213 protein-coding genes, 2 tRNA genes and 7 pseudogenes (1 of these 222 running past the window's edge) are annotated in these 227,641 nt (G+C 69.0%); 133 read left to right on the plus strand and 89 right to left on the minus strand.

The genetic code is table 11. From position 1 onward, the window contains the following. The 7 genes from ACFYPC_RS10665 to ACFYPC_RS10695 form a co-directional block, all read right to left on the minus strand. On the minus strand, window positions 1-1,014 hold the 5' portion of the coding sequence (locus ACFYPC_RS10665) for a WD40/YVTN/BNR-like repeat-containing protein (protein WP_388673537.1). Its footprint begins 183 nt before the window's first position; only the first 1,014 of its 1,197 coding nucleotides appear in the window; its start codon is at window positions 1,012-1,014; its stop codon lies beyond the left edge, outside the window. A gap of 113 nt (window positions 1,015-1,127) precedes the next feature. Further along, entirely contained in the window at window positions 1,128-1,949 is an 822-nt protein-coding gene (locus tag ACFYPC_RS10670) for an ABC transporter permease (protein ID WP_388673539.1), read from the minus strand. Continuing rightward, on the minus strand, window positions 1,946-2,926 hold the full coding sequence (locus ACFYPC_RS10675) for an ATP-binding cassette domain-containing protein (protein ID WP_388673541.1): 981 nt from the start codon (window positions 2,924-2,926) through the stop codon (window positions 1,946-1,948). The genes ACFYPC_RS10670 and ACFYPC_RS10675 overlap by 4 nt, the downstream gene beginning before the upstream one ends. Before the next feature lie 94 nt (window positions 2,927-3,020). Next, the gene (locus ACFYPC_RS10680; protein WP_388673543.1) at window positions 3,021-3,662 is read right to left on the minus strand and encodes a PadR family transcriptional regulator; all 642 of its coding nucleotides are present in this window, start codon (window positions 3,660-3,662) and stop codon (window positions 3,021-3,023) included. A 25-nt stretch (window positions 3,663-3,687) separates the two neighbouring features. After that, window positions 3,688-4,233 carry a DinB family protein gene (locus tag ACFYPC_RS10685; protein WP_388673545.1) on the minus strand — a complete coding sequence of 182 codons (546 nt, stop codon included), beginning with the start codon at window positions 4,231-4,233 and terminating at the stop codon, window positions 3,688-3,690. Window positions 4,234-4,369: 136 nt separating this feature from the next. Further along, on the minus strand, window positions 4,370-5,830 hold the full coding sequence (locus ACFYPC_RS10690; protein WP_388673547.1) for an aldehyde dehydrogenase family protein: 1,461 nt from the start codon (window positions 5,828-5,830) through the stop codon (window positions 4,370-4,372). A gap of 166 nt (window positions 5,831-5,996) precedes the next feature. After that, window positions 5,997-6,821 (minus strand): helix-turn-helix domain-containing protein, encoded by an 825-nt coding sequence (locus ACFYPC_RS10695; protein WP_388674309.1) that lies wholly within the window; start codon window positions 6,819-6,821, stop codon window positions 5,997-5,999. A gap of 337 nt (window positions 6,822-7,158) precedes the next feature. Between ACFYPC_RS10695 and ACFYPC_RS10700 the strand changes: the two genes are divergently transcribed. Beyond that, complete coding sequence (locus tag ACFYPC_RS10700) at window positions 7,159-7,674, plus strand: ATP-binding protein (protein WP_388674311.1); 516 nt, start codon at window positions 7,159-7,161, stop codon at window positions 7,672-7,674. A gap of 102 nt (window positions 7,675-7,776) precedes the next feature. On the opposite strand, the gene ACFYPC_RS10705 is transcribed toward ACFYPC_RS10700, so the two are convergent. The 5 genes from ACFYPC_RS10705 to rpmG form a co-directional block, all read right to left on the minus strand. After that, complete coding sequence (locus ACFYPC_RS10705) at window positions 7,777-8,049, minus strand: DUF397 domain-containing protein (RefSeq protein WP_385738150.1); 273 nt, start codon at window positions 8,047-8,049, stop codon at window positions 7,777-7,779. Window positions 8,050-8,432: 383 nt separating this feature from the next. Then, complete coding sequence (gene rpsR, locus ACFYPC_RS10710) at window positions 8,433-8,666, minus strand: 30S ribosomal protein S18 (protein ID WP_388673549.1); 234 nt, start codon at window positions 8,664-8,666, stop codon at window positions 8,433-8,435. A 4-nt stretch (window positions 8,667-8,670) separates the two neighbouring features. Beyond that, window positions 8,671-9,891, minus strand: coding sequence for a GTP-binding protein (locus tag ACFYPC_RS10715; RefSeq protein ID WP_388673551.1), 1,221 nt, complete (start codon window positions 9,889-9,891; stop codon window positions 8,671-8,673). Continuing rightward, window positions 9,891-10,154, minus strand: coding sequence for a type B 50S ribosomal protein L31 (locus tag ACFYPC_RS10720; protein WP_388673553.1), 264 nt, complete (start codon window positions 10,152-10,154; stop codon window positions 9,891-9,893). Before ACFYPC_RS10720 ends, ACFYPC_RS10715 begins: the two co-directional genes overlap by 1 nt. Before the next feature lie 5 nt (window positions 10,155-10,159). Further along, complete coding sequence (rpmG, locus tag ACFYPC_RS10725; RefSeq protein WP_266457123.1) at window positions 10,160-10,324, minus strand: 50S ribosomal protein L33; 165 nt, start codon at window positions 10,322-10,324, stop codon at window positions 10,160-10,162. A 62-nt stretch (window positions 10,325-10,386) separates the two neighbouring features. On the opposite strand from rpmG, the gene rpmB reads away from it, so the two are divergent. The 4 genes from rpmB (at window position 10,387) to ACFYPC_RS10745 (ending at window position 12,363) form a co-directional block, all read left to right on the plus strand. Further along, window positions 10,387-10,623 carry a 50S ribosomal protein L28 gene (rpmB, locus tag ACFYPC_RS10730; RefSeq protein WP_388673556.1) on the plus strand — a complete coding sequence of 79 codons (237 nt, stop codon included), beginning with the start codon at window positions 10,387-10,389 and terminating at the stop codon, window positions 10,621-10,623. Next, a complete protein-coding gene (rpsN, locus tag ACFYPC_RS10735) occupies window positions 10,623-10,928 on the plus strand; it encodes a 30S ribosomal protein S14 (RefSeq protein WP_388673558.1) in 306 nt (101 codons plus the stop codon). Before rpmB ends, rpsN begins: the two co-directional genes overlap by 1 nt. 54 nt (window positions 10,929-10,982) lie before the next feature. Next, the gene (locus ACFYPC_RS10740) at window positions 10,983-11,489 is read left to right on the plus strand and encodes a hypothetical protein (RefSeq protein ID WP_388673560.1); all 507 of its coding nucleotides are present in this window, start codon (window positions 10,983-10,985) and stop codon (window positions 11,487-11,489) included. 313 nt (window positions 11,490-11,802) lie between these two features. Beyond that, window positions 11,803-12,363 (plus strand): DUF4232 domain-containing protein, encoded by a 561-nt coding sequence (locus tag ACFYPC_RS10745; protein WP_388673562.1) that lies wholly within the window; start codon window positions 11,803-11,805, stop codon window positions 12,361-12,363. Window positions 12,364-12,376: 13 nt separating this feature from the next. Here the strand turns inward: ACFYPC_RS10745 and ACFYPC_RS10750 are convergent, their stop codons facing one another. Then, a complete protein-coding gene (locus tag ACFYPC_RS10750) occupies window positions 12,377-13,528 on the minus strand; it encodes a DUF2786 domain-containing protein (protein ID WP_388673564.1) in 1,152 nt (383 codons plus the stop codon). A 200-nt stretch (window positions 13,529-13,728) separates the two neighbouring features. On the opposite strand from ACFYPC_RS10750, the gene ACFYPC_RS10755 reads away from it, so the two are divergent. The 4 genes from ACFYPC_RS10755 (at window position 13,729) to ACFYPC_RS10770 (ending at window position 18,746) form a co-directional block, all read left to right on the plus strand. Next, window positions 13,729-13,881: a hypothetical protein gene (locus ACFYPC_RS10755; protein ID WP_388673566.1), complete on the plus strand. Its 153-nt coding sequence runs from the start codon at window positions 13,729-13,731 to the stop codon at window positions 13,879-13,881. Between the two features lie 8 nt (window positions 13,882-13,889). Continuing rightward, a complete protein-coding gene (locus tag ACFYPC_RS10760) occupies window positions 13,890-16,013 on the plus strand; it encodes an FtsX-like permease family protein (protein WP_388673568.1) in 2,124 nt (707 codons plus the stop codon). A gap of 199 nt (window positions 16,014-16,212) precedes the next feature. Next, complete coding sequence (locus ACFYPC_RS10765; RefSeq protein WP_388673570.1) at window positions 16,213-16,956, plus strand: Clp protease N-terminal domain-containing protein; 744 nt, start codon at window positions 16,213-16,215, stop codon at window positions 16,954-16,956. A gap of 86 nt (window positions 16,957-17,042) precedes the next feature. Beyond that, complete coding sequence (locus ACFYPC_RS10770) at window positions 17,043-18,746, plus strand: bifunctional 3'-5' exonuclease/DNA polymerase (RefSeq protein WP_388673572.1); 1,704 nt, start codon at window positions 17,043-17,045, stop codon at window positions 18,744-18,746. A 129-nt stretch (window positions 18,747-18,875) separates the two neighbouring features. Here ACFYPC_RS10770 and ACFYPC_RS10775 read toward each other — a convergent pair whose 3' ends face one another. Next, window positions 18,876-22,373 (minus strand): BTAD domain-containing putative transcriptional regulator, encoded by a 3,498-nt coding sequence (locus tag ACFYPC_RS10775; protein ID WP_388674313.1) that lies wholly within the window; start codon window positions 22,371-22,373, stop codon window positions 18,876-18,878. Between the two features lie 924 nt (window positions 22,374-23,297). On the opposite strand from ACFYPC_RS10775, the gene ACFYPC_RS10780 reads away from it, so the two are divergent. The 8 genes and pseudogenes from ACFYPC_RS10780 to ACFYPC_RS10815 form a co-directional block, all read left to right on the plus strand. Next, window positions 23,298-24,320: a hypothetical protein gene (locus ACFYPC_RS10780; RefSeq protein ID WP_388673574.1), complete on the plus strand. Its 1,023-nt coding sequence runs from the start codon at window positions 23,298-23,300 to the stop codon at window positions 24,318-24,320. A gap of 389 nt (window positions 24,321-24,709) precedes the next feature. Continuing rightward, entirely contained in the window at window positions 24,710-25,639 is a 930-nt protein-coding gene (locus ACFYPC_RS10785; RefSeq protein ID WP_388673576.1) for a hypothetical protein, read from the plus strand. Window positions 25,640-26,370: 731 nt separating this feature from the next. After that, window positions 26,371-28,632, plus strand: coding sequence for a glycoside hydrolase family 3 N-terminal domain-containing protein (locus ACFYPC_RS10790; protein WP_388673578.1), 2,262 nt, complete (start codon window positions 26,371-26,373; stop codon window positions 28,630-28,632). 310 nt (window positions 28,633-28,942) lie between these two features. Continuing rightward, on the plus strand, window positions 28,943-30,223 hold the full coding sequence (locus tag ACFYPC_RS10795; RefSeq protein ID WP_388673580.1) for an aminotransferase class I/II-fold pyridoxal phosphate-dependent enzyme: 1,281 nt from the start codon (window positions 28,943-28,945) through the stop codon (window positions 30,221-30,223). Continuing rightward, complete coding sequence (locus ACFYPC_RS10800; protein ID WP_388673582.1) at window positions 30,220-30,459, plus strand: hypothetical protein; 240 nt, start codon at window positions 30,220-30,222, stop codon at window positions 30,457-30,459. Before ACFYPC_RS10795 ends, ACFYPC_RS10800 begins: the two co-directional genes overlap by 4 nt. A gap of 153 nt (window positions 30,460-30,612) precedes the next feature. Continuing rightward, window positions 30,613-30,915, plus strand: a complete 303-nt coding sequence (locus tag ACFYPC_RS10805) for a hypothetical protein (protein ID WP_388673584.1) — start codon at window positions 30,613-30,615, stop codon at window positions 30,913-30,915. A 68-nt stretch (window positions 30,916-30,983) separates the two neighbouring features. Continuing rightward, a complete protein-coding gene (locus ACFYPC_RS10810) occupies window positions 30,984-31,298 on the plus strand; it encodes an ArsR/SmtB family transcription factor (protein ID WP_388674315.1) in 315 nt (104 codons plus the stop codon). A 77-nt stretch (window positions 31,299-31,375) separates the two neighbouring features. Further along, window positions 31,376-31,480: pseudogene (locus ACFYPC_RS10815) on the plus strand (SAM-dependent methyltransferase); the annotation flags it as partial. 185 nt (window positions 31,481-31,665) lie between these two features. Here the strand turns inward: ACFYPC_RS10815 and ACFYPC_RS10820 are convergent. From ACFYPC_RS10820 to ACFYPC_RS10830, 3 genes are all read right to left on the minus strand, one after another. After that, a complete protein-coding gene (locus ACFYPC_RS10820; protein ID WP_388673586.1) occupies window positions 31,666-34,104 on the minus strand; it encodes a hypothetical protein in 2,439 nt (812 codons plus the stop codon). 215 nt (window positions 34,105-34,319) lie between these two features. Beyond that, on the minus strand, window positions 34,320-35,327 hold the full coding sequence (locus ACFYPC_RS10825) for a M56 family metallopeptidase (RefSeq protein ID WP_388673588.1): 1,008 nt from the start codon (window positions 35,325-35,327) through the stop codon (window positions 34,320-34,322). 4 nt (window positions 35,328-35,331) lie between these two features. Continuing rightward, a complete protein-coding gene (locus tag ACFYPC_RS10830) occupies window positions 35,332-35,745 on the minus strand; it encodes a BlaI/MecI/CopY family transcriptional regulator (protein ID WP_388673590.1) in 414 nt (137 codons plus the stop codon). 191 nt (window positions 35,746-35,936) lie between these two features. Here ACFYPC_RS10830 and ACFYPC_RS10835 point away from each other — a divergent pair, with 191 nt between their 5' ends. Beyond that, window positions 35,937-37,334 (plus strand): glycosyltransferase, encoded by a 1,398-nt coding sequence (locus ACFYPC_RS10835; protein WP_388673592.1) that lies wholly within the window; start codon window positions 35,937-35,939, stop codon window positions 37,332-37,334. After that, window positions 37,331-38,068, plus strand: a complete 738-nt coding sequence (locus tag ACFYPC_RS10840) for a polysaccharide deacetylase family protein (RefSeq protein WP_388673594.1) — start codon at window positions 37,331-37,333, stop codon at window positions 38,066-38,068. Before ACFYPC_RS10835 ends, ACFYPC_RS10840 begins: the two co-directional genes overlap by 4 nt. A gap of 184 nt (window positions 38,069-38,252) precedes the next feature. Here the strand turns inward: ACFYPC_RS10840 and ACFYPC_RS10845 are convergent, their stop codons facing one another. From ACFYPC_RS10845 to ACFYPC_RS10855, 3 genes are all read right to left on the minus strand, one after another. Further along, window positions 38,253-41,051, minus strand: coding sequence for an RICIN domain-containing protein (locus tag ACFYPC_RS10845; protein ID WP_388673596.1), 2,799 nt, complete (start codon window positions 41,049-41,051; stop codon window positions 38,253-38,255). A gap of 1,036 nt (window positions 41,052-42,087) precedes the next feature. Continuing rightward, the gene (locus tag ACFYPC_RS10850; RefSeq protein ID WP_388673598.1) at window positions 42,088-42,681 is read right to left on the minus strand and encodes a tyrosine protein phosphatase; all 594 of its coding nucleotides are present in this window, start codon (window positions 42,679-42,681) and stop codon (window positions 42,088-42,090) included. Then, complete coding sequence (locus ACFYPC_RS10855) at window positions 42,678-43,292, minus strand: MBL fold metallo-hydrolase (protein ID WP_388673600.1); 615 nt, start codon at window positions 43,290-43,292, stop codon at window positions 42,678-42,680. Before ACFYPC_RS10855 ends, ACFYPC_RS10850 begins: the two co-directional genes overlap by 4 nt. A 192-nt stretch (window positions 43,293-43,484) precedes the next feature. On the opposite strand from ACFYPC_RS10855, the gene ACFYPC_RS10860 reads away from it, so the two are divergent. The 8 genes from ACFYPC_RS10860 to ACFYPC_RS10895 all read left to right on the plus strand — a co-directional run bounded on the left by ACFYPC_RS10860 (window position 43,485) and on the right by ACFYPC_RS10895 (window position 53,886). After that, entirely contained in the window at window positions 43,485-43,625 is a 141-nt protein-coding gene (locus ACFYPC_RS10860; RefSeq protein ID WP_388673602.1) for a hypothetical protein, read from the plus strand. A gap of 114 nt (window positions 43,626-43,739) precedes the next feature. Continuing rightward, window positions 43,740-46,049, plus strand: coding sequence for a putative PEP-binding protein (locus tag ACFYPC_RS10865; RefSeq protein ID WP_388673604.1), 2,310 nt, complete (start codon window positions 43,740-43,742; stop codon window positions 46,047-46,049). Continuing rightward, window positions 46,046-47,026 carry an ABC transporter ATP-binding protein gene (locus ACFYPC_RS10870; protein WP_388673606.1) on the plus strand — a complete coding sequence of 327 codons (981 nt, stop codon included), beginning with the start codon at window positions 46,046-46,048 and terminating at the stop codon, window positions 47,024-47,026. Before ACFYPC_RS10865 ends, ACFYPC_RS10870 begins: the two co-directional genes overlap by 4 nt. A 14-nt stretch (window positions 47,027-47,040) precedes the next feature. After that, entirely contained in the window at window positions 47,041-47,790 is a 750-nt protein-coding gene (locus ACFYPC_RS10875; RefSeq protein WP_388673608.1) for an ABC transporter permease, read from the plus strand. Then, on the plus strand, window positions 47,777-48,601 hold the full coding sequence (locus tag ACFYPC_RS10880; RefSeq protein ID WP_388673610.1) for an ABC transporter permease: 825 nt from the start codon (window positions 47,777-47,779) through the stop codon (window positions 48,599-48,601). The genes ACFYPC_RS10875 and ACFYPC_RS10880 overlap by 14 nt, the downstream gene beginning before the upstream one ends. Window positions 48,602-48,630: 29 nt before the next feature. Further along, window positions 48,631-50,550, plus strand: a complete 1,920-nt coding sequence (locus ACFYPC_RS10885) for a RiPP maturation radical SAM C-methyltransferase (RefSeq protein ID WP_388673612.1) — start codon at window positions 48,631-48,633, stop codon at window positions 50,548-50,550. A gap of 34 nt (window positions 50,551-50,584) precedes the next feature. Beyond that, window positions 50,585-51,676 (plus strand): hypothetical protein, encoded by a 1,092-nt coding sequence (locus ACFYPC_RS10890; RefSeq protein ID WP_388673614.1) that lies wholly within the window; start codon window positions 50,585-50,587, stop codon window positions 51,674-51,676. Further along, window positions 51,673-53,886 (plus strand): peptidylprolyl isomerase, encoded by a 2,214-nt coding sequence (locus ACFYPC_RS10895; RefSeq protein WP_388673616.1) that lies wholly within the window; start codon window positions 51,673-51,675, stop codon window positions 53,884-53,886. Before ACFYPC_RS10890 ends, ACFYPC_RS10895 begins: the two co-directional genes overlap by 4 nt. A 102-nt stretch (window positions 53,887-53,988) precedes the next feature. Here ACFYPC_RS10895 and ACFYPC_RS10900 read toward each other — a convergent pair whose 3' ends face one another. The 23 genes from ACFYPC_RS10900 to bldG form a co-directional block, all read right to left on the minus strand. Then, the gene (locus ACFYPC_RS10900; protein WP_388673618.1) at window positions 53,989-54,864 is read right to left on the minus strand and encodes an HAD family hydrolase; all 876 of its coding nucleotides are present in this window, start codon (window positions 54,862-54,864) and stop codon (window positions 53,989-53,991) included. 1 nt (window position 54,865) lies between these two features. After that, a complete protein-coding gene (locus tag ACFYPC_RS10905; RefSeq protein WP_388673620.1) occupies window positions 54,866-55,729 on the minus strand; it encodes an ABC transporter permease in 864 nt (287 codons plus the stop codon). Window positions 55,730-55,732: 3 nt separating this feature from the next. After that, a complete protein-coding gene (locus tag ACFYPC_RS10910) occupies window positions 55,733-56,563 on the minus strand; it encodes an ABC transporter permease (RefSeq protein WP_388673622.1) in 831 nt (276 codons plus the stop codon). Next, window positions 56,560-57,564 carry an ATP-binding cassette domain-containing protein gene (locus tag ACFYPC_RS10915; protein WP_388673624.1) on the minus strand — a complete coding sequence of 335 codons (1,005 nt, stop codon included), beginning with the start codon at window positions 57,562-57,564 and terminating at the stop codon, window positions 56,560-56,562. The genes ACFYPC_RS10910 and ACFYPC_RS10915 overlap by 4 nt, the downstream gene beginning before the upstream one ends. Before the next feature lie 33 nt (window positions 57,565-57,597). Then, window positions 57,598-58,851, minus strand: coding sequence for an FAD-dependent oxidoreductase (locus tag ACFYPC_RS10920; RefSeq protein WP_388673626.1), 1,254 nt, complete (start codon window positions 58,849-58,851; stop codon window positions 57,598-57,600). Window positions 58,852-58,871: 20 nt separating this feature from the next. After that, window positions 58,872-59,201, minus strand: a complete 330-nt coding sequence (locus tag ACFYPC_RS10925) for a hypothetical protein (RefSeq protein WP_388673628.1) — start codon at window positions 59,199-59,201, stop codon at window positions 58,872-58,874. Next, window positions 59,191-59,724: an NUDIX hydrolase gene (locus ACFYPC_RS10930; protein ID WP_388673630.1), complete on the minus strand. Its 534-nt coding sequence runs from the start codon at window positions 59,722-59,724 to the stop codon at window positions 59,191-59,193. Before ACFYPC_RS10930 ends, ACFYPC_RS10925 begins: the two co-directional genes overlap by 11 nt. Before the next feature lie 13 nt (window positions 59,725-59,737). After that, the gene (locus tag ACFYPC_RS10935) at window positions 59,738-60,631 is read right to left on the minus strand and encodes an aminotransferase class IV (protein ID WP_388673632.1); all 894 of its coding nucleotides are present in this window, start codon (window positions 60,629-60,631) and stop codon (window positions 59,738-59,740) included. Between the two features lie 30 nt (window positions 60,632-60,661). Next, window positions 60,662-63,103 (minus strand): glycoside hydrolase family 3 N-terminal domain-containing protein, encoded by a 2,442-nt coding sequence (locus tag ACFYPC_RS10940; protein WP_388673634.1) that lies wholly within the window; start codon window positions 63,101-63,103, stop codon window positions 60,662-60,664. Window positions 63,104-63,251: 148 nt separating this feature from the next. Next, entirely contained in the window at window positions 63,252-63,503 is a 252-nt protein-coding gene (locus ACFYPC_RS10945; RefSeq protein WP_388673636.1) for a hypothetical protein, read from the minus strand. A 624-nt stretch (window positions 63,504-64,127) separates the two neighbouring features. Then, entirely contained in the window at window positions 64,128-64,772 is a 645-nt protein-coding gene (locus ACFYPC_RS10950; protein ID WP_388673638.1) for a nucleotidyl transferase AbiEii/AbiGii toxin family protein, read from the minus strand. Continuing rightward, complete coding sequence (locus ACFYPC_RS10955; RefSeq protein WP_388673640.1) at window positions 64,772-65,095, minus strand: hypothetical protein; 324 nt, start codon at window positions 65,093-65,095, stop codon at window positions 64,772-64,774. Before ACFYPC_RS10955 ends, ACFYPC_RS10950 begins: the two co-directional genes overlap by 1 nt. Before the next feature lie 244 nt (window positions 65,096-65,339). Then, window positions 65,340-65,413: transfer RNA gene (locus tag ACFYPC_RS10960), tRNA-Thr, on the minus strand. Window positions 65,414-65,519: 106 nt separating this feature from the next. Then, entirely contained in the window at window positions 65,520-67,148 is a 1,629-nt protein-coding gene (locus ACFYPC_RS10965) for an alpha/beta hydrolase (RefSeq protein ID WP_388673642.1), read from the minus strand. 283 nt (window positions 67,149-67,431) lie between these two features. Then, the gene (locus tag ACFYPC_RS10970; RefSeq protein ID WP_388673644.1) at window positions 67,432-68,637 is read right to left on the minus strand and encodes a DNA polymerase III subunit delta'; all 1,206 of its coding nucleotides are present in this window, start codon (window positions 68,635-68,637) and stop codon (window positions 67,432-67,434) included. A 191-nt stretch (window positions 68,638-68,828) separates the two neighbouring features. Beyond that, entirely contained in the window at window positions 68,829-72,245 is a 3,417-nt protein-coding gene (gene tmk, locus ACFYPC_RS10975) for a dTMP kinase (protein WP_388673646.1), read from the minus strand. Between the two features lie 292 nt (window positions 72,246-72,537). After that, a complete protein-coding gene (gene topA / locus ACFYPC_RS10980; protein WP_388673648.1) occupies window positions 72,538-75,351 on the minus strand; it encodes a type I DNA topoisomerase in 2,814 nt (937 codons plus the stop codon). Window positions 75,352-75,587: 236 nt separating this feature from the next. Further along, window positions 75,588-75,785 (minus strand): hypothetical protein, encoded by a 198-nt coding sequence (locus ACFYPC_RS10985; protein WP_388673650.1) that lies wholly within the window; start codon window positions 75,783-75,785, stop codon window positions 75,588-75,590. A gap of 486 nt (window positions 75,786-76,271) precedes the next feature. Next, window positions 76,272-77,810, minus strand: a complete 1,539-nt coding sequence (locus ACFYPC_RS10990; RefSeq protein WP_388673652.1) for a methyltransferase — start codon at window positions 77,808-77,810, stop codon at window positions 76,272-76,274. A 416-nt stretch (window positions 77,811-78,226) separates the two neighbouring features. Further along, window positions 78,227-78,841, minus strand: a complete 615-nt coding sequence (locus tag ACFYPC_RS10995) for a small secreted protein (protein ID WP_388673654.1) — start codon at window positions 78,839-78,841, stop codon at window positions 78,227-78,229. Window positions 78,842-79,078: 237 nt separating this feature from the next. Further along, the gene (locus ACFYPC_RS11000; protein WP_388673656.1) at window positions 79,079-81,484 is read right to left on the minus strand and encodes a sodium-translocating pyrophosphatase; all 2,406 of its coding nucleotides are present in this window, start codon (window positions 81,482-81,484) and stop codon (window positions 79,079-79,081) included. A 320-nt stretch (window positions 81,485-81,804) separates the two neighbouring features. Continuing rightward, on the minus strand, window positions 81,805-82,242 hold the full coding sequence (locus tag ACFYPC_RS11005; RefSeq protein WP_388673658.1) for an ATP-binding protein: 438 nt from the start codon (window positions 82,240-82,242) through the stop codon (window positions 81,805-81,807). A gap of 126 nt (window positions 82,243-82,368) precedes the next feature. After that, a complete protein-coding gene (gene bldG / locus ACFYPC_RS11010) occupies window positions 82,369-82,722 on the minus strand; it encodes an anti-sigma factor antagonist BldG (RefSeq protein WP_266457251.1) in 354 nt (117 codons plus the stop codon). 80 nt (window positions 82,723-82,802) lie between these two features. Here bldG and ACFYPC_RS11015 point away from each other — a divergent pair, with 80 nt between their 5' ends. Both ACFYPC_RS11015 and ACFYPC_RS11020 read left to right on the plus strand, forming a co-directional pair. Next, complete coding sequence (locus ACFYPC_RS11015) at window positions 82,803-85,256, plus strand: DEAD/DEAH box helicase (RefSeq protein ID WP_388673660.1); 2,454 nt, start codon at window positions 82,803-82,805, stop codon at window positions 85,254-85,256. Window positions 85,257-85,290: 34 nt separating this feature from the next. Beyond that, on the plus strand, window positions 85,291-85,452 hold the full coding sequence (locus tag ACFYPC_RS11020) for a hypothetical protein (protein WP_388673662.1): 162 nt from the start codon (window positions 85,291-85,293) through the stop codon (window positions 85,450-85,452). Window positions 85,453-85,664: 212 nt separating this feature from the next. Here the strand turns inward: ACFYPC_RS11020 and ACFYPC_RS11025 are convergent, their stop codons facing one another. The 5 genes and pseudogenes from ACFYPC_RS11025 to ACFYPC_RS11045 form a co-directional block, all read right to left on the minus strand. After that, window positions 85,665-86,240, minus strand: a complete 576-nt coding sequence (locus ACFYPC_RS11025) for an Rv3654c family TadE-like protein (RefSeq protein ID WP_388673664.1) — start codon at window positions 86,238-86,240, stop codon at window positions 85,665-85,667. Continuing rightward, complete coding sequence (locus tag ACFYPC_RS11030; protein ID WP_388673666.1) at window positions 86,237-86,683, minus strand: TadE family type IV pilus minor pilin; 447 nt, start codon at window positions 86,681-86,683, stop codon at window positions 86,237-86,239. The genes ACFYPC_RS11025 and ACFYPC_RS11030 overlap by 4 nt, the downstream gene beginning before the upstream one ends. Then, window positions 86,670-86,777 (minus strand): annotated as a pseudogene (locus ACFYPC_RS11035) (DUF4244 domain-containing protein); the annotation flags it as partial. The pseudogene ACFYPC_RS11035 and the gene ACFYPC_RS11030, both read right to left, overlap by 14 nt. A 241-nt stretch (window positions 86,778-87,018) precedes the next feature. Continuing rightward, a complete protein-coding gene (locus ACFYPC_RS11040; protein WP_388673668.1) occupies window positions 87,019-87,474 on the minus strand; it encodes a hypothetical protein in 456 nt (151 codons plus the stop codon). Further along, entirely contained in the window at window positions 87,471-89,567 is a 2,097-nt protein-coding gene (locus tag ACFYPC_RS11045) for a hypothetical protein (protein ID WP_388673670.1), read from the minus strand. Before ACFYPC_RS11045 ends, ACFYPC_RS11040 begins: the two co-directional genes overlap by 4 nt. 760 nt (window positions 89,568-90,327) lie before the next feature. Between ACFYPC_RS11045 and ACFYPC_RS11050 the strand changes: the two genes are divergently transcribed. The 3 genes from ACFYPC_RS11050 to ACFYPC_RS11060 are packed head-to-tail and all read left to right on the plus strand — an operon-like array spanning window position 90,328 to window position 93,642. After that, the gene (locus ACFYPC_RS11050) at window positions 90,328-91,353 is read left to right on the plus strand and encodes an ABC-three component system protein (RefSeq protein WP_388673672.1); all 1,026 of its coding nucleotides are present in this window, start codon (window positions 90,328-90,330) and stop codon (window positions 91,351-91,353) included. Beyond that, a complete protein-coding gene (locus ACFYPC_RS11055) occupies window positions 91,350-91,817 on the plus strand; it encodes an ABC-three component system middle component 2 (RefSeq protein ID WP_388673674.1) in 468 nt (155 codons plus the stop codon). Before ACFYPC_RS11050 ends, ACFYPC_RS11055 begins: the two co-directional genes overlap by 4 nt. Continuing rightward, a complete protein-coding gene (locus tag ACFYPC_RS11060; protein ID WP_388673676.1) occupies window positions 91,810-93,642 on the plus strand; it encodes a hypothetical protein in 1,833 nt (610 codons plus the stop codon). Before ACFYPC_RS11055 ends, ACFYPC_RS11060 begins: the two co-directional genes overlap by 8 nt. A gap of 304 nt (window positions 93,643-93,946) precedes the next feature. Here ACFYPC_RS11060 and ACFYPC_RS11065 read toward each other — a convergent pair whose 3' ends face one another. After that, window positions 93,947-94,261, minus strand: a complete 315-nt coding sequence (locus ACFYPC_RS11065) for a transposase (protein ID WP_388674317.1) — start codon at window positions 94,259-94,261, stop codon at window positions 93,947-93,949. A 181-nt stretch (window positions 94,262-94,442) separates the two neighbouring features. On the opposite strand from ACFYPC_RS11065, the gene ACFYPC_RS11070 reads away from it, so the two are divergent. Both ACFYPC_RS11070 and ACFYPC_RS11075 read left to right on the plus strand, forming a co-directional pair. Next, on the plus strand, window positions 94,443-94,652 hold the full coding sequence (locus tag ACFYPC_RS11070) for a helix-turn-helix domain-containing protein (RefSeq protein WP_388673678.1): 210 nt from the start codon (window positions 94,443-94,445) through the stop codon (window positions 94,650-94,652). A gap of 226 nt (window positions 94,653-94,878) precedes the next feature. Continuing rightward, window positions 94,879-95,805 carry a hypothetical protein gene (locus ACFYPC_RS11075; protein WP_388673680.1) on the plus strand — a complete coding sequence of 309 codons (927 nt, stop codon included), beginning with the start codon at window positions 94,879-94,881 and terminating at the stop codon, window positions 95,803-95,805. A gap of 265 nt (window positions 95,806-96,070) precedes the next feature. On the opposite strand, the gene ACFYPC_RS11080 is transcribed toward ACFYPC_RS11075, so the two are convergent. Together ACFYPC_RS11080 and ACFYPC_RS11085 are read right to left on the minus strand one after the other, a co-directional pair. Continuing rightward, window positions 96,071-98,590 (minus strand): DEAD/DEAH box helicase, encoded by a 2,520-nt coding sequence (locus tag ACFYPC_RS11080; protein WP_388673682.1) that lies wholly within the window; start codon window positions 98,588-98,590, stop codon window positions 96,071-96,073. A gap of 326 nt (window positions 98,591-98,916) precedes the next feature. Then, window positions 98,917-99,885 (minus strand): DUF5677 domain-containing protein, encoded by a 969-nt coding sequence (locus tag ACFYPC_RS11085; RefSeq protein ID WP_388673684.1) that lies wholly within the window; start codon window positions 99,883-99,885, stop codon window positions 98,917-98,919. A gap of 136 nt (window positions 99,886-100,021) precedes the next feature. Between ACFYPC_RS11085 and ACFYPC_RS11090 the strand changes: the two genes are divergently transcribed. From ACFYPC_RS11090 to ACFYPC_RS11115, 6 genes are all read left to right on the plus strand, one after another. After that, window positions 100,022-100,195 carry a hypothetical protein gene (locus tag ACFYPC_RS11090; protein ID WP_388673686.1) on the plus strand — a complete coding sequence of 58 codons (174 nt, stop codon included), beginning with the start codon at window positions 100,022-100,024 and terminating at the stop codon, window positions 100,193-100,195. Window positions 100,196-100,357: 162 nt separating this feature from the next. Then, complete coding sequence (locus tag ACFYPC_RS11095; RefSeq protein WP_388673688.1) at window positions 100,358-100,951, plus strand: hypothetical protein; 594 nt, start codon at window positions 100,358-100,360, stop codon at window positions 100,949-100,951. A gap of 358 nt (window positions 100,952-101,309) precedes the next feature. After that, window positions 101,310-101,450, plus strand: coding sequence for a hypothetical protein (locus tag ACFYPC_RS11100; protein WP_388673690.1), 141 nt, complete (start codon window positions 101,310-101,312; stop codon window positions 101,448-101,450). 811 nt (window positions 101,451-102,261) lie between these two features. Then, window positions 102,262-103,098 (plus strand): hypothetical protein, encoded by an 837-nt coding sequence (locus tag ACFYPC_RS11105; RefSeq protein WP_388673692.1) that lies wholly within the window; start codon window positions 102,262-102,264, stop codon window positions 103,096-103,098. Further along, entirely contained in the window at window positions 103,098-104,039 is a 942-nt protein-coding gene (locus ACFYPC_RS11110) for a hypothetical protein (protein ID WP_388673694.1), read from the plus strand. Before ACFYPC_RS11105 ends, ACFYPC_RS11110 begins: the two co-directional genes overlap by 1 nt. Next, complete coding sequence (locus ACFYPC_RS11115) at window positions 104,036-104,608, plus strand: hypothetical protein (RefSeq protein WP_388673696.1); 573 nt, start codon at window positions 104,036-104,038, stop codon at window positions 104,606-104,608. The genes ACFYPC_RS11110 and ACFYPC_RS11115 overlap by 4 nt, the downstream gene beginning before the upstream one ends. Before the next feature lie 53 nt (window positions 104,609-104,661). On the opposite strand, the gene ACFYPC_RS11120 is transcribed toward ACFYPC_RS11115, so the two are convergent. The 6 genes and pseudogenes from ACFYPC_RS11120 to ACFYPC_RS11145 form a co-directional block, all read right to left on the minus strand. Next, on the minus strand, window positions 104,662-105,231 hold the full coding sequence (locus ACFYPC_RS11120; protein ID WP_388673697.1) for a DUF6262 family protein: 570 nt from the start codon (window positions 105,229-105,231) through the stop codon (window positions 104,662-104,664). Next, window positions 105,228-107,762, minus strand: a complete 2,535-nt coding sequence (locus ACFYPC_RS11125) for a tyrosine-type recombinase/integrase (RefSeq protein WP_388673699.1) — start codon at window positions 107,760-107,762, stop codon at window positions 105,228-105,230. Before ACFYPC_RS11125 ends, ACFYPC_RS11120 begins: the two co-directional genes overlap by 4 nt. Further along, window positions 107,759-108,805, minus strand: coding sequence for a tyrosine-type recombinase/integrase (locus tag ACFYPC_RS11130; protein ID WP_388674319.1), 1,047 nt, complete (start codon window positions 108,803-108,805; stop codon window positions 107,759-107,761). Before ACFYPC_RS11130 ends, ACFYPC_RS11125 begins: the two co-directional genes overlap by 4 nt. A gap of 410 nt (window positions 108,806-109,215) precedes the next feature. Continuing rightward, window positions 109,216-109,998, minus strand: coding sequence for a type II secretion system F family protein (locus ACFYPC_RS11135; protein ID WP_388673701.1), 783 nt, complete (start codon window positions 109,996-109,998; stop codon window positions 109,216-109,218). Beyond that, window positions 109,995-110,876: a type II secretion system F family protein gene (locus ACFYPC_RS11140; RefSeq protein WP_388673703.1), complete on the minus strand. Its 882-nt coding sequence runs from the start codon at window positions 110,874-110,876 to the stop codon at window positions 109,995-109,997. The genes ACFYPC_RS11135 and ACFYPC_RS11140 overlap by 4 nt, the downstream gene beginning before the upstream one ends. A gap of 33 nt (window positions 110,877-110,909) precedes the next feature. Next, window positions 110,910-111,230 (minus strand): annotated as a pseudogene (locus tag ACFYPC_RS11145) (ATPase, T2SS/T4P/T4SS family); the annotation flags it as partial. A gap of 61 nt (window positions 111,231-111,291) precedes the next feature. Here ACFYPC_RS11145 and ACFYPC_RS11150 point away from each other — a divergent pair. From ACFYPC_RS11150 to ACFYPC_RS11185, 8 genes are all read left to right on the plus strand, one after another. Beyond that, a complete protein-coding gene (locus tag ACFYPC_RS11150; RefSeq protein ID WP_388673705.1) occupies window positions 111,292-112,851 on the plus strand; it encodes a recombinase family protein in 1,560 nt (519 codons plus the stop codon). A 111-nt stretch (window positions 112,852-112,962) separates the two neighbouring features. After that, on the plus strand, window positions 112,963-113,667 hold the full coding sequence (locus ACFYPC_RS11155; protein ID WP_388673707.1) for a sigma factor-like helix-turn-helix DNA-binding protein: 705 nt from the start codon (window positions 112,963-112,965) through the stop codon (window positions 113,665-113,667). A 223-nt stretch (window positions 113,668-113,890) separates the two neighbouring features. After that, entirely contained in the window at window positions 113,891-114,079 is a 189-nt protein-coding gene (locus tag ACFYPC_RS11160) for a hypothetical protein (protein ID WP_388673709.1), read from the plus strand. Window positions 114,080-114,212: 133 nt separating this feature from the next. Next, the gene (locus ACFYPC_RS11165; protein ID WP_388673711.1) at window positions 114,213-114,470 is read left to right on the plus strand and encodes a hypothetical protein; all 258 of its coding nucleotides are present in this window, start codon (window positions 114,213-114,215) and stop codon (window positions 114,468-114,470) included. An 818-nt stretch (window positions 114,471-115,288) separates the two neighbouring features. Beyond that, entirely contained in the window at window positions 115,289-115,873 is a 585-nt protein-coding gene (locus ACFYPC_RS11170; protein WP_388673713.1) for a hypothetical protein, read from the plus strand. A gap of 238 nt (window positions 115,874-116,111) precedes the next feature. Then, window positions 116,112-116,405: a hypothetical protein gene (locus ACFYPC_RS11175; RefSeq protein ID WP_388673715.1), complete on the plus strand. Its 294-nt coding sequence runs from the start codon at window positions 116,112-116,114 to the stop codon at window positions 116,403-116,405. Between the two features lie 480 nt (window positions 116,406-116,885). Beyond that, a complete protein-coding gene (locus ACFYPC_RS11180) occupies window positions 116,886-117,731 on the plus strand; it encodes a N4-gp56 family major capsid protein (RefSeq protein ID WP_388673717.1) in 846 nt (281 codons plus the stop codon). Between the two features lie 141 nt (window positions 117,732-117,872). After that, window positions 117,873-118,100 carry a hypothetical protein gene (locus ACFYPC_RS11185; protein ID WP_388673719.1) on the plus strand — a complete coding sequence of 76 codons (228 nt, stop codon included), beginning with the start codon at window positions 117,873-117,875 and terminating at the stop codon, window positions 118,098-118,100. Between the two features lie 1,107 nt (window positions 118,101-119,207). On the opposite strand, the gene ACFYPC_RS11190 is transcribed toward ACFYPC_RS11185, so the two are convergent. After that, window positions 119,208-119,504 carry a hypothetical protein gene (locus tag ACFYPC_RS11190; RefSeq protein ID WP_388673721.1) on the minus strand — a complete coding sequence of 99 codons (297 nt, stop codon included), beginning with the start codon at window positions 119,502-119,504 and terminating at the stop codon, window positions 119,208-119,210. 149 nt (window positions 119,505-119,653) lie between these two features. On the opposite strand from ACFYPC_RS11190, the gene ACFYPC_RS11195 reads away from it, so the two are divergent. Beyond that, the gene (locus tag ACFYPC_RS11195; protein ID WP_388673723.1) at window positions 119,654-119,878 is read left to right on the plus strand and encodes a winged helix-turn-helix domain-containing protein; all 225 of its coding nucleotides are present in this window, start codon (window positions 119,654-119,656) and stop codon (window positions 119,876-119,878) included. A gap of 38 nt (window positions 119,879-119,916) precedes the next feature. On the opposite strand, the pseudogene ACFYPC_RS11200 reads toward ACFYPC_RS11195, so the two are convergent. Further along, window positions 119,917-120,201: pseudogene (locus tag ACFYPC_RS11200) on the minus strand (ATPase, T2SS/T4P/T4SS family); the annotation flags it as partial. A gap of 36 nt (window positions 120,202-120,237) precedes the next feature. Between ACFYPC_RS11200 and ACFYPC_RS11205 the strand changes: the two are divergent. Further along, window positions 120,238-121,731: a recombinase family protein gene (locus ACFYPC_RS11205; protein WP_388673725.1), complete on the plus strand. Its 1,494-nt coding sequence runs from the start codon at window positions 120,238-120,240 to the stop codon at window positions 121,729-121,731. On the opposite strand, the gene ACFYPC_RS11210 is transcribed toward ACFYPC_RS11205, so the two are convergent. Next, window positions 121,728-122,813 (minus strand): helix-turn-helix domain-containing protein, encoded by a 1,086-nt coding sequence (locus tag ACFYPC_RS11210; protein WP_388674321.1) that lies wholly within the window; start codon window positions 122,811-122,813, stop codon window positions 121,728-121,730. The two genes, ACFYPC_RS11205 and ACFYPC_RS11210, sit on opposite strands and share 4 nt — an antisense overlap. Window positions 122,814-123,008: 195 nt before the next feature. On the opposite strand from ACFYPC_RS11210, the gene ACFYPC_RS11215 reads away from it, so the two are divergent. The 47 genes from ACFYPC_RS11215 to ACFYPC_RS11445 all read left to right on the plus strand — a co-directional run bounded on the left by ACFYPC_RS11215 (window position 123,009) and on the right by ACFYPC_RS11445 (window position 155,134). Continuing rightward, window positions 123,009-123,275, plus strand: a complete 267-nt coding sequence (locus tag ACFYPC_RS11215; protein ID WP_388673727.1) for a helix-turn-helix domain-containing protein — start codon at window positions 123,009-123,011, stop codon at window positions 123,273-123,275. A 68-nt stretch (window positions 123,276-123,343) separates the two neighbouring features. Then, window positions 123,344-124,117: a DUF6907 domain-containing protein gene (locus ACFYPC_RS11220; RefSeq protein WP_388673729.1), complete on the plus strand. Its 774-nt coding sequence runs from the start codon at window positions 123,344-123,346 to the stop codon at window positions 124,115-124,117. Continuing rightward, the gene (locus ACFYPC_RS11225; protein ID WP_388673731.1) at window positions 124,114-124,314 is read left to right on the plus strand and encodes a hypothetical protein; all 201 of its coding nucleotides are present in this window, start codon (window positions 124,114-124,116) and stop codon (window positions 124,312-124,314) included. Before ACFYPC_RS11220 ends, ACFYPC_RS11225 begins: the two co-directional genes overlap by 4 nt. After that, window positions 124,311-124,499, plus strand: a complete 189-nt coding sequence (locus ACFYPC_RS11230; protein WP_388673733.1) for a hypothetical protein — start codon at window positions 124,311-124,313, stop codon at window positions 124,497-124,499. The genes ACFYPC_RS11225 and ACFYPC_RS11230 overlap by 4 nt, the downstream gene beginning before the upstream one ends. A 44-nt stretch (window positions 124,500-124,543) precedes the next feature. Beyond that, window positions 124,544-127,171, plus strand: coding sequence for a hypothetical protein (locus ACFYPC_RS11235; protein ID WP_388673735.1), 2,628 nt, complete (start codon window positions 124,544-124,546; stop codon window positions 127,169-127,171). 336 nt (window positions 127,172-127,507) lie between these two features. Continuing rightward, on the plus strand, window positions 127,508-129,136 hold the full coding sequence (locus tag ACFYPC_RS11240) for a DEAD/DEAH box helicase (protein WP_388673737.1): 1,629 nt from the start codon (window positions 127,508-127,510) through the stop codon (window positions 129,134-129,136). Between the two features lie 242 nt (window positions 129,137-129,378). Beyond that, the gene (locus ACFYPC_RS11245) at window positions 129,379-130,164 is read left to right on the plus strand and encodes a hypothetical protein (protein ID WP_388673739.1); all 786 of its coding nucleotides are present in this window, start codon (window positions 129,379-129,381) and stop codon (window positions 130,162-130,164) included. Beyond that, window positions 130,161-130,328, plus strand: coding sequence for a hypothetical protein (locus ACFYPC_RS11250; protein ID WP_388673741.1), 168 nt, complete (start codon window positions 130,161-130,163; stop codon window positions 130,326-130,328). Before ACFYPC_RS11245 ends, ACFYPC_RS11250 begins: the two co-directional genes overlap by 4 nt. Further along, window positions 130,325-130,960: a hypothetical protein gene (locus tag ACFYPC_RS11255; protein ID WP_388673743.1), complete on the plus strand. Its 636-nt coding sequence runs from the start codon at window positions 130,325-130,327 to the stop codon at window positions 130,958-130,960. Before ACFYPC_RS11250 ends, ACFYPC_RS11255 begins: the two co-directional genes overlap by 4 nt. Before the next feature lie 71 nt (window positions 130,961-131,031). Beyond that, window positions 131,032-131,241, plus strand: a complete 210-nt coding sequence (locus ACFYPC_RS11260; protein ID WP_388673745.1) for a hypothetical protein — start codon at window positions 131,032-131,034, stop codon at window positions 131,239-131,241. Between the two features lie 96 nt (window positions 131,242-131,337). Beyond that, the gene (locus ACFYPC_RS11265; protein WP_388673747.1) at window positions 131,338-131,490 is read left to right on the plus strand and encodes a hypothetical protein; all 153 of its coding nucleotides are present in this window, start codon (window positions 131,338-131,340) and stop codon (window positions 131,488-131,490) included. Continuing rightward, a complete protein-coding gene (locus tag ACFYPC_RS11270; RefSeq protein ID WP_388673749.1) occupies window positions 131,487-131,762 on the plus strand; it encodes a hypothetical protein in 276 nt (91 codons plus the stop codon). The genes ACFYPC_RS11265 and ACFYPC_RS11270 overlap by 4 nt, the downstream gene beginning before the upstream one ends. Beyond that, complete coding sequence (locus tag ACFYPC_RS11275) at window positions 131,759-132,136, plus strand: DUF6907 domain-containing protein (protein WP_388673751.1); 378 nt, start codon at window positions 131,759-131,761, stop codon at window positions 132,134-132,136. The genes ACFYPC_RS11270 and ACFYPC_RS11275 overlap by 4 nt, the downstream gene beginning before the upstream one ends. Continuing rightward, the gene (locus ACFYPC_RS11280; protein WP_388673753.1) at window positions 132,133-133,251 is read left to right on the plus strand and encodes a hypothetical protein; all 1,119 of its coding nucleotides are present in this window, start codon (window positions 132,133-132,135) and stop codon (window positions 133,249-133,251) included. The genes ACFYPC_RS11275 and ACFYPC_RS11280 overlap by 4 nt, the downstream gene beginning before the upstream one ends. Next, on the plus strand, window positions 133,248-133,427 hold the full coding sequence (locus ACFYPC_RS11285; RefSeq protein WP_388674339.1) for a hypothetical protein: 180 nt from the start codon (window positions 133,248-133,250) through the stop codon (window positions 133,425-133,427). The genes ACFYPC_RS11280 and ACFYPC_RS11285 overlap by 4 nt, the downstream gene beginning before the upstream one ends. Further along, window positions 133,424-133,834 carry a hypothetical protein gene (locus ACFYPC_RS11290; protein ID WP_388673755.1) on the plus strand — a complete coding sequence of 137 codons (411 nt, stop codon included), beginning with the start codon at window positions 133,424-133,426 and terminating at the stop codon, window positions 133,832-133,834. The genes ACFYPC_RS11285 and ACFYPC_RS11290 overlap by 4 nt, the downstream gene beginning before the upstream one ends. Before the next feature lie 100 nt (window positions 133,835-133,934). Further along, a complete protein-coding gene (locus tag ACFYPC_RS11295) occupies window positions 133,935-134,108 on the plus strand; it encodes a hypothetical protein (protein WP_388673757.1) in 174 nt (57 codons plus the stop codon). 51 nt (window positions 134,109-134,159) lie between these two features. Continuing rightward, a complete protein-coding gene (locus ACFYPC_RS11300; RefSeq protein WP_388673759.1) occupies window positions 134,160-134,336 on the plus strand; it encodes a hypothetical protein in 177 nt (58 codons plus the stop codon). Between the two features lie 86 nt (window positions 134,337-134,422). Next, window positions 134,423-136,513 carry a cell division protein FtsK gene (locus ACFYPC_RS11305; RefSeq protein WP_388673761.1) on the plus strand — a complete coding sequence of 697 codons (2,091 nt, stop codon included), beginning with the start codon at window positions 134,423-134,425 and terminating at the stop codon, window positions 136,511-136,513. A gap of 187 nt (window positions 136,514-136,700) precedes the next feature. Next, on the plus strand, window positions 136,701-136,880 hold the full coding sequence (locus tag ACFYPC_RS11310; RefSeq protein WP_388673763.1) for a hypothetical protein: 180 nt from the start codon (window positions 136,701-136,703) through the stop codon (window positions 136,878-136,880). A 286-nt stretch (window positions 136,881-137,166) separates the two neighbouring features. Further along, window positions 137,167-137,367 (plus strand): HNH endonuclease signature motif containing protein, encoded by a 201-nt coding sequence (locus ACFYPC_RS11315; protein ID WP_388673765.1) that lies wholly within the window; start codon window positions 137,167-137,169, stop codon window positions 137,365-137,367. A gap of 4 nt (window positions 137,368-137,371) precedes the next feature. After that, window positions 137,372-137,566 carry a hypothetical protein gene (locus ACFYPC_RS11320; RefSeq protein ID WP_388673767.1) on the plus strand — a complete coding sequence of 65 codons (195 nt, stop codon included), beginning with the start codon at window positions 137,372-137,374 and terminating at the stop codon, window positions 137,564-137,566. A gap of 164 nt (window positions 137,567-137,730) precedes the next feature. Next, complete coding sequence (locus ACFYPC_RS11325; RefSeq protein WP_388673769.1) at window positions 137,731-138,210, plus strand: hypothetical protein; 480 nt, start codon at window positions 137,731-137,733, stop codon at window positions 138,208-138,210. Next, a complete protein-coding gene (locus ACFYPC_RS11330) occupies window positions 138,194-139,828 on the plus strand; it encodes a hypothetical protein (RefSeq protein ID WP_388673771.1) in 1,635 nt (544 codons plus the stop codon). The genes ACFYPC_RS11325 and ACFYPC_RS11330 overlap by 17 nt, the downstream gene beginning before the upstream one ends. A gap of 10 nt (window positions 139,829-139,838) precedes the next feature. Next, a complete protein-coding gene (locus tag ACFYPC_RS11335) occupies window positions 139,839-141,323 on the plus strand; it encodes a phage portal protein (protein WP_388673773.1) in 1,485 nt (494 codons plus the stop codon). After that, the gene (locus ACFYPC_RS11340) at window positions 141,320-142,303 is read left to right on the plus strand and encodes a hypothetical protein (protein ID WP_388673775.1); all 984 of its coding nucleotides are present in this window, start codon (window positions 141,320-141,322) and stop codon (window positions 142,301-142,303) included. The genes ACFYPC_RS11335 and ACFYPC_RS11340 overlap by 4 nt, the downstream gene beginning before the upstream one ends. Window positions 142,304-142,353: 50 nt before the next feature. After that, complete coding sequence (locus tag ACFYPC_RS11345; RefSeq protein ID WP_388673777.1) at window positions 142,354-143,085, plus strand: hypothetical protein; 732 nt, start codon at window positions 142,354-142,356, stop codon at window positions 143,083-143,085. Between the two features lie 21 nt (window positions 143,086-143,106). Next, complete coding sequence (locus tag ACFYPC_RS11350) at window positions 143,107-143,949, plus strand: P22 coat protein - protein 5 domain protein (protein WP_388673779.1); 843 nt, start codon at window positions 143,107-143,109, stop codon at window positions 143,947-143,949. A 16-nt stretch (window positions 143,950-143,965) separates the two neighbouring features. Then, window positions 143,966-144,346, plus strand: coding sequence for a hypothetical protein (locus ACFYPC_RS11355; RefSeq protein ID WP_388673781.1), 381 nt, complete (start codon window positions 143,966-143,968; stop codon window positions 144,344-144,346). Beyond that, window positions 144,346-144,660, plus strand: coding sequence for a hypothetical protein (locus tag ACFYPC_RS11360; protein WP_388673783.1), 315 nt, complete (start codon window positions 144,346-144,348; stop codon window positions 144,658-144,660). Before ACFYPC_RS11355 ends, ACFYPC_RS11360 begins: the two co-directional genes overlap by 1 nt. A 15-nt stretch (window positions 144,661-144,675) precedes the next feature. After that, window positions 144,676-145,269 carry a hypothetical protein gene (locus ACFYPC_RS11365; RefSeq protein ID WP_388673785.1) on the plus strand — a complete coding sequence of 198 codons (594 nt, stop codon included), beginning with the start codon at window positions 144,676-144,678 and terminating at the stop codon, window positions 145,267-145,269. After that, window positions 145,266-145,622: a head-tail adaptor protein gene (locus tag ACFYPC_RS11370; RefSeq protein WP_388673787.1), complete on the plus strand. Its 357-nt coding sequence runs from the start codon at window positions 145,266-145,268 to the stop codon at window positions 145,620-145,622. The genes ACFYPC_RS11365 and ACFYPC_RS11370 overlap by 4 nt, the downstream gene beginning before the upstream one ends. Then, window positions 145,615-145,953: a hypothetical protein gene (locus ACFYPC_RS11375; protein WP_388673789.1), complete on the plus strand. Its 339-nt coding sequence runs from the start codon at window positions 145,615-145,617 to the stop codon at window positions 145,951-145,953. The genes ACFYPC_RS11370 and ACFYPC_RS11375 overlap by 8 nt, the downstream gene beginning before the upstream one ends. Further along, window positions 145,953-146,129, plus strand: a complete 177-nt coding sequence (locus ACFYPC_RS11380) for a hypothetical protein (protein ID WP_388673791.1) — start codon at window positions 145,953-145,955, stop codon at window positions 146,127-146,129. The genes ACFYPC_RS11375 and ACFYPC_RS11380 overlap by 1 nt, the downstream gene beginning before the upstream one ends. A 5-nt stretch (window positions 146,130-146,134) precedes the next feature. After that, complete coding sequence (locus ACFYPC_RS11385; protein ID WP_388673793.1) at window positions 146,135-146,527, plus strand: HK97-gp10 family putative phage morphogenesis protein; 393 nt, start codon at window positions 146,135-146,137, stop codon at window positions 146,525-146,527. Then, window positions 146,524-146,952 carry a DUF3168 domain-containing protein gene (locus tag ACFYPC_RS11390; RefSeq protein ID WP_388673795.1) on the plus strand — a complete coding sequence of 143 codons (429 nt, stop codon included), beginning with the start codon at window positions 146,524-146,526 and terminating at the stop codon, window positions 146,950-146,952. Before ACFYPC_RS11385 ends, ACFYPC_RS11390 begins: the two co-directional genes overlap by 4 nt. Window positions 146,953-147,007: 55 nt before the next feature. Further along, complete coding sequence (locus tag ACFYPC_RS11395) at window positions 147,008-147,442, plus strand: phage tail tube protein (protein ID WP_388673797.1); 435 nt, start codon at window positions 147,008-147,010, stop codon at window positions 147,440-147,442. Between the two features lie 22 nt (window positions 147,443-147,464). Further along, window positions 147,465-147,881, plus strand: coding sequence for a hypothetical protein (locus tag ACFYPC_RS11400; protein ID WP_388673799.1), 417 nt, complete (start codon window positions 147,465-147,467; stop codon window positions 147,879-147,881). Between the two features lie 14 nt (window positions 147,882-147,895). Beyond that, window positions 147,896-148,186: a DUF4035 domain-containing protein gene (locus tag ACFYPC_RS11405; protein ID WP_388673801.1), complete on the plus strand. Its 291-nt coding sequence runs from the start codon at window positions 147,896-147,898 to the stop codon at window positions 148,184-148,186. Continuing rightward, entirely contained in the window at window positions 148,167-149,744 is a 1,578-nt protein-coding gene (locus ACFYPC_RS11410) for a hypothetical protein (RefSeq protein ID WP_388673803.1), read from the plus strand. The genes ACFYPC_RS11405 and ACFYPC_RS11410 overlap by 20 nt, the downstream gene beginning before the upstream one ends. Beyond that, window positions 149,744-152,575 carry a hypothetical protein gene (locus ACFYPC_RS11415; RefSeq protein ID WP_388673805.1) on the plus strand — a complete coding sequence of 944 codons (2,832 nt, stop codon included), beginning with the start codon at window positions 149,744-149,746 and terminating at the stop codon, window positions 152,573-152,575. Before ACFYPC_RS11410 ends, ACFYPC_RS11415 begins: the two co-directional genes overlap by 1 nt. A gap of 9 nt (window positions 152,576-152,584) precedes the next feature. Further along, entirely contained in the window at window positions 152,585-153,097 is a 513-nt protein-coding gene (locus ACFYPC_RS11420) for a hypothetical protein (RefSeq protein WP_388673807.1), read from the plus strand. Between the two features lie 10 nt (window positions 153,098-153,107). Continuing rightward, complete coding sequence (locus ACFYPC_RS11425; protein WP_388673809.1) at window positions 153,108-153,383, plus strand: hypothetical protein; 276 nt, start codon at window positions 153,108-153,110, stop codon at window positions 153,381-153,383. 61 nt (window positions 153,384-153,444) lie between these two features. Beyond that, window positions 153,445-153,675: a hypothetical protein gene (locus ACFYPC_RS11430; RefSeq protein WP_388673811.1), complete on the plus strand. Its 231-nt coding sequence runs from the start codon at window positions 153,445-153,447 to the stop codon at window positions 153,673-153,675. Further along, window positions 153,675-154,598: an N-acetylmuramoyl-L-alanine amidase gene (locus tag ACFYPC_RS11435; RefSeq protein WP_388673813.1), complete on the plus strand. Its 924-nt coding sequence runs from the start codon at window positions 153,675-153,677 to the stop codon at window positions 154,596-154,598. Before ACFYPC_RS11430 ends, ACFYPC_RS11435 begins: the two co-directional genes overlap by 1 nt. Before the next feature lie 20 nt (window positions 154,599-154,618). After that, complete coding sequence (locus ACFYPC_RS11440; protein ID WP_388673815.1) at window positions 154,619-154,876, plus strand: hypothetical protein; 258 nt, start codon at window positions 154,619-154,621, stop codon at window positions 154,874-154,876. Next, window positions 154,877-155,134, plus strand: a complete 258-nt coding sequence (locus ACFYPC_RS11445) for a hypothetical protein (protein ID WP_388673817.1) — start codon at window positions 154,877-154,879, stop codon at window positions 155,132-155,134. Window positions 155,135-155,184: 50 nt separating this feature from the next. On the opposite strand, the gene ACFYPC_RS11450 is transcribed toward ACFYPC_RS11445, so the two are convergent. After that, entirely contained in the window at window positions 155,185-155,427 is a 243-nt protein-coding gene (locus tag ACFYPC_RS11450) for a GntR family transcriptional regulator (protein WP_388673819.1), read from the minus strand. 150 nt (window positions 155,428-155,577) lie between these two features. Here ACFYPC_RS11450 and ACFYPC_RS11455 point away from each other — a divergent pair, with 150 nt between their 5' ends. The 3 genes from ACFYPC_RS11455 (at window position 155,578) to ACFYPC_RS11465 (ending at window position 156,630) form a co-directional block, all read left to right on the plus strand. Continuing rightward, on the plus strand, window positions 155,578-155,796 hold the full coding sequence (locus ACFYPC_RS11455; RefSeq protein WP_388673821.1) for a hypothetical protein: 219 nt from the start codon (window positions 155,578-155,580) through the stop codon (window positions 155,794-155,796). Beyond that, complete coding sequence (locus tag ACFYPC_RS11460; RefSeq protein ID WP_388673823.1) at window positions 155,793-156,002, plus strand: hypothetical protein; 210 nt, start codon at window positions 155,793-155,795, stop codon at window positions 156,000-156,002. Before ACFYPC_RS11455 ends, ACFYPC_RS11460 begins: the two co-directional genes overlap by 4 nt. A gap of 154 nt (window positions 156,003-156,156) precedes the next feature. Then, window positions 156,157-156,630, plus strand: a complete 474-nt coding sequence (locus tag ACFYPC_RS11465) for a hypothetical protein (RefSeq protein ID WP_388673825.1) — start codon at window positions 156,157-156,159, stop codon at window positions 156,628-156,630. A gap of 88 nt (window positions 156,631-156,718) precedes the next feature. Here ACFYPC_RS11465 and ACFYPC_RS11470 read toward each other — a convergent pair. Then, window positions 156,719-157,357: pseudogene (locus ACFYPC_RS11470) on the minus strand (ATPase, T2SS/T4P/T4SS family); the annotation flags it as partial. After that, on the minus strand, window positions 157,354-158,472 hold the full coding sequence (gene ssd / locus ACFYPC_RS11475) for a septum site-determining protein Ssd (protein WP_388673827.1): 1,119 nt from the start codon (window positions 158,470-158,472) through the stop codon (window positions 157,354-157,356). The pseudogene ACFYPC_RS11470 and the gene ssd, both read right to left, overlap by 4 nt. 551 nt (window positions 158,473-159,023) lie before the next feature. On the opposite strand from ssd, the gene ACFYPC_RS11480 reads away from it, so the two are divergent. Beyond that, entirely contained in the window at window positions 159,024-159,857 is an 834-nt protein-coding gene (locus ACFYPC_RS11480; protein ID WP_388673829.1) for an HAD family hydrolase, read from the plus strand. Between the two features lie 560 nt (window positions 159,858-160,417). Here ACFYPC_RS11480 and ACFYPC_RS11485 read toward each other — a convergent pair. Continuing rightward, the gene (locus tag ACFYPC_RS11485) at window positions 160,418-161,242 is read right to left on the minus strand and encodes an oxidoreductase (protein ID WP_388673831.1); all 825 of its coding nucleotides are present in this window, start codon (window positions 161,240-161,242) and stop codon (window positions 160,418-160,420) included. 101 nt (window positions 161,243-161,343) lie between these two features. Here ACFYPC_RS11485 and ACFYPC_RS11490 point away from each other — a divergent pair, with 101 nt between their 5' ends. Then, window positions 161,344-162,324 (plus strand): ATP-binding protein, encoded by a 981-nt coding sequence (locus ACFYPC_RS11490; protein WP_388673833.1) that lies wholly within the window; start codon window positions 161,344-161,346, stop codon window positions 162,322-162,324. 125 nt (window positions 162,325-162,449) lie between these two features. Here the strand turns inward: ACFYPC_RS11490 and ACFYPC_RS11495 are convergent, their stop codons facing one another. Next, a complete protein-coding gene (locus ACFYPC_RS11495; RefSeq protein ID WP_388673835.1) occupies window positions 162,450-163,721 on the minus strand; it encodes a hypothetical protein in 1,272 nt (423 codons plus the stop codon). A gap of 339 nt (window positions 163,722-164,060) precedes the next feature. Between ACFYPC_RS11495 and ACFYPC_RS11500 the strand changes: the two genes are divergently transcribed. The 6 genes from ACFYPC_RS11500 (at window position 164,061) to ACFYPC_RS11525 (ending at window position 172,181) form a co-directional block, all read left to right on the plus strand. Next, window positions 164,061-166,445: a bifunctional SulP family inorganic anion transporter/carbonic anhydrase gene (locus ACFYPC_RS11500; RefSeq protein WP_388673837.1), complete on the plus strand. Its 2,385-nt coding sequence runs from the start codon at window positions 164,061-164,063 to the stop codon at window positions 166,443-166,445. Window positions 166,446-166,690: 245 nt separating this feature from the next. Further along, window positions 166,691-168,691, plus strand: a complete 2,001-nt coding sequence (gene acs, locus ACFYPC_RS11505; protein ID WP_388673839.1) for an acetate--CoA ligase — start codon at window positions 166,691-166,693, stop codon at window positions 168,689-168,691. 288 nt (window positions 168,692-168,979) lie between these two features. Next, window positions 168,980-170,383: a Na+/H+ antiporter NhaA gene (gene nhaA, locus ACFYPC_RS11510; protein WP_388673841.1), complete on the plus strand. Its 1,404-nt coding sequence runs from the start codon at window positions 168,980-168,982 to the stop codon at window positions 170,381-170,383. Between the two features lie 41 nt (window positions 170,384-170,424). Next, entirely contained in the window at window positions 170,425-170,913 is a 489-nt protein-coding gene (locus ACFYPC_RS11515) for a phage holin family protein (protein ID WP_388673843.1), read from the plus strand. Then, complete coding sequence (locus ACFYPC_RS11520; protein WP_388673845.1) at window positions 170,910-171,860, plus strand: alpha/beta fold hydrolase; 951 nt, start codon at window positions 170,910-170,912, stop codon at window positions 171,858-171,860. Before ACFYPC_RS11515 ends, ACFYPC_RS11520 begins: the two co-directional genes overlap by 4 nt. Window positions 171,861-172,001: 141 nt before the next feature. Beyond that, window positions 172,002-172,181, plus strand: a complete 180-nt coding sequence (locus ACFYPC_RS11525) for a hypothetical protein (RefSeq protein ID WP_388673847.1) — start codon at window positions 172,002-172,004, stop codon at window positions 172,179-172,181. 247 nt (window positions 172,182-172,428) lie between these two features. Here ACFYPC_RS11525 and ACFYPC_RS11530 read toward each other — a convergent pair whose 3' ends face one another. The 3 genes from ACFYPC_RS11530 to nth form a co-directional block, all read right to left on the minus strand. After that, the gene (locus tag ACFYPC_RS11530; protein ID WP_388673849.1) at window positions 172,429-173,628 is read right to left on the minus strand and encodes a MarP family serine protease; all 1,200 of its coding nucleotides are present in this window, start codon (window positions 173,626-173,628) and stop codon (window positions 172,429-172,431) included. 120 nt (window positions 173,629-173,748) lie between these two features. Next, on the minus strand, window positions 173,749-174,471 hold the full coding sequence (locus tag ACFYPC_RS11535) for an NUDIX hydrolase (RefSeq protein WP_388673851.1): 723 nt from the start codon (window positions 174,469-174,471) through the stop codon (window positions 173,749-173,751). 88 nt (window positions 174,472-174,559) lie between these two features. After that, window positions 174,560-175,783, minus strand: a complete 1,224-nt coding sequence (gene nth / locus ACFYPC_RS11540) for an endonuclease III (protein WP_388674323.1) — start codon at window positions 175,781-175,783, stop codon at window positions 174,560-174,562. A 335-nt stretch (window positions 175,784-176,118) separates the two neighbouring features. On the opposite strand from nth, the gene ACFYPC_RS11545 reads away from it, so the two are divergent. Both ACFYPC_RS11545 and ACFYPC_RS11550 read left to right on the plus strand, forming a co-directional pair. Further along, window positions 176,119-176,793 (plus strand): Crp/Fnr family transcriptional regulator, encoded by a 675-nt coding sequence (locus tag ACFYPC_RS11545; RefSeq protein ID WP_016642758.1) that lies wholly within the window; start codon window positions 176,119-176,121, stop codon window positions 176,791-176,793. 217 nt (window positions 176,794-177,010) lie between these two features. Continuing rightward, window positions 177,011-177,825 (plus strand): annotated as a pseudogene (locus ACFYPC_RS11550) (nucleotidyltransferase domain-containing protein). Window positions 177,826-177,865: 40 nt separating this feature from the next. Here the strand turns inward: ACFYPC_RS11550 and ACFYPC_RS11555 are convergent. The 4 genes from ACFYPC_RS11555 to ACFYPC_RS11570 all read right to left on the minus strand — a co-directional run bounded on the left by ACFYPC_RS11555 (window position 177,866) and on the right by ACFYPC_RS11570 (window position 180,474). Further along, window positions 177,866-178,696 (minus strand): MBL fold metallo-hydrolase, encoded by an 831-nt coding sequence (locus tag ACFYPC_RS11555; protein ID WP_388673853.1) that lies wholly within the window; start codon window positions 178,694-178,696, stop codon window positions 177,866-177,868. Beyond that, a complete protein-coding gene (locus ACFYPC_RS11560; protein ID WP_388673855.1) occupies window positions 178,693-179,562 on the minus strand; it encodes an NUDIX hydrolase in 870 nt (289 codons plus the stop codon). The genes ACFYPC_RS11555 and ACFYPC_RS11560 overlap by 4 nt, the downstream gene beginning before the upstream one ends. 286 nt (window positions 179,563-179,848) lie before the next feature. Then, window positions 179,849-180,319 carry a RidA family protein gene (locus tag ACFYPC_RS11565; protein ID WP_388673857.1) on the minus strand — a complete coding sequence of 157 codons (471 nt, stop codon included), beginning with the start codon at window positions 180,317-180,319 and terminating at the stop codon, window positions 179,849-179,851. Beyond that, window positions 180,316-180,474 (minus strand): DUF4177 domain-containing protein, encoded by a 159-nt coding sequence (locus ACFYPC_RS11570; protein WP_388673859.1) that lies wholly within the window; start codon window positions 180,472-180,474, stop codon window positions 180,316-180,318. The genes ACFYPC_RS11565 and ACFYPC_RS11570 overlap by 4 nt, the downstream gene beginning before the upstream one ends. A 118-nt stretch (window positions 180,475-180,592) precedes the next feature. Here ACFYPC_RS11570 and ACFYPC_RS11575 point away from each other — a divergent pair, with 118 nt between their 5' ends. Further along, window positions 180,593-181,570, plus strand: a complete 978-nt coding sequence (locus ACFYPC_RS11575) for an ArsA-related P-loop ATPase (RefSeq protein WP_388673861.1) — start codon at window positions 180,593-180,595, stop codon at window positions 181,568-181,570. Then, window positions 181,567-183,141, plus strand: coding sequence for an ArsA family ATPase (locus tag ACFYPC_RS11580; RefSeq protein ID WP_388673863.1), 1,575 nt, complete (start codon window positions 181,567-181,569; stop codon window positions 183,139-183,141). The genes ACFYPC_RS11575 and ACFYPC_RS11580 overlap by 4 nt, the downstream gene beginning before the upstream one ends. Window positions 183,142-183,426: 285 nt before the next feature. On the opposite strand, the gene ACFYPC_RS11585 is transcribed toward ACFYPC_RS11580, so the two are convergent. Next, entirely contained in the window at window positions 183,427-183,765 is a 339-nt protein-coding gene (locus tag ACFYPC_RS11585) for a WhiB family transcriptional regulator (RefSeq protein WP_365430232.1), read from the minus strand. Between the two features lie 407 nt (window positions 183,766-184,172). On the opposite strand from ACFYPC_RS11585, the gene ACFYPC_RS11590 reads away from it, so the two are divergent. After that, on the plus strand, window positions 184,173-186,443 hold the full coding sequence (locus tag ACFYPC_RS11590; protein ID WP_388673865.1) for a transglycosylase domain-containing protein: 2,271 nt from the start codon (window positions 184,173-184,175) through the stop codon (window positions 186,441-186,443). Between the two features lie 227 nt (window positions 186,444-186,670). Here the strand turns inward: ACFYPC_RS11590 and ACFYPC_RS11595 are convergent, their stop codons facing one another. Further along, on the minus strand, window positions 186,671-187,138 hold the full coding sequence (locus ACFYPC_RS11595) for a GatB/YqeY domain-containing protein (RefSeq protein WP_388673867.1): 468 nt from the start codon (window positions 187,136-187,138) through the stop codon (window positions 186,671-186,673). A gap of 122 nt (window positions 187,139-187,260) precedes the next feature. Between ACFYPC_RS11595 and ACFYPC_RS11600 the strand changes: the two genes are divergently transcribed. The 8 genes and pseudogenes from ACFYPC_RS11600 (at window position 187,261) to ACFYPC_RS11635 (ending at window position 194,384) form a co-directional block, all read left to right on the plus strand. After that, window positions 187,261-188,187, plus strand: coding sequence for a metallophosphoesterase (locus ACFYPC_RS11600; RefSeq protein WP_388673869.1), 927 nt, complete (start codon window positions 187,261-187,263; stop codon window positions 188,185-188,187). A gap of 253 nt (window positions 188,188-188,440) precedes the next feature. Beyond that, window positions 188,441-189,236: pseudogene (locus ACFYPC_RS11605) on the plus strand (Pr6Pr family membrane protein). A gap of 33 nt (window positions 189,237-189,269) precedes the next feature. Next, window positions 189,270-189,343, plus strand: a tRNA-Pro gene (locus ACFYPC_RS11610). A 387-nt stretch (window positions 189,344-189,730) separates the two neighbouring features. Further along, the gene (locus tag ACFYPC_RS11615) at window positions 189,731-190,612 is read left to right on the plus strand and encodes a bile acid:sodium symporter family protein (protein WP_388673871.1); all 882 of its coding nucleotides are present in this window, start codon (window positions 189,731-189,733) and stop codon (window positions 190,610-190,612) included. 330 nt (window positions 190,613-190,942) lie between these two features. After that, the gene (locus ACFYPC_RS11620) at window positions 190,943-191,068 is read left to right on the plus strand and encodes a hypothetical protein (protein ID WP_388673873.1); all 126 of its coding nucleotides are present in this window, start codon (window positions 190,943-190,945) and stop codon (window positions 191,066-191,068) included. Between the two features lie 379 nt (window positions 191,069-191,447). After that, window positions 191,448-192,437 carry a ScbA/BarX family gamma-butyrolactone biosynthesis protein gene (locus ACFYPC_RS11625; RefSeq protein ID WP_388673875.1) on the plus strand — a complete coding sequence of 330 codons (990 nt, stop codon included), beginning with the start codon at window positions 191,448-191,450 and terminating at the stop codon, window positions 192,435-192,437. Next, window positions 192,434-193,132, plus strand: a complete 699-nt coding sequence (locus ACFYPC_RS11630; RefSeq protein WP_388673877.1) for an HAD family hydrolase — start codon at window positions 192,434-192,436, stop codon at window positions 193,130-193,132. The genes ACFYPC_RS11625 and ACFYPC_RS11630 overlap by 4 nt, the downstream gene beginning before the upstream one ends. Window positions 193,133-193,181: 49 nt before the next feature. Continuing rightward, on the plus strand, window positions 193,182-194,384 hold the full coding sequence (locus ACFYPC_RS11635) for a cytochrome P450 (protein ID WP_388673879.1): 1,203 nt from the start codon (window positions 193,182-193,184) through the stop codon (window positions 194,382-194,384). A 72-nt stretch (window positions 194,385-194,456) separates the two neighbouring features. Here ACFYPC_RS11635 and ACFYPC_RS11640 read toward each other — a convergent pair whose 3' ends face one another. Continuing rightward, a complete protein-coding gene (locus ACFYPC_RS11640; protein WP_388673881.1) occupies window positions 194,457-194,801 on the minus strand; it encodes an ArsR/SmtB family transcription factor in 345 nt (114 codons plus the stop codon). 225 nt (window positions 194,802-195,026) lie between these two features. Between ACFYPC_RS11640 and ACFYPC_RS11645 the strand changes: the two genes are divergently transcribed. From ACFYPC_RS11645 to ACFYPC_RS11675, 7 genes are all read left to right on the plus strand, one after another. After that, window positions 195,027-196,496 carry an MFS transporter gene (locus ACFYPC_RS11645; protein ID WP_388673883.1) on the plus strand — a complete coding sequence of 490 codons (1,470 nt, stop codon included), beginning with the start codon at window positions 195,027-195,029 and terminating at the stop codon, window positions 196,494-196,496. A gap of 7 nt (window positions 196,497-196,503) precedes the next feature. Then, a complete protein-coding gene (locus tag ACFYPC_RS11650; protein ID WP_388673885.1) occupies window positions 196,504-198,036 on the plus strand; it encodes an FAD-dependent monooxygenase in 1,533 nt (510 codons plus the stop codon). A gap of 32 nt (window positions 198,037-198,068) precedes the next feature. Then, window positions 198,069-199,010: a beta-ketoacyl-ACP synthase III gene (locus tag ACFYPC_RS11655; RefSeq protein WP_388673887.1), complete on the plus strand. Its 942-nt coding sequence runs from the start codon at window positions 198,069-198,071 to the stop codon at window positions 199,008-199,010. 576 nt (window positions 199,011-199,586) lie between these two features. Beyond that, window positions 199,587-201,230, plus strand: a complete 1,644-nt coding sequence (locus ACFYPC_RS11660) for an MFS transporter (RefSeq protein WP_388673889.1) — start codon at window positions 199,587-199,589, stop codon at window positions 201,228-201,230. Between the two features lie 81 nt (window positions 201,231-201,311). Continuing rightward, complete coding sequence (locus tag ACFYPC_RS11665) at window positions 201,312-201,827, plus strand: DUF6461 domain-containing protein (protein ID WP_388673891.1); 516 nt, start codon at window positions 201,312-201,314, stop codon at window positions 201,825-201,827. Between the two features lie 554 nt (window positions 201,828-202,381). Next, window positions 202,382-206,401 carry an AAA family ATPase gene (locus ACFYPC_RS11670; protein WP_388673893.1) on the plus strand — a complete coding sequence of 1,340 codons (4,020 nt, stop codon included), beginning with the start codon at window positions 202,382-202,384 and terminating at the stop codon, window positions 206,399-206,401. 439 nt (window positions 206,402-206,840) lie between these two features. After that, window positions 206,841-207,608, plus strand: a complete 768-nt coding sequence (locus ACFYPC_RS11675; protein WP_388673895.1) for a glycosyltransferase family 2 protein — start codon at window positions 206,841-206,843, stop codon at window positions 207,606-207,608. Between the two features lie 284 nt (window positions 207,609-207,892). Here ACFYPC_RS11675 and ACFYPC_RS11680 read toward each other — a convergent pair whose 3' ends face one another. From ACFYPC_RS11680 to ACFYPC_RS11690, 3 genes are all read right to left on the minus strand, one after another. Further along, complete coding sequence (locus ACFYPC_RS11680) at window positions 207,893-208,816, minus strand: FkbM family methyltransferase (RefSeq protein WP_388673897.1); 924 nt, start codon at window positions 208,814-208,816, stop codon at window positions 207,893-207,895. Between the two features lie 125 nt (window positions 208,817-208,941). Then, window positions 208,942-209,133 carry a ferredoxin gene (locus ACFYPC_RS11685; RefSeq protein WP_388673899.1) on the minus strand — a complete coding sequence of 64 codons (192 nt, stop codon included), beginning with the start codon at window positions 209,131-209,133 and terminating at the stop codon, window positions 208,942-208,944. Between the two features lie 129 nt (window positions 209,134-209,262). Next, a complete protein-coding gene (locus ACFYPC_RS11690; protein ID WP_388673901.1) occupies window positions 209,263-210,483 on the minus strand; it encodes an amidohydrolase family protein in 1,221 nt (406 codons plus the stop codon). A gap of 341 nt (window positions 210,484-210,824) precedes the next feature. Between ACFYPC_RS11690 and ACFYPC_RS11695 the strand changes: the two genes are divergently transcribed. Then, window positions 210,825-212,237, plus strand: a complete 1,413-nt coding sequence (locus ACFYPC_RS11695) for a condensation domain-containing protein (RefSeq protein WP_388673903.1) — start codon at window positions 210,825-210,827, stop codon at window positions 212,235-212,237. Between the two features lie 144 nt (window positions 212,238-212,381). Here ACFYPC_RS11695 and ACFYPC_RS11700 read toward each other — a convergent pair whose 3' ends face one another. Further along, entirely contained in the window at window positions 212,382-212,504 is a 123-nt protein-coding gene (locus ACFYPC_RS11700) for a hypothetical protein (RefSeq protein ID WP_388673905.1), read from the minus strand. A 7-nt stretch (window positions 212,505-212,511) separates the two neighbouring features. Here ACFYPC_RS11700 and ACFYPC_RS11705 point away from each other — a divergent pair, with 7 nt between their 5' ends. Beyond that, window positions 212,512-214,422, plus strand: a complete 1,911-nt coding sequence (locus ACFYPC_RS11705; protein ID WP_388673907.1) for an NAD-binding protein — start codon at window positions 212,512-212,514, stop codon at window positions 214,420-214,422. A gap of 264 nt (window positions 214,423-214,686) precedes the next feature. Here the strand turns inward: ACFYPC_RS11705 and ACFYPC_RS11710 are convergent, their stop codons facing one another. Beyond that, a complete protein-coding gene (locus tag ACFYPC_RS11710; RefSeq protein ID WP_388673909.1) occupies window positions 214,687-216,531 on the minus strand; it encodes a prolyl oligopeptidase family serine peptidase in 1,845 nt (614 codons plus the stop codon). A 121-nt stretch (window positions 216,532-216,652) separates the two neighbouring features. On the opposite strand from ACFYPC_RS11710, the gene ACFYPC_RS11715 reads away from it, so the two are divergent. Both ACFYPC_RS11715 and ACFYPC_RS11720 read left to right on the plus strand, forming a co-directional pair. After that, on the plus strand, window positions 216,653-217,027 hold the full coding sequence (locus tag ACFYPC_RS11715) for a nuclear transport factor 2 family protein (protein WP_388673911.1): 375 nt from the start codon (window positions 216,653-216,655) through the stop codon (window positions 217,025-217,027). A 44-nt stretch (window positions 217,028-217,071) separates the two neighbouring features. Continuing rightward, entirely contained in the window at window positions 217,072-217,908 is an 837-nt protein-coding gene (locus ACFYPC_RS11720) for an SURF1 family protein (protein WP_388673913.1), read from the plus strand. A gap of 94 nt (window positions 217,909-218,002) precedes the next feature. Here the strand turns inward: ACFYPC_RS11720 and ACFYPC_RS11725 are convergent, their stop codons facing one another. From ACFYPC_RS11725 to ACFYPC_RS11750, 6 genes are all read right to left on the minus strand, one after another. Next, window positions 218,003-218,950 (minus strand): hypothetical protein, encoded by a 948-nt coding sequence (locus tag ACFYPC_RS11725; protein ID WP_388673915.1) that lies wholly within the window; start codon window positions 218,948-218,950, stop codon window positions 218,003-218,005. 284 nt (window positions 218,951-219,234) lie between these two features. Next, the gene (locus ACFYPC_RS11730) at window positions 219,235-219,810 is read right to left on the minus strand and encodes a SigE family RNA polymerase sigma factor (protein WP_388673917.1); all 576 of its coding nucleotides are present in this window, start codon (window positions 219,808-219,810) and stop codon (window positions 219,235-219,237) included. A 692-nt stretch (window positions 219,811-220,502) separates the two neighbouring features. Then, entirely contained in the window at window positions 220,503-221,585 is a 1,083-nt protein-coding gene (locus ACFYPC_RS11735; protein ID WP_388673918.1) for an aspartate-semialdehyde dehydrogenase, read from the minus strand. Between the two features lie 31 nt (window positions 221,586-221,616). Next, window positions 221,617-222,906, minus strand: a complete 1,290-nt coding sequence (locus tag ACFYPC_RS11740; protein ID WP_388673920.1) for an aspartate kinase — start codon at window positions 222,904-222,906, stop codon at window positions 221,617-221,619. Window positions 222,907-223,500: 594 nt separating this feature from the next. After that, window positions 223,501-224,004 carry an SgcJ/EcaC family oxidoreductase gene (locus ACFYPC_RS11745; protein WP_388673922.1) on the minus strand — a complete coding sequence of 168 codons (504 nt, stop codon included), beginning with the start codon at window positions 224,002-224,004 and terminating at the stop codon, window positions 223,501-223,503. A gap of 968 nt (window positions 224,005-224,972) precedes the next feature. Beyond that, window positions 224,973-225,287, minus strand: a complete 315-nt coding sequence (locus tag ACFYPC_RS11750; RefSeq protein ID WP_388674325.1) for a Scr1 family TA system antitoxin-like transcriptional regulator — start codon at window positions 225,285-225,287, stop codon at window positions 224,973-224,975. Window positions 225,288-225,436: 149 nt separating this feature from the next. On the opposite strand from ACFYPC_RS11750, the gene ACFYPC_RS11755 reads away from it, so the two are divergent. Further along, window positions 225,437-225,655, plus strand: a complete 219-nt coding sequence (locus ACFYPC_RS11755; protein ID WP_388673924.1) for a hypothetical protein — start codon at window positions 225,437-225,439, stop codon at window positions 225,653-225,655. A gap of 229 nt (window positions 225,656-225,884) precedes the next feature. On the opposite strand, the gene ACFYPC_RS11760 is transcribed toward ACFYPC_RS11755, so the two are convergent. From ACFYPC_RS11760 to ACFYPC_RS11770, 3 genes are all read right to left on the minus strand, one after another. Next, entirely contained in the window at window positions 225,885-226,544 is a 660-nt protein-coding gene (locus tag ACFYPC_RS11760) for a DUF5063 domain-containing protein (RefSeq protein ID WP_388673926.1), read from the minus strand. Beyond that, window positions 226,537-227,136: a recombination mediator RecR gene (recR, locus tag ACFYPC_RS11765; protein WP_086772885.1), complete on the minus strand. Its 600-nt coding sequence runs from the start codon at window positions 227,134-227,136 to the stop codon at window positions 226,537-226,539. The genes ACFYPC_RS11760 and recR overlap by 8 nt, the downstream gene beginning before the upstream one ends. Before the next feature lie 157 nt (window positions 227,137-227,293). Then, window positions 227,294-227,635, minus strand: a complete 342-nt coding sequence (locus ACFYPC_RS11770) for a YbaB/EbfC family nucleoid-associated protein (RefSeq protein WP_388673928.1) — start codon at window positions 227,633-227,635, stop codon at window positions 227,294-227,296. Window positions 227,636-227,641 lie beyond the last annotated feature (6 nt).

Below are 227,641 nucleotides of genomic sequence, written 5' to 3' on the forward strand. Positions count from 1 at the left end.
GCCGCCCATCTCACCGTGGATGGTGAGGCTGCCGTCGGCGGCTGCGACCGGATCGCCGACTGTGGACAGCGGGTTCACGCCCTTGCGATACCTCCAGACCCGCTCCCAGGTGTGGCCCCCGTCAGTGCTGCGGTGCAGTGCGCGCAGGCCGTTCTTCACGCCCTCCTCGGCAGGCAAGGAGCCTGACTGGATCGCGTACAGGACGTCTCCTGACGAGACCACCCGGATTCCCCAGCCGTGCTTGTCGGAGTCGGTGAGCCGGGCCGGACGCCAGGTGCGGCCGCGGTCCTCGCTGACGGCGAGGGCCGGGAGGCCGGAGCTCGGGTCGGTGCCGGAGGCGAAGAGCAGGCCGCCTGCGGTCTGCCCCGCCGGGCGCAGCACGCCCGCGAGCGGGGGCTGGTTGGCCAGGACTTCGAAGCGGCCCGAGCCGGGGAGGACCACGAGCAGCCGGGACGCCTCGCAGTTGTTCCCCTCCTCGTCCAGCCGGGAGCAGTCCTGGGCCAGGACGCCTTCTTCGGGCACCTCGGGAGTCGTGCCCGAGGGGGCGACGGAGCCGCGCCGCCAGGTGTGTCCGCCGTCGTCCGTGAACCAGGTCCGGTCGGGCAGCGCCAGCGACCCCTCGGTGATCAGCGCGCGGCCGGGGCCCAGCACCATGAGCCCCGCCGTGATACCGCGGCCCCCGGGCAGGTCCGCCAGCGGGGAGCGCCCGAGGCGCCAGGAATCGGCGCCCTTGTCGAGCACGGCGACATGCTGCCGGCAGCGTGCTTTCCCACACTCCGTGAACAGGGCGAACCCGCCGGCGTCCGACGCGAAGTCGACGGCATGCGGAACACCGGGCAGGTCCGGTGAGGAGGGGATCCGGGGAGGCGAGGCTCCCGTCGGGGAGGGGGCGCTGCTGCCCACACCGGGCTTCGCCCCTGGAGTCGTATCCCCGCCGGAGCCGGAGCATCCGGCCAGCAGCGCCAGCAGGCCCAGTACCGCGGCCACGACCGCCTTGCCCTTGTCCCACCTCATGAGAATCCCCCGATCCCGCGCCGCACCGTCATTTCTGGTACACCGCTCGCCGCGTTCGGGTTCCCATTTCCTCGCGACGACTTTTCGGGCGCAGGGCCGAGGGCGCCGTACGCCTACCTGCTCAGCGCCCCGAACCTCCGTACCGCCAGCGGAAGGAACACCGCCAGCAGCGCCAGCGGCCAGGCCAGCGCCGCCCAGACGTGCCCCGGTTCCCCGCCCGGCCCGCCGAACAGGTCCCGTACCGCCGTCGCCGTCTGGGACATCGGGTTCCACTCGACCGCCGTGCCCAGCCAGCCCGGCATGGAGTCCGGGGTCGCGAACGCGTTGGACAGGAAGCCGACCGGCCAGACCAGGATCTGCACGGCCTGGACCATCTCCGGCTTACCGGCCACCATCGCGAGGTGGATGCCGATCCACAGCATGGCGAACCGGAAGAGCAGCAGCAGTCCGACGGCTCCCAGGAACGCCGCGAGGGTGCCGTGCGCGCGCCAGCCGATCGCGTACCCGACGCCGATCATCACCACCAGGGACACCGCCGACTGAAGCATGTCGGCGGCCGAGCGGCCCACCAGGACGGCTCCGTTGGTCATCGGCATCGACCGGAAGCGGTCGATCACGCCCTTGTTGAGGTCCTGGGTGACGGCCAGCATCGTGCCCTCCAGGCCGAAGGCCATGGTCAGCGCGAGCATGCCGGGCACCAGGAAGTCGACGTAGTCGCCCTGGACGCCCCGGCCGCCGCCGATCAGATAACCGAACATCAGCAGCAGCATCACGGGGAAGACCAGGCCGACGAGCACCTGGACGGGTTGCCTTGCCCAGTGGGCGAGTTCGCGGCGGGTCATGGTCCAGCAGTCGGTCAGGACGTGGGCCCCCGAAGCACGCGGAGCGCGCGAGTCCCCCGAAGCCCCGGGGCGGGTCGCCTCGTACGTACTCATACGGTCTCCTCCATCCGGTCCGCACCGTCCGCACGGTCCATATGGCGCTCGGCTCCCGTCAGGTCCAGGAACACCTCGTCCAGCGTCGGCCGCCGCAGCGCGATGTCCTCGGCCTCTATGCCGGCCTCCTCCAGGACGCGGACGGCCCCGGCGAGTGCCGCCATACGGTCGGTGACCGGGGCGCTGAGGAGACGGCGGTCGGTGTCGACGGAGACGCCGTCCGCGGGGAACGGCAACAGGGCTACGGCGGCGCCCAGTTGGCCGCCGTCCCGGAGCACCACGTCGATCCGGTCGCCGCCGGTGCGCGCCTTCAGCTCGTCCGCCGTGCCGTCCGCGATGACCCGGCCGTGGTCGACGACGGAGATGCGGTGGGCGAGCTGGTCGGCCTCCTCCAGGTACTGCGTGGTGAGCAGGACCGTGGTGCCTCCTCCGACCAGGGACCGGACGGCGGCCCACACCTCCGCCCGGCCGCGCGGGTCGAGCCCGGTCGTCGGTTCGTCGAGGAACAGCACCTCCGGCTCGGTGATGAGGGACGCGGCCAGGTCCAGTCGGCGCCGCATGCCGCCGCTGTACCGCTTGACCGCCTTGCGTCCGGTGTCCGCGAGGCCGAAGCGCTCCAGGAGTTCGTCGGCCCGCACGCGCGCGTGGCGGGCGCCCAGATGGTGGAGCCTGCCGAACATCTCCAGGTTCTGGTGTCCGCCGAGTTCCTCGTCGAGTGCGGCGTGCTGGCCGAGCAAGCCGATGCGGTGCCGCACCTTGCCGGGCTCGCGCATCACGTCGTAACCGGCGACCTCCACCCGGCCCTCGTCGGGCCGCAGCAGGGTGGTCAGCACGCGCACCATGGTGGTCTTGCCGGCTCCGTTCGGGCCGAGCAGGCCGTGCACGGTGCCTCGGCGCACCGCGAGGTCAAGGCCGTCCAGGGCCGCCTTGTCGCCGTACCGCTTCCGTACACCCTCAGCGACGATCGCGTCGGTCATCCGATCCCCTTCGCCCAGTAGTCAAACTTGACTACACCTCGAAAGTAATCCCCGGAAGAGTCATTAGTCAAACTTGATCAGTCGCGAAACCTGCTCAGCCGCGGTCCCCGGGATGTGGCGTCCCCGTCGCGTACGGGTTCTCCTCACCCTCCGCCAGGACGGCGACGAACGGCTCGCCCTCGCCCGCGAAGGCGTACGCCCCGCGCTCGATCCGTGCGATCAGGCCGCGCGTCCACTCGGCGTCGGAGTCGGCGGTGTGGACCCAGAGGTTCATGATCTCGCCGATGTGGCCAAGCTGTTCGGGACCGTCCTCGGGCACGTAGTGCTCGGTGACGGCCCCCCGCCACTCCTCGATCCTGCGGATCCGTTCCTTGAGGAGGGCCACCGCCTCGGCCCTCGGCAGGTCGACGATGAAGCCGATGCCGGCCGACTGGACGTCCATCTTCTGGTCGTACGACGTCAGGGACTCACGCAGGAGCGACAGGAACTCCTCGGTGCCCTTGTCGGTGATCTCGTACTCGGTGCGCGGCGGGCCGCCCGCCGTGGACGGCGCGATCTCGTGCGCGTGCAGCAGTCCCTGCTTCGCCATCTGCTTGAGCGCGTGGTAGATCGAGCCGGGCTTGGCGTTGGACCACTCGTGCGCGCCCCAGTACTCCAGGTCGTTGCGCACCTGGTAGCCGTGGGCCCGCCCGTGCTGGCGTACGGCGCCGAGCACCAGGAGACGGATCGCTGACATGCGGTCCACACTAGGACCCACCGCCTCACTCCCAGGACGTGCCCTGCTCCTTGGCGACCAGTTCGAAGGCGGTCGCGCCGTCCAGGGACTCGCGGATGATGTCGGCGTGTCCGGCGTGCCGGGCGATCTCCTCCACGAGGTGGAGCAGGAGCCAGCGCATCGAGACGTCGCCCTTGGGGAACCAGGGGGCCTCGGGCAGCGGGAAGGTGTCGTCCAGGGAGTCGACCGAGCGGATGAACTCCTCGGTCTCGTGGGCCACGCCCTCCCAGAAGTCGAGGGTCCCGGCCACCGTTTCGCCCTCGACGAGCCGGAAACTGTCCCCCCAGGTCTCCTGGGTACGCGCCCGCTCGTTGGGCTTCTGCTGGGCCAGCCGCAGCCAGTTCAGCTCGCACTCGGCGACGTGCTTGACGAGCCCGCCCAGCGACAGCTCGCTGGCACTGGGCGTGCGCGCCGCCTGCTCCTCGCTCAGTCCGAGCACCGCCCGCCGCAGGCCGCCGCGCTGGGCCTCGACGAAGGCCAGGAAGGCCCCGCGCTCGTCTCCGGGTGCCTCTGCGGGAACGTGAGTGACCATGACCGGCCGCCTTTCATCGGGTCTTCCTGCCCGGCACCTGCTGCCTGACACCGATGAAGCTACGGGCCCTTGCGGTCAGGTTCTGTCCGCAAGGGCCCGTCAAAAGCAGAAAGCAAAAAACGGAAGCCGAAAGACCTCAGAACGGGAACAAGCTCCGCCCGTGCTGCACCGAGATCCACTTCATCGTGGTGAACGCGTCGACCACCGCGTCGCCGTTCAGGCGGCCGATGCCCGAGTTCTTCTCGCCGCCGAAGGCCACGATCGGCTCGTCGTGGACGGTGCCGTCGTTGACGTGGAACATGCCGGTGTCGATCTGCTTGGCGAAGGCCACTCCGCGCTCGACGTCGGCGGTGTGAACGGCGCCGCTGAGCCCGTACGGGGTGTCGTTGGCGATGCGGACCGCCTCCTCCTCGCCGTCGAAAGGCACGAGGACGGCGATCGGGCCGAAGATCTCCTGCCGGAAGAGGGCCGATTCGGCGGGCAGGCCGATCAGGACGGTCGGCGAGACGAGATTGTCGGTCGTGGTGCCGTGCACGAGCGCGGTGGCGCCCTCGGCGATCGCCTGGTCGACCACGCCCGTGAGCGCGTCCGCCTGCGAGGAGTTGATGACCGGGCCGATGACCGTCGTCGGGTCGCTCGGGTCGCCGACCTTGAGTGTCTTCACCTTGGCGACGAACTTCTCGGTGAACTCGGCCTCGATCGAGCGGTCCACCAGGACGCGGTTGGCGGCCATGCAGACCTGGCCCTGGTGGACGTACCGGCTGAAGACCGCCGCGTCGACCGCGTAGTCGATGTCCGCGTCCTCCAGGACCACCAGGGCGCTGTTGCCGCCGAGTTCGAGGATCGAACGCTTGAAGTTCGCGGCGCAGACGGTGGCCACATGGCGGCCGACCTTGTCGGAGCCGGTGAAGGAGATGACCTTCGGGACCGGGTGCTCGATGAAGGCGTCACCGATCTCGGCGATGTCGGTGATCACGACGTTCAGCAGGCCGGCGGGCAGGCCCGCGTCCTCGAAGACCTTGGCGACCAGGGAACCGCCGGCGATCGGGGTGTTCTGGTGCGGCTTGAGGACCACCGCGTTGCCGAGGGCGAGAGCCGGGGCGACGGACTTGATCGACAGCAGGAAGGGGAAGTTGAAGGGGCTGATGACACCGACGACGCCGACGGGAACCTTGTAGACGCGGTTCTCCTTGCCGTCGACCGGCGAGGGGACGATCTTGCCCTCGGGGCGCAGCGCCCACTGGACCGATTCGCGCAGGAACTCCTTGGCGAGGTGGAGCTCGAAGCCCGCCTTGGTGTGGGTGCCGCCGATCTCGGCGATGATCAACTCGGTGATCTCCGCCTCGCGCTCCTCGATGATCCGCAGGGCGCGCTCGAAGACGCCGCGGCGCGCGTACGGGTTGGTCGCGGCCCATGCCTTCTGGGCACGCTCGGCTGCGCGGTAGGCGTCGTCGACCTCGTCGACCGTGGCTATCGTGATCGACGCCAGCTTCTCGCCGTCGTACGGGTTGAAGTCGATGATGTCCCAGGAACCGGTCCCCGGGCGCCACTCACCGTCGATGTACTGCTGGGCCAGGTCGGTGAAGTAGGACGACATGTACTCCCTCTATCCCTCAATCCCTGCTGCCGAAGCAGACATCTGATCAACAACTGATCGGACGTCATCGTACTTGCGTTTCAAGGGAGTTGGAGGACAGCTCGGGAGATCCTGTGAAGAGTCCCAGGAAATCCTGGAAAGTCCTCACGGGGTTCTCACAGGGCCCTCAGGAGAGCTGGAGCAGTCCCCTGAGCAGGTCGCGGCTCTCCGACGGTCCCGGGCTGTCCTGCTGCAACTGCTTCAGTGCGCCCTCGTACTGCGTGACGTCCTCGCGCTTGTCCAGGTAGAGCGCGCTGGTGAGCTGCTCCAGATAGACGACGTCGGAGAGGTCGGACTCGGGGAAGCTGAGGATGGTGAAGGAGCCGCTCTCGCCCGAGTGACCGCCGAAGCTGAACGGCATGACCTGAAGTCGTACGTTCGGACGCTCCGACACCTCGATCAGATGCTGGAGTTGTCCGCGCATCACCTCGCGGTCGCCGTACGGCCGGCGCAGCGCCGCCTCGTCGAGGACGATGTGGAACTCGGGGGAACTTTCGGCGACGAGGTACTTCTGGCGCTCCAGGCGCAGTGCCACGCGCCGGTCGATGTCGGCGGCGCTCGCACCCTTCATGCCGCGGGTGACGACCGCGTGCGCGTACGCCTCGGTCTGCAACAGGCCGTGCACGAACTGCACTTCGTACACCCGGATGAGATGGGCCGCGCCCTCCAGGCCGACGTAGGTCGGGAACCAGCTGGGCAGGATGTCGGAGTAACTGTGCCACCAGCCCGCGACGTTGGCTTCTTTCGCGAGGGACACCAGGGACGTGCGCTCGGCCTCGTCCATGATGCCGTAGAGCGTCAGTAGGTCCTCGACGTCGCGCGTCTTGAAGCTCACCCGTCCCAACTCCATGCGGCTGATCTTCGATTCGGAGGCTCGGATCGAGTAACCGGCCGCTTCACGGGTGATGCCTCGCGCCTCTCGCAGGCGCCTGAGATGCGATCCCAGCAGCATGCGCCGCACCACCGAGCCGCTCGACTCACCAGCGCTCACGTTCGTCCGCCTCCCCAACCGTCTCCAGGAGCCGAAGTCTGCCACTAAAACACTTCGAGCTGTACTCGTTCGGTTACAGAAATGGAAAGGATTCAAAGGACTGCCACAGGAACAGACCAGTTGACGGACAACAAGAGTGAAGAAGGTGACAGAAGAAATGAGCAAGAACCGGTAGAGGAAGGTCCAATTCGGGCGCGTGCACGTGCATCTGCCCTTGCATCTGCTCTGCGCATTCGGAACCATGGTCCTCGCGCCACCGCTGCATCGCAACGACCGCGAACACCCGGGAGTGCCTCGCATGGGGACGAATGGATCGACCATGCTCGAGCCCTTACGGCAGGGACTTCCGCCGCTCGATCCTGCGGCCGTGTCCAACGCCGCTTCCTGCGCCCTGCCCGCCCGCTACGAAGCGGTGCGCGAGGCGCGGCAGTTCACCCGCAGAACGCTCGACCAGTGGGAGGTCGGCGACCGCTTCGACGATGCGTGTCTGGTGGTCTCCGAACTCGTCACCAACGCGCTGCGGCACGCACTGCCCTCGGACACCCCCCGCCCGGAGGGCCAAGGGCCGCCCGTGCGGCTGCACTTGATGCGGTGGACCGAGCGTCTGGTGTGTGCGGTGCGCGACCCCAGTCACGACAGCCCGGTCGCGGGTGACTCGGAGGACTTCTCGGCGGAGTCGGGCCGCGGCCTCTTCCTGGTCGACTCGTTCGCCGACAGCTGGGGCTGGCACCCGCTCGCGGGCGCCCTCAACGGCAAGGTCGTGTGGGCACTCTTCCGGCTGCCGTCGGCTCCGCCCGCGACCCCCTGCAGTTGAAGAAGCGCGGCGGCCCGCAACTGAAGAACCGCGGCGCCTTTCGGCGCCGCGGTTCTACGCGCGTTACTCATTCATCTGCGGCGATCACGCTCGGTTGCGTGGTCAGGCGCCCGCGATCAGGTGGTCGAACTCGCCGTCCTTGATACCCAGAAGCATGGCTTCGATCTCGGCGCGCGTGTAGACGAGCGCGGGCCCGGTGGGGAACCGCGAGTTGCGCACGGCGACGTCGCCGCCCGGCAAGCGCGCGAACTCCACGCAGGATCCCTGCGAGTTGCTGTGCCGACTCTTCTGCCAGGCCACTCCGTTCAGTTCGGTCGCAGCCATGCCGTTGTACACGTCATCCACGAAATCCACGTCGTACACGTCGTGGTCCACAGGTCGCTCCCCGGTCGTGCAGTGGCTGATGTGGCCATTGATGCAGTGGTCAACTGACCCGGATCATAGCTCTGTTCATGTGCAGATGCATGGGCAGATGCACGTGCACGCGGGGTGGTCCTGTGGTTACAGCTTTTACCGGCCTTTTTGCTACAAGCGGTTGTCGAAATGACTACAGCCGGCCTCTAGCGCATTCCCAGAAGATGGCATCACACACGATCTCCAGCCCCCCGTGCTGTATCTAAGAGACGCACGGGGCAGCCACTGTGTTCCAACCTCCTTGAAACCTCGACAAATAGGTACCGGACAAAGCTGGGGGTTCCCTACGCGTGACGCACAGGGAACCCCCAGCAACATGTGCCCTCGGCGGGCGGAAACGCTGGTCAGCGGCTTGAGTACGGCAGCAGCGCCATCTCCCGGGCGTTCTTGATCGCGCGGGTCAGCATCCGCTGCTGCTGCGCCGTCACGCGCGTGACGCGGCGGCTGCGGATCTTGCCGCGGTCGGAGATGAACCGGCGCAGCAGGTCCGTGTCCTTGTAGTCGATGTACGTGATCTTGTCGCGGTCCAGCGGATTGGGGCGGGACTTCACGGGCTTGCGCTCGGGCTTGCGGGCCATGGGGTCAGACCTCCAGGAGGGTGTCGAAGGCGGGCGGGAGCTGCTTCCAGGCGGCGCGCCCCGCGGCGTACTCGGCGTCGGTCAACAGGCAGGACTCCAGGAGCAGTTCGAGGCCGTCGCGGTCCAGACCCGGGGACGTGAAGACCAGGTGCTGGCAGCAGTCGCCGTGCTCCGGGTGCCAGTCGAGGGCGGCGGCGGCACGGCGCACCGGCGGGACCATGTCCCACGCCGCGTCCGGCAGCGAGGCGAGCCACGGTCCCGCGCTCTCCACACAGAGCGCGCCCCCCGCCGCGTCCCAGTGCAGCAGTGTGTCGGGCCGGTCGGCGAGCCAGAACCGCCCCCTGCTGCGCGCGGCCGCGCAGCACAGATCCTCCAGCGCCTCGTACAGCCGCTCCGGGTGGAACGGACGCCGGCGGTGCCATACGAGGGTGGCGACCCCGCACTCGTCGGCCTCGGCCGGGAGCCGTGCACAGGCGGGATGCTGGGCGGCCGCGGCGGCTTCGACGTCGAACCCGGCGAGGGCGGCTTCGGCGAGAGGAGAACGGTGAGCTGACATCGGCATGGGCATGGGCATGGGCATGGGCAGCAGTGGCATTGGCGTCGGCGTCGGCGAGGCGAAGTCCCCGTCTCCGATCGGCACTTGCCGGGCCGTCGGATGCAACTGCGCAAGCAGCGCGCGGTCCTCGTCGTCGGCCTCCTCGGAAGGGGCGACGGCGAGGACAGGCGCGTACTCCAACTGGCGGGCGAAGGTGTCGGCGACCGTGCGCTGGTCGGAGGCGGCCGCGGCGAGGCCGCCTTCGGCGAGGTCGTCGCCGTTGCCGAGGTAGGGCAGGAGGAGGGCCGGGTCGACGGCGGTGATCACGCCGGTCAGCGTGAGGCCGCCGGCCGCCACGACCTCGGCCATGGCCTTCGGCTCGACCGAGTCCCACAGCTCCACGATCGCGAGCGGCGTGCGCCCCGCGTCCGCGAGTCGCTCCAGCTCCGGCACCAGGTCCTCGCGCAGGGCGCAGCACGCGCAGTCGTTGACGAGAGGTGCCTCGCCGGCGGACAGCACGCCGGTGGCGTCGCGGATCGTACGGACGACCGTGCCCGCCGCGGCCGTCGCCAGGTCGTGGTGGAGCGCGACGCTCCCCGGCACGTCCGCCAGCAGCCGCTCGACGGCCGCTCTGCGGGCATCGGCGTGCAGTCCGCCGACGATCGCGACGGACAGCCCCCCGCCTCCCATCAGCGGCCCCCGCGCTTGCCGAACCGTCGCTCGAAGCGCTCTACGCGCCCCGCGGTGTCCAGCACGCGCGCGGTGCCCGTGTAGAAGGGGTGGCTCACGTTCGAGATCTCGACGTCGAAGACCGGGTAGGTGTTGCCGTCCTCCCACTCGATGGTCTTCCCGCCCGCCGTGGCGGCGAGCGTGGAGCGGGTGAGGAAGGCGTGGTTGGCGGCGCGGTCGCGGAAGACGACGGGGCCGTAGGACGGGTGGATTCCCTCGCGCATGACGGTCAGCGCTCCTCTCGGAAGTCGACGTGCCGACGGACGACCGGGTCGAACTTGCGCAGGACCATCCGGTCCGGGTCGTTCCGGCGGTTCTTGCGGGTGACGTACGTGTAGCCGGTCCCGGCCGTCGAGCGGAGTTTGACGACCGGACGGAGTTCGTTGCGTGCCATGCTGATATCTTACTGAACATGAATCCCATTACCAACCAGCGATCTGGAGAGGTGCGTCACCCTTGTCCGCCCACTGCATGCTGACCGGGGCCCAGCCGGCCTTCGGCAATCAGATCTCCCACTCCCACCGGCGCACCGCACGCCGTTTCGACCCCAACATCCAGCGCAAGCGCTACTGGCTGCCGAGCGAGGGCCGCCATGTACGGCTGCGGCTGAGCGCACGCGGGATCAAGACGATCGACACCATCGGCGTCGAGGCCGCCGTGGCGAGGATTCGCGCCCGAGGGGTGAAGGTCTGATGGCGAAGAAGAGCAAGATCGCGAAGAACGACGAGCGCCGGCAGATCGTCGCGCGGTACGCCGCCCGGCGGGCCGAGCTGAAGGAGGTCATCCGCCGGCCGTCGTCGAGCGAGGCCGAACGGCTCGCCGCCCAGGAGGAGTTGCGCAGGCAGCCGCGCGACGCCAGCGCCACCCGCGTACGCAACCGGGACAGCGTGGACGGCCGGCCTCGCGGCTATCTCCGTACCTTCGGCCTCTCCCGGGTGAATCTGCGTGAGCAGGCGCACGCGGGATTTCTTCCCGGGGTTCTCAAGTCCTCCTGGTAACTTGCTGCGGTCGTTCCGGCGACCCCGGCATCTTCTCCACCCTTGGGGGCTTCAGTGACTTCGGCGACCTTCCCGCGGCGTCGGGCGCGTATCGCGGCAGCGTGCGCGTTCGCGGGCCTGACGACCACGCTCGTGCTGACCGGTTGCACCAGCGGTGACGGTTCCACGGAGGACTCCGCGAGCCCCAGCACGCCGGCGAGCGGATCGGCCGACACGGGAGGGAGCTCCGGAGCCGCTTCCCCCTCCGGCGGCAAGCTGGAGGGCAGTTGGCTGGCCACGACGGACGGCAAGGCCGTGGCGCTGGTGATCACCGGCACGCAGGCAGGGCTCTTCGAGACCGGCGGCACGGTGTGCAGCGGCAGTGCGGGCGAGGAGTCGGGCATGCAGATGATCCGTCTCACCTGCACGAACGGCAACAAGGACCGTGCGGTCGGGATGGTCGACTCGGTCAGCGGTACGGCCATGAAGGTCACGTGGGAGGGCGACCTCGGGACGGAGTCGTACACGAAGTCCGAGGGCGGGCAGCTGCCTACGGGCTTGCCTACGGCGAGCTTGGGCTGAGCCTGGGGTGAGCTGGGGGCGAGCCTTCGGTGGTCCAAGTGGTCCAAGTGGTCCAAGTGGTCAGGCGGACCGAGTGGTCAATTGGCGAGCCGCGGAACCTTTCGGGTTTCGCGGCCCGTCCGCGTTCGTGGGCCCGCCGTCCGGGTGGAGGCCGGGAGGAAGATCCGCAGGGGCCGTGCGGGGGCCCGGGAGAAAGATCCGCAGGGGCCGTGCGGAGGTCCGGGAGATGAGACGGCCCGGGGTGGTGGCGCGGGAGCGGTGCGGTGTGCGTGATGATCCTCGGAGCACCGTCACGATCTCAGGGGAACCAAACATGCGCGCCATACCGATCGCCGTCACCGCCCTCGTCGCGGCCCTCACTCTGACCGCCTGCGGTGATGGCGGCGATGGCGACAGCGGCGGTGACGGCGGTACGAAAGCCACCGCCTCCGCCGCCGATGCCTCCACCTCCTGCCAGGTCGGCCAGGTCGGCATGGCGGTCGAATCCGCCAGTGCCGCCCCGGCCGCCGGCGACACCGGCATCGTGCCCGTCACGATCACCAACACCGGCGCCCAGTGCACGCTGGAGGGCTTTCCCGGCATCGTCCTGGGCGCCGGCGCAGCCTCCGCGACCGTGGCCGGTGACGATGCCGCGCAGCCGGAGAAACTGACTCTGGCGAAGGGCGACACCGCGACGTTCACCCTCACCTACGTACGGGGCGAGGCGGCCGACGCCGCCAGTCTCGACGCGAAGACGGTGAAGGTCAGCCTGCCCGGCGACGCCGCCACCCAGGACTTCCCGTGGTCGTACGGCCCTGTCGCCGGGAAGGCGGGAAAGACCGGGGCGGACGACCCGGACGCCTCCGTGAGCCCGTTCCAGCACGCGGGCGACTGAGCTTCGCGCGCTCCTACGGGATCGGGCGCCGCCCCCTGACCTGCGCCCGGTCGGCCGCCGCGGCGCCTTCGTGCCAGCCTGCCTCGTCGGTCACCCCGCGCAGCCGAGTGGTCACCGTCTCGGGGAACATCCGCTCCACATGGTCCGTGACGGCCACCTCACGGGCCACCAGGACCGGCAGCAACTCGCCCGCCGCGGACGCCACCTGGCTCTCCGCGGCGGACGCGAGCCGGTCGCCGATCCGGTGCGCGTACGCGGCCAGGAACGACTGCCGGAAGGTCTTCGTACGCTTCCGTCCCCCCGCTCGCTGCGCCGCCTCCGCCTTGGTCATCGCGGCCGTGGCCTGCACCAGCAGCGAGGTGTAGAGGAGTTCGACCGCCTCCAGGTCGGGTTCGAAGCCGACGACGGTCGAGAAGCCGAGGGAGTCGTTCCACACGGCTCGACAGCGGTTCGCGCCGGCCACCGCGTCCAGAAGCACCGCCTGGGCCGTTTCGTACGGCGGCTCGACCCCGATCCGGCAGGCGCCGGGCGCGTTCTTGGCATGCGTACGGGCCGCCAGCAGCGCCTCGTCGATACTGTGCCGCGCCATCAACTCCTGCGCCTTGGCGCTCAACGCCTCGGCCTCCTCCGGGAACCCGGTCGCCTCCGCCTTCGCCAGCAGGGCGCGGATACGGGTGAGCATGCGGGAGTCCTGCGGGGCGGCGGCGGTCCCCTCCGGTACGTCGTCCAGTGGCTCGATGGTGGGGAGGCGGAGCAGAAGTCGGTACAGCTCCAGGGCTGCCGTGGCGTAGGAGAAGCGGTCGGTGCGGGGTGGCTGTGCGTCCAGGTCTTCGAGCTGGGCCACCCAACGGGGGCCGCGGGGCTCGTGGTTCTCGCTGTTCTCGCTGTTCTCGCTGTTCTCGCTGTTCTCGCTCACGATCAGCGCGGACACCAGACGAACGTGTACGTCTTCCAGCTCACGGCGCACGAACCGTACGAGATCGGCGGGCTGCCAGCCGCGCCGCCACGCCCCCGCGACGAACTCCTCGCCACGCCGGGCGAGTTCGGCATCGCAGGAGGGGTCGGCGGCGAGCATCGAAGCGCCGGTGTCGAGGGCCGCGTCGGAGTCGGCATAGAGGGCGGCCTCGAAGGCACGCGCCACGGTGGTGGACGTACTGCTGCTCATCCCTCGATCGTGCCACGGGCGGGGCCCTGCACCCTCCCGAAGGTCTTGGTTGTCGTAGGGGCCCTGCCTCCGGGGAGAACCCCCTGGTGGTGGTACTGGCCCCAGCCCCGTGAGACCCCGTGGTGGTCGTGCCGGCCCTACCTCCGGGAGACCCCCTGGTGGTCGTGTCCCGGCGGCCTCCGGACGGTTCGCTGGAGGGCATGGACACCACAGCCGTACGTATCCGATCTCCGCGCCGCGACTGCGTCGCCGTCAGCGCCCTGGGGGTCCTGGCCCTGCTGAGGGCGTTGGTGGAGCGCCAAGGCCGGACGACGGCCACGGTCACGCACGATCCGATGGGCGCGAAGTGCTGACCTTGGTCATGTCCTCCCTGCGTATCCGCTGGGCCTCCTTCCTCGGCTCTTTCGTCGCCGTCGCGGTCGGGGTCGCCGTGATGACGGCGATGGGGCTGGGGCTCGCCGCCTCCCTCGGCGCGCCCGCCCGCGCGCCGGAGCGGTTCGCGTCCTCGCCGGTGGTGGTGATGGGCCGGGACACGCTGACGGTGGAGGTGCAACGCGGGCCGGGCACCGCCCTTGTGTCGAAGAAGCTCGCGCATCCACACCCTGTGGACAGTGAACTGATCGGCGAACTGCGGGAATTGGGGCAGGTGCGGTTGGACGGGGCGGCACGGGACGCGGTCGGCGTCGATGCGCCTGCCGCGGCCGTACGAGAGCTGGTCGGGGACCGCGCCCGTGTTTTGACCGGCGAGGACCGCCACCAGGCCGACCCCTCCGCCGCGCGTGACGCCGAGGCGCTGGTCGGGGTCGACTCCCTGCTGGGCACCGCGGCCGGAGTCGCGGCCTTCGTGTCGGTGTTCGTGACGGCGTCGACGTTCGCGTTCGTGGTGGCCCTGCGCAGGCGCGAGTTCGGACTGCTGCGGCTGGTCGGGGCGCTGCCCGGTCAGGTGCGGCGGCTCCTGCTCGGGGAGGCGCTGGCGGTGGGGCTCATGGCCTCGACGGTGGGATGTGCACTGGGATCCTGGGCTGCGCCCTGGCTCGTGCGAGCGCTGGTCGAGGGCGGGGTGGCGCCTGGGTGGTTCGCGCTGCCAGGGTCGGCGAGCCGACTGTCCTGGCCGCTCCAAGTCGCTTTCGCGGTAGGCGTGTTGGTCGCGGTCACCGGAGCGTGGTCGGCCTCGCGGCAGGCGGCCCGTGTCGGCCCCCTCGAAGCGTTGCGCGAGGCGTCCGTGGACACCGGCGTGATGCCGTGGTCCCGGCGGATGATCGGATTCACGCTGCTCACGGTTGGACTCGTGCTGCCGGCCTGGACGTTGGGGACGGATCCGGCCGCGCTGCTGAAGCGGAAGACGTACGTGACGCAGCCGATGGTCCTGATCACGGCGGTGGCGGCGCTGGCACCGGTCCTGGTGCGTCCGGTCGTACGACGGGTGCGGCTGGACCGGCTCCCGGGGGCCGTCGGGCTGCTGATCCGCGCGAACGCGTCCACGTCCGTGCGGCGAACTGCCGCCGTGGCGGCACCCGTTCTGGTGACGGTCGCGCTGGCCGGCTCGCTGCTGGGGTCGGCGGCGACGGTGACGGGAGCGAAGGCGGCGGAGGCGCGGGAGCAGACGCTGGGGCAACTCGTCGTGACCGGAGAGGGGTTGGAGGCCGTGCCCGTGGCAGGGGCGACCGTGTCCAGGACGGCCCCCACCGCGGTCTTCGTACGGGAGGAGGGAACCGCTCTCATACGGTCCGACGCGCGGGCGGTGAGCGATGTGGCGGCGTTCGCGTCGCTGACCCGGCTTCCGGTGGTCGCGGGCGACGTGCGCGATCTCGACGACCGCTCGATCGTCGTGAGCGAGGAGTGGGAGCGGCACGAGGTGGGTTCCTGGGTCCCGGTCTGGCTCGGGGACGGAACCCCCACCCGGCTGCGTGTCGCCGCGGTGCTGGCGCGCGGGACGGGTGCCAACGGGGCGTACGTGACCTCGGCGAACGCGCCGGGAGCCACGTTCGACCGGCTCGATGTGCGTGTGGCGCGCGGTACGGACGCGGCGACGGTCGCGTCGGCGCTGCGGTCGGCCGGCGGGACGGTGCGGTCCACCTCGGCGTGGCTCGCCGCCACCCATCCCCGCACCGGCCCGCAGACCCGGCTGGGGCTGCTGGTCGTCCTCGGCATCACCCTCGCCTATGCCGTGATCTCACTCGCCGGGACCCTGCTGATGGCCACGTCCGCCCGGCGTGCGGAACTGCGGTCGCTGCGGCTCGCGGGAGCCACCCGCGGACAGGTGCTGGGCGTGGTCTCCGGCGAGGCCGCTCTGGGGATCGGCATGGGAGCCCTGCTCGGCGGCACGGTCGCCGGGGTGAACCTCGCGGGGCTGGCGGTGGCGCTGGGGCGGCTGTCGGCGCCGGTGGGCGTGGAGGTGCCGTGGGGGGTGCTCGCGGGGTGCGTGGGGGTGTGTTCGGCCGTCGGGGTGGGGGCTGCGGTGGCAGCAGCTTGGCGGTCGAGGTGATCACCATCCAGTCCGTCCGGCGTACGAGGACGAGACCGTTCAGGCCGACGGCCTGGGTCTGGAGGCGGCAGCCTCCAGGGACGAAAGACGGGCAGGGGCGGAGGGGCGCTCCCCGTCACCGGCTTCCCCGCACCACGGGCACAGGGAGGGGTGTCAACCCAGGGTTGACACTCCTCGGCTGCCAACCTACGGTTGACACATGACGACGAATCAACCCGGCACGGCATCGGGATCCATCCGTCTCGACGACCTCATCGACGCCATCAAGAAGGTCCACACCGACGCACTGGATCAACTCCAGGACGCCGTGATCGCCGCGGACCACCTGGGCGACGTCGCGGACCACCTGATCGGCCACTTCGTGGACCAGGCCCGACGTTCGGGCGCCTCCTGGACGGACATCGGCAAGAGCATGGGAGTCACCCGCCAGGCCGCCCAGAAGCGCTTCGTCCCGAAGGCCGAGGCAGACCTGGACCCCAGCCAGGGCTTCACCCGGTACACCCCCCGCGCCCGGAACGTGGTGATCGCCGCGCAGAACGAGACGAGGTCCGCGGGCAACGCCGAGATCCTCCCCGCACACCTCGTCCTCGGTCTCCTCGCCGAACCCGAGGGGATCGGCGCGAAGGCGATCACCGCACAGGGTGTGAGCCTGGACGCCGTACGCGACGCGGCGACGGCGGCGCTCCCGCCGGCCACCGCCGAGGTGCCTGCACTCATCCCGTTCGCCCCTCCGGCGAAGAAGGCCCTCGAACTCACCTTCCGCGAGGCCCTCCGCCTCGGCCACAACTACGTCGGCACCGAACACATCCTCCTGGCCCTTCTGGAGTTCGAGAACGGCGAGGGAGTTCTCAGCGGGCTCGGCGTGGACAAGGCCGCGGCCGAGGCCCACGTCAGCCATGTGATCGGAGAGATCGTGAAGGCGCAGAAGGGGACCACCGACTGATCGGACCCGGCCGACCCCAGGAGCGGCGCCGCGCGCGTCCCCCTTGTCAGAGCCCATTGTCAGACCCTCCTGCGAGACTCGGATTCATGACCGACCGGTGGGCTCTCGCACCGGCCGAGGACGGCGGCGCCGAGGTCGCCCCCCTCGGCCCGGACGGGCTGCCCGCGGGTCCGGTGTGCAGGGAGCCGGATCTCGTCGAGGCCGTGCGGACACGGCCGGGCGTGACCCGGTGGGTCTGGCGGTCCACGGCCGACGTATATCCGCGACTGCTCGCCACGGGGGTGCGAGTGGAGCGGTGTTACGACATCGAGGCAGCGGAGACGCTGCTCCTCGGCCACGAGGGACGGCTCGGCGAACCCCGGTCGGCTGCCGCCGCGCTCGCCAGACTGCGCGGCGGCCCCGTACCGCCGGACCCGCCCCAGCGCTCCGCCGAACCGGGCTCGCAGTCGTCCCTCTTCGAACCGCGCCCCGTCCACCTGCCGTTGGCAGACCTCCTGGAGGTGTACGCGGACCAGCGCCGCCGCCACGAGGCGACGGCGCTTCCCGAAAGGATGCACCTCCTGACGACGGCCGAGTCGGCGGGGATGCTGGTGGCCGCCGAGATGAACGAATCGGGGCTGCCGTGGAGCGCGGACGTCCACCGGGCGGTCCTGCACGAACTGCTCGGCGAGCGGTACGCCGGCGGTGGCGAGCCACGACGCCTGGCCGAGCTCGCCGAAGAGGTCTCGGCGGCCTTCGGGAGACGGGTCAGACCCGACCTGCCCGCGGACGTCGTCAAGGCCTTCGCGCAGGCCGGGATCAAGGTCAAGTCCACTCGGCGCTGGGAGATCGAGTCCGTCGACCATCCGGCCGTGAAGCCGCTGATCGAGTACAAGAAGCTGTACCGGATCTGGGTGGCGCACGGCTGGTCCTGGCTTCAGGACTGGGTGCGGGACGGGCGGTTCAGACCGGAGTACCTGCCGGGCGGGACGGTCACCGGCCGGTGGGTGACCAATGGCGGCGGGGCGCTGCAGATCCCCAAGGTGATCCGCCGCGCCGTGGTCGCCGACCCCGGCTGGCGGCTCGTCGTGGCCGACGCCGACCAGATGGAGCCCCGGGTGCTCGCGGCGATCTCCCGCGATCCGGGGCTGATGGAGGTCGCGGGCCGCGAGAGCGACCTGTACCAGTCGGTGTCGGACCGGGCGTTCTCCGGTGACCGGGCGCAGGCGAAGCTCGCCGTGCTGGGTGCGGTGTACGGGCAGACGTCCGGTGACGGGCTGAAGAACCTCGCCCTGCTGCGCCGCCGCTTTCCCAAAGCTGTCGCCTACGTGGACGACGCGGCCCGCGCGGGCGAGGAGGGACGGCTCGTCCGGACCTGGCTCGGGCGTACGTGCCCTCCGGCGGTCGGCGCGTCCGACGCCGCGGACGCCGCGTCGGAGGAGGCAGGCCTCCCGCAGGACGACCCCGCCGAGACCACCGGCGACCAGACGGCCTGGGTCCCCGGGTACGCATCGTCCAACTCCCGTGCCCGCGGCCGCTTCGCCCGCAACTTCGTCGTCCAGGGCAGCGCCGCCGAATGGACCCTGCTGGTGCTCGCCGCCCTCCGGCGCACCTGCGCCGGCCTCGCCGCCGAGCTGGTCTTCTTCCAGCACGACGAGGTGATCGTGCACTGCCCCGCCGAGGAGGCGGAGACCGTGGTGACCGCGATCCGCGCGGCGGCCGACCTCGCGGGCCGCCTCACGTTCGGCGAGACACCGGTCCGTTTTCCGTTCACGACGGCCGTGGTGGAGTGCTACGCGGACGCGAAGTGAGGCGAGGCGAGGCGAGGCGAGGCGGGGCGAGGCGGGGAGGGGAGGGGAGGGAAGGTGCGGGGAGGGAAGGCGAGATACAGGGAGGCGAGGGGAGGCGAGGCGAATGGACGTCGCTCGGGGGATGTGGCGTCAGGTCGCAGTGGCCGACTGGGCCAGGAGTTCCCTCAGCTCCCCCACCACCGAGCTGTCCGTCCCGTCCAGCGCTTCGAGGGCGTACCGCCACAGCTCGTACGCCCCTTCGGCGTCCCCCTCCAGGCTCAGCAGCAGTCCGCGCTGGTGGCGGGCGAGCCCCTCGGTGTACCGGTCGGTGCGGCTGCCGGCGCGGCGCAGCAGCCGGTCGCACTCGCTGGCGGCCCTGGCGCGGAGCCCCGCACCACGCAGGGCGCGCACCAGTCCGAGCCGGGTCTGGGCCTCGCCGTGCCAGTCGCCGTGGCTGCCGAGAATGCGCAGGCTCTCCTCGAAGTGCGGCAGGGCGGCGACCGGTTCACCGAGGGCGAGATGGGCGTAGCCGATGTTGCAGTGCGCGGAGTGCCGGATGATCACGTCGTCCAGCGTGTCACCGAGCGCGAGGCTCCGCTTGTGGTGGTCGATGGCGGCCCGGGGGTCCGTGTGCCCGTACAGGTTGCCGAGGTTGCTGTAGGTGATGGCCTCGGTGTGCTGGTCTCCCAGACTCCTCGAGAGTTCGAGGCTCTGCAGCAGCGCCTCGCTGGACTCGTCGTGCCGGCCGAGCCCTTCGAGGAGCATGCCGCGGTTGTTCAGACCTCGCCGCACCCACGACAGGACGCCGAGCCGCCGCCAGATCGCCAACGCCTCGTCGTTCAGCGCGAGTGCGTCGCCCGCGCGCCCGGTCATGAAGTGCAGCCCCGCGAGGTCCCCGAGGGCGTACGCCTCGGCGGCCTCGTCCCCCAGCCGCCGTGCGGCACCGAGCGCGGCCCGCTGGAGCACCTCCGCCTCGGTGACCCGGCCGCTGCGTTGGGCGTACGGGTGGAGCAGGCGCACCAGGACGGGGACGTACGCGCACATCTGCGCGGGCCGCTCCGCCAACGCCACCACGTTCTCCAGCTCCAGATCGCCCCAGGCGAAGGCCTCCTTGGCGGAGGCGAACGGCACGGTGTCCGCGACGTCCGCTGCGTGCGTGGCCGGCTGCGACGCGGTCGGTCTGCCGCGGTCGTCTCGGTCGAGGCCCGGTTCGACGATCGCTTCGAGGGTGCGCGCGGCGACGGCGGCGTACCAGCGGAGGGCGCGCTCCGCGGGGTGGGGCTCCGCGGGGAGGGGGACCGCGGGGAGGGGGACCGCGGGGAGGGGGAGCTCAGCCTCGGGGAGTTGGACCTCCTCGGGGACCGTGGAGTCGCCGAGCTCCGCCGCAGACGTGCCGCCGACCTCCGCCGCAGACGTGCCGTCCACCCCCTCCGCGGCCGTCTCGCCGACCTTCTCTGAAGCCGTCTCGCCGGTCTCCTGATGCTCCAGCGGCGCCCCCGCGATCTCGCGGGCGAAGTCGCGGACCAGGTCGTGGGGTGCGTAACGGCCGTACGCCGTCTCCTCCAGGAGGGCGACGTCGACGAGGCGGTCGAGGGCGGCCTCGGCGCGGCGTTCGTCAGTGCCGGTGAGCCGGGCGAGGAGGTGAATCCCGTACGCCGGGAGGTCGAGCGCGCCGATACGGTGCAGGGCGAGCGCCGCGTCCCGGTCGGCCTGCCGCTCCGAGGCGCGCAGCGCGTCATGGGCGACGGCCAGTGACCTGCGTACGCTCAGGTCGTCGTACTCAAGGTGGTACAACCGCCCTGCCGTGGCAGCCAGTTGACCGGCGAGCGCATCCGGCGTGAGCGCACGGCGGGCGGCGAGGCGGGCCGCGACGATACGGAGGGCGAGGGGCAGCCGGCCGGTGAGGTCGACGAGCGGGTGCCCGCCGTCGAGCCCCTCCTCTCGTCCGGAGACCGCGCGGAGCAGCGCCGCGCTGTCCTCGTCCGTCAACGGCGCCAGCGGGAAACGGTGCGCGCCGTCCAGTGCCGTGAGCGGCGAGCGGCTCGTCACGATCACCGCGCACCCGGCTCCCGCGGGCAGTAACGGCCGTACCTGTCCGGCGTGCGCGGCGTCGTCGAGCACCATCAGCGTGCGGGTCGGCGCGAGCGTCGACCGGAGCAACGCGGCCGCCGCGTCCGGGTGTTCGGGGATACGCCGCGGTTCCGTACCGAGGCCCCGCAGCAGCGCCGCCAGTGCCTGGCCAGGCGTGAGCGGGGCCATTCCGGGCGTGGCGCCGTGCAGGTTGACGTACAGCTGACCGTCGGGGAAATGGTCCCGCGTCCTGTGTGCCACGTGCAGCGCGAGTGCGCTCTTGCCGACGCCGGCCATGCCGCTGATGACCGCGACACCGGGTCCCGGTCCGGTAGCGGCGACCCGGTGATCCGCCTCCAAGACGGCGCGCAGAGCCTCTCGTTCGTCACTTCGGCCGGTGAAATGTGCTGGCGGGGGCGGGAGTTGGGCGGGGCAGCGGGACCCTGCGAAACGGGAGCCTGTGGCGCCGGACCCTGAGAAGTCGGCTCCTGAGAGGTCGGAGCCTGACACGTCGGAACCTGACACGTCGGACCCAGACACGTCGGACCCCGTGGCGCCCGCCGAGGCGCGCGCAACCGCGGCGCGCGCACCCACGTCGCGCTCGGCCACGTCGCGCCCGTCCTCTGCGCGCCCGACAGCCTCTCGGCCCGCCTCCGCCACGGCCCCCGCCACGGCCTCCGCTGCCGCCTCCTCCGCCACCTCCGCCGCTTGGCCCGGGTTCCGGGCAGGCCTCGGCGCCCCTTCCCGGTCCCATTCCCGGTCCCGTTCCCAGTCCCTTTCCCGGTCCCCTTCCCCCTCCCGAAGGACCTCCAGGTGCGCCCTTCGCACCGCGGCCCCCGGCTCGACGCCGAGCTCCTCGACCAGGCGGGCCCGCAGGTCGCGGTGGACGGCCAGGGCTTCGGCGCGGCGTCCTGTGCGGTGCAGTACGAGCATCAGCAGCCGGTGGAAAGCCTCGCGGAGGGGGTGCTCGGCGACGAGGGCGGCCAACTCCGGGGCGAGATGGTCCAGTCGGACCGCCCCGGCGTCCCCGGCCCGCGCTCCGGCAAGGGCCAGCTCAGCCTCGTAACGCCACTCCAGGACAAGCAGTCGTGCCTCCGTGAGCCGCTGGACGAGCGCGTAGGCGCCGCCCTCGGGTGGCAGTCCGCTCAGGGGGGCGCCGCGCCACAGTGCGAGCGCGTCCGTGGACTCACGCAGCGCGCGCTGCCACTCGCGCCCGGAGTGCGCGGCGCGCGCCGCGGTGACGTGGTTGTCGAAGACGGATACGTCCAACTCGTCCTCGTCGACGCGCAGAACGTACCCCGGCGGTACGGCACGCAGCCGTTCCGGATCGTCGAGCAGGCGCCGCAGCCTCGTCACATGGTTCTGCAGGGAGGCCTGCGCGGATGCCGGCGGCGCCGCGCCCCACAGCGCGTCCTTGAGCGCGTCGACCGAAACGGCCCGGCCCGGCTCCAGCAGCAACGCGGCCAGCAGGGCGCGCATCTTGCCACCGCCGACCGACCGGATCTCGCCGTCGACGCCGTACAGCACAGGCGGCCCCAGCAACCCGAACCGCAGTCCACGGCGCAGCCCGTCCCGCATAACGCCGCTCACTGCCTTCCCGCGCGGCAACTCCACGCCGCACAACGAACTCGCCAACGGCGGCCACCCACCGCCCCGCGCTCGGCTCCCCCTGGTGCCGTTGGCCGTTATGTTAGCGATCTGTTGGCGCCACCTGATGTGATCATTACATCGGATCTGGTTCCGACGGCGCGCGCGTACAACGCGTAACTCGGGGGAGTGTCGCCGCCGTGGCCGGATCCGGGAACGCGAGAGGTCCCGGTCGCCGGAGGTGAGCGACCGGGACCTCCGTCTGTCGCAGCGGCAGCCCGACGCCTTGACGATGCCGTGGAGACGGCAGGCGTCCGAAGGCCGTGACGCGGACATCACGCCCGTTCGACACCGCCGACTACCCGGACCGGCCGCACCGCACACGATGTCCCTGACGCTCCCCCCTTCACCGGGTCCCGCAGCCACCGACGTACACGGCAAGCCGCCACGTCCCAGCCCGCCCAAGTACTCCTCGACGCGTTCCGTGCGACCGTCTCCGAACCGGAAGAGCCGTCCTGACGACGCGCAGGCAGCAGCGGAGGTTCACCACCCCTCGGCCCGCGACCGTCATTGCCCATACTGGGAAGGCACACCGCTCCCCCAGCCGCGAAGTGATCCATGCCCAAGCGCCCCACCACCCGCCCCACCGCCCGTCCCACCGCCCCGGAAACAGTCTGGCTGGCAAGCGGCCACCACTCCGGGCCCGCCCCGGAAGACGCCCTTCGGAACAACCTGCGGAAGCTGAAGGCCAGCGGCACGATCCAGGACTTCCTGGAGCCCGAAACGTCCTCGGAATCAGAATCGGAACCGAAATCGGAACCGAAATCGGGACGGGGAACGGGACGGGGAACGGGAACGGACACGGAATCCGCATCCGCCTCCGCATCCGCCTGGAAATCTGCACCGAACGAGCACGTGTTCGAGGCTCGCTGGCACGTCGCCGACGCCGTCACCGTGCGGGCGCGGCTCACCACGTCCGGGCGCGAGCGTCCGGACCAGGAGCCGCGATGGACACTGGCGGCCGAGGCGGAGCGGCCCTGGGACCCCGCTTGGCCCTCCCCCGCGACCATGTTCTGGCCGGAGACGAGCACCGTGTCCTGGGACCACGACGTCGTTGCCGGACTCCGCCCGCAGGTCATCAACCCACTCCCGCAGGACGATGCGGCCCTGCGCCGCCTGCTCAGGGACGCGGGACGCCGTAGCTGGAGCATCAACGTCGTGGTCCATGAGGCCATGACCCCCGACGAGCGCGGGCTCCTCCCGCTGGCCCGCCTGCTCCCGCCCGGACTACGGCACCGCGTTGTGGAACACCGCGCCGCCCCCGAACAGTTCCAGGCCGTCAACTGGGCTCTGTACGACCTGGGAGTACGGGTGCCGCGGGGCGGCGCCGTGATCCTGCCCGGCACGCCTGCCCGGATCGGGTACGAGGCTGAGGACTTCTCCGTGCGCAGCGTGTTCCTCGACGGCTCCGAGCCGACCGAGCTCCTGGACAAGGTCGTACGGTTCGCCGCGCTGCCCTGGCCGCTGCCGGAAGACGCGGAGAAGGCTCTCACCGCCCTCCGGCAGGACTGGCACCTGGTGACTCTCGAAGAGGAACTGGCGCACGCCCGCGCGCTGGTGGATTCGTATGCCGAGGCACTCGACGCCATGACCAAGTCGCGCGACCGGTACCGCGAGGCGACCGAACTCGCCCATGAGGCGCTGGCCGAGATGAGGGAACTCCGACGGCTCGCACCTTCGGAGCGCGAGACGTCGTACGGACTGCACGGGCGCCAGGCCAAGGCCAACCCGCTGACGACCGCGATTCAGCGGCTCACCGGTCCGCTGAAGGCACGGCGCGTGACAGGCAACGAGGCGGGCAACGAGGCAGGCGACAACGCAGGGGCCCCCGACGTGGCCGGCCCCGGGGGCGAAACCCGCGAGTCCGGCGGCGGCTGATCACCTGGCCGCCTCTCCACGGTTTTCGGGTGGCGGGACACGGGAGGGGCGATTACAAAGGTTCAAAGTTCTCATGAGATGACATAAAGGTCCTCATCATGTCCAGCGCCCCGAAGTGGAGAAAACACATGGCCACCGAGCCTTTCTCTCCCGGTCCGGAACAACCCGGGACACGCCGACACCTCGATGCGACCTCGCTGCACTGGGGAATCACCGAACTCGGCGCCCCGGCCCCCGCCCCGGCCGCTGCCCCAGCGCCTGCCCCCACTGCGCCTCCTGCTCCGGCCTCGGCCCCGGCCCCGACCTCGGCCCCGACCCCGACCCCGACCCGGCGGCTGATATCCGCGGAAGGCGCCCACGGTCAGGTATTTCAGGCGGCCGATGCCGCGATGGACGAGCTGGTGCGCACGGCGGTCGTCTCGCGGCCCCTGGACGATGTCGTTCACCTGGTCACTCTGCTGGAGCAGACACCGGACGGCGTACCGGTCGCGGCGAAGGTGCTGCGGCTGGCCGCGGTGGCACGTTCCGTGGACGATGTCACGCGGCTCGTGGAACTGCTCGGCAGCCCGCCCCACCGCGCCGACCGCATGGACGAGGCGATCCGGGTCGCCGCCGAACAGCGCCCGGTCGCCGAGGTCGGCCGCCTGCTGTTCCTCCTGCACCGCCCCCCGCACGACCCGCACACCGGGACCGAGGCGGTACGTGCGGCCGCTACCGGCCGCCCCCTCGAAGACCTGGTGCAGCTCCTCGGCCACCTGGGCGAAGACCGGGCAACCGGCGGCGCCGGCGCCGAAGTACCGGACACGGACACAAACTCCACCGGCCGTACGGCAGCCGGATCCGCGGTCGGATCCGGGGCCGCTACCGATGGAGGCCCCTCCGCCCGCTCCCTGGCCTCGGGAACGTCCAGCGGCTCCGAGCCCGTCAGGTGGCTGCGCCTTCTGGCCGGCGCTCTCGTCCTGCTCTGCGCAGCGGCCCACTTCCCCCTGCCCTCGGCCGATGCGCCGTCTCGCGGACTCGTCGCGGCGGTCGGCGTTGCCGCTTGCTGCCTGGCTCTGGGGATCGCGCTGCTCCTCAGCAGGAGACCGGCTGTGGCCGCCGCCTGCGCCGCCGTGACAGGTGCGCTGGCCATCGCCCCCCTGCTGGACGGCAGGGTCGGTTCCGCGACGCTGTCCTACGTACTCGACCCCGGCGGGGTGGCCCACCCGCTCCCCGCCCTGTCGGCCGGTATCGCCGCACTCGCCGCACTCGCCGTCCTGGCCGTGACCGTCACGCGACGCCAGACCATCGGCAAACGCCGGATGAGCCTACCCGAGTAGTCAGGCCGTCGCCGCGCACGACCGCCCGGACAAGACGACCATCGGCGTGGGGGGGGGGGGGGGGGGGGGGGGGGGGGGGGGCGGGCGCGGGGGGCCGCCCCCCCCCCCCGCCCGCCCCCCGGGGGGGGGGGGGGGGGCCCCGCCACCCCCCCCCCCCCCCCCGCGGGGCGCCCCCCCCCCCCGCGCCCCCCCCCCCCCCCCCCCCCCCCCCCCCCGCCCCCCGCCGGGGGGGGGCCCCCCCCCCCCCCCCCCCCCCCCCCCCCCCCCCCCGTCTCCATGCCCTGGCACCGCCGTCCGGCGCCTTCAGGTCTTGAAGCCGGCACCGGCCGCCACCCGCTGCCCGCTGCCCGCTGCCCGCTGCCCGCTGCCCGCTGCCCGGGCCATGACACCCCAGTATTGGTACGGACCTTGACCCCGTATCGAGGCACTTGTTCAATGCCTCTGAAAACCTTTCGAATGCCCCCACACCACTGCTTCCGGGTGATATCCGACGCCTCGCCCGCCCCAACAGGAGCGCCTTCACCGTTCAGGGGCTGAAGAGAATCCCCCATGAACACGCAGCCGTACGCGAAATGAGCACGCAGCTGTACGCGAAGCAAAACCCGGGCGGTGCCCGCGACGCACCAACCCGTCGGGCCAACCTGTCCAGCCGGCCTTGCGGGGCCGACCCGGCGCACCGACGTGACGCACCAACCCGACGTGCCATTCCCTCACCAGACGGGAGACACCCTGTGCGAACAGCCGTCCTCAAGATCCCCAGATCCGCAGCGGCGCTCGCCTTCGCCGCGTCCTTGGTCGTGACGGGCTTACAGATCGGGCCGGCCCAGGCCGACGGCGAGCCGTACCGCGACCCGACACTGCCCGTGCCGACCCGAGTGGAGGACCTGCTCTCCCGGATGACCCTGGACGAGAAGATCGGCCAGATGACCCAGGCCGAGCGGGCGTCCGTCACCACCGCCGACATTCCCGCGTACGGGCTCGGTTCGCTGCTCTCCGGCGGCGGCTCCGCGCCCTCGCCCAACAACGCGACGTCCTGGGCGAACATGTACGACGGTTTCCAGAACGCCGCGCTGAGCAGCCGCCTCGGCATCCCGGTCATCTACGGCGTCGACGCCGTGCACGGCCACAACAACGTCTACGGCGCCACGATCTTCCCGCACAACATCGGTCTGGGCGCCACCCGGAACCCCGCCCTCGTACAGCAGATCGGCCAGGCCACCGCGCAGGAGGTCTCGGGCACCGGTATCGACTGGGACTTCGCACCCTGCCTGTGCGTCGCGCGTAACGACAGATGGGGCCGCGCCTACGAATCCTTCGGCGAGAAGCCCGAATTGGCCACGATGATGACCAGCTACATCAACGGCATGCAGGGCAGCTCCCTCAACGCACCCGGGTCCGTGCTGGCGACCGCCAAGCACTTCATCGGCGACGGCGGAACCGACAACGGCGTCAACGCGGGCAACGCGACCCTGACCGAGGCCCAACTGCGCGCCATCCACCTGCCGCCCTTCCAGGAGGCCCTGCGGCGCGGCGTCGGCTCCGTGATGATCTCGTACAACAGCTGGAACGGCGTGAAGGACCACGGCAACCAGTACCTCATCACCACCCTGCTCAAGGGCGAACTCGGCTTCTCCGGCCTCGTCGTCTCCGACTGGAACGGCATCGACGAGATCGACGGCCAGGCCGGCTTCACCGCGGCCGAGGTGAGCCAGGCGATCAACGCCGGCATCGACATGGTCATGGTGCCCACCGAATGGCAGCGGTTCATCTCCACCCTGCGCGCCGAGGTGAACAACGGCCATGTGCCGATGTCGCGCATCGACGACGCCAACCGGCGCATCCTCACCAAGAAGTTCCAACTCGGCCTGTTCGAGAAGCCGTTGACCGACCGCACGTACACACCGACGGTCGGATCCGCCGCCAACCGGGCGCTCGCCCGCCAGGCGGTGCGCGAGTCGCAGGTCCTGCTGAAGAACTCCGGGAACATCCTCCCGCTGGCGAAGACCAACAACAAGATCTTCGTGGCCGGCAAGAGTGCCGACAACATCGGTTACCAGTCGGGCGGTTGGACCATGTCCTGGCAGGGCGGCAGCGGCGCCACCACGCCCGGCACCACCGTCCTGCAGGGGATCCGGTCGGCCGCAGGCACCGGCACCACCGTCACGTACAACGCCAACGGCACGGGCATCGACAGTTCCTACAAGGCGGCGGTCGCCGTCGTCGGCGAGACGCCCTACGCCGAGACCGCCGGAGACCGGCCCGGCGCGATGGGCCTGGACACCACCGACCTCAACACCATCGCCACCCTGAGGGCGTCCGGAGTGCCGGTGATCGTCGTGCTCGTCTCCGGCCGCCCACTGGACATCGCCGCCCAACTGCCCAACTGGAACGCCCTGCTGGCGTCCTGGCTGCCGGGAACCGAGGGCAACGGCGTCTCCGACGTCCTCTTCGGCGACCACGCCCCGACCGGCAAACTCCCCAGCACCTGGATGCAGTCGGCAAGCCAGCAGCCCATCAACGACGGCGACGGAAAGACACCGCTGTTCCCCTTCGGCTTCGGCCTCACCTACGGAACACCGACCGGCCACAGCGCCTACGACGTGACGCAGGCGGAGAGTTACACCTCGCAGTCAGGTACGCAGACGGAGACGACGACGGACACCGGCGGCGGCCAGAACGTGGGCTACATCACCGCGGGCGACTGGCTCGCCTACGGCTCGGTGGACTTCGGGTCGACGACCGCGACCTCGGTGACGACACGGCTGGCCTCGGCCTCCGCGACGACCGGCACGGTGCAGTACCGCCTGGACAGTACGACCGGTCCGGTCATCGCCACCGTCCCGGTCACCACCACCGGCGGCTGGCAGACCTGGACAAGCCCCAAGGTCAACCTCTCCGCCACCGCAACCGGCGTCCACACCCTCTACACCACCTTCACCACCACCGGCTCCGGAGACCTGACCAACCTCAACTGGTTCCAGTTCGCCCGCTGAGCCCGACCGCCCGGCCAAGCCCCTGTTTCGTCACCCCTGTCTCGTCACCCCTGTCTCGTCACCCCGCCGAAACGCGAGGCCGACGAGACAGGAACCGAGCGATCGGACGGCCCTTACTCTGCCGCATGAAGAGCATGTGACAGTGACCATGAACAATCCCAACGGTCGAGGCGTGTCGATGTACGCTGAAGCGAATTGCCCGGGACGATCGTCTTGTGCGAGCCGAAGCGCGTGAACAGGCCCGGGCTCCGCCCGAACCGCGCCGGATGCGCACCTTCGGCGTGCTGGGTGCTTCCGGTCTAAGAACCCCATGACAACGAACGCAGGCACTGCCACGCCCGCCGCACTCCTCGACCAGGCCCGCCGCGACTACGCTGCCCTGCAGTCCCAGCGGCTGTCCCTGGATCTGACCCGGGGCAAGCCCTCCCCCGCGCAGCTCGACCTCGCCGCCGACCTGCTCTCCCTCCCCGGCGATCGGTACACGGCCGCCGACGACACCGACTGCCGCAACTACGGCGGCGCCCTGGGGCTGACCCAGCTGAGGGAGATGTTCAGCCCCTTCCTGCACGTGCCGGTCGACCGGTTGATGGCCATGGGCAATTCCAGCCTGGAGCTGATGCACGATTGTCTCGTGCACGCCTTCCTCGGCAGCACGCTGCCCGGAGCCGCCCGCCGCTGGGCCGACGAGGAGCGGGTGGCGTTCCTGTGTCCCGTGCCCGGTTACGACCGCCACTTCGCCCTGTGCGAGCGCTTCGGCATCGAGATGATTCCGGTTCCGCTCACCGACGACGGGCCGGACATGGCGGTCGTGGCGGACCTGGTTCGCTCCGACCCGGGGATCAAGGGCATCTGGTGCGTACCCAAGTACAGCAACCCCGACGGCACCTGTTACAGCGACGAGACCGTCCGCCGGCTCGCCACCATGCCCACCGCCGCAGAGGACTTCCGCATCTTCTGGGACAACGCGTACGCGGTGCACCACCTCACCGACGAGGAGACCGACGTCGCCGACATCCTCACCGCGTGCGCCGACGCCGGGCACCCGGACCGCGCGTTCGTGTTCGGCTCCACCTCGAAGATCACTTTCGCCGGCGCCGGTGTCGCGTTCTTCGGTTCGTCGGCGGCCAACGTCGCCTGGTTGCGCCACTACAGCGGCAAGCGGTCCATCGGGCCCGACAAGATGAACCAGCTCCGGCACGCTCTCTTCCTGCAGGACACGGAAGGAGTACGACGGCACATGCGCCGGCACCGGGCGATTCTGCGTCCGAAGTTCGACACCGTCAACCGCGTCTTCGCCGAGCAACTCGACGGCACAGGCCTAGCGACGTGGACGCGGCCGAAGGGCGGGTACTTCATCGTCCTGAGCGTCCTTCAGGGCTGCGCCCGGGAAGTGGTACGGCTGGCGGCCGAGGCAGGAATCGCGCTCACCCCGGCGGGTGCCACCCATCCCGGCGGTGAGGACCCGCAGGACAGCGTGATCCGGATCAGCCCCAGCTACCCCGGACTGGATGACCTTCAGAGGATCGCCCACGGGGTGGCCGTGTGCGTACGCGTGGCCGGCTACGAAAAGTTGGCCGCCCGGCGGGCATGATCACCCGCCGCGACATCCTCACCGCCCTGCTACACGACCGCGAGGTCCTGTCCCTCGTCCTGATCACCCACGCCCTGGACACCGCCGCTTCGGCCCACCGCATCGCCGCCCTGGACGCCGGCGAGAACTCGTCGAGCGGGGGACCGGCCCGACGAGTTCTCGCCGCACCGAGGCACCCGTTCACCGTGTCGCTCGTGGAGACCACCACGCGGCTGGAGGCGGGAAAGGGCACCTGACCACCTGCCCGTTGCCACCGCGCGGCCGGGCCAAGTGGCCGCGCCAAGTGGCTGTCGGGCAATATATGCGAGAGTTGCTATATATTGATTCCAGCATGCATGCCCCGCACAGCACCGCCTGCGGGCAACCCGAGAGCACCCCAGGAGCACCACATGGCCACCACCGCCGAACACCGCACCCACGACAACCACACCCACACGCACGGCGAAGGCTGCGGGCACGTCGCCGTCCCGCACGGCGACCACACCGACTACGCGCACGACGGCCACCTCCACAAGAGCCACGAAGGCCACGTCGACGAGTGTGCGAGCACCGACCACGCCGCCCACGACGGCCACGACCACCAGCACGGCGAGGGCTGCGGCCATGTCGCCGTCCCGCACGAGGAGCACGTCGACTACGTGCACGACGGCCACCGCCACGCCGCCCACGACGGCCACTGGGACGATCACTGAGCCGCGTCCGCGGTCGCCTCGAACGCGACACGGGGATCATTGTCACTTGCTAATATATGCATGTGACAATGAATCCCACCCCCAGACCGACCCCCGCGGACGGGCCGATACACGCGCTTCAAGCGGCCAGTGACCTGCTCAAGGCACTGGCATCCCCCGTCCGCGTCGGCATCGTGCGCGAACTGTCCGGGGGCGGAAAGTACGTACACGAACTGGTCGCAGCCCTTGAGGTGAGTCAGCCGCTGGTCTCGCAGCACCTACGGGTACTGCGGACCTCACGCATAGTGAAAGCCCGGCGCCAGGCCCGGGAGATCCAGTACGAGCTCACCGACGAGCATGTCGCCCACATCGTCCTGGATGCCATCCGGCACGCGCAGGAGTGACCCGCCCGCCCGCGACGCCATCAGCCTCCGTCTTCGATCTCGTCGCGGGCCGCTTCCCCGGCCCCTTCCGCGCCGGACTGACCGAACCCGGATTCACGAGCTGGCCGCGCTGGCGCCCCGACGCGAACACCGGCCGTCTCACCGACCGCGCGGGCTGGGGCGGGGTGGCCCGGATCTCATGAAACGGGCGGTGGGGGCCCGCGCCTGCCTCTCCTGTGGACGTGACGCATGCTGGTGACGCGTGCTGGTGACGCGGTATCAGTCGGTGCGATGACCGCCCCCCTCCGCCCCTCCGCCCCTCCGCCCCTCCGCCCCTGGACATGGTCACCACCGCCTGGGCAGAGCCCGGGAACGCGCGTCACAGGTGTCAGCCGGCCGTGGTAGTTGGTCGTACGGGGGTCGCGTCCGGCTCGGGGCGTTGACCGGCACGGCCGTTCCTCTCCTGCTGGCGGGAGAGGAAGTCCTGAAGACGCGCGTGCCGGAATTCGTAGTAGGGACCCGTCTCTCGCAGCACCTGCCGCTGACGGGCGTCCTCCAGAAACCGCATGGCCCGCAACGGGAGGGCACGTTGCACCCACAGCTGGGCGAACACGACCATGGTCCGCCAGCTGTGGGAAACGGTGAGGCCGGCCGCGACGCCGGTCACCATCCCGATGACTACTCCGGTGATGAGCCCGATCGGTACCGCGACCCCAAGCGGGTCATGGCGTGCCATGGCAAGGGCATCGGTCAGCCCGGCGGCGAACCCCACTGCGAGCCCGAAGACCAGCCCGGTCGACAGGCTCTGTTTCCGGTCCTGGTTCCAGGCGGACATGGGACCGACAGGGGAATCCGCGTCCGGCGAGATCCGGGCCAAGCCATCGATCAGCCCGAATGCGACGGTGTAGGCGAGACCGATGGCTGTGCCGACGACAAGCCCGCGCCGCGTCCCTTGAGCGAACCCGAGCGGGATGGCGCTCGCCAGACCGGCCGGAGCCCCGGTCGCGAGCCCGGCCGGAAGTCCGGCGATCAGCCGGCCGAGGAACCGCGCCGGCGGGCTCGCCCGCGATCTCCTGGTGGCCAGGGGCGGAGTCAGGCCCTCGCCCGTCGCAGCGAAGCCGGTCGCGATCCCCGCTGTCAGGGTCGCGACCGGAGCAGCGATCGTCACCGCGACCGGTCCCGCCGCCGGGCCGACGGTCAGCGCCACCGCCGCTCCGACGGCAAGCCCGGACATCAGTCCCCTCCCCGCGTTGAAGCCGCTGCTGCCGGAGCCGCGTAGCAGCACCACGCGTGCGGCACGCCGTTCGGTCACGATCCCCGTGGCGAGCCCCAGCGCTCCGCCGGCCACCGTCGCCGGCAGCACTCCTATGACCGTGCGTTCACCGAACTCGTCGGTGAACCGGGCGACCAGAGCGGCGATCAGCCCCGCGGCGAGAGCGCCACCAGCCACCCCTGCCAGGATTCGCCAGAAGGCGGACGCCCACTCATGAACCCGCCACCATGCCAGCTGCCGTGTCCCCTTGGCGGTCATCCGCGCGGCGATGTGACCGAGCCAGCGTTCTGCTTGTTCCTGTGTGTACAGGCCCGGGGTGTCTGGGCGATCCTGGGCGTACGCGCTCGGCAGGACGCGCCCCAGCAGCCGGTCGTGGATGTCCTCGGGGTCCTGGAACACCCCGGGCGCCAGCAGTTCGTCCACCAGCGCCGTGAATCCCTCGGTGTCCCCGTCAGGGAAGGCGTCTCGCAGCAGGGTCAGCATGAGCGGTGTGCTGAGTGCTCTCGCCAGTACCCCGCGGGGTTCCTCCCGCACCTGCTCCGCGAGACGCCGCTGGAGAGCCGACGGCAGCCCGTCGGGCCGCCAGGCCGTGAGGCAGTTTGCCGCCACCCCCGCCGGAACAGGGTCCAGCTCGAGAACGGCGGCTCCCGGGAGTCCCACCTGGAGTGCTGCCCGCGTGAACTCCTCGCTTCTGCTGAAGAGCACCAGCGGGATACGCAGACGTTTCAGTGCCCGTAGTGCCTCCACCCGCTGATCACCGGTATGGAGGTCCTCGAAGCCGTCGAGGAACAGTGCGACGCGACGATCGCGGATCAACTGTTCCGGAGTCCACCGACCGAAAGGGGACCGGCGAAAGGAGGTGAAGTCGCTGGTGAGCCGGTCGGCGAGCCAGTCCGTCAGCTTCTGCTGCTTCGGGTTCCAGTCATGCGGGGTGAGCAGGACGGGCACGGGCACTCGCGCTCGGGTCTCCTCATCGAGGCTCTCGCGGTGTCTGAGTGCGTTCAGGGCCGTGAGGATCGCAGCCGCGGACTTGCCCGCTCCGGCCCTCCCGAGCACAACCACGCGGCCGGTTCCCATGCCGGCGTAGACCTTGAACAGGTCGTTCAGCCCGCCGTCCGCCAGCATGGCCGGTGTGGCGGCCGCGGTCCCCGGCAGCGCCTCGAAGAGCGGCAGGCCCACGCCCGCCCCCGCACCGATCACGTCCTCCGGACGTCCGGCGACCTCATGGGGAAACCACGACCACGTGACCGGTACCGGACGTTCCCGCTCCTCCAGCCTTCGCGCGTCCTGCCGCTGTTCGTACAACTCGCGGGCTTCCTTCGCCAAGACTTCGGCTGCCTGCGCCGATGTCGCGAGCGGACCATCAGCCGTAGCCGAGCCGGTGCCCTTCAAGGCAGTCCAGGCAGCAAGCACCACCACGACCAGAACACCGGCTGCCGTGTTGCCGATCAGGTCAACCAGCTTCTGGTTCTGGGCGATGACGAGGGCGATCGAGAATCCGGCGCCCACGAGCACCACGAAGGCCCCGAGCAGGGCGAGCCGTCTGCGCCTCAATCTTCTGTTATAGGGCGGCATATGACGGAGTGTGACAAGCATTCTGCAGCGGTGCCACCGCATTGGAGAAAGCCCCGAACGGCAGCCGGGGCCATGCCCCTGGAAGCGAGCCGCCGACCCGAACCGAATCATCCGACCCGGTAGTACGGGGAGGCCGAACCGCGCCGGGTGCGTAGTACAGCGGTACAGCGGTACCGCGCTACCACGTGCCGCGCCTACCTGCTGCGACCTCCGTGTCCGCCGGCTCCGTGGTGGTTGCAGCAGGCATCCGGCTGCCGCACGGGATGCCCTGCGCCCGGCGCCCCGGCGTCCGCCGCGCACTGGGCCCGCTCCGCGCTGTCGACCAGGCTCTCGCTGTCCGACGCCGCGTTGGCCAGGCTCGCGCAGCACAGCGTGAGCAGGAGGGCGCCCGCCACCAGGGGCAGGGTGCGGCGCGGGGGCGGCGGGGCCAGCAGGGCCTGCACTCGCTGGGGCACGGCCCCGCCGGTCGCGGCCAGGGCGGCGGGGCGTGGCATGCCTGCAGAGGCGAGAGCCGCCCGCCCGACGGCGCGGGCGACGACCGTTCGGCTGCCGATCCGGGCCGCGGCCTCCTCGTCCGCCCAGCGTTCCAGTACGAACCCTCCCGCCTCGGCAACCGGGCGCAGCAGCGGGTTGACGGCCGCGGTGAGTCGCCACACGGTCTGGAAGAGGTGGTGGCGGCCGCGCAGGTGGGCCCGTTCGTGCGCCAGGAGGGCCTCGCGCTCCGCGTCACCGAGGCAGCGCAGCATCCCCCGGGACACGACGATCCGTCCGGGAGCGCCGGGAAGCGCGAACGCCTGCGGGGCCTCGTCGTCGAGCACCGCCAGTTCGGTGTCTCCGGGTACCCGGCCGCATTCCCGCCGGGCCCACAGGAGGTGGCGGCCCTGCCGTACGGCAGCCACCCCCAGCGATCCGAGCCCCGCCGCCAGTGCCAGGGCGCTGACGGCCGCGACGGCCAAGGAGACCGGGTCCTGCGTGCGCAGAGCGGCCACCGACCAGTGGCCCTCCTCGGCGACCTCGGGGATCTGGGCGAACCCGGTGAAGGCCAGCAGGGCCAGTGAGCCGAGCCAGCCGGTCGCCGTCACAAGCGCCGCGCACGCCAGGGACCAGGCAGCGGGCCGTGGTGCCGGCCGCCGGGCCGCCCGGGGGGCGAGCATCGCGAGGACCACGGTGACAAGGAGGGGTATGTAGACGCTGATCGTCATCGGTTCACGGCCCGTCGCCGTCGCGTCCGGCGTCCTGCCCGCCCAGCAGGCGGTGCAGCAACTGCTCGTCCTGCTGGGAGAGTTCGTTGACGAAGCGGGTGAGCACCGCCTCCCGGTCCGAGCCGCGCTCCAGCAGGCCGTGCATCCGTACGGCGGTGTCGGACGCCTCGTCGCGGACGGGCGCGTACGCGTATCCGCGGCCCGCCGGATGCCGTACGAGCATGCCCTTGTCGTGCAGGCGCGACAGGATCGTCAGCACCGTCGTGTAGGCGAGGTCCCCGGACAGCCGCTCCAGGACCTGCCGTGCGGTCAGCGGCTCGTCCACGGCCCACAGGGCGGCAAGGACACCGCTCTCCAGCTCCCCGCGTGCCCTCCTGCCGGTCGCCCCGCCGCTTTCACCGCTCGCCCGGTCGCCCATCGCCACCCGCCTTCCCGTTCGGCACCCCAGCCTACCGGCGGACCTACTACGGCATGTAGGACGCCGACGGGATCTCACCGTCCCGTCTCACCGTCCCGCTCTTACCAATTATCTACTACATCTTGTACGAGTTCACCTACTACATGTCGTAGAGTCTGGCCGCCCACTCCATCTGCGGAGGAACGAGCCCCATGCCCCACCTCGGAAGTTCGGCACATCCGCGTGCCCTGGCGGTCACCGCCCTGCGCCCCGGTCCGGTGCCCGCCACGGCACGGGCCGGACGCATCGCGATCGTCTCCGCGAGCATCGGCGCCGGCCACGACGGCGCCGCCGCCGAACTGGCCCGCCGGCTCACGGCCCACGGCCTCGTGGTGGACCGGTTCGACCTGCTGGACCTGCTGCCGGCTTCCCTGGGACGGCTCGTGCGGGACGGCTACCACCGCATGCTCGTCCAGGCTCCCTGGGCCTATCAGCGGATCTACCGCAGTACGGAACGCGCAGGCGGGGGCGGGCCATTGGCCAGAGCCCTGCTGGGAGCCGCCGAGAAGCGCATGCTGAACGCCCTGCACCCCGACACGGGTGCGGTCGTCTCCACGTACCCCGGGGCCAGCCGCGTGCTGGGCAGCCTGCGGCTGCGCGGGCGGCTGGCCGCGCCCGTCCTCACCTATCTCACCGACTTCTCCGTGCACCCGCTGTGGGTGGCCGACGGTGTCGACGTCCATCTCGCCGCACACGCCGTACCCGCCGCCCAGGCGCGGGCTGCCGGAGCGCGGAACGTCAGGGTGGGGGGCCCGGTGGTGGACCCGCGGTTCCGTCCCGGCAGCGCGCGGGAGCGCGACGCGGCCCGGGCACGCTTCGGGCTGCCGCAGAACGCTCCGCTGGCGCTGCTCGTGGCCGGCTCCTGGGGGGTCGGCCCCGTCCGGCAGGTCGCCCTGGAACTACGCGACTGCGGGGCCGCCGTCCCCGTGGTCGTCTGCGGCCGCAACGAGACGCTGGCCGAGCAACTTCGCGCGGACGGTGTCGAACACGCCTACGGCTGGGTCGACGACATGCCCGGTCTGATGCACGCCGCCGACGTGCTGGTCCAGAACGCCGGCGGGCTCAGTTCCCTGGAGGCGTTCGCCACCGGTCTGCCCGTGGCGAGCTACCGGTGCATACCGGGCCACGGTCTGACCAACGCCGCCGCGCTGGAGGAGGCCGGTGCGGCCGTCTGGATCCGCGACCCGGCCGGCCTCAAGGCCGTACTGTGCGACCTGATCGACGGCTCGCTCGGACTGAGCCAACGCACGGTCGGCCTCGCCCTCTTCGCGGCCGAGCCCGATGGCGGACCCGCCGCGGAGATCGCGCGCATTCACCAGGCAGGGCCGCCTCCGTCGCCTGCCCGGCCCACCGCGCGACGACAGCGCCGCGCGGCACGCCGACTCCTCGCCACAGCCGCCGTGGCGTGCGGGGTGTGGGCCTGCGCCGTCGGCACGGGGGTCGCCACCGCGTACGACGGCCCGGGCATGATCCACGCCATCGGACACAGCCTCGACCCGGACGACGCGCCCCCTGTCCCCACCTCCCACACCGAGGGCCATCACTCGTGACCGCCTCACGGTTGCTCCGCACCGCCGCGCTCGCCGCCCTGCCCGCCCTCGCAGCCGCGCATTGCGCACCCGCCGTCTCCACCTTCGGGCCACTGCGCAACCGCACCATGCCCGGCCTCTCGGGCCGGGGCCGCCCGGACCACATCGCCCTGACCTTCGACGACGGACCCGACCCGCTGTCCACCCCGCACTTCCTGCGCCTCCTCGCCGCGCGCCGAACCCGGGCGACCTTCTTCCTGCTGGGCCGCGAGGCGCAACGCTCGCCCGGCCTGGTCCGCGAGATCGCCACGGCAGGGCACGAGATCGGCATCCACGGCTGGCTGCACCGACCGCTGCTGCTACGCGGTCCACGCGCCACCTACGACGACTTCGCCCGCGCCCGCGACACCGTCGCCGACATCACCGGACTGCGACCCACCCTGTTCCGGCCCCCGTACGGCGTCATGTCGACCGCCGCCCACCTCGCAGCCCACCGCCTCCGTCTCACCCCCGTGCTGTGGACCTGCTGGGGCGAGGACTGGACCGCCCGCGCCACACCGGCATCCGTCCACCACACCGTCACCTCCGACCTGGACGGCGGCGGCACCATCCTGCTCCACGACTCCGACTGCACGTCTGCCCCGGGCGCCTGGCGCTCGGCCCTGGGCGCGCTCCCCCTCATCCTCGACACCTGTGAGCAACGCGGCTACGAGACAGGCCGGTTGCGCGACCACGGATGGCCCCGCCCGACCTGACAGGGGAGGCGGAGGCGGAGGCGACGGTCACCACCTCATCCCGGCTCCCGGCTCCTGGCTCCCGGCTCCCGGCTCCTGGCTCCTGGCTCCTGGCTCCTGGCTCCTGGCTCCTGGCTCCTGGCTCCTGAACGAGCGATGCCCGAACCCCGCGGCGGGGTTCGGGCATCGTGCTGCTGTGCTGGGATCAGGACGCTTGCGGGGACAGGAAGAAGGACTGCGCGGTGCTGCCGTCGCAGGTGCTGACCTGGAACTGCGCGCCGTTGGCGGTGCTGGGGGCGGTCAGGCACAGGCCGCTGTTACGGGCGACGAGCGTGAACGTACCGCCCGTCTTGGCGACGGCCTGCCACTGCTGGTTGGCTTCCGCGTGGTAGGACCAGGTCTGGACCTTGGCTCCGGAAGCGGTGGCCGTGGCGCTGCCGATGACGTCCCATGCCTGGGTCTGGGCGGAGGCGTTGCGGTTCAGCACCTCGTAGTAGCCGGAGCCGGCCGAGACAAACTGCCATTCCTGGTTCGCGACGGCGGAGACGCAGGTGTACTGCTGGACGACGGTGCCGTTGGCGGTGCCGGAGTTGGCGGCGTCCACGCACTTGCCGCTGTCCTGGTTGACCAGTTCGTACCAGGCGGAGGAGTTGACGGCGGACGCGCTCTTGTCGGCGAAGGAGAGGGAGTTGATGTTCCAGCCGGCCTTGTCCTCGTTGAGGGTCAGGACCTGCTGGCCCGCCGGGAGGGTGACACTCGCGGTGACCGTGGTCCACTTCTGGTAGTCGCCGGTGGCGGGGATGTCGACCGCGCCGCTGAGATTCGTACCCGACGCGTTGGACAGGTGCAGGGCGCCGGTCACGGCGGAGGGTGCCGCCACGCGGAAGCTCACCGTGTACGTACCGGCCGCCAGCGGCTTGACGGTGTAGCGGAACCACTGGGAACTCGCCGTGAAGCCCAGGTTGTAGCCGCCGCCGGTGTCGGTGGTCGTCATGACGTCGACGCCGTCGGGGCGGTAGGTCTCGCTGTTGTTGACGGAGGAGACGCTGTAGCCGACGCCCTGGCCGCCGGTGTCGTAGTTCTCGGCCTGTACGGTGCCGGGCAGCGCGGCGGCGGTGCCGCCGTACGGCGCCTCAGTGGTGGGGGTGGCGCCCGTGCCTCCCTGCCAGCTGTTGTTGGTCACCGTGGCGGTGAAGGTGCTGGAGTTCTTCTGGTACGCCGTCATACCGGACTTGAGCCCGCTGACGGTGTTGCTGGTGATCGTCGCCGATCCGACGGGCGCGGGGAAGTACGGCGGTGCGATCACGATGCCGTTGCGTCCGGGGTTGGTGATCGTGTTGTTCTGCACCTTCGAGTTGGTCGAGTTGGTGAAGCCGATCCCGTCGAAGAGCGAATCGGAGATGGTGTTGCCGGTCATGGTGACGTTGCTGATGGCACCGTTGTTCGCACCGGCGGCGCCGTCGCCGATGATCACCGCGGGCGTTCCCTGGCCCCAGGAATTGCCGCCGGACCGGACGATGACGTTGTTCGTGATCGTCGCGGAGGTCAGGTCGCTGCCGTTGTCGCTGAACACACCGGCGTTCAGGGCCATCATCCGCCCGGAGTCGGCGAGGTAGTTGTCGCTGATGACGTGACCGCCACCGCCGTAGATCCCGATGCCGTGGGCACCCCAGGGGGCGATCGCGGTGTTGTGGGTCATGGTGACGTTCGACATCGGCGGGTAGGTCTGCGACGGGTCGCTGGCCTTGAAGGCGACGGAGTTGATGGCCAGCTCGTCGTCACCGGTGCCGCGGATGTAGTTGTTGGTCACCGTCAGGTCGGACCCGGTGAACGTGTTGAGCGCCTGGTTGTTCACGTTGATGCCGTCGGCCCAGATGGACGTCAGACGGTTGTTCTCGATCGTGCCACCGGTGCCCGAGGCCCAGAAGCCGGACATCGTGTGCTGCGACCACAGACCGCTGGCGGACCAGTCGGTGCCGGTGGTGTCCATCGCGCCGCCGTCACCGTTGTGGCGGCTGGTGGAGTTGGAGTCGATGTGGAAGTCCCGCACGGTGCACGAGGTCACCGAGAACAGCGCGCTCATGCCACCGGTGAAGGGCAGGGGCACGTCGCGGTAGACGTTGCTGTACCACTGCCCGGCGCCGGCGATCGTGATCCCCTTGGCGGTCAGCCCCGTGGTGCCCTTGACATAGAAGGTGCCCTGCGGGATCCAGAGGATCTTCTTCTCTGTCTGCGCCTGGTTGATGCAGGTCTGGATCGCGGCGCGGCTGTCCACATACCCGCTGGCGGCCGAGCCGTTGGTCGGGACAGTGCTGGCGACCGCGCCGCAACTGGTGATGGAGATGGAGTTGGCCGGCTGCGCGATGGGCGCGGGCGGGTTCTCCACGTCGATCACGTCGATGTCGTAGTACGACGCGGTGTTCGTCGAGCTCTTCTTGAGCTGGATGGTGCTGCCGGCCGCAATGGGAGTGCCGGTGACGAATGTACGCGACTCGTCCCAGAAGACCCGCGGGCTGCCGTTTGCGGGATTCTCGTCGGTGCTGCTGTTGTACGAGCTGCCTTCGTATATCCAGGTTTGCTTGGAATTGAGGTTCAGCGCCTGCCGGAACGTGCCGTTGACGTACAGATCGAGGGTCGCGGTGGCTCCGGCGCCGTCGGAGGAGTCCGGAATGCTGGCGCGGACGTTGAGGTAACTGACCGGCTTGCCGGTGTTGTTCGTCCACTGCACCGACTGATTGGTCGCGGCGAGGTGCGCGTAGGCGAGCCCGGACGCCTCCAGGGCGGCGCTGGAGTACTTGCTGGTGGGTGCGGAGGTGACCGCCACCTTTGTCGCACCGCCGGCGAGGGTGCCGTTTTCAGCTTCGTAGCTGGTGAAGGCGGTGGTGGCGCCGGCCGCGGTGGCCGTGGTGGTCGCCGCGCCGGCTTCGGGGGCGGCACTTGACGGGCCGAAGGTCATCCACGCCAGGCCGCCCACAGCGACGGCGGCGGCCGTGGCCACCGTCATCACACGGCGTCTGGCGCGCGACAGACGGCGCAGACCCTTCGACCTTCCGAAGCGTTTTGGACGTGCCGGGGCCTCATGCACAAGGAACTCCTCGAAAGTGGGGGGGGGGAGGATGGGCTCAGCGATCCGCCGAAATCAGAATGAGGGTCCAGGACATGGGAGTCGGCCCGGTGCCCGGACGCCCCGAACCTATAGAGCGCCCTGACGCAGGCACAAATTCTCAACCGCCGGCGCGACGGGAAAGCGCGTCGAACAAAAAGTGGCAAGGAAAAGGAGCGCGGCTGGGGGTGCTGTGACCTGAGGTCCTTTCCACGAGCACCGATCTATCACTTATTCGATGTGACTTGATTCACTTCCGCGCGAGGTGTGGCCAGGCCCCGCCGTACCGGAGGTTCGTGCCTCGCCCCGGCAGGTCGGCCACTCCACTCGGCGGGTGGTCCCGGCCAGCAGCAGGTCGGGGCCGGTGGCGGAGAGGTACGCCCCGTCGGCGATGTAGGCGGTGCCTGCCCACCGCGAACCGGCCACCACCCTCGGCAAAACGCGTTGCCCCGGCATCGTGGCACCGCCTCGGACCGGCGCACAAAGTGGCGCCGCCGGTTCCGGAGAACTGGAGACCGGCGGCGCCTATCTCCCGCTGACGCGGCGCCTACCTCCCGCTGACGACCCTGGTCCTCGGATGAGGAGTCGTCACCCCTCGGGTTCTTCTGGATGGACTCCTGAAGCGGTTGGCTGGGGCGCAAAGTATCCGCCGCCTCTTTGTCGTTCTCGGTCCGCTCGCCGTCGTCGAGTCTCAGTTCGGCATCCCGGAACTCTTCCAGAACCTCTTCGGCGCCGGTCGCGCAGCATCAGGTGCCCGGCAATCGACTTCAGACCATCGCCACAGGCGCCTCAAGCAGAAGCCAGACGCACACCATCAATGATCGGCCGGACAGCTCCTGGCCCACCTGCCCGCGTCGGCGCCCGAACCGCCGGGCGCGGTGCCGACGCCGTCAGGCGGGGACGCGGCGCCGCGAGACGGTGCTCACCAGGCCGGCGATCACCGGGCCGACGGATGCTGAGGGTCCCCTGGGGACGGACGCTCCAGCACTCCGGCCGCGCGGTGCCGACCGGGGTGCTGCCCACCGGCGCAGACGAGGCGGAAGAACTCCAGCGTCCACGCGCGCTGTTCCTCGGTGTCCGGCACCCTCGTCCCCCTGGCCCGTTCCATGGCCGCCCAGGCTGCCTGCGGCGCGATGTCCAGGAGGATCATCAGGGAGACCGCGATCAGGGAGGACCGTCCGATGGCGCAGCGGCAGTGCGCCACGACATGGGCGCCGGCCCGCAGCTCCGCGGCGAGCTCCCGCAGCGCCGGCAGCACGACGGGGATCGACGGGACCGTGAAGTCGGGGATGGGCAGGGCGACGAACCGCAGCCCGGCGGCCTCGGCGAGGCGGGGCTCGTCGGTGAGCCCGAGTTCGGCGCGCTCGGCGTCGGGGAGAGCGCAGACGAGGATTTCGGTGCCGGCGCCGCGCAGGGCCGCCATGTCGGCGGCCAGGAGCCCGTGACCGCGGGGCCGGACCATGGTGCTCAGGCGCCCCGGTCCCCGCGGACCGGCGACAGTGAACAGGACGGGGGCGTGCGGCTCGGTCATCGGTGGGACGAGCCCGGCGGGAGCCAGCGGTAGCAGTCGCCGCACTCGTCGGCGAGCCAGCCGTTGAGGCTGCCCAGGCCCCGCTCGTTGATCTGCCCGTCGTGGATGCCGTAGGCCCGTTCCGGCTGGACGGCGCGGACGAAGTCGATGGCCTCGTCCGTCTTCATCCATGACCCCTGCAGGGGGACCAGCAGGGTCTCCACCGGTCGGTCGGGAACGTACAGGGAGTCCCCGGGGTGGTAGACGCGGTCCTCGACGAGGTATCCGAGGTTGGCGCAGTCCGGGAGGTCGCCGTAGATGCGCGCGTGCCGCCCGCCCTGGGCGGTCACCCGGAAGCTTGCCGCGGTGAACTCCTCGCCGGGGGCGACGCCGGTGAAGTCCAGGCCCGGGATCCGCGCCGACTTGGGGGCGTAGACGGGCACGCCCAGCCCCTTCAGCCGCAACAGGTCGACGTGGTCGTCGTGCTCATGGGTCACCAGGACCGCGTCCGCGCCGGCGAGTGCCTCGGGCTCGCTCCAGACTCCGGGATCGATGACCAGCGTGCCACCGCCGTCGTGCTCCAACCGGACACAGGAATGGGTGTACTTGGTGATCCGCACTCGCGTGAGCATAGTCCGGAGGCTCTGCGAATTCCTTCGGTGAATGGCCGGATAATGTCGGCCGGGCGCATCCTGGGGTGTTCCTGGGTGAGCAGCGACAACCAGGCGCCGCATGCGTTCCGGAGAGTCGATATCCCGTCAACTTCCGTGCGTATACCCGGAGTTCACCTTGTGGTAAGAAGTGCTCGCTGTTAGCTTCGGAACATGGACAAACCTGACTCGAACGTCGAGGAGCTCGCCGACCTGGCCGAGCTGGAATTCTCTCCGATCGCCCCGGAGGATGCCGCTGAGCTGGACGACCGTGTTTACCTGCTCGGTGTCCGCCCGGAGTTCGTGAGCCGGTAAATTCCGCTCGTCACCCGCCCCCGCGCTGCGCCGGGGGCCTGTTGTCAGCAGAGGTTCACCACCGGAAGCGGTGCCGGGCCTCGCCCTTGGGGGATGGGGATTCAGCGCGTGGTCATGGATCGTCTGCCGGTCGGCTTTCCCGCTGATTCAGTGCTGTGGCTGCCGGTCGACGCCGCTGACGACACCATTCGTGAGGCGATCGTCGCGCTCGATCCCGACCGTCGCCTCGGGAGTGCGAAGCGCCCCGTCTTCCTGACCGCATGGCTTCCCTGCCTGAAGGGAAGCTGTCTGTCGTTTCTCGGTCTGAGCCCTGCCGGCCACCAATGGCTGGCAGGGCTCGCCGGTGACGCCTTCGCCGCGGCACGCCGGGCCGAACTGACCTCCGCGCTGGCCGCCGCGGACCCCGGCGCCGCGTTGCCGGACGACCCGATCGAGCAAGTGACCGTCCTGGTACGGACGTTGGCCAGGGCCGAGACCGGTCCGGCCCAGTTCGGGCTCGGGCGACAGCCGCTGTGGTGCGGCCCCGACGGAGGCAGCGGCCTCGCCTGCTCCTGCGATCCGTCGACCGGCCGGCCCGGCCTGACGGGGTCCTTTCTTGCCGGGGGTTCAGGAGCCCAACTGCTGACAGCGGGCGGCGCGGATCTCGCCGAACTGATCGACACGCAGCCCTGGGGCCCGCAGGTACGGGAGGCGGTCCACGCCGCCGAGGCCGAACTCGACTGGCCGGCGAGGGTGGAGTTCCTCGTCGAGGAGGGCAGGCCCCACATCGTCACGAGCACCCGAGCATCCCTGCGCGGTGCCGCTCTCCTGCACGCTGTGGCCACCCGGTACGAACACGGCCGGCTGACCCCCGCGCAGGCGGTGTCGCTGGTGGAGCCGCTGGACGTCGAACAGGCGCGTTCCGGGGCGGCGCAATCCCTTGATCTGCCGGTGGCGGCACGCGGCCTCGGCGTGTCGCCCGGCATCGCCTCCGGCGCCGTCGTCTTCAGCGCGACCGACGCCGTCGCCGCCCAGGCCAACGGCGGACAACCGGTGCTGGTCCTCATCGAATCGAGGCCGGAGGATCTTCCGGGCCTGCTGGCCGCGGCGGCCATCGTCACCGAGCGGGGCGGACAGACGTCGCACGCCGCGGTCGTGGCGCGCGGGCTCGGGCTGCCGGCCGTCGCCGCCCTCGTCGACGGCGTCCTCGACGCCGACGCCAAGGTCCTGCGCACCGCGCACGGCGACACCGTCCACGCCGGCGACCTGGTCACGGTGGACGGCCACACCGGAGTGATCCACCTCGGCGGCCGCACGGGGCCCACCACCGGACGGCAGGCCGCGGTGGAACTGCCCGGCTGGCTCGACGACGCGCTCTCGGGGCTGCCCGGCATCGCCGTGCGGGTGAACGCCGACACCGGCGCGGACGCCGCCGCCGGGCGGGCACTGGGCGCCGACGGGGTGGGACTGTGCCGGCTCGAGCACATGTTCCTCGGCGAGCGCCATCAGATACTCCAACGGATCCTGATGGCCCGGCCCGGCCCTGACATGACGGAGGACCTCCACACCGTGCACGGCCTCCTGCGGGCGGGGATGACCGACGTACTCGCCGCGATGGACGGACGGCCTGTGACGATCCGTCTGCTGGACCCCCCGCGCCACGAGTTCCTCCCCGATCTGACCGAACTCTCCCTGACCACGGCGGCTACGGGCGCCCCCGCCGACCGGGACCGCCTCGACATCACCCGCCGCCTGCACGAGCACAACCCCATGCTGGGAGTGCGCGGTGTGCGGATGGGAGTCCTGCTCCCGGCGCTGACGGCCGTACAGATCAGGGCGCTGGTGGAAGCGACCCTGGCGTTGCGCCGCGCCGGCCGGGATCCGCGGCCCGAACTACTGGTCCCCATGGTCAGCGCGCCGGCGGAGCTGGACTTCGTCCGGGGCATGCTCGACGACGTCTGCGCCCACCTGGGAACCTCCCGGGCGCAGGCGGGCATCTCGCTGGGCGCCATGATCGAGACCCCGCGGGCCGCGCTGCTGGCCGGGTCGATCGCCCGCCGTGCGGACTCCCTGTCGCTGGGCACAAACGACCTCACCGCACTTGTCTGGGGCCTGTCCCGCGACGACGCCGAACAGCACCTGCTGCCCGCCTACCAGGACCTGGGCCTCCTCGCCGAATCCCCCTTCGCCCGGTTGGACGTCGAAGCGGTCGGGACCCTGGCACGCCAGGTCGCCGCCGAGGCACGAGCCGTACGCCCCGACATCACGCTCGGCGTCTGCGGCGAGCAGGCGGCCGACGCGGCGGCCGTGCGGTTCTTCGCCGAGGCGGGCTTCGACCACGTCTCGTGCGCGCCGCCACGGATCCCCCTGGCCAGACTCGCCGCAGCGCGGGCCGCCGTCGCACCAGGAGCGGCGGACGTTCATTCGGCGGGGGCGGGGCGTTGAGCGAGCCGGCGATCGTCGTGGAAGGGCTCGGCCGTACCTTCAACGACCGCGGACGCGAGCTCGTGGCCCTGCGGGACGTCAGTTTCCAGGTCGGGGCCGGTGAGATCGTGGGCCTGCTGGGCAGCAACGGCGCCGGCAAGACCACCCTCACCAAGATCCTCGCCACCCTGTTGCTGCCCACGGCCGGTGCCGCCCGGATCTTCGGCCACGACGTCACCCGCGATCTGCGCGAGGTACGCCGTATGACAGGCGTCGTACTGGGCGGCGACCGTGGCCTCTACGCCAAGCTGAACGGCCGCGACAACCTGCGGTTCTTCGCCATGCTCGCCGGCGTGGGCCGACGCGGCCTGAGCGCGAAGCTGGACGCCGCGCTGGAGGAGGTCGGCCTGGTCGGCGCGGCGGACCGCGCGGTGGAGACGTACTCCAAGGGCATGCGCCAGCGGCTCCACATCGCCATCGGCATGATTGCCGAGCCGCGCGTCCTCCTGCTCGACGAACCGACCGTGGGCCTTGACCCGGTCGAAGCCGAACGGCTGCGCGGCACCGTCGCCGGACTGCGCGACACCGGGGTCTCCGTCCTGCTCACGAGCCACTATCTGCTCGACATCGAACGTCTCGCCAGCCGGGTGATCATCCTCGCGGACGGCACTCTGGCGGCGGACCTGCCGGTCGAGGAGTTCGCCCGGCAGGCCGGCTACACCGCCACCGTGACCGTGCGCGGCACCGGCAGCCCGCCCGACGGCGGCGCCCTGTCGTCCCGCGACATCGCCGTCGGCGGCGTCGACGTGGCCGACGGTTCGTGGACCCTTCGACTGCACGTCCGCGACTGGAGTGTCGGCTCGTTCGGCCTGCTGGAGCAAGCGCTGGCGCACGTCAGCGTGCTGGACGTGCGCATCGACCCGGTGCGGCTGGAGGACGTCTACTCGCACGTGGCCGCGCGCCTGGCCGACGGCAGCCAGGTCGGTGGAGTGAAGTGAGGGGCGCCGCGTGGATGTTCCTGACCGCGTTCCGCATGGAGCAGCGGGCCATGCAACGCAATCCGCTGCTGCTGGTCAACTCCGGAATGCTGCCCGCCGTGTTCCTGGTCATGGCGGTGGAGACCGGCCGCCCCGGCTCGGACGGCGCGGCCGAGCTCATCGTGGCCGTGATGCTGACCGCGCTGTGGGGCTCCACGGTGTGGATGAGCGGAGGAGTGCTGCGCCGCGAGCGCACCTTCGGCACCCTCGCCCGCTGTGTCTCCGGAGTCTGGTCGCCCTACCTGGTGCTGCTGGGCAAGAGCCTGGGCGCCACCGTCACCAGCGTCGCCGCGATCCTTGTCAGCACCGGCGTCACCGCAGCGGCCCTGGGGCTGCCGCTGAGCGTGTCCAACCCGGCGTGGGCCGTTGTGTCGCTGGTGGTGCTGGTGAGCTCCGGCACCGCTCTGGGGGCACTGGTGTCCTGCCTCTTCCTGGTGACCCGCAACGGACTGGTGTGGTCCCACGCGTTGATGTATCCCGTCTTCGCCCTGGGCGGGCTGCTCATCCCCACGGACGCGCTGCCCGAGTGGCTGCGCTGGGCGCCCGAACTGCTCAGCCTGCACTGGATCAAGGACTGTCTGGTCGATGCGACCACCGGCGGCGTCACGGTCGCCCCGCTGGGCGTCGCGATGCTGCTGACCCTCGCCTACTTCTCCGCCGCGGGCTTCGCCTACCGCCGGTCCGTCGAGAGGTCCCGGAAGGAGGGGACGCTTGACCTCGCTTGACACCGCCCCCTCGCATACAGCAGCGCCGCCCCGCGCCTCCCTGGCCTGGCGGTCGGCCGAGGCGGCCCGCATGGGCTGGCTGGAGTACCGCGTACTCCAGACGCCCGCCGGTCTGCTCGGCGCGACCCTGCCGCGCGGGGTCCTGCAGATCCTGTTCTTCACGACGCTCGCGGGCGTCCTGGCCGGTCCCGGACATCGCGAGTACGCCTTCGCCGGATCGCTGGTGCTGGCGCTGAGCAGCACCAACGTCAACGGCGTGGTCGCCGTGCCCGTCCTGGACAAGCAGTACGCCACCTTCGCGCGGGTCCGCACCGGCGCGCTGTCGCCCACCGTCACCCAGATCGCCCGGGTGCTGCCCTACCCCGTCATGGGCTGGATCCTCCTCGTCGTCCAGGGTGCGATCGCGGCGCCCCTGCTCGGCATGACGGACTTCGCCCTGCGACTGCTGCCCTGGGCCTGGGTGTACGGGCTGATCGCGCTCACGCTCAGCGTGCTGGGGCTGGCCGGGGCGACGATGACGGTCGGCAAACGGGCCGACGTGGTGGCTCCGAACGTGCTGTCGTACCTGGTCATGCTGTGCAGCGGTGCGATCGTCCCGCCCGGCCGGGTGGGATGGGTGGACGCGATCGGCCAGGTGCTGCCGGCCCGGCACGGCCTGGATGCCGTGCGCGCGGGGATGGAGGGCCGTCCCTGGCTCGGCGACCTGGGTCTGGAGGTCGCCGCCGGTCTCGGGTTCACCGTCCTGGCCGCGCTGTCGATCCTTCTCCAGGCCCGGCGCGCGAGCAGACACGGCCACGACGACTTCGAGTGACCGATGTGCCCAGACCCGAGGGGAAACCGATGAGCATCATCCGCCTGCCCCTGGCCGTGCGGACCGCAGCGGACCACGCGGCGTCCGCTTCACCGCCCGGCAGAGCTCTGCGCGTCGCCCTGGTCAACATGCCCTGGGCACGTATTCACGCGCCCTCCATCCAGTGCGGACTGTTGCAGTCGATCACCCGCGAGGCCGGGCACGAGTGCGACAGCCACTATCTCAACATCGAGTTCGCCTCCTTCTTCGGCAGCAAGGCCTACGACACCATCGCCAACGTCGCCTCGGAACGGCTGCACCTGATGGGGGAATGGCTCTTCTCCTACGCCGCGTTCGGCGAAGTGACCCCGGACGACGACTACTTCGCCGAATATCCGGAAGTGAAGTCCATCTGGGACGAGCTCACCGGAAAGGGCCTCGACGACCTCGTGGAGATGCGTCGCGAGACGCTGCCGGACTGGATCGCCGCATGCGCGGCCAAACCGGTGTGGGGGGAGTACGACGTCATCGGGTTCACCTCCACGTTCATGCAGAACACGGCGTCCCTCGCACTGGGGAGAAAGATCAAGGAATTCCACCCCGGTGTGACCCTGGTCTACGGAGGCGCGAACTTCGACGGGGAGATGGGCGCCGAGTACGCGAAGAAGCTGCCCTGGCTCGACCACGTGGTGGCCGGCGAGGGCGACATAGTGTTCCCCGCCCTGCTGAAGAGCATCGCCGACGGCACCAACGCCCCGATTCCCGGCGTGCTGCGGCATGCCGCCACCCACGCGCCGCAGGCCGCCGACGCCCAGCGCCCGCAGGTCCTCGACGACCTTCCCACCCCGGACTACCGGGACTACTTCGCCTGGCTGGAGCGCTTCGACCGCGCCCGGCTGCTCGACCGGGCCCCCGTACGGCTGCCGGTCGAGTTCTCCCGGGGATGCTGGTGGGGGCAGAAACACCACTGCACCTTCTGCGGACTCAACGCGCTCGGCATGGCGTACCGCTCCAAGTCCGGCGAGCGCGCGTTCAGTGAGCTCAGCGAGCTGCTGCGCGAGTACCCGGTGGTGCACGTCGACACCGTCGACAACATCCTCGACATGGGCTACTTCTCGTCGCTGTGCACGCGGCTGGCCCAGGAGCACTGGGACGTGAACCTCTTCTTCGAGGTGAAGGCCAATCTCACCCGGGAGCAGCTCGCGACCCTCACAAGCGCCGGGATCCTGCGCATCCAGCCCGGCATCGAGAGCCTCAGCACCCATGTGCTGCACCTGATGCGCAAGGGCGCGAGCAAGCTGATCAACATCCGGCTCCTGAAATGGGCCGGCTACTACGGGATCGACGTGGCCTGGAACATCCTGGCGGGATTCCCGGGGGAGACCGAGGAAGACTACGCGGAGCAGCTGCGCCTGCTCCCGCTTCTGCACCATCTGCAGCCGCCCGGGGGCTGCGGAAGGATCTGGCTGGAACGCTTCAGCCCCTATTTCACCGACCCGTCCTTCCCCATCGACAAGGTCCGGCCCCGAGCCAGCTACGGTCATGTCTACCCGGCGTCGTTGGACCCCGAGAAGATCGCGTACTTCTTCGACTACGAGGCGTCCGGCACCGTGTCCCACGAGACGGTCGCCGCGCTGAACGCCGGCGTCTCCACATGGCAGACCCGCTTCGCCGAGTCGAAGCCCAGCCTCGTCTACCAGCGGCTGCCCGGGAAGCTGACGCTGATCGACCGCAGGACCGACCAGCCTCAGCGGGCCGTACTCGCGGGGTGGAAGGCGGAGGCCTACGAGTCCTGCGGAGACGCGCCCCGTTCAGCGGCGGCAATCGCCCGCCGGCTGGCGACACAGAACGTGTCAGTCTCCGAGGACGAGGTGACGGCCTTCCTCGAACAGTGCTGTCGCGCCGGCGTGATGGTGTCGGACGACGGCAAGTACCTCGGCCTCGCACTGCCGGAGAACCCCGGCTGGTAGCCGTCGTGGCCCCGTGCCAAGGAGGGATGAGCGTATGACAGCAGTCGCATCGGCCCTGGACAGGGTGCGCCTGGGCAGGAGCGTCGCGTCCCGCCTGGCCGCGTCGACACACGCGGACGCCGCGTTCCTCGCCGGGAGTTCGGCAGTCGGGCTGGGCAGCGCCACCAGCGACATCGACGTCTATCTGGTCGGCGCCCCGGCGGGAGACAAACGGCAGCAGATGTTCGCCGACGACATCCGTGTCGACGTACAGCATCTCTCCCTGGACACCCTGGAGTCGCTCGTCGACCGGGTCCTCGGCACGGGACTGCGCTCGGACCGGACGGGGGAGACGCTGTCGGACCGTGAGATCGCACTGACCGTCCGGCTGCGCACCGGTGACATCGTGACCGACTCGGGCATGCTGGCCGCGCTGCGCGGACGACTCGACGAGCATCCTCTGCGGCTTTCCCGACTGGTCATGAACAACTGGATGCTCGCCGCGTTCTTCGCGGCCGAGGACTGCCTCGGACTTCGCCAGTCGGACGACCCGTGCGACCTGGACGCGGCCGCGCTCGCCGGTCGACGCGCCCTCGTGTGCGCGGGGAAGGCGCTGGCCGCAGCAGGCGGGGACCTCTACTTCGGCGAGAAATGGGTGTGGCGGCAGCTCGCCCGCAGCGGTCCCGACGGGTTCCCTTTCCCGGAGTTCCAACGGCTCCTGCGGGACGACCCCCTGGCTGTCGACCCCCATGCAGGACTGTCCGCGCTGACGTCGTTCGCCCAGACCTGCCTGATCGCCACGGCCACCCTCGGCTGGCAGGGCGTCGACGTCTCCCGCTGGCCCGCCTGGCCGGCGGGGAGCGGTCCGCTGCGCAGGTCCCCAGCGTTCCTCCCGCGCGCCTACGACGACATGGTGACGCTGGTCCAGCCCGCCGGCCGGCACTTCCGCCTGCCGCCCGACGCGGCGCTGGTCTGGGGCCTGAGCGACGGGCGTTCCGCGCAGACCGTCGCGGAGCACTCGCTGCGTCTGTCGAAGGAGGCGCCCGCGTTCACCGGACTGACCGACGAGCGGTGCCGACGCATCACAACCGAGTTGCGGGAAGCGGGTCTGCTCACCGAGACGGTCGGACAGTGGGGAGCGATGTGAGGTTCCGTCAGAAGCACAGCTCCACCCTCGACCTCGCACTCGCCCTGCAGCGCGAGCTGATCGGCCGCACCGGCTCCTGGGAGCCCAGCTTCCTGCCCCGGCCTGTCACCCCGGAGACGGACCTGCTCCTTGACGGACTGCGGTCATGGGCGCGGACCGTCGGCTCCGGCCTGCCCGCGTTCCTGGCCGCCGCCCGCCGACCGGAGGACCTCCTCGGCCTCGTCGACGACGACCGCCTCCGTCCAGGAACGGAACTCGTCACCACCGCGCTGACCGCCGCGGCGCCGGCCCTTGCCGAGGCGCTCCCCCGGTTCGAAGAGGTCCGCAAGCAGGCGGCTGCGGAGATCAACGACTTCCTCCGCCCCGAGCGTTACCTGGCTCCCCTCTGCGCGGCGCTGGGCGCCAACGAGACTGAGCGGACGCTGGACCTCCACCTCGTGCCGCTCGCGCCCGCCCCGCCGGCCGCAGGCTTCCTGATCGACGCGGGCAGAGCCACGGGCGTCTACGTCGACTGCCGCCGCTTCCGTGGATCGACCCTCGCGGACGCCGTCCTGACCATGCTGGGCTGGGCGCAGCTGAAATCCGGGGCCGTCCCCGACGGCCACCTGTCCACCGAGCTGGTCCGCCGCCTGCCCGGCAGCTCTCCGTACCAGCGCCGGCTGCGGGTTCTCCTCACCAAGATCCTCGTGGAGATGACCGCCGGCCATCTGGTACGCGCGGTGGACTCTGCCCACCGCCCCTGTGCCGACGTACTGGGCACCAAGTGGCGCTACGCGCGCCTGTATTCCGTAGCCGAACGGCACTGGCCCCGATACCTCGACGGCGACGTCGACCGCGCCGAGGCCCTGACCCTGATGGCCGCGGACCTCGCCGCACACAGCCCGCGCTGGTTCGTCGACTCCGTCGACCCCTCCTCGCTCGCCGCCGACTTCTACCTGCTGGAATGGCTGACCGCGGCGGGCGACCGCACGGCCAGAGCACGGCTGTTCCGCTGGCTGCCCCATCTGTGCGCTGAGCTGGCGGGGCATCTGGACAACGTGATCGGCAACGAGCTCGGACACTACGAACGAGCCAGAACGCACCACCATCCGCAGGAACTGGCGGACTTCATCACGGAGATCAACCAGGGCGACAGCCGTGTCACCTGGCAACGGCTGCGCCGCGAGACGGGCCACGGTCGGGCGCTGCAGCTCGCCACGGAGGCATTCGCCGGTCCGGGCGTCGAGTTCGGCGGAGAAGCGTGGGCACCGGTGGCCGCCATGGTGCGGCGCTACGTCCGGCACGAGCTGCCCGACCGGGTCTTCGTCGACCAGTGCTTCACCCTGGAGCACAACAACGGCTCGCTCTTCGACAAGTACCACGACACAACGACCATGCGTGAGGTGCTGGACGCCCAAGCGGCGACCGATCTCGACACCCTGCTGACCCACGCCTCGGCCGAAGTACGGGAACTGTGGCGGGCACAGCGCCTCGACTCGGCGGAGGGCCATCCGATGTGGCTCGGGTCGCGCCCGGCCGCGCCGGCCGAGGTCCGTACCGATCCATCGGGATGGAGCGCAACCGGCCTGCGCGCGAACGCACCGGGCACGGTCGGATGCGGCGACCGCAGCGACCGGGGCGCATTCGCCCCCTTGAGCGACCCGCTGCGCGACTCCCCGGTACGGATTCGCCAGACGCCTGCCCGCCGTCCCTTCTCCTCCTCCTTGAGGACCTACCGATCCCTTGCCGCGGTCCTGCACAGCGAGCTCGGCGACATCCACCTCGAACTGCGTCCCGACCAAGCCCCCTACACCGCGGACAACTTCGTGGGCCTGGCCACCGGAAGCCGCACCTGGACCGACCCCCTGACCGGAGCCACCGGAGAGGGCGGTTTCTACGACGGCACGGTCTTCCACCGCCGTGTGCCGGGCTTTGTCGTCCAGGGCGGCGATCGGCTGGGCACCGGGCAAGGCAGCGCCGGATACCGGATACCCGACGAAATCCATCCGGACCGTTCATTTGAGCGGCCGTTCCAACTGGCCATGGCGAATCTGGGCCGGGACAGCACCGGCTCCCAGTTCTTCATCACCCTTGCTCCGGCGCCCCATCTGAACGGGCAGTACACGATCTTCGGAGAGGTGGCGGACGACCGGTCGAAGGACGCGGTCGGCGCCATCGCCTCGTCGCCGACTGCTGTCCGGCTCGACCGCGTGACGATCTTGACCACCTGAACGCGTCTGCAGGGCGCGCGCCGCCCGGCGAGCCCCGCCCCTTCGCAGCGCCCGGTCAGCTCCGCAGGGCCGTTGAGGGGCGGGCTTCCGTACTCGTACCACTCAGGGGCTGTCCGCCGGACAGCCCCTGAGACCAAGAGGTGTCCCGGAGGGATTTCCGGAGCCGAGGAACCGCTCGAGGACTACGGCAATACCGTCCTCGTCGTTGCCCGGCGCGACCTCGTCGGCGGCTTCCTTCACCTCGGAGGGCGCCCCGGCCATGGCCACCCCGTACGCGGCCCAGTCGAGCATCGGAATGTCGTTCGCCATGTCCCCGAACGCGATGGTGTCGGCCGCGCCCAAGCCCAGGCGGCCTGCTGCGAAGGAGAGGCCGGTCGCCTTGTTCAAGCCCACCGGCAGGAGTTCCACCTCACCGGGCCCCGCCTTGACGACGCTGACCAGCCCCTTCGCGAACCGTTCCACGACAGTCGCCAACTCGTCCTCGGTGAGCGTCGGGTGCTGGACGTAGAACTTGCGTACGGGCGCGGCCCACAGCTCGTCCGCGTCGGCGTCCGTCACGATCGGTGTCTCGCCGGCGAGGTCGTGCAGATAGCCGGGGGAAGCCACCACCACACCGTCCACGCCGTCCCGGTCGGCGGCCAAGGTCAGCGGACCGGTCACCGATTCGATCCGGGCGACGGCCTGTCGCGCCACCCGCCGGTCCAGCGTGACGGACGTCAGCTGCCGGTGCGCCCCGGCGTCGTAGACCTGTCCGCCCTGTCCGCAGACGGCGAGCCCGGTATATCCCAGATCGTCCAGGACGTGCCGGGTCCAGGCGACGGACCGGCCCGTCACGACCATGTGCCGTGCTCCTCGCGCGGCGGCCAGGGACAGAGCTGCCCTGGTCCGCTCGCCGACCGTGCGGTCGGAACGCAGGAGCGTGCCGTCCAGGTCGGTGGCGATCAGCGAGAAGGGCAGAGAGGGTGCCGAGGGGTTCACCTCATCCTCCGTTGCTCTGGTAGTGGCGCAGGTTCCAGTTCCACATGCGCTTGGCGAGGAGGAACAACAACAGACAGACCACCGGCGACCACCGCGCGGCCCATCCCAGAACGCCGTGCTCCGGCTCCCTGTCCAGGAGGACGAGCACGGGGAAGTACGCGACGAAGGCCAGCGGCAGTACATAGGTGAAGACCCCGCGCAGCACAGTGGGGAGGATCGACAGCGGATAGTTCCCGATCGTCGCCATGATGTCGTCGATCCACTTTCCCACTCCGTGGGCGAACGGCGAGCGCAGCAGCAGTGCGGCCAGCGGGAGTTGCACCGCCGCTTCCAGGAAGACGCCACCGATGATCGCTGCCCCGAGGTAGAGCACGGCACCGGCGGTCCAGTCCACCGGGGCCTGCGGTACGGCTATGGCGCACACGGTGACGCCGACGAAGAAGTCGCCCAGGGCGTTGATGTTGAAACGGCTGATCAGGATCTGCGTCAGGACAGAGAGGGGGCGCAGGAAGTACCCCTCGACCCGCCCCTCCTCGACGAGTTCGAGCAACTGGTCCGAGAGGTTGCCGAAGACCATGGTGAAGAGTCCGTGCGACATGAGCCGCATGCCGACGATCAGCAGGACACCGCCGTCCGGGAAATCACCCAGTCCGTCGAACCGGGTGATCAGGACCGCGGCGAAGGCGAGCGTGGAGGTCTGCCACAGGATGCCGAAGAAGATCTCGAACGCGAAGTCGCCGGGGTACTCGAGGCGTCCTCGGATGTTGACCGCGGTGGTCCGCAGGATTATTCGCAGGACGTGGGCGGTGTGTGCGGCTCGGGCGCTCAGCCGGGAGGGCGGGGGCGCGTCGACCGTGTCGGTCATGGTTCAGCCTCCTTGTGAGGTGACGCGCCGGGCCGCGCGGGACCAGACGAACTTGGTCAGCAGAGCGAGAGCGGCAACCCAGCACACCTCGCGCAGCAGATTCTCGGGGGCGTCGGCGAGCGGGATCCGGCCGACGTAGATCGAGATGGGGACGTTGATGGTCGCCGCGAACGGCAGTACGGACGCCGTGGTGAGCAGCCAGCCCGGCAGGAACCACAGCGGGACGAACACCCCCGAGAGCAGGTCCTGCACGAAGCCGTACATGCGCGTCAGCCCGGTGTTGGAGATCAGCCAGAACGTGGCGAGGTCGACGAGCTGGCCGAGGTAGTAGAGGATCATCTGTCCGAGCACGAGACTCACCACGAAGACCAGACCCACCTCGGCGGACGCGGGCGGCCGGATCACGCCGGCCGCCAGAGCGACCAGGTAGCCGGCCAGGGCCCACATGGCCCCGTATCCCATGTCGCCGACGGCCCGGAACATGTAGTAGCGGCCGGGCGAGATCGGCCGGAGGAACCAGTAGATGACCGTACCCTCGCGGGTACGCTGCGGCAGCGCATCCTTGGAGACCATGCGGTTGCTCCAGCGGATCCGCCCGACCAGGATCGCCAGGGCCGCGTAGCTCACCGCCTGGTGGACATCGAGTCCGGCGACCGTGTCCTTGCCCTCGTAGACCGCTGTCCACAGCAGGTAGTACACGTAGACCTGCACGCCGAGCATGAACGGCGCGAGGAAGAAACGTCCTCGGTACGCGACCGTCTGGTACAGCGGCACGATGCGCCAGATCCGCCAGGCGCGGCCGCTGCCGGGCTTGGCCGTGACAGCGGCACTCATACGACGACGGTTTCGTTCTTGGCCTCGTAGGCGTTCCGCATGAGTTCTTCCAGATCCGTCTCCTCCACGGTCATGCCGACCACGGGGAACCCCGCTATCAGTTCGCGCACTACGTCCTCCGGTGTGTTGTCCCCCTCCGGGACGAGCGTGGCCCGGGTGCCCTCGTGGGAGAGCAGACGCGCGCCCGCGACCCGCACCTCGGCGACCGGCTCCCCGAAGGTGACGCTGACGGTCCGCGTGGCGCCGTACTGCCGTTTCATCGTGTCGAGCGTGCCGTCGAACACCAGCCTGCCGTGGTTGATCAGCAGGACGCGCTCGCACAGCCTGGCGACGTCCGTCATGTCGTGGGTGGTCAGGACGACGGCCCGGCCGCGTTCATGGACCTGTTGCAGCAGGAAGGCGCGGGTCCGTTCCTTCGCCACCACGTCCATGCCGATCGTGGGCTCGTCGAGGAAGAGGATGGCGGGGTCGTGCAGGACCGCCGCGGCCATGTCGCAGCGGACCCGCTGCCCGAGCGACATGAGACGCACCGGTGTGTCCCAGAACTCCGAGATGCCCAGCACCTGATCGACGTCGCGGAGCTGTCGCTGGTAGGCGCTGGGGGCGATGTCGAAGATGTCCTGGATCAGACTGAAGGAGTGACGGGCCGGCAGGTCCCACCACAACTGCGTCTTCTGACCGAACACGGCCCCGATGGCCCGCGCGTTGTCCGCCCGGTTCTGATGGGGGACACGTCCGTCGACATACACCTCACCGGACGTCGGTGTCAGGATTCCCGTCAGCATCTTGATGGACGTCGATTTGCCGGCGCCGTTGGGCCCGAGCAGGCCTACGAGCTCCCCGCGGCCGACAGAGAGGTCCAGATCGGAGACCACGGTGCGTTCGTCCCTCACCGGGGTGATGAGCGACCTGAACGCACCGAAGCGCCCGGTGGCCGGCCGCCTCACTCTGTAGGTCTTCGTCAGGCCTCGCGTCACGATGGCCGCCGATTCGTGCGGCATTCCCATTCCCTTCGGTAGTGGTGGGGTTCGCAGTCAGTGCGGGAAAATCGAGCTGAGCGTGGGTATGCCGGGCAGGTCGCCCAGGAGGTCCACGTCCTTGAGGGCGTCCAGGTCGGTTTCCCACACTTCACCGGTGGTTCCGATCAGTTCGGGCCCACCGGACGGTCGGTACGCCGCCAGCGGCGGGACACGGTCCAGCCCGAGGCCGTCGAGCGGCATCCCCACGACGCTCATCACCGACCGGACCGCGCTTTCCGCGGCCAGGGGGGCGAGGGTGAGTTTGGAGGGGCTGACGACCACCACCCGCCCGTCGAGGAAGTCATTGCTGAACTCGTGTGCCACGGTGCCGCTGCTGGGCAGCAGGCTGGACTTGACCGCCGCATATCCAGAGATCAGGGCGACGCCGGACATCAAGGACGGCTGGACGGCTCTACGCAGGGTGGACAGGACGCGGTGCGCCCACCATCCGGCCAGTTGGCCACCCGAGCCCCGCGCGCTGTCGAACGACTGGAAGTCGGAGACCAGCCAGGTCGTCCCGCTCTCGTGTCCGGTCCGGCTGGCAAGGAAGAGTCCGTGTTCCGCACCCCCCGGGAAGACGGCACTGACCACCGGGAGGCGTCCGCGCAGCACCAGCATGAAGGCTTTCCTGCACCGCACGACGGGTGGCAGCCCCGAGCGGGCGAGGAGGTCCGGCGCGCCCGCTCCCGCGGCGACGACCACCGCGCGGCTCGATATCACCTCCGTACTGCCGTCCATGTGGACGAACTCGCAGGCGACGCCTTTCGGTTGCTCCGCCACGCGGCTCACCGTGCCTCTTACGAGCTCGATACCGGTGGACGCTGTCAGCACCTCGAGGCCACGCAGGACAGGACCGAAGTCGTAGCCCTCTTCCTCACTGCGGAAGGAGGAGGCGAATCCGTCGCCGAGCCATGAGGGCGGCTCCACAGGGACCACCGGAAGTCCGGAGGCCCGCCATTGCCTCTGCGCGCGACGGGCCTCCGACGCGTCGGAGAACGACACCACGGATTCCGGGGTGATCGGTGTCAGACCGGCCGTGAGGGCGTCCCAGTGGTCCCGCGCGCGGGCGAGGAGGAGGGGCAGCAACGGTTCGTTCGGGCCGAAGGCGTACCCACGGTGGAGATATCCGTGCGACTGACCGGACTGCCCCCCTCCGATTCTTCGCTCTTCGGCCAGCATCACCCGAACGCCCCGCGCTGTAAGTCCCAGTGCCGTGAGCATCCCCGCCATACCGGCGCCCACGACCACGACGTCATAACTGCGTGTCATGCCGTTCCCGTCCTGTGGATTCAGACCGTGACACCGTCTGTTGCCGGTCCGGACACGATGTGAAGATCTTGACGAGCCTTCTGGGGCCGGTGGACATGTTCGACCGAGGCGACGAGCCCCGACGCTTCCGCGATGTCCACGAGCCACTGCTCACCCCGGGCGTTCTCCAGCAACAAGCCGGCATTGCCGCGCGGCGCCACCGATCGCAGTGGACCCAGCCCCGCCAGCAGCAGGCGGTCCTGTGCGTCCGACGACGCGTTCGCGAACCGAGCCACCACGTTGCCGGTGAGGAGACTGATGCGTACGTCGATGAAGAGGGACACCGATATCTCCGAGGTATCAGCCGACATCGCTGCGCACCTCTATGAGGGCCAGGGCGGCGAGGGTGGCGGAGTCCTGGATTCCGCCGTCGCGGGCCAGTTCGCGCAGTTCCTTCCACGACATCGTCCGCACGGTCATGCTCTCCTCGAACGGATCCCTGTCCGTGGGATGGGCCTCCGCCACGGCCGCGGCGCTGTACGCGTGGCAGGAGGTCGTCGAGAAGCCGCTGCTCTCGGCAAAGGTCCCGAGATGACGTAACTCCTCAAGCTTCAGGCCGACTTCCTCCAGCACCTCGCGCCGTGCGGCGTCCTCGGGCGACTCCCCCGGCTCGATGCCCCCTTGCGGGAACTCGACACTGCGAGCGCCGCCGAAGGTCTGCCGCGGCAGATCGACGAGGACGTACCGCTCAGCCCAGCGCACGACCACCAGGACCGAGTCCGGCTTGCTGACCATGAAGTACGTGTGCCTACCCCCCACATGGTCCTCGTACCGCTTGCGCAGAATGGAGAACCAGGGATTGCCGTGAACCGTCTCGCTTCCGATCTCACGCATGAGGCCCATCCGCTCAGGCCAGCGGCGTCAGATAGATGTCGGACAGGGGATGCCCGCCGCGACACAGCTGGTCATAGGCGTCCGCCAGCTCCCTGGCACAGGAGATCGCCCGTGCGTCCCCCGGGGCGACACCATCCACACTGTCGACCGGACGAGCCCCCAGCAGCGTCCCGGCGAGCAGCACCTGCCCCTCGTACAACTCCTCGCGCAGCACGCGGCGTTCCGTGACCTTGTAGCCGGCGTGGCCCGCGATGTCGAGGATGATGCGCTTGGTGATGGAATCCAGGACGCCGGTGTCCACCGAGGGGACAACCACTTCCCTGTCGCGGACGACCAAGATGGCGGCGCCGTCGGCTTCGGCGACGTGACCGTCCTCGTTCAGGATGAGGATGTGCTCAGCGCCGCGTTCCACCCGCTCCCGCTCGAACACACGGAAGTCCAGATAGGAACCGCCGGACTTGGCGAGAGGCCCGATGGGACCGCCGAAGCGGCGGTGCGCGCTGACGACCGCGCGCACCTGGGGCGGAGTGACGGGGTTGAACCCGAATCCGCCGATGTACATCGCCCCGGCGCTCTCGGGTGCCAGGGTCGACCGGCCGCGTGCGGCGTAGAAGGTCGGCCGCAGGTAGACGTCGCCGGGCAGCTGGGACGCCACCTCGCCCAGCGCCGCGGTCACCTCTTTCCTGGTCTCCGGTGCCGGAATGTCGACGATGCGGGCGGAGTTGAACAGGCGGTCCAAGTGCTGTTCACCGGCCAGCAGCAGATGGCGGTTCTCCGTCGCGTCCCAGAACGCCGCCATCCCCTCGAAGACATTGGCTCCGCGCAACGCCAACTCGTCCCAGACATGGATCCGTGCGTCCTCCCACGGCACACATGATCCGTTGAACCACATGACTCGCTTACCCATTACTCCCCCACTTTGTGATGCCGGCCGACTTCACGCCTGTTCGCGGCCGCCGGTCGCGACCGCGAGCTGAATTCCGCCGATGTCCAGGCGGGCTTTTCCTTCCGTCCACATCAGGAAGGGCACATCGACATGGGCGAAGTCGACGCCCGCCCTTTCCAATTCCGCCAACGGAACGGCGACCCGCGTCCATTTCCCGACGGGCAGTGCATGCAGCCGGTCGGAGATGTCGAGTGCAGGCTGCCGCGGACAGTCGTTGTGACAGGTCAGATGAAACTTCTCGGTCGGCGGCTCGACGACCCGCACGTCGAAGGACAACTCCCCACCGCGGGCGACGAGATCACGCAGATCGACCGGCCTGCCGCCGCCGGCCTGCGCGTAGACGAATGTCCTGATGCCCTTGAAGGTCAGGGACAGCCCCGTGGTTCCGTCAGGCAAAGAGACCGGCTCCGTCGCGACGAACACGGTCTCGTGCCGGCTTTCCGAGGAAATCGGCTGGGGGCCGTTCCTGGCGGCGCTGACCTCGAACGGATACGCGGCGTCACCCGGCCCGACCGGCAGTACGTCAGCAGTGAACAGGGGAGCCTGCGGTACGTCGTCATCCTCGTCGAGCGGCAGCGGGGACGGGACGGCGCCGCCCGGACCGTGCAGCGTCAGTCCGTACCCGTAGGGGAAGAGCGGTGCGTGCCTGCCGACCGGTTCCTGCTCACCCGGCGGAACTTTGTAGTCGGGGATGTGGCGCGGGACACGGTTCGCGGCCGTCGAGCGACGGCCCCGAGGCCAGCTGAAGCTCAGCCGCCCCTGGAAGTCGTACGTCCGTCCGCCGTCGGCGGCCAGGAAGAGGAGGTCGGTGATGCCCCGCGCGTCGGGACCCGGGAGCCACGCCGCGACGAACGCGTCGGAGAGGTTGATCTCCTCCGTCACATACAGCGGACGTCCGCTGAACAGGACGGTGACCACCGTGGCACCCGAACTCCGCAGTCTCCGCAGGATGTCGAGGTCGCGGGCGTAGGACGCCTTCATGTCGCTGTACCCGATGGTGTGCCACGGGCTGACCGTCCCGAGCATCTCCGCGTACGCGTCCTCGCCCATGGCGACCACGACGACGTCGTGCTCGGAGGGGTCGGCGTGCTCCAGACCGGGATCCACCGTGCAGTGGTCCGCGCCGACGACGGAACTGATCGCGCCCGCCAGCGTGGCCCCGCCGGGGAAGTCACCGAGGTCGACGTCGTCGCCCTGCCACGTGACGGTGAAGCCGCCCGTCTGCTTGCCAATGGCATCTGCGGCACTGCCGGTGACCAGCACCTTCACGGTACGGGCGAGGGGCAGTACGTCATTCTCGTGTTTGAGCAGGACGAGCGACTTGCGTACGGACTCGCGGGCCAGCTCACGGTGCTCGGGAGCGCCGAGCACTTCGTCCCGGCCCGCCAGGGAACGGTCCTGGGGACGGGGCTTGTCCCAGAGGCCGGCTCGCATCTTGACCCGCAGGACACGCGCCACCGCGTCGTCGATGCGGGACATCGGAATGTCGCCGGAGTTCACCCGCTCCAGTGCAGTGCGGTAGATCTCCTGCCACTTCTCGCGGGTCGAGATCATCAGGACATCGACACCGGCCTTGATCACGTTGCCTGCGTCCCCCTGGGTGCAGCCCTCCACGTAAGGATGGGCGTCCCAGTCGCCGACAACGATGCCATCGAACCCGAGCGCACCTTTGAGGACGTCTGTGATCAAGTACCTGCTGCCGTGGGCCCGCTTCTCGATCCGGTCGTCGCTCTCCCAGCCGCTGTAGGAGACCATGACGGACTGGGAACCGGCCTCGATGCCGGAGAAGAAACCCATGGCGTGAATATTGCGGAGCAGATCCTCGTCACACCGCGCGATGCCCCGGTCCTCACCCCCGAAGGTGCCGCCGTCCCCCACCCAGTGCTTGACGCAGGAGATGACGCGGGAATCGGTACGCAGACCCTCGGCGTCACCCTGGAGTCCCTCGACCATTGCACGCGCGTAGACATGGACGATCTCAGGGTCCTCGGAGTATCCCTCGTAGCATCTGCCCCAGCGCAGGTCGCGCGGTGTGGCTACGGTCGGAGCGAAGGTCCAGTCCATGCCGGTCGCGGCGATCTCCCGCGCGGTGGCCGCGCCGATACGCCGGATCAGGTCAGGGTCGGCCGCCGCCCCGAGCCCGATGTTGTGAGGGAAGACCGTGGCACCGTGCACGTTGTTGTGCCCATGCACCGCGTCGCTCGCCCACATGAACGGAATGGTGAACGGCCGGTCCCTGTAACCCTCTTGTGCCGCTTCCCAGAAGGCGCCGACCGTGTCGGCCCAGGACTGCGCCCCTGCCCGCCGGTCTCCGCCGGGCCAGCGCCCCGCCCCGTTCAGCGCCGATCCTAAGTGGTACGTCCGCACGTCGTCGGCGGTGAGTTCGACCAGGTCGGGCTGGATCATCTGCCCGATCTTCTCCTCCACCGTCATCTGGGCGAGGATGCCGTGGACGGCCTCTTCGAGGGCCGGGTCCGACCCGATGTCCGACTGTAACGACGGCCATTCCGGGTGATGGGGCAATCTCCATGCCGTTGACATGGCCGGCGTCTCGATCTCACTGTCAAGGCGGCACCGCAGGTCACTGGCCTGATCCGACGGCGAAGTCGACGGTATTGAGGCTGAACGGCTCACGCACTTCTCCTAAACGAGCGAATACGCGGAACTCGTCCGACACTTCCAGGTCTTCGTTGACCCATCGGGCTGGACGTGGGCGACTGCGTATCAGGGCGCGGCTGACGGCGGCCGGTACCGACTCGAGCAGGGACCCCTCAACTTCGCGGAAGAATCGTTCGACGACCGCACGGATGCGGCAGGTGGAGAAGACCTCCAAGGGAGGCACCTTCTCAGTGACGCCAAACTTTCGCATTCGACTGATGCCTTGTCAATCATGTTTCTTTCAGGGCTATTTGGGCTCGATCCTCCACTCTCACGTGCGGATTGGCCGCTCGGTCCGCCACCCAGACAGGGTTGGCGGCCGGGCCCCGGACATTCAGATCCTTCAGGCGTTGGCCCTGGTGAACCCCGACACCTTCGCGCGACCCGCGCATCTCGCAGATGTCGGCCGGCAGACGCTCGACGACCTCGTTGTGTCCGCTGTTCCACTATTCCGACCCTGGGGTTCCCGGCCGGTCCCGGCCACTCCTGATCACTCTCGAACCCTCTGTCCCCTGGGTGTCCCCGTGGGTCCCGTGGGTCCCGTTGCCCCCGGAGCGTCCCCGATGGTCCCGCATGGAACCGGGGACCATGACCTGCCGGGAAGGGGTCCCGACGAAGCCGCAACTGTCAGGCGTGGCCCGGTTCTCGGGACCTACGCACTGCCACCCGGGCGCTGCATACTTCTCTGTGCCCGGAAGCCAGCCGCCAGCAGACGTGTCCAACCGACGCGCTGCCGCACCCCCGGCGCGGCCGCCGTCTCAGCACCAGCAACTACCCCGCCCGCCCAGCCCCACAGTGATCAGCGGGTGAGTTCTTGGTGCCAGTGGGCGAACTGTTCACGGATGGCCGCCGCGGCCTGAGAGTCAAGGCCGTACACGGCGAATTGCTTGTCGCTGTATCGCTGGATGCGGACAAGCGCGTCGGCGAACATACGCCGGTCGAACCCTGCATCGTTCTGCGCGGCGAGCTCGATCAGCTGCTCCCTGGCGTAGCCGGCTCTGAGCAGTCCGTCGACATCGACCGCATCCCGCACCTCCGCCCGGCTGAACAGAGCTCCGGTCTTGCCTGCGGCCACGTCATCCGGGTGCAGCACAGGGCCGAGTTCGGAGTCCACTGGCGGGTGGTGCAGAAACTCGGCGACCAGTTCGACCTTGCTGTGTGAGCCGGTAGTCGGGTCTGTCACGCTCAACCGGGTGTAGGTGGGGACCTGTTGGGTGACCTCGACCACGTACCCGGCGGCCTCGTAAGCCGCAGTCACGCGCGCCGCGGCGGCCGTCATTTCGCCAGTTGCCCGATCGATCGGCGCGAACAGGTCCACATCGTCACTGATGCGGTTGGTGAACTGGTGAGCCTGGACCGCGTATCCGCCGGCCAACGCGTACCCGAAGTCCTCCGCCAGTGCGTCCAGCCCGATCCGGATGAGGCGACGGTGCAGTACGTCCACTAAGCGGAAGCCCCCATGGCGCCGAGTTCGGGAAACCTCGCCTGCCAAGCGGCACGCAACGGGAGCGGCAGGAACAGATCCGTCCACATGCGCCGCAGCAGCGCTCCATTCAGGTACGTCCGCAGATCGCCCTGCGCCGGAGCCTCGCGGATCACCCGCTCGTACATCAACAACACATCGGCCTCGTCCGCAAGGTCGTAAAGGTAGCGAGGACCCCAGTCGATGTACCGGGGAAGCTCGACAGAGCCACTCGTCGGGCCGTCCAGATCGGCGAGCGACGTCGGCAATGCGTACGGCTTCGCCTCGGCGTACCTGCTGCTCATGTTCACCAGCATGCCCTACCCGCGAACCGGGCGGTACCGCGAGCGTCTCTCGTCCAGCCTTCGCAACGATCTCCGCATAGCGGATTGATCATGACAAAGGTGATGCACCGTGTCCCCGGTACGTCCCCGGAAGCCACTCATCACTCACGCAAGAGGCTCCACGACCTCGCAGCCGCCCAGTCCCGAAAGTCAAGGAAAAGCAAAAGCCCCAGGTCACGGCGAGTGAGTCCTGAGGCTTTTACAGAGCCGCCTTCGGGATTCGAACCCGAGACCTACGCATTACGAGTGCGTTGCTCTGGCCATCTGAGCTAAGGCGGCGCGCCGTCCGCACCATGGTGCGATCAGCAACGCCGGTAAGTCTACACAGTTTCCGAGGGTGCTCAGAACACGCCCGGGGAGGTCGCTTCCGGGAGGTACGGCAGGGCTATGAGCAGCGCTTTCCCTTGGTGGAGGGGGTGCCCTGGAGGAGGTAGCGGTTGATCGTGGAGTCGATGCAATCGCTGCCGCGACCGTAGGCGGTGTGGCCGTCGCCGACGTAGGTGAGGAGGGTGGCGGAGGAGAGCTGGGAGGCGAGGCCCTGGGCCCAGGGGTACGGGGTTGCGGGGTCGCGGGTGGTACCGACCACAAGGATCGGGGCGGCACCCTTCGCCTCGATGCGGTGGGGTTCGCCGGTCGGTTTCACCGGCCAGTACGCACAGTTCAGGGAGGCCCAGGCCAGGCCCTCCCCGAAGACGGGGGACGCCTTCTCGAAGGAGGGCAGGGCCTCCTCCACCTGGTCGGGGCGGGAGAAGGCGGCCGGGAGGTCGAGGCAGTTCACGGCCGCGTTGGCGTACATCAGGTTCGCGTATCTGCCGTCGGCGTCACGCTCGTAGTAACCGTCCGAGAGGGAGAGCAGGCCCGCGCCGTCCTTCTCCTTCATCGCCGAGGTGAGCGCCTCGCGCAATTGCGGCCAGGCCGCCTCGTCGTACATCGCCGCGATCACGCCCGTCGTCGCGAGCGCCTCGCCGAGTTCGCGGCCGTCCGCGTCGCCCGCCGGGATCGGGGCCGCGTCGAGCTGCTGGAAGAATGCCTTGAGGTTCTTGCCGACCTGGTCCGCGCTGGTGCCCGCACCGCCCAGCGGGCAGTCGCTCTGACCTACGCAGTCCTTCGCGAACGACTGGAAGGCCGTCTCGAAGCCCGCCGTCTGTCCCTCGGTCAGCTTGCGGGCGCTGAGCGACGGATCCATCGCACCGTCCAGAACCAGCCGGCCCACCCGGTCGGGAAAGAGCCCGGCGTACGTCGCCCCGAGGAACGTTCCGTACGACGCCCCGACGTACGTCAGCTTCTTGTCGCCCAGCACGGCCCGCAGCACGTCCATGTCCCGAGCCGCCTCCACCGTGGAGACATGCCTCAGCAGTCCGGCCGAGCGCTGCCCGCATCCCTCGGCGAACTGCTTGTAGGCGTCGACCAGTTGGTCCGTCTCCTGCTCGTCGTCGGGTGTGCTGTCCGTTTGTGTGTACGTGTCCATCTCACGGCCGGTGAGACACTCCACCGGCTCACTGCGGGCCACACCACGGGGGTCTACGGCGACCATGTCGTAGCGGGCGCGGACCTCCGCCGGGTAGCCGATACCGGCGTACGCCTGGAGATAGCCGACCGCGGAGCCGCCCGGCCCACCCGGGTTGACCAGCAGCGAACCCAGACTCTTCCCCGGGCCCGTGGCCTTCTTCCGGGAGACGGCCAGCCTGACGTCACCCGAAGCCGGCTTCGCATAGTCGAGCGGCGCCTTCATCGTGGCGCACTCGAAGCCGGGCACACCGCAGGTGCGCCACGTCAGTTTCTGCCCGTAGTACGGCGCCAGCGTCGACGGCGTGGAACTGGGCAGCGCGGCCAGTACCGCGTCCGCCGTCGCCGCCGTGGTCGAACTCCCCGAGGAACAGGCCGACACGAGCAACGCGGTGGCCGCCAGCAGCACGCCGCCGGCACGGAGGGTCCGGGACAGTGCACCGGACTGCCTAGGGGAACTGATCGGCCGGCCGGACCGGGCCGCCCGAGGAGTGCGCCTGATGTACATCCCGCGATCGTAACCTTGCGCGATCAATTGATCACCAACAGCTTCCAATGGGGCTCGTACGAGTGACGCGGTCAACCGGTCACACAGGCCGGGAGGGCATCACCGGCGACCCCGACCACGCCGGTAGCGCTCGACGGCCCGTTCCGAAAGCCCGCGTCAGATCAGAAGGGCTCGGAGACGCAGGAGAAGCCCGGGCAGCCGGGGAGCCGGAGACCGACTGCCGACTGCCGACTGCCGACTCAGAAGCCTGGACGCCCGAGCCCCGGAGACGCAGCCCACCCCGTCAACCGGCCCGCAACGCCATCGTCATCGCCTCCACCGCGAGCAGCGGGGCCACATTGCGGTCAAGGGCCTCGCGGCAGCCGGCGATCGCGTCGATGCGCCGCAGGGTCGCTTCCGGTGAGCTTCCGCGGGCCAGCCGCTCCAGGGTGTCCTCGGCCTCCGTGTTGGCGAGAGCCACGCGGGAGCCGAGCTGGAGGGCGAGGACGTCGCGGTAGAACCCGGTGAGGTCGATCAGAGCCAGGTCCAGTGCGTCGCGCTGCGTCCGTGTTCTTCGGCGCTTCTGGTTGTCCTCCAGCTCCTTCATGACACCTGCCGTACCTCGGGGCATACGACCGCCCTGGGCCGCGCCGAGGGCCGCCTTCATCTCGTCGGTCTCCTTGACGTCGACTTCCTCGGCGAGCTGCTTGGCGTCCTCGGACGCCGTGTCGATCAGCTCCTGGGCCGCCTTGAGGCAGCCGCCGATGTCGTCGATCCTGAGCGGGAGTTTGAGGACGGCGGCCCGCCGCTCGCGGGCGCGCGGGTCCGTGGCGAGGCGACGGGCCCGACCGATGTGGCCCTGCGTCGCGCGGGCGGCCACCGCGGCTACGCCGGGGTCGATGCCGTCGCGGCGTACGAGGATGTCGGCGACCGCTTCCACAGGCGGGGTACGCAGGATGAGGAGACGGCAGCGGGAGCGGATCGTGGGCAGGACGTCCTCGATGGACGGAGCGCACAGAAGCCAGACCGTACGGGGAGCCGGTTCCTCCACGGCCTTCAACAGGACGTTGCCCGCGCCCTCCGTGAGGCGGTCCGCGTCCTCCAGGACGATGACCTGCCAGCGGCCGGTCGCCGGGGACAGCTGGGCCCGCCGGACCAGGTCACGGGTCTCCTTCACGCCGATGGAGAGCATGTCGGTGCGGACGACCTGCACGTCGGCGTGGGTGCCGATCAGGCTGGTATGGCAGCCGTCGCAGAAGCCGCAGCCGGGGATGCCGCCCAGCGCCCGGTCAGGGCTCACGCACTGGAGAGCGGCCGCGAACGCCCGCGCCGCCGTGGAGCGGCCCGAGCCGGGCGGGCCCGTGAACAGCCAGGCGTGCGTCATCTTGGACGCCTCGGGCGGCGGGGTGCCCGAGGCGATCGCCGTGACGAGGGTGTCGGCGTCGCGCGCAGCGGCGGCGAGCTGCTCGCTCACCTTCTCCTGGCCCACCAGGTCGTCCCACACGGGCATGGGGCACCGCCCTTCCGTCGCACTTCGCCTTACCGCGTCCATTGTGCGGGTCGCCACTGACAGCGAGTCCCCGGGCCGAGGATGACTGACAACGGATCCCCTGGCCGGGGACGAATGGCAACGGATCCCCCGGCCGAGGACGAGTGGCAACAGTTCCCCGGCCGAGGAGAAGCAGCGGCGACCGCCGGATCTCAGCGGCGGCGACCGCCCTTCCCCCGCCCCTCGTCCCACTCGTCGTCATCGCGATCACGCGGGCCCAGCAGTTCGTCCGCCAGCGTCGGGAGATCGTCGAGCGGGGTCTCCTCCGCCCAGTCGGGGCGAGGGCGTCGGCGCGGGGTGCCCTCGGCGTCGACCTGGGGCAGTTCGCGGGTGCGGTCCGCGGAATCGTCGGACCGCTGCGCCTGCGTCGGACGCTCGTCACGGAAGTAGCCCGGGGGCACCCGACCCGCGGGATCCCCCGTGGAACTGCCGCCCGCACCCGCGTCCCGAACCGGCGGCAGCACGGCCGTCTCATCGGCCGCACCCGGAGCCACGGGCGGCAGTACCGCCGTCTCGTCCGCCGAGCGCGGGGGTACCTGAGGCAGCACGGCCGTCTCGTCCGCATCCCGCTCAGGCGCAGGCGCAGGCGCAGGCGCAGGCGCAGGCGGCTGCGGCAGCTTCGCCGTCTCCTCGGCGTCGAACCGCGAACCAGCACCTGTGTCCGACCCAGAACCGGGCCGCGAACCAGCACCGGTGTCCGCCCAGGAGCCGGACCGCGTACCGCCCGGGCCCTCATCAGCCCGCACCGGCCGCAGCACCGCCGTGTCATCCACCGCAGGTGCCGGCCTGCCCGACGGCGCCACAATCGGCGTAGGCACGGTCGTCTCGTTGTCGGGCACGGCCGGAACAGAAGCCGACGAAACCGAACCCGGAGCCGAACCCGAACTTGAACCCGAAGCCGGACCCGAGTCCGGTCCGGAAGCCGCGGCCGCGGCCGATGCCGATGCCGAAGCGGCCGCCTCCGCCGCCGCAGCTTCCGCCGCCGCAGCCGCCGCTTCCTCCGCCCCTCTCCGAGCCTCCTCCGCCCGCAGCAACGCTTCCTCGGCCTTCCGCTGCTTCTCCAGGCGGCGCTCCTCCGCCTCGGCGCGCAGCCGTGCCTCCTCGGCGGCCAGCTTGCGCAGCCGCTCCTGCTCGACGGCCCGCGCCTGCTCCTCCGCGAGCTTGCGGATCCGCTCCTCCTCGGCACGGCGACGGGCCTCCTCGGCGCGCTGCCGGGCCTCCTCCGCCTGGCGCTCGGCCTCGCGTCGCTGTGCCTCCTCCAGCTCGCGCTGCTTGCGCTGCTCTTCCTCCGCGCGCAACCGGGCGAGCTGCTCCTGGCGCTCGCGCTCCAGCCGCTCCTCCTCGGCCTTGCGCGCGGCTTCCTCCTCGGCCTTCCGGCGGGCCTCTTCCTCGGCCGCCTTGCGGGCCTCCTCCTGGGCCTTCACCTCGGCCTCGGAGAGGGGCAGCAGCATGTCGAGCCGGTGCCGGACGACGGTGGTGACCGCCTCCGGTTCCTGCGCGGCGTCGACCACGAGGTACCGCCCCGGGTCGGCGGCGGCGAGCGTCAGGAAACCGGACCGCACGCGCGCGTGGAACTCGGCCGGCTCGGACTCCAGCCGGTCCGGCGCCTCCGTGAACCGCTCACGCGCCGCTTCCGGAGAGACATCCAGCAGCACCGTCAGATGCGGGACCAGCCCGTCCGTGGCCCACCGTGAGATCCGTGCGATCTCGGTCGGCGACAGATCACGCCCGGCCCCCTGGTACGCCACCGAGGAGTCGATGTACCGGTCCGAGATGACGACGGCGCCCCGCTCAAGCGCGGGCCGCACCACCGTGTCGACGTGCTCCGCACGGTCGGCGGCGTAAAGCAGCGCTTCCGCCCGGTTCGACAGACCGGCCGACGACACATCCAGCAGGATCGACCGCAGCCGCTTGCCCACCGGCGTGGCTCCCGGCTCCCGGGTCAGCACGACCTCGTGGCCCTTGGCCCGAATCCACTCGGCGAGGGCCTCCGCCTGGGTCGACTTCCCGGCCCCGTCACCGCCCTCCAGGGCGATGAAGAACCCGGAGACGGCCGGCGCCTGTACCGGATCGTCGCCGCCCCGCAGCGCGTCCCGCAGGTCGTGCCGCAGCGGCACCCCTGAGCGGTCGTCGGCCTTGGCCAGCACCAGGGCCGCGACGGGCAGCAGCAGCGCGCCGACCAGCATCAGCGTGAAGGCGGCGCCCCCGTGCGCGAACACGAACTTGCCGCTCTCCAGGCGGTGCGGACCGATCCCGCCGGCCACCAGGGGTGCCAACAGCACGCCGAGCGCCACGAACAGTCGTACGACCGCGTGCAGATGCTCGGTCGTCCGCGCCCGCCGGTAGTCCTCGGCCTCCTGGTCGAGCAGTGCGTGCCCGGTGTTGGCCGCGACGCCCGCGCCTATGCCGGCGAGGCCGACGATCAGCAGCACGGTGGTGACATCAGGGACCAGCCCGGCGGCCAGCAGCGCGACGCCGGTGAAGGCGATCGCCAGCGCGAGCAGCCTGCGCCGCGAGAGCGTCGGCAACACGAAAGCGGCCGCACGGATGCCGATGACGACACCGCCGGTCAGCGCCAGCACCAGCAGTCCGTACGTCACCGGTCCGCCGCCCAGGTCCTTGGCGTGCAGTACGGAGACGGCGACGGCAGCCGCGATCGCCGCGGCGACGGCGGCGCAGGCCAGGACCAGCAGCGGAATCGCGCCCGTGCGGCCCGTGTCGAGGGCCGCGCCCGTCCTGGGGCGGCGCAGGCCCTCCAGAGGTGACCGCGCGCGTGGGGTGCGAGCGTCGGGCAGTTCGAGGAAGGTGAGCACCGACAGCGAGGCGGCGAACAGCCCCGCGGCGACGTACGAGGCCAGCGCCGCCTGGTGCTGACCGAACCAGTCGATCCCGGTGCCGAGCAGGTTGTTGACGAGGGAGACGACGACCAGGGCGGCGGCCGCGATCGGCACCGTCAGGAACCCCGTGCGCAGCGACAGGCGCCGTAGCGCGTCCATGTGGTCCGGCAGCGGGCGCACCGTGGCGCCCTCCGGGGGCGGCGCAGGCAGCAGCGCGGGCGCCGCGCTCTCCCGGCACACCGTCCAGAACCGCTCGGCGACACCGGTCACGAAGGCGACGACGAGGATGGCGGCGAGCGCGTCGCTCGGCGTCCAGTCGATCCACAGAGGCGCGACGATCAGGAGCGCGGCCCGCAGGCCGTCCGCCCCGACCATGGTCCAGCGCCGGTCGAGCAGCCCCTCGTGGGACGTCAGTGAGGTGAGCGGCCCCAGGAGTACGGCTCCGAAGAGCAGCGTCGCGAGAACACGTGTCCCGAAGACGGCCGCCACCGCGAGGGCGACTCCGCGGTAGCCACCGCCGAAGGAACCTTCGGCGATCGCCGCCTGCAGGGCAAGGACGACCAGGACCAGCATGGCCAGGGCGTCACCGACACCTCCCACCAGCTGGGCGCTCCACAGCCGTTTCAGCTGCGGTTGGCGCAGCAGAGCGCGCACGGCGCGCTCGCGGGAATCTGCGACCAGGGCGTCGTCGGGGGCCGGATTTTGGGCCGTTGGCTGCTCGGCTCGCGTCATCCTGACAGCCTATCCGGACCCACTGACTCCCCGAAGAGGTGGCCGAACATACGAACGCCCCCACACCAAAAGGTGTAGGGGCGCACACACGTCACGCACACACCTCAGGCACACACCTCAGGCACACGAGGACGATTGCCGGGACCGCATCCGCAAGCTGCTGCTGCTGCCCGGGCAAACCCACTGCCGGCCCTCCGAAACCGCCGTCAACGCCCCGAAACCGCCGTCAACCCCCCGACGCCGCTGCCGGCCCTCCGAAGCCGCCGCCAGCCCACGGAAACCGCTACTACTACTAACCCTCCGAAGCCGCCGTCTTCTTGGTGGCGGTCTTCTTGGCGGGCGCCTTCTTCGCAGCCGTCTTCGAAGTCGTCGTCTTCTTGGCAGCGGTCTTCTTGGCAGGGGCCTTCTTGGCAGCCGTCTTCTTGGCGGGAGCCTTCTTCGCGGTCTTCTTGGCCGGCGACTTGGCGCGCTTCTCGGCGAGCAGCTCGAAGCCGCGCTCCGGGGTGATCTCCTCGACACTGTCGCCGGACCGCAGGGTCGCGTTGGTCTCGCCATCCGTCACGTACGGCCCGAAACGGCCGTCCTTGACGACGACGGGCTGCCCGCTGACCGGGTCCGCGCCCAGCTCCTTCAAAGGCGGCTTGGCAGCCGCACGCCCGCGCTGCTTGGGCTGGGAGTAGATCTCCAGCGCCTCTTCGAGGGTGATGCTGAAGAGCTGGTCCTCGGCGGTGAGGGAGCGCGAGTCCGTGCCCTTCTTCAGGTACGGCCCGTAGCGCCCGTTCTGCGCGGTGATCTCCACGCCCTCGGCGTCCTTGCCGACCACGCGAGGCAGCGACATCAGCTTCAGGGCGTCGTCCAGCGTCACCGTGTCGAGCGACATCGATTTGAACAGCGAGGCCGTACGCGGCTTGACGGCGTTCTTGCCGGTCTTCGGGGTGCCCTCGGGGAGCACCTCGGTGACGTACGGACCGTAGCGGCCGTCGCGGGCGATGATCTGGTGGCCCGTCACCGGGTCGGCGCCGAGCTCGAAGTCGCCGCTCGGCTTGGCGAGCAGTTCCTCGGCGAGCTCGACCGTCAGCTCGTCGGGGGGAAGATCCTCGGGGACGTCCGCGCGCTGGTGGTTCTCGGAGTCCTTCTCGCCGCGCTCGGCGTACGGGCCGTAGCGCCCGACGCGCAGCATGATGTCGTTGCCGACGGGGAAGGACGAAATCTCGCGGGCGTCGATGGCACCCAGGTCGGTGACGAGCTCCTTGAGGCCGCCGAGATGGTCGCCGTCGCCGTTCCCGGCCTCGGCGGCGCCCCTCGCGTCGCCCTCGCCGAAGTAGAAGCGCCGCAGCCACGGAATGGACTGCGCCTCGCCCCGCGCGATGCGGTCGAGGTCGTCCTCCATCTTGGCGGTGAAGTCGTAGTCGACGAGCCGGCCGAAGTGCTTCTCCAGCAGGTTGACCACGGCGAAGCTCAGAAAGGACGGCACGAGAGCCGTGCCCTTCTTGAAGACGTATCCGCGGTCGAGGATGGTCCCGATGATCGAGGCGTACGTCGACGGGCGGCCGATCTCGCGCTCTTCGAGCTCCTTGACCAGGCTTGCCTCGGTGTAGCGGGCCGGGGGCTTGGTGGCGTGCCCGTCGACCGTGATCTCCTCGGCGGACAGCGGGTCGCCCTCGGCCACCTGCGGCAGCCGGCGCTCGCGGTCGTCCAGTTCGGCGTTCGGGTCGTCCGCGCCCTCGACGTACGCCTTCAGGAAGCCGTGGAAGGTGATCGTCTTGCCGGACGCGCTGAACTCGGCGTCACGGCCGTCGGCGGACGTGCCCGCGATCTTGACGGTGACGGAGTTACCGACCGCGTCCTTCATCTGGGAGGCGACGGTCCGCTTCCAGATCAGCTCGTACAGCCTGAACTGGTCACCCGTCAGGCCCGTCTCGGCCGGGGTGCGGAAACGGTCGCCCGACGGACGGATCGCCTCGTGCGCCTCCTGCGCGTTCTTGACCTTTCCGGCGTACGTCCGCGGCTGCGCGGGCAGGTAGTCGGCGCCGTACAGCTGCGTGACCTGCGCACGGGCGGCGGAGATCGCCGTCTCCGACAGGGTCGTGGAATCCGTACGCATGTAGGTGATGAAGCCGTTCTCGTACAGCTTCTGCGCCACCTGCATGGTGGCCTTCGCGCCGAAGCCGAGCTTGCGCGAGGCCTCCTGCTGGAGCGTCGTCGTACGGAACGGGGCGTAGGGCGAGCGGCGGTACGGCTTGGACTCGACCGAGCGGACCGCGAAGTTCGTGTTCTCCAGGGCGGCGGCGAGCGCACGGGCGTTCGTCTCGTCGAGGTGGAGCGTGTTGGCACCCTTGATCTGGCCGAGCGAGTCGAAGTCGCGGCCCTGGGCGACGCGCTTGCCGTCGACGGCCGTGAGGCGTGCGACCAGCTGCGAGGGGTCGGACGCGTCCCCGGCGCGGCCGGTACCGAACGTGCCCGTCAGGTCCCAGTACTCGGCGGAGCGGAAGGCGATGCGCTCGCGCTCGCGCTCGACGACGAGGCGGGTCGCCACGGACTGCACGCGGCCCGCCGACAGCCGCGGCATGACCTTCTTCCACAGGACCGGCGAGACCTCGTAGCCGTAGAGACGGTCGAGGATGCGGCGGGTCTCCTGGGCGTCGACCATGCGCTGGTTGAGCTCACGCGGATTGGCGACGGCGCTGCGGATCGCATCCTTGGTGATCTCGTGGAAGACCATCCGGTGGACGGGAACCTTGGGCTTCAGGACCTCCAGGAGGTGCCACGCGATGGCCTCGCCCTCACGGTCCTCATCGGTGGCGAGGAAGAGTTCGTCGGAGTCCTTCAGCAGGTCCTTGAGCTTCCTGACCTGGGCCTTCTTGTCAGCGTTGACCACGTAGATCGGCTGGAAGTCGTTGTCGACGTCCACGCCGAGGCGGCGCACCTCGCCGGTGTACTCCTCGGGCACCTCCGCGGCGCCGTTGGGAAGGTCACGGATGTGCCCGACGCTCGCTTCGACGACATAGCCGGGGCCGAGATAGCCCTTGATCGTCTTCGCCTTGGCAGGCGACTCGACGATGACGAGTCGGCGGCCGCCGTGTGCGGTGTCGCTGGTCGGGGACAACTTCGCTCTTCTCTCCGGTCGACGCGGGGAATCTCCCCAGGCCTTGCTCCCGGGGGTCGGATGGTGCTGACGCTGCGGAGTGTGACGGTACATCCCGCCCCCGTGTCAAACGGGAAAAGCCCGCAACGGCCACTCGAACGGTAACCCGACTACCGCCATTCCTGCCGCCCGGAGTACGGACCAGCCGTTTCGGCCCTATCCGGAGTGTGACCTCCTAGTTACCCAAGCCGTCGCCCTCACGCGCGCGTGATGCACCACATCGCGAGCGCCAATGCACCCACTCCGGCGACGCTCACCAGCGTCGCCGATGCGACGCGGTTCACACCGACGGCGACGGGCTCGCCGTGGCGCAGCCTGGTCGCGGTCCAGGCCAGCAGTCCGCCTCCGAACAGCGCGAACACCGCCCCCGCGAAGATCGCCGGTCCACTTTCCACGGTTCAGTCCTTCCGCCCGAGTCTTCAGGGTCGGGACGCTGACAGGCCCCGACAGCGGACATACGAACCCCTGATGAACGCCGGGCGGCCGACACCCGACACCCCATGAGCCCCTCCGGCCGCGCCACGCGTGCGCCCCTGAGTACGGCACGGTGCGTCACGGACCCATCGCGCCAACTCGTCTCGAACTTGTTGCTTCCGGACTCGAATTCCGGGGCCGTACGCGCTCAGCGATCGGGAACCGTCACATTCAGCTGCGCGATCAGGAGTCGCCGCGGGCACGATGCCGCAGGCTCACCCTCAGCCTTCAGCCCTGCTCAGCCTTCAACCCTCCTTATTCCTCAGCCCTCCTTATCCCTCATCACCTCGCGGGTAGCCGTCATCACCTCGCGGGTAGCCGTCATCACCCCCGGGGTAGCCGTCATCAGCCCCCGGGTAGTCGTGATCAGCCCCCGGTAGTCGTCGTCACCGCGCGGGTAGCCGTCATCACCCCGCGGGCTCAAGGAACCCTTGCTCCACCAGCAGCCTGATCTGCGCGGGCGTCCGGTCCCGCAGCAACACCGGATCCTCGCCGACCAGTTGGGCGATGGCGTCCAGAATCCGGCCGGCGCTCAGTGTGCCGTCGCACACACCGGCGAAACCCGCGCCGACCGTGTCGACCTTCGTGGCCCGGCGCATCCCGCGGTTCTGGCGCAGCACCACATGCTCCGGGTCCTCGGCGCCCGGCAGCCCCACCTGCTCCTGGACGACCTCGACCGCGAGCCTGAAGTGCTCGGCGAGCAGGGCGGCGTCATCGTGCGCCCGCAGGTAGTCGACGCGGGCGAAGTGCGCGCGCACGGCCTCGCCGAGGGGCTGTTCGACGGGGTGCGGCCACTCCTCGACCGTGATCGAGGGCTGCGCGGCCGGGGCCTTGCGCAGCGTGATCCACCCGAAGCCGACCGCCTTCACCTTGCGGGCCTCGAACTCGTCCAGCCAGGCGTCGTACCGCGCCTGGTACTCGGCGGGATCCACCCGATGGTCGCCCGCGTCGCGCAGCCACAACTCGGCGTACTGCGTGACGTCCTGGACCTCGCGCTGCACGATCCACGCGTCACAGTCGCGCGGCACCCACGACCGGAGCCGGTCCTGCCACTCCTCGCCCTCCACATGCTGCCAGTTGGCCAGAAACTGCGCATACCCCCCGTCTCTGAGACGCGCCCCCGCCTGCTGAACGAGCGTCCTGCACAGATCGTCCCCGCCCATTCCGCCGTCGCGGTAGGTGAGCCGGGCGCCCGGCGAGATCACGAAGGGCGGGTTCGAGACGATCAGGTCGTACGTCTCGTCGGCGACCGGCTCGAAGAGCGAGCCCTCCCGCAGCTCGGCGGCCGGGGCGCCGGAGAGGGCGAGGGTGAGCGCGGTGATGTGCAGTGCGCGCGGGTTGACGTCGGTCGCGGTCACGCGCGTGGCGTGCTGAGCGGCGTGCAGGGCCTGGATCCCGGAGCCGGTGCCGAGGTCGAGGGCGGACTCCGCGGGCGCACGGACAGTGATGCCCGCGAGGGTCGTGGAGGCGCCGCCCACGCCAAGTACGACGCCTTCGTCCCGGCTGCTGATGCCGCCCGCACCGCCGACGGCACATCCCAGGTCGGACACGATGAACCAGTCCTGCCCGTCGGCTCCGCCATAGGGCCGGATATCCACGGTCGCGGCGACCTCGTCCCCGCCCACCCGCGCCAGCCAGCCACTCTCCACGCAGTCCCCGACCGGCAGAACGTCCGCCACGCGCTCGTGCGGCACGGGCTGCTGCAGCAGGAAGAGCCGTACGAGCATCTCCAGCGGCGTGTCCCCCCGGGTGGCCCGGAGCGCGGGCACGGTCTCGCTGCGCGCCAGCGCCGCGTACGCGGGAGCGCCGAGCAGATCGAGCAGACCATCGGCGGTGAAGGCCGCCCCGAGCAGGGCGTCACGCAACCGGGCGGCGACGTCGGTGCGGTCGGACGAGGGCAAGGACGAGGGCAAGGGTGACTGGCTGGTGTGGCTCACGTCCCCCATTGTGGCCGCTCCCGCCGACGGGCGCGTGCGCCTGTGGACAGCCCCGTCGACCACACGCACACCTGTGGACAAGTCCGTGCCGATCCCGCGTAGACCTGTGGACAGCCGACCCGGCGCAAGGCACACGAACGACGCCGCACCAGGCACACGACGGACGGCCGCACCAGGGACACGGACAGCGCCACGCAGGCAGACGCCCCCAGCACCCCCCGCGCCCGGCACCCCGGCACAGCACACAACACACATCACACAGCCGAGGCCACACAGGCCCACACCCCACCCCCGGCACCCGCAAGCCACACATCCGACACCCCAGCACACCCCGAAGGCCCGGCACGCGCGCGTACCGGGCCTTCTTTCGGTTGACGAAGGATCGCCCTCCCGGGATCAGCCCGGCAGTGTCGGCCTCGTCCGGGTCAGCCCTCGGTCGACGAAGGCGAGGCGGCCGAGGAGGCCGGGGCGGAGGCAGGGGTGGACTTGCAGCTCTCCTGCGTGGCCATGGCCTTGCCGACGTCTCCCTCTTCGAGCTTCTTCAGGGCGTCGTTCCCGCTCTTGCCCAGCTCGCCCAACTGCTCGGCGACCCCGCTGAGTCCGTCCGCGAACTTCGCCTGGTCCTTGGTGTCGAGGGCGTCCGACTGCTTCACCAGCTCGGCGTAGGACGCGGAGAGACCGTTGAGCTCCTTGACCGCGTCCTCCTGCTTCTTCTTGCCGTCGTCGACGTCCGGGGGCCCGACGTTCGCGATGGCGGTCGCCATCGTCTTGTAGGCGTCGGAGATGTCCTGGAAGCCCGTGGAGTCGGCCTTCTGCACCTCTTCCGGCGTGCTGTCGTCCGAGGTCTCCTGCTGGATCTGGGCGTTGGCCGCCGCGATCTTCTGGATCTGCGGCTGCACCGCGACACAGACCTCCTTGGCCCAGGAGTTCAGCTTGTCGTTGGTGTCGTCGCTGCTGCATCCCGACAGCGCCAGTACCAGTACCGCACCGCCGGACAGTGCGGCCGCGAGCTTCTTGTTCACCGGATTGGTCCCTTCCATGGCTCTCGGCCCCGGAACATACACGGCATGCGCGCGACATTCGCACGTCGAATGTCGGCTTTAATACTTTCTGAAGCCATTTGCACCAAGGGAGAGAAGGCTCACGGAGAAGGTGTGAACACAGACAAGGCGGGCGGACGGCACATGCGTACGCGCCGTCCGCCCGCTACTTGTGCGGATCCTATGGGCTCCCTGCGGAACCCTGACCAGGTGCGCGACCGGGCGCCACCGGACTCCCTACGGCACCACCGCGGGGTCGGCCGACTTGGTCACCCTTTCCGCGTCGCCTTCGTCACCAACGGCGATCCCGCGCCGCTTGGAGATGTACACCGCGCCGATGATGACAAGGAACGAGAGCACCGCGATCAGCACCCGCATGCCCACGCTCTCGTCGTCGCCGTACGAGAACTTGACGACCGCGGGCGCGATGAGCAGCGCCACCAGGTTCATCACCTTCAACAGCGGGTTGATCGCGGGTCCCGCGGTGTCCTTGAAGGGGTCGCCGACGGTGTCGCCGATCACCGTCGCGGCATGTGCCTCGCTGCCCTTGCCGCCATGGTGACCGTCCTCGACGAGCTTCTTCGCGTTGTCCCAGGCACCGCCCGAGTTGGCGAGGAAGACCGCCATCAGCGTGCCGGTGCCGATCGCGCCCGCCAGGAACGAGCCGAGCGCGCCGACGCCGAGCGTGAACCCGATCGCGATCGGCGTGAGTACGGCGAGCAGACCGGGCGTGGCCAGTTCGCGCAACGCGTCCTTGGTGCAGATGTCGACGACACGCCCGTACTCGGGTTTCTCGGTGTAGTCCATGATCCCGGGGTGCTCGCGGAACTGCCGCCGCACCTCGTAGACCACGGCCCCGGCGGACCGCGAGACCGCGTTGATCGCCAGCCCCGAGAAGAGGAAGACGACCGCGGCGCCCGCGATGAGACCGACCAGGTTGTTGGGCTGGGAGATGTCCATCATCAGGTTCATCGGTGCGCCCGGTCCCGAGACCTTCTCGCCGACTTCGTTCGCGGCCGTGAGGATCGCGTCGCGGTACGAGCCGAAGAGCGCCGAGGCCGCGAGTACGGCGGTGGCGATGGCGATGCCCTTGGTGATGGCCTTGGTGGTGTTGCCGACGGCGTCCAGGTCGGTGAGCACCTGTGCGCCCGCGCCCTCGACGTCACCGGACATCTCGGCGATGCCCTGCGCGTTGTCGGAGACGGGCCCGAAGGTGTCCATCGCCACGATCACGCCGACCGTGGTGAGCAGACCGGTGCCGGCGAGGGCCACGGCGAAGAGCGCCAGCATGATCGACGTACCGCCGAGCAGGAAGGCCCCGTACACGCCGAGGCCGATCAACAGGGCGGTGTAGACGGCTGATTCCAGACCGATGGAGATACCTGCGAGGACGACGGTGGCAGCGCCGGTGAGCGAGCTCTTGCCGATGTCCCGTACGGGACGGCGGGTCGTCTCGGTGAAGTAGCCGGTCAGTTGCTGGATCAGCGCGGCCATGACGATGCCGATCGCGACGGCGACCAAAGCGAGGATCCGCGGGTCGCCGGCCTTGGCCGAGATCGCGACGTCCGTGATGCCGTCGAGGTCGGCGTACTTCCCCGGGAGATAGGTGTAGACGGCCACGGCCACGAGCACGAGCGAGATCACCGCGGAGATGAAGAACCCGCGGTTGATCGCGGACATGCCGCTGCGGTCGGAACGGCGGGGCGCCACCGCGAAGATGCCGACCATCGCGGTGAGTACGCCGATCGCGGGCACGATCAGCGGGAACGCGAGCCCGGCGTCGCCGAAGGCCGCCTTGCCGAGGATCAGCGCGGCCACCAGGGTCACGGCGTACGACTCGAAGAGGTCCGCGGCCATGCCGGCACAGTCGCCGACGTTGTCGCCCACATTGTCGGCGATGGTCGCGGCATTGCGAGGGTCGTCCTCCGGAATGCCCTTCTCGACCTTGCCGACCAGGTCGGCGCCGACGTCGGCGGCCTTGGTGAAGATGCCGCCGCCGACACGCATGAACATCGCGATCAGCGCGGCACCGAGGCCGAAGCCCTCCAGGACCTTCGGAGCGTCGGCGGCGTACACCAGCACCACACAGGAGGCGCCCAGCAGACCGAGCCCCACCGTGAACATGCCGACGACGCCACCCGTACGGAAAGCGATCTTCATGGCTTTGTGCGAGACGGCGGTGAGATCCTTTTCGGGCTCACCCTCCGCCGGAGTCGCTTCCCTTGCCGCGGCGGCCACGCGGACATTGCTCCGTACGGCGAGCCACATACCGATATAACCGGTGGTCGCCGAGAACGCCGCGCCGATCAAGAAGAAGATCGACCGTCCGGCACGCTGATTCCAGTCGTCCGCAGGAAGCAGCATGAGCAGGAAGAACACCACGGCGGCGAATACCGCGAGGGTGCGCATCTGCCGTCCCAGGTAGGCATTCGCGCCCTCCTGGATCGCCCTTGCGATCTCCTTCATGCTGTCTGTGCCCTCGCCCGCCGCAAGCACCTGGCGTACCAGGACCCCGGCGACCACGAGCGCCGCGAGCGCGACGGCCCCGATGACCATCACGATGAGACGGTTGTCGTCGGTCAGTACTGCCGCTGCGAAGGTTGTGGACTGGTCAAACTTCTGAGGGGTAGAAAGCCCCGCCATTCGTCCTCCTTGACGCTTGGACCGAGCTCAAGATGTGGACGGATTGTAGGTACCGGAACCTGATCAAAACAGTGGGCGGTAAACGGAATCAACCTTCGCATGCTCTTCAGCAAATGATCGCCCGGTGCCCATGGGCCCCAAAAGAGGTAATGCCCCAAAACCGTTGACACTTGATCAAATAATCGCGCAATTGATCGTGAATAAATTCACGAAAAGGCCGCGTCATGAGAGGGCAGGAGTACCGGGGCATGCAAAAGGGCCCTGCTGAGCAGGGCCCTTTTGGTTTGCTTAAGCGATTACGAGGGGCTACGGGGATCCGCTCAGGGAGCGAGCGTGGCCGGCGGCGTGGTCGGCCAGCTCATCCTGATCAGTCCGCCGTGCTCCCCTGCGGTGACCTCGACGTCGTCGACGAGGCCGCTGATGACAGCGAGCCCCATCTCGTCCTCCTCGGTCTCCGTGTCGGAGTCGCCGTGGGGTGCGCCGGGCACCGACTCACCGGGAGCCGTGCGCGGCGCTTCGTCGCCGACCTCGATGGAGAACTGCTTCTCCTCCTCGATCAGCAGCACCCGCACCGGCGCCGAGATGCCGCTGCTCTGGTGCAGCCCGACGGCGCGGGTGCAGGCCTCGCCGACGGCGAGTCTGACCTCGTCGAGTACCGCCTCGTCCACTCCGGCCCTGCGCGCCACCGCTGCCGCCACCAGTCGGGCGGTCCTGACGTGCTCGGGCAGCGCGCTGAAGCGGAGCTCAACGGTGGCCATGCATCCCCCTCAGCTACGGGCGTGCTGTCGGAGGGCCGGGCCACCCGGGCCCGGACCCCCTCTGTTGCTTCTGCCGTCATGGGCGCGCGACTTCTGCCGTCCGTCGGCTCACGGCCCGCGGACGGGTCAGTCGGTGGCGTTCACCGCTTCCTCGACCGAGGTGTGGATCGGGAACACCTTGGTGAGGCCGGTGATACGGAAGATCTTCAGAATGCGCTCCTGGTTGCAGACCAGGCGCAGCGAGCCCTCGTGGGCGCGCACACGCTTCAGGCCGCCCACAAGGACGCCGAGCCCGGTGGAGTCGAGGAAGTCCACGCCCTCCATGTCGACGACGAGGTGGAAACTGCCGTCGTTCACCAGCTCGACCAGCTGCTCGCGCAGCTTGGGCGCGGTATATACATCGATTTCGCCACCGACCTCGACGACCGTACGGTCGCCGTTAGGGCCGGACACACTGCGAGTCGACAGAGACAGGTCCACGAATCCTCCAGCACCTTGCTATCGAGCGGTCGCCCCACGGGACACCTCGGCGGAGCCCCCGGGACGGTTCGCCAGCCGCGATGGCATTCAATCACTTACCGGCAGGCGTGCACGACGCCTTGGCTCCATTGTCCGTCATGCCGGTGACACACTCGATGCCGATGGCCAAGAATCACCGATCCGATCGACCCTCGACGGACACCGCTTCCCGCCCCTCGCCGAGCACGGTCCTGGACCGGCTCGCCTCGGGGCCGAGCCGGGCTTCGCGCATCACTCATACGGAGCACTTGCCCCCTCGTGCGGGTCGCCATGCCGTCTGGCCCGACCGGATCCGCTCGGAGGTCATCGCCGCGGTGCAGGCCGCAGGCATCGAACACCCCTGGTCCCACCAGGCTCTGGCCGCCGAACACGCCTTGGACGGCGAGTCGGTGATCGTCGCCACGGGCACCGCCTCCGGCAAGTCCCTGGCGTACCTCGTGCCGGTCCTGTCGGCCCTCCTGGACGGCTCCGAGTCTCCGAACGGCCGCGGCGCGACCGCCCTCTACCTCGCCCCGACCAAGGCCCTCGCCGCAGATCAGCGCCGATCTGTGAAGGAACTTTCACAACCTCTGGGAAACGCCGTACGCCCAGCCGCCTACGACGGGGACACGCCCTTCGAGGAACGCGAGTGGGTGCGCCAGTACGCCAACTACGTCCTGACCAACCCCGACATGCTGCACCGCGGCATATTGCCCTCCCACCCCCGCTGGTCCTCCTTCCTCCGTGCCCTGCAGTACGTCGTCATCGACGAGTGCCACACCTACCGCGGTGTCTTCGGCTCCCATGTCGCCCAGATCCTGCGCCGACTGCGCCGCCTGTGCGCCCACTACGGCGCCTCCCCCGTCTTCCTGCTGGCCTCCGCGACCGCAGCCGAGCCCTCGGTCGCCGCACGCCGTCTGACGGGCCTGCCGGTGGTCGAGGTCGCCGACGATGCCTCCCCGCGCGGCGAGCTGGTCTTCGCCCTCTGGGAACCCCCTCTCACCGAACTGCACGGCGAAAAGGGTGCCCCCGTCCGCCGTACCGCCACCGCCGAGACCGCCGACCTCCTCACCGACCTCACCGTCCAGGGCATGCGCTCGATCGCCTTCGTACGTTCCCGCCGCGGCGCCGAGCTGATCGCGATGATCGCCCAGGAACGCCTCGCCGAGATCGACCGCTCACTGGCCCGGCGAGTGGCCGCCTACCGCGGCGGCTACCTCCCGGAGGAACGCCGCGCCCTCGAACGCGCCCTCCACTCCGGCGAACTCCTCGGCCTCGCCGCCACCACCGCCCTCGAACTCGGCATCGACATCTCCGGCCTCGACGCGGTCGTCATCGCGGGCTACCCAGGCACCCGAGCATCACTGTGGCAGCAGGCGGGCCGCGCCGGCCGCTCGGGACAGGGCGCGCTGGCGATCCTCGTCGCCCGCGACGACCCGCTGGACACCTTCCTGGTCCACCATCCCGAGGCCCTCTTCGACCAGCCCGTGGAGTCCACCGTTCTCGACCCCGACAACCCGTACGTCCTCGCCCCGCACCTGTGCGCAGCCGCCGCCGAGATCCCGCTCACGGACGACGACTTGAAGCTCTTCGGCCCGGCGGCCGCCGGTCTGCTGCCCCAGTTGGAGGCCGCGAAGCTGCTGCGCCGCCGGACGAAGGCCTGGCACTGGACGCGCCGGGAGCGGGCCGCCGACCTGACCGACATCCGCGGTGAGGGCGGCAGCCCGGTGCAGGTCGTCGAGGCAGGCACCGGCCGGCTGCTCGGCACGGTCGACGCGAGCGCCTCGCACACGACGGTCCACGAGGGCGCGGTCCACCTGCACCAGGGCCGCACCTACCTGGTACGCAAGCTGGACCTGACGGATTCCGTCGCCCTGGTCGAGGAGGCCAACCCGCCGTATTCGACGGTCGCCCGCGACACCACCGCCATCTCCGTCCTGGAGACGGACGTCGAAGTCCCCTGGGGCCACGGCCGGTTGTGCTTCGGCTCCGTCGAAGTCACCAACCAGGTCGTCTCCTTCCTGCGCCGCCGCGTCATCACCGGTGAGGTCCTGGGCGAGACGAAACTCGACCTCCCTCCTCGTACGCTGCGAACCCGTGCCGTGTGGTGGACGGTCACCGAGGACCAGCTGGACGCGGCCCGGATCAACCCGGAGATCCTCGGCGGCGCCCTGCACGCGGCCGAGCACGCCTCCATCGGCATGTTGCCGCTCTTCGCCACCTGCGACCGCTGGGACATCGGCGGCGTCTCCGTCCCGCTGCACCCGGACACCCTGCTGCCCACGGTCTTCGTGTACGACGGCCACCCCGGCGGCGCGGGCTTCGCGGAGCGCGCCTTCCACACCGCCCGCGCCTGGCTCACAGCCACCCGCCAGGCCATCGCCTCCTGCGAGTGCGAGGCCGGCTGCCCGTCCTGCATCCAGTCCCCCAAGTGCGGCAACGGCAACGATCCCCTGCACAAACGGGGCGCTGTGCGATTGCTCACGGAGCTGCTGCGGGAGGCGCCGGAGACCTAGCCCCCTCGCCTAGCCCCTCGCCTGGACCTGCAACATGATGCGCAACGTCGGCGGCCGCAAACGGCGCGCAGACCACTACGCCCGCCTGTTCGCCGACACGGGCCTCACCCCCTTCGGGGTCGTGCACCGCTTCTTCTGGACGTGCAGCGCGCTGCACGTCCGCCGGAGGGGGCCGACGAACAACGGATCCATTTGAGGCGGTTGAAACCACGAGACCGCGAGACCGCGAGGCACGTTGCACGATGTCGTGCCGCTTGTAGAACTCCTCGTTGGGGCGGGGTGGCCGTCCAACCCTGCCCTGCCCGGCCCGGCCCCGCCCCGCCCCGTCCCGAGGCGGACAACAGCAACCGGGCGAACTCCCCCGCCGTGTCGGACAGTTCATGGCGAAATACCAGTCGGCCGTGTCCACTAGTCGGGTTCCGCCTTCGGCGCGAGGACCTGGTCACCGGGGCCACCGGGGCCACCGACGACGCCGAGTCCGCCCTGCGGAGGCCCAGCGGTCTCCTCCGGCTGCGGAGGTCCCACCGGCCCCGCAGGCCCCGCCCTCGACCTCACCTCCGCCGCGAACGGCCCCTGGCCCGAGGCCGCCGTGACGTCCGAGATCTCGCCGCCGAGTACGCATCGGACGAGGCGTGCGTGCTGGGCGCGTGCCACTCGGTCCGCCTTGCCGCAGGCGACCGTCGGACCGTCCATCCAGTGGTCCGCCGCCGCGAGCGCCGCCAAGTCGGCTGCTCCCGCCGCCCGGTGACGGACCAGGACGACCTGCCCCATGGCCAGGACCACCCCGAACACCGCGCACAGCACGGCGATCACCCCGACCGACCAGACGGTCGCCGCCCCTCTGTCCGACCCAGCCGGTATGCCGGACCTGCGCGACGCCGTCAACCTGTCTGCCGTGCCCGACGGGTGGACCCACCTGACGCACCCGCCCCGCCGCCTCTTCCCGAGGCGCTCCAAGGCCGCGGGGCAGCCACCTCCCGTCATTCCCCGCTCACCCCCACCGTCTCCTCCGCCAAAGCCACTGCCTCATCGCTCAGCTCCAGGGTCAACGCGTCCGGGCCCGGAGCACTCGCCGTGACCGTCACCCGGACAAGGTCGCCCTCCCGGCTCACCTCGACCCGCGCGCCACGCGGTGCCGCGCGGCGCGTCGTCGTCAGGACCGCGTCGGGCGAGTCCTGACGGGCCGCCGCGCGGGCGCCTGCCCTCGCCGCGTCCTGGCACTGGATCTGCGCGGAGGCTGCCAGCAGGGCCCACACCAGCGACATCGCGACGAGCACCAACGCGGGCAGCACCACGGCCGCCTCAGCGGTCACAAATCCCCGGTCCTGGCAGCGGAGCGAGCCGCGGACCGCCCTTCCGGCCCGAGCCGACCCCCTCACCACCGACGCGATCCGCCGCGCCCTTCTCCGCCCTTCACATCTGGACATTGAGCGCCCGTTCCACGATCCCCTGCAGCTCCGCACTGACCTGCCCACTCGTCAGCACCTTGTAGAGCGCGGCCGCGAAGGCGACCGCCGCAAGTTTTATCTAGTGTTGTCAAGCGACTCTGCAGTACAGAGCTGTAGAGCTCAGTAAGGCAAGTTAGGCAAGTGGTGAGCCAAGCTCGTCACAGGTGCGCTTCAAGATGCCCTGCAGGCAGCGCGTGTCCCCACCCCGGAGGTTGCGGCCGGGTGGTCGCGTACGCCGTCCGATGCCGCCCTTGGACGGCGAGGGCGGGCGTGGGTCCGGGAGCGCAGCGATCCCGGACCCACGCTCTACGCGGTCACACCACAGGTTGACGGCCGACGAGCAACTGCCAGTGGGTGGACGACGGCCAGGTGCGGTGCGGCATCCGGGTACGCAGATCCAGCGCGTCGGCAGCCCAGCCTTCGGCGGCCTCCAGAGCGGGTCGGGAGATCTGGTCGTAGGCGGAGGCGACCCAGACCCGGTGGAAGACGGCGCGCTTCCAGGGCTCGCCCAGATGCGTCCTGATCCGCCCGGTCACCCCCTGGTCGCCGGCCGCCATCCCGAGCCAGACGATGCGTCCTTGGGCGTCAGCGACGAGGTAGAGACCCGGACAGAAGGCCTCGACAGTGTCGACCAGTGACCAGTACGGGGCGCTGCTGCTGTAGCCGCTCAGGGCGCGAGCGAGAAGCGGGACGTGCACTGGCCGCAGGACCGGGCCTGGCGGCGGTGCGGCGTCCTGCGCCAGACGCGCCCCCGGCAGGAGGCCGCTCACTCGGACTCCTCCGCCGCGAAGGCGAAGTCGGTGATGTCACCGCTCGTGGCAGTGGTGTCGGCCGGCCGGTACCGCAGCTTCCTCAGGTACTCGCGGGCGTCGTCCAATTGGGACTTCACCGTGTCGAGCTCGTCCTCCCAGGACTGCCGCTCGTCGGCGGTCAGATCCCTGCCCGGTCCCACGAGGGAGTGCATCTCCTTGAAGTGCATGGAGAGGGCCGTCATGGACTTCTTCGCGGCCGTGACCCTGCCGAGGGTGTCCTTGACCTTGTCCGTCCACTGCTCGCTGTCGGAGAGCCTGGACGCGGTGCTCGCTCCGCCGCTCGAATCGGAGTTGGTGGTCTCCACCGGCCAGTGCTTGGTGAACCACGCCGAGTCGGCCGGCTTGGCCGCGTCGTCGGTGTCCCTGCTGACCACCTTGCGCAGCCGGCCCGGCGCCGTGCCCGCCTGGGGCGTGATCTCGCGGCCAGCGCGCAGTTGCATCACCTCGGCGAAGGCGTCGATGGCCTCGACGAACAGCCTGATCCCCTCGTCGGTGACGCGGGCCGCGGCGAGCTTGGTGGGTACCGTCCGGCGGTCGCCGGTGGAACCGTAGGAGCCGAGCAGCACCTTGCCGTTGACGAGGCCCGGTACCGCGATGTGCGCCAGCTCGGTGCGGGCCGCGTCGCGGCTCTCGCTCGGCTCGACCGCCGTCGCCGCGGCGATCAGCTCGGCGGCGGACAGCCCTGTGGTGGCGATGCCGTTGCGTACCGTGCCGTGATGGGGGGTGTCCATGGCGGCGGCCGGGAGGTCCACCCCGCCGACGGCAGCTGTGAGCAGTGCGCTGCGGATCTCGCCGCGGGTCTGGGCGTGCTTGGTCTGCAGGCGGGCCGGTGACGGCTCGACGAGGACCTTGGTTGTCCGGCGCAGGCTGGGAATGTCGCTGGGGAAGACCACCCGGTCCGCCAGCCGGACGAGGTTCAGCACGGCCTCGCGCGGGTCGTCGTGCAGGTCTGCGGCCGGGCGGGTCCCGGTGAGGACCGCGTGCTCCAACTCCGTGATCGCGTCGTCCGCGAACGCGTGGTCGACCAGCGTCCGGCCGGACGCCATGGCCTGGTTGGGGCCGGAGAAGTCGAGCGGGCCGCGCAGGTGGGTGCGTAGGTTGGTGGACGCGAGCGCGGCGTCGAAGTCCGGGCGATTGCCGGTGGCCGGCACGTAGCCGATGACGAAGACGGCGCCGGTGGTCGCCACCGGCAACGCGGAGGCCGCCAGCTCCGCCCACGCGCGCGCCTCCTTGGCCTTCTCCGGGTCGTCCGCCGGGATCTCGATATCCTGGGGGTCGACTCCGTCGTACCTGTTGAGCTGCGCGGTGTAGCGGTCCCGCCAGTCGGCCGGGTTGCGCCAGCGCTGGCCTTCGGCTCCGCCGAGGACCTTCTGCGGCAGGCCGAGCAGTCCGACGGCGGGCTGGAGTCCGAGCAGGCTGTGCCGGTGGAGGGTGCGGTTCGTCCCGGCCGTCGAGACGGTGACGTACCAGACCTGGTCCCCGAAGCGGTAGCGCACGATGTGGTAGGTCGCCGGCTCGGTCTGGCCCGAGACCGCGAGGTCCGCCTTCAAGTCGTACTTGCGGGCCTTCTCCGCCGCGCTGAGCCGGCCCTCGATGAAGGTCAGGTGGTCCAGCAGCGCTTCCTCGGAGGCGAACTCGACCTCCAGAAGTGCCAGTTGCCCGCCGTCCGGGGATGCGGCCGGGGTCACGCGCGGGGTGGTGACGGCGGCGTTCTGGGCGACGTCGTAGGCGAAGCGGATGTTGAACTGGTTGATCGCACTGGCGATGCCGGGCTGTTGGACCCTCATCTGGTAGAGGGTGCCGTGCTCGGTGACCACCGGGTGCACGGCGGCTTCCTTGAAGCCGTGGACGACCACGCCGGTGGTCTTGTTCCCGCTCGACGCGATCAGCGGCTTGAGATTGACGGCATCGGTGGCCATACGCTCCAGTGCGCCTCGGTCGAGAGTGCATCGGGGATCGGCCAGGCCGGCCTCGACGAACTGTGCCCGGTACTCGGGATCGTCGAGATAGGGGAAGCGCCCGACAGGGCGCTTGGGACGACGCGGTGACATACCGCACCTCTGCTTTCGCACGCGAGGAAGGGGCTTGCGCCGCATTCCCTGAACGGATCGGGACGCGGAGTGGGTCCGCCTCCTGCGGGTGCAGAGGTGTGTGCCGCCGCCGTACCGCCTCCCCGCCGCTGCGGGGCACTGGGCCGTTGCGACCACCTTGGACAGATCACCATCACCCGGCCACCGCTGAATCCTCACGGGAATCGCGGTACTGGCCACCCCGAACCGGGATCGGTCCACTGAGGTTGGTGCGGGTCACCGACATCGGTGCGCTCCATCACCCAGAGTACTTGCCGGAACCGACAGTTGTCGGCCCGTCAGACACAGCGCCCCGAGCGGGGTCCGCTTTCGTGGTGCCCGCGTCGCTCGCCCCAGAGCCGGTCGGCATGTCACTACGCTTTCGGGGTGGGCGCTGACGCGCCTCCTGGCCTCGGCCCGGGCGGGACTTCGACACGATGTGCGACGACGAGATCCTGCGAGCGGGTGTGGCACTGGCCGACGCCGTCCGCGTTCCGGTACTCCGCACAACTCGGTACAGGCCCGAGTCCCTATCGAACCCGGAACGGTTCACACTGGCACCTGACTCCTATTCGCTCGGTTGTGGTCTTTTCGTGAACGACCTGCCAGTGATACCTCTAGTGGGTCCATCGCGGAAAATGGCGGCGGCATTCAGGGGGAGATGTTGGATCCGAGTCAGGAACCGCGGAAGGCAGACGGCCGGGCAGACGCCCCGCCGCTGATCCTCAACTATCCAACGTCCATGCAGTTTCCGGCCATGCCGTCGCCTGAAAAGCTGGTCTTCACCTACGATCCCGACGAGTTCGAGAAGTTCGTCGAGGAGTGGGTGCCCTCGCTGAACAGCCTGTATGTACGGGTGGAGCACCAAGGAGGCGCTGGCGATCACGGCATCGACGTGGCCGGATTCCTCACCCGCCAGGGCCTGGAAGGTCCTTGGCACAACTACCAGTGCAAGCGCTACAAGGGAACACTGGCCTGGAGCACCGCCGCGGGTGAGATCCGGAAGATGTTCGCGGGCGTGGTCACCGGTCAGTTCATCGTGCCGGAGCAGTACACCTTCGTCGCCCCGTCCATCGGCCCCAGCCTGCAACAGGCCCTGCAACGCCCGCTCCGTACCCGCAAGGACTTCGTGGAGTCGCTGCGCGAGACCACAGACAAGGTCATCACGGACCTGGGCCCCCGATTGAGGCGCGAGGCCGAGGAGTTGGCGGCGGACACGTCGTTCGAGATCTTTCAGACCGTCAACATGAAGAAGATGCTCGAACAGCACAAGACGACTGACTTCTGGGTGAAGCGATTCCCGCCGGAGTCCCCGCCCCGCCCGGCTGTCAAGGAACCGCCCGAGAAGCCGGAGCCGCGCGAGGCCCGCTACGTGCAGCAGCTCGTCCAGGTCTACGCCGAGCGCTGGCCCAGCAATGCCAGCACCGTTAACCAGATTGCGCAGCACCCCACGGCTGGTCCGCACCTGCGCCATCAGCGCGAAGCGTTCTTCAGCGCCGAATCTCTCCGTCGCTTCGGGGAGGAGGCCTACCCCGAAGGTCATTTCGAGGCCATCGTCAAGGACATATACGACGCCGTGGTCGACGTGGCAAGGGATGACCACCCCACAGGGTGGAAGCGCCTGCAGGCTGTCACCTCCCAGGCGATCAGTGCCGGGCTGACGCAGACGATTTTCGCCCAGCACGTGAGAACTCTGGACCGTACCGGGGTATGCCATCACCTGGCGAACGAGAACGAGCTCACGTGGTGCGAGGGAGAAGGGACATGAAACCGCTGAACAGCCCGCTGGAGATCGGCGTGCGGGCACTGGTGCTGCTCTCGGAAAGCCATCCCGATGCTCTGGACCTGGCCCAACTCGCGCTCCTGGACCATGCTGTGCTGCACAGCGCCGAATTCGACGGACCGCCCAGCCTGCACCCGGACCTGCCCGCCCGCTCCGGAGAGTTCGGCCTGAAGCGCACCGTCCTCGAACAGGCGCTTCTGGTGCTCATCCGCGCCGGCCTGGCCGAACTCGAAGCGGACGGGACCGGCCTGGTCTACCGGGCCACGGAACGCGGCCCGGCCTTCGTGGACGTTCTCGAAGCCCCCTACCTCCTGCGGCTCCGCGAGCGCGCCGAGTGGGCTGTCCACCACTGGGCCCCGGACACCGACGTACGCGCCACCACCCAGTCCCTGATGACGGCTCCCCCCACCCCCATGACCCGCCGCCCGTTCGAGGACCATCGTGGGTAGTCTCCAGCTGGTCCACCTCACCTACGCCGGCTCGGACAAGCCATCAGCGCAAATCGTCTTCGGCCCCGAGCTGACCACCATCTACGGCGCATCCGACACCGGAAAAACCTTCATCGTCAGGTCGGTCGAGTACATGCTCGGCGGCGCCCAGTTGGAGATGGTCCCGGAGGCCGACGGGTACACCCAGATACTGCTCGGGCTGCTACTGCCCGACGGCAGTCCGCTGACGCTCGTCCGTCGCCCCGGCACCAACTCCACGCATCTGCACTATGAGGACCTCCGTGACCGGGTTCACCGCCCGGCGGATGTCATCGTGAACTCGGTGCACAACGTCCGCAGCAGGAACAGCCTCTCGGTCCACCTGATGCGCGCCATGGGTCTGGACGAGGTTCTCATCCGCAAGAACGAAGCCGGTGGCACCCGTTCCCTGGCGCTGACCGATCTGGTGCACCTGTCCGTCGTTACGGAGGACCGCATGATCGCCATGCCCTCCCCGGTGCTGCGCACCGGCACCGCCAGCACCCGCACCGCAGAGATGTCGGTCATGCGGTTCCTCCTGACCGGGGAGGGAGACCCTGCCGTCGACACCGGGCCCAACGCGGGACAGCGGCGTGTGAACAGGGGACAGATCAACCTCTTGGACCAGCTCGTGATCGACTTATGGGCGAAGCTTGAGTCGGACGAGCCTGAGCGTGACCTCAAGGACCGCCTGGCGCGGGTCAAAACCGCGATCGACGCGCAGAACACTGCCCTGCGCACGGCCGACGCGGGTCACCGCGAAGCAGTACGCGAGCGCATGGCGCACGCCCGCCGACTTGCTGTGCTCGACGAACGGCTGGCCGAGGTCAGCGATCTGCTGGGACGGTTCAGCCTGCTGGAAGACCAGTACCGCTCCGATCTGGAGCGTTTGGTCATGGTCAACGAGGCTGGCAGCATCCTCGGCTACTTCCGCGTCGGAACCTGCGTCTTTTGCGGAGCGGATCCCGAGCACCAGCACCCCGGCCACAGCCAGCAGGAAGCCACTCAGCTCCACACTGCGGTACAGGCAGAAGCCGTGAAAACGACAGCCCTGCTCAACGACCTTCTGCCGACCATCGCCGACCTCGCCCGCGAACAGGAAGAAAGCACCCGGACCTGGCAGACCGTCAAGAGCGACCTGGAGGCGCTGGACGAAGTCATCGCCGAAGCCGAGGGCCAGCTCGCACCGCTCCGGGAAGGCCTTCAAGAGCTGCTGGACGCACGATCTGCAGTCGAGCGGGGGCTGGAACTGCATGCGCGGATCGCGGAACTTGAGGACAAGCGCTCTCGCCTTGACGGGGAAGGAGCGGTACCCGCTGCCCGGCCTGCGGAATACATCGCCGCCCGTGTCGTCAACGACTTCGACTCGGTTCTCCAACGCACCCTAGGCAGTTGGGAAGTACCGGCAGTCGACAACTCCGGGTACGACCAGTACAACGCCGAGATCCGAGCCGGGGGCCGCCCGCGCGCTGGTCGCGGCAAGGGCGTGCGGTCCGTACTTCACTCGGCCTTCACCACCGCCCTGGCCCGCTTCTGCATCGACCGAGATCTCCCCCATCTCGGCTTCGTCATCCTGGACTCCCCCGTGGTCACCTACCGCCAGCCGGTGAAGAACACCCCACAGGACCCCGACCTACCCGACGTACGCATCACATCCACCGTCGTGGACCGCTTCTACGAAGACATGCTCGCCTTCCCCGGCCAGGCTGTGATCATCGAGAACGGCGATCCGCCCCTCGGTGTCCTCTCCGAGGCCACCACCTACCATTTCACCGCCGCCGACGGTCGCCCTGGCTTCCTCCCGTGAACCCTGTCGATTCGATGTTCTACATTGCCTGCTCTGCAGCAACGAAGCCTCTTTTCCCCTAATCGAACTCAAACTCTGCGTGTGCGAGCGAATTAAGCACTGGGTCGCATGCGAGTTGGCTAGCCTTTCATGATTGGCCTCACTTGGGAGATGGGCCGGCGGTCACCCGGAAGGCGGTGGCGATAATTTTCCGTGGTTGTCGTGTATCTTTAGCGGCTCAGTTATTGCCTACTGGCGCATAAGACAAGTAGCCGACGGCGTAATTGGGGCCATGCGCAGCGTTGGGAGCCAGTGATACAGCCGCTTATTGTCTAGGTTCGAGATCCGCCGCGAACAGGACGGCAGCCGCCTTAAGAATTCCGTTCAGGCGACGCAGGTCAGCGTTCTCCTTCTCAAGCTGACGCACTCGGGAAGTGGCGCTCACGGCAGTTTCACCATTTCGACCAGCTTCTGCATCGGCTTTGTTAACCCAGTGCCGTAGTACCTCTGGGTGCACCCTCAGCAGTTCCCCCACCTGTCGCACGAGGCCGGAGCGTCCGGGACTGGTCGACCTCATCTCAATGACCATCCGAACTGCCCGCTCAATCAATTCTGGCGGGTACTTCCTCGGGGCCGGCATAGCGGCGTCCTCTCCAAGAAACCTGGCTTCGTCGACGGTCGCTTCCAGACTCAACAAGGCTGAAGCACAGCACTCCGTGCTGATTATGCACAGCTGTTCATGGCAGTCAAATGGGCACAGATGTCAAGTCGAGTTCGTGCCCCGCCTTGATCCGCCTGACCCTCAACTCCACACCTTCGGCATGCATGTGCGTCGGTTGCGTGAGGCTCGTGGGCTCACTCTTGAGGAGCTCGCCAGCAGAAGCGGTATGAGCTTCCGCGGAGTGGTCTACATCGAGCACGGGCGTCGCAACCCAAGCTTGACTACCTTGATCAAGCTTGCTCGTGGCTTGCAGACCGAGCCGTCCACGCTCCTGGCAGTCTTCGACGGTTCCGACTGGAGCGGTGACTGAACCGCTCCGGGTTTGATGGAGCTCTCTCCCCCAGCTGCCGGCGGCGGTTCTCACAGAGCTCTTGGGAATCAGCCCGGAACGGCCACCGCTTGGACCCAGCCCGGAGGCAACTGGGCTCGATGCGCCGCACAGCTCTACGACCGTCCCCGTCCTCCAGCTGAGCCGCACAGCGGACACTGGAGAAACTCCGAGCGCTTGACGGTCCAGCGGTCATATCGTTTCGGCCATGGATGCAGAGCAGTTGAAGGGTTCATCCCGCAGATGGATGAATGCCGCACTGGCGGCCTTTGTCGAGGGCCCCGAGAGCCACGACTTCGCCGTTCACCATGCTGGAGTCGCTACGGAGCACCTGCTCAAGGCATACCTTGCAGGGATTCATCCCGTTTTGATCGTCGACGGTCGGCACTTCGACTCGTTGCTCCATGCCACGGGCCTGGGCTCCCACGCAGGCCCACTGACCAAGGTCAAGACCATCGGTCTTGTTGACGCCTACCTGCGGGTGGCCAAGCTTCTTCCCGGGAAGATCCCGATCAGCAAAGAGGATCTCGAACCCCTGGCGGACGCCCGCAACGGAGTTGCCCACAGCGCGATACACGATTCGGCACAATCTGAAGCAGTGTTCACGGTCTGTCTGCGCTTGGTCGACCCGGTTCTCGAAGAACTGAAAGTTGATGCGAACAGCTACTGGGGCAGGTACTTGGCCCTGCACGACAAACTGGTCGAGAAGCAGGTGCGACAGGAACGCGTTGCGGCGGAAGCCCTGCTGGTCAAGGCCCGTTCGTTGTTCGAGCAGCGCTTCGGTCACATGTCACCCAAAGAGCGTGACGTGGTCCTGGCGGCAATCACCAGCAAGCCGATGATCACCATGGGCCGGGAAGCGCCAGTGGAGTGCCCGGCCTGCGGCTCTCAGGGGTGGATGGCTGGCGAGGTGGAGGCCATCCACGTCCACGCCGACGGCCAATTCACCGTCAACACGGAGGAGGTTTTCCTCCGCCCTCACGGGTTTCACTGCGCAGCGTGCGACCTCGAAGGGGGCACCAAGCTTCTCGTGCACTTGGGCGACCTGCCCTATGGCATCTTCTTGGATGCCGACCCTCGTGGCTACGTCGACGACGACCCGCCAGTGGCCGAAGGCATCCACGGAGGGCGTTGAGCCCAAACCCTCACTCGCAGGTTCCGTAAGCCGAAGTTATCAATATCCCAAGAAGGGGAACCTGAGACAAGGTCATCGGCACGTGAGGCCGAAGCAAACGTTGAAAATAAAGCTTACCGAGGGCATTTCGTGCAACGCGGCGCGGTGACGATAGCGAGTGCAACAGGTGTGGCGCTATCGCTGAATAGGGTGACCTGGAGAACTCGCTACTTGGGGCCGCCGACCATGGGTCGGCAGCCCCAATCATTTGATCGTTGAGATCGATTCAGACCTTGCGCGCCGGGGTGGCATAGGCGTTGAAAAGTTGATCCCCGTTCAGGCGGTTTGCCACGAGATGGGTTGCAACGGTGGCCTCGTCGTGCCACAGACCCAGTCCGTCGGCCAGGGCAACCGTGTACTTGGTCACGGCGGCTTTGAGGGCGTCGAGCTTGTCTGGCGTGATGACGACCATGCCTGGCTCCGGGGTACCCAGCGAGTCGCAAATATTGCTCGGGTGGAGCATGACCGGCAGAGGACTGGCTTCCGGATATTCCCTGCGATCCCATCGGACGCTGCCGCCGAGCTGGTTCAGATCGTGCTTCGAGATGGTGTCGGTGGTGCAGCCTGTCTTGAGTTCTGTGACGGCATGCCGAGTCGGACTGAGGATCCAGAGGTTGTCTGGCCCTTCACCACCGCTCTCCTTGTCGGGGCGGCTGCTGGCGAGCCCGAGGTGTCGTCCTAGCTGCTGCCATGCAGCTTCGGCCTGGTTTGTCCGCTCCTCGTCCCAGGCGACATCCTCCAGCATGGCCTTGACACCGAGGACGAGTTGGGTCGGATTGTCATATGTTGCGGTCAAGAACGCGACTGCTTCTCGGGCTTGAACCGCCCCGGCTTTCGCCTTGGCGGGGGCGATGCCAGCAGCTGGTCGCAGTACCGCGTGATTGAGTCCCGTGGCGTTCACGAGCACCTGCTGAGCCTGGTGCGAATCGGTGAAGTGGACGTATCCAGCCCGCTGCTCCATCAGCCATCCCCGCAAGGCTGCGTCATCGGTCTGGTTGATCACCTGTACAAAACGTTCAGCTGCCTTGCTGGTCTGGCCAACGACGGCCAGATCGAATGCCTGGCGACTCGCTACGGCCTCGGGGCGGATTCTCGTGTACTCGGCGTAGCGGACCGTGGCCGTGCGGCGCCGGCTCTCCTCAACCCAGGCCGGATCCCGGCTGAGGAAGAGGGAGAGAGCCTCCCGAATCGAGTTGATTCCCTCACCCTTGATCTGGAGAGCCAGTTCCTGGCTGAGCCCAAGCTGGGCCTGGGTCGCATTGGAGAACATCGACAGGCGGTGAGGCTCCGTTGTGGCTCGGGCGAGGTTGGCTCCGAGAAGGAGAACGGCACAGTGGTCGTCCCGATCACGTACTCCTCGGCCCATGCCCTGCTCGATCCTCTGGATCTCACGTGCTGTGACGGTCGGGCTGCCGGTCAGCGCATCCGCTTCGCGGCGGTCGGCTCCGCTCATCGGAGTGGGGACGCCATCGATGATCAGGAGGCGACAGGCGTCGCCGGGCAGGTCGACCCCGTCGTACTTGTTGATCAAGACCACGAGGCGACCGCGTGTGGACTTGAGAGTTTCTACTCCGGCTGCGAGGTCATTGACTTTGAGTACGGCGTCCGCGAATGGCTTCCACGGCTCCGCTGCCGGCCCACTAGGCACAATGACGACGACGTTGATCGGCTGTGAGTCGGGGGCGCCGTCACCGTTCCGGTCGCCGTTGGCGAATTGCCGGGCAAGCTGTCTGATGGCCACGGCGTCGAGGTTGCGGTTGAGTGCCAGCGGAGAAAGGATCAACCGGTCGCCGAGGTCCGCCGCGCTTCCTGGAGTGACGGGTTTGACCAGGAGTTCCGGGTCGGCATCGAGCGAGGTCACGAGCACACTGTCGTCTGCGAGAGTGGCAGTGAGGTAGACGCGGCGGCGGGCCTTCGCGAAGGACGGGATCATGTGGATGGGCGGGCACGGCGGACGGATCTCGAAGCCCTGACTGGTCGCGGTCGCGGCACACAGCGGGAGAACGTCCGCGATCAGGGGCCACGCGAACCGGAACTTATCGTTGCTTTCCCGGTGCGGGTGCAGCAACTCCATGACGTCCTGGGCCCGGTCTGCCCATGCCCAGAACGGGACACGGATGGTCGCCGTGTACTCCGCTGTACTGATGTCCGCCCATGCCTTCGCAGACTGTCGGCGTAGGTCGCCCTCGAACATATCCAGGAGCGGCTGATAGGCGGCGTGCCCGCGGGCGATGTTGAGCGTGAACTGAGCCTCGGCGGCCGCCAGCGCGGCGTGGGCATCGTCAACGATCACAGTGCCCAGATCCATGGGCTGGTGTGATCCGCCGATCACTCCGAAGCGGGACAGGCCGTTGATGAGGGTGTGGAAAGTGGTGATCAGGATTGCCCGCTCACCGCGGAACTCCATGTCGTCCGGGTCGCTGGCTGTCGCCAGTCCCAGCCGATGGGCCTCGGCTCGGGCCTGGGACGCCAGGTAATTGTCGGGCGTGAGATAGACGGCCTTGCCGATGCCCTCGTTCAAGGTGCTCTGCGCGATCAGCAGGCCGACGACCGTCTTGCCGCCCCCCGTGTTCTGCTTGATCACGATGTCATGATTGTCTCTGATATCGAACCATGATTCGAATACCTCGCCCTGCTCCTGACGAAGGTATGGGAAGGGGCGGTTCGGTAGTCCATTGAAGATGTCGCGTGGGCGGATGAGAGGTGCACGGTCGCCCTTGCCCAGCCTGCTCAGATCCAGAGGCATGTTCTTCGAGTCCCCTCTCCCGCCGGCCGCGGACGCTGCCGGTCTCGCGTCGTCATCATGCCGTTGCCGGTCACCTCGGTGCACGACGATGAGTGACGCTGCTGGCGCCAGCCGGTCTGGTGAGGGACGGCCTGTCCATCGGCTGGCGCTACAACGCCAAGTGTGAGTGACGCGCTCCCCTCGCCATCACTCGTTCAGCTCAACAAGGCGGTCAGGATCAAGGAAACGAGGACTAGGGCCGTTACTCAGCGTTACATACTGCTGGCCGTAGCTATACGAGACGAGAACAGGGCCGAGATCCGTTGGCATGCGACGGCGCTCGACGCTTAGTTTGTGCCGATCAGCGGCAGTCGCTTGGCCTTCTGGTGAGCGGCTCCTAGCGCCGTGTCCGTCCGCTTCCGTAGTTCCTCGACCACCTGAAGGTGTATCCAGACCTGCTCACCCAGCTGCGGCCTCCAGTGGAGGACGAGCGCCAGGGTGCAGTGGTACAGGCAGAGCAGGGCGAGGCTGGCCGGATCGGCGATCCCCTCGACGCTTGGGCCAGCCCTCAGCGCCGGTCCTCTGCGGGTGGCGACGGTGTTCAGCGCGATGCCTTGGGCTCCGGCGTGGGTTTCAGCGGAAGCCCATTCGAAGTAGGGGTGGAGGTGGGCGATTCCTGCGAGTTTGGCCAGATCCTGGGTGGACTTCTGCTTGTCGCCGGGTAGCAGATCCGCCCAGCCGAACTGCTTCCCGATGCTCCTGCCGAACTGCTGCTTGGCGGCCTCTGCGGCCTGCCGGGCCTCTTCCACTTCCTCTTCGGAGAAGGGGTGCTGGCCGAGCGCTTCGACGTGTTCCTGGTAGGTCTCCATTGCTTTGAAGGCGACGGTGTCGTGGTATGCGAGGTATCGGTCGACCAGGTCGTTCTGCTCAGGCTGGCGACCGTACTCGCCAAGGACGTATGCGACCACGGCGAGTTCGTAGAGGAGCCGGGCTGGTTTCAGCGCTCCGTGAGCATGGCCGACTTCCACCAGACAGTGCACTTCGTCGGCAGCCCGGCACGCGCGAGCGTGGATCTGTGTCAGTACCTGCGTGAGCGGATCGCGTGGCTGTGGCGCATGCCGGTTGATCGAGGCGCCCAGCTCGCGGGCATGGTCCAAGGTGAGGCAGTAGAGGTCGAGGCTGCGGCCCCAACTACGGCGGAGGCGGCCCCGGAACTGGCTGCGGCGATGGTTGATTTGGCCGAGGAGCCGCGGAGAGCGCCGGACGATGTGCGCGGCCAGCGCATTGGCCTGCTGCCAGAACGGTTCCTGGGTCATGGGCATATGAGAGTTCTGGTCTGGTCGCCTGTCAAACCGGGCTGCCCAACGGCCGTACGCCCCCGGGCCCTGTCCGAAAGCGAGTGGCCCGCGAAGTTACGAACCCGCCCGGGACACCACCCTCAACTGGCGCTTCGTGCGCAGGTTCCAGGCCAAGCACGTCCAGGAAACCGCGACCCCGCGCGCTTCCCGCGGCGACCGCGCCTTCCTCTACGCCGTCCGCAACTTCAAGGGCACCCCCGACCGGCTCTACCAGGACACCAAGATCAAGGCCCTCACGAAGACCTGGCTGGAGCGAAACCTGACCTGAACTGCGGCATTGTCGAGGCTGCGGGACGGGCCTTGAGCCCGGGGCAGCGCAGCCCGCCGCCATACTGCCCTGCGCAGCACGGCAGTATGGCGGCCATGGATGCAGGAATGGCGGCTGTCGCGGCCTCGGTGGTCACGGGCATTGTGTCGCTGGCGGCAATCGGTGGCGGAACACGCTCACTGGCTGCGGGACAGACGGGCCGCCTGCCTCCGCTTCCTCCAGCAGGCCACCAAGACCCTCCTGAAGCTCGACGAGGTCGAAACGAGGGTGGACGCCGTTCGGGCGGACAGGGATGCGAGCACCCGCGCACGCCACGACCTGCACGACAGCACCCGAGATGTGCTGTACGGCGGGACGGCCGAGGATATGGCCGCCCTAGACAACACTGTCGCGCACATCCGGCTGATGGTGCCGGCCCTCGTGACGGCCGCCACCGACCTCCAGAAGAGCGTCCAGACGTACGTCCAGGCGTTGTACGACTACATGACGCACAGGCTGGTGCCTGAGTCCGTGCCCCAGTACGAGCCCCTCGACATGGAGGCTTGGAACCACTCTAGGAACGAACTCAGCGACCAGCTCCAGGGCTTCACCGACGCGGCGAACGCCGTTCTTGCCGAACTTCCCCGGGCGGCCGTCCGCCAGCTTGACCTGTGGTCGCGGCGTCGGGCTCGGCAGGCGCCTCGCACCCGTGCCGGTGCCGTTGTTCTGCAACCGCGCGACCCAACTAGTCGTATTAATAAGGTCGTTCGGGCCTGACGGTTCACTTGGAACCTGACATTCCCGTGTGAGATAGGCGACTCCCCTGAGGGGAACTGGTACTCCGTTCCGGACGTACGGCCGGGGGGCGTTGCAGGTAAGAGTGCCGTGATCGTGCGAAGTTGAGGATGCATGCCCCGTGCAGCCGTCCGTCGCGGCGCGCAGCGCCTCGCTCACCATTCGGCGAGGGGAAGTTGACCGCCCCACGGATTCCGCACCGTGCGGGTACGCTGCTCTGCAATCAGTCACCCCTGGGGTCAGCGAACACTCGTGCCTCCCCGGGAGTCCACGAAGGATGTGGGCCCACCACCGGACCTACGAAATCCGTAGGTCCCACGGATGGGGGTGATAGATCCCAATGGCTGAGAAGAACGAGAAGCCTGAGGGGCACTGCCGCTGCTGCAGCAAGCGGATTCCGCCGCACCGACGGGCGGTCCGCTGGCTGGGGCCGGTGGCCTTCACGGTCTACAAGATCGTGCGGGACTACGGGCCGCTGTAACGCGAAGCGCCCCGACCTAACGGTCGGGGCCGCGCTGCAGGCGGAGTGCTGAGGGAGGGCCTCACCTAGATGCTGGCCGGCGTCGTCGGGTGGGGCCTTCCGCATATCCGAATGCGGTTACCGCCGCGTACGCAAGGTAAAGACCGCCAATGTGGCGACGATCACACTCGGGTGCAGCGATGCCCCCATCTTGCCTTGCGTTGTTGTGGTTGTGCATCGTGTAGCCACATGTTGATCTGCGCAGTTCGACCTTGCTTATCCGGTAACAGCCCAGGTTGGCGCCCCTTTTTCACCCTTTAAGTGACACACATCACACACCCGGGAGGGTGAGTGAATGCACACCCGAGCGGTTGCCTTTGGGCTGATTTGCCGGGTGTTCACCCAGTGAAGTTGGCAGAATCCGCTGCCCCGGAAATGCGCGGGGGCACTTTACTCGCGCCCACTGACAGTCGAGGGTCGCCAAGCCGTGGCCTCGTCCCGATGGGCGGTGTGCCCACCGACCGTACGCTGGGGCACTGACACCCTTCCCTGTCCGCGCAGTCGGTCACCCTTCGCGGAACGACGCGAAGGGTGACAGCATCCGGGGTCCCCTACGGGTGGGCTCGCCTATTCACCTGTCGCGAGAGCAGGCATGGCGGCAGTCGGTCCCCCTCGCGGGTGACCCCCGCAGGGCGCGGTGACGCGCCTGCGTCGCAGGCCGCGGCGCGATGGCGTCAACTCGCCTCCCTTCCAAGTCAGTTGGATGCGCGTATTTTTGCGATTCCGGCTGATTAGTGTGCGCCCGTCGAGCTGACTGCGATGGGACATCCGTATGAGCTACACAGACCATGACGTGCGTGAGGGCCGTCGGCTGATGAACGAGGGCTGCGAGAACCGCCTCGTCATCGGCGACAAGCTGCTGAGCGTCACGCCGTCGGGCCCCGACGGCGCCTTCGACCAGTACTGCGACGAGATCGGCCTGAGCCCCAGGACGGCCCGGGAGTACCGGCACACCGCCCGCATGTGCACCCCGCCGGTGCGGCATCTCGTGGCCGACAGCGGCATCCACGTCAGTTACAGCGCGCTTCGTGAAGGCGCTCGCCTGGCCCCCTCCGGCAAGCCCTATGACCAGGACTACAACACCCTGCGCTCGCTGCTGCAGGAAGCGGGCGGGGCCGGCGTCGGCCGTATCAGCGCCCCCCAGTACCGCCGTGCCCTGGGCATCGGCCCCGGGCTGCAGGACCTGCTCGACCCCGCCAGCGACATGTCCGTGGCTCAGTACCTCGGGTCCCTGCCTCCCGTGGAACGGGACAAGGTGCTGCGGGAGTTGGTGGAGGAGGACGACGCCTTCCGTGACGCGGTGAAGCGGGCCATGGACGACAAGCGCCGCCGTGACCGCGAGGGCCGCACCGGCCGCGGCACGGACAAGCCGAGCAAGTCCCAGGCCCTGGCCCGGGACTTGGTACGGCTGAACGACCAGATCACCGCTCTCATGCATCGGTACCCGCCGTCCGCTGTCCTGGACTTCACCCAGGAGGAGACGACCGCCTGCGTGGAGGCGCTGGGGACCGTGGAAGTCCTCGCCATGTGGATCGGGGTCCGGGTCAAGAAGGACGCGGTTCCCGCTGCCCGCGGGCGGGCCGCCACTCCGGACCTGGTGGGCGTGTGATGGAGCCAGCCGCAGATGACGGCGAGGACCGTCTCAACGCTGATATCGAGGAGTTCGCCACCCACGACCGCAAAGGCGGCTGGGCCCGAGCCCTCCTGATCGCCCGCCGCGTCGAGCCCGACGAGAACCGCGGCGTTGGATTCGAACAGGCGTCCACGAAATGTTTCGGCCGAAACATTTTCCGGCGCATCAGCGCGCGCGAGTTCGCCCGCCGATCCGGAAGCTCCGCCAAGCGGATCATGGCCTTTCACGAGGCATGGAAGCGGGCGGCAGCCGACGGACGTGTCCCCTCGATCGACGAGCTGGAGCCCGGTCTCCATGTCGATCTGCCGGATGAGGAGGAGGTGCCGTTCTTCGGCGAGCACGGCTATTACCGCAGTTACGAGGCTCGCATGAACAACGGCGAGCGACGGCAGGCGATCGAGGAGGAAGCCGAGCGGGCTGGGGTCAAGCCAGGTTCCCCGGTCTACGTCGCTCAACAGCCGAAGGCGCTGAAGACCGCGATCCTGGCGGATGCCACCACCCGTGACGCCGCCCGGGAAGCGCTGGCGGAGTTCGAGCGGCGCGAGGCAACCGGCCAGGCGGCCGAGGAGGGCGAGGGGGAGGACGTGTCCCCGGGGCGTCGGGCCCAGGACGAGGAGGCGGCGGAAGTGGAGCGGGCCGTTCGCACCACGTTGCGGGAACCCTCCGAGCCCGACGTGGCCCTGCAGGTCTTCACCGAGATGACCGAGGTCCGCCTGGCCACGCTGCGGGCGCTGTCGCTGTTGCAGCGTCACCAGGTGCAGTTCACCGGGGAGCGCAGCAGGGCCATCACCGATCTGTGCACCGCGTCCGAAGTGGCCATCGCCTTCATCCGTGACCTGGCCGCCGGCCCTTACACAGCGCTGAACGACGAGGCTCTGCAAGCGTTCCTGGACGAGAGTGAGAAGAAGCTCCGGTGAGTCCCAAACGCGACAGTGACACCCCCTCCCAGATGGAGCAGGATGCCATCGATGTTCTGCTGTGGCTCGGGCCCAACGCGGGCCGCGAATTGTCCTACGCGGACATCTCCCGCGGCACCGGCATCCCCGACGGCAGCCGCCTGCGGCGGGCGGTGCCCAGGGCCCGTGCCGCCGCCCACGTGCTCGGGCACCGGCTGGAGCAGTTCATGCACTCCCGCGACCCGCTCAAGCGCGGGGCGAGGGTCACACGCTTCCACAAGTTGGGCCAGGGCGACGAGTTCGGTGCCCGGGACGCGTTGCTGGCCTGCCGCAAGGCTGTGGCCTACATGGGCGACATGCACCGGGCCTGCTCATTCGAGGCCGGCAACCCCAACAGCGTCGACGCAGATGCGTTCGGGCAGATGGCTGATGCCGCCGAAGGCGGCATCAGGACCTTCAGCGGCGTGGAGAGGCTGGGCAGCAAGGTCGTGAAGAACCAGGGGACCATGCGGCGCCAGGCGGAGCGGATCGCGGACCTGGAGGCCCAGATCGCCGAGTTGACCTCGGATCAGTCCGCCGCCTCGGCCTGACCTCGAAGGGGCCCGGCAGCTGTCGCCGCCGGGCCCCTTCGTACCGCGCCGGGTCAGGCGCGGTTGATGCGCTTGAACATCTCCTTGCCCGCTTCGCGGGCGGCGGTCAGATCGTCCTCGGTCTCGGTGAGTCTGCGCTTGAGGTTGTCCCGTTCGGCGCGTATCTCGTCGCGTTCCAGGGTGATCCGTTCCACGGCCGCCAGGAGCTCGTTGACCCGCTCGGTCAGCTCCTTGGTCCCGGCCTGGTCGAGTTGGGCGCCCAGCGAGCGCTGGACGGCCTTCTTGAGGCGGTCGCGCTCCTCACGCAGGGCCCTGTTCTCCTCGCGGACCAGGGCCAGGTCTGTGGCCAGGCTCGCCGCGGAGGCGTCCCGGCCAGCCTGCTTCGTGCGGCGCTCGGCCTTGGCCTGGCTCTTCATCGCGGCCTCGATGTGCTCGCGCACCCCTTCGGCGTACACGAGCCACCGGGACACGCCGGCGGTGCGGGCGACGGCGAGGAAGGTGACCGTCTCGCCCTTGGCTTTCATCGCGTCCACCGTGGCCAGCACCCTGGCCCTCTTGGACTGGCTGTCCTTCCTGCGGCTGTCGCGCAGGACGTCGCCGGGGGTGCGTTTCGCCTCGCTCATGCCGTGCTCCCTCCGCGCCGGCCGGGCAAGCCCGGCATGCCCAGGGACACGGCTCCGCCGTGGCCCTGGGTGGCCCTCACCTTGCGCAGGACGGACGACGCCTCCTCGACCTCGTTGCGTTCCTCAGGGCTCATGGCCTCCGCCAGCTTCCGCATCGTGACGGCCGTTCCCTGGAAGGCCGCGACCTGGTCGTCCAGGTTCTTCACCACGAACTCGTCCGCCTCCATCATGACCGCCATCTCCTTGTCGGCCTTGAGCGAGCGGATGTGATCCTCGATGGCGGGCAGGTACGACGGATCCGGCCGGTAGGAGGGGCAGGCGGCACACTGGAAGCGGATCGGGCATGCCTTTCCGCCCGCCTTGACGTTGGAGGGCTCGGTACAGTTGCCGAACGGCACCGCCACCGAGCGGGCCTCGTACGCGGTAGCGGACGCCATCGGCGCGGACCTGCCCCTGCGGTCCACGGTGTGCAGGCGCATCACGTTGACCGCCTCCCGCTTCCGCTTGTGACTGATCCGGTAGTACCGCTGGGTGGTTTGCATGGATTTGTGATCCATGAGCTCGCGCAGTACTTCGATTCGTACCCCGGCGTCCGCGTACCGCTGGCAGAACGAGTGCCGAAACGCGTACGGATAGATCAGCGAGCGGTCGAACGGCACCCGGTCGCCGTTCCTGTCGAACTCCTCGGACAGCAGGACGGGCACGCTGTCGGCCCACTTACGGATCATCGCCGCGATCTGCTCGGACCCCAGGTGACGGATCTTGCCGTTCTCGCCGGCCGGCGGGAACAGGAACCCTTCGCTGCCCGTGGGCAGGTCGAGCGTCTCGCGCACGGCCCGCCACGTGCGGACGGTCTCCACGGTGTCGCGCTCAAGCTCCAGGCGCCGGTTCAGACGCCTTCCCTTGCGGTTGTCCCAGATCAACAGCCATTCGCCATCGGCGTGTTCGAGGCAGTCCGTCCTCAGCTCGGCGATCTCATAGGGACGCCGGCCGGTGTCCCGCAGCAGCTCGTAGACCGCGCGGGCCATCGCCTGGACCTGCTCGGGCGTCATCTTCCCGTGTGTCGCACCCTGCCCCAACAGGTCCACATAGTCGTCGAGTTGGCCGATGACCGACTCGGGCAGGGCCTTGCCGACATCGTCCTCGTCGACCTCCTCGGCCTTGATGACGTGGCTGGAGTGCCTCGCGAAGCTCGCGGACATGCCGTCCAGGTGCCCCGCGGCCCGGTTGTAGTCGAGGATCTTGAAGAAGAACGACAGCAACCCGCCGCGCTGCTTGCTCGACATGGGCCCGCCGTCCAGCTTGGGCAGCACGCGGAAGGTGTCGACCACGGCGTTCATGTCGACGAAGACCAGCGCCGAAGGGTCCACGCCGCCGCCGGGCCGCGTATCCAGGGCCCGGGAGACTGCCGAGCACACCCGCAGGCCCCTTCGGGCCTCGGTGGTGTTCGGCTTCGTCTCGGCGATGAAGGTGACCAGGATCTGCCGCAGCCACGGCTGGCGGATGTCCGTCACGTCCAGGCCCAGCGGCCGCTGGGTGATACCCCCGCGCAGGCTCTTGACGCCGAGTTCGGCCAGGTCCAGCACGTCCCTGCATCTCGGGTCGATGCCCTCGAAGCGGTCGAACGCCGAGCGCAGGATGCGGTGCGTCTCACGCACCAGGGCGTCCACGTTCGCCTGCGTCCCGCTCGGCAGCTGTCCGGCCGTCGCGGTGGCGATGGACTCGGCCCGCTCCGCGAGGTGCGAGACGGCCTGACGCACGGCCACAGGGTCGATCTTCTGGCCTCGTTCGTCGCGCTGCTGCAGCGCGTACAGCATCTCCAGACGGGCCACCGGATGCAGCGGGGCCAGCGAGAACTGGTGGACGTTCAGGAACGGCGCCTGCTTCTCCAGCCACGCGGCCGGCGGCGCGGACCGCCGCCCCCGGGAGGCGGCCGTGGCCTTCTTCCAGCGGCTCTGGTGTATGCCGCACAGCCCCCAGGTCGCCCGCGCGTCGTAACGGCAGCCCGCCACCAGGCAGGCGGGCGACGGCCCGTACGGCGACTGCCGCTCAATCCACTCCTCCAGTTCGGAGCCCGGGTCGCGCTGCAGATCCTTGTGCCGCAGCGAACCGTGCGCGTTGCACAGGCCCCACAGAACCGAGTCCCGCGGGCACCCCTGAACACGGCAGTCGGCCCGCTCACCGGAGATCACCCGGTTGCGGTCCGGCACGTACGCGGCCTTGAACTCCTTCAGCCCCAGACTGCCGGCCCGATGGGTCTTCTCGCAGGTCGCGCACAGGCCCCGCCGGATGCGGGTGAGCGCGTCACAGGCTGCCACATCGCACCGAAAGACGGCCGTGCCCGCGTGGTCGACGTCACCGCTGAACAGGCGGGTCTCGCCGTCCCATTCGCCGGGCCGCCAGGCGGGCACGATCCGCTCACGCAGCCACGCAGTCCACTCGATCAGGACCTTCGGCGGCAGACCGTCCACCGCCTGGCCGGCGTCCCGCCGGGGCCCGTGGAGCGGGACGACATTGCCGGACACCGTCACTGACGGGCTTCCTTCCGTTTGGCGGCCACCAGCTTGACGGCGTCGCGCTTGTCCTGGTCGGTTGCGTGGGTGTAGGGGTCCATCGACTGCGGCGACTGGTGCCCGGCCATGTTCTGGGCCACATCGCGGGCCATCCCGGAACGGAGCCACCGAGTGATCGCCGAGTGCCGCAGCATGTGCGGCCGGGCGCGGAACCCGGCGCGGTCCGCGAGCCGCTTGAACAGCTCATACGTGCTGGGGTACTTCATCGGCTCGCCCAGCGGGGCGCGGAACAGGTTCACGAACACCATGTCGCAGCCCTCCGCCTCCGGCACCGCGTCACGCTCGAAGCGGTAGGCGGCGTACAGCTCCACTGTCTCGGCCTCCACCGGAATCCACCGCGGATAGCGCGACTTGGCGTACGCGTTGTTGCTGTTCAGGCGGCGCCGAACATGCACGTGCGGTCCCTCGATCCGGCAGCCCAGCGAGGTGGAGTCGGGCAGGAAGTGCATATCCTCGCGCCGCAGCCCCAGCCCCTCGCCGATACGCATACCGGTGACCGCCAGCACGGACGCCAGGAACCGGTCACGGGCGTGCGTCGTGCAGTCGAGAACCTTCTCGATCTGGTCGTCGGACAGCCACTCGTAACCCGGCACCGCGACGCGGTACTTGATCCTCCGGGACTGGATCGTCCGATGCTGGCCGTCCTCACCCGGATCGAACCCGGACGGGGCGTAGTGCAGGAACTTCGGCTGCACGAGCTGGCTCACCACGCTCGCCGGCACCCAGCCCTGCAGCGCGGACCACGTCAGGAACTCCCCGACCGTACCCATGATCTTGTTCGCCGTGCCCTTGTCGCGAAAGCGCGGCTCGGCAGCCGGGCGACGGCCCTTCGGTGGCAGCGGCTCATCGATCAACCACCGCATCATCGCCATCAGTTGGGCGAGTCCGGGCCGGGACCAGTCGACCGCGTTCTCGGTGCAGTACGACAGATACAGGGCGATCCGGCCCGCGTACGTGCGCTGGGTGTTGTAGGCCCGGTCGTCGCTCTTGAGCCCCACCAGATAGGCGCACGCCTCGGTGTGCAGCTCGAAGGCATCGTTAACGACGACCCAGTACGTAGACCCGTCCCCCGATATGGCCCGCTCAGCTCGGTAGTGCCGGTACAGGACAGCAGACGTAGCCAACGTGCCTAACACTCCTTGGATACCGTTAAGGCAAGTGCAGAACTACCTTACTTGCCTTACATAACTGACATCGTTCAGAGACCCAAGATAACGATGATTCCCACCGCGTACTCGGAGGTGACCATTCCCGCGTCCCTCCGCGCCAGCCCGAGAAGCCATACCCGCATCCGTACCTGCACTGGCCTTGCCTTGCCCATCTCAACCCCCGTAAGGTCCACGCCCATTGATCATTTTCTGTACACCGCACACCGTCACTGGTCGCTGGTCGCTGGTCGCTGGTCACTGGGTCATCCATCGCTCCCTCCCAACAGCCCGCCCGCCAGGCCGATCACCACAGGCAGCACGCCGATAGCGAGGAACGCGGGCAGAAAACACAGCCCCACCGGCGCGGTGACCATGACAGCCGCCCGACGCGCCCGCGCCGTGGCGGTGCGCCCCCACTCGGCGCGAGCCTCGGCGGCAAGGCGACCGACGGGCACGGCCGCCGGTACGCCCGACTCGCCCGCGCGCTCCAGGAGCCGCGCCAGCGGCCCGCCACTCGGTATCGACGCCAAGCTCCGCCATGCCACGACCGGTTCACCCCCGAGGCGCACTTCGGCCGCACCTCGTGCGAGCCGCTCCCCCACCGGTCCCCCCAGTGCCTCACCCACGGCCTGCGCGGCCACCACGGGGCCCGCGCCCGCAGCGATGCACGCCGCCAACAGATCAGCGGCAAGCGGCAGTTGTCGCGCCGCGCGCGCCCTGTCGTGCCCCTCCACAGGGCCACGGCCCCGTCGCTGCCGCCACCGCCAGACCCCGAACCCGGTGGCCAGACCCACCAGGATCCCGACGAGGCCCCCGACCAGCACCCAGCCGGCACACACGGCCCCCACCACGGGCAGCCACTGCCGTCCCACACCCGCCAACTCGAAGCGCCGCGCGCTCGGCGCCACCTCCAAGGCCGGAAACGCGGCCAGCCTCCGACGCACCCGCCGCTCGCGCCGCGCCGCGTACAGCGACCCTGCCAGCCAGCCCAAGGCCAGCACTGCACACACCGCTACCCCCAGCCTGTGGACAACTTCCGTGCTCATGCGGCCTCCGCTCCTCGCACGATTCGCAGGGCCCACCACAGCCCCACGCCCTCCAGGACCCCGCCGATCAGCAGGCAGGCCAAACCGGCACCCGTGTGCAGCAGTACGTGCAGCGGATCGGCGCCCAAGGCGGTACCGAGCAGGAGCCCCAGAACCGGCAGTCCCGCGAGCATCACCGCGGTGGATCGTGATCCGGCCAACTGCGCCCGCAGGTCGGCCCTTTGGTCTCTGTCGGCACGCAATGCCCCCTCCAGCCGGTCGAGCCCCGCGGCCAGCCCCGCACCCCGGTCCACAGCCACGCGCCAACACGCGGCGAGCCCCACGAGCCCGTCGGCCCCCGGCTGCCGTGCGGCATCGGTGAGCGCGCCCGGCACATCCCCGCCGAACCGCGCCGCCGCCAGCACCACCGCCTGCGCCTGCGCCTCACCGAGCCCTGCCGATTCGCGCGCCGCCCGAAGCAAGGCCTCGGCCGGCTGCCTCCCGGCTCGCACCTCTCCGGCGATCGCCCCACACAGGCCGATCACCGCATCCCCCCGCCGCTCCAACTCCCGCCGAGCCTCCGCGTGTCGCCGCACCCTCCCGAACAGCGGCACTCCGGCCACCCCCAGAAGCAGCGGCACCACGGACGTACCGATCAGCGCGATCACCAGCCCGGCGACCAGCGACCAACCCTCGACCCGCAACCGCCCAGTCAGCCGCCGCCATCCGACGAACGCCTTCTCCCAAGGCGGCGGATCGGACCCGACCACTCCACCCTCCGCCAACACCAGCCGCGCCCTGCGTGCCCCCGAGTCCCGCCCGCCCGTCAGCCAGGCCGCCGCCCCGGCACACGCCATGGCCACCCCGAACGACATCCCGGACATCTCACCGATCGCCATCCCACTCCCCGTTCCCATCCCGCCTCCGAGCCCTCACTGCCGCCCCTCACTCCCGTGCCGAAGCAGCCCCTGCAGCCGCTCCCACCCCCGCTCGTACACGAAGGCCTCCGCGCCCCATCGCAGCGCGGGCACTGTCACCACCAGCCCCGACGGGTCTCGCTCCAGTACATGGACCTCGGCGATCCGGCGCCGCCCGGCCCGGTCACGTACGAGATGCAGGACCACCGACAACGCCGCCGCCAACTGGCTGTGCAGAGCGGCCCGATCGAGTCCGGCGGCCGTGCCCAGGGCCTCCAGGCGAGCCGGCACCTGCGCCGCGGCGTTCGCGTGCACCGTCCCGCAGCCGCCCGAATGCTGCCCTTGCCACTTCACGCATTCGACCCGACAGACAACGTCGAGTCAGGAGGGGCAGGTAATGAGGCAGCCAACAGTCATCGTTTACGTCCGACTTTCCCGGGACAGCGACGCATCTACGTCCATTGCTTCGCAAACGGCAGCGTGTGAGGCATACGCGAAACAGCGTGGGTGGAAAGTTGTTCTCGTCGCTGAAGACGTTGACGTTTCCGGCGCAAGTAAGCTCGAAAACCGGCCCGGCATGTCGAAGGTTCTTGACGCACTCCACAGCGCTGACTACGTGCTGGCAGTCAAGCTTGACCGGTACTCCCGAAGCGTCCTGGAATTCGCGCTCCTCTGGGAGCTGACCGAGCACAGCGGCGCAACCCTGGTCACTGTTGATGGCACGCTAGGGCCAGAATCTTCCCGATTCATGGCCAACATACTTGCAGCATTCGCCGAGCACGAGCGGGAAACCATTAGGGCGCGCATCAACGCCTCAAAACAGCATCTGCGCAGTGTGGGCCGATGGTTGGGCGGGGCACCGCCGTACGGTTTCAAACTCGTCAGGCGCGACGGCGGAACATACCTCGATATCGACCCCGGGGCAGCCGCCATTGTCCGTGACTGCGTAGAGAAGTTGCTTTACCAGGGCGCATCGCTGTCCAGCCTTATGCACGATCTGAACGAGCGGGGAATCCTGCCACCCGCTGACCATGCCAGGAAGCGCGACGGCCGAAAGGTGCGCGGATCGAAGTGGAGCACGACGACGCTGCGGGACATTCTCATTACGCCTGCCGTGCGCGGATTCCTGATTCAGTCAGCGCCCGGAAAGCCTCGCACTGCGCTGAACCACCAGCCGGTATTGGACGCTAACGGCGAACCGCACAAGGTTGGGCCGGAACTGCTCGACGCTGACACGTGGACGACGCTCCGGGAAACCCTCGATGAGCGTGCAGTTGGTAGGGGGAAGGAGCGCACCGGTAAGGCACTGCTTCTGCATGTGGCGGAGTGCTCCGAATGCCAAGGCCCCATGTACCACCAAAAGCGCGTAGTCAGCGACAAGGACTATTCCACCTACGTGTGCCCGAAGGGTGTAGGCAAGCACGGTGAGCACGCGTCCAACATCGTTCAGGCCAGAGGGCTAGAGACGCTTTGCTCTACTGATTTCCTGAAGCGCTTTGGCGGATTCTCCCTCATGCACAAGGTTGAGTCTCGGGGCCGTGACGTTGCCCGCGAATTGCGCGAGACAGATGAAGCGCTAGATAACCTGGCTGGGAACCTTTCGGCGCTGCCTGCCGGGGGGCGAGTGGTGCAGGCCGTAATCAGCCAGATTGAGGCGCTGGAAAAGAAGCGGGTAACCCTGCTCAGCGAAGCGGCTACGCCTGCCCGTACCGAGTGGGTGGATTCCGGAATCACGCTTGCGCAGGCATGGGCCCAGCGCACCACAGAGGGCCGTAACGCGATGCTCAGGGAGTTCGGTGCCGTCGTGAAGGTTGCTCCCCTACCGAAGGGCGCTGAGCGGCGATTCAGCGAGGATCGGGCGGAAATCATCTTCGAGGGGCCGGAATGGTGGCGCAGCGTCAACCCGGCAGAAGCCGCACTAATGGCGCTCGCGCTGGAAGAGGAGTTGACGGAATGAGCGCCGCATAGCGCCCCTGAGAGGCTCGCTCAGCCCCGCTTGGCCCCCTGTGGTCGGGCGGGGCTTTTTTCGTAGGTGACGGCACATCACATAATGGCTAACCTTCAGCGCATGAACCTCAATGAAACGCAACTCGGGTACGCGCTCGACGGGGACGCTGACGCAATTACTGGCATTCTCAAGGAACTTGAGGGACTGATCAGGGCGCGCGCACGGCGCATTAGCCTGACGCACACAGAAGACCTAAGACAGGTGGGGCGCGAGGCTGCGTGGCGCTGTATCAGCCGCTTTAACGGCGTGACGGTGGAGCACTTCATCCACTACGTGGCCAAGACCGTGACTGGCGCAATGAATGCTGCGCACTGCGCCATGCGATACCAAGGGATCAGCGTGACTGAGGCGTCATTGTGGCGCTCAGCGGTGAAGCACGCCAACGGCGATTTCAAAGAGGCCGAACGGCTGTTGCAAAGTGGTGAGTTGACATGGCGTATGAGTCCGGCGACCGCTGAAGCCGTGCGGATCGCCGTGTGTCCCACTGCGGCGCTTCCGGAAGACCTGGCCGCCCCACTACCGGCCGAGTGTTCAGAGTCAGCCACGCGAGCGTCAGCGGCCCGTGTGCGGCTACTCCTGATGGACCTGGGCCCGAAGCAGCGCGCGGTGATTCAGATGACGTACGGAATCGGCGAGCACAGGTGCATGAGCGACGGCGAGATAGGGGCGGCACTGGGCATCGGTAGAGCACAAGTCCCCTCTACGCGCAGTAAGGCATTGAAGCGGCTACGGGAGGACGGCCTAGGGGCCTGGCTATACCGCTGAGCGCCTCACTGAGCCCCGTTCGCCGTCCTGCTTCCCACAGGCTCCAGGCGGGGCTTTCATGCGCCGAGCGGGGCACGTAGCACTTCTGACACCGCGTCAGCTAGGCAGCGAACGGCGCTGGCGACCGGCTCGACACAGGTAATCGAGGCAACCGACTCACTCAGAAGCATTCGGCGCGACCGAAGACTGTAAGGGCGCACCCCGCTGGAGAGAGGGAGACACCATGGCGGCGGAAGACATGCTCAAGATCATCATGTCTTGGGAGAATGAGAACTCACACCGTGGCCGACTGGTCCGCGCACTGCAAAGCAACATGGGCAATAACCCCGTATTGCAGGCTAAGCGGCTCGCCATGCTAGGTCTGCACGCGGAGAAGCAAGCGAAGCGCAAGGCCGGTCTAGTGGCCGCCTGAAATCCCCAGATTCTGAAGACAAGCCGTCCGGCATCGCGCTGGGCGGCTTCTCTCTGGCCATATTTCGTCATGGTTCTGACAGTCAGTCAGGACGATACGACGACGCCTAATGACGGAAGGAAGTACGAAAGTCATGACCCGTAACGAGCTAATCCGCCTACTCCGCGTAGCCGAAGGCGCCCTATGGAAGTCCGGCAACCTACTGCGCGAGGGTGCCCCCGAAGTGCTGGAGACACAGCAGGAAATAGCACGTGCCCTGCGCGCCGCCGACTCCGCCGAGAAGTGCCAGCGGTGCGGAAACGCGCTGGTCCAGAATGGCATGGGGCGCCCAAGGCGCTACTGCTCGGACAACTGTCGTAAGTACGCGTATGCGGAGAAGCAGACCGGCTGAGACAGCGCAAGGAGGTTGGGCGATCAATCACTCTCTGTTAGCTGTTCTTTTTTTCTTTCTCTGTACGCATAACAAATTAGCTATAGAGATCTCTAAGGCAAAACAGAGACCCGTAGCACATAACCGAAAGGAACACACCCCATGTTGATCGGTGACGGGTGGCTAACCTGCGAGCACTGCAATAAGCACCTGACAGGCCGTCAGCGCAAGTACTGCTCCGAGTCATGCCGAGTCGCTGAGTACCGAGATAGCAAGCGCCCCAGGGAGAAAAGAGACTGCGAGCTGTGCGGCGACTCCTTCGCCGTCCGCTACAGGAACCAGCGGATATGCGACTACAACTCGCGCCAGGCGTCCGAGGACTGCATGTCGCTGCAGGACGATTTGGTTGAGCAGATGGAAGAGATACAGGAAGAGCGCGAGAACGCCACCTGTGAGCGCGAGGGGTGCGAGGAACCCACCTATCGGCCTGGCCGTGGCCGCCCTAAGCGCTACTGCTCGCCTCGCTGCCGAACGGCTTTCTACCGAGCACAACGAAAGGCTGCCGATGTCTAAGGCCAAGCCATGTCGTATCTGTTACCTGTCACTTCCCGCTGACGGTCCGCCGTATTGCGTTGACTGCCTGACCTGCGCGCGGTGCGGAAAACACATCGAGTACACAGGCAGGTACAGGCTCTATTGCGACAGCGCATGCAAGAGGGGCCGCCTAGACAGGGTCCATAAGCGCGCCTAACGCGCTCTGGACACTTCCTTCCCCCCTTCCCTCATGGGGCACCGGCTAGGCCGCTGGTGCCCCTTTCTTGTGCCTTCTGGAGGCACCCTTGACTGAATCCCTTCCTCGGCCAGCGCGCCGACCGGATACGCCCGAGTCATTCGCCGAAGCATGCCTGTACGCAGACGACCACATAGGCAGCTTCAGCGTTACGGCTGTCCGCCTGCCCGCGCGCCCTACGCTCGCTGACAAGCGCTATGGCCTTGACCCGCTGGTGGACCGTGAGCGCTACGGCCGATTGCCCGGCTACCGGCTGCGCGGAACGACCCCTGACCCGCTGGACTTTGGGGCGTCGCCCGGCAGGGGCGCTGACATCCTCTATGAGGGCCGAACGTTCCCTGTGGTGTCCAGTTTCACCCTGGAGCAAAGCCAGGCCGCTACAGGGGCAATGGTGGCCCGTTTCATGGCCGCTCCGGGCGTGCCCCTGCACGATGGTTCCGCCGGTCGATTGGTTCGCCATGGCCGGATCGTCGTCATGCATCGGCGCTGTCGGCAATGCGGCGAAGCCTTCACATCCTGGCGCTTCCTGGGGCAACGTCGGCGCTGGCCTACCTTCTGTTCCGCTGACCACCGGACTGCCTACAAGCGCGTGCAGGATCGGCAACGTCAGCGCGAAAGGCGTGCAGCCAATTGACCTGCACTGAGTAGCCGTTACAAAGACAGGTGAAGGGTCCGGGGCACTGACAGCCACTCCGGGCCCTTTCTCATGCTCCCTCACTGGCTAGTGGTCGCCGGTGAGGTTGAGGCGGCCCCCGTTCCCTGTCTCCTCTCGCTGGGAGGCGGGGGCCACAGCTTTCCGGCGCCCTACACAAACTCACGCAGTGATGGCAGCGAGCGCCGGTATCTCTTTCATCCTCACGAATGGACTCCCCATGTCTAAGTACCTGCCCGATATCTCGCCAGAGCTTGAGACTGCGTTCCGTGTCTTCCTCGCTGAGCGTACTGAGCGTGCGTCCATGGCGTACGTGACGCCCGTTTTTGCCATTAGAGCTGCGTTCCGTGCGTGGCTCCGGGAGAACGATGTGCCGATCGGTAAGCCGACAACCTTGCAGGTTAATTGGATACTCGACGACGCCAACGTGCCGGTAGAGATTCTGGCCATGCGGACGGGTTCGAAGATGCCGCACGCCTGCGGAATTCGGCTGATTATGGGGGCCACGAAGTGAGCGAGCAGCCTACGGCGAACCTAGCCGAACAACTTTCCGGGATTCCGTCCGACGGGACGCAGTCCACGGAAAAATCGGCGCAGCCTGAGCCTGTTGACGAACAGCTTGGTGACGCTGGAAAGCGCGCGCTAAATGCGTTGCGTGATGAGGTAAAGGCTTTGAAGGCAGAGTTGGCCACTGCCAAGGCTTCTGAGAGTGCTGACGCAGGTACGGGCGACCCGGCCAGCGATAGCGACTCTCCTTCAGTCGGTACGCGCGATGCGGCTGCTGATGTCACGCCGAGTAAGCCCCGATTCCAGGGGACTGGCGATGGTGGCGCACGTGGTGCTGCCCCAGACGCTAATCCGCAGCTATCTCACGACGATCTGCAAGGCATGACATCCAAGCAGATTGAGACGGCCCGCCGAAATGGGCAGCTGCGGGACCTACTTCGTGGCGAGTAATGCCGCACCTACCGACTGACGAAAAGGACTGGCCAAAATGGCTTTGAACAACTTCATTCCCGCTGTCTATGCGGCTGCGACTCTCGCCGCTCTTGACACGGCGCTTGCCTACGGTTCCGAGGGTGTTACCAACAGGGACTACGAAGGCGACGTCTCCGAGTTTGGCGGGAGCGTTGTTATTAACACCATCGCTGACCCAATCGTGGAGACTTACACCGCCTACACCGACATGACCGGCGGGAATGCGGCATCCACCCCGCAGACGATGCCCATTGACCAGAAGAAGGCTTGGTCTCTGGACATTGACGATGTCGACCAGGCGCAGGCCCGCGATGACAACGACTTTATTTCCAGGGTGACTGCGCGCGCTGCTCACCTGCTGGCCAAGACTGCTGACGCCTACGTTGCTGCGCAGATGGCTGCGGCGGTTACTCCGGGCGCCGAGGTCACCGTGGACGTTGCGAGCGAGGCGTATGACCTCCTGGTGGACCTGCGCACGTCGCTTTCCCAGAACGACGTCCCGATTGACGGTCGCTGGGTTGTCGTCACTCCAGCGTTCCATGGCTGGCTGCTCAAGGACCCGCGTTTTGTTTCCAGCGGTGACGCGCTGGGCGGCACTACGCGTAGCTCTGGTGTGGTCGGCAACGCCGCTGGGTTCTCTGTGCTCGAATCGAACCAGGTCCCCAATGGTCCGGGTGCGGGCGCTGGAAAGCTCCTGATCGCTGGCCACGGCATCGCCACCACATACGCGGACCAGGTCACCAAGGTTGAGGCCCTGCGCCATCCGACCAAGTTCGTTGACCGGCTGCGTGGCCTGCACGTCTACGGTGCGCGCGTTGTCCGGCCTACTGCGCTGGTCGCCAGAGACGTCATCGGCGCCTAAGCAGTAACAACCCTGAGGGGCCTGGTCACTTGACTGTGGCTGGGCCCCATTTGGGTTACCACCTACGAAAATTCGTAGGTGGTCGACTTGGCTTTCTGAGAGGAACACCCTTTGCGCCCCGAGGATTTGATCACTTCCACGTTGAAGTACGACGAGGGTTATGACCTGACGCTGAGCAAGGCGTATCGCGCTGCCCATTGTGTGGCGGAGGCCAACGGCGCATCCTTCACGCTGTCCATGAGTGAGTACGGTCATCTGCTGCGTGAGGCTGGTTACGAGACGTACTACGAGGACGGCCGTACCAAACTGCACAACACAGGAATGCAGGTCGACGTCTATCGCCGGTATTTCCGTGGGTCACGGCGCTGACTCCCATGGTTGAACTGCGAGTCGGCAGCTTCCATACGCTGGTCTACGGCGGCACGGTTTACAGCGGAGGGGACACCTTCGAAGTGGCGGACGAGAGCGCCGAAGCGTGGCTGAGAACGAACAGGGTGACGCCTGTAAACGGCGATTGGCTGGGCGTGGTCCCTGGGGCTGTTCAGCCTGCTGCGAGGCCGTCTCAGGCCCGTGCAGCGAAGCCGCGCAAGCCACGCCGTAAGGCTCCTGCAGTTGAGTGCCCGTGTGAGCGTCCACCCAAGATGCCTGGGCGTGCCTATGCCACGTGCTCCGTGCCTGGCTGTGCCTGTCAGGTGGTCAGCGGTAAGTGCCATGCCCATGCGCGCACCAGCACCATCACAGGCGAGCGCTACCGGGACAGCTACAACGACAACCCCAGTGACCTAGTCCGCTGGCGTCGTGTCAGTTCGCGCTACCTGCATGACCACCCGCTGTGCGAGTCAGCCAAGTGCGCTGCCATCCCCGCGCCGTTGAGGCCAGCAGCAAGGCAGGTCGACCACCTCGACGCTTTGGCGCTGAAAGGTCCGCGCGCGTGGGACCCGGGCAACTGGCAGGCGCTGTGCGTGCCGTGTCACAGCAGGAAGACAGCAGCCGAGAGCTTCGGTTGCTAGCTCACTCACTGTGACTGCTGACGCCCCATCATTCATTACTGTGTGCGACTGCAAGGGCACCGAGGGTGGGGAGGGGGCCTTGATCGTCTTGGGAGATTTAGCGCGGGGGAGGGCTCTGTCTGGTGCGCCCGGTTCAGACACCCGATTGAGACCCACGCCACATCACGCACAGTGAAGCCCCACCGTTCAGCATCAACTGACCCATCGTTCAGTAAGGATCTGTATGACTGTCCGTCAGTTCCGCACCCGACTACATGAGCCTGAGTCCGTGGCACTGCTCGGCCATGCAGGGGACACCGACACGTCCCCCAACGTCATCATCCGGCGCGCTGTCCGCGAGTACCTCAAACGATCCGGCGTGACCATCCCGCCATACGCAGACGGAACGCCCTGCGAGGCGCCCTGAGGTACGAACAAGCCCCGACCCTGGGATATCCCGGGGACGGGGCTCATCTGCGTTTGGGGGTTAGCTCCGCTGGCTTGCCCGGAGGCTCTGGCCTAGGTAACGCACGTCAACGCGCTTCACGGCGATGGCCATGACCTCTGTCAGCATGGCGACGGCGGGGGCAAGGAACACGGCTAGCTCCCCGTCGCTGAGTTCGTCCTCGCTGTCGAGCACTTCGCCGACCACAGCGAGAAAGGCGGTAGCCGCTTCCAGGGCGGTCACGTCTGCCAGGTGATCGAGGAACCCCCCGGGCTGAGGTACGGCGTACATGCGCTTGCCGGTCTCAGCGTCAAGGCCAAGGAATCTAGGCTGTGTCATGTCGGCACGCTCCATTCGTGTCGGTAGGCCCCTGGTGATCGCTTCAGCCCGATCGCTGGGGGCCGCTCTGTTTCCGCTCAATATCAAGACTAGCTCGGTACCTGACTACCTCGATAGCGCAGCGGGTAAATAGGTCGCACGCTGACTAAGTGGAGATCAACAGGGCAGAGCCGCACTGGCCTCAACTCGCCGAGGAGATCCGGCGACGCATCAGCGCTGGCACCTATCCAGTCGGAGGCCGTCTGCCGGGCACCGTGGCCCTTGCTGCCGAATTCGACGTTTCGCAGTCGACGGCATCCCGCGCGCTGGCACACCTGCGGGCCGAGGGTCTCGTGAACGTGGTGAGCGGTCGCGGCTACTACGTGAGCGGCTAGGCCTCTGACCTGCGACGATGCATTGATGGTTTGACAGAACACCCGCCCTCGTGGCCGGTGTTCAGCGCGGCCAGCAGGGACACGACCTCCGGCCCGCGCACCTCGCCGACGACCAGCCGGTCCGGTCTCATCCGCAGGGCCTGCCGGACCAGGTCCTGGAGTGCGACGAGCCCGACGCCCTCCTGGTTCGCGGGCCGCCCCTCAAGGCGCACCACATGGGGATGGTCGGGCCGCAGCTCCGCCGAGTCCTCGGCGAGAACAATCCGTTCCCCGGGGCCGACCAGCCCGAGCAGGGCACTCAGGAGCGACGTCTTCCCGAACCCCTGACAGAGACACCACTGACACGGCACACTCGGAGGATGAAGCCCACCTCAGCGCCCAACGGCCCTGTCCGCGCCGCCATCTATTGCCGCATCAGCCAGGACCGGACGGGCGCCGGCCTCGGCGTCGACCGGCAGCGCGAGGACTGCGAAGCCCTCGCGCTGCGTAACGGCTGGGACGTCGTCGAGGTGTACGTCGACAACGACGTCTCCGCGTTCTCCGGGAAGCACCGCAAGGACTACCGGCGGATGCTCGCCGACCTCGACCAGGGCACCGCGACCGTCGTCATCGTCTGGCACACCGACCGGCTCACCCGCTCGATCGTCGAGCTGGAGGAATACATCGAGCTGTCCGACCGCCGCGGCATCGCCACACACACCGTGCAGGCCGGGACGATCGATCTCGCCACCCCGTCCGGCCGGATGACCGCGCGGATCCTCGGCGCCGTCGCCCGCCAGGAGTCCGAACACAAAGGGCACAGGGTGGCCCGCGCCCGTCAGCAGAAGGCAATGGCGGGCGAGTGGCCGGGCGGTATCCGCCCGTTCGGGTGGGGCGTACCCACCGGCGAGATGCGAAAGAAGGCCGACCGGAAGACGGGCGAAGAGGTCGAGGTGCCCGTCCTCGACATGACCAAGGTCGTGCCTGAGGAGGCCGAGGCGCTCCGGTTGTGGACGGACATGCTCCTGTCCGGCGGGTCGATCCGGGGCCTGGTGAAGTGGTGCGCCGATAAAGGCATGGCCACCACGCGCGGGAACCCGGTCACGCACACCGAGATGCGGCACATGCTGATGCGCCCCAGGAACGCCGGAATCGCCATCTACAGGGGCGAGGAGGTCGGGCGCGGGCAGTGGGAGCCGATCGTCGACGAGCCGAAGTACAGGGCCGTCGTGGCGATCCTGAAGGATCCGGGCCGCAAGACGAACCGCGGGGCGCAGCCGAGGTGGGTGGGCTCGCTGCTCTACGTGTGCGGGCGCCCGAAGTGCGGCGGGGGCATGACCGTGACCCAGTCCGGCGGCCGGGCCTACCCCAGCTACAAATGCGGCACCGGGCACGGCGGCGGCCGGCGTGCCGAGAAGGTCGACCAGTACGTGGAGGACACCATCATCGAGCGGCTGTCACGGGACGACGCGCAGGACCTGCTGCTGCCCGGCCCGGACGATGTGGACGTCGCCGCGTTGCAGGCGGAGAGCGAGCAGATCCGCGGGCGCATGACGGACCTGGCGGGCCTGTTCGGCGCGGGGCAGATTGGCATCGAGGCGTTCACCACGGGTACCGACACGGCCCGCGGCCAGCTGGAGGGTGTCACGCAGCAGCTGGCGCGTGCGGCAACACAGGATCCGCTCGTCGACCTGGTCGGGGCGCCGGATGTGCGGAAGGCGTGGAAGGCGTTGGAGCTGGAGCGGAAGCGCAACGTGCTGCGCGCGCTCGTCACGGTGACGCTGACGATCCCGCGGCAAGGCCGCATGCCTGATGGCGGGTACTTCGACTACGACGCCGTCGCCTTCGAGTGGAAGCGAGGGCGCTCTGGCTAGAGCAACTTGCGAACTGCATCCCGGGCCGCCTCTGCACGTGCGCTCTGCTCGGCCTTGCTGCCTGGATAGCTCGCGCCCGCCTTGTCGCCAGAAGCCGTATGTGCTGGCCTCGGCTGCGAATTTTCGCCGCTACGCTCTTCGCCGTCCTCATATACAGGATAGGTCTGGATAATCAACTCCTCGCCTTTTGCTGCACGCAAGGAGTCGATACGCCCAATCAGATACTGATATTGCCTAATCAGTTCTGTTTGCTGAGCTGAGACTTGGTCCATCATAGCCAGCGCCATTTGGGCCTGCTGTCGCGCTTGCTCCTCGTTGCGCCTGGCGTGCGAGTACTGCTCCCTAGCGCTGTTGACCTGCATGCCCATCTCGGCAATGCGCCGCTGCACAGCCTTTGCTTCGGCCTGCAATTCCTCATCAGTAGGCGGAACCTTCAACTCGTCCGGCACCCCAACACTGAAGCCCGACCCGAGTAGCCATTCGACAGTGGTCTCCAGGGCGCGGGCGATCATCTCAGCCTCTGCCATTTTCAGCAGCCGTGTGCCGTTTTCAAGGCGCGCGATATCGGTCGGCCCGATGTCTCCACCAAGATCTACAACACGTGTCGCGATGTCTTGGCGCGAAACGTTCAGCAGTCTCCGGTAGCGCTTCATTTGGCGGATGAACGTGTCTTGGGCGAGGTGCCCGGACTGCGTCAGTTCGATATCGCGGCCACTCGCCCACCCTGACGAAGCACGGGTGCGCTTCGCCTCGAAGTCCCGCGCAGTCCCGCCCGGCATCTGCGCCACCACATCGGCGGCGCGATCGGCGATGTCTGCGGGCGTGCCATCACGCAGTTCGGTCTTCGGATCGAAGCCGTCGAGGACCCGGGCCATCGTCCCCGGCACCCAATACAGCGCCGCTTCGAGGGCATCCAGCGACTTCGGCCAGCGCGTAGGTACGCGACCTTCCTCAGTGAGCTGGATGCTCTTCTCGGACACCCCGGACGTCTCGGCCAGCCTCTTGCGGCTGAACCCCTGCCTGTCGCGCGACTCCCGGATCGTTGCGCCGAGCCGAGCCCAGTCGTCCGGGCTCCACCTCATGTCTGCCACTGGGACCCCTTGATGTTGGTAACGATCGGCAACACCTCCAACCGTAGGGTCTGGCAACGAAACTGGCAATAACGCTGGCGTTACTTCCGATCGCAGGGAGTAACGGCCAAGCCCAGCGCCACAAGTGCCAGTTGTTACTTGGCAGTATTACTGGTTCATTGCCATTCACTGCCATACGATCTGGTCATGAAGACGGACGGACGTCTGATCCGGCGCAAACGGATTGGGCTGGGCCACGGCATGAACCGTTTCGCTGCCCTCGCAGGGATCAGCGGGGCGGCGCTCAGCCGCATCGAGAACGGCCAGCGGCAGCCCCGCCCAGAAACGCTCAAGAAGATCACCAATGCGCTCGGCTGCCAGGTCTACGAGGTCATTGCCGAGGAGAACAGCGACGGGGCCAGGTCTAGCCACCCGGCCCCGTCTGACGAGAACAGCTCCATCCACCAGCGCTAACCAGCAAGACGGCGGCACCCGGGGTCTAGCCACCCCATCAGTGCCGCCGCCGGAAAGAGAACGTCCTCATGTCAATTCAAGCACAGCCAGGAGAGGCGCCGACGGCGTCGCCTGCCTCAAGAGACCAGCGCCCCACGCTCGCCGGCCTGTCCATCATCACCGCCCTCGTGAATGGGGTTCAGGTCCCCGTTGCCTGCCCGGCGGACTGGTGCAAGGAGAAGCACGCCGTCGAGGACACCCGGCACGTCGAGGACATCGACCACGTCGGCGACCACGTCGACCTGTACGTGCCCGACTTCTTCGGCGAAGAGGACCAGGTCTTCGCCTATGCGCATCTCGGCTGCGACCTGTACAGCTCCGACGTGAAGATGCGCGAGGCGCACATCCGCGTGGAAGATGGCGGCGGCGAAGCCAGCTACCTCACCCCCGACCAGGCCGACACGTTCGCCTCGAACCTCGACACGTTCAGCTCGAAGATCCGCACTCTCGCGCAGGTCGCCCGCGGCACCGCGGCCCCCGCGCCCGGCCACTACTCGTGGTGCGAGCCCGACGCCTGCTGGACCTACGCCAGTGACGACGGCACGGTCACCGAGCACCTCAGCGCCCGCGCCACCATCCAGGCCCCGCCCGGCTTCGACGCCGACAATGGCCTGCTCCTCGACGCGTACCTGATCGCCGACGACAGCATGGTCGACAGCGGCCCCCGGGTATCGGCGATCACCGCCACCGGCAACGGCCAGATCTTCGGCGAAGTCGAGCTCGACAAGCTGATCGACCAGACCGCCGCCGCCCTCGACCAGCTGCGCGCCATGCGCCTGCACATGAAGGCGGCGCAGGCGTGACCAGCCAGCCGAACACTGCCGCGGCCGGGGGTACCCAGATCGTGGGTACCCCTGCCCGCCCGGCCCGGCCTGAGCGTCCGGCCGGCTACTGGGAGCGCGTCATCCGCATCGTCGACCAGGCACCGCCGCTGACCGACGACCAGCGCGCCCGCATCCGCGCAGCCTTCCACCAGCCCGCAGCGCGGGAGGCGGCGTGAATACCCCGGTCGGCATCGACGGCGAACTGACCGTCGACCTCGAAAACCGGCGTGCCCGCTACGACTGCTACCGCCCCGACTGCCCGCAGCGTCGCGAAGGCCCCGTCCACGGCGTCGTCGTCCCCGAGTTCGTCCGCGCCATCAAGACCCAGCATCTGACCCAGTTCCACGGGGAGCAGCGTTGAACGACGAGCAGTCCGCCCCAGGCCTCCGGGCTTTCGCTCGCGAGATGGACGACGCCGGCCTGTGCGTCTTGAAGATCAAGGCCGACGGCAGCAAGGCCGCTGACGTCCGCAGCTGGACCCCGTACAAGGTCGCCCGGTCCACGCCAGAAGAGCACGACCAGTGGTTCAGCGGGGGGCGCCCGGCCGGGATCGCTGCCGTCTACGGAGCCGTCTCCGGCAACGTCGAGATGTGGGAGTTCGAAGACCACGCCGTCCGCGACGGCCTCCTCGAAGAGGCCACGGAAATCATGGACGCCTCCGGGCTCGGAGAGCCGTGGCAGGCCGTTCTCAACGGCTGGGCCTCACGGAGCCCCGGCGGCGAGGGGCAAGGCATCCACGTCCGGGTGCGCATCGACGGCGCCCCGGTCCCCGGCAATACCAAGCTCGCCTCCCGCCTGGCCCGTGAGGACGAGTACACCGAAGAAGAACGGCAGCGGCTTCGCGAGAAGCCCAACGCCCGCATCGTCCGCGTCCAGGCAGAAACCCGCGGCGAAGGGGGTTACGGGCTCGTCGAACCCTCCGGCGGGACCGTCCACCCCAGCGGCAAGCCCTACGTCCGTGTCGCGGGCAGCCCGGCCACCATCCCCACGCTGGACGCCGACACCGTCGACGCCATGCGGCAGGTCCTCCGGATGCTCGACACCCTGCCCAAGCCGGAGACCCCGAAGACCGCACCGCGCGAACTCCCCCCACTGCCTGGCGGAGACCTCCGGCCTGGCGAGGACTACGAGGCCCGCGCGGACTGGCAGGAGATCCTCACCGGGATCTTCCGGCCCGTCATCATGCGCGGCCACACAACCTATTGGGGCTGGGCTGACGGGGTCGGCGGATTGAAGGCCACGACCGGGCGCGACCCCGAGCGGGACCGGCTGTACGTCTTCGCCACCGGCAGCGACTTCCAGTCCGAGACCCCGTACTCGAAGTTCGCCGCCTACGCACACCTCCACCACGGCGGAAACTTCAAGCTGGCCGCCGCCGAACTCCGCCGCCGCGGCTACGGGTCCGAGCCGCCACGCCAACGCCTGCACTCCGTACCGACCCGGGCCGGCAGCAACTTCACGGACGGTTCCTCAGCCATCGACCCGGATTCCGTGCCGGACGAGCACGGAATCCCGGACGCGGGCCCCGACCTCCGCATCGTCACCAACAAGCCCCAACTCGACATCACCAACGAAGCCGACGCCATCGACGGCCTCCTCGACATCATGCGCGCCGACCAACTCCCCGACCTGTACAAGCGATCCAGCGGACCGTGCTGGGTGCACGAGGACGACCAGGGCAACCCGCTCGTCAAGCAGCTGGGCACCGACAACCTGCGCGCCTACCTCGGCGACCACGTCACCACCTACCAGATCGTCAAGGACCCGCTCACCGAGGGCACCAAGGAAGTCCGCGAGCTATTCATGCCGAAGACGTGCGGCACGGTCCTCGGCCGCAAGGACTGGCCCCTGCTGCCGCTCCGCGGAATCGTCACCTCTCCCGTCGTCCGGCCCGACGGAACCCTCGTGCAGGCACCCGGTTACGACCGAGGCACCGGCCTGTATATGCACCCGCGGGTCCCGCTCCGCCGCCTGCAGCCGCAGGTATCGAAGGAGTCCGTCGAGCGGGCCAAGGACATCGTCCTGAACCAGATGCTCGCCGACTTCCCGTTCGTCGATAACTCCGACCGCGCCCAGTACCTGGGCGCCCTCCTGTCACCGATCATCCGGCCCTACGTCCCCGGGCCGACGCCGCTCGTCGTCATCACCGGCACCTCGCAGGCCTCCGGCAAGACCCTCCTGAAAGACGTGTTCGGGCGACTGTACGGACTGGCCGAAACCCCCTGGGCCGAGAACGACGCCGAGTTGCGCAAGGCCATCACGGCAAAGATGTGGGACTGCGGCGACCCGGTCATCGCCATGGACAACCTGCCCAACGGGCACATCATCAAGAGCCCCATCCTGTCGTCGCTCGTTACGAGCGCCACCTGGAGCGACCGCCTGCTCGGAAGCACCAGCAGCGTCACCATGCCGAACGACCGGCTGTGGGTCCTCACCGGCAACAACCTGCGCACCGGCGGGGACAACGCCCGCCGCACCCTCTGGGTCCGCCTCGACCCCGACTGCCCCAACCCCGACCAGCGCGACAACTTCACCGTCGGCGACCTCCGCGAATGGCTGGAGAGCAACGCATCCACCCTCGTCGCGGCACTGGTCACGATGGTTCGCGGATGGCTCGACGACGGCGCCAAGACGGTCAACACCCGCATGGGCGACTACTCGCGGTGGGCGTCCGTCATCGCGGGGATCCTCAACTACCTGAAGGTGGACGGCTGGCTCGCCAACCGTGGCGAGGCCAGCGCGGCCCTGGACGACGAGGCCCAGGAGTGGGCGGCATTCCTGACGTCCTGGCACCAGAGGATCGGCACCGATCCGGTCACCACGAAGGAACTGCTCGGCCTGAAGGACACCGTGCCGCAGCTGCACAACGGTGACCTGCCGTCCGGTAAGCAGCTGGGTCACTGGCTGAAGGCGCGGCAAGGGCGCTACTTCGAGGACCTCAAGGTCGTCCTGGTCTACGACAGCCACCTGAAGCAGAACACCTGGCGCGTCGAGCAGCACGTCGACAAGGGCACCGGAAGGGCTGAGCGGTGACCGCGGGGAGTAGAACCCCGCAACCTGCGGGGTTTCCCCGCAACCCGAAAAGTGCCCCTCACCTGCGCGTATACGGGGTTGCGGGGAATTGCGGGGAGTGGCGCTACCTCACCCATATAGGGAACGCATCACACACACCATGCGCAACACACGGCGTGATGCGTCACTCAAAAAAACTCCGGTCTCTATATGCGAAGACCTCTCAAACATTCCGGAGATCCCCGCAAACCCTGCTTAGGGCCAGCTCAGAGCCGGTTTGGATCCCCGGCGTCATCCCCGCAAAGAACCCCGCAGCATCCCCGCAGAACCCCGCAGCGACGAACCGAGGTGACCGCCATGTCCGAACTGCCTGAAACATTCACCCCTCGCCCGTACCAGGCCGACGCGATCAAGGCGCTCACCACCGGCTGGCAGGACGGTACGAACAACCGGCTCGCCGTCGTACTCCCCACCGGAGCGGGCAAGACCGTCGTATTCGCCAACCTCATCAGCGAGTTGCTCATCCAGCTGGACGGCGCCCGCGCCCTGGTCATCGCCCACCGCGAGGAACTGATCCAGCAGGCCGCCGACAAGATCCGCGCCGTCCGCCCCGACCTGCGCGTCGGAGTCGTCAAGGCCGGCCGCGACGAGCACCAGGACGTCGACGTCATCGTCGCCAGCATCCAGACCCTCGCCGTCGAACGCCGCCGCCAGGCCATCGAGAACATCGGCCTCGTCATCGTCGACGAATGCCACCACGCCGCCGCCGTCAGCTACATGACCGTGCTCGAGCACTTCGGCGCCTGGGCAGGAGTACCCACCGCAGGGTTCACCGCCACCATGACCCGCACCGATGGCGGCCTCGCTGACGTCTGGCAGGAGGTCGTCTTCACCCTCGACATCCTGGAGATGATCGAGGACGGCTACCTGTGCGACGTCCGCGGCAAGCGCATCACCGTGCCAGGCCTGAACCTCGACGCCGTGAAGACCCGCGCCGGCGACCTCCAGGACGGGCAGCTCGGCCAGGCCCTCGACGACTCCGGCGCCGCACAGGTCGTCGCCGAGGCCTACCGGCAGCACGCCGCCGACCGGCCCGGCGTCGTCTTCACCCCGACTGTCGACACTGCCCAGTCCATGGCCGAGGCCTTCACCGAGGCAGGCATCCCGGCCGCCGCCGTCTGGGGCGACATGCCCAAGGATGATCGCGCCGCCGTCCTCGGCCAGTACAAGACCGGGGCCGTCCAGGTCCTTACGAACTGCATGGTCCTTACGGAAGGTTTCGACGCCCCGTGGACGTCGTGCGTGGTCATCGCCCGGCCGACCAAGTCGGCGGGCCTGTACTGCCAGATGGCAGGCCGCGCCCTGCGCCTGTTCAAGGGCAAGAAGGACGCGCTGATCCTCGACGTGATGGGTGCCTCCACTCGCCACAAGCTCGCGTCGATCGTCGACCTCACCGGCCGCGAGGTCGTCATGTCGGACGAGGACCAGACGCTGCGCGAGGCGGTGCGCGAGACCGAGGAGAAATCCAAGCGGGTCATCGACCTCTCGCGGATTCAGGTCGAGGAGATCGACCTGTTCCACGGCTCCGTCACGCGCTGGCTGAAGACGCAGTCGGGGGTGTGGTTCATACCTGTCGGGGATGCGGCCTTCGTCTTCCTGGTCCGCAACCCGGTCGACCGGACGTACTGGCTCCGCCGCTTCGACATCAACAACGGGATCGTCGGGCCCAAGCGCGATATCCCGCTCCCTCTGTCCGACGCGAAGGCGTGGCTGGAGCAGCAGGCCAAGGCCATGGGCAGCAGGTGGCTTGCCACCCGCGCGGCCCCGTGGCGGAACAAGCCGGCCAGCGTCAAGCAGCTCAACTTCTGCCGGGTGAACGGGATCGCGGTCCCGCACGGCAGCACCGCCGGAGAGGTCTCGGACCTTCAGGCCGTGCACCAGTTCAGCACCATCCTCAACCGGCTCAACGTCATGGCCGCGGCATGACGAGAGGGGAGTTCGACGTGCAGCACGACTTCAGCAGTGGGGATATCCCCACGACTCACGACCTGCGTGGCCCGGACGGCAACGCAGGTATGGGCACGGCGCCCACAACTGTGGGGCAGACACCCACGGTTGCGACTCCGAGCGACGGAGCCGCAAACCTCAACCGTGGGGATATCCCTACGGTTGCCTCCCACTCGGAGGCAACTGCGGAGGACAGCCTGTCCCCCGCAAACGACGACATCGTGATCGAGGTGACCGAGGCCGAGTTCCACGCGGCCGTCAGTACCTCGCTCGCCCGGCTCGGCCTCACTTACGCCGAGCTCGAAGACCAAGCCCGCCGCCGCGACTTCGTAAGCGCCCAAGCGCAAGTCCTGTGGGTGTCCGTCGGCGGCGCCGTCAACACCGACCTGCTCGACGAAGAGCCCGCAGAGGGTCACGCCGAGGCCGTGACCCGTGCGGGGGAGTCGGACTCCCTCGCAACCGTTGCTCAGAAGTCAACGGTTCCCCGGGTCATCGGCCTCGACCTCAGCCTCACCTGCACGGGCGTGGCCGGGGAGGGCTGGGCTGAAATCATCCGCCCGAAGGCCGGCCTGCGCGGGCATCCGCGGCTCGCGTTCATCGTCGACCAGGTCGCCACGCATATCCGCAACGCCGACCTGGTCGTCATCGAAGGCCCGTCGTTCGGCGGCGGAGTCGCCCACCGGCACGAGGACCTGGCCGGGCTGCGCGTCATGGTCCGTCACGCCTGCTGGCGTCGCGGTATCCCCTACGCGATCGTCCCGCCGTCCTGTCGGGCCCTGTATGCCACCGGCAAGGGCTCCGGCTCCAAGGGTGCCGTCAGGGATGCGGTGCATGCCCGGTACGGCATCGACTGCGACGGCGTCGGCCGCTACGACCAGGCCGACGCCTACACCCTCCTCGCGATGGGCCTGCATCACCTCGGCTGGCCCCTCGCCGTACTGCCCGACAGTCACCGCCGCGGCCTCGACGGATGCCAGTGGCCCACCACGGAAGGACTCGCCGCATGACTGACCACGAGATCCAGCTCCTCGCCGTAGGTATCGCGATCGGCATGAACTTCATGCTGCTCGTCCAGATCGCCTTCGGGATCCTCGACGACCGCCGCGACCGCAAGGTGGCGCGCGCCGCCCAGGCCCGGCTGAAGGCCGCGGAAGAGCGGGCAGCAGGATGACCGCGTCCTGCGGACTGTGTGAGCGGCAGCTGGAGCACGACTACCTGTGCCCCGGCTGCACGCTCGCCACAGCCCGGCGCCTCGACCGCGCACCGCGCTTGTACGAGGCTCTCGCCGCCTTCCTGCACCCCGGCGGGCGGCGGCCCGAGTACGGCCGCACGCGGCCCGTGGAGGCGCCGATGCCGATCGCCGAGCCCGCGTTCAACCTCCGCGGCCCCGGCGGCTTGGTCAGCGTCCTTGAGGACTGGCGCAGCGCCATGCAGGCCGATCGCGGTTGGGGCGAACCGGTGGTCGGCGGGACCATCGGCCGCCGGATCGCCGTCGCCTCGCGGGCCCTGTCGATGAACCTGGAGTGGATCGCTTCCAGTTGGCCGATGGCCGGCGCGTTCGCCGAGGAGATCCGCGACCTCGAACGAGACGTCGCGTCCATCGTCAACCCGCGCGATCCGGCCGAGCGTCCGAAGCGTCTCGGCCTGTGTCCCGCAGTCGTGGACGCAGAGGACACCGTGTGCGGGGCCGTCCTGCTGCTGCGTCCCGGGCAGTCCTCGGTGACGTGTACGTGGTGCGGCGGGAGTTGGGAGCCGGCCCGCTGGCTCGAACTCGCCGTGGCACAGCGGGACGTGGCCGCGTGACCACCTTGACAGAGATAAGCACCCCTGCTTACATTTGTGGTCAGGCAGTCACCTCCGGTACGAGGAGGGACGTGACTACGTGGAGAGCACGGCACGACGAAGCCGTCCGTAAGCAAGAGGCCGCACAGCAGGCCTACCAGGAAGCCACCGACGAACGGGCACTCGCCCTCATCGACGGCGCCGAACAGCTCGGCAGCCAGGCCGCAGTCGCCAGAGAGCTCGGCGTGAAGACACCGAGCGTCAACCAGGCCATCCGCGCCTACCAGAAGAAGACCGAGTAACACCCACAACTGAAACGGCCCAAGGCCGGGATTGCCGTCCCAGCCAAGGGCCTGACCGAGAACGCCTACCTGACTAGACCAGGAGGAGATCCGGCTATGGCCGATCTTTCCATGCCCACCCCTGCGCCCGAAACGGGCCGCCGCCTCATCGCCGCGGGTGTCATCCGCCGCCGCCCCGGCCGCACCATCACTGTGCGCGTCACAGCGGCCGGCGCCACCGGAGTCATCGCCAAGCAGGTGACCCGATGAACCAGCCGCTGACCCCCGCCGCATGGGACGCCGAGGACAACCGCCCGGCCATCCCCAAAATCCCCCACCCCCGCACCCCGCAGACCAGCGACCTCGCCGTCGCCGTCGACCTCGGCCGGCGCGTCCTCGGCAGCGACAACCCGGCCGCCCTTCGCGAAGCCCTCCGCATCCTTCTGTACGCCGTCGAGCAGGACGCCGTCCGCCGCTCCGTCGACGCCCAGTTCCCCGCCGTGGCCGCGCTCCTCGACGCCGAGCGGGGTGAAGGCCAGTGAGTACCGAGCCCCGCACCGTCACCGTGAACATCCTCGTCGCCAAATCCCTGGAGATCGACGAGCCGGACTGGTGCCGTGATCCGCACACCGGCGCCCAGTTCCGGCCCGACATCACCCACAACGGGCCCGAAATCTACGCCACCTTCGACACCCGCCTCGGCACCGTCGACTACCTGCGCGCCTGGATCTCCCACGCCCCCTACGCCGCCCTGCAGGCCGAACTGCTACCCGTCATCGCCATCGAGATCGACGCCGAAATCGTCTCCCTCGACCCCGACGGCCTCCGCGCCTTCACCGCCGTCACCCGCGCCCACCTCGACACCCTCGACCAACTCGCCGACGAAGCCGACCACATCCGCGGAGGTGGCCAGTGAGCACCAACACCCTCACCAAGGGACAGAGCTGGGTCCTCGGTGGCGCGTCCATCGCCATGGTCGTCGTCGGAGCCTTCGGCGCCTGGGGTACATACAGCAACGCCGTCGCCGAGTTCCACCGCCAGGCGACCGCGGCCGGCGTGGTCGCCGCGGGCGAGGGCCTCACCCTCATCCTCGCCATGATCATGCTGGGTCGGACGATGCTCAACCAGGCATCACCCGGCATCGTCCGGGCCGGCATGTGGGTCGCCCCGGTATCCGCCAGCTGCATCGGCGTATCCATCGCCAACGACGTCCGCGAGGCCGCCGTGTACGCAGTCACCCCCCTGGCCATGTCGGGCGCCGCCGAGGGCCTCGGCCTCATCGCCCGGAGCATCGTCGTCTACCGCACCGGCCAGGACGCCGAGGTGATGCGCTACAACGCGGACACCGCCCGACAGCTGGCCTTCAACCGCGCCGTCGCCGACGGCCACCCCGACAAGCGCAAGCGCAAAGGTGCCGTGCGCCGGTACTGGCGGCTCGCCAAACACGTCGGCGTGGGGGACACAGAGCTTGGCGCCGGCCTGGTCGACGTCCAGCGCGTCCGCGTCCGCGACGGAGCCGATGCGGCCCTCGCATCCATGTACGGCGGAGCTGCGGTCGAGAGGTCCCAGAAGGACCCCGCAAAACCTCGACCGGCCACCGCCACCGAGGTACTGCGCGAGCGGTTCGCCACCATGGACCCCGCGGATGCGATCCGCCTCGCACACGATGCGCGACCTGATGCACGCCCCGCCGAACTCGCCTCCCTGCTCGGCACCTACGGGGTCCCCATCGACGCCGTCGCCGTCGCCCTGGTCCTCGGCCAGAAGGCCCCCGAGTACGAGGTGCATCGACCTGATGCGGCTGATGCGCTCCAGGTCAACGCCCTGGAGCCGCTGAACGTCGAGGGCGTCGTCATCGAGGCCGCATCCCTCCTCGGCCCGGACGCATCCGCCCGCGCGATCGCCGAGCACATCGCCGCCCGCCGCCGTCTCATCGTCGGCGAGCCGTACATCCGCACCGCCCTCTCACGGGCCGCAAGGAAGCCCCAGCCCGAGACCCCGGCCAAGCCGATGGAGGGTGGATTCCTGTGATGCGCTTCCTGTTCGGCCTCGCGCTTGGCGTGCTCGTCATCTACCCGTCCCTGCTCGCGATCGTCCTGGCCGTCGTCGCCGCGGCCGTCTCGCAGCCCTCGGTCCTCGCCATCGCCGCCGGCATGTGGCTGTGGCCGCGCATCACCCGCACCGCCCGAAGGTGGTGGACGGCGTGAGCAACCTGCCGGAGAACTACCAGCGCTACGCCGCACCCGACCAGGTGGCCGCCCACCACCGCCCACCGAACGTCCTCTACGACCAGCAGGGCCGCCCCGTCCACTTCACGATCGGGCAGCCCCCGCCACCGGTCATCGTGCAGGCGCCCGTCCAGCAGGGCATGGACCCGGCCCTGCAGCGGCTGATCATCGTCACGTTCCTGATCCTCGCCGTGGTCGTCGTCTGCACCGCGGCGGTGTGCGCGGTCGTCGTGATCATGGGCGGCACGCTCATTGGGATCATCGGCGCAGTCGGCCAGAACCTCACCCTGCTCGCCGTCTCCCTCGTCGGCGTCATCGTCGCCTGCGGATGGGCCGCCTCCAAGATCCGCCCCGCCGTCAACCCCCCGCGAAAGAAAGGCCGCTGACCTGCCCTTCCGCGCCGCCGAACCTCTTGTATGTCATCCAAGAAGTTCGGCGGGTGCGGTGGGGCCGGACAGCCCGGCCACCGAATGAGAGGAGCCCGTCATGGGCTGGAAGCGAGACCGCGAAGAGATCAGGCAGCTCATGGCCGCACGCCCGGACCCCGAAGGCAAGCACGGCAATGAGTCGCAGGAGGCCCAGGCCGTCAACGCCGAGCTGGACCGCAAGCTCCGTGCGCAGCCCGTATGGCGGCGCGGCCGGTTCTTGTACGACGACTGACTGGCCACCCGCCCCGCCCGAGACCGACGACACCGCCCCGGAGGACTGACCGTGCCTGTCTCCAAACACGACCCGCACAACGCCCGCGAGCTGGCGAAGGTGCTGCTGCTCGGCGCCCGCATCCAGCGACGGGAGTCCCGCGGCAAGCCGACCAAGCGGCTTGAGAACCGCGTCGACAAGATCCGGACGGAAGCGCAGGCCCGCGAGGACGCCAAGAACAAGATGTAGATCACCCCGGGGGCGGCGTCCCACCGCCAAGCAAGTCGCCGTCCCCGGGCCCAACCTTTCCACCTGGAAAAGTAGGAGCCCCAAGCATGACCGACATCCTGACCAAGCCCCTCCAGGACGCACCACAGGACGCCGAGGACGCCCAGGACGCCACCCAGGACGTCGAAGCCGTCGACCGTCCCGACAACCCCCTCGCCGACTGGCTCACCGTCCCCGACGTACCGATCCTCCCCGCCTGGGCACGCAACTGGACATCCGTCCGCGCCAACAGCGGAGCCCTTATCAAGGTCGGCTGGTGGCACACCCGCTACCACGGCCTGCGCACCCCCAAGTACGCCGTCAAGGTCGTCGGCTACTCCGCGCGCGGCGCCTACCGCGGCGGACGCCGCCTGTGGCCCGTCCTCGCCGCCCAGGACCACACCGCCGGCATCAAAGCCCTGCGCGTCCAGGTCAAGGCCAAGCCCGACGACGTCGTCCTCGCCGCCCAGGCCGTCGTAGCGCACCGCGAGCGCACCGAAGCCCGCCGCTGGCGCTGGGGTGCCGCCCTCGGCCTCGCCAGCGCCGCGGCCGTCGCCCTCAACTACGCCACCCTCGGCCTGCAGCTCGCCGCCGGCTGCATGATGTGCGGCGGCCTCACCGCCATCGGCTGGTCCGACGAAGCCCGCATCCTCGACCACGGCATCCCGCCCCTGCGCATCGCCATGGACGCAGCGCAGCTCAACGACGCCCTGCGCGCCACCGGGCTCCTCAAGCAGGGCAAGGGCGACGACGAAGGACCCAAGGTCAACTGCATCATGGGGCCGCTGCGGGACGGCAACGGATGGGCCGTCCTGTTCGACCTGCCCAAGGGCGGCGGGAAGACCGCGGCCGACGTCCTCGCCAAGCGGACCGCGATCGCCGCCGAACTGGGCGTCGACGAAATCCAGGTCATCATGAGCCGCGTCCGCGCCGTCGCAGGCGGCAACGCAGGACGCGTCTCCATGTGGGTCGCCGACGACGACCCCTACCTCTCCCCGCCCACCACCTCGCCCATGGAAGCCCTCGACACCTTCTCCATCTGGGACGCCGTCCCCTTCGGCCAGGACGCCCGCGGCAACCGCGTCTCCATCCCCATCGTCTGGCAGTCCATGTTCTTCGGCGGCCTCCCCCGGCGCGGCAAAACCTTCAGCCAACGCCTGCTCACCGCCGCCGGCCTCCTCGACGCCCACGTCCGCCACTACGTCTGCGACTTCAAGGGCGGCCAGGACTGGATCCAGATGCGGCAGGTCGCCCACCGCCTGGTCCTCGGCGCCGAAGAAGACGCCATCCTCGCCTTCAAAGCCCTGCTCAAAGAGCTCCTGCGCGAGATGGAGCGCCGCTTCACCATCCTGCGCGGCCTGCCCACCTCGATCTGCCCCGAAGGCAAGCTCACCCCCGAGATCGTCACCCGCTACAACATGCCGTTCATCCTGTTCACCGTCGACGAGCTGCAAGAAGCGTTCCTCGCCGTCGACGACCAGGAGCGCGAGGAGATCATCAACGACATGGCGCGCATCGCCCGACGCGGCCCCGCAGCCGGATTCATCTCCAACTACGCCTCCCAGCGCCCCGACGCCAAGTCCGTGCCCACCAAGCTCCGCGAGATCATCACCATCCGCTACTCGACACAGGTCACCGACCAGACGTCCTCCGACATGGTCCTCGGCAAAGGCAAGGCCGCCCAGGGCGCGGACGCCTCCGTGCTGTCCGAGGAGCACAAGGGCGTCGGCGTCCTCGTCACCGGCCCCGCCTCCTTCGTCACCGTCAAGGCCGACATGCTGGAGACCGCCGCCTTCAACACCATGTGCGCCAAGGGCCGCACCCTGCGCGAGCAGGCCGGACAGCTCACCGGCGACGCCGCCAACGACCCCAGCGCCATCGCCGAAGCCTCCGGCTTCACCGTCAGCCCCGTCCTGTCCGACTGCCTCTCCGTCATGCGCCACAGCCCCAAGATGCACACCGCCGACATCCTCGCCCGCCTGGAGAACCTCGACGAGGACTACGGCGACTGGGACGCCGAACGCCTCGCCAAGGAACTCGACGACGCCGGCGTGAAGCGCACCACCAAGCAGGTCAACATCGGCGGCAAGAACCTCGCCGGATACCGCCGCGAAGACCTCGAAGCCGCCATGCCCACCGAGCTCCTGGGCGACCGGTAGAGGGGGAGGGCACTACAACCCCCACTACGGCACCCCCCTCTGGCCCCGCCCTACCCGGCGAGTGGATCTAGAGGGGGGCCACTACCGCTATAGAGCCCCCCATAGAGGCCCCTGAGCAGGCAAGTAGAGGGGGTAGAGGGGGTTCAGGGCATCCCCTGAAAACCCGCCTGTGCCGCATCATGGGGGCATGGCACAGCCCGTCCTCGTCGACCCCTACGCCGCCCACGCAGCCACCGGCATCAAGCCCGGCACCATCCGCGTCTGGCTCCACCGCGGCAAGCTCACCCACCACGGCCACGACACCCAAGGCCGCGCCCTCATCGACCTGCACGAACTCCAAAACCACCTCACAGTCAAGGCCGCTTGACCCACTAGATCGCAGGGTGTAACACTCAACCCATGTTCAGCGTGCCCACATACCGCTGACCAGGACACACGAAGGCCTCGACCAATCCGGGGGGATTGGTCGAGGCCTTCGTCGCGTCTACAGGGAGGCGACCATGCCGCGTAAGGCCATGCAGGTCTGCCCCACCCCCGGATGCCCCACCCTCACCGCCCGCGGGCGGTGCACCGACTGCCAGACCCAGGTCACAGCCGAAAGACCCCGACACAAGGACGCAGGCCGCGGCCGACGATGGCGCGACGCAAGCGCCATGTACCTCCGAGACCACCCGTACTGCGAATGCCCCACGTGCTCCGCCCTCCCACCCCTGCAGCGCGACCTGGCGACCGAGGTCGACCACATCGACGGCCTCGGACCACTCGGCCCCCGCGGCTACGACCCGACCAACTGGCAGGCCATGAGCAAGGCACACCACTCCCGCAAAACCGCAGCCGAAACCTGGGGAACCTGAGGGCATGAACGCCACCGGATGGTTCGCCTGCGACGAGGGCGACGAGACAGAGGTACCCAATCCCCGCTACCCCTGGCAGCCAGTCCTTCAGCTGGAGGGCATGCAGGTCAGGCTGTCGATCTGGTTCGAGACCAAAGAGGCATGCCAGGGATTCATCACCAGCGATGTGATCGGCAAGGGCCTTCACCCGCTCCAGTGATCTCACCGACTGTGACCAGACCCAGGGGGGTACCCCCAACCGGCCAGGGGGCGGACGACGCGGGGGAGGGCGCTGCCTGGTCCGTCGGGTTCAGAGGGTCCCAGCTGTCACGCAAGGTGACGGCAATCAGTGCTGCGCAATGCAGCGTTGGAGGAGTGATCGACATGCCCCGTGGAGGAGCGCGCGCGGTCTCCGGACCGCCGCCGGACCCGAGGTCTTTGCGCAGTACGAAGGTCATCGACAAGGGCGGATGGCGGACGCTGCCGGCGGAAGGACGCGAGGGAGCACCGCCCGAGTGGCCGCTGACTGAGGCCGCTGACCGTGAGCTGGATCTGTGGGATGACCTGTGGGCGAAGCCGCAGGCTGTGGCATGGGAGGACATGGGCCAGGAGCTGGAGGTCGCGCTGTTCGTGCGGACGCTGGCCGAGGCCGAGCGTGCGGACGCTCGCGTGGATGTGAAGAAGATGGTGCGCGGCTACCTCGACAGCCTCGGCCTCAGCGTGGCGGGCATGAACCGGAACCGGTGGAAGATCGCCCCGGCGATCGAGGGGCCCGCCGCTGCGGAGGCCGGGCAGACGGATGCCGTTCGGCGTCCGTCGGCTCGTGACCGGCTGAAGGTCGTGCCCAGTGGCGAAGGGGCCTGACGCTGGGGCCGAGTTCGTCGTCGACTTCCCCACCTTGTGGATCGTGCCGGACTGGATCGAGGAGCACTGTCCGATCCCGGACGGCTTCCGCGTGGGCGAACGCATGGAGCTGTACCCGTGGCAGCTGTGGTGCACGGTCAACCACTACCGCGTGAAGCCGACGGCCGTCGTCGGGCAGCTGGCGCCGGCGTTCCAATACCGCCGTAGCCAGGTCGTCGCTCCGCAGAAGACGGGCAAGGGGCCGTGGTCGGCGACGATCGTGCTGGCCGAGGCTGCCGGGCCGGTCGTCTTTGATGGCTGGGCCAAGGGTGGCGAGCGGTACCGGTGTTCGGATCACGGCTGCGGCTGCGGCTGGTGGTACGAGTACCAGCCGGGCGAGCCGATGGGTGTGCCGTGGCCGACTCCGCTGATCCAGCTGACGGCGACGTCCGAGGACCAGGTCGACAACGTGTACCGCCCGCTGCGGTCGATGGTGAAGCGCGGCCCGCTCTCCGAGATCATGCAGACAGGCGAGGAGTTCACGCGGGTCGGGGACGACGGCCGGATCGACGTGGTCACCTCGTCGGCTCTGTCTCGCCTGGGCAACCCGATCATCTTCGCGATGCAGGACGAGACCGGCCTGTACACCACGGCGAACAAGCTACGCCGGGTCGCCGAGACCCAGCGGCGCGGCACGGCCGGCATGGGCGGCCGCTCGATGGAGACGACGAACGGGTGGGATCCGTCGGAGAAGTCCGTGGCGCAGACGACGTCTGAGTCGAAGCGACGGGACGTCTTCAAGTACCACCCGCAGGCCCCAAAGTCCCTGTCGTACAAGGACAAGCGCCAGCGGCGGAAGATCCACAGCATCGTCTACGCAGGCTCCACTCATGTGGATCTCGATGCGATCGAGGCCGAGGCCGCCGAGATCATGGAGACGGACGAGGCGCAGGCCGAGCGGTTCTTCGGCAACCGGTGCGTAGCCGGTTCGGCGTCCTGGCTGGACGGCGCGAAGTGGGCGGCGAAGGCGAAGCCGCGCAGGGTCCGGCCGATGACCCGGATCGTCCTCGGCTTCGACGGCTCCGACAGCGACGACTGGACGGCGATCCGCGGCGAGACGATGGACGGCTATCAGTTCACCCCGCTGTTCGGGGACAACGACGAGCCGACGATCTGGAACCCCGCGGACTACGGCGGCCAGGTCCCGCGCGCCGAGGTGCGTGCGGCGATGGACCAGCTGATGAACCGGTACGACGTGGTGCGGCTGTACGCGGACCCGCCGTACTGGGACACGGAGATCGACGAGTGGGTCGACCTGTACGGCGAGGAGCGCGTCATCCGCTGGCACACGCGCCGCATCGTGCAGATGCACTCCGCGTGCGAGCGGCTGAAGACGGACGTCGTGAAGCGCACCTCGGACGGTGCCGCGTTCACGCACGACGGCTGCGCGATCACGCAGTCACACATCGAGAACACCCGCGCAGCCGCCCGCCCGATGGGCCGCTACGTGCTGCGCAAGGCGAGCCCGGTTCAGAAGATCGACGTCACCATCCCGAGCATCCTCGCCCACGAGGCGCTCGGCGACGTCATCGCGGCCGGCCTGGCCGAGCCCGAAGAGTCCTACTACTACGGCAGTTGAGGAGGGCCCGATGGCTACGCAAGGGCAGGCTCTCCAGCTGGTCGCGCTGCTGGAGAACGAGCTGATCCGGCGGCGCGGCCCGATCGACCGGCACAACGACTACTACCGGGGCAAGCACCCGCTGAAGTTCGCGTCCGAGGAGTTCGCGAAGTTCCACGGGGAGCGCTACCGGGACTTCTCCGACAACTGGGTGCAGGTGGTGGCCGACTCGCCCGTGGAGCGGCTGACCGTGACCGGGTTTGTGGCCGACGGCGAGACGTCCGCAGACAGGGACCTGTGGAAGGTGTGGCAGGTCAACGGTCTGGACGCCGACAGCCAGCTCGGTTTCCTCGGCGCGGTGACCGGGGCCCGCTGTTTCGTCCTGGTGTGGGGTGACCCGGATGACCCGGACATGCCTGTGGTCACGTTCGAGGACGCCTCTCAGTGCGTCATTGCCTACGAGCCGGGCTCGCGTCGCCTGCGCCGGGCAGCGCTGAAGCGGTGGCAGGACGGCAACATGGATTTCGCCACCCTGTACCTGAAGCACGAGGTGTGGAAGTTCTGCCGTCCCCTCGCGCGGCAGGACAAGTCACCGCAGATGGCGGACGTCGACGAGGAACTGAAGACGTGGACGCCGCGCGAGATGGGCGCCGAGCCGAACCCGCAGCCCAATCCCATGGGCGTGGTCCCGATGGTGGAGCTGCCCAACAAGCCGATGCTCGTTGAGGATCCGATCTCCGATGTCGCCGGCGTGGTCGCGATGCAGGACGCGATCAACCTGCTGTGGGCGCAGCTGTTCACTGCCTCCGACTACGCCAGCTTCCCGCAGCGCGTCGTCCTCGGCGCCGAACGGCCGATGATCCCCAAGCTCAACTCGGCCGGTGAGATCGTCGGCAAACAGGCGGTAGACCTCGACAAGTTCCAGGTCGACCGAGTCGCCTGGATCACCGGCAAGGACGCCCGGATCGCGGAGTGGCAGGCCGCGAACCTGGGCATGTACAGCGGCATCATCGAGATGGCGGTCGGTCACCTCGCGGCGCAGACGCGGACCCCGCAGCACTACCTGATCGGGAAGATGGCGAACCTCGGTGAGGGCGCCCTCCTCGCCGCGGAGACCGGTCTCGTGAAGCGGTGCGACGAGAAGACCCTGTGGTACGGGCAGGGCCTGCGTGAGATGGCCCGTCTGATCGCGCTGGCCAAGGGCGAGTACGCGAAGGCCGCGGAACTGCGCTCGGGCCGCGTGCTGTGGGCGGAGACCGAGTCCCGCTCGCACGCGCAGATGGCGGACGCGCTGCTGAAGCTGAAGCAGCTCGGCTTCCCCTTCGAGTGGCTGGCGCTGCGGTACGGCCTCACCCCGACCGAGGTGTTCGACGTCCTCGCCATGCGCGAGCGGGAGTTGGAGGCAGACCCGGTCACCGAGCTGACCCGCAACCTCACCGGCGGCGGGACCGTGCCCGATCCGGAGCAGCAGCCGGACGAGCAGCAGCCGGACGAGGAGCCGGAGGCTGCGGCATGAGCCCGTCCCCCCAGGCGGTCGCGCACATGGAAGCGCGGCGCCGTCTGACCGAGGCGACCGCGCGGGCGTCGCGGCAGATGTGGCGGCAGGTCGACCGGGACAACATTTATCCGTCGTGGCTGGGCATGCTCGGCCGCCTGGTGGCGATCGTGGGGAGCGGGCAGCTGGCCACCGCGCAGGCGACCGAGCCATGGCTGACGGGGCTGCTGGGGATGGATCCGGAGCAGCCGGATTCCGACCGCCTCAACCCTGCCGCGCTGGTGGGCGTGACCGGCGCCGGGCTTCCGCTTGCAAGCGTGCTGATGGCGCCGATGTGGGCCGCGCTGCGGCTGGTTACGCAGGGCAGGCCGGTGGTGCAGTCGATGGCCAGCGGTCAGGCCCTGTTGGACGCGGTGGTCCGCACGGCTGTGGCCGATGCAGGGCGTGCGGCCGACTCGGTCGGCATGATCGCCCGCCCGGCTGTCACTTCCTACGTGCGGGTTGTCGAGGGCGGCGCCTGCTCGCGCTGTGTGGTCCTGGCCGGGCGGGAGTACGGCGTCAGTACGGCGTTCGCCCGGCATCCGAAGTGCAACTGCTCGATGGAGCCCGTCACCCGCGAGCACCGGCCCACACCTTCCAGCCCTGAGGCGCTCTTCAAATCGATGTCCGACGGCGAGAAGCAGCGCACGTTCGGCGCGTCCGCGGTGAAGGCGATCGACGCCGGCGCCGACATCGCCCAGGTCGTCAACGCCCGCCGCGGCATGGCCTCGGCGACCGTGTTCGGCCGCACGGTGCGGGCCACGACCGAGGGCACGCAGCGCGGTGAGTTCCGGCGCCAGGAGTTCCGCCGTCTGCAGGACGAGGGAGCGATCCCCCGGTCCCAGTCGATCCGGGGCTTCAGCCCCACCGCGACGCGGCTCATGCCTGAGGAGATCGTCCGCCAGGCCGGCAACCGCGAGCACGCGGTCCGGCTGCTGCGGCAGCACGCGTACATCGCCTGAACCCCGCCCGCGCGCAACGCGCAGGCCCACACCCCGCAACGGGAGATCACATGCACCGCAGCACCCTGCCCCGCCATGCCCGCGCGCACGCGCCCGGCTGGTCCCACCCCTACCCGGTCGACCCGTGGTCGCCGATGTTCTACGTCGACGGCGGCGACGGCCAGGACGACGATGCGGACGGCGACGACGACGGCGACCAGGTAGACGAGGCGGACTCGGACGACACCGAAGCCCAAGGCGGCAGCGACGACACAGACCCGGAGGGCGCCGACAAGCTCGGCGACCCGGGCAAGCGCGCGCTCGCGTCCATGAAGGGCAAGTGGCGTGCTGAGCGGGACCGGGCCAAGGAGCTGGAGCGAAAGCTCGCGGAGAAGGACGGCGCGGACGAGACCGAGACGGTCCGCCGCAAGGCCGAGGCCGACGCCACCGCCAAGGCCAACGGCAGGATCCTCCGGGCGGAAGTGAAAGCCGCGGCCGCGGGCAAGCTCGCGGACCCGGCCGACGCCTACAAGTTCCTCGACCTCGACCAGTTCGAGGTCGATGACGACGGCAACGTCGACAGTGAAGAGGTCGCGGAAGCGATCGAGGAGCTCATCAAGAACAAGCCCTACCTGGCAGCCGCAACGGCCAAGAGGTTCCAGGGCACAGCCGACGGCGGCGCAGCGCGCAAGGCGGGCCGGCCGAAGCAGCTCACCAAGCAGGACCTCAAAACCATGAGCGCTGACCAGATCGTCGCGGCCCAGGATGCGGGCCAGCTCGACGACTACCTCAGCGCCGGCTAACCCCAAGAAGGAGGCCACACCGTGGCTATCACCCGCTTCCGGCCGGAAGTCTGGAGTGCTCGACTGCTGGTCGGCACCCGGACGCGTCTCGTCTACGGCCAGCCTGGCGTCGTCAACCGCGACTACGAGGGCGAGATCGCCGAGTCGGGCGACATCGTGCGGATCACGTCCATCTCCGACCCGACGATCGGCACCTACACCGCGAACTCCACGGTCATCACCCCGGAGGAACTGACCGACGCGCAGCGCACGCTGCAGGTCGACCAGAGCAAGTACTTCGCGTTCAAGGTCGATGACGTCGACAAGCGGCAGGCGAAGGGCAGCGTGATGCCCGAGGCCATGTCAAGGGCCGCGTACCAGCTGGCGAAGGTCGCCGACTCCTACGTCGCGAACCTGTACACCCAGGCCGCGACCGCCAACCAGCTGGGCACCGTGGCGGTGACCACCGCGGACCTGGCCTACGCCCAGATCCGGGCGATGAAGCTGCGGATGGACGAGGCGGACATCCCCGAAGAGGGCCGTTACCTCGTCGGCCCGCACTGGTTCTTCTCCCTGCTGCTGGACAGCAGCAAGTACCTGGACGCCTCCGCGTCCGGTTCCAACGAGCCACTGCGCAACGGATTCGTGGGCCGCACGCTCGGCTTCAACCTGGCGCAGTCCAACCAGGCCCCGAACCCCACCGGCGACGACTTCGTAGTCCAGGCCGGGGTGCCGCAGGCAATCTCCTTCGCGGAGCAGATCAACAAGACCGAGGCCTACCGGCCGGAGAACAGCTTCTCCGACGCGATCAAGGGCCTGCACCTGTACGGCGCCAAGGTCATCCGCCCGGACCACATCGTCACTCTCGTCGCCTCCAAGACCTGATCGGAGAAGTGAACTCATGCCTCGCACAGCAGTCGCGTACCGCAACCTGGTCGCCAACAGCTCCCTCAACGGTGCCACCGGCCCGACGACGGTCGACGCCACGCTCGTCACCAACGGCGTCGTCATCGCGAACGCCGTCCCAGAACTCACCATCCTCCGAGCCACCCACACCGACAGCACCGCGCACGACCTGATCGTGCGCGCCGGCGACAACCCGCCCGCGCTGGCAGCAGGGCAGGGTGACCTGACTGTCGAGGTCGCCCTCACCTCGGGCATCCGGTACTTCGGGCCGTTCGAGTCCGGCCGGTTCCTCCAGTCCGACGGGGCGATGCACATCGACTTCGAGACCGGTTTCGTCGGCACCATCGACGTCCTGCGAATCCCGAGGGCCACGTGATGACAGAGACGATCTACATCCGAGGGGAAGGCGGCGGGATCCACGCCATGGATCTGCCCCTTCACGAGTCGGTCGAGCAGCGCCTCGCCCGCGGCCAGCTGACCCGCGTCAACCAGGACGGCAGCTCCTACACGGACGGAACCACGGAAGCGGGACCGAGCGAGAGCAGCGACCCAGCCGCGGACAAGTCCGCCCGGCCTGCGGTGAACGCGTCCAAGTCCGAGTGGATCGCCTACGTCGTCGGCCAGGGGCACCTGTCTGCCGAGGACGCGGCGAACCTCACCAAGGCTGACCTGATCGAACTGGCCAGCTGACGGGAGGGGGTCGCCGTGGCGCTCGACCCGTTGGCGACACAGGCCGACCTGGAGGCCCGCGGCCTGACCGTGGAAGCCTCCGAGGAGGCGATGGTCGGGGTGTTCCTCGACGTCGCTTCGACCGCCGTCCGTGAGGCGGCGGGAGTGCCGATCTCGGAGACGACGTCGACGATCCTGTTGGAGGGCGGGCCGGGTCAGTGGCTGACACTGCCCGGCCTGCCCGTCTCGGCCGTCGCCTCGGTGGAGCTGGACGGTGTCGCGCTGACGGACTGGCGGCTGCGTTCCCAACGCCTGTGGCGTGCGGTCGGCTGGACGGGCTGTGACGGCCCGTCCGAGGTGGAAGTCGTCCAGACGCACGGGCTCGCTGATGTGCCCTCGGACATCGTCGACCTGGTGTGCCGCATGGTCGCCGGCGCGTTGAAGGCGCAGCGGGCCGAGGCGGACGGTACGGGCCTGGCCACCGAGGTCATCACCTCGGAGCGGATCGGGGACTACGCGGTCACCTTCGGCGGCGACGGGCGGGTCAGTGAGATGGACCTGCCGCAGTACTGGCGCGAGCGCCTCGAGGCCCGCTTCGGCGGCGGCGCGCAATTGCTGAGGTCGAGGTGAGCGTCGGCCGGTACTTCAACCGGCAGCTGGACGTCTGGCGCCTGCAGACGTCGCCGGACGGGCACGGCGGCCAGACCACCACCCTCGTCCAACAGGGGCTGCCCGTGCGGGCGAAGGTCGACCAGCCCTCCCCCACCGAACGCCTCATCGCCCAGCAGGCGAACTCCAAGCACTCGCACGACGTGTTCATGCCGCCCGGCGCCGACGTGCGGCGCGGCGACGAGCTGCGCGGCAAGGACGGCCTGGGCAACGACCAGGTGTTCCGGGTGCTGTCCGTCGTCCAGCCGTCCCGGCCCGTGTACTCGAAGGCTCTTGCTGAGCTGATCCAGGGAGAAGGAGAACCCGATGGCTGAACTCAGCCTCACCACGGTGCCGGTAGCCACCGGTATCGCCGATGTCGCCGCCCAGGCGGTCGCTGCCGCTGTCGGAGGGGACACCGCGCCCGTCGGGCCCGGCCGGTTCCTGTACGTCAACAACGGCTCCGGCGGATCCATCACGGTCACGGTGGCCACGCCGGGCACGGTGTCCGGGCTGGCCATCGCGGATACCGCGGTGGCGGTCGCCGCCGGGAAGCACGCGTTCATCTCGCTCGCGAACGTCTTCCGGGGCGCGACGGGCCGCGCGGCCATCACCTACAGCGCGGTCACCACGGTGACCGTGAAGCCGTTCGAGCTGGGCGTCTGATGGCCGAGCGGGACTGGCAGTTGCCCAAGTGCGAGCCGCAGGAGTGCCGTTCGCGGGCCGAGGAACTGCTCGCCGTGGGCGACATCAAGGAGGTCGGACCGCGGGCGATCGCGTGGGCCCTGCTCGCCGTCGCCGGCGAACTGCACACCATCCGCAAGCAGCTCAGCAGGAGGTGACGGCGATGGCACGCAGCGGACGGGCGCCGGTAAGGGTCACCGGCCTGGCCCGGCTGAAGGAACGCCTCCAGGACATGCCTGACCAAATCAAGGATGCCCTGGTAGAGGCTGTGAAGGAGTCGGCCGAGGCGGTACGCGACGACGTCAAGCGCAACGTGCCGGTCGACACCAGGGGCGGAGACAGCCACCACCTCAAAGACACCGTCGACATCCGCTACCGCGAGGGCGGCCTGGTCGCCGATGTCGGCTGGTTCGGCCCCGAGAACTCCTACGCCACCTATGTCGAGTTCGGCACCCGCAAGCGGCCTGCGCAGCCGTCGCTGTATCCGGCGCTGGAGCGGGAGCGGGGCCGCTTTGCCGCCCGGCTGACGGACGAGATCCGGCGGGCCCTGCGGTGAGCAGCCCCATTCCGGGACTGGCCGCGCTGCCCACGCAGGACGGCATGCGTAACGCGCTGCTCGCCGACGCCCCGCTCATGGCCCTGATCACGGGCGTCTTCGACTGGGTCAACGAGAAGCAGCCTTACCCGTACATCGTCATCGGTGAGGCGGTGGAGACCCCGTCCAACGCGCACGACCGGTACAGCTCCGAGGTGCTGGGGACCTTGCACATCTGGGACCAGAACCGCGGTTTCGCCTCAAGCCTGACGATCGCGGCCCGTGTGATTCAGGTCCTGGACCACACACCGCTGACCATCGAGGGCCATGTCCACCGGTGGACGCGGTTCGTGTCCCTGCAGACGCTCAGGGACCCCGAGCCTCCGGGCGACATCCGGCACGTGCCGATGACGTTCCGTATCGGCACTGAGGTCTCCCCCGCGTAACTGTCCGATCAACGACCGGCCGCAAGCGCCGGACAACCTCAGAAGGGCGGAGACCATGGCCGGTCTTGACGCATTCGGTACCCAGCTCAAGCGTGACTCCAACGGCGCCGGCGCCTTTCTGGCCGTCGCCAACGTCTCGGACGTTTCCGGTCCTTCGAGGTCGCGTGAGGCCATCGAAGTCACCGCCCACGACTCCCCCGACAAGTACCGGGAGTTCGTCAAGGGGCTCAAGGACGGCGGGGAAGTCGAGATCACCATCAACTACGACCCCGGCGACGCGACCCACCTGGCGCTCGATGCCGACTTCGAGGAAGACGACCTGCGGGACTACCAGGTCGTCATCCTGCCGGGCAAGGACGACGAGCACACGTGGGAGTTCTCCGCTCTGATCACCAGCCTCGGGGACGAGTTCCCGCACGACGACAAGATGGAGCGCACGTGCACTTTCAAAATCTCGGGCAAGCCTGTGCTGACCGCGACCGGCGCCTGACGAGAGCGGGGAAGAGCGCATCATGGCACTACTGACGAAGGCTCAGATCAACTCCGCCGTAGACCGCGTGTGGGAGGACGTGCCCGTGCCCGAGTGGGGCGAGGGTGCGCAGGTCCGTCTCATGGAGCTGTCGGCCGCCGACCGCGGCTACATCGAGGCGGGCAGCGTCGTCGCCAACGGGCAGAACCCTCAGCTCAAGGTCGAGTCCCTGAAGGTGTACCGCGAGAAGCTCGTCGGCATGGCGATGGTCGACGAGAACTTCGAGCGGCTCTACACCAACAAGGAGATCGCCGCGGGCGAGCTCGGCCTGAAGTCCGGCTCGGTCATCGAGCGGCTGGCCGCCAAGGTGCAGGAACTCTCGCGCATGGGCCGGTTCGCCGTGAAGGAAGCCGAGGGAAACTCCGACGCCGCCCAGAGCGGCTCTTCCGTTTCCGGCTAGCGGAGCATCTCGGGATGACGGTGGCCGACCTGGACTCCCGGCTGGGTTCGGCCGAGCTGACCGAGTGGATGGCCTTCGAGAAGATCACCGGCCCGCTCGGCAGACGCCGCAACGACATCCAGGCGGCCACCATCGCGGCCACCATCGCCAACGCCAACCGGGGCAAGGGCGGCAAGAGGTTCACCCCGCAGGACTTCCTGCTGCCGTATGGCGCCGAGCGGAAGGGGCCGCAGGAAATGCTGGCAGCCATCCGCGGCATCAACCAGTCGATGGGGGGTGAAGAGCGTGGAGGACCTGAAGGTTGAGGTCGCCGCGGACATGGGCAGTACGTCCGCAACGCTCAACGACGCAACTACCAGCATCGACGGACTGGGCGCCGCGGCCAGCTCTGCCAGCGGTGACCTCGGCCAGGCGGACAGCCAGGCCGGCGGTCTCGCCACCAGCATGGACAAGGTCGGCGTCGGGGCGCTCGGGGCCGCCGGTGCGTTCGCCAGCATGGGCGACATCGTCAACGGCGCCGTCGACCTGTGGAACACGGGAGAGCAGCGGGCCGACGACCTCGCGCGCGCGCAGAACGACGTCGCCCAGGCCGCGCTCGATGTGAAGCAGGCCAACCAGGACATGCGGCAGTCGCAGGTCGACGCCAACCAGGCGCAGCTGGACGGTACCCAGTCCGGGATCGACCTCAAGCAGGCTCTGCTCGACCAGAAGGTTGCCCAGGAGGAGTACAACGAGGCGGTCAAGGAGTTCGGCCCCAACTCTCTTGAGGCTGAGCAGGCGCAGATCGACCTGAGTCAGGCGGATGCGGATGCCGAGCAGGCCAAGCTCGACGGCAAGCAGGCGACCGAGGACTACAGCCAGGCCCAGCTCGACGGCAAGCAGGCGGCCATCGACGCCAGCAGCGCGCAGGTCGATCTCAATGAGGCGCAGCGCAATCAGGTCGGTGCGGGTGTCATGGGCAGTTGGGTCGGCACGATCTCGCAGATCGGTACCGCGCTGTTCGGTCTCATCGGCACCTTCGCGCTGTTCGGGGCGGGGACCGTCGCGACCGCTGCGACGGCTGTCGGCTCGGCCATAGCGACGGCGGCGGCGTGGGTGGGTTCCTGGATCGCCATGGCCGCTACCGCCACGCTGAGCGCGGTCACCATGGCGGCGGCGTGGCTGCTTTCGATCTGGCCGATTGCCCTGATCGTCGCGGCTGTCGTCGCTCTGGCAATCGTGATCATCAAGAACTGGGACACGATCAAGGCGTGGACCATCAAGATTTTCAACGCGGTCTGGAACTGGCTCAAGGGCCTGTGGGACGACATCGTCGCGCTGTTCAACTGGGCTGTCGCCATGGTGAAGACGATCTTCTTCAACTTCGCCCCGCTGGGGATCATCATCAAGAACTGGGGTGCGATCACCGGTTGGATCTCAGCCCAGTGGAGCAGCATCGGACGGACGATCTCCGGCTGGGTCGACAAGATCGCAGGCTTCTTCGATGGCATGTGGGACGGCGTCGTCGGCGGCCTGAAGTGGGCACTCAACGGAATCATCAGCCTGCTCAACGACGGCATCTACAGCGTGAACACGCTGATCAGCGGAGCCAACCGTCTTCCCGGCGTCGATATCGGCTTCCTTCCCTACATCCCGTACCTCGCCGAGGGCGGTGTCACCACAGGGCCGACCCTGGCCATGATCGGTGAGGGCCGGGAGCAGGAAGCCGTGCTTCCCCTGAGCAAGCTCCAGGGTCTGCTGAACATGCAGGGCGGCAACCAGGTTGTCGTCCAGATCGATGGTGGCCCCTTCCGGGAGTACCTCCAGGCCGAGGTGCGCACCAAGGCCGGTGGAGATGTGGCCCGTTACGCTGGAGGTGACTGATGCCGAGCCTGCCCCCGCCCATCTGGGCTGAACTGTTCTTCGGCGGTGCGTGGAACGGAATCACCCGGGATCTGCGGCAGACCTCCGCGGTCACCGCGTCCCGGGGCCTGTCCGCCGAGTCGTTCGCCGCGGCCGAGCCCACCACCACGGAATGCACGCTCGACAACCGCGGCCACGACTACTCCCCGCGCAACGCGAAGAGCCGTCTGCGCGGGCTGATCGGCCGCAACACCCCCTTCCGGTGGGGGTACCGGGTCGGCTCCCCGTGGGCCGAGTTCGCCGGAGGACTCGGCTCGGACGCCATCCAGACCCCCGACAGTGCAGCCCTGGACATCGCAGGCGACTTCGATCTGCGCGTGGACATGGCCCTTGAGGACTGGTCCGAGTCGCAGATGATCTGCCTGCGCTATGTACCGTCCGCCAACGCGTGCTGGGCCCTGGAGATGGTCAACGGGTTCCCGACGTTCCTGTGGTCCCCGGACGGGACGTTCGCGAGCCGCATCGACCAGACGGCCACCGCAGAGCTGAAGGCGCACAACGGGCGGCGCCTGGCGCTGCGCGTGACGCTGGACATCGACAACGGGGCCGGCGGGTACGAGCTGCGCTTCTACACCGGGCGCACCGTCGACGACGAGGAATGGGACCTCCTGGGCGAGCCCATCACCGGCAGCAGCACGACCAGTGTGTTCACCGGGACGGCGGAGCTCGAGTTCGGGCACGGCTCCAGCTTCAACGCACTGCCCAGCGGAGGGACGCTGAACCGGATGCGAGGCAAGGCTTTCGCGCTCAAGCTCCTCAACGGCATCGCCGGGACCGTCGCGGTCGCCATGTCGGTGGCCGCCGCGACCCCGGGAGGCACCTCGTTCACGGACGCCACCGGCCTGGTGTGGACGAAGCAGGGCAGCGCGGTGTTCTCCAACAAGCACATCCGCATGGCCGGTGAGGTGCCTGCCTGGCCGCCCACGCGGGACCTCTCGGGCAACGACACGTACACGCAGATCACCCCGACCGGCATCAGCCGCCGGATGGACGCGGGCAACAAGCCCCAGGACTCCGCCCTCCTGCGCTACATCAAGGCGCAGGGCCCCATCGAGTGCTGGCCGCTGACGGACGGGAGTTCCAGCACGGTCGGCACATCGCTCGTCGGCGGGTCCAACATGCGGCAGAAGATCGACGCAGCCGTGGACACACCTGTCGAGTTCGGGGCCGGCCGCTTGGCGGACTGGATCGAGCCCGTGATCGCCGTGAAGCCCGACTCCACGGGGCGCTTCATCGGCACCGTCCCGGTCAGCTCGTCCGCTGCCTCCAAGTGGTCGGTGGATCTGTTCCTGCGCGGCGGGGGCAACGAGTCAGCGGGCGGTGTCGTCATCCGCGACCGCGGGGCCGGCACCGACGCGGACAACGCCATCGAGTTCTTCCTCGTCTTCAACGGCAACCTGGACACCCTCGCCACGCTGTGGACGGCGGTGGGGGAAACCTCCGCGCCGCAGTCGCTCCTCACCGCCGGAAGCCCCGCGAACATCTACGACGAGGGGCTCCACCACATCCGCTTGACCATGGACCCCGGCGTCTCCACCACCGCGTGGGAGATGTACACCGACGGTGTCCTCCTGGACAGCGGCACCATCCCTGTAGTCGTCAAGGCCGTCTCGACGATCGACCTGCGGTTCGGGTTCCTCACCGTGGCCAACCAGACCATGACCGAGCGCGGGTTCGGCTACATCACCTACTGGGACGGCACCGGACCCTCGGCCGCCGACATGTGGGGTGCGGCCACCGGCTTCCCGGGGGAGCGCGCGGGCGCGCGAATCGAGCGTCTGGCCACCGAATCCGGATACACCGCGAGCACCTCTGGGGAGCTGGCTCACCAGCAGCTGATGGGCGTGCAGGACCGCAAGAAGCTGCTGCAGCTGCTCAACGAATCCAGCCTCACCAACTTCGGCTACCTCCTGGAGCGGCGCGACGCCCTGGAAGTGATCCACCGCAGCCACTCCACGCTGTGGAACCAGCCCCCCGCGCTCACCCTCGACTTCTCCGCCGGTCTCATCAGCGCCCCGTTCAAGCCGGCCGATGACGACAAGCTCACCGAGAACGACGTGTCGGTGTCCCGGGCAGGGGGCGCCGTGCCGGTCCGGGCGGTTCTGGAGTCGGGCGAGCTGTCCGTCCAGGACTTCCCCGCAGGTGCGGGCCGCTACGACAACGCCTACACCTACAGCCTGTACACCGACGACCAGGCCGCGAACGTCGCGTACATGCGCCTGCACCTGGGGACGTACAACGGCGTCCGGTACACCCGGATCACCCTGGATCTCGCCAACCCTCGCGTCTTCCAGATGATCGACGCCATCCTGCGCCTCGATGTCGGCGACATGCTGCGCCTGACGAACGTCCCAGAGGACCACGGCCCGGACGATGTTGATGTGCTCGTGCAGGGCTACACCGAGGAAGCCGGACCACAGTCCTGGAAGATCACGCTCAACTGTGTACCGGCCGAGCCCTGGACGGCGTTCGTGGCCAGCAGCGACCGCTACAGCCGGGCGGACACCAACGGCAGTTCCCTGAACGCGGCCCTGACGTCCTCGGCGACGTCTATGAGCGTGGCCACCGCGGCCGGGAACACGGTCTGGGTGGACAGCACCGGGTACGCGGCCGAGTTCCCCTTCGATGTGCGTGTCGGAGGTGTGAGCGGGGAGGTGGTCCGCGTAACCGCGGTCTCAGGCACCTCGTCCCCGCAGACATTCACCGTGGTACGGGGCGTCAACGGCGTGCGGATAGCCCACGATCCGGCTGAAGACGTCCGTCTCGCCCACCCCGTCTACATCCCCCTGTGAGGAGGAGTCGTGGCCATCTACCCCGACATGCGGGCCGGTCAGAGGATGCTCGTCGACGTCCTTCGCTCGACGATCTACGACGAGGTAGTCAAGGCGACCACCGAGACCGTCACCAACAGCATCACCTACCAGGACGACAACGAACTGTTCCTGCCCGCCGGAGCCAGCGCCAAGTACCGCTTCGACCTGCTGCTGCTGCACAGCTCCGGCACGACGGGCAAGTTCAAGATGCAGTTCACCGCACCCGCCGGATCCACCGTGGCCTGGGGTGTCGCGGGCGCCTACACCGCGGTGACCTCATCCAATCCCGTCTCCGATGTGTCCCTCCCCTCGCGGACCTTGAGCGACGTCCTGGGCCTGGGAGGGGGGAACCTGACGGGTACCACTGCGTTCATCAGCGGAGTCCTCACCACCAGCAGCACGGCCGGGAACCTGATGTTCCAGTGGGCCCAGATCACCTCCGACGCCGCCGCCACCCAGGTACGCGCCGGTTCCACCCTCCGCATGAAGAGGATCGCCTGAAAGGCAGCCCGTGCTCCCACAGTCCGAGTACTACCAGATCACCCTGAACAGCAACGGAACCGGCGGCTCGTTCGACGTCGCGTTCAACATCGCCCGCGCGGACGCTTTCACCGGCGACGGCAGCGACATGGGCAACGGCAGTATCACCGGCCCTGAGCAACTCATGGCCATCGCCCAGGGAATCGCCTCCGGCCTGGAAGCAACGTCCGCGCCCTACTGGGACAACATCACGGTCGCCTCGATCACGAGGACGCCCTTGCATGACGCTGTTCCGCTCTACCCCTGAGAAACCCCACACCGTCGCCCCGCGCCGTTGGCCGGGGCTTTTCTCATGCCCGGGAGGGCACATGACCGAGCAACAGCCGTCCGTCGGGCGGATCGTCCACTACGTCAGCTACGGCACCCCCGGCGGCGAGTACACCTCGCAGTGTCGGGCCGCCGTCGTCACCGAGGTTGTCAACCCCGACCTCGTCGGACTTGCCGTCCTCAATCCGACCGGCATGTTCTTCAACCAGGAGATCACGCACGACGAGAGCGGGACCGTTGGCGGCACCTGGCACTGGCCGGAGCGTGTGTGATGGCCACACCACCGTCCGCCGCCACCTTCCTCGACCTGCTCCGCGACGAAGGCCTCACCGTCGTCGAGGTCGGCACCTGGGAGACCCACAACCGCAACCACATGGGCCCGTGGGGTCCCGTGCACGGCGTGATGATCCACCACACCGTCACCAAGGGCACCGCCTCCACAGTGGCGCTGTGCCGCGACGGGCACTCCACGCTGCCCGGCCCGCTCTGCCACGGCGTCATCGCCAAGGACGGCACCGTGCACCTGGTCGGCTACGGCCGCGCCAACCACGCAGGCCTGGGCGACAGTGACGTCCTCGCCGCCGTCAAGAACGAGACGGCGCTGCCCGCCGACAACGAGGCGGACACCGACGGCAACCGCTCCTTTTACGGCTTCGAGTGCGAGAACCTCGGCGACGGCAAGGACCCATGGCCCGCCGCGCAGCTGCTCACCATCGAGAAGGTCTCCGCCGCGATCTGCCGGCACCACGGCTGGGACGAGCGCTCCGTCATCGGCCACCTGGAGTGGCAGCCCGGCAAGGTCGACCCGCGCGGGTTCACCATGGCGTCGATACGTGCTGCTGTCGCTGAGCGGCTCGGCTCGAAGCCCGTCACCGTGCCCCCGCTGCCGAAGCCGGCCAAGCCCGTCGTCGACCTGTCGAAGGTGGTCGCCGCGGCCAAGACCAACCCGAAAGCGGCGGGCACTCCGGTCACTTACTCCGGGGTCCGCACCGTGGAGTCCGCCCTCGTCGACGCGGGCCTGCTCGCCAAGGCGTACTCCGACGGCCACTTCGGCACGACCACGGTCGAGGCCTACGCGAAGTGGCAGCGCTCCAAGGCCGGAGGCGGCTACAGCGGCAGCGCTGCCGACGGCGTCCCCGGCAAGGCCAGTCTCACCAAGCTCGGCGCGAAGTACGGATTCACCGTCGTCGCCTGAACCCCCGAAGGGACACACCCATGTCTGAGCTCAACTTCCCCAGTACCGAGACCGTCGTGAAGACGGCCGCCACCTACGGCCGCGATCTCCTCGAGCGCGTCCTCACGACGTTCCTCCAGGCGGGCATCGCCGGTGTCGTCGTCACCCAGCCCCTCGACGGCTCGATGTGGTACGCCGCCGGGGCCGGTGGCGTGGGCGCGGTGCTCGCCCTCGGCAAGGGCCTCGTGGCGCGCTGGAGGGACGTCACCAACTCGGCATCCCTCGCGAGAGGCGTATAGGTGGCGACACCACAGGACCCCGGCGTCTACATCTCGTCCGGGCAGATGTACCAGGAGTTGAGATCCCTGAGCGATGGCGTCACCCGGGTAGAGACCAAACTCGACACCATCGGCCAAGGCCTCACGGAAGTCGGCAAGGACGTCGCCGACCACGAGTCACGGATCCGCACCCTGGAGCACACCATGTGGCGCGCTGCCGGAGGCGCTGCGGTCCTCGGTGCTGGTGCCGGAATCGTCGCCCAGTTCCTCATCCGCTGAACAACACGCCCCCAGCCACGGTCACCACGGCCGTGGTTGGGGGCGCTTCGTCATGCCCGGGGGTCGTCGACAACGTAGGTGCCTTTGCCGCGGACGGTGACGACCAAGCCCCTCTCGATGAGTAGCTGCACGGCCGCCCGTGCGGTAGGCCGGGACACAGCGAACTCCTCGCAGATACCAGCCTCGGACGGCACACGGCGACGCGGCGGATAGGTGCCGTCGGTGATCCTGGCAGCGATCACTGCGGCGATCTGCTCGTACAGCGGCTCAGGTCCGTCGAGATCCACGGTCATATATCGACCGTAGGAGGCATACGACAATGCTTCTCGTCGAGTGACGTGACCTGACATCACCTGACAAGCAGGCGTACCGTCGGCACGACAAGACCCCCGCGACCGTGTCACCGGTCCGGGGGCGTGGACGACGCTACGAGGAGCATCGACATGGCAGAGAGTACGCGCAGCCAAACCATCATGACGGGACCGGTACACCTCCCGGAACCCACACCGCCACCCCAGCCGGTACCGGGCTGCGGCGTCTGCAGCGCCCTCGACCGACAGCGCGCCGAGCACACCGCAACCGGCGACCCGTCGAAGGCAACGGACTGCAATGTCGAGATCCGCAACCACCCGCACCCGGCGCGCAAGGGCCGGCGGGCATGACCGGCACACGGTGGCAGTGGGAGGACTCCGGGAGCGGGCCCGGCCACATGCAGAAGGTCGCCGACAACGGCACGTGCAACCGCGTGCAGGCCGCGTACCGCGCCTACCTCGATCACTCCGTCGCGTGTGAGGGCTGCGGGCACGGCGAGACGCGGTGCCCGACAGCAGACGAGCTGTGGCGCGCGTACCGCGCTGCGCAGAGGTAGACCCGCCCGCCCCGTACCCCGTGCCCAATGGGGGCGGGCGGGACCAGGCCCCGGCCGGACGCCGATCCCGGCCGGGGCCGCTCCATGTCTCCAGCCGACTTTCGTTACGGCTACCCGTAGAGGAGAGTCGATGATCCGGGGTATCGTTACGGCTATGCGTAGAGGAGAATGCGGGATGTGTGGCGCGAGCGACCTCGCCGAGGTCTACCTCGTCGACGGAGCCCGCAAGTACCCGAAGCAGCGCCGCTTCTGGGCGGAGCGCTTCAGCATCTGCGGCGACTGCTACGCGGCAGGCTTCGACCCAAGCACGGGGGGGCAGCTTCCCGCCGGGCGACAGCGGGAACGCGTCTACTGGTCGCAAGTCGCAGGCCGGGGCGAACTGATGCCGGCGGCCCCATGCGAGAACTGCGGCCTCCACGTGATCCGCAACGCCGACCCGCTCCTGAAACGGATCACCTGCACGCCCGCCTGCCTTGCCTCCCTTACGCGTATCCGTAACGGCAACAAGGGGAGCGGCAAGCCGTGTGAGACCTGCGGCGAGCAGGTCACCACGGGCCGCGCTGACTCACGTTATTGCAGCTCAGCGTGCCGACAGAAGGCGTACCGGCGGAGAGTCTCCAACGCATAGCCGTAACGGTCGAGACCCTCAAAGGCCCCTCTGCGCGACAGCCGTAACGGTCACCCCGCGTAGTTCTGGGCTAGTGGCGTCACAGTCATAGATTGGGGTTGCCGCTCCCGGTCCCCCCGCTGACCAGGAACGACAACCGGGCATGCAACAGCGCTCGCAATACCCCGTCCCCGCCCGGCGGTACCGTCCCGGCCGCCACCAGTTCGTCGAGCGTGAACGCGCGTGGCCGTACGACCCGCAGGGACAGACAGGTCGAACCGACGGCGACCGGCGGCAGCACCGCATGCAGGCGTGTGCCGTCCGGAAGGCGGGCGTCGACCCACGGCCGGGCGTCATCCAGCCTTCGCCCGGCCACCGCCGCGAGGCGCTGGGCGAGACGTCGTACCGCCGCCGCATCCGCGAACGAGACGGCCGTCAGCTCCAGGCCGCCGCCCCGGTCCACCCACACCCGGTCCGGCGCCGACACCAGTACGTCGGTGACGGACGGATCGGCGAGCAGCGGTTCCAACGGGCCACTGCCGACCAGTTCGGACCGTAGTTGCTCGGCCGCGCCGAGGACTTCGGCGTCCCCGAGCACCCGCCCCTGCTCACGCAGCGCCTGTGCCACCCGCGCGGGGGTGGGTTCGGAGCCGCTCTCCGCGAGCCACTGCCGTACACCGTCCAGCAGGCCCATGCTCCCGCCGAGACCGGCACTGCGGTCCGACCCCGTACCGGCGTCCCAGCTCATACGCCCCCTCCTTCCACCGGAACTCGCTGCCAGAAGGCCGCGCAGAACCGGGCCAGTGGGCCTCGCGCCGATCCACCGGGGGGTGCGCCACCGTCCAACAGCGGTGGTTCCTCGGGCACTTCACCCACGAGTGGCAGTCCGAGAAGCCGTGCCACCTCACGGTCGTCGAGGCCAGGGGCGTACGGACCGCGGACCGCGACGCGGAGATCGCGCAGGACCATGCCGACCGAGGACGCGACGCGTCCGGCCGCCGCGATGGAGCGCAGGTCGGCAGGGACCACCAGCAGGCCGAGGTCGAGCTGGGCCAAGGCCTCGGCGACGCCTTCGTCGATGCGGCGTGGCAGGTCGACCACCACCGCGCCGCCGCGCCGTCTGGCGGCGGCCAGGACCGCCCGTACCGCCTGTGGGGGAATCGCGACGGAGTCACCGCGATCCCAGCTCAGCACTCGCAGCGCGTGCAGCTCGGGCAGGGACTCCTCCAGGGCGCCGCCGCCGACCCGGCCGCGGGAGGCGGCGAAAGCCGGCCAGCGCAGGCCCTCGGCCGCCTCACCGCCCAGGAGTACATCGAGTCCGCCACCCAGCGGATCCGCGTCCACGAGCAGGGTGCGACGCCCCTCGCGCGCCGAGGTGACGGCGAGCGCGCAGGCCAGCGTGGACGCTCCGGCCCCGCCACGCCCGCCGAGGACGCCGACGGTGAGCGCGGGCCGGCCGACTCCCTCAGCGACGTCGGCGATGCGGTCGACCAGCCACTGTTCGCCGTCGGGCAGCATCAGGACGTGATCGGCACCGATCTCGACAGCCCGCCGCCAGACGCCCGAGTCATCCTGATCCCGACCCACCAGCACCACTCCGCGTCTGCGCGCGGCCCCGCGCACCCGCCGCGCCGCGTCATCGCCGACCAGCACGAGCGGTGCGGCCTCCCAGCTGCCCCTGCGCTCCGGCACGCCGTGATGGACCTCCGGCCTGGCGCCCGCCGCGGCGCACAGGCGCAGCAGGTCGTCCAGTAGTACGGCGTCCTCCGTGACGATCAACGGTCCGCCCTGCCGCCCTTCGGCGGCGGGCGGCCGGTTGTCTGTGATGGCTCCCGCCACGATCTCCAGCCCCCTTCGCTGCATCCTGCGCGGGGCCCTCTTCGGCCCCGCTGATTCCCGCTCGTATGGAGAACCGGCAACCGGCCTCCATATGAACGGCCGATACGAACCGGCCAAACACGCTCAACAAACCGAACCGGCCATGAACTTGCCGCGAGCGGAGCGCGCTGGAATCACGGTGCAGCGATCCTGGAAATCGTGTGGATCTTGGTCGATTTCTGTGGACAACTCGGTGGCTGTGAATATCGCCTTCACCCTTACTGGTGACACCTGTGCGACTTCCGCAGAGCAGTCCCACAGCTACGCAGGGTGACGAATCAAGGGCATGCGAAAGCCCGCGGCCTCAGCCGCGGGCAGGGGGGTCGAGGGCCGCGCATGGGTGGAGAAAATGTATCCGGACATGCGACGACCCCCGCCGGGGGGGAGAGCGGGGGTCGTCCCCACGGTCCGACTCGGGGGGGGAGGAGCCAGACCGGGTTAGCACGGTCGCGAACGATCCGTGACTTCCATGGTGTACCCGAGAGGCTTCTCAGGCAAACCCACGCGCCTCACCTTACGCCGAATGGTGGGCGCCTATGCTCATGCTCGTGGAAAACCACTCCTTGCCTCGCACGGCAGCCTTCTTTGATCTGGACAAGACGGTCATTGCGAAGTCGAGCACGCTCACGTTCAGCAAGTCGTTCTACCAAGGCGGCCTGATCAACCGCAGGGCCGCCTTGCGTACCGCATATGCCCAGTTCGTGTTCTTGGCGGGCGGCGCCGATCACGACCAGATGGAGCGGATGCGCAAGTACCTGTCCGCGATGTGCCGCGGCTGGAACGTGCAGCAGGTCAAGGAGATCGTCGCCGAGACCCTGCACGACCTGATCGACCCGATCATCTACGACGAGGCCGCGTCCCTCATCGAGGAGCACCACACCGCCGGACGGGACGTCGTGATCGTGTCCACGTCCGGTGCGGAGGTGGTCGAGCCGATCGGTGAACTGCTCGGCGCGGACCGCGTGGTGGCGACCCGCATGGTCGTGGGCGAGGACGGCTGCTTCACCGGAGAGGTCGAGTACTACGCCTACGGGCCCACGAAGGCCGAGGCGGTCAAGGAACTGGCCGAGTCCGAGGGATACGACCTCTCCCAGTGTTACGCCTACAGCGACTCCGCGACCGACCTGCCGATGCTGGAGTCCGTCGGCCACCCGCACGCCGTGAATCCGGACCGCACGCTGCGGCGCGAGGCCCTCGCGCGCTCCTGGCCGATTCTGGACTTCAATCGTCCGGTCCGGCTGAAGCAGCGACTGCCCACGCTGTCCGTACCACAGCGTCCGGCGCTCGTGATGGCGGCCGCGATAGGAGCGGCAGCAGCCACGGCGGGGCTCGTCTGGTACGCGAGCCGGCGACGCGCGACGGTGGCGTGATCAGGTCACGCGCTAATCCGCGAACCGTGATCCGTTGTCCGTGGTCCGTGGTCCACGAACCGTGATCCATGGTCCATGGTCCATGGTCCACGAACCGTGGTCCACGATCTCGTCACTGCTTGCGTCACACGTGCGCAGTCAGCACACTCCCGCCCGTTTCAATCCCGTTTGAACCTAAAAGTAAAGAAGTGCATCCAGGGGTTCCGGTTCCTCAGGACCTGGAGTACAAAGGGGTTAACGGCCCGCGAGACCAAGGACATCCGAGAGGATCACCTTCAAACGCAACCAAGGCCCCACGGACCGCGCATGAACACCAGGCACCCACGCGACGTCGACCCGTCGATTACGGGCCAGCCGCACCAGGAAACGGGCCACAGTTCCCGGCCTGATGGGCAACATTCGAGGACGCTTGGTAACCAGGTGAACATGCCAGCGGCGGTACGAATCCTCGTACCGCCGCAACCCTGTTCAGGGCGCATTCCGGCCTCTTCGTGGCCCGCTCTCTGCCCTCTTCGTGTTCTGCCCTCTTCGTGGAGGGTGTTTTCCAGACCTTCCGAGTCTTACGCCGCGCCGCGCTGAAGCGCCTCGCAGACGGCCGTCGACTCCCTGGCCCCCAGTTCAACCGCCTTGCCGCAGTGGGCGATCCATGTCGCCACCCCTTCCGGAGTACCGGAGGCGTAGCCGTCCAATGCCGCCACATAGACGGCGCGGCCCAGCTCGCCGTGACCGACCTCGGCCGGGCAGACGGACTTCGGGTCGAGACCGCTGCCGATCAGCACGATGCGCTCGGCCGCGCGCGCGATCAGGCCGTTGTGCGAGCCGAAGGGACGCAGGGCGAGAAGTTCGCCGTGGACCACCGCCGCCGTCACCAGGGCGGGCGCCGACCCGCCCGCGATGATCAGCCGGGAGAGGCCTTCGAGACGGCCGGCGACCTCGTCGGCGTCCGGCAGCGGCAGCTCGATGAGCGGCTCGTCCACCGGCTCACCGTCCCGGCGCGGACGACCGACCTCGTCGCCCTTGTCCGCGGCCGCCACCAGATGCAGCCGGGCCAGCACGCGAAGGGGCGACTGCCGCCAGATAGAGAGGAGTTGGCCCGCTTCGGCGGTCAGCCGGAGGGCCGCGCCGACCGTACGGCCCTCTTGGTCCGCGCTGAAGTCGGTGCGGCGGCGTACCTCTTCGAGGCCCCAGTCGGCGCCGGAGAGCGCCGCGGATCCGCGTGCGCCGCGGAGCGCCGCCTCGGACCTGATCTCGTTGCTGCGGCGACGCATGATCCGGTGCCCGTAGACCCGGTCCACAGCCTTGCGCACGGACTCCACGGAGTCCGCCACCCCGGGCAGCGAGCCCAGGGCCGCGAGCGGATCGGCGGTCGCGTCTGTCGTACTCATGAGTACGACATTACGCACCCCTGCGCCTCACCCCACGATGGAGTGGTCTTCTTCACGCGAGCGGTGCACGCAGGGCGAGCAGCCCACTAGTCTTTGTGAACATGAAAATTGCTTTCGTTGGGAAGGGCGGCAGCGGCAAGACCACGCTGTCCTCGCTCTTCATCCGCCACCTCGCCGCCTCCGGGGCGCCGGTTCTCGCGGTGGACGCCGACATCAACCAGCATCTGGGCCCCGCGCTGGGCCTCGACGAGGCGGTCGCCGCCGAGCTGCCCGCGATGGGTGAGCGGCTGCCGATGATCAAGGAATACCTGCGCGGCACCAACGCCCGCATCACGTCCAGCGAGACGATGATCAAGACAACCCCGCCCGGCGAAGGCTCACGGCTGCTGCGGGTGCTCGAGGACAATCCGGTGTACGACGCCTGTGCGCGGCCGGTGGAACTCGACGGCGGCGCCATCCGTTTGATGGTAACCGGCCCGTTCACCGAGGCCGACTTGGGAGTGGCCTGCTATCACTCCAAGACCGGTGCAGTGGAGCTCTGCCTGAACCATCTCGTCGACGGCCAGAGCGAGTACATCGTCGTCGACATGACGGCGGGCTCGGACTCCTTCGCGTCCGGCATGTTCACCCGCTTCGACATCACCTTCCTCGTCGCCGAGCCGACCCGGAAGGGAGTCTCCGTCTATCGCCAGTACAAGGAGTACGCGCGAGACTTCGGCGTCGCCCTGAAGGTCGTCGGCAACAAATGTCAGGGCCAGGACGACATCGACTTCCTCCGCGCCGAAGTCGGTGACGACCTCCTGGTGACGGTCGGGCACTCGGACTGGGTGCGCTCCATGGAGAAGGGCCGCTCGCCCCGGTTCGAGCTCCTGGAGGACGCCAACCGCCGATCCCTGCTCACGCTGCAGAGCGCCGCCGACGCCATGTACGAACTGCGCGACTGGGAGCGCTACACGCGCCAGATGGTCCACTTCCACCTGAAGAACGCCGGAAGTTGGGGCAACGAGAGGACCGGGGCGGACCTGGCGGCACAGGTCGACCCCGGCTTCGTACTCGGTGAGGGACTCGTGGCCACGGCCTGAGCAACGGCCCGCGGGTGAGCGTTACGGCCTGGGCAACGGCCCCCAGGCGACCGATACGACCTGAACACCAGCCCGCGGGCGACCGCTAAAAACCTGAGCACCAGCCCCGCAGGGGACCGGGACCGCTAGGGCTTGGCCGCCGGCGCCCCGGGGACGCCCTTCGGGGCCGGGGCGGGGCGGCCCGAGAGGAGGGACGCCCAGCCCTGCTTCGGGGTCTCGCCGACTTTGAGGCCGCGGAGCCTGTCCAGAGCGGCCGGGTCCTGGACGTCGAGCCAGTCGGCGAGCTGCCGGAAGGAGACGCAGCGTACGTCGGACTTGGTGCAGACGCGTTCGATGACCTCTTCGATGGCGCGCATGTACGTGCCGCCGTTCCAGGACTCGAAGTGGTTGCCGATGATCAGCGGCGCTCGGTTGCCGTCGTAGGCACGGTTGAAGCCCTTGAGGAGGCCGTCGCGCATCTGGTCGCCCCAGAACTCGTGCTTGCCGGGGTCGCCCTGGGTGGTGGTGCCCGACTGGTTGACCATGAAGTTGTAGTCCATGGTCAACTGCTCGTAGGAGTGCCCGGGGAAGGGCACCAGCTGCATCGACAGGTCCCACAGGCCCTCCTTCTTCTTGGGCCAGACCTGGTCGTTGACGCCGCTGGTGTCGTAGCGGAAGCCCAGTTGGCGGGCCGCCTTCATGAAGTTCTTCTGCCCTTCCAGGCAGGGCGTGCGGGCGCCGATGAGTTCCTTGTCGTAGTCGAAGGGCAGCGGGGACGCCTTCTTCATGCCGGTGTTGGTCTTCCAGGACTTCACGAACGACTTCGCCTGGGCGATCTCGTCCTTCCAGTCCGCTACCGACCAGTCACCGACCCCACCTTCGGTGCCGCAGAAGTGGCCGTTGAAGTGCGTGCCGATCTCGTTGCCCTCCAGCCACGCACCGCGCAGCTGCTTCACGGTTTCCTCGATGCCCGCTTTGTCGTTGAAGCCGATCTCCGAGCTGCCCGCCGAGTGCTGCGGCGGCCTGTAGAGGTCACGCTTGTCCTCCGGCAGCATGTACACGCCGCTCAGGAAGTACGTCATCGTGGCCTTGTTGGCCTTGGACACCTTCCGGAAGTGCGAGAAGAGCTTCTGGCTGTCCTCGCCGGCACCGTCCCACGAGAAGACCACGAACTGCGGGGGCTTCTCCCCCGGCTTCAGCCGTTCCTGCCGCGGCAGATGCGGCTGCGCGCCGGTGTAGGCGGTGGAGCCGTCGCCGATCAGGCGGACCGCGCTCTTGGGCGCGGGGGCACCCGCCGCCTTCTTCGCGCCGTGCGCGCCTTCCTTGGAACCGGTGGTGTCGAGTGCGCAACCGGCGAGCGCCGTGGCGCAGGCCGCGGCGAGTGCAACGCCCGCGGCGATCCTCTGGGTGACGGCCATCTTGCGCCCGCCTTCTTCCTTCAGTCTCGGCAACGCTGAAGAGCGTCTTCTGGGGTTTTGGGCGGCTGTGTGCCGACCGTGCGGCCAAGGTCGCATGAGGCCGAGACTGAATAAGTACGACAAGCCGATCAATTGCCTGCTTCACTCCCGGGAGTGAAGTAATGCCCCATTTGCCACGATTTTCCGCACGAATCCTTTACTCTGCATTACGATCCGTTTACCGAGCGTTGAAAATCCCGCCGCTGCACGCCGTGACCCCACGGCCGCGATCCGCCCTCCGCCTTCCCGGCGGAGGACCAACTGTTCCGCGACCGCGCTGCCCCGGAGGAGACGGGAACCATGACTGCCTGCGTCCCCACCCGCGCCGCCGACTCGACTCGGCAAAAGCGCATCAACCCGCCCCACAGCCCCCCGCCGGCTCCGCCCCGCCGATTCCGCATCGCGGGCGCCGATCTGTCGGCCTCGATCGCGGTCTTCCTGATCGCCCTGCCCCTGTCCCTCGGCATCGCCCTCGCCACCGGCGCGCCGCTCCAGGCGGGCCTGGTGGCCGCCGCCGTCGGCGGACTCGTCGCCGGGCGGCTCGGCGGCTCACCACTCCAGGTCAGCGGACCCGCGGCCGGACTCACCGTCGTCACCGCCGAGCTCATCCATCTCTACGGATGGCGCACGACCTGCGCCATCACCGTCCTCGCCGGCATCACCCAACTAGGCCTGGCCCACCTGCGAGTGGCCCGTACCGCGCTCGCCGTCAGTCCCGCGATCGTGCACGGCATGCTCGCCGGCATCGGCGTGACCATCGCCGTCGCCCAGCTGCACATCGTGCTGGGCGGCACCCCGCAGAGCTCCGTCCTGGACAACCTCCGCGCACTGCCGGACCAGTTGGCGAACGTCCATCCCGCGGCCGTGTCGATGAGCGCGCTGACCCTGGCGCTTCTCCTCGCCTGGCCGCGGATTCCCGGCCGGGTGGGACGGCTGCTGCGCAGGATCCCTGCGGCGCTCGTCGCCGTCGCCGGGGCCACCGCGACCGCCTGCCTCGCGGGGCTGACCCTGCCCAAGGTCGACCTGCCGTCGTGGAGCAGCCACGCGCTGGCCGGGCTGCCCGAGGGGCCGGTGCTCGGGATCGCGGCCTCCGTCCTCACCGTCACGCTCGTGTGCAGTGTGCAGTCGCTGCTCGGCGCCGTGGCTGTGGACAAGCTCGTGGCGGGGCGCCCCGAGTCGAGGCCGCGGGTGGGCCGCTCCGACCTCGACCGTGAGCTGCGCGGCCAGGGCGCCGCCAACATCGTCTCCGGCGCGCTCGGGGGCCTGCCGGTCGCCGGGGTCGCCGTACGAAGTTCCGCGAATGTCCAAGCCGGCGCCGTGAGCCGGAACTCCACGATGCTGCACGGCGTTTTCGTAGTAGTTGCCGCGCTGCTGATGGTCCCGATCCTGGAGCTGATCCCCCTCGCTTCGCTCGCCGCCCTGGTGATGGCCGTCGGCATCCAGATGGTGTCCCTGCACCACATCCGCACGGTCACCCGCCACCGTGAGGTGCTGGTGTACGCGGTCACCACCGCCGGCGTCGTGCTCCTCGGCGTTCTGGAAGGCGTCGTCATCGGCGTCGCGGTGGGAATCGCGGTCGCCATGCACCGCCTCGCCCGCACCCGCATCACCTGTGAAGAGAGGGAGGGAATTCATTACGTACACGTACGAGGGCAGTTGACGTTTCTCGCGGTGCCTCGGCTCAGCCGTACTTTGCACCAGGTGCCCCAAGGGGCCGACGTGTTCGTGGAGTTGGACAGCTCCTTCATGGACCACGCGGCGTACGAGGCACTGCAGGACTGGCAGAACACGCACGGCGCACAGGGCGGCACGGTCGAGCTCACCGGGCGGACCGGAAGCCGGATCGCCGAGCCCACCGGCTCCGCCCACTGCCGCTGCCGGCCCTGGACACCCTGGCGCAACCACCACTGCGAGACGTCCGCGAGCCCTGAGCCCGCGCCCCCGGGCGAAGAGGCTGGTGCGGAGGACCCCACCGTAACCTCCGGCCCCTCCGGGGCGAGTGGCCGGAGCGGGCACCAACTGGCGCGCGGGATCAGCGCGTTCCAGCGCAACACCGCCCCCCTGGTGCGGGGTGAGCTGGCGCGGCTGGCCCGGGAAGGGCAGCGACCGGCGCAGTTGTTCCTGACCTGTGCCGACTCGCGGCTCGTCACGTCGATGATCACCTCCAGTGGCCCGGGCGACCTCTTCGTCGTACGGAACGTGGGCAACCTCGTGCCGTTGCCCGGGGAGGAGAGCGGGGACGACTCGGTGGCCGCGGCGATCGAGTACGCGGTGGACGTGCTGAAGGTGCGGTCCATCACGGTGTGCGGGCACTCCGGGTGCGGTGCGATGCAGGCCCTGATGAACGCAGAGCCCGGAGGGGCGATGACGCCGCTCAAGCGGTGGCTGCGGCACGGGCTGCCGAGCCTGGAGCGGATGGCCGCCAAGGACCGGCCGTGGGCACGGCTGGCCGGGCGGGCACCCGCCGACGCGGTGGAGCAGCTCTGTCTGACCAACGTGGTGCAGCAGTTGGAACATCTGCGGGCGTACGAGTCCGTGGCGCGGGCCCTGCAGGAGGGTGCGCTCGAACTGCACGGGATGTACTTCCACGTGGGTGAGGCGCAGGCGTATCTGCTGGCCGACCGCGAGGGGGCCGAGCTGTTCGATCATGTGGGAGCGGCGGAGGACCTGCGTCATCCCGCGTGACCTGTCCCGCGGTCACGCGTGACTTGTCCCGCGGTCACGCGTGACTTGTCCCGCGGTCAGGCGTGACGCGTCGCACAGTCACGCGTGATCTTGTATCTCGTGTCGGGTGAACCCGACCGCCGAGCTGTACGTGCCCCAGAGTGGTCCTCCTGAAGAGTGCCCAGGCCGCCGATCCTGTCGGCCTTGATAGGTCTAAACCAATTCCGGGTCGACCCTTGTCATCGGGCCCCCGGGTCTGATGAGCTGTGGCCTGGGACACAACGGACACCCTGGGAAAGGGAGATGTCGTGAGCAACGAAAGCCTGGCCAACCTGCTGAAGGAAGAGCGCAGGTTCGCGCCGCCCGCCGACCTGGCCGCGAACGCCAACGTCACAGCGGAGGCGTATGAGCAGGCCAAGGCTGACAGGCTCGGCTTCTGGGCCGAGCAGGCCCGTCGGCTGACCTGGGCCACCGAGCCGACCGAAACGCTGGACTGGTCGAATCCGCCGTTCGCCAAATGGTTCAAGGACGGCAAGCTGAATGTCGCCTACAACTGCGTGGACCGCCACGTGGAGGCGGGGAACGGCGACCGGGTCGCCCTGCACTTCGAGGGTGAGCCCGGGGACAGCCGGGCCATCACCTATGCCGAGTTGAAGGACGAGGTCAGCAAGGCCGCCAACGCGCTGACCGAGCTGGGAGTCGAGAAGGGCGACCGGGTCGCCGTATACCTGCCGATGATCCCCGAGGCCGTCGTCGCGATGCTGGCGTGCGCCCGGATCGGCGCCGCGCACTCGGTCGTCTTCGGCGGGTTCTCCGCGGAGGCGATCGCCACCCGTATCCAGGACGCGGACGCCAAGCTGGTCATCACCTCCGACGGGGGCTACCGGCGCGGCAAGCCGTCCGCGCTCAAGCCCGCCGTCGACGACGCGGTCAGTCGGGTCGACGGGGTCGACAAGGTGCTGGTCGTGCGCCGTACCGGGCAGGAGGTCGCCTGGGCCGAGGGCCGTGACGTGTGGTGGCACGAGATCGTCGAGCGGCAGTCCGCCGAGCACACGCCGGAGGCGTTCGAGGCCGAGCACCCGCTGTTCATCCTCTACACGTCCGGGACGACCGGGAAGCCGAAGGGCATCCTGCACACCTCGGGCGGCTACCTCACGCAGGCCTCGTACACCCATCACGCCGTCTTCGACCTCAAGCCGGAGACCGACGTGTACTGGTGCACGGCCGACATCGGCTGGGTGACCGGGCACTCGTACATCACGTACGGGCCGCTCTCGAACGGCGCGACGCAGGTGATGTACGAGGGGACACCGGACACCCCGCACCAGGGGCGGTTCTGGGAGATCGTGCAGAAGTACGGGGTGACGATCCTGTACACGGCGCCGACGGCCATTCGTACGTTCATGAAGTGGGGCGACGACATCCCGGCGAAGTTCGATCTGTCGTCGCTGCGGGTGCTCGGCTCGGTCGGTGAGCCGATCAACCCCGAGGCGTGGATGTGGTACCGGAAGCACATCGGGGGCGACCGGACGCCCATCGTGGACACCTGGTGGCAGACCGAGACCGGCGCGATGATGATCTCGCCGTTGCCGGGTGTGACGGAGACCAAGCCGGGGTCCGCGCAGCGGCCGTTGCCGGGTATCTCGGCGACCGTCGTGGACGACGAGGCGCGGGAGGTTCCCGACGGAGGCGGCGGCTACCTCGTGCTCACCGAGCCGTGGCCTTCCATGCTGCGGACCATCTGGCGTGACGACCAGCGATTCCTCGACACGTACTGGTCCCGGTTCGAGGGGAAGTACTTCGCCGGGGACGGCGCCAAGAAGGACGAGGACGGGGACATCTGGCTCCTCGGGCGCGTGGACGACGTGATGCTCGTGTCCGGGCACAACATCTCGACGACCGAGGTCGAGTCGGCGCTCGTCTCGCACCCCTCCGTCGCCGAGGCGGCGGTCGTGGGCGCGGCGGACGAGACGACCGGGCAGGCGATCGTGGCCTTCGTGATCCTGCGCGGGACGGCTTCCGCCGAGGACGAGGGGCTGGTGGCGGACCTTCGCAATCACGTGGGCGCGGTGCTCGGGCCGATCGCCAAGCCCAAGCGGGTGTTGCCGGTGGCCGAGCTGCCGAAGACCCGCTCCGGCAAGATCATGCGGCGTCTGTTGCGCGACGTCGCGGAGAACCGGGAGCTCGGTGACGTCACCACGCTCACGGACTCCACGGTGATGGACCTCATCCAGGCGAAGTTGCCGACGGCGGCGAGCGACGACTGAGTGGTTCCACGTGGGTGTGGGGGCGTCACACGCCCCCACACCCGGGTCACCTGGCACCTGGCACCTGTCACCTCGGCACGGGGCACCTGCTCGGCACGAGGCACCTGTCACCTCGGCGGCAAACGCGCCGAACCCCTCTTTTCCCCCTAACGTGAAGATCACCGGATAGGTCCGCCGCACCTTAGGTAAGCTAAGTACCGCGTCAACAACGCGACAAGATCCTCATGGTGCGCCGGGAAGTCTGGTCGGCAAGTGTTCCGTGCTGCCCGCCCGACCGGAGGTCTCCTCGTGCCCGCCCCCGCGCCCCCCACCGGCAACCGCAAGTTCCTCGGCCGTCTGTCCCTGCCCGAGCGGAACTTCGTGGCCGACGCACTGCGCGCCGAGACCGTCGGCGGCGTACTGCTCCTTGTGGCCGCGATCGCGGCGCTGATCTGGGCGAACACCCCGATCAAGGACAGTTACCAGACCGTCCTCGATTTCCACGTCGGCCCGGGCGCGCTCGGGCTGGACCTCTCCCTCCAGCACTGGGCGGCCGACGGATTGCTCGCCGTGTTCTTCTTCGTCGCCGGTATCGAACTCAAGCGCGAGTTGGTGGCCGGAGATCTGCGGGATCCGAAGGCGGCACTGCTGCCGGTGGTCGCCGCGCTGTGCGGGATGGCCGTTCCGGCGCTCGTCTACACCCTCACGAACACGCTGGGAGGCGGCTCCCTCGACGGCTGGGCGGTGCCCACCGCGACGGACATCGCGTTCGCGCTCGCCGTCCTCGCGGTCATCGGCACGTCCCTGCCGTCGTCGTTGCGCGCCTTCCTGCTCACCCTCGCCGTTGTCGACGACCTCTTCGCCATCCTGATCATCGCGGTCTTCTTCACCGCCGACCTGAACTTCGCCGCCCTCGCCGGCGCGGTCGTCGGCCTCGGCGTCTTCTGGCTGCTGCTGCGCAAGGGCGTACGCGGCTGGTACGTGTACGTTCCGCTCGCCCTGGTCATCTGGGGGCTGATGTACAACAGCGGCATCCACGCCACCATCGCCGGTGTCGCGATGGGCCTGATGCTCCGCTGCACCCGCCACGAGGGCGAGCCGCACTCCCCGGGCGAGCACGTCGAGCATCTTGTACGACCTTTGTCGGCCGGGCTCGCGGTGCCGCTGTTCGCGCTGTTCAGTGCGGGGGTCGCGGTCTCGGGAGGCGTACTGGGGGATGTCTTCCAGCGGCCCGAGACGCTCGGTGTCGTCCTCGGGCTCGTCGTCGGCAAGGCGGTCGGCATCTTCGGCGGGACCTGGCTGACGGCCCGGTTCACGAGGGCCTCGCTCAGTGACGACCTGGCCTGGCCGGACGTCTTCGCCGTCGCCTCCCTCGCCGGCATCGGCTTCACCGTCTCGCTGCTGATCGGCGAACTCGCCTTCGACGGCGACCCGGAGCTCACCGACGAGGTCAAGGCCGCGGTGCTCGTCGGCTCCCTCATCGCGGCCATCTTCGCCGGAACTCTGCTGAAGGTCCGCAACGTCAAGTACCGCAGGCTGGTGGAGGCCGAGGAACGGGACGACGACCTCGACGGCATCCCCGACATCTACGAGCAGGACAAGCCGGAGTACCACCTGCGTATGGCCGCGATCTACGAGCGCAAGGCCGCCGAGCACCGAAAGCTTGCCGAAGTGGCGGGCGGGGCAAGCGAGGAGGACAACGGTCCGGCATGATCTGACACGACCGTACAAACACGCAGGAGAGGGAGATCGCGATGAGTGCACCCGACGGCAGTCCGGTCGGCGCCGAACGCAGCATCGGCCAACTGTTCGCCTCGGCGACGACCGAGATGTCCTCGCTGGTGCACGACGAGATCGCGCTGGCGAAGGCGCAGCTCAAGCAGGACGTCAAGCGCGGGGCGATCAGCGGTGGCGCGTTCGCGGTGGCGGGCGCGGTGCTGATCTTCTCCCTGCCGATGCTGAGCTTCGCCCTGGCGTACGGCATCCGGACCTGGAGCCACTGGAACCTCGCGATCTGCTTCCTGCTCTCCTTCGCGGCGAACGTGCTCGTCGCCGTCGCGCTCGCGCTGCTCGGCGTGGTCTTCGCGAAGAAGGCCAAGAAGAGCAAGGGCCCGCAGAAGGTGGCGGCCTCGATGAAGGAAACGGCGGGCGTCCTGCAGAACGCCAAACCGCACCCCCGCGAGCTGCCCGCACAGGATCGGGCGCCCGAGGCCATCGAGGCTGTGGCACGCTCGTCCTCATGACGGACCCCGCCACGCCTTCGGCGCAACCCACTTCGGTCGTACGCCTCGACATCCCCGGCGGACAGGAACTGACCCACCGGGACGTCGCCGCCAACGGCGCGCGCTTTCACATCGCCGAGATGGGCGACGGGCCGCTCGTCCTGCTGCTGCACGGCTTCCCGCAGTTCTGGTGGACGTGGCGCCATCAGCTGGTGGCGCTCGCCGACGCCGGTTTCCGCGCCGTGGCCATGGACCTGCGGGGCGTCGGCGGCAGCGACCGCACGCCTCGCGGCTACGACCCCGCCAACCTCGCGCTCGACATCACAGGCGTCGTACGGTCCCTCGGCGAGCCCGACGCCGCGCTGGTCGGGCATGACCTGGGCGGGTATCTGGCGTGGACGGCGGCCGTGATGCGCCCCAAGCTCGTACGCCGGCTCGCGGTCTCCTCGATGCCGCACCCCCGGCGCTGGCGCAACGCCATGCTCTCCGACGTCAAGCAGACGGCTGCCAGTTCATACATCTGGGGGTTCCAGCGGCCATGGGTTCCCGAGCGGCAACTCGTCGCGGACGACGCCGCCATGGTCGGCCGACTGGTACGGGACTGGTCGGGGCCGCGGCTGCCGGACGACGAGGCCGTGGAGACGTACCGCCGCGCCATGCGCATCCCCTCCACGGCGCACTGCTCGGTCGAGCCGTACCGGTGGATGGTGCGGTCCATGGCCCGCCCCGACGGAATCCAGTTCAACCGGCGTATGAAGCGGCCGGTTCGGGTGCCGACGCTGCATCTGCACGGCTCACTCGACCCGGTGATGCGTACGCGCAGTGCCGCGGGCTCCGGCGAGTATGTCGAAGCGCCGTACCGGTGGCGGCTGTTCGACGGGCTCGGGCACTTCCCGCACGAGGAGGATCCGGTGGCGTTTTCGACCGAGTTGGTCAACTGGCTGAAGGATCCCGAACCGGACCGGTGAGGACCTCCCGAGCGGGGCGCTCGGGCGTCCGGTATCCGGACGGGAACGCTTGTCCTACGAACTGCCAAATGCCTTACGCATAGGCCAATTGGGGGGCCGGGCGGTGGTTATCGACCTTGGGGCGGGGGCAGACGTGGGGGTATGGGCTGGACGCACGACTTCAGTGACGCAGCACGCACTCGCCGCTCGGCCGCGGGCCTGAGCTCCCATCGGAGGAGCACCCCGCCGTTGCCGGGCACGGACCTCCGAGTGGGGATCCCGCGTATTCTGCGGCGCCGGGCCCGCTGGGTCTCGGTGCGGCTGCGCCATCCTCGGAGCTGAACCACCGCCACACCTCACGACCGGACCGACGCCAAGTCTCTCGGCCGGGGGGCGTCGAGTTTCTCAGCCGGGCCGGGGACGAGTCTCCCAGCCGGGGCGGTGACGCGCCCGGCAGCCGGCGTGGAGCCGGGCACCTCAGCCGGAACAGCGCCAGGCCTCGCGGGCTGTGGACCGGCCCGCGGCGGACCGACCCGTGTCAGACCCGCGGCGGACCGACCCGTGTCAGACCGCGGCGGGCCGTCCCGTGTCAGAGCGCGCAGTTGTCGCTGTCCACCTGCTGGTTCGCGGTGCGCCCCTTGGCGATGTCGTCCTGGACCTCGTCCGCGGTGAGCGCGTACCCGGTGTTGGCGTCGTCGAGCGACTTCGCGAAGACCACGCCGTACACCTTGCCCTCGGGCGTGAGCAGCGGGCCGCCCGAGTTGCCCTGTCGGACGGTCGCGTAGAGCGAGTAGACGTCGCGGCGCACCGTGCCCCGGTGGTAGATGTCCGGGCCGTTGGGCTTGATGCGGCCGCGGACACGCGCGGGCTGGACGTTGTACGCGCCGTTCTCCGGGAAGCCGGCGACGATCGCGCTGTCGCCGCTGAACGCGTCGTCGGTCGTGAACTGGAGGGCGGGCGCGTCCAGGTCCGGTACGTCGAGTACGGCGATGTCCCGCTGCCAGTCGTAGAGGACGACCTTGGCGTCGTACTTCCTGCCCTCGCCGCCTATCTGGACGGTGGGCTCGTCGACTCCGCCGACCACGTGGGCGTTGGTCATCACGCGGCGGTCGCCGAAGACGAAGCCGGTGCCTTCGAGGACCTTGCCGCAACTCTGGGCGGTGCCCATGACCTTGACGATGGACTTCTGGGCGCGGGCGGCGACGGGGCTGGTGGCGAGGGCCGGGTCGGGGGGCTGGACTTCGGTGATGGGCTCGTTGGCGAAGGGGCTGAAGACCTGCGGGAAGCCGTTCTGCGCGAGGACCGAGGAGAAGTCGGCGAACCAGGTGTCGGCCTGGTTGGGCAGGGCACGTGACACGCCGAGCAGCACCTTGGAGCTGCGGACCTCCTTGCCGAGCGTCGGCAGCGTCGTACCGGCCAGGGCCGAGCCGATCAGCCAGGCGACCAGGAGCATCGCCACGACGTTGACGAGGGCGCCGCCCGTCGCGTCCAGAGCGCGGGCCGGTGACCATGTGATGTACAGGCGCAGCTTGTTGCCGAGGTGGGTGGTGAGGGCCTGGCCCACGGAGGCGCAGATGATGACGACGACGACCGCGACGACGGCGGCGGTCGTGTTCACCCTGGCGTCGTCGGTGAACGCGCCCCAGATGACCGGGAGCAGATAGACGGCGACCAGGCCGCCCCCCAGGAAGCCGATCACGGACAGGATGCCGACGACGAAGCCCTGGCGATAGCCGACGATCGCGAACCACACGGCGGCGACCAGCAACAGGATGTCCAGCACGTTCACTGCTTCCAGCCTCGCCTCATCGCTCTGCGGTCACTCCGTCTCGGCTGGGGGTCTGGCCCGCGGCACAGCCGCTGACGGGTGCGGCGTCCCCCAGGAAGACACAGCACGGGAGCCACCCTGTCATGCGCGCCAGTCGAGCGGGACCTGCTTGTCGCGGTCCCAGGGCAGCTCCCAGCCCGCGTAGTGCAGGATCCGGTCGATGATGCCCGCGGTGAAGCCCCAGACGAGAGCCGATTCGACCAGGAATGCCGGACCCTGGTGACCTCTGGGGTGAACGGCGGTAGCGCGGTTGGCGGGGTCCGTGAGATCCGCCACGGGGACGGTGAAGACCCGGGCCGTCTCGTTCGGATCGACCACTCCGACCGGTGTCGGGCGGCGCCACCAGCCCAGGACCGGCGTGACGACGAAGCTGCTCACCGGGATGTAGAGCTTGGGCAGCACGCTGAAGAGCTGGACGCCGCCCGGGTCGAGGCCGGTCTCCTCCTCGGCCTCGCGGAGAGCGGCCCGCAGCGGCCCGTCGGCCTTCGGGTCGCCGTCCTCGGGGTCGAGGGCTCCGCCGGGGAAGGAGGGCTGTCCTGCGTGGGATCGCAGGGAGGTGGCGCGCTCCATGAGCAGCAGCTCGGGGCCGCGCTCGCCCTCGCCGAACAGGATGAGCACGGCGGACTGGCGCCCCGCGCCGTCACTCGGCGGCAGGAAGCGGCTCAGCTGGAGCGGCTCCACCGACTCGGCGGCGCGCACCACCGGGTCGAGCCAGCCGGGCAGGCCGTCCTTGCTCAGCGCCACCGGGGCTCTCTGCGTGCCGCTCTCCAAGCGACCGCCGTGCGTGTTGCTCGCGTGCGTCATCGCCACCCCCGTTCTGCTGATCCCAACGCCTGCCGGTGCCGTGTTCGTTCCTTCATCCGGTGTCGTGCGGTCTCGACGATGGGAGACGTCATCCTGTGCCCTGGGGTGTTCCCAGCGGAGGTGCCGGGATGCCGCCCGCGTCCAGGTAGGACTGCGGGGGGTTCAGGCGCTGGCCGGGGAAGCCGCCCTTCTCGTACTTCAGGAGCTTCTTCGCCTTCTCCGGGTCCGTCTCGCCCTCTCCGTACGCCGGGCAGAGCGGCGCGATGGGGCAGGCGCCGCAGGCGGGCTTGCGGGCATGGCAGATGCGGCGGCCGTGGAAGATCACGTGGTGGGAGAGCATCGTCCAGTCGCTCTTGGGGAAGAGCGCGCCGACGGCCCTCTCGATCTTGTCGGGCTCCGTCTCCTCGGTCCACTGCCAGCGGCGCACCAGGCGCTGGAAGTGGGTGTCCACGGTGATGCCGGGGCGTCCGAAGGCGTTGCCGAGCACCACGAAAGCGGTCTTGCGGCCCACTCCGGGGAGCTTGACGAGGTCTTCGAGACGACCGGGGACCTCGCCCCCGAAATCGTCCCGCAGGGCCTTGGAGAGACCTATCACCGACTTGGTCTTGGCCCGGAAGAACCCCGTCGGGCGCAGGATGTCCTCGACCTCCTCCGGGTTGGCCGCGGCCAGGTCCTCGGGAGTCGGGTACTTGGCGAAGAGCGCCGGGGTCGTCTGATTCACCCTCAGGTCGGTCGTCTGCGCCGACAGGACAGTGGCGATGACCAGTTGGAAGGGGTTCTCGAAGTCCAGCTCCGGGTGGGCGTACGGATACACCTCGGCGAGTTCGCGGTTGATGCGGCGGGCTCGGCGGACGAGAGCGGTGTCTGGCGCGGGGGCCTGCTGCGGGGCCTTGGCGGGGGTCGCCTTTGGGGCGGAGTTCGCCTTTTGGGCGGAGGCCCGTTTGGCGGTCGTGGCGGAGGCCCGTTTGGCGGTCGTGGCGGAGGCCCGTTTGGCGGTCGTGGCGGAGGCCCGTTTAGTGGCCTTGGCGGCGGCCTGTTCAGCGGTGGGGGCAGTGGCCCGTTTGGCGGTGGCAGTGGCCCGTTTGGCGGCCGTCTCTGCCGCCTTCTTGACGGGGTCGGGCTTCTTGGCCGTAGCCGTCGTCTTCTTGGCGGAGGCCGGCTTGCCGGTCGTAATCGTCGCCTTCTTAGGGATCGCTTCTGCGGGAGCCGCCTTCTTGGCGGCTCCCGTCGCCTTTGGGGCAGGCTGCTTGGCGGGCGCCGTGGCAGGCCCTTCGGCCACCGTCTCAGCCACCGCCTCGACCGCCGCCTCCACCTGCACCCGCTTTGCTCCCTTTGTCGTTTTCTTGGCACCGTCCGTGGACTGTTCGCCCACAGCGGAATCACGACGTACAACCACCCGCGCAGCCCCCTTGGCCTGTGCTCTCACCGGCGTTTTGGACACCCGGCCAGCCTAGAGCCCGGTACTGACATCCGCCCCGGACCCTGGAGATCAGCCCCCAATCGGCCCCCTGCCGCACTGCCCGGGACTCCAGTGCGGCAGACTTGTGACTGATCACACTGTTTGGACCGTCCGGCAAGATGGGGAACACGGTCCCCTGGTACCAAGGGGAGCAAGATCCCCTGAGCAGGTCGACAAGGAGAGAACTCGTGGACGACGTTCTGAGGCGCGCCCCGCTCTTCGCGGCGCTCGATGACGAGCAGGCCGCGGAGCTCCGCGCCTCCATGAGTGAGGTGACCCTCGCGCGCGGTGATGCTCTCTTCCACGAGGGTGACCCCGGGGACCGCCTCTACGTGGTCACCGAGGGCAAGGTGAAGCTCCACCGCACCTCCCCCGACGGCCGCGAGAACATGCTGGCCGTCCTCGGCCCCGGCGAGCTGATCGGCGAGCTGTCGCTGTTCGACCCGGGTCCGCGCACGGCCACGGCCAGCGCGCTGACCGAGGTCAAGCTGCTGGGCCTCGGCCACGGCGACCTCCAGCCCTGGCTGAACGCACGGCCCGAGGTGGCCGCCGCCCTGCTGCGCGCCGTCGCCCGCCGCCTGCGCAAGACCAACGACCAGATGTCCGACCTGGTCTTCTCGGACGTGCCCGGCCGCGTGGCCCGCGCGCTCCTGGACCTCTCGCGCCGCTTCGGTGTGCAGTCCGAAGAGGGCATCCACGTCGTGCACGACCTCACGCAGGAGGAACTGGCCCAACTGGTCGGCGCATCCCGCGAGACGGTCAACAAGGCCCTCGCCGACTTCGCGGGCCGCGGCTGGCTCCGCCTGGAGGCGCGCGCCGTGATCCTGCTGGACGTGGAGCGGCTCGCGAAGCGGTCCCGCTAGCCGGACGACTGCCGTACGGCTGTCATCTGTCATCTGTCGTACGACTTCTTTCGGGCTCGTCCCGTCGCCTCCGGGGACCGCGCCGCCGTGATCCGCACGGCCTCCGGGGACCGCGCCGCCGTGATCCGCACGGCGGAACACGGCGCCACCCGGGGCGTGCGCGTGTCCCGCCGGAAATGACATGACCCCCCGCCGTCGGCAGCTGCACAGTGGTGCCATGCAGAACAAGGGGCTCGACACCCAGGGCTACATCGCGCCCGAGGGCGCTCTCGGACTGATCCCGAGGGAGTTCCGGCCCGTGGTGGCCACGGCACGGGACCGGCTCCTCGACGTCTTCGGAGCGCGGCTCAACAGTGCGTACCTCTTCGGGTCGATTCCGCGCGGCACCGCGCGCGTGGGGCGCAGCGATCTCGATCTGCTCCTCGCCCTGCGCGAAGAGCCCACCGAGGAGGACCGCGCGGACGCCCGCTCGCTCGACAGAGCACTGGACAAGGAGTTCACGCAGATCGACGGCTCCGGAACGCTCCTGTTCAGCCGTACGCGGCTGCTGAGCGACCTGGAGACGTACGACCTCGGCTGGTTCGTCGCGTGCCTCTGCACGCGCCTCCTGGGCGAGGATCTGGCCGAGTTCCTGCCGCGCTACCGCCCCGACCCGCTTCTCGCCCGCGAGACGAACGGCGACCTCGCACTGTTCCTGCCGCGCTGGCGTGAGCGGATCGCCGGTGCCGCTGACACGGAGGAGGCCCGGCGCCCGCTGGTGCGGTTCATGTCACGCCATCTCGTACGGACCGGGTTCACGCTCGTCATGCCGCGCTGAACGGCTGGACCAGCGACCTGACGGAGATGGCCGAGGCGTTCGCCGCGTACTACCCGGAGCGAGCCGGCCGCATGCGGGAGGCCGCCGTCCTCGGATACCAGCCCGTCGGCGACCTCGCCGTCCTGCGGTCCTACGTCGACGATCTCGGGCCATGGCTCGCCGAGGAGTACGCGCGCGTGCACGGCGTCAAAGCCCCGAGGCCCGACGCACCGTAGGGCCGACGCACCGTAGGGCCGACGCACCGTAGGGGCCGGCCTAGATGAGCCCGTGCTCCCGTAGGTAGTCCAGCTGGGCTCGTACCGACAACTCGGCCGCGGGCCACAGGGAGCGGTCCACGTCCGCGTACACGTGCGCGACGACCTCGGACGGGGACCGGTAGCCGCTCTCGACCGCCGTCTCGATCTGGGCGAGGCGGTGGGCGCGATGGGCGAGGTAGAACTCGACGGCCCCCTGGGCGTCGTCGAGAACAGGCCCGTGGCCCGGCAGGACGGTGTGGACGCCGTCGTCCACCGTCAGGGACCTCAGACGCCGCAGGGAGTCCAGATAGTCGCCCAGACGGCCGTCAGGGTGGGCCACCAGGGTCGTACCGCGGCCGAGGACGGTGTCCCCGGTCAGCACCGCCCGATCGGCCGGGAGATGGAAGCACAGCGAGTCGGACGTATGACCGGGGGTGGACACGACACGCAGCTCCAGGCCGCCGACGGTGATCACATCGCCCGCGCCGAGCCCTTCGTCCCCGAGCCGCAGCGCCGGATCCAGCGCCCGCACCCTCGTCCCCGTGAGCCCGGCGAACCGTACGGCCCCCTCGGCATGGTCGGGGTGCCCGTGTGTGAGCAGGGTCAGCGCGATCCGCTTGCCCGCCTTCTCCGCCGTATCGACGACATTGCGCAGATGTACGTCGTCCAGGGGCCCCGGGTCGATCACCACGGCGAGTTCGGAGTCCGGCTCGGCCAGGATCCAGGTGTTGGTGCCGTCCAGGGTCATCGCCGACGCGTTGGGCGCCAGGACGTTGACGGCTCGCGCGGTGGCGGGGCCGGAGAGCACTCCGCCGCGTGGCTGGCCGGGGAGGGCGGCTGCGTCGGTCATGCGGAGGCTCCACCGGTCGGGATGTGCCTGGTGAACTCGTCGTGTCCCGGCCAGGAAAGGACCACTTCGCCGTTCTCCAGGCGGGCCTTGGCCAGGACCGGGGTCAGGTCGCGGGCGGGCGAGGCGGCGAGGGCGTCGACAGCGGTGCCGTACGCGGTGAGCTCGCGCAGGGTGGCAATGGTCGGCGGCATCATCAGCAGCTCGCCCTTGTCGTACGAGGCTGCCGCTTCCGCCGGGTGGATCCATACCGTGTGGTCCGCCTCCGTGGAGGCGTTGCGGGTGCGCTGCCCCTCCGGGAGGGCGGCCACGAAGAACCACGTGTCGTAGCGGCGAGTTTCGAACTCCGGCGTGATCCAGCGCGCCCAGGCGCCCAGGAGGTCCGACCGGAGGATGAGTCCCCGGCGGTCCAGGAACTCCGCGAAGGAGAAGTCGCGGGCGACCAGGGCGGCGCGGTCCGCCTCCCATTCGTCGCCCGTGGTGTCGCTGATGACCGTGTCGGGGGTGCGGCCCGCGAGGAGAACGCCGGCCTCCTCGAACGTCTCACGGACCGCCGCACAGACGACGGCCTGGGCGGAGGTCTCGTCCCCGCCGAGCCTTTCCGCCCACCACGCGCGCGTGGGGCCCGCCCAGCGGATGTGGTGCTCGTCGTCGCGCCTGTCGACGCCGCCGCCCGGATACGCGTACGCGCCTCCGGCGAAGGCCATGGAGGCGCGTCTGCGCAGCATGTGGACCACAGGGCCCCGGGGGGTGTCCTTGAGCAGCATCACGGTGGCCGCGCGCCTGGGGGTCACCGGTGTCAGCGTGCCCTCCGTGAGCGCGCGGATCCGGTCGGGCCAATCCGGTGGGAACCACTGCCCATTCGCCATGGGCGGAGGCTATCCCGTGCCGGGCGGATGTTCGAGTGGCCCGGGCGGTCACCCAGCCCTGCCCCGGGCCAGGCCGGGAACGGGTTTCGCCCCCGCCCCCGCCCGCTCCGGCCCATGCCCATGCCATCCTCCACGGACTCCGCCCCTCCCCCGTCCCGGCGAGGCCACCCGCTGGCCGCGGACTGCGGGCTGCGGGCTGCGGGCTGCGGGCTGCGGGCTGGTGGGGGCTAGTGCGGGCGCTGGTGGGGGCCGGTCGCGCAGTTCCCCGCGCCCTTGGAGGGAGCGCTTACGCGCCCGTCAGTTCCACCTGGATCTCGACCTCCACCGGCGCATCCAGCGGGAGGACCGCCACGCCGACCGCGCTGCGGGCGTGGACGCCCCTGTCGCCGAGGGCCGCGCCGAGGAGTTCACTGGCGCCGTTGAGCACGGCCGGCTGGCCGGTGAAGTCGGAGGCCGAGGCGACGAAGCCGACGACCTTCACGACACGCGCGATGCGGTCCAGGTCTCCCGCGACGGACTTGACCGCGGCGAGCGCGTTCAGGGCGCAGATGCGGGCCAGGTCCCTGGCCTCCTCGGGCGTGACCTCCGCGCCCACCTTGCCGGTGAGCGGAAGCTTGCCTTCCACCATCGGGAGCTGGCCCGCGGTGTAGACGTACACGCCGGACTGCACGGCGGGCTGGTACGCGGCAAGCGGCGGGACCACGTCGGGCAGCGTCAGCCCGAGTTCCGCCAGCTTGGACTCGACGGCGCCGCTCATGTCCTCTCCCGCTTCAGGTAGGCCACCAGCTGCTCGGGGTTGTTCGGCCCGGGCACGACCTGGACAAGCTCCCAGCCGTCCTCGCCCCAGGTGTCCAGAATCTGCTTCGTGGCGTGGACGAGCAGAGGCACGGTTGCGTATTCCCACTTGGTCATACGGGCGACTGTAGCGGCTGTCACGGGCGCTCTCCCGCGGGCCTCGTACGCCGCCTGACTCACACGTTGTCCACAGCCTCCTGCTTAGTACCGCGGCCGACTGGTTAGGCTCGAATACGTGAGCAGGCTCCAGGTCGTCAGCGGCAAGGGCGGTACCGGCAAGACCACGGTAGCCGCCGCCCTAGCGCTCGCCCTCGCGACGGAGGGCAAGCGTGCTCTCCTCGTCGAGGTCGAGGGCAGACAGGGCATCGCGCAGCTCTTCGAGACAGAAGCGCTGCCCTACGGCGAGCGGAAAATCGCCGTAGCTCCCGGGGGCGGGGAGGTGCACGCCCTGGCCATCGACCCCGAACTGGCCCTTCTGGACTACCTCCAGATGTTCTACAAACTGGGCAGCGCCGGCCGCGCCCTGAAGAAACTCGGCGCCATCGACTTCGCGACCACCATCGCCCCCGGTCTGCGGGATGTGCTCCTGACCGGCAAGGCCTGCGAGGCCGTCCGCCGCAAGGAAAAGAGCGGGCGCTTCGCCTACGACTACGTGGTCATGGACGCGCCGCCCACGGGCCGCATCACCCGCTTCCTCAACGTCAACGACGAGGTGGCGGGCCTCGCGAAGATCGGCCCGATACACAATCAGGCACAGGCCGTCATGCGCGTCATCAAGTCCAAGGAGACGGCCGTTCACCTGGTGACGCTCCTGGAGGAGATGCCCGTACAGGAGACCGCCGACGGCATCGCCGAACTGCGGGCCGCGAAGCTGCCGGTGGGGCGGATCATCATGAACATGGTCCGGCCCTCGCTGCTCCATGACGCCGATCTGGAACTCACGGCCGCCGCTCCGCGTACGGCCATCGCCAAGTCGCTCTCCGCGGCCGGACTCGGCGGCGCCCGTCGAGGCGGGCTCGCCGAGCGGCTGGTGGACCCCCTCCTCGAAGAGGCCGCCGAGTACGCCGAGCGCCACACCCTGGAGCGCGAACAGCGGGCCGTGCTCACGGAACAGGGCCTGCCGCTGCACGAACTCCCGCTGCTCGCCGAGGGAATGGACCTGGCGGGCCTGTACGAACTTGCCAAGGAACTGCGTCAGCAAGGGATCTCATGAGTTCGGACCCGGCCCACGCACACGACTCCATCCACACACACGACCCCGCCCACACACAGGGATCCGCCCACGCGCAGGACTCCCCCCGCGGGCTGGACGCCGCACGCATCCTGGACGTCGATCCGCTGATCGACGACCCCAAGACCCGCATCGTGGTGTGCTGCGGCTCGGGCGGTGTCGGCAAGACGACCACGGCGGCGGCGCTCGGGCTGCGCGCCGCCGAGCGCGGCCGCAAGGTCGTCGTGCTCACCATCGACCCCGCGCGCCGCCTCGCCCAGTCGATGGGCATCGACTCCCTGGACAACACCCCACGCCGGGTGAAGGACGTCGAAGGGGACGGCGAACTGCACGCCATGATGCTCGACATGAAGCGCACCTTCGACGAGATCGTCGAGGCGCACGCAGACCGCGAACGAGCGGCCGCGATCCTGAACAACCCCTTCTACCAGTCGCTTTCGGCGGGCTTCGCAGGCACGCAGGAGTACATGGCGATGGAGAAGCTGGGGCAGCTCAGGGCGAGGGACGACTGGGACCTCATCGTCGTCGACACCCCGCCGTCCCGCTCGGCCCTCGACTTCCTGGACGCGCCCAAGCGGCTCGGGTCCTTCCTGGACGGACGGCTGATCCGGCTCCTGACGGCGCCGGCGAAGCTGGGCGGGCGCGCGGGGATGAAGTTCCTGAACGTCGGAATGTCGTTGATGACAGGCACCCTGGGGAAGCTGCTGGGCGGACAACTCCTCAAGGACGTGCAGACCTTCGTGGCCGCGATGGACACGACCTTCGGCGGGTTCCGTACGCGCGCGGACGCCACGTACAAGCTGCTCCAAGCACCCGGCACGGCCTTCCTGGTGGTGGCGGCCCCGGAGCGGGACGCGCTGCGCGAGGCGGCGTACTTCGTGGAGCGGCTGGCGGCCGAGGACATGCCGTTCGCCGGTCTGGTGCTCAACCGGGTGCACGGAAGCGGCGCCGCTCAGCTGTCGGCCGAGCGGGCGCTCGCTGCCGCGGAGAACCTCGGACTCGTCACCGCGGAGAACCTCCGACTCGTCACCGCGGAGAACCTCCGACTCGCCGCCGCGGAAAATCATGACCTCGAAGCTGCGGAAAATCTTGACGAGGCTCGCATTGTCGATCAGGGGGGCGGGAAGGCTGGACTTCGTAACACTCCCGACACGTACGGCCTTTCAGAATCTCCCGCTTTCGAGGCACCAGCTCCCGACGCGACCGACGATCCCGATGACCCCGATGACCCCGCCGAAGGCTCCCCCGCCGCCACGGACAGGACCGTCCCCAGGAATGGCACCGTCCCCACAAACGGGACCGGGACTGCCGCCGCAGACAGCGGCCACACCGTCGAACAACTCACCGCAGGCCTGCTGAGGCTGCACGCCGAGCGCATGCAGCTGCTCTCCCGCGAACAGCGCACACGTGACCGCTTCACCGCCCTCCACCCCGAGGTGGCGGTGGCCGAAGTAGCGGCACTGCCCGGTGACGTGCACGACCTGGCAGGGCTGCGGGACATCGGGAACCGGCTCGCGGCCGGTCGGCCGGAGCTGCCCGAAACCAGCGCCTGACGGGGCGCCTTACGTGCCCCAAGAGGCCCGCAGGGCTGCAAAGACCCACAGGGCTGCAAAGAACCTGCCTTGAGAATCCTGCAGGGCTGCAAGGCGTACCCAGAGAGGCCTGCAGGGCTTCGGCTTCGGCTTCGGCTTCGGCCTCGGCCTCGAAAGACGAAAGACCTGCGAGGCCCCTAAAAGACCCGTGGTGACCCGAAGGAAGACCGTGGTCATCCGAAGGAAGACCGTGGCCGCCTGAAGGGTGGTGACCTGAAGGCCAGCGGTGCGCCGAGGCAAACGGCCTCAGCCCACCGCCAAGTAGCGCTCGTACACCTCTTCCTCGTCGAGGGGCAGCAGACCCGCGCCGCGCTCGTACTCCGTGCGCGCGGTCTCGAGCAGGCGTCGCCACGAGGTGACGGTGGGTCGCCGGCGCAACAGCGCGCGCCGCTCCCGCTCGGTCATGCCACCCCACACGCCGAATTCGACGCGATTGTCGAGCGCGTCGGCGAGGCACTCCGTGCGAACCGGACATCCGGTGCACACTGCCTTCGCCCTGTTCTGCGCTGCTCCTTGAACGAACAGTTCATCTGGATCGGTAGTGCGGCAGGCCGCCTGCGCACTCCAGTCGGTTACCCAGCCCATACCGGCGCCGTCCTCTCCCGAATCGAGGCTCCCCCACGGCGGCAGCGGCATATTCACCGCCGCCAGTTGAGGACGTTACGGAAGGTGGGCACAGCGCAACACCCCCTTCGGGCCCAATCTTGAATGGCCCGAACGGACTATGCGTAAGCGGCAGATCACCCGGGGGAGTGACCTGGCGACATGCGTGAGTTTCCCGGCAAACCGGGACAGTTCAGTTGAGTCACAACGGACGCCGGATGACACACAAGGCGGATTCGGACACGCCCCCAACAAGAAGTTGGGCTACCTCCGGAACGATTCGGGGTCGCCGGACGTATTGATACATGACCGCGCTGCTGTGACAGTTGTGAACAGCTTAGGCCAAGGCCTGTACGTGTGTCCGGCGATTGAGAACGTAGGCTGCCCCTATGCCAAAGAAGCGCTCAGGCGGTGGTCTGTCACCTTTTCAGCAGTCCGCCAAGTTCCTCGGTGTCAGCGTGCTCGCAGGTGCGGTCATGGCCGGAATCGCGCTGCCAGCAGCGGGCGCGCTGGGCCTCGCCGCCAAGGGTTCGGTCCAGAGTTTCGACGAGATTCCGGACGAGCTGAAGAGCCCACAGTTGAGCCAGCGCACCACGATCCTGGACAGCGAGGGCGGCCAGATCGCCACGGTCTACTCGCGCGACCGGACCGTGGTAGACCTCAAGGACATCTCGCCGTACATGCAGAAGGCGATCGTCGCGATCGAGGACTCACGCTTCTACGAGCACGGAGCGGTCGACCTGAAGGGCGTCCTGCGCGCGCTGAACCAGAACGCGCAGAGCGGCGGGGTGGCCCAGGGCGCCTCCACGCTCACCCAGCAGCTCGTGAAGAACTACTTCGTCGAAGAGGCCGGCGACGACCCGACGAAGGTCGCCCAGGCCACCCAGCAGACCCTGGGCCGCAAGATCCGCGAGCTGAAGTACGCGATCCAGCTGGAAGAGAAGCTCGGCAAGAAGAAGATCCTCGAGAACTACCTGAACATCACGTTCTTCGGCGAGCAGGCCTACGGCGTCGAGGCCGCGGCCCAGCGCTACTTCTCCAAGCCCGCCAAGGACCTGAACCTCCAGGAGTCGGCGCTGCTCGCGGGCATTGTCCAGTCGCCCAGCCGGTACGACCCGGTCAACGACGAGGCAGAGGCCACCAAGCGCCGCAACACCGTGCTGCAGCGCATGGCCGAGACGAACGACATCTCACAGGCGGAGGCCGACAAGGCCATGAAGACGCCGCTCGGCCTGAAGGTCAGCAAGCCGAACAACGGCTGCATCACGGCGGTCGAGGGCGCGGCCTTCTTCTGCAAGTACGTGGAGAAGGTCTTCCTCAGTGACCCGGTCTTCGGCGAGACCAAGGAGGAGCGGGCGAAGATCTGGAACCAGGGCGGCCTGACGATCCGTACGACGCTCGACCCGCAGGCACAGCAGTCGGTGCAGGCCTCGCTCAAGGACCACGTCAACCAGACGGACAAGGTCACCGCGGCGGCCACCCTCGTCGAACCCGGCACGGGCAAGATCGTCGGCATGGGCCAGGCGACGCCGTACGGCTACGGCAAGAACGAGACCGAGTACAACTACTCGGTCGACTACGCCATGGGCGGTTCGAACTTCGGTTTCCCGACGGGTTCGACGTTCAAGCCGTTCGTCGCCGCAGCCGCGCTGGAGGAGGGCCGCCCCGCGACCCAGGAGTACGCCTCGCCGTACGAGATGGACTACCCGAGCCCCGTCCAGACCTGTGACAGCAAGCCGTGGGTCAACACGGACGGCGACACGGTGGAGAACGAGGCCGAGTCCGAGGTAGGGCCGTACCGCCTGAAGGACGCGATGGCCAAGTCGGTCAACACCTACTTCGTGCAGATGATCTCCGACATCGGTCTGTGCCCCGTGGTCGACATGACCGACAACCTGCACGTCACACAGGGCAACGGCGACAAGCTGCCGGAGAGCCCGTCCATCGCCCTCGGCGCGGTGGGCCTCTCGCCGCTGACGATGGCCTCCGCGTACGCCTCCTTCGCCGCCCGGGGCACGTACTGCACCCCGATCGCCATCGAGGCCATCACGCAGAAGGTCGGCAACGCGCAGAAGTCCCTCGCGGTGCCGAAGTCGACGTGCACGCGCGCGATGTCCGAGACGACCGCGGACACCGTCAACACCCTCCTGAGCGGCGTGATCGACTCCGGTACGGGCCAGGCGGCCGGTCTCACCGACCGCGCCAACGCCGGTAAGACGGGTACGACGGACTCCCGCAAGAACGCCTGGTTCGTCGGCTACACGCCGAACCTCGCCGGCGCGGTCTGGGTCGGCAGCGCCACGCAGCAGGTCGAGATGGAGAACATCACGATCGGCGGCGTCTGGCACGACAAGGTGTACGGCGGTCAGGTGCCGGGTCCCATCTGGAAGGACGCGATGACCGGCGCCCTCGAGGGCAAGGACTCGCCGTCCTTCAACCTCGTCAACATCCCCGACGCCCCGAAGGACAAGGGCACCGACGACGGGAACAACGGGGACGACGGAAACGGCAACGCGACCGGGAACAACGACAACGGCGGCCTCACCACGACCGGTGCGACCACCGGCGGCAGCACCGTCCCGACGCCGTCCTTCTCCATCCCGGAGGGCTTCCTCCAGGGGCAGAGCAACGGCGGGAACGGGACTGGCGGGCGGGACTAGCCTGCCTGATTGCCTGTCTGCCTGTTCGCCTGTGTGCTCGGAGCTTGGCTTGATACGCCGGTGGGGCGTCCCTAGTGTCTAGGGGCGCCCCACCGGCGTATGGGTAGGAAGGTCGCTTGGTGCGGTCGCCTTGGTGCGGTCGCCTTTTATGGGCTGGGCGCCTTTTGACGGGCGTCTTTTACGGGCGCTTCGCACGATCGCTTCGTACGGTGAGCGGAGTCGGTCGCTCAGGCGCCCGCGAGGAGCTGCTTGACCAGAGCGGCGACGCGGCCGCCCTCCGCCAGGCCGGCCACCTTCGGGTTCACGATCTTCATGACCTGGCCCATGGCGCGCGGCCCCTCGGCGCCCGCCGCTTTCGCCTCCTCGACGGCCTGGACGACGATCTGCCGGAGCTCGTCGTCGGACAGCTGCTGGGGAAGGTAGGTCGCGAGGATCTCGCCCTCCGCCTTCTCCCGCTCGGCCGACTCGGGACGCCCGCCCTGCGCGAAGGCGTCCGCGGCCTCGCGGCGCTTCTTCGCCTCGCGGGTGATCACCTTCTGCACTTCGTCGTCGGAGAGTTCGCGCTTGGTCTTGCCCGCGACCTCCTCGTTGGTGATCGCGGAGAGGGTCAGCCGGAGCGTCGAGGAGCGGAGCTCGTCGCGCTCCTTGATGGCGGCGTTGAGGTCTTCCTTGAGCTTCGACTTAAGCGTGGTCATGCCGTCGATTGTCGCAGGTGTGGTGAGACGGCTGCCTGTTGATTTCGGGGTGCGTACGTCGTGCGCGGCGAGGTTGTCCACAGGGGGCACGTCGGGTTGCCGCGGTCTGACACGATGGACGTATGCGCGCGCTATACGGAGTACCCCTGGGAATCACGGCGGTGGGCGCCGCCGGTCTGTTGTATGCGGCGGGCTTTGAGGCCCGCTCCTTCCGTCTCCGGCGGGTGACGGTGCCTGTGCTGCCGTCCGGCATGCGACCGCTGCGGGTTCTCCAGGTCTCGGACATCCACATGGTGAGCGGCCAGCGCAAGAAGCAGCGCTGGCTGCGCTCACTGGCCGGCCTGCGCCCCGACTTCGTCATCAACACCGGGGACAACCTCTCCGACCCGGAGGGCGTGCCCGAGGTGCTGGACGCGCTGGGTCCGCTGATGGAGTTCCCGGGGGCATACGTCTTCGGTTCGAACGACTACTACGGCCCCAAACTCCGCAACCCCGCCCGGTACTTGTTCGAGAAGGCCCAGGGCCGCCACGGGCTGAACGGCAACGCACCGGTCGTCGGCGCCCTCCACAACCCGTGGGAGGGCCTGCGTGACGCCTTCGACACTGCGGGCTGGCTGAACCTGACGAATACCCGCGGGGAGCTGAAGATCGAGGGCGCGTCGGTGGAGCTGACCGGCCTCGACGACCCGCACATCAAGCGGGACCGGTACGAGCGCGTGGCCGGCGGCCCGTCGGAATCCGCCGACTTCTCGATGGGCGTGGTCCATGCCCCGTACCTGCGCACGCTCGACGCATTCACCGCGGACGGCTACCCCCTCATACTGGCCGGGCACACCCACGGCGGCCAGCTCTGCCTCCCCTTCTACGGCGCCTTCGTCACCAACTGCGACCTGGACACGGACCGCGTGAAAGGCCTGTCCACGCATACGGCGGAAGGGCGGACGTCGTACCTGCACGTCTCGGCGGGCTGCGGAGCGAACCGGTATACGCCGGTGCGGTTCGCTTGTCCTCCGGAGGCTTCTTTGTTGACGTTGGTGGAGCGGAAGTAGGTGGACGGAAGTAGGTAGGGCGGGGCTGGGTGGCGCGGGGCGCGTAGGTGGTGGCGCGCGGCGCGTAGGTGGTGGCGCGGGGCGCGTGGCCGAGGTCCGGGTCTGAAGGGGCTCGAGTCTGGCGGGACCCGGGTCTGAAGGGGCTCGGGTCTGGAGAGGTCCGGCTCTGGAGGGGCTCGGGTCTGGCAAGGTCCCGTAACCCACCCAGATGACCCGTATCGCCCGATTCGTCGATCCGCCTTAGCGTGGGGCCATGATCGCCCCGATCCCCAAGGACATACCCGACCTCCCCGCGATACCGGGTATCCCCGCGCCGGCCCCCTTCATCGTCCCCGCGACGGCCGTGGTGGCCCCCCTACGCCGCCCGGTCACGGCGGTTTTCCGCATCCTCGTGGCCCTCACGGCGGCGACGGGTGTGGCCATCGACCTGATACTGGGCAGCCCGCTTCGTGTGCTCAGCTACTTCACGATCCAGAGCAGCCTGCTCGTGGCGCTGGTCTTCGTCGCCTCGGCAGGGCGGGCTTGGACAGCCCGACGACCGCTGCCAGGTGCGGTAACGGGCGGCACCTTGCTGTACGTCTCGATCACGGGCCTGGTCTACCACCTGATCCTGGCGAACCAGTCCAGCGTCTTCTCCATGACAGGGGATGTCGCCCCGCCCACCGGCTGGCAGGCGGTGGCCAACCACCTCCTGCACACGGTGACGCCGATCGCGGCCGCGGCCGACTGGCTCCTGCTGACGCGCCCCGCCCCGCTGGCCCTCCGCCACGCGGCCACCTGGCTCCTCTACCCCATCATCTACCTGGCCTTCTCCCTGGCCCGCGGCGCGATGATGTCCCCCGGAACCCCGGCGCGCTATCTCTACCCCTTCATGGACGTCGACCAGCACGGCTACCCCGGCGTCCTCGCCAACGCCCTGCTCCTCGGCCTCTCCTTCTACGCCCTCGCCATCCTCCTCGTCGCCCTCGATCACATCCGCCCCGACCCGGTCCGCCGCCGGGTCAGACGCCCCGAAAACCGGATTTCGTCTCCAGCCACCAGTGGGCTAAAGTAAACGACGTCGCCGCCACCGCAGCGACAATCGGGGTGTAGCGCAGCTTGGCAGCGCGCTTCGTTCGGGACGAAGAGGTCGTGGGTTCAAATCCCGCCACCCCGACAGTTAAAAACGCAGATCAGAGGGCCCAGTGTGTAAGTTGCACTGGGCCCTCTGACGTGGCTGCGTGTCCAACTGCGTGACTGCGCCTCGAACGCGACCGCCAGAGCCTCTGTCTCTATGTCCCAACCACTCGACTACTCGACCACTCGGGACGAGGTCTTCCAGGCCATGCCAGGGACGGTTGACACAGGTTGACTATCCTGCTCCGTCAGCTGTTCCCCTCCACGAGGTCCCATCGACCTCAAGTGCCATCGTGGCGGCGTCGGCAAAGGGAATGTAGGCCGCGTACCCAGTCGGCTCGGCCTCCTGGAGCTGGCCGCCAACCCCTGGCCGCCAACCCCTCAGGCCGCTTCGGCGGCGAAGCTCCGATTACTTCAGGAGACGCTGGTGCCAGATGTATACATAACGGTTCTGCTCCCGGTGGCGATCGTCATCACGATGTTCGGTCTTGGGCTGACCCTGACCATGGCCGATCTGGCTCGGGTCTTCCAGGCTCCCAAGGCCGCCCTCGTCGCGCTGTTCTGCCAGGTCATCGTGCTACCGGCCATCGCCTTCGGCCTCGTGGTCTCGTTCGGGCTCGCGCCGGAACTGGCGGTCGGGATGATGCTGCTGGCGGCGTCGCCCGGTGGCCCCTCGGCGAGCCTCTTCAGTCATCTGGCCGGCGGGGATGTGGCGCTCAACATTGCCGTGACCGCGGTCAACTCCGTTATCGCGATGGGGACCTTCCCCCTCATCGCCGAGGTGTCGATGGCCCACTTCCTGGGCGAGGGCCGCTCGATCGGAATGCAGGCGGACAAGCTGGTCCAGGTCGTACTGACAGTGTTGGTCCCGGTCGTCGTCGGCATGTGGGTGCACCACCGCTACACCGCCTGGGCCGAACGCAGGCGCGGTCCGGTCAAGGTCGGATCGGTCATCGTCCTGGTGGCGGTCATCATCGGCGCGGTGTCGCAGGAGTACGGCGTTCTGCTGGACAACGCGGGCGCGCTCACGGTCATCACCCTGCTGTTCTGCGTGTGCAGCCTGACCATCGGCTACTTCGTGCCGCGGCTGTTCCGGGTGGGTCTTGAGCAGGCCATCGCCTCGGCCATGGAGATCGGGATCCACAATGCGGTGCTCGCGATCACCGTGGCGATCACGGTGCTGGACAACCGGACGATGGCCATTCCGCCCGCGGTGTACGGCATCCTGATGTACTTCCCCGTCGCGCTGGTCGCGTACGCGTTCGCCCGCAGGGCGGGCGTCGCGCAGCTCGAGGGTGTATCCGACTGACCAGCTGTTTTCGTGGAGCGGGGGGGCGCCGCCCCCCGCTCTCATGTCGCAACCGTGAGGTCTGCCGCCGGGCTCAGCACCGGTCTGGAACACCGGCCGATCTGCGTCCTGTGCGCCTCCTCAGTCACGGCGGCCATCACCCCGCAGCGGTGAGCAGTTCGTCGTCACGCATGTGTCGGTTCTCCTTCGGTTCCGGGCGCGGGTTCGAGGGATTCGGCCGGCCAAGCCTCGCCGGAGGAGAGCCGGTTCCGGCGAAGGCCCAGAGGGTGAGGACGTACGCCGCCTCCGGCTCGGGGCCGTTGAGGGGAGGCTGAGGTGGGGACGTCCCCGATGACACTGGTCGAGGCTTACGACGGGAGGACAACCGGACAGCGCCGGGACTGGGTACTCTCCCGGCTCCAGGTCGTCGACATCGGGACGGACGAGGCCCGCCAGGCACGTCGGCTCCTGTTGTGACCGATCAACGGGGCGATCCGATCCGACCAGTCATCGACGTCGTCCGCGCCGAGGTCCGACATGGTGGTCAACGCGCTCCACGACGAGCCTGACGTAAGCAGAGCCGGACAGCGCACGCAGGGCTGTCGCACAGTCGGCTCATGGCGCGCGCCAAGGGACGGTGGGCCGGCCTCCACGCTGACCGGAATCCGTCCTTCCGGGAGATGTGACGCAGTAAACACCGAAAGAGGGGCGACCGGCCTGAACAGGGCTTTCGGCTTCGCGTTTGGCCGATTTGAGGCGTCCCTCTTCACCTCACTTTCACCAGTAAGGCCCAAGATCATCGAACCTAGGTATCATACAAATCGAACCTGGGTTCCCAGGTGAAAGGGGGAGGGCCATGCCCGAAAACGATCTCGACTACTCGACCACTGTCCCGCGCAACCTGGTGCACCGGGCGACAGCCGGCGAGGTGTTCCTGACGGACCATCAGCCGCATCGCCAGGGTGCACTCATCGCGGCGCATCTGCCCCGCACCCACGCCTACTACAGCGACCACACAAGCAGTCCGGCTCACTACGACCCTCTGCTGATCATGGAGGTGCTGCGGCAGTGCGGCATCCTGGCAGCCCACGCCTATGTGGGCGCGCCCGAGGGTGCGAGCTTCGTCTTCGACTCCGCGACCCTGGCCGTTCTGGACATGGCGGCGCTGCGCATCGGGCCGGAATCCGCGCGCGCGGTCATCGACTTCCAGGTCGTCGAGACCAAGAAGCGTGGCGGGCGTATCAGCGGAGCCGTGTACGAAGCGCTGGTCCGTATCGATGGACGGGACGCGGTCAGCTCCCGTATTGAGTGCCGCTGGATGCCGAGCCGAACCTGGCAGGCCCTGCGGGAGCGCTCCCGCAGCGGTCTGGACCTGACCCCGCGCGCCCATCTGACGGGCCTGCGTCTACCGACGTACCTGGTGGGGAGGCGGTCGGCACAGAACGTCGTGCTGGCCGACGCCGTGATGTCCGGCAACGAGGTCACCGGGCACATCGTGGTCGATCAGGGCCATCCCGGTCTGTTCGACCATCCGCTGGACCACATACCTGGCGCCCTGATGTTCGAAGCCTTCCGTCAGACCGCGCTCTACGCCGCGAGCGAGGTCCACGGGTTCGCGCCGCGTGGCCTGGCGCTGGAATCGCTGGAGACCACCTTCGCGCTGGTCGGGGAGTTCGAGCTGCCCACCGACTGCAGGGCGACGGTGGGTGCGGCCACCAACGGCGGGGTGGAGATCGATCTCGTGCTGGCGCAGGAGGATCGCACCGTCGCCACTGCCCAGCTGCGCTGGGGGCGCACTCTCTGCCCGGCCGTCAGGTCCCAGGACGCCGAGCTGGTGTCCGCATGACCTCGGGTGCGCAGCAGGAGAGGACTGAGCACCACCCGGCCCTGACCGTGTGGTTCGACTTCGGTGGAGTCCTCTCTCCTCCGCTCGAAGAGCTCTTCCGCTCCTTCGAGAAGAAGACCGGCATCGGCCCTGAGCAGATGTATGCCGCGATGTCCGACATCGGTCGGGAGCTCGGCGTATCCGCGCTGGCCCCGATCGAGTCGGGTGAGATGACGGAGAAGGAGTGGGCCGCCCTGCTGTCCGGGGCGCTGCTCCGGCGCTGGCCCGCCCTCGACCAGTCACGGGCGGACTGGCAGGAGTTCGGGAGGCAGTGGTTCGAGGGCGTCACCGTGACGGAGCCCGTCGCGGAAGCCGCGCGGCAGCTTCGGAACGAGGGTTTCGGCGTATCCGTGCTATCGAACAACGTTCGGGAGTGGGCTCCCTACTGGAAGCGCATCATCGAACCGGCGGGCCCGTTCGACCACATCGTGGACTCCTGCGACCTCGGCGTGCGCAAGCCCCAGCCGGAGATCTTCGCCCTGGCCGAACGCGCCGCTGCGGTGACCCCCGAAGAGTGTGTTCTCGTCGACGACCTCGCGGAGAACTGCCGGGCGGCGGAGCGTGCGGGCTGGACCGCCGTGCACTTCCGCGACTCCCAGCAGGCTCTGCGTGAACTCAGCGCGATCACGGGTGTGCGGCTGTGTCCGCTTCCCTGAGCGATCCGTCTCTCCGACTCTTTCCCCGTCGTGCCCCTCAGGAGTACCCATGACCACATCGACCTCCGCTCTGGCCGACATCGAGGGCATTCCCCACCTCAACCCGGCGCCCGCATTCGTGCCCGCCCCCGAGCGCAGCCGAGGTGGGATACCCCAGCTCACCCTGCCCAGTGGACACAGGGCGCTCCACCTCACGCGGTACCAGGACGTACATCGCGTACTCACCGACCCGACGTTCGGCCGTACCGCGACCAACGTCGAGGGCGGGCCCAGCTTCCTTCCGACCATCATGCCGAAAGAGCTGCTGCTCAACCTCGACGTGCCCGATCATGCGCGGATGCGGGGTTTCGTCAACGCCGACTACAGCGCCGCAGGGGTCGAGGCACTTCGCCCCGCGGTGCAGGAGATACTGGCGGCGAAGGTCGCACGGCTCCGCGGCGCCAAGAAGCCCGATCTCTACGCCGACGTCCTCGACACGCTGCCGGCAGAGGTCAACGGCCGTTTCCTCGGCATTCCGGACAGCGACATCGACTTCTACCGACCGCTCGGCCACACCGTGCAGATCGCCTCCGACAAAGACGTCCCTGGCCTGGTCGAGGATTTCACCGCCCTCTACATCTACCTGACCGAGCTCGTCACCGGCGCCCGCCCCCGCATCGAAGGTGGCCTGATCGACCGGTTCGTCGCGGCGCGGGACACCGTGGAACCGCCGCTCGGCGATGCCGAGTTGGTCGGCATCCTGCTCGGATCTCTTCTTGGCGCGGACCAGAACATCCTCTCGGTCTCCGCCAAGATCCTGTACGTGCTGCTGTGCCGCCCGGTGCTGTGGCAGCAGATCGCCGAGGACCCCGAGATCACCGGAGCCCTGGTGGAGGAGCTGATCCGGCTCATTCCGCTGGGCAACATCTCGGCCTTTCCCCGCATCGCCACGCAGCGCGTCGAGGCGACCGAAGGGGTGATCGAGGAAGGGGACGTCGTCTACCCGGATGCGTTCCAGGCCAATCGGGACCCTGAGGTCTTCCCCGATCCCCTGCTGATCGATCCGCACCGGAAGGGCAAGCGGCACCTGCAGTTCGGTTACGGCATGCATCACTGCATGGGAGCCGCCCTGGCCCGGATGGAGATCGTCGAGATGGTCTCCATTCTCGCCCAGGAGTTCCCGGCTCTGACCCTCGACGCCGATCCGGCCGCACTGCCCTGGGACAGCGGTGTCGTTCTGCGGCGGCCGACCGCGCTGCCCGTCCGCTGGTAGCGAGGGCACTTCGAAAGGCCGTCATCACGTCGCGCCCGCACACTCGGTTCCCCGGTGTGCGGGCGCGGCACTTCAGCCTGCCAGCAGGTCGTGCCGGCCGGAGAGCGAGGCGTTTTCCGCGACCAGGCGGAGCAGGCCGGGGAACCGCTGCTCGATGTCCTGACGGCGGAGCTGGGCGCCGCGGCTGTTGCCGCGGTCGACCTGCTGGACCAGACCGGCCTCACGCAGGATCCGGAAGTGGTGGGTCCGGGTCGACTTCGACACCGGCAGCCCGAACGACGTGCAGGTGCGTTCGGTGCCCTCCGGCTCCCGGGCGAGCGTGGCGATCACCTGGTAGCGCAAGGGGTCCGACAGCGCCCTCAGAACGGTCTGGAAATCGATCTCTTGGAGCTCCGGGTGGCCTTCTGCATCCGGCATGGGGCGGCCCCTCACCTTCTGTCACGGGTGCCGCCTCGTCGCGACACTCCCTAAAGGTACTACTTGCATCAAACCTACGATCCATGCGAGCCTTAGGTTCGATAAATTACGTACCTAAGATGAGGGACGGGTTCGCGCTCTGGACCGCTGCCTCCCGTCCCTCATCTGCGGTGCCCTTCGTCCCCCTCGACGCCCGAAGGTGTCCCGAAAGATTCCGGAGTCCCCGTGGCCTCGCAGACCACTGACCCAGCAAGCCCCGCACCTACCGCGCCACCCGGGACGGACACGACGCCCAAGCAGCCCGGCGGCGGGGGTCTGACCCTGTTCGCCGTACTGCTCGCCGTATTCGTCGTGCCGACCTCGATCTCCGGGACGGCGGTGGCACTGCCCGCGATCGGCCTCGACACGGGGGCCGGCTCCGCCCCGCTGCAGTGGGTGGTCAACGGCTTCAACGTGGCCTTCGCCTGCTTCACCTTGGTGTGGGGTTCGCTCGCCGACCTGATCGGGCGTATCCGCGCCTTCGCGATCGGTGCCGCGGTCTTCGCCGTCGCTTCGGTCGGCTGCGCCCTCGCGCCCAACGTGTACGTACTCGACGGAGCGCGCGTCCTGGCCGGTATCGGCGGTGCGGCGATCTTCGCCTGCGGCAGCGCGATCATCTCCTCCGCCTTCGAAGGCCCGGCCCGCGCCAAGGCGTTCGCCCTGTTCGGCGCCGTCGCCGGCATCGGCGTCGCACTCGGCCCGACGGTCTCCGGTCCCGCAGTGGACTCCCTCGGCTGGCGCTGGATCTTCGGGCTCCAGGCGATCGTGCTCGCCGTGGTCCTGGCCTGCGTCCCGGCCATCGCGAAGAAGGTGAACGAACAGCCCACGCCCGGCGGCCGGTTGGACGTACGTGGCGCGGTCGTCTTCGTTCTCGCCATGGCCTCCCTCACGTACGCGATCGTGCAGGGGTCGGAGTGGGGCTGGGGTTCGGCCGGCACACTCGGCCTGCTCGCCCTCGCCGCGGTCCTGCTTGCGGTGTTCGGCTCGCTCTCCAAGAGCACCGAGGCACCGCTGCTCGACCTGTCCGTGGTCCGCAACCGCCGCTTCCTCGCCTACACCCTGGTTCCGGTCGCAGCCTCCTTCGGCTTCGTCACCCAGCTCACCTACCTGCCCTCGTACCTCTCCGCTGTCGCCGGATACAGCGCGTCAGCGGCCGGTACGACCATGCTGCTGCTGACCCTCCCCGTCCTCGCCCTGCCCCTGGTCGGCGCCAAGCTCGTCGAACGCGGCACCTCCCCGCTCGCCGTCGTCCTCGCCTCACTGCTCTGCCTGGTCGTCGGCGACCTGGCTCTGCTGCTGCTCGGCCCGGACACCTCGGTGTTCGCAATGGCTCCCGCGATGCTGGTCACCGGCGCCGGCATGGGCCTGTCCGCGGGACTGGTCGACGGCCAGGCACTGGCCATGGTCGAGGAGGAGAAGGCGGGTATGGCGGCAGGCTTCCTCAACACCCTGCGCCTGGGCAGTGAGGCGATCGCGGTCGCCGTCTTCGGCTCCGCCCTCACCTCCCTGGTCACCACCGACGGCAGCGCGGCCGAGCACGCGGCGTCGTACGACACCGCCTTCCACAACCTGCTGTGGGCGATGGCCGCCGTCAGTCTCGTCCTCGGCCTGCTCGTCGTCGTCCTCGCCCGTCGCGGCGCCGACACCACGAGGTGAGACAGCGATGACCTCCTCCCCGCCCGCACCCCAGCGCCGTACCCAGGTCGCCGTCGTAGGCGGCGGTCCGGTCGGCATGCTCGTAGCCGCCGAACTCGCCCACTACGGCGTCCAGGTCACCGTGGTGGAACAGAACGCCACCACGCTCGACGTCCCCAAGGCCGGCACCCTGCATGCCCGCACCGCGCAGTCGCTACGGCGCCGGGGCTATCTGTCCGGCCCGGACGCCACCGTGGAACTGCTCGGACAGGAGCGGTCCCAGCCGTTCCACTTCGCCGGGCTCCCCGGGCTGACCATCACCGGCCCCGCGGTGGAGGGCGAGCCGATCGTGGGCCGCGCTCAGAGCGATCTGGAGCGGGCCTTCGAGCGCATCGCCCGCGAGCGCGGAGCCACCGTGCTGCGCGGATGCCGGGTCGGCGCGGTGCGGGCGCGGGAGGAGGAAGCCGACGTCGTCTTCGAGGACGACCACGGCACCGTGACCTTGACCGCCGACTGGGTGGTCGGTGCGGACGGCGCTCGCAGCCTGGTCCGTGAGCAGGCCGGCTTCACCAGCGAGGAGCACCTCCCGCAGACGCAGGCCGTACTCGGGCTCGTCGATCTGGACGCGCCCTATGAGGCTCCGGCCGGCTGGAATCTCACCGAACGCGGTTGGACCGTCATCGGCCCCAATCCGTTCGGCCCCAGCCGGGTCGCCGCCTTCGACTTCGACGGCCCCCACACCGACCGGCGCACCCCCCTCACCCTTGAGGAACTCCAGTCCACGGTCTCGCGGATCGCCGGCCATGACATCCCCATGCGAAACGCGTACTTTCTTGACCGTTTCAGCGACTTCGCGCGGCTCGCGCACAGCTACCGCGAGGGCCGTGTCCTGCTCGTCGGGGACGCCGCCCATGTGCACTTCCCCGTGGGCGGCCAGGGCCTCAACCTCGGCCTGCAGGACGCACTCAACCTCTCCTGGAAGCTCGCCCACCACCTGAACGGCTGGCCAAGTCCCTTCCTCCTCGACAGCTACACCCCTGAACGCCGTCCGCCCGCCGCCCGGACCATCGCCAACACCCAGGCCCAGCTGGATCTGATGCGCCCCGGCACCACGCACGATCCGCTGCGTGCGCTCTTCACCGAGCTGCTGCAGAACCCCGCGGTCAGCCGCCACCTCGGCGACATGATCAGCGACCAGGACGTCGCACTGCCCACGCGCCCTACCGCCTCCTCGTGGTCCGGAACCTTCTTCCCCAACCTTCCGATCACTGTCCGAGGGAAGCCGACCGACGTGGCACGCCTGCTGCACACCGGCCGCCTCCAACTGGTCCTGCTCGGCTCCGAACACGAACCCGAGCTGCGCAAGGCCGCCGCCCCCTGGGAGGAGGCGCTGGACATCACCAGCGCCGTCACCGAGGTGCCGCTCAAGGTGAACGCACTACTGCTCCGCCCGGACGGCTATCTGGCCTGGGCCGACAGCGGCACGGGGCCTCAGAGCGGAGCCGTCGGCCTGGAGAACGTCCTCGACGAACTCCTCGGCCGCAAGGTCTCCCGTACGTGACCTCTTCCCTCAGAACCTTCCGGAGTCTGCCCATGACCGGTAGCCGTATCACCGCCCTCGGCCACTATCAGCCCTCCCGCGTCCTCACCAACGACGACCTCGCCAAGCTCATCGAGACCGACGACGCCTGGATACGCAGCCGCGTCGGAATCCGGACCCGCCACATCGCGGCCGACGACGAGACCGTCGACTCCATGGCCGCGGAAGCGGCTCGCAAGGCGCTCGCCCAGTCCGGGCTGGTTCCCGCCGACATCGATCTCGTACTGCTCGCCACCTGTACCGCCGAGGACCGGACCCCCAACATGGCGAGCCGGACGGCGTCCCGCCTCGGCGTTCCCCATCCGGCAGCCATCGACGTCAACACCGCCTGCTCCGGGTTCAGTCACGCCCTCGCCCTCGCGGACCAGGCGATACGCACCGGCTCCGCCACCCGCGCACTGGTGATCGCGTCGGAGAAGTTCTCCTCCGTCGCCGACTGGACCGACCGCACCACCTGCATCCTCGTCGGTGACGCCGCCGCCTGTGCCGTGGTCGAGGCCTCGGAGGTCTCCGGCATCAGTCCGGTCGTCTGGGGCTCCTTTCCCGACAGGGGCGAAGCGGTACGCATCGAGGGCACCCCACCCCGGTTCGCCCAGGAAGGCCAGGCGGTCTTCCGCTGGGCCACCACCGAGCTCCCCGCTCTCACCCGCACCGTCTGTGAACGCGCCGGCATCGCCCCGGAGGAACTGGCCGCCGTCGTCCTCCATCAGGCCAATCTGCGCATCATCGAACCCCTCGCGGCCAAGCTCGGCGCGGTGAACGCCGTGGTGGCCACCGATGTCACCGACTCCGGCAACACCTCGGCCGCAAGCGTCCCGCTGGCCCTGTCCAAGCTCCTCGACCAGGGGCGGGTTCCGGCCGGGGCCCCCGTCCTGCTTTTCGGTTTCGGCGGCGGACTGGCCTACGCGGGTCAGGTCGTCCATGTCCCGGCCTGACCCTGCCGCACAGGACGAGGCGCACCCTGCCACACAGGACGAGACGCTGTCCGGGACACCCTCCGACGAGGCGCTGCCTGGGACGCCCTCCCCCGAAACGCCGTGCTTGCCTCAGAGTGACCCACCGCCGCTTCCCCATCTGGGAGAGATCTGGGAGCAGATCTTCTCCCAGACGGCTTTCCAGATCCCGCGACGCCCGGCAAGACCGACACCCTGAACCGTGAGGCGGGCCTGCACACGGAGCCATCTCAAGGAAGACCTGATCCCAGGCGAGGGGTCACGCCTCTTCCCAGCAGGGCAAGGCGGGCGCTGCTGTGCCTGTCCCTTCGCCCCTGGCGGGCGTGCCTGGCAAGCTCCACTGTTTGCACGTAGATGTGCAAGCAACCTATAGTTGCACCTCGATGTGCAACTAATCTTGCCATGCAGGGCTTTCTCCCGGGCACCGAGAAAGCATCCTGCCCTACCCATGCCCAGCGACCTCTCGACTCCCCTCCAGGACAGTGGCCGCGCTCCTCGCGCGGCCCTTCCGGAGCGGCTCGGCGAAAGCCGGCGAGGTCGCCACGCCTGAGGAACCACATGACTACGAACCCCAGCAGTACCGCTGCGGCCGGCCGCAGCGGCCACCGGGGCGTGCTGTTCGCGATGTGCCTTTCCCTGGTCCTGGTGGTCGCCTCGGTCACCGCCCTCAATCTGGCACTCCCGGACCTCGCGGTGGACCTGAACGCCTCGAACTCGTCCCTGACCTGGATAGCCGACGGCTACACCGTCTCCCTGGCCGCGCTGGTCCTGCCGCTGGGAGCACTTGGGGACCGCATCGGTCGGCGCAAGGTCCTGGTCGCCGGAAATCTCGTCTTCGGCGGCGCGGCCGCGCTCGCCGCCCTGTCCTCGTCGACGTCCGAACTCATCGCGTGGCGCGTGGTGATGGGCGTGGGCGCGGCCATGATCATGCCGGGCACGCTGGCCACCATCACCGCCGCCTTCCCGCCGCACAAGAAGGCCCAGGGCGTGGCGACCTGGTCCGGGTTCGCGGCAGCAGGCGGGATCATCGGCATGCTGGCCGCCGGCGGTCTTCTCGAGGCATGGTCCTGGAAGTCGATCTTCGCGACCAGCGCCGCGGTAGCCGTGCTGTGTGCCCTGGTGGCCGTGCTTCTCTCGCCGGAGACCAAGAGCTCGACCGCCGAACCGTTCGACTGGGAGGGCACCGTCTCCACCGCCCTGGCCGTCGGGACGCTCGTCTACGGCATCATCGAGGGGAACGAACAGGGCTGGACACGTCCGGAGGTCCTCGCCGCCTTCGCCGTGACGGCGCTGTCCCTGCTCGCTTACGTGGTCCTCGGCCTGCGCAGCAAGCACCCCATGCTTGACCCGCGGCTGTTCCGCCTGCGGGGCTTCTCCACCGGCGCGTTGACGATCCTCACCCAGTTCATGGCCGTCTTCGGATTCTTCTTCGTCGGCCTGCAGTTCCTCCAACTCATCCTGGGGTACGGCCCTCTCAAGAGCGCGGTGGCTCTGATTCCGGTGGCCGTCGCCGTGCTGCCCACCACACAGATCACCCCACGTCTGGTCAGCCGTATCGGCCTGAAGGCCGTCATGGCTAGCGGACTGCTCCTTCTCGCGCTCGGCATGCTCTGGCTGAGCCGGCTCGACATCGACAGCGGCTACCTGGCCTTCGTGGGCGGTCTCGGCCTCGCCGGCGTCGGCATGGGACTGACCGGCTCGTCCGGGACCAGCGCCATCGTCGGCTCGCTCGGCCCCGACCGTCAGGGCGTGGCCTCGGCGATGAACGACACCACCCGCGAGGTCGGCTCCGCCATCGGTATCGCTCTCATGGGCTCCGTCTTCGCAGGCCAGTACCGCTCCACGCTCCCGGAGAGCATCGGCCAACTCCCCGCCGATGCCGCCGAAACCGTGCGCCACTCGGCCGCCGGCGGCCTCGAAGTCGCCGCCCACATGGGAGCCGGCGGAATCCAACTCGCCGACGCGGTACGCGACGCCTTCATGTCCGGCTTCTCTGACGCGATGGCCACCGTCGCCGCCCTGCTCGTCGTGGCCGCCGCAGCCTGCCTGGTGCTCGCCCCCCGCCATGCCGAAGGCCCACCGGCGGAAGCACCGGACGGGCTGGTGGAGCTGGTGGAGGACAAAGCGCCGGAGGAGCTGCCGGCGACCACAGCAGCGGCGGGCCTGACCGAGGAGCAACCCGCCGGGCGGTCCCGGTCCTGACACAGCGGGGCCGACCGCGCCGAGCGGTCGGCCCCGCTGCGGCTGAGCGGGACTGTCAGTGGGGTTCTCTACGGTGGCCGTATGAGGCATTGGATACATGGGCCGCTCGCGCACTGCGAGGACACCAACGTCGTCTTCTTCCGGGGGATCTCTCTGGATGTGGTCACGCAGGGGCTCCTCGGCCTGCGGCGGATGCCGCTCGCCCATGGCAAGGGGACCGACTGGGGGCTGCTGTTGCACGACATGCACAGCTGGGACGCCGGTGACTACGAGCCTGCCGATTACCGGGGCCTGTGCTCGGGTGGCGGTGAACTCGTCGTCTTCGTGACCGAACCGTGCAGGGCGAAAGCCCACGGTCCCCGGTTCGAGTACCACCGTGATGGACGCCTGATCACCCGCTTCCGCTTCGAGACCCTGGACTACCGGGCGGGCGAGGAGCCTGACCTGCTGCTGCCCGCCCTCACGACGGCGAACCTGGTCGCTCCGGGCGCACGTCTTGACACCGATGGCGATGACGATGACAAGGAGGAGCGGATCGTGCAGGCGGTCGCCCGCTTCTTCTCCCTGCCCGAGCTCGAAATGCCGCCCCTTCTGTGATCAGGGTCGACCAAGGCTGATCAGGTTCGGGACCGCTTCCGGTGAACGCCCTGCCAGGGCCGACGGCGGCCGGCTGGAGGTGGCTGGTGTGGCCGGAGGTTGCCGGTGGCGGCGGCCGGCGCGTACATGCCGCACCGTTCGGTACCGGTCCCTCCCCACGTGGGGACCGGTACCGAGCGGTGCGCGCGGGATCGACCCTTGCCGGGGTGCCCGGTTGCCGTGACGGCGGACCGGCGCGGGTCGAGGAGTGGGGCGGGCCCATGGTCGGCGCGAGGGCGGCTCGCGGGTTTTCCGGGCCACGCGACGAGGCGGTCTACGCCGTCTCGTCAGTCCAAGGGAAGTTGACCGAAAACATGCAGCGTCATGAGGTGCTCTCCGAGCGCTGTGCTGGTGGCCTGTCCGGGCGGTGCGAGTGGGTTCGTCGGTGCGTCGCGATCCTGCCAGTTGTGGCCGCCGACGAGGAGGCTCCGATACCGGAACGATTACGTAACCGCAGGTCAGCCGTATAAGGTGAGTTTTCCGGTCCGGATGTTCAGGTACGGGGAAAGTAAGGGGTGGAGGCCTTGAGTTCCGACTCAGGGGCACGCACGTCCTTCGCGGAGCGTCTCGCTCTGCTGTATAAGGAAGCTGGCAATCCTCCCCTCAACCGCGTGGCCGAGGCGGTCGTACGGCTTCAGCGGACCGACGAAAAGGGGCGGCCCGTACGGGTGTCCGCGCAGCGCATCAGTGACTGGCGACGGGCCAGGAACGTGCCTGCCCAGTTCGCCGCCCTCGCGGCGGTGCTGCAGATCCTGATCCCCGAAGCACGGCGCTCGCGGCCCGCACCGGTGTCCCCGGGCCTGTACGACCTGGCCCAGTGGCAGCGGCTGTGGGAGCAGGCCGTGGCCGACCCCGCCGGCGACCGCGCCTCGGCGGCCGCGGCATCGACCGCATCGGCGGAGGAGGAGCAGTCCGGCCTCGAAGCCCCGACCGGCGTCGGCGTGTGCCCGTACCGGGGACTGGCTTCGTACCGTCAGGAAGACGCGCGGTGGTTCTTCGGCCGCGAGCGGAGTACGGATGCCCTCATCGCTCAGCTCGGCGCGGCGGAGGACACGGGCGGCCTGGTCATGCTCGTGGGGGCCTCGGGGGCGGGCAAGTCCTCCCTGCTCAACGCCGGCCTGGTGCCCGCGCTCCGGGACGGCGCACGCGGCGGCGACAGCCCGGCCAGACTGGTCCTGCAACTCGTGCCGGGTGGCGATCCCCTCGCGGAGCTGACCGACAGGATCCCCGAGCTCGCGCAGATGGTGCCCGGCACACCGGAACCGGCGGCCAAGGATCCCGGCACTTCGCACTTCGCGCACGGCGTCCGCGAAGCCGTCACGGCATGGGCCCGGCGCGAAGCGGGCGGCGGCAGTCGTCCGGTCCTCATCGTGGACCAGTTCGAGGAGGCCTTCACCCTCTGCTCCGACGAGGCACAGCGCCGCGCCTTCGTCCAGGTCCTGCACGCCGCCTGCTCGCCCGCCGGCCCCGGTGAACCGGCCCCGGTGCTCGTGGTCCTGGGCATACGCGCCGACTTCTACGAGCAGTGCCTCAGATATCCCGAACTGTCCGATGCGCTGCAGCACCGTCACATGGTGCTCGGGCCGCTGGCCACCGCGGAGTTGCGCGAAGCGGTGACCGGCCCGGCCAAGGCCGTCGGTCTGGAACTCGAACCGGGGCTCGCTGAACTGATCGTCCGGGAGCTGAGCGCCGACGGCCCCCGCGGGACCCACGACGCCGGGGTGCTGCCGCTGCTCTCCCACGCCCTGCTCGCCACCTGGCAGCGACGGAAGGCGGGAAGGCTCACGCTGGCCGGTTACCGCGCGGCGGGCGGCATCCAGGGAGCGGTGGCCGCGACCGCCGAGCGGGCCTGGTCCGGTCTCGACCCGGCGGCACGCACGGCCGCGCGGCTGCTCCTGCTGCGGCTGGTCCGGCTGGGCGAGGACACGCAGGCCACCCGGAGGCGGGGGACGCGGCGGCAGCTGGCGGCGGAGTCGACGGATCCCGGCAAGACGGAGGAGTCGCTCGAAGCGCTGGTCCGCGCCCGGTTGGTGACACTCGACGCGGAGACCGTGGAGATCACCCATGAGGCGCTGCTCCACGCCTGGCCACGCCTGCGCGACTGGATCGACGAGGACAAGAACAGCAACCTGCTGCGTCAGCGGCTGGAGGAGGACGGCAGGGCCTGGGAGGACTCGAGCCGCGACACGTCACTGCTCTACCGGGGTTCGCGCCTCGAACAGGCCCGCGCCTGGGCGAAGTCCGCCGGGGACACCTTCCTCACACGGAGCGCGGTGGAGTTCCTGGCCGCTTCGGTCAGGCTGCGCAAGCGCACGGTCTGGATCGGCCGCGGCGCGGTGGCGGCTCTGGTCGTCCTGGCGATGCTGGCCGTCGGCTCGGCGGTGGTCGCGTGGCAGCAGCGCAACGACGCGGTGTTCGAGCAGGTGGTCGCCGAGGCCGATCGGGTCCAGTACACGGACCCGTCGCTGTCCGCTCAACTCGACCTGGTCGCCCACCGCCTGCGGCCCGACGACGAGGGCGCCAACAACCGGCTGATCTCGATCGTGAACGCACCGCTGGCCACACCGCTTCTCGGTCACACCGGCGCGGTCTACCTCACCTCGTTCAGTCCGAACGGACGGATCCTGGCCACCGCCAGCTACGACAGGACCGTACGGCTGTGGGACGTATCGGATCCGACGCGGCCCAAGCCACTGGGCGAACCCCTTACCGGGCACACGAGTTGGGTGAGCAGCGCGGTCTTCAGCCCGGACGGCAGCACCCTCGCCAGTGCAGCCGACGACGGCACGATCCGGCTGTGGAACGTACGGGATCCCGGCCACCCGCGCGCACTCGGTGCGCCGCTGACCGGTCACGGCGGCACGATCTACCTGCTCGCGTTCAGCCCGGACGGGCAGACGCTGGCCTCCGCCAACGAGGATCACGTCGTACGGCTGTGGGACGTGCGCGATGCGGCGCGCGCGAAGGCGCTCGGTGAGCTGACCGGTGCCACGGCCCCCGTGCGCTCCGTCGCGTTCAGTCCTGACGGGCAGACGCTGGCGGCCGGCGGCGACGATGACGCGGTCAGGCTGTGGGACGTGGCCGATCCGCGTCGGGCGAGGCGGATCGGCAAGGTGCTGACAGGCCACACGGACCTGGTGCACTCCGTGGCGTTCAGCCCCGACGGCCGCACGCTCGCGAGCGGCAGCGCGGACAACACCGTCCGGCTGTGGGACGTGGCCGACCCCGCGCGTGCCACGCAACTCGGCTCGCCTCTCACCGGCCACACCGGCCCCATCTGGTCGGTCGCCTTCAGTCCCGACGGGACGATGATCGCCGCCGCGAGCGCGGACAGTACGGCGAGCCTGTGGAACGTCAGCGACCCGGCCTTCCCCTCGCAGGTCGGCGAGCCCCTCGCGGGGAGCAGCGGCGAGATGTACGCCCTGGGCTTCAGCCCCGACGGCCGTACGCTCGCCACCGGGAGCGGTGACAGCAAGGTCCGCCTGTGGTCGCTCCCGGTGTCGGACATGATCGGCCGAATCGGCGCGTTCCGTCCGGACGGCCAGGTGCTGGCCACGGCCGCGCGTGACGGAAGGGTCCGGCTGTGGAACGTGGCGTCCCCCGACCGGCCCGCCGCACTGGGCGACGCGCTCACTCCCGCGGAGACCGAGGTGCGTTCACTGGCCTTCTCCCCGGACGGCCGCACTCTCGCGGTTCTGACGGCAAGCGCCGTACAGCTGTGGGACGTCACCGACCCGGCCCGGCCTGTCCCGTACGGGCCAGTCGAGCTGCGGACACGGTTCGCGGGCCCCGACACGCTGGCCTTCAGCCCGGACGGGCACACGCTGGCAACCGCCTACGAGGACCGCACCATCCAGCTCTGGGACACCGGGGACCCGTCCCGCCTCCGCCCGCTCGGCGAGCCGCTCGCCGGCCACAAGGGCTACGTCAACGCCCTCGTCTTCAGCCCGGACGGCAGCACGCTCGCCAGCGGCAGCGCGGACGACACGATCCGGCTGTGGAACGTTGCCGACCCCCGCCACGCCACCCAGCTCGGCGCACCGCTCACCGGGCATCCGGGGCCCATCAACGCGCTCGCCTACAGCCCGGACGGCCATACGCTGGCCAGCGGCAGCGACGACGACACGGTCCGGCTCTGGGACATCACCGACCCCCTCAGGGCGACCCCGCTCGGCTCACCCCTGACCGGTCACACCGAAGCCGTCGTGTCACTGACGTTCGGCCGGGACGGCCGCACCCTGGCGAGCGGCGGCAACGACAACACGGTCCGGCTCTGGAACGTCGCCGATCCGTCCGACGCCTCTCCCATCGGTCAGGCGATGAGCCCGAACGCAAAGACGGGCAATTTCTTGTCGTTCAGTCCCAAAAGCCACATGCTCGGAGTATCGAGCGGCGCCGATACCGTCCGGCTGTGGAACCTCGACGTCGACGAGGCAATTCACCGTATTTGCTCGACCACTCGGGGTGTTCTGACATCGGCGAAATGGCACGAGTATCTGCCTCGCCTCTCCTACGATCCCCCGTGCGACCAGTAGCGGAGCGGCACCGCCGACGCCCCCTGGAGTCCGGCCCGCCACGTGATCCCGATCACAACTTCTCGTTCCAGGTGTCCAGTCGGCTCCCGCCGCCCAACCAGCCTTGTTACCCTTGTGTCCGGCCCGATCGCTGGTGCATCCCCCGTCTCCAGCGGTCGGGTCCTTTCATGCCGACCATGAATCATGTCGGCATGCATTTCGATACCGGCCGCCGGTCCGTCCTTGTTGATACCGGCCGCCGCCTCCGGCATTGATCGATACCGGTCGCCGCATCTGCCCCTGATCGAGCATGCCGCCGATCAATTTCAGAAAGAATCTCCGAAAGAATTCGGCCTCAACGTGAAATTTCCAGTCACCAGGGCCTTCTGACGGGTCATAGGCTGAGGCCCGATCCGGAGCCGCTCTTCACGACTCCGCCGGAAAGGAGGTGACCGCTGCCGTGAGCCGGCGCATCACCGTCGTCACCGCCGTCCATGGGCCCTCGGCCCACTTCTTGCCGGAGGCCTACAAGTCGCTGTGCGAACAGGTGCTCCCGGACGGCTGGGAGTGGCACTGGCTGATCCAGGAGGACGGAAGGACCGACGCCGTCGCCCCGCACGTGCCGGAGGACGAGCGCGTGTCCTACCGCCCGGGCCGCCAAGGCCGTCCCGGCGGCCCCGGCATCGCCCGGACCCTTGCCCTCGCCCATGCCGACGGCGAGTACGTCAAGGTCCTGGACGCCGACGACCAGCTCGCTCCGGGCGCACTCGCCCGCGACCTGGCCGCCCTCGAAGGCGACCGCACCATCGGGTGGGCGACCTCCCGGGCCCTGGACGTCCTTCCCGACGGCTCCACCGCCGGCTTTCCGGGCGACCCCGGCAACGGGCCGATCGAGCGCGGGGCCGTGCTCGGCTTCTGGAAGTCGAACGGTTTCCGCGCGCAGGTGCACCCGGCCTCGCTCTTCGTACGGCGTGACCTGGTGCTCGCGCTCGGCGGGTGGATGGCCTTGCCGGCCTCCGAGGACACCGGCCTGCTCCTCGCGCTGAACGCCGTCAGCCGGGGATGGTTCTCGGCGGAGGTCGGACTCCTCTACCGGAAGTGGGAAGGGCAGGCGACGGGCCAGGCCTCGCACGTCGACCCCGCCGAACGAGACGCGCGGATGGCTGTAGTGGAGGCCAGGGCCAGGGCGCTGGCCTCATTCGGCTGGCGCTTCCCGGTCTCCGACTGAGCGCGGGTACGGATGCCCACCGGGACCGGACTGGGACCGGGGACCGGGACTGGGACCGGCACCGGCACCGGCACCGGCAGCGAGCACACCCGGCACGGGCACCGTAGCGAGGGCACACCCGGCACCGGCACCGGCACGGAAGCGAGGGCACCCGGCACCGGGACCGGCACCGGCGGAAGCGAGCACACCCGACACCGGCACCGGCACCGGCGGAAGCGAGCACACCCGACACCGGCACCGTAGCGAGGGCACAGCCGGCCCCCGGCGGCGGGCCGAGGACGACCTCAGACCAGCACCTCGACATCACGTCTGGAGAAGATCAAGTCGCTCTCGCCGAGCAGCGGCCCTCGCCACCGCACCGGAACACGCGGCGCGCCGCTCAGCGCACGCGGGTAGCTCTGCGGAGCGTAGTCGTTCTCCATCCGGTACACCTGGAAGCCGGCGCCGACCATCGTCTTCATCAACTCATCGGCCGAGTCACCGAGTTGAGCCATCCGCTCGGGCGTGACCTCGACCGAGATCTCGGCGTCGGGCCGAAGCCTGTCCAGCATGGGCGCCAGGCCGCGGACCACCTTTCCCTCCGCGCCCTCCACGTCAATCTTGATCACCCGGGCTCTGGCGACCTCCGAGGGGTCAAGCAGTTCGGGCAGCGGACGTGCCTCGATCTCGAAGGTGGATTCCGCCGGGCCGTCGTAGGGAACGATGCTGTTCGCCCCCATGTTGCGCGAGCTCGCCAGCACGAACGTCAGCGTCTGACGGCTGTCCGAGACAGCGGCGTTGACCGCGCGAAGATTGCGGCACTCGTTGAGCCGGGCCTCCTGCAACAGCCGTCGGTGGAACACCGGCGAGGCCTCGATCGCGACCACCTGGCCCTCCTCGCCGACGAGTTGCGAGGCCAGCACGCTGAACACACCGATGTTGGCTCCGACATCGATGAAACCGTCCCCCGGCTTCAACCGGCTCTGGAGCCAGTTCGTCATGTGCGGCTCCCACACTCCGAACAGATACAGGTACCTCTGGATCAGGTCCTGGGTGTCGACGGCGAACCGGGCGCCGAAGCGTGTCTCGACGACCCGGCGGCGCGGATGCTCCCTCAGGCGGGGATTGAGGAGACGCGCGGCAAGGAGCGCCTTGCCGAGCGAGCCCGGAGCACCACGCACATATCCGCGACCGAGGGTGACCAGGGCCTCCGAAAGGGGACTGCTCATCCGCTCACCTCTCCGCCGTCCGGCGGAAACCGTAGCGCGCCGACCCCTCCGAGGTCCCACCCGAGCCCGGAGCCTCGGCCACTGCCCAGCTACTACTCGCGTACTGCTCTCGTACTGCTCGCCTACTACTCGGCGATGACGATCGCCTGGGACGGACACCAGTCAGCCGCCTCCCGGACCTGCGGATCGTCGCCGCTGTCCTCGCGGCCCGGCAGGACGGATCCGTACCCGGGGTCCACCAGTGCGAAGACGGAGGGGACGCGGTGGGCGCAGTCGCCGGAGCCGTAGCAGACGTCGCGGTCGACGGAGACCTTCATTCGCACTCCAGTTGCAAGTGGCGCCGACCCCGGGAGCGGGCCGACGAGCCGGTCGGAAGCCGGCGGCATCCGGCTTCCCCCCTTGACTGCCCACCGGGCAATTACCTGAATCGATGCCGCCCCCGACGTCTACTTGCCCTGGTCAAACGGGAGTTGCAGCATCCGGATCGCGTTCCCGCGCAACAGCTTGTACGTCACGTCCGCGGAGAGCCCGGCCACGTGATCCGCCGCCACCTCCTTCGTGTGCGGCCAAGTCGAGTCGACGTGCGGGTAGTCCGTTTCGAAGGTCGCGTTGTCGACGCCCACGGTCTCGATGGACGCGATGCCGTGCTTGTCGCGGAAGAAGCAGCAGAAGATCTGCCGGTAGTAGTACGTCGAGGGAGGCTCAGGGATCAGGTCCTTCACCCCGCCCCACGCCCGGTGCTCCTCCCAGACGTCGTCGGCGCGCTCCAGGGCGTACGGGATCCAGCCCATCTGGCCCTCGCTGTACGCCAGTTTGAGACGCGGGAACTTCACCAGCACCCCGGAGAAGAGGAAGTCCATCATCGACGCCATGGCGTTGTTGAAGCTCAGCGAGGCCTGGACGGCCGGCGGCGCGTCCGGCGAGGCTGCGGGCATCTGTGACGACGAGCCGATGTGCATGTTGACCACGGTCCCGGTCTCCTCGCACACCGCGAAGAACGGGTCCCAGTAGCCGGAGTGGATCGACGGAAGCCCCAGGTACGTCGGGATCTCGCTGAAGGTCACCGCCCGCACGCCGCGGGCCGCGTTGCGCCTGATCTCCGCGACCGCGAGGTCGATGTCCCACAGCGGGATGAGGCACAGCGGGATCAGCCGCCCTCCGCTGTCGCCGCACCACTCCTCGACCATCCAGTCGTTGTAGGCGCGGACGCACGCGAGCGCGACCTCCTTGTCCTTGGCCTCCGCGAAGGTCTGCCCGCAGAACCGCGGAAAGGTCGGGAAGCAGAGCGAGGCCTCCACATGGTTGAGGTCCATGTCCTCCAGGCGCGCCTTCGGGTCCCAGCAGCCGCGCCGCATCTGCTCGCGCGTGATGCCGTCGAGGGTCATCTCGTCCCGCGAGAAGCCGACGGCCGCGATGATGCGTTTGTACGGGAAGACCTCGCCCTCGTACCTCCACCAGTCGGTGATCTGGCCCTTGGGATCCGTGCTGAACCGGTACTTCCCGCCGACGTACTGGAGGTCACCGATACCGGCGGTGAAGGGCTGCGGGCCCAGGTCGCGGTACTTGCCCGGAAGCCAAGTCTCGAAGAGGTGCGCGGGCTCGATCACGTGGTCGTCCACGCTGATGACCCTGGGGAGATCCCCGGTGCCGCTGTCGGTACTGACCACGTCCTACCCCCTGCTGCCTGTCGCTGTCTGTCGTTGCCTGTCGTTGCCTGTCGCTGTCTGTCGTTGCCTGTCGGATCCTCGACGGCCATTCAAATCTGACGGTCCATCAGATAACCAATTCAGGCTAGGCGACCGCTCCCCCGACAGCAAGAGCAAGGGCCTACGCCACCGCACGGCTCTGGCTTCCGCACGCCGTACCTGCCACAGGTCGCCCTCTCCGCTCGCCTCCCGTTCGGCCACGGCGTTTCTTTCCGATCATCCGAATCGTTGGTCCGGTCGTGTCCGCCCCTCCACCGCCCTGTCTGCATCCCGAGGGCATGCGAACGGAGAGCTCTGTGCGAATGACCGACATCCAGCGATGCGAGATCCGGCCCGGATGTCTCGTGGAGTGGACGTTGCATCCGAAGGCCGTCGAGGCGGCGGCCCAACTGCCGGAGGACGGCAGGCCACCCGCGTACGTGCAGGAGTCGCACGTCCGGACGGCGCGAACGGTGCGAGAGGACGGCTTGTTCGTACCCACCTGGCTGGGCACCGCGTTCGACATCCCGGGAAAGGTCGATCTCGACGTACTCCAACTCGCCTTGCGGGACTGGACACTTCGGCACGAGACGCTGCGCAGTGGGTTCCGCTGGGTCGGCGACGACATGCGCCGGTTCACGCTGGACGCGGAGGCGGTCGTACTGCACCGCGAGGACATCGGCGACTTCGCCGAAGCGGCCACGCTGACCCGGTATCTGCAGGACCGTTTCGACGTCGCGGCCGACGCGCTCAGCTGGCCGAACTTCATCTACACCGCGGTCGTACGGGAGGACGGCGCGAGCGTCTACATGGCGTTCGACCACAGCAACGTCGACGCGTACTCGCTCCACCGCATCGCCGCCGAGATCCACGAACTCTACGAAGCCGGCCTCGAAGGCCGCGCGTCAGCCGCCGCGCCGGTCGCCAGTTACGTCGACTTCTGCGCGATCGAGCGCGCGCAGGCCGACCAGATCGACGACACGCACGCGATCGTCGCCCGCTGGCGGGAGTTCATCGCCCAGTGCGACGGGAAACTGCCCGGCTTCCCCCTCGACCTCGGCCTCGACCCCGAAGGACCGTTGCCCGAACAGAAGTTCATGCACCAGATGCTGGTGGAAGACGCGGACGCGGCGGCCTTCGAGGCGTACTGCCGACCGTACGGCGGAAGCCTGATCGGCATTCTCGCGGCCACCGCCCTCATCGTCCGCGAGATCGGCGGGCAGGAGGTGTACCGCACCGTCGTGCCGTTCCACACCCGGGCGAAGTCCAAGTGGTCGGACTCGATGGGCTGGTACGTGGGCGGCGCGCCGATCGAGATCCCGGTGGCCCGCGCGACGGACTTCGACAGCGCGCTGGAGATGGTCCGCGCCGCACTGCGGGAGGGCCGGCCGCTGTCGCGGATGCCCATCGCCCGCGTGCTCCGCCTGCTGGGCTCCGACTTCCGGCCCACCTCCCCCGACCTGTACTCGATCGTCTCGCTCGTCGACTCGCGCGCCACCCCCGGCTCGGAGAGGTGGCGGGAACTCAAGGCGTACGGGCTGATCCGCGTCTCGTACGGCGACCAGGTGTGCGCCTGGCTCACCAGGGTCCACGAGGGCCTCCAGTTCGCCGGCCGCTACCCGGCCACCGACATCGCGTACAAGAACATGCGGCTGTACGCCGAGGGGCTGCGGGAGTACATCCTCTCGGTCGCGGGCAGCCGGGAGAAGGAGTTGGCTGCCCGCGCCCGGGGCTGAGACACCCTGCACCCCCGCGTACCCCCCCGTTGGGTGCGTGCGGAAGCTTGCGCCAAGAGGCCCGCCAACGGCCGTTCCCGACAAGCCTGGTGGAACCGCTCGTACTGGTGAGGCAGTCTTCTCTCCCGTGGGGAACCTTCCGTCTCAGAGCGCATCGAACGCATCGAACGCATCCAACGCATCAGGCACATCGCGCCCATCGAGCTCGCCGGGGGCGTCGGGCTCGATGGGCTCGTCGGGCTCGTCGGGCTCGTCGGCCGACGCCACCGCACACATGATCGTGTCCGGGGACGACGCCCTGGCGCACCGGCTGGCCGCCGAACTGCGCGGGGTGTACGGAGAACAGGTCACCCTGGTCGTGCCGCCCGCCCATCGCAGCGTGCGTCCGCCGGTGGTGGGGCGGACGCGGGCCACCGCGCTGTTCGACCGGGTGTCCGCCGCGGTGAACCGGGCCGCCGGCAACGGCGATCCGGCGAACGCCCGGACGGCCGAACCCTCGGGCGCCGAGCGCGTGTTGGAGGCCGCCGAACTCACCGAGTCGGTGCTCTCCGACGCCGGCGTCGAGCGGGCCGCCGCGCTGGCGCTGGTGTATGACGACGACGAGACGAACATCCGGGCCGCGCTCACCGCCCGGCGGCTCAACCCGCGGATCCGGCTGGTCCTGCGCCTCTACAACCGGCGCCTCGGCCAGCACATCGAGGCGCTCCTCGACCAGGCCTCGGCGTTGGCCGCCGCCGGAGAGGGCGGGGACACCGGCGGGTTCGACGCGTCCACCACCGTCCTGTCCGACGCCGACACCGCCGCGCCTGCACTGGCCGCGACCGCCGTGGCCGGCACCAGCAAGGTCGTCCAGACGGACGGGCTGATGCTGCGCGCGGTGGAACGCCCGCCGCCCGCCCCCGGGGAGGTCGCCGATCCCGGGCTGTGCACACTGGCGCTGCTGTCCGCCACGGCCAGCGACCCCGCGGGCGCCGACGGGTCCGAGAGCAGTGGCGCGCAGGGGCCCCGGCTGCTGCCCGACGAGAGTGCGATCGCGGCGGCCACCGGGCGCGGAACCGTCGTACTGGAGACCGTCTCCTACTCCGGGCCCTCCTCGCCCCCGGGGCGCAGCGTCGTGCCCATCGGCTCGCTGATGTCGCGCCGGCTGCGGTGGACTCTCGCCGGCCTGGTGGCGTGTGTGATCGGCCTGGCGGTCGCGTCGATGTTCGTCACGGGGGAGCATCCGCTGCGGGCCACGTATCTGACGCTGCTCGATCTCTTCGGCATCAACGACCCCGCCATCGGGCGGCCGATGGGGGAACAGGTACTGCAACTCCTCTCCGGACTCGTCGGTTTGCTGCTTCTTCCGGTGCTCCTCGCCGCCGTCCTCGAGGCGCTCGGTACCTTCCGCAGCGGATTCGCGCTGCGGAAGCCGCCGCGCGGACTGTCCGGGCACGTGGTGCTGCTCGGGGTCGGCAAGATCGGCACGCGCGTGCTGGCGCGCCTGCGTGAGCTCCACATCCCCGTCGTCTGCGTCGAGGCCGACCCCGAGGCGCGAGGGCTGGCGCTGGCCCGGCGCTTGCGGGTGCCCGTGGTGCTCGGGGATGTGACACAGGAAGGGGTACTGGAGGCCGCCAAGATCCATCGGGCCCACGCACTGCTCGCGTTGACCAGCGCGGACACGACGAATCTGGAGGCCGCGCTGTACGCCCGGACCGTGCAGCCCGATCTTCGTGTGGTGCTTCGGCTGTACGACGACGACTTCGCGACCGCCGTGTACCGGACCCTGCGGGCCGCGCATCCGGGTGCGCTCACCCGGAGCCGGAGTGTGTCTCATCTGGCGGCGCCCGCGTTCGCCGGGGCGATGATGGGGCGGCAGATCCTCGGGGCGATTCCGGTGGAGCGGCGGGTGTTGCTGTTCGCGGCGCTGGATGTGGGCGGGCATGCGCAGTTGGTGGGGCGGACGGTGGGGGAGGCGTTTCGGGCGGGGGCGTGGCGGGTGCTCGCGCTGGACACGGACCCGCGGCCTGCGTCGTCGCCGAGGTCCTCCTCGTCGCCGAGGTCCCCTCGGTCTTCTTCTGGGCTGGTGTGGGACCTTCCCTCCACGTACGTGCTGCGGGCTGAGGACCGGGTGGTGTTGGCGGCGACGCGGCGGGGGCTGGCGGAGTTGCTGGGGCGGCGGGCTCGGGCGCGGGCGGGGGCGTGAGGGGGCGTAGGGGTGGTTTTTTCGCCCCCTCCGCCCCTGCCCGTCCCTTGTCCCTGGGGCTCCGCCCCAGACCCCGCTCCTCAAACGCCGGAGGGGCTGAATCTTTCCCGGCCGGGGCTGAAATCTTTCAACCCCGGTCGAGCGGGAGATCTTTCAGCCCGTCCGGCGTTTGAGGACGAGGCCGTCCAGGCCGAAGCGGGGGTCCGGGGGCGGCAGCCCCCAGGTACGGGACGGGTAGGGGCGGAGGGGGCGAGCAAACCCCCGCTACCCGCCCAGGTGCCGCTCCGCGAAGTCCAGCTCCAGCCGGACCTGCTTGATGCGTTCGTCCACGACCAGGGAGCCGTGGCCCGCGTCGTAGCGGTAGACCTCGTGGACGGCGTCGCGGGCGGTGAGGCGGTCGACGTAGTTCTCGACCTGGCGGATGGGGCAGCGGGGGTCGTTGACGCCGGCCGAGATGTAGACGGGAGCCTTCACCGCGTCGACGTAGGTCAGGGGGGACGAGGCCGCGAAGCGTTCCGGGACCTCCTCCGGGGTGCCGCCGAGGAGGGTGCGGTCCATGGCCTTCAGCGCCTCCATCTCGTCGTGGTACGCCGTGACGTAGTCGGCGACCGGGACGGCGGCGATGCCGAGGGCCCAGAGGTCCGGCTGGGTACCCAGGCCGAGAAGGGTGAGGTACCCGCCCCAGGAACCGCCGGTGAGAATCAGGCGGTCGGGGTCGGCGAGCCCGGACGTCACCGCCCATTCGCGGACCGCCGCGATGTCCTCCAGCTCGATGAGACCGACGCGGTGCTTGAGCGCGTCCGTCCACTCACGCCCGTACCCGGTGGAACCGCGGTAGTTGACCCGCACCACCGCGTATCCGTGGTCCACCCACGCCGCCGGGCCCGCCGCGAACGAGTCGCTGTCGTGCCAGGTCGGGCCGCCGTGGATGTCGAAGACCGTGGGGAGCGGGCCACTCGCGCCCGCAGGCTTCTGGACGAGAGCGTGCACGCGGCCGCCGGGGCTCTCCACCCAGACGTCCTCCACCGGGACGGATCCCGGGGACTTCAGGCCCGGCGGGTCCAGGACCACGGCACCCGTCGTCGAACGGACCACCGACGGCTCGGCCGCCGACGACCACAGGTACTCCACCGTTCCGTCGGGTCGGGCCGTCGCCCCCGAGACCGAGCCCGGCGGGGTCGGCACAGGGGTCAGCTCATGGGACGCCAGGTCGTACTTCCACAGGTCGCTGCGGGCCTCGAAGCTGTGCGCGACGAGCAGCGCCGAGCCGTCCGGATACCACTCGGCGCCCACGTCGCCGGGCAGGTCGAGGACCAGCTCCGTCTCCGCGCCGGTCGCCACGTCCCACACCAGGGGCTCCCAACGGCCGCGCCGCTGATGCCCGATGAGCAGCCGCGTGTCACCTTCGACCGGGGCGAAGCCGAGGACCTCCAGGCCCAGCTCGACCGTGCCGCCCTTGGTGTCGTCGAGCTCCGCGACCGCCGAACCGTCCGGGCGCAGCACCCGCAGCGCCGAGTGCATCGCGTCGCCGTGCTCGGTGTGCTCGACAGCGATCAGCGAGCCGTCGTACGAGAGGTCGCCCACGCCCGCGGACTCCCGGTGACGGTAGATCTCCACGGGCTCCTCGCCGGTCCTGGCCACATGGATCGTCGAGCCGTCCTCATCGGTGGAACGCCCCACGACAGCCGTACGCCCGTCCCGGCCGATCGCGAGTCCCCCGGGGTAGGACGGCTCAAGGCCCGGGGCCGCCGGCTCGTCCGGACCGTCGGAGACAGGGGAACCCTCGAACGGCTGACGGCGCCAGATGCCGAACTCGTCGCCGTCCTTGTCGTCGAACCACCAGATCCACTCGCCGTCGGGCGAGAGCACCCCGTCCGTCGTGCCGTTGGCCCGGTCCGTGACCTGGCGCTGCTCCCCCGTCGCCCGGTCCCACGCGTACAACTCGTACGTCCCCGTCGCGTTCGAGACGAACAGCGAGCGGTGCGGTGCGTCCTCCGCCCAGTCCGGCAGCGACACCCGCGGCGCCCTGAAGCGCTTCTCCCAGTCCGGCATGGATCCGTCCTGCGCTGCGGCCGCTTTCCCCTGGATGGGCCCGTTGCTCTCAGTCATGGCCCCATAGTGCCTGGCCCGCCCGACAATCCGCTGCCGGGGTCCCCAGCCTGTGGATAACTTCCCGGCCGGGTGGGCCGGCCAAGGCCGATTGTCAGTGGGCGGGTGCAGACTTCGTGCCATGACCGAGCTGCGCAAAACAGTCGAGAGCTACTGGGCCGCCGCCGACGCCCGGGACTGGACCGCGTTCGCGGACACGCTGGCCGAGGACGTCGTCTACACCCTGCCGCAGACGCGGGAACTGATCAGCGGCAAAGAGAGGTACGTCCAGTTCAACCGGGAGTATCCGGGCGACTGGCACGTCCGGATCGAGCGCGTCATAGCCGAGCCGGGCCAGGCCGTCTCCTGGACCTGCGTCACGGTGGGCCTGGAGGAGATCCACGCCATCACGTTCTTCACGGCGGACGGATCGGGGCGAATAGCCTCGGTCACCGACTTCTGGCCGGAGCCGTACGAACCCCCGCCCGGGCGCGAGCACCTCACAGTGCGGTACTGACCCCGAGGCCCGGCCCCGCCCCGCGGCCCCGTACCTTGGAAGTCGTGTACCGGTTCCTGCTGACGCCCCGCTGGTGGGGGATCAACGTCTTCGTGCTGTTGGCCATCCCCTTCTGCATCTTCATGGGCTCATGGCAGTTGGGGCGGTTCGAGGACCGGGTGCAGACCAGTCGCGACGCGGACAAACAGGTGGAGGCGGCGAAGACGGAAGCGCCGCGCCCGCTGGCCGAGCTGCTGCCCGTCGACAAGAGCACGTCCGGCAATCAGGCCGTCGCGACCGGCCGCTACGCCGACCAACTACTCGTGCCGGACCGCGACCTGGGCGACCGGCAGGGCTTCTACGTACTGACGCTGCTGCGGACCGACGACGGCCGGGCGCTGCCCGTCGTCCGGGGCTGGCTGCCTGGCGAAGTGGACCCGTCGAAGGCTCCGGCCCCGCCCACCGGCGAGATCACGGTGACCGGCGCGCTCCAGGCGTCCGAGAGCCCGGGGTCGAACGGGGTGAGTGCCGTCGGCGGGCTGCCCAAGGGCCAGACCGGCGCGATCAGCGCGGCATCGCTGGTGAACCTGGTGCCGTACAAGGTGTACGACGCGTGGATCACCCTCGACAAGGCCGACAGCGGGATGACGGCCGTTCCCGCGACCGCCCCGCAGGACACCGGCCTGGACCTGAAGGCGTTCCAGAACCTCGGCTACACGGGTGAGTGGTTCGTCTTCGCGGGCTTCGTGCTCTTCATGTGGTTCCGGCTGCTGCGCCGCGAGGTGGAGTTCGCGCGGGACTCGGAACTGGGCCTGATCCCGGACGCGGATCCGGACGCGGATCCGGAAATCCCGGCCGGGGAACCGGTACCGGACACCGACGCCCGCACACCGGTCCGGTAGACCTTCCGCAGTCCTTCCCGTACCTCTTCCCGTACCTCTGCTGTCTCTGCTGTCTCTGCTGTCTCTGCTGTCTCTTCGAAGAGACGCGGGAACTTCAGGAACCGTCGGGCGCCAGCATCCCCGTGCGGTACACCGTTCCCGCGCACGCGTTGGAGATCGTCGTGGTCGCCGTGACCGTACCCGTCTGATCCGTGTGCGAGACGGTGACGCTGCCGTCGACCGACGCGTCCTCCGTGACCAACTGCGTCGAAGTGCCGCCCGAGTCCGTGGAGGTGCCGCCGATGGTGCCGTCCTCCGTCGGGGTCGGATCCGGTGAGGGCTCGATGGTCGGACAGGTCTCCGAGGGCACCCAGGCGAACTTCACGACGTACGAGATGCCCGGCTGAAGTACCGGCGAGGCGACCTCCGTGGAGGGGTCGGGCAGGCTGGTGGCCGCGTCGCCCGCCACATGGTTCACCACATTGACCTTGGTGGCGTCCGCCGCGCCCTGCGTGACGGTGGTCACGCTTCCCGCGCCGCTGACCGCGCACGCCGTGGTGGAGACGTTCGAAACGGCGAAGGAGCCGTAGATCGTGCCGGTGGAGTCCGGGTCGCCGAGGGTACTGGTGGCCCCGCCGAGCTGGTCCGCGGTGCACTGGGGCACGCTCATCGTCGAGGTCTCCGTCGGACCGGCGCCACCCGTGACGGCCCCGCTTCCCGCGTCCTTGGTCGCCTCCGGCGTGCTCGTCGTGCCTTCTTTGCCCGGCTCCTTGACCGTGTCGGAGGAACCGCCCACCCCGCGTTCCCCCCCGTCCTCGGTCTTGCCCTGGGCGGAGCCGCCCTGCGTCTGCGAGCTGTTGCCCGCGATGGACGGACTGGCGTTCGATCCCGAGGCGTTCGAGACGTGCAGCAGAGCCGGGACCGCTGTTCCGATGAAGAGCGCGGCGGCCGCCATACCGACCACGGCCTGCCGCTTGCGGGCTCGCCTGACCGGGACCGCTCGGCGCAGGTGGTCCAGGGTTCCGTCGGTGGGCTCGATCTCCTGGACGGCCTGACGCAGCAACAGCCGCAGCGTCTGCTCGTCCGGGCCGAGCCCTTCGAAGTCGTGCCCTGAGAAGTCGTGTCCTGCGGAGCCGAGCCCCCCGAAGCCAGGTCCGTCAGATCCGAGCCCTCCCGGGCCGTGTCCCTCCGAACTCCGGCCTGCCGCGCCCCGTTCCTCCGGGCCGGCTCCGTCGCGGCCGTGTGTTTCAGGGCCGTGATTCACAATTCCGTTCCCAGCGTGCGATTGCTTGTGCTCGTGTTCAGGGCGCCGGGGTTCCCCGGGACGCCATTGCTCGTCGTAACCGCTCATACCGGCGCCTCCATGGCAACACGGAGCGCCGCTATGCCGCGCGAGCCGTATGCCTTGACCGACCCCAGCGACACTCCGAGTGTCTCGGCGACCTGGGCCTCGGTCATGTCCGCGAAGTAGCGCAGGACCAGGACCTCGCGCTGGCGGCGCTGGAGTCCCTTCATCGCCTTGATCAGCGCGTCACGCTCCAACTGGTCGTAGGCGCCTTCCTCGGCGCTCGCCATGTCGGGCATCGGCTTGGAGAGGAGCTTCAGACCGAGGATGCGCCGCCGAAGGGCGGATCGCGAGAGGTTCACCACGGTCTGACGCAGATACGCGAGCGTCTTCTCAGGGTCCCGGACGCGTTTGCGCGCCGAGTGCACCCGGATGAAGGCCTCCTGGACGACGTCCTCGCAGGACGCGGTGTCGTCGAGCAGGAGTGCCGCGAGACCCAGAAGCGAGCGGTAGTGCGCACGGTAGGTCTCGGTCAGGTGGTCGACGGTGGTCCCGGCGGCCGTGCTGTCCTCGGCGCCGTCACGCTGGTCCGGGATGCGGGTGGGCCGCGCTGAGGGCATGGGCGCGATCACCGGCATGCCACCGGACGCACCGGGGCCGCGGAGTCGGCGGGGCGGACGCAGGGCGCTGCCCCTTGTCTGTACCGCTGTGAAATCGAGTACCTCTGCCACGCCAGTTGGACACGCGTCCCCCCGCCAGGGTTGTACGCATCAGGCGTCGCGTTTGCGTCAGGCACCCCTTTTGACAATGCGCCAAATGCCCTCATGCGTACCAGCCCATCCCCTATGTCCCGTTTTACCGCGACGCCCGACCACCCCCTGGACGGCGACCGCAAAGACGCTCCCCGCCCTCCGCGCGGTTGCGGAGGACGGGGAGGAAATCTTCGAACGACTGGTGACTCGTTTCAAGTGGTATGGACCATTACGTTCACCACACATCCGGCGGACCGTACCGGCCACATGAACGCCGGCAAGCCCGTCCGGACCACCGACCACCTGAAGACCGAGACGCCCGTACATACCCATCGGTCACCTGAAGACCGAAGGGCCCAGACACACCCGCCGACGAACTGAAGACCGGAGGGCCCAGACACACCCACCAGTCACCTGAAGACCGGAGAGCTCATGCAGGCGCACCGGCCACCTGAAGGCCGGCGCGCTCATTCGGATGCTCGCACCACACATCCATCGCAGATCCTACAAACGAATCCTGCTGTCGCCACCAGGATTCCGGTCAGGATTTCGGCTGGCGGACACCCGGAACGCAGAATTTAAGCTCTCGTGATCTCCGCGGCCACGAGCTCCGCGATCTGCGCTGTGTTCAATGCGGCACCTTTGCGCAAGTTGTCCCCGCAGACAAACAGTTCGAGTGCCGTCGAATCGTCCAGCGACCGGCGTACCCGGCCGACCCAGGTCGGGTCCGTGCCCACCACGTCGGCGGGCGTGGGGAATTCTCCGGCGGCCGGGTTGTCGAACAGTACGACGCCGGGCGCGGTGGCGAGGATCTCCCGCGCCTTGGCGACGGTGACCTCACCCTGGAAACGGGCGTGGACGGTGAGGGAGTGCGTGGTGACGACGGGGACGCGTACGCACGTCACGGCCACGGGAAGCGCGGGGAGCCCCAGGATCTTGCGGGACTCGTTGCGTACCTTCATCTCCTCCGAGGAGAAACCGTCATCGGCGAGGGACCCGGCCCACGGCACCACGTTCAGCGCCACCGGCTCCGGGAACGGCCCGGTGTTGTCCCCGACCACGCGCCGTACGTCACCGGGTTTGGTCCCCAGTTCCGTGCCCGCGACCAGCGACAGTTGCTGGCGCAGGGTGTCGATGCCCGCGCGGCCCGCCCCGCTCACCGCCTGGTAGCTGGACACCACCAGCTCGCGGAGCCCGAACTCGGCGTGCAGCGCGCCGAGCGCCACGATCATGGAGAGGGTCGTGCAGTTCGGGTTGGCGATGATCCCGCGCGGGCGGACGCGCGCCGCGTGCGGATTCACTTCCGGTACGACGAGGGGCACGTCCGCGTCCATCCGGAAGGCGCCGGAGTTGTCGACGACGACCACGCCCTTGGCGGCGGCGACCGGCGCCCACTGGGCGGCGATCTCGTCCGGTACGTCGAACATCGCGACATCGACCCCGTCGAAGGCCTCCTCCGTGAGGGCCACGACCTCGACCTCCTCACCGCGCAGGGCCAGCTTGCGGCCGGCCGAGCGCGGAGAGGCGATCAGACGGATCTCGCCCCAGATGTCGGCGTGCTGGGACAGGATCTGGAGCATGACCGTGCCGACGGCACCGGTCGCACCCACGACAGCGAGCGTCGGCCGTTCGGTCCGCGCCCCGGCACCGGTACGGGCCATCAGCGGCCCGTACCTCCGTACGAGAGGACGGTCATCGTCCGGTGCCTCCGTAGACGACGGCCTCGTCGCTGTCGGAGTCGAGCCCGAAGGCGGTGTGCACGGCGCGCACGGCCTCGTTCACGTCGTCGGCGCGGGTGACGACCGAGATGCGGATCTCGGAGGTCGAGATCAGCTCGATGTTCACGTTGGCCTGGGTCAGGGCCTCGAAGAAGCCGGCCGTGACACCCGGGTTCGTCTTCATACCGGCGCCGACGAGAGAGATCTTGCCGATCTGGTCGTCGTAGCGCAGGGACTCGAAGCCGATGACGTCCTTCGCCTTCTCCAGGGCGTCGATGGCCTTGCGGCCGTCGGTCTTGGGAAGGGTGAAGGAGATGTCGGTGAGACCCGTGGTGGCCGCCGACACGTTCTGCACGATCATGTCGAGGTTGATCTGGGCGTCGGCGATCGCGCGGAAGATCGAGGCGGCCTCGCCGGGCTTGTCCGGGACGCCGACGACCGTGACCTTGGCCTCGGAGGTGTCGTGCGCGACACCCGAGATGATGGCCTGCTCCACCTTCTGGTCCCCTTGCTGTGTCTTCAGAACGAGTGGTTCGCTGCTGACCCAGGTGCCCTGGAGTCCGCTGAAGGACGAGCGCACATGGATCGGGATGTTGTAGCGGCGCGCGTATTCCACACAGCGGTGGAGCAGCACCTTGGAGCCGGAAGCGGCGAGCTCCAGCATGTCCTCGAAGGCGATCCAGTCGATCTTCCGGGCCTTCTTGACCACTCGCGGGTCGGCGGTGAACACGCCGTCCACGTCGGTGTAGATCTCGCACACCTCGGCGTCGAGGGCCGCCGCCAGCGCGACGGCGGTCGTGTCCGACCCGCCGCGTCCGAGTGTGGTGATGTCCTTCTTGTCCTGCGAGACGCCCTGGAAACCGGCGACGATGGCGATGTTGCCCTCGTCGAGCGCCGTACGGATACGGCCCGGCGTGACGTCGATGATCCGCGCTTTGTTGTGGACCGAGTCGGTGATGACACCTGCCTGGCTGCCCGTGAACGACTGGGCGCTGTGGCCCAGGTTCTTGATCGCCATGGCCAGCAGCGCCATGGAGATCCGCTCTCCCGCGGTCAGCAGCATGTCGAACTCCCGCCCGCTTGGCATCGGAGACACCTGCTCGGCGAGATCGATCAGTTCGTCCGTCGTGTCGCCCATCGCGGAAACGACCACGACCACCTGGTGGCCGTTCTTCTTCGCTTCCACGATCCGCTTGGCGACACGCTTGATGCCCTCGGCATCGGCTACGGAGGAACCTCCGTACTTCTGCACGACAAGGCCCACGCGCGCTCCTCGATCAATCCGTCCCTGCACCGCACAACTGCGGTCGGCTCAGTCTAACGAGCGGCCGGAATTCCCCTCCGGGGTATCGCATCGTGAGATGTCCCGCCCACGTAGTGATCACCCGGTCCGTCAGGTCAGCGAGGTCCTCCGGCCGCTCCGGACGGCACCTGCCCGCAGCCGGGACCCGTCACTCGGGAAAGTGCGCGGCGTCACACGGGGGAGGTCTGACTCAACTTTCAAGCACCGGGTTCGACCGCCCGCGTACTCCGTGTCCGCGACGGGGGCGCTGCCGCAGCCGCTGCCGCTGGCGTTACCGCTGCGGAAACTCGTCGAGGAGCGGCTGAGCGTGTGAAGGAGCCGACGGTGTTCGACCAGGGCCCCCGGATGGCGGGCACGCGCAGCAGTCCGGCAGTCCCGTACCTACGACCGCTTCTGGCGCGGCCAGAGCCTGACCGGGCGCCCCGGCCCCGGCTCCGGCTCCGGGCTCCGGCTCCGGGCTCCGGCCTCGGCCTCGCCGCCGTCGAACAGCTGGTGCCGGACGGCGGCGGGGCCGTGGCGTTGCGGAACGCTCCCGGGGCGGCCTGTGCGTCGGGGTCAGCTTGCGGCCGGCAGCAGCGAGGAGTGGTGGTTCTCGATCAGCCAGTGGCCGTTCACCTTCTCGTACTCGAACGTGTAGCGCGCCTCGACGGTGCTCTGCACGCCGGTATCGGGATCGGTGAGCTGGAACTCGTAGAGCCCCGTGTCGATGGCCTCGTTGGCGTCGAGAACCTTGATCACGGTCTGGACCTTCGAGGCCACGGGCTTCTTGGCGAGGAAGCCCTCCATGTAGTCGATGATCCCCGCGCGGGTCGTACGGATTTCGGGCGAGAGGGTGGGGAGCAACACCGCGTCGCTCGCGTACCGGTCGGCGACGATCTCCGGGTCGCCCGTCTCCAGCGCAGCTCTCCAGCCATTGAAGAGGCCGGCGATCTCCGCGGTGGTGGGCGCGGTGCTCTTCGCCTCCGGGCTGGCCGTGCTGACGCCGACGGTGATGGTGCCGGCGGCGACCAGGGCCGCGGCGGTGGCTATGGCCACGCGAGTCCGTATGTGACGCATCACAACTCCTGTACAGGTTAAGTGAGTTGCTCCCGCTTGGTGCCTTCCGGGAGCGCTTCCACTTTCCTCTCGTACTGGCAAAGACCCGCCCAAAAAACGATCAGCGCCTGGCCAAGACTTCCCGGGGATTCAGGGGGAGCCCCGGCCGGCGCGGTCAATCGTGACGGTCAGCCCGCGGCCGGAAGCAGAGAGGAGTGGTGGTCGACGATGAGCCACTCGCCGTCACGCTTCTCGTACGGGTGAACCCCAGGTACGCGAGAACACCCGCTTCTGGCATGCGCGTTCGGGCTCCTTCGCGGGCGCGCAAAGGGGCCCGCTCCTGGCGGGCCCTGGGGTATGCGGGCATCATGTGAGGCTCAACGTCGACGATCTCGGGGGAAGAGTGCTGGCCGAACGACGCCCGCAGACCGGCCTGCTTCTGGCTACCTGCCTCGGCGCAGGTGTGGCTCTCCTGGCCGCGGCCATGCGGACTCAGGAACTGACTCCCGTCCTGGCCAGTGCGGCGCTGCTCCTGATCTCGGTTGCCTACCTGATCTGCGGCGCGATACGCGGGAGACGACTCGGCCACGGGGCGCCAGGTCAGACTCCCTTCTTCCCTGAATTCGACGGCAGGCAGAGCGAATTCCCGCGGTATGCGAGTTCGCCCGAGCCTGAGCGCGGGTCTATGCGGGGATCTGCGCCTCCGGCCGGTTCTGCGCCTCCGGCCGGTTCTACGCCTCAGGCGGGTCAGTCCGGCCCTGGGTCCGGTCCTGGGTCCGGTCCTGGGTCCGGCCCTGGGTCCGGTCCTGGGTCCGGTCCTGGGTCCGGTCCTGGGTCCGGTCCTGGGTCCGGTCCTGGGTCCGGTCCTGGGTTCGGGCCTGCGCCTGGTCCTGAGCCTGTGCCTGCTCCCGTGAGCGACAAGCCTCGCCTACTCACCGTGCTTGCTGAACTGGCGGGAATCCTAAGCCTTCTCGTATCAGTGATCGCGTTGGTCAGGGGATGAAGACGCCGCCCACCTCCGGGTCGGCCGACAGGTCGCTGGCGAACGGGCCTTCCGTGAGGGCGGACCGCTCGTGATCGCGGGTCTCCAGCAGCGCCATGGGCCCCAAGAGCGCGGCGCTGACGGCCCGTTCGAAGGGCAGCACCTGCAACGAGACGTTCCGCGGGCGCGACACCTCCAGCAGGTGGCGCAGCTGCTCGGCGTCCGCCTGGGGGCCGCGCAACACCGCCTCGTAGAGGACGAAGCTCAGGGCCACCGGCGGTCTGCGCTCCGTGAGGATGGCCTGCCGCTCCGTCCGGGCCGCGATCCGGGCATCAACTCCGCGTCACGGGCGTCCACTTCGACGCCGTACGGATCGAGGGCGTACGAGGGGAACGCGTCGCCGGCCTGATCGTCGAGGCGGCGGAGGGCGGGGACGCCGGACCGATCGTCTGCGAGGCGACCGGGTACCGGTGGATGTACTTCCTGCTCGCTCCGGGGGAGGTACGGCGGCACGACTGGCCCCTCGGCGTGCAGCAGTTCGGCGGGAGGAGCACGGTGTCTCTCACCTACATCGGGATCCCGGCGCTGGACGGGAACACCTGGCCGCTGCGGTGGTACAGCGAGCCGACGCCCGAAGTGCCGTATGTGGACGCCGAGTCGCTGCTCGTCGCGGCGGCGGGCCGGTCGGGCTGAGCTCGTGTTCGTGGACCGGTGGCGGAGATGGGGTGCGGGCTGGTCGCGGAGATGGGGTGCGGGCTGGTGGCGGAGGGGGTGCGGGCTGGTGGGACAAATCTGCCGATTACCCGGTCAGTCCTGCACAGCCACGCCCGCCACCTGCGGTTTTCCGCGAGCTTCGGCGGCTCAAGGCCCCCTGGGGGCCTTGATTGGCAGATTTGTGCCACGCACCCATGCAGGCAGGCGCCTACTTGACCGTCCGCAGCCCCAGCGGTTCCGCGATCTCCTCTGCCATGACCTTGCCCGCTGCCTCCGCGAGGGCTTCCTCGCCGAGGTCCTGGTCGGTGTCGAGGCCGTCCAGTTCTTCGAGGGGCTGGTTGAGGCGGACGTGGGCGACCACGGACTGGAGAGCGCGGAGGGTTGCGGAGGCGGTGGAACCCCAGTTGGAGAAGTAGGAGAACTGCCACCACCAGAGGGCTTCCGTGGTGCGGCCGGCGCGGTAGTGGGCCATGCCGTGGCGGAGGTCGGCGATGACGTCGGCGAGGTCGTCGGAGATGCGGGCCGGGACCGGGGCCTTGCGCGGCTCGTAGGGGTCGAAGACCTCCGAGTAGACGTCGATCGGCTCCAGCATCACCGCCAGACGCTCGCGGAGATCGTCCACGTCGGGCTCCGGGCCCAGGTCGGGCTCGTAGCGCTCGTCGGGAAGGATGTCCTCGTGCGCGCCGAGGCGGCCGCCGGCCAGCAGGAGCTGGGAGACCTCCAGGAGGAGGAAGGGGACCGCCGAGTCCGGCTCGTCGCCCTTCGCCACCTCGGAGACGGCGACCAGGAAGCTCTCCACCTGGTCCGCGATCTGGACCACGAAATCGTCCGGATCCTGGCTGGTCGCGTGAAGCGTGGCGTCAGACATCTAGGAGTCGTCTCCCCTCGAAGGCGCGGCCGAGCGTGACCTCGTCCGCGTATTCCAGGTCGCCACCCACCGGGAGGCCGCTGGCCAGGCGGGTGACCTTGAGGCCCATGGGCTTGATCATGCGGGCGAGGTACGTGGCCGTGGCCTCGCCCTCCAGGTTCGGGTCCGTGGCGAGGATCAGCTCCGTGACCACACCGTCGGCCAGTCGGGCCAGCAGTTCCCTTATACGCAGGTCGTCCGGGCCCACACCCTCGATCGGGCTGATCGCTCCGCCCAGGACGTGGTACTTGCCCCGGAACTCGCGGGTGCGCTCGACCGCCACGACGTCCTTCGGCTCCTCGACCACGCAGATGACCGACAGGTCGCGGCGCGGATCGCGGCAGATGTTGCACAGCTCCTCCTGCGCGACATTCCCGCAGGTAGCACAGAAGCGGACCTTCGCCTTGACCTCCATGAGGCACTGCGCGAGACGGCGGACGTCCGTCGGCTCGGCCTGGAGGATGTGGAAAGCGATCCGCTGCGCGCTCTTGGGACCGACGCCGGGGAGCCGCCCCAACTCGTCGATGAGGTCCTGGACCACGCCTTCGTACAACGGACTGCCTTTCCTGGGTCCTCACGTGCGTGCTTCGGCGGTACGTACGTAAGTACCGTAGTTGGCCCTTGCCCCTCTTAGAAAGGCAGACCACGTCTCAGAAATGAGACGCCGTGTCTCAGAACTGCACGCCGTGTCTCAATCGGCACGCCGTGTCTCAGAACGGCAGGCCGGGGATACCGCCGCCGCCGAGGCCCTGGGCGAGCGGGCCGAGCTTCTGCTGCTGGAGCGCCTGCGCGTTCTCGTTCGCCGCCTGGACCGCCGCGACGACCAGGTCCGCGAGGGTTTCGGTGTCGTCCGGGTCCACGGCCTTCGGGTCGATGACCAGGGCCCGCAGCTCACCGGAACCCGTCACCGTCGCCTTCACCAGGCCGCCGCCCGCCTGACCGTCGACCTCGGTGCGCGCGAGTTCCTCCTGCGCGTTCGCGAGGTCCTGCTGCATCTTCTGGGCCTGCTGGAGCAGCTGCTGCATGTTGGGCTGGCCACCACCGGGAATCACGATCAG

It is taken from the genome of Streptomyces sp. NPDC005808, assembly GCF_042871385.1.
Taxonomy (GTDB): Bacteria; Actinomycetota; Actinomycetes; order Streptomycetales; family Streptomycetaceae; genus Streptomyces.

What these genes read in the sequence shown, in the direction of transcription:
- tmk (WP_388673646.1), bottom strand. Translation starts at nt 72,245, where the DNA reads ATGACGCGAGCCGAGCAGCCAACGGCCCAAAATCCGGCCCCCGACGAC.
- ACFYPC_RS11110 (WP_388673694.1), top strand. Translation starts at nt 103,098, where the DNA reads ATGGAGCCAGCCGCAGATGACGGCGAGGACCGTCTCAACGCTGATATC.
- ACFYPC_RS11600 (WP_388673869.1), top strand. Translation starts at nt 187,261, where the DNA reads ATGCGCGCGCTATACGGAGTACCCCTGGGAATCACGGCGGTGGGCGCC.
- ACFYPC_RS10930 (WP_388673630.1), bottom strand. Translation starts at nt 59,724, where the DNA reads ATGCGTGAGATCGGAAGCGAGACGGTTCACGGCAATCCCTGGTTCTCC.
- ACFYPC_RS11265 (WP_388673747.1), top strand. Translation starts at nt 131,338, where the DNA reads ATGGCCGATCTTTCCATGCCCACCCCTGCGCCCGAAACGGGCCGCCGC.
- ACFYPC_RS11020 (WP_388673662.1), top strand. Translation starts at nt 85,291, where the DNA reads ATGATGCGCAACGTCGGCGGCCGCAAACGGCGCGCAGACCACTACGCC.
- ACFYPC_RS11500 (WP_388673837.1), top strand. Translation starts at nt 164,061, where the DNA reads ATGACTGCCTGCGTCCCCACCCGCGCCGCCGACTCGACTCGGCAAAAG.
- ACFYPC_RS11385 (WP_388673793.1), top strand. Translation starts at nt 146,135, where the DNA reads ATGGCACGCAGCGGACGGGCGCCGGTAAGGGTCACCGGCCTGGCCCGG.
- ACFYPC_RS10850 (WP_388673598.1), bottom strand. Translation starts at nt 42,681, where the DNA reads ATGACCGAGCCGCACGCCCCCGTCCTGTTCACTGTCGCCGGTCCGCGG.
- ACFYPC_RS11295 (WP_388673757.1), top strand. Translation starts at nt 133,935, where the DNA reads ATGGGCTGGAAGCGAGACCGCGAAGAGATCAGGCAGCTCATGGCCGCA.
- ACFYPC_RS10885 (WP_388673612.1), top strand. Translation starts at nt 48,631, where the DNA reads ATGAGCATCATCCGCCTGCCCCTGGCCGTGCGGACCGCAGCGGACCAC.
- ACFYPC_RS11680 (WP_388673897.1), bottom strand. Translation starts at nt 208,816, where the DNA reads ATGAGCAGTCCCCTTTCGGAGGCCCTGGTCACCCTCGGTCGCGGATAT.
- ACFYPC_RS11440 (WP_388673815.1), top strand. Translation starts at nt 154,619, where the DNA reads ATGTCTGAGCTCAACTTCCCCAGTACCGAGACCGTCGTGAAGACGGCC.
- ACFYPC_RS11710 (WP_388673909.1), bottom strand. Translation starts at nt 216,531, where the DNA reads ATGACTGAGAGCAACGGGCCCATCCAGGGGAAAGCGGCCGCAGCGCAG.
- ACFYPC_RS10770 (WP_388673572.1), top strand. Translation starts at nt 17,043, where the DNA reads ATGACCGACCGGTGGGCTCTCGCACCGGCCGAGGACGGCGGCGCCGAG.
- ACFYPC_RS11030 (WP_388673666.1), bottom strand. Translation starts at nt 86,683, where the DNA reads ATGTCCAGATGTGAAGGGCGGAGAAGGGCGCGGCGGATCGCGTCGGTG.
- rpsN (WP_388673558.1), top strand. Translation starts at nt 10,623, where the DNA reads ATGGCGAAGAAGAGCAAGATCGCGAAGAACGACGAGCGCCGGCAGATC.
- ACFYPC_RS11160 (WP_388673709.1), top strand. Translation starts at nt 113,891, where the DNA reads ATGGCGGCGGAAGACATGCTCAAGATCATCATGTCTTGGGAGAATGAG.
- ACFYPC_RS11085 (WP_388673684.1), bottom strand. Translation starts at nt 99,885, where the DNA reads ATGACCCAGGAACCGTTCTGGCAGCAGGCCAATGCGCTGGCCGCGCAC.
- ACFYPC_RS11595 (WP_388673867.1), bottom strand. Translation starts at nt 187,138, where the DNA reads ATGACCACGCTTAAGTCGAAGCTCAAGGAAGACCTCAACGCCGCCATC.
- ACFYPC_RS11305 (WP_388673761.1), top strand. Translation starts at nt 134,423, where the DNA reads ATGACCGACATCCTGACCAAGCCCCTCCAGGACGCACCACAGGACGCC.
- ACFYPC_RS10955 (WP_388673640.1), bottom strand. Translation starts at nt 65,095, where the DNA reads ATGAGCAGCAGGTACGCCGAGGCGAAGCCGTACGCATTGCCGACGTCG.
- ACFYPC_RS10810 (WP_388674315.1), top strand. Translation starts at nt 30,984, where the DNA reads ATGAATCCCACCCCCAGACCGACCCCCGCGGACGGGCCGATACACGCG.
- ACFYPC_RS11165 (WP_388673711.1), top strand. Translation starts at nt 114,213, where the DNA reads ATGACCCGTAACGAGCTAATCCGCCTACTCCGCGTAGCCGAAGGCGCC.
- rpsR (WP_388673549.1), bottom strand. Translation starts at nt 8,666, where the DNA reads ATGGCCCGCAAGCCCGAGCGCAAGCCCGTGAAGTCCCGCCCCAATCCG.
- ACFYPC_RS11735 (WP_388673918.1), bottom strand. Translation starts at nt 221,585, where the DNA reads ATGGCCCGTACCGGTGCCGGGGCGCGGACCGAACGGCCGACGCTCGCT.
- ACFYPC_RS10990 (WP_388673652.1), bottom strand. Translation starts at nt 77,810, where the DNA reads ATGGGGGACGTGAGCCACACCAGCCAGTCACCCTTGCCCTCGTCCTTG.
- ACFYPC_RS10715 (WP_388673551.1), bottom strand. Translation starts at nt 9,891, where the DNA reads ATGGGAGGCGGGGGGCTGTCCGTCGCGATCGTCGGCGGACTGCACGCC.
- ACFYPC_RS11405 (WP_388673801.1), top strand. Translation starts at nt 147,896, where the DNA reads ATGACGGTGGCCGACCTGGACTCCCGGCTGGGTTCGGCCGAGCTGACC.
- ACFYPC_RS11065 (WP_388674317.1), bottom strand. Translation starts at nt 94,261, where the DNA reads ATGCCGGCCCCGAGGAAGTACCCGCCAGAATTGATTGAGCGGGCAGTT.
- ACFYPC_RS11715 (WP_388673911.1), top strand. Translation starts at nt 216,653, where the DNA reads ATGACCGAGCTGCGCAAAACAGTCGAGAGCTACTGGGCCGCCGCCGAC.
- ACFYPC_RS11320 (WP_388673767.1), top strand. Translation starts at nt 137,372, where the DNA reads ATGAACGCCACCGGATGGTTCGCCTGCGACGAGGGCGACGAGACAGAG.
- ACFYPC_RS11005 (WP_388673658.1), bottom strand. Translation starts at nt 82,242, where the DNA reads ATGGCCACCGTTGAGCTCCGCTTCAGCGCGCTGCCCGAGCACGTCAGG.
- ACFYPC_RS11070 (WP_388673678.1), top strand. Translation starts at nt 94,443, where the DNA reads ATGCATGTGCGTCGGTTGCGTGAGGCTCGTGGGCTCACTCTTGAGGAG.
- ACFYPC_RS11340 (WP_388673775.1), top strand. Translation starts at nt 141,320, where the DNA reads ATGAGCCCGTCCCCCCAGGCGGTCGCGCACATGGAAGCGCGGCGCCGT.
- ACFYPC_RS11255 (WP_388673743.1), top strand. Translation starts at nt 130,325, where the DNA reads ATGACCGCGTCCTGCGGACTGTGTGAGCGGCAGCTGGAGCACGACTAC.
- ACFYPC_RS11730 (WP_388673917.1), bottom strand. Translation starts at nt 219,810, where the DNA reads ATGCCGGTGATCGCGCCCATGCCCTCAGCGCGGCCCACCCGCATCCCG.
- ACFYPC_RS10920 (WP_388673626.1), bottom strand. Translation starts at nt 58,851, where the DNA reads ATGACACGCAGTTATGACGTCGTGGTCGTGGGCGCCGGTATGGCGGGG.
- ACFYPC_RS10925 (WP_388673628.1), bottom strand. Translation starts at nt 59,201, where the DNA reads ATGTCGGCTGATACCTCGGAGATATCGGTGTCCCTCTTCATCGACGTA.
- ACFYPC_RS11000 (WP_388673656.1), bottom strand. Translation starts at nt 81,484, where the DNA reads ATGGCGGGGCTTTCTACCCCTCAGAAGTTTGACCAGTCCACAACCTTC.
- ACFYPC_RS11270 (WP_388673749.1), top strand. Translation starts at nt 131,487, where the DNA reads ATGAACCAGCCGCTGACCCCCGCCGCATGGGACGCCGAGGACAACCGC.
- ACFYPC_RS10745 (WP_388673562.1), top strand. Translation starts at nt 11,803, where the DNA reads ATGCGCGCCATACCGATCGCCGTCACCGCCCTCGTCGCGGCCCTCACT.
- ACFYPC_RS11570 (WP_388673859.1), bottom strand. Translation starts at nt 180,474, where the DNA reads ATGACCAAGTGGGAATACGCAACCGTGCCTCTGCTCGTCCACGCCACG.
- ACFYPC_RS11640 (WP_388673881.1), bottom strand. Translation starts at nt 194,801, where the DNA reads ATGCCGGATGCAGAAGGCCACCCGGAGCTCCAAGAGATCGATTTCCAG.
- ACFYPC_RS11490 (WP_388673833.1), top strand. Translation starts at nt 161,344, where the DNA reads ATGAAAATTGCTTTCGTTGGGAAGGGCGGCAGCGGCAAGACCACGCTG.
- ACFYPC_RS10760 (WP_388673568.1), top strand. Translation starts at nt 13,890, where the DNA reads ATGTCCTCCCTGCGTATCCGCTGGGCCTCCTTCCTCGGCTCTTTCGTC.
- ACFYPC_RS10825 (WP_388673588.1), bottom strand. Translation starts at nt 35,327, where the DNA reads ATGACGATCAGCGTCTACATACCCCTCCTTGTCACCGTGGTCCTCGCG.
- ACFYPC_RS11450 (WP_388673819.1), bottom strand. Translation starts at nt 155,427, where the DNA reads ATGACCGTGGATCTCGACGGACCTGAGCCGCTGTACGAGCAGATCGCC.
- ACFYPC_RS11335 (WP_388673773.1), top strand. Translation starts at nt 139,839, where the DNA reads ATGGCTACGCAAGGGCAGGCTCTCCAGCTGGTCGCGCTGCTGGAGAAC.
- ACFYPC_RS10935 (WP_388673632.1), bottom strand. Translation starts at nt 60,631, where the DNA reads ATGGGTAAGCGAGTCATGTGGTTCAACGGATCATGTGTGCCGTGGGAG.
- ACFYPC_RS11345 (WP_388673777.1), top strand. Translation starts at nt 142,354, where the DNA reads ATGCACCGCAGCACCCTGCCCCGCCATGCCCGCGCGCACGCGCCCGGC.
- ACFYPC_RS11560 (WP_388673855.1), bottom strand. Translation starts at nt 179,562, where the DNA reads ATGGCGAATGGGCAGTGGTTCCCACCGGATTGGCCCGACCGGATCCGC.
- ACFYPC_RS11100 (WP_388673690.1), top strand. Translation starts at nt 101,310, where the DNA reads ATGGCTGAGAAGAACGAGAAGCCTGAGGGGCACTGCCGCTGCTGCAGC.
- ACFYPC_RS11355 (WP_388673781.1), top strand. Translation starts at nt 143,966, where the DNA reads ATGCCTCGCACAGCAGTCGCGTACCGCAACCTGGTCGCCAACAGCTCC.
- ACFYPC_RS11135 (WP_388673701.1), bottom strand. Translation starts at nt 109,998, where the DNA reads ATGAGCACGGAAGTTGTCCACAGGCTGGGGGTAGCGGTGTGTGCAGTG.
- ACFYPC_RS10940 (WP_388673634.1), bottom strand. Translation starts at nt 63,103, where the DNA reads ATGACGGTGGAGGAGAAGATCGGGCAGATGATCCAGCCCGACCTGGTC.
- ACFYPC_RS10995 (WP_388673654.1), bottom strand. Translation starts at nt 78,841, where the DNA reads ATGGAAGGGACCAATCCGGTGAACAAGAAGCTCGCGGCCGCACTGTCC.
- ACFYPC_RS10685 (WP_388673545.1), bottom strand. Translation starts at nt 4,233, where the DNA reads ATGGTCACTCACGTTCCCGCAGAGGCACCCGGAGACGAGCGCGGGGCC.
- ACFYPC_RS10700 (WP_388674311.1), top strand. Translation starts at nt 7,159, where the DNA reads ATGGGGACGAATGGATCGACCATGCTCGAGCCCTTACGGCAGGGACTT.
- ACFYPC_RS11535 (WP_388673851.1), bottom strand. Translation starts at nt 174,471, where the DNA reads ATGACGCACGCGAGCAACACGCACGGCGGTCGCTTGGAGAGCGGCACG.
- ACFYPC_RS11105 (WP_388673692.1), top strand. Translation starts at nt 102,262, where the DNA reads ATGAGCTACACAGACCATGACGTGCGTGAGGGCCGTCGGCTGATGAAC.
- ACFYPC_RS10785 (WP_388673576.1), top strand. Translation starts at nt 24,710, where the DNA reads ATGGACGAGCTGGTGCGCACGGCGGTCGTCTCGCGGCCCCTGGACGAT.
- ACFYPC_RS10795 (WP_388673580.1), top strand. Translation starts at nt 28,943, where the DNA reads ATGACAACGAACGCAGGCACTGCCACGCCCGCCGCACTCCTCGACCAG.
- ACFYPC_RS11220 (WP_388673729.1), top strand. Translation starts at nt 123,344, where the DNA reads ATGTCAATTCAAGCACAGCCAGGAGAGGCGCCGACGGCGTCGCCTGCC.
- ACFYPC_RS11310 (WP_388673763.1), top strand. Translation starts at nt 136,701, where the DNA reads ATGGCACAGCCCGTCCTCGTCGACCCCTACGCCGCCCACGCAGCCACC.
- ACFYPC_RS11050 (WP_388673672.1), top strand. Translation starts at nt 90,328, where the DNA reads ATGCAGTTTCCGGCCATGCCGTCGCCTGAAAAGCTGGTCTTCACCTAC.
- ACFYPC_RS10750 (WP_388673564.1), bottom strand. Translation starts at nt 13,528, where the DNA reads ATGAGCAGCAGTACGTCCACCACCGTGGCGCGTGCCTTCGAGGCCGCC.
- ACFYPC_RS11625 (WP_388673875.1), top strand. Translation starts at nt 191,448, where the DNA reads ATGCCCGAAAACGATCTCGACTACTCGACCACTGTCCCGCGCAACCTG.
- ACFYPC_RS11325 (WP_388673769.1), top strand. Translation starts at nt 137,731, where the DNA reads ATGCCCCGTGGAGGAGCGCGCGCGGTCTCCGGACCGCCGCCGGACCCG.
- ACFYPC_RS11140 (WP_388673703.1), bottom strand. Translation starts at nt 110,876, where the DNA reads ATGGCGATCGGTGAGATGTCCGGGATGTCGTTCGGGGTGGCCATGGCG.
- ACFYPC_RS10865 (WP_388673604.1), top strand. Translation starts at nt 43,740, where the DNA reads ATGGATCGTCTGCCGGTCGGCTTTCCCGCTGATTCAGTGCTGTGGCTG.
- ACFYPC_RS11635 (WP_388673879.1), top strand. Translation starts at nt 193,182, where the DNA reads ATGACCACATCGACCTCCGCTCTGGCCGACATCGAGGGCATTCCCCAC.
- ACFYPC_RS11520 (WP_388673845.1), top strand. Translation starts at nt 170,910, where the DNA reads ATGACGGACCCCGCCACGCCTTCGGCGCAACCCACTTCGGTCGTACGC.
- ACFYPC_RS10855 (WP_388673600.1), bottom strand. Translation starts at nt 43,292, where the DNA reads ATGCTCACGCGAGTGCGGATCACCAAGTACACCCATTCCTGTGTCCGG.
- ACFYPC_RS11590 (WP_388673865.1), top strand. Translation starts at nt 184,173, where the DNA reads ATGCCAAAGAAGCGCTCAGGCGGTGGTCTGTCACCTTTTCAGCAGTCC.
- ACFYPC_RS11015 (WP_388673660.1), top strand. Translation starts at nt 82,803, where the DNA reads ATGGCATTCAATCACTTACCGGCAGGCGTGCACGACGCCTTGGCTCCA.
- ACFYPC_RS10805 (WP_388673584.1), top strand. Translation starts at nt 30,613, where the DNA reads ATGGCCACCACCGCCGAACACCGCACCCACGACAACCACACCCACACG.
- ACFYPC_RS11435 (WP_388673813.1), top strand. Translation starts at nt 153,675, where the DNA reads ATGGCCACACCACCGTCCGCCGCCACCTTCCTCGACCTGCTCCGCGAC.
- ACFYPC_RS11235 (WP_388673735.1), top strand. Translation starts at nt 124,544, where the DNA reads ATGGACGACGCCGGCCTGTGCGTCTTGAAGATCAAGGCCGACGGCAGC.
- ACFYPC_RS11565 (WP_388673857.1), bottom strand. Translation starts at nt 180,319, where the DNA reads ATGAGCGGCGCCGTCGAGTCCAAGCTGGCGGAACTCGGGCTGACGCTG.
- ACFYPC_RS11620 (WP_388673873.1), top strand. Translation starts at nt 190,943, where the DNA reads ATGACACTGGTCGAGGCTTACGACGGGAGGACAACCGGACAGCGCCGG.
- ACFYPC_RS11430 (WP_388673811.1), top strand. Translation starts at nt 153,445, where the DNA reads ATGACCGAGCAACAGCCGTCCGTCGGGCGGATCGTCCACTACGTCAGC.
- ACFYPC_RS11455 (WP_388673821.1), top strand. Translation starts at nt 155,578, where the DNA reads ATGGCAGAGAGTACGCGCAGCCAAACCATCATGACGGGACCGGTACAC.
- ACFYPC_RS10765 (WP_388673570.1), top strand. Translation starts at nt 16,213, where the DNA reads ATGACGACGAATCAACCCGGCACGGCATCGGGATCCATCCGTCTCGAC.
- ACFYPC_RS11025 (WP_388673664.1), bottom strand. Translation starts at nt 86,240, where the DNA reads ATGACGGGAGGTGGCTGCCCCGCGGCCTTGGAGCGCCTCGGGAAGAGG.
- ACFYPC_RS11075 (WP_388673680.1), top strand. Translation starts at nt 94,879, where the DNA reads ATGGATGCAGAGCAGTTGAAGGGTTCATCCCGCAGATGGATGAATGCC.
- ACFYPC_RS11175 (WP_388673715.1), top strand. Translation starts at nt 116,112, where the DNA reads ATGTCTAAGTACCTGCCCGATATCTCGCCAGAGCTTGAGACTGCGTTC.
- ACFYPC_RS10910 (WP_388673622.1), bottom strand. Translation starts at nt 56,563, where the DNA reads ATGAGTGCCGCTGTCACGGCCAAGCCCGGCAGCGGCCGCGCCTGGCGG.
- ACFYPC_RS11250 (WP_388673741.1), top strand. Translation starts at nt 130,161, where the DNA reads ATGACTGACCACGAGATCCAGCTCCTCGCCGTAGGTATCGCGATCGGC.
- ACFYPC_RS11665 (WP_388673891.1), top strand. Translation starts at nt 201,312, where the DNA reads ATGAGGCATTGGATACATGGGCCGCTCGCGCACTGCGAGGACACCAAC.
- ACFYPC_RS10675 (WP_388673541.1), bottom strand. Translation starts at nt 2,926, where the DNA reads ATGACCGACGCGATCGTCGCTGAGGGTGTACGGAAGCGGTACGGCGAC.
- ACFYPC_RS11205 (WP_388673725.1), top strand. Translation starts at nt 120,238, where the DNA reads ATGAAGCCCACCTCAGCGCCCAACGGCCCTGTCCGCGCCGCCATCTAT.
- ACFYPC_RS11655 (WP_388673887.1), top strand. Translation starts at nt 198,069, where the DNA reads ATGACCGGTAGCCGTATCACCGCCCTCGGCCACTATCAGCCCTCCCGC.
- ACFYPC_RS11580 (WP_388673863.1), top strand. Translation starts at nt 181,567, where the DNA reads ATGAGTTCGGACCCGGCCCACGCACACGACTCCATCCACACACACGAC.
- ACFYPC_RS11080 (WP_388673682.1), bottom strand. Translation starts at nt 98,590, where the DNA reads ATGCCTCTGGATCTGAGCAGGCTGGGCAAGGGCGACCGTGCACCTCTC.
- ACFYPC_RS10775 (WP_388674313.1), bottom strand. Translation starts at nt 22,373, where the DNA reads ATGCGGGACGGGCTGCGCCGTGGACTGCGGTTCGGGTTGCTGGGGCCG.
- ACFYPC_RS10860 (WP_388673602.1), top strand. Translation starts at nt 43,485, where the DNA reads ATGGACAAACCTGACTCGAACGTCGAGGAGCTCGCCGACCTGGCCGAG.
- ACFYPC_RS11045 (WP_388673670.1), bottom strand. Translation starts at nt 89,567, where the DNA reads ATGTCACCGCGTCGTCCCAAGCGCCCTGTCGGGCGCTTCCCCTATCTC.
- ACFYPC_RS11375 (WP_388673789.1), top strand. Translation starts at nt 145,615, where the DNA reads ATGGCTGAACTCAGCCTCACCACGGTGCCGGTAGCCACCGGTATCGCC.
- ACFYPC_RS11055 (WP_388673674.1), top strand. Translation starts at nt 91,350, where the DNA reads ATGAAACCGCTGAACAGCCCGCTGGAGATCGGCGTGCGGGCACTGGTG.
- ACFYPC_RS10690 (WP_388673547.1), bottom strand. Translation starts at nt 5,830, where the DNA reads ATGTCGTCCTACTTCACCGACCTGGCCCAGCAGTACATCGACGGTGAG.
- ACFYPC_RS11360 (WP_388673783.1), top strand. Translation starts at nt 144,346, where the DNA reads ATGACAGAGACGATCTACATCCGAGGGGAAGGCGGCGGGATCCACGCC.
- ACFYPC_RS11180 (WP_388673717.1), top strand. Translation starts at nt 116,886, where the DNA reads ATGGCTTTGAACAACTTCATTCCCGCTGTCTATGCGGCTGCGACTCTC.
- ACFYPC_RS11760 (WP_388673926.1), bottom strand. Translation starts at nt 226,544, where the DNA reads ATGTCTGACGCCACGCTTCACGCGACCAGCCAGGATCCGGACGATTTC.
- ACFYPC_RS11395 (WP_388673797.1), top strand. Translation starts at nt 147,008, where the DNA reads ATGGCCGGTCTTGACGCATTCGGTACCCAGCTCAAGCGTGACTCCAAC.
- ACFYPC_RS10970 (WP_388673644.1), bottom strand. Translation starts at nt 68,637, where the DNA reads ATGCCCGTGTGGGACGACCTGGTGGGCCAGGAGAAGGTGAGCGAGCAG.
- ACFYPC_RS10905 (WP_388673620.1), bottom strand. Translation starts at nt 55,729, where the DNA reads ATGACCGACACGGTCGACGCGCCCCCGCCCTCCCGGCTGAGCGCCCGA.
- ACFYPC_RS11215 (WP_388673727.1), top strand. Translation starts at nt 123,009, where the DNA reads ATGAAGACGGACGGACGTCTGATCCGGCGCAAACGGATTGGGCTGGGC.
- ACFYPC_RS11460 (WP_388673823.1), top strand. Translation starts at nt 155,793, where the DNA reads ATGACCGGCACACGGTGGCAGTGGGAGGACTCCGGGAGCGGGCCCGGC.
- ACFYPC_RS11315 (WP_388673765.1), top strand. Translation starts at nt 137,167, where the DNA reads ATGTACCTCCGAGACCACCCGTACTGCGAATGCCCCACGTGCTCCGCC.
- ACFYPC_RS11525 (WP_388673847.1), top strand. Translation starts at nt 172,002, where the DNA reads ATGGGCTGGACGCACGACTTCAGTGACGCAGCACGCACTCGCCGCTCG.
- ACFYPC_RS11400 (WP_388673799.1), top strand. Translation starts at nt 147,465, where the DNA reads ATGGCACTACTGACGAAGGCTCAGATCAACTCCGCCGTAGACCGCGTG.
- ACFYPC_RS11585 (WP_365430232.1), bottom strand. Translation starts at nt 183,765, where the DNA reads ATGGGCTGGGTAACCGACTGGAGTGCGCAGGCGGCCTGCCGCACTACC.
- ACFYPC_RS11485 (WP_388673831.1), bottom strand. Translation starts at nt 161,242, where the DNA reads ATGAGTACGACAGACGCGACCGCCGATCCGCTCGCGGCCCTGGGCTCG.
- ACFYPC_RS11150 (WP_388673705.1), top strand. Translation starts at nt 111,292, where the DNA reads ATGAGGCAGCCAACAGTCATCGTTTACGTCCGACTTTCCCGGGACAGC.
- ACFYPC_RS11240 (WP_388673737.1), top strand. Translation starts at nt 127,508, where the DNA reads ATGTCCGAACTGCCTGAAACATTCACCCCTCGCCCGTACCAGGCCGAC.
- ACFYPC_RS11120 (WP_388673697.1), bottom strand. Translation starts at nt 105,231, where the DNA reads ATGAGCGAGGCGAAACGCACCCCCGGCGACGTCCTGCGCGACAGCCGC.
- ACFYPC_RS11630 (WP_388673877.1), top strand. Translation starts at nt 192,434, where the DNA reads ATGACCTCGGGTGCGCAGCAGGAGAGGACTGAGCACCACCCGGCCCTG.
- ACFYPC_RS10680 (WP_388673543.1), bottom strand. Translation starts at nt 3,662, where the DNA reads ATGTCAGCGATCCGTCTCCTGGTGCTCGGCGCCGTACGCCAGCACGGG.
- ACFYPC_RS11380 (WP_388673791.1), top strand. Translation starts at nt 145,953, where the DNA reads ATGGCCGAGCGGGACTGGCAGTTGCCCAAGTGCGAGCCGCAGGAGTGC.
- ACFYPC_RS11650 (WP_388673885.1), top strand. Translation starts at nt 196,504, where the DNA reads ATGACCTCCTCCCCGCCCGCACCCCAGCGCCGTACCCAGGTCGCCGTC.
- ACFYPC_RS10800 (WP_388673582.1), top strand. Translation starts at nt 30,220, where the DNA reads ATGATCACCCGCCGCGACATCCTCACCGCCCTGCTACACGACCGCGAG.
- ACFYPC_RS11660 (WP_388673889.1), top strand. Translation starts at nt 199,587, where the DNA reads ATGACTACGAACCCCAGCAGTACCGCTGCGGCCGGCCGCAGCGGCCAC.
- ACFYPC_RS11415 (WP_388673805.1), top strand. Translation starts at nt 149,744, where the DNA reads ATGCCGAGCCTGCCCCCGCCCATCTGGGCTGAACTGTTCTTCGGCGGT.
- ACFYPC_RS11755 (WP_388673924.1), top strand. Translation starts at nt 225,437, where the DNA reads ATGTACTTCCTGCTCGCTCCGGGGGAGGTACGGCGGCACGACTGGCCC.
- ACFYPC_RS10965 (WP_388673642.1), bottom strand. Translation starts at nt 67,148, where the DNA reads ATGTACATCAGGCGCACTCCTCGGGCGGCCCGGTCCGGCCGGCCGATC.
- ACFYPC_RS11685 (WP_388673899.1), bottom strand. Translation starts at nt 209,133, where the DNA reads ATGAAGGTCTCCGTCGACCGCGACGTCTGCTACGGCTCCGGCGACTGC.
- ACFYPC_RS10670 (WP_388673539.1), bottom strand. Translation starts at nt 1,949, where the DNA reads ATGAGTACGTACGAGGCGACCCGCCCCGGGGCTTCGGGGGACTCGCGC.
- ACFYPC_RS11465 (WP_388673825.1), top strand. Translation starts at nt 156,157, where the DNA reads ATGCGTAGAGGAGAATGCGGGATGTGTGGCGCGAGCGACCTCGCCGAG.
- ACFYPC_RS11190 (WP_388673721.1), bottom strand. Translation starts at nt 119,504, where the DNA reads ATGACACAGCCTAGATTCCTTGGCCTTGACGCTGAGACCGGCAAGCGC.
- ACFYPC_RS10835 (WP_388673592.1), top strand. Translation starts at nt 35,937, where the DNA reads ATGCCCCACCTCGGAAGTTCGGCACATCCGCGTGCCCTGGCGGTCACC.
- rpmG (WP_266457123.1), bottom strand. Translation starts at nt 10,324, where the DNA reads ATGGCACGCAACGAACTCCGTCCGGTCGTCAAACTCCGCTCGACGGCC.
- ACFYPC_RS11155 (WP_388673707.1), top strand. Translation starts at nt 112,963, where the DNA reads ATGAACCTCAATGAAACGCAACTCGGGTACGCGCTCGACGGGGACGCT.
- ACFYPC_RS11515 (WP_388673843.1), top strand. Translation starts at nt 170,425, where the DNA reads ATGAGTGCACCCGACGGCAGTCCGGTCGGCGCCGAACGCAGCATCGGC.
- ACFYPC_RS11695 (WP_388673903.1), top strand. Translation starts at nt 210,825, where the DNA reads ATGACCGACATCCAGCGATGCGAGATCCGGCCCGGATGTCTCGTGGAG.
- ACFYPC_RS10890 (WP_388673614.1), top strand. Translation starts at nt 50,585, where the DNA reads ATGACAGCAGTCGCATCGGCCCTGGACAGGGTGCGCCTGGGCAGGAGC.
- ACFYPC_RS10755 (WP_388673566.1), top strand. Translation starts at nt 13,729, where the DNA reads ATGGACACCACAGCCGTACGTATCCGATCTCCGCGCCGCGACTGCGTC.
- ACFYPC_RS11705 (WP_388673907.1), top strand. Translation starts at nt 212,512, where the DNA reads ATGATCGTGTCCGGGGACGACGCCCTGGCGCACCGGCTGGCCGCCGAA.
- ACFYPC_RS10875 (WP_388673608.1), top strand. Translation starts at nt 47,041, where the DNA reads ATGTTCCTGACCGCGTTCCGCATGGAGCAGCGGGCCATGCAACGCAAT.
- ssd (WP_388673827.1), bottom strand. Translation starts at nt 158,472, where the DNA reads ATGCAGCGAAGGGGGCTGGAGATCGTGGCGGGAGCCATCACAGACAAC.
- ACFYPC_RS11555 (WP_388673853.1), bottom strand. Translation starts at nt 178,696, where the DNA reads ATGACCGACGCAGCCGCCCTCCCCGGCCAGCCACGCGGCGGAGTGCTC.
- ACFYPC_RS10830 (WP_388673590.1), bottom strand. Translation starts at nt 35,745, where the DNA reads ATGGGCGACCGGGCGAGCGGTGAAAGCGGCGGGGCGACCGGCAGGAGG.
- ACFYPC_RS11480 (WP_388673829.1), top strand. Translation starts at nt 159,024, where the DNA reads ATGCTCATGCTCGTGGAAAACCACTCCTTGCCTCGCACGGCAGCCTTC.
- ACFYPC_RS10845 (WP_388673596.1), bottom strand. Translation starts at nt 41,051, where the DNA reads ATGACGGTGGCCACGGCCGCCGCCGTCGCTGTGGGCGGCCTGGCGTGG.
- ACFYPC_RS10695 (WP_388674309.1), bottom strand. Translation starts at nt 6,821, where the DNA reads ATGCTGCTGGGATCGCATCTCAGGCGCCTGCGAGAGGCGCGAGGCATC.
- ACFYPC_RS11495 (WP_388673835.1), bottom strand. Translation starts at nt 163,721, where the DNA reads ATGGCCGTCACCCAGAGGATCGCCGCGGGCGTTGCACTCGCCGCGGCC.
- ACFYPC_RS10720 (WP_388673553.1), bottom strand. Translation starts at nt 10,154, where the DNA reads ATGCGCGAGGGAATCCACCCGTCCTACGGCCCCGTCGTCTTCCGCGAC.
- ACFYPC_RS10915 (WP_388673624.1), bottom strand. Translation starts at nt 57,564, where the DNA reads ATGCCGCACGAATCGGCGGCCATCGTGACGCGAGGCCTGACGAAGACC.
- ACFYPC_RS11210 (WP_388674321.1), bottom strand. Translation starts at nt 122,813, where the DNA reads ATGAGGTGGAGCCCGGACGACTGGGCTCGGCTCGGCGCAACGATCCGG.